Below are 219740 nucleotides of genomic sequence, written 5' to 3' on the forward strand. Positions count from 1 at the left end.
GGGCCACATCGTCGTGCGACTCGTCGACTTTGATCCGAAAACCGGCTTGCTCGATATTGATCACCTCCGTGCCTCGATCGGTGCGCAAACGGCTGCGGTCTATTTCGAAACACCGTCTTATTTCGGTGTGATCGAACAGCAAGGGGCCGAAATCGCCGCCATTGCCCATGCAGCGGGTGCCGAAGTCATCGTTGGGGTCGATCCGATCTCCCTCGGCGTGCTGGCCGCACCGATTGATTTCGGCGCCGACATCGTGGTGGGTACCACTCAGCCGCTCGGCGTGCATATGAACTGTGGTGGCGGGGTCAGCGGCTTCATTGCAACCCGCGACGAAGAACTGTACGCCCACCAATACCCGACGCTGTTCATCAGCATCGCCGAAACCACCAAGCCCGGCGAATATGGTTTTGGCCTGAGCTTGTTCGAACAATCGTCCTACGGCTTGCGTGACAAGGGCAATGACTGGACCGGTCATTCGGTCTACATGTGGGCCATCGCCAATGCCGTCTACATGGCGATGATGGGACCAAAGGGCTTCGAGGATGTAGGCAATCTCATCCTGCAGCGTGCTCACTACGCGGCGAAGTTGCTGAGTGAAGTTCCCGGTCTGGCAGTGACATTCCCTTCCGGTTTCTTCAAGGAGTTCGTGGTGAATTTCGACGCCACCGGGCTGAGCGTGAAGGACATCAACAAGCAGTTGCTCGCGCTCGGAATCTTCGGCGGCAAAGATCTGACTCACGACTTTCCGGCGCTTGGGGCCAGCGCCCTGTACTGCGTCACCGAGATTCACACACAAGCCGATATTCAGCGCCTGACTGCTGCACTTAAAGAGGTAATTGCACAATGAGCACTCCACTCAAGGAATACCATGCTCCCGTCTGGAGCGAACCCGTCATTCTGGAGATGGGCTATCCCGGCCGTCGCGGTGTGATCTTTTCCGACGTTGAGGCTGACGTGCAAGCAGCTGTCGGCAGCGCCGTCGATTTGATTCCCGCGAACATGAGGCGCTCCAGCAAACCGGCGTTGCCGGAACTGTCCGAGCCCGAGGTGTTGTATCACTACTTGCGCCTGTCGCAGCAGACCCTGGGCATGATGAACATCAGCCTGTTCGGCACCTGCACCATGAAGTACAACGCGCAGATCAACGAGGCGATGGCATGGCGCCCTGAAATTACTCACGTGCATCCACATCAGGACGAGGACACCCTGCAAGGCGCGCTCGAAGTCGTGCATGGCATGGACACGATCCTGCGCGAGTTGTCCGGGATGGACCAGTTCATCTTCCAGGCAGGCGGCGGTGCTGACGCGGCGTACACCAGTTGCGCGGTGACCCGTGCCTACCATGCTTCCCGTGGCGAACTGGAGCAGCGTGACGAGATCATCACCACCATCCAGACGCACCCCAGCAGCGCCGCGACGGCAGCTGCCGCCGGGTTCAAGGTCATCACCCTGATGATCGAAGAGAACGGTTACCCGTCGCTCGAATCCCTGAAGGCCGCCGTGTCCAACCGCACGGCAGCGCTGATGGTGAACAACCCCGACGACATGGGCGTGTACAACCCGGAAATTCGTGAGTGGGTGCGCGTGGTGCATGAAGCGGGCGGTCTGTGCTTCTACGACCATGCAAACTTCAACGGCGCGATGACTAAGATTCGTGCGCGAGAGCTCGGTTTCGACGCGTGCATGTTCATGCTCCACAAAACGTTCGGCGCACCGAAAAGTGGAGTGGGAGGCCCGGCAGTGGGCGCCTATGGTTGTTCGGCAGAACTTGCACCGTTCCTGCCGGCACCGGTGGTGGCCTTTGACGGTGAACGATACAGCCTGGATTACGACCGTCCGCAGAGTGCCGGCAAGATCCGCGAGTTCTGGGGCAACGTTCCGGTCATCCTCAAGGCCTACGCTTGGTCCCGCGCCATGGGCGCAAAAGGGATGGCTGAGGCGTCGGACATTTCGGTACTGGCCAACAACTACATGGAAAAAGGCTTGCTGGCGATTCGTGGCGTGACTCGTTCACACCCTGAGGCTAAAAGCCACCGGATGGAGATGACGCGCTACAGCCTTGAGCAACTCAAGGAGGAAACCGGAGTCGACGTCCATGACGTGCAAAACCGCATGAGCGATTTCGGTATTGATCCGATGTGGAGCAGTCACCACCCGTGGCTGGTACCGGAGCCGTTCACCCCGGAGGCAGGCGAGATGTACGGTAAAGAGGCGCTGGACACCTGGATTGCGGTGCTTGCTCACATATCCGACGAGGCTTACTCGAATCCGGCGATCGTCAAGACCTCGCCGCACAACCAGGCGATTCACCGGTTGAAGAGCGCACCGCTGGAAGACCCGGCTCATTGGGCCATGACCTGGCGTGCGCACCTGCGCAAAACCAAGCAACAGACTGCTTGAACCTGGCGTTTGCACGCAGCGGCCCCGTTGATCAGGCGGGGCCGTTTTGAAACCTGATCAGAGCTAACAATCAGCCATCGGAGGTTTCCAGCACAGTAAAACAGGCTGGTGATTTCCCCACAGGATAACCTCATGTCGATTTTCGAAACGGGCCTGGCGCCCTCGGCAGTCAACCATATCGCCCTTTCTCCGCTGAGCTTCATCGAGCGTACAGCCTCTGTCTACGGTGAGTATCCCGCCGTGATCCACGGCGCCATCCGCCGCAACTGGCAAGAGACCTATGAACGTTGCCGGCGCCTGGCTGGCGCACTAAGCCAGAGGGGTATCGGCAAGGGCGATACCGTGGCAGTGATGCTCCCCAACATCCCGGCCATGCTCGAAGCCCACTTTGGCGTGCCGATGATCGGCGCTGTACTCAATACCCTGAACGTGCGGCTGGATGCGCAAGCTATTGCCTTCATGCTTGAGCACGGCGAAGCCAAGGTGTTGATCACCGATCGGGAGTTCCACGCTGTTATTCGTGAAGCCTTGAGCTTGCTCTCTCATCCGCCACTGGTTGTCGATGTGGACGACCCGGAGTACGGCGAAGGCAGCGCGGTTAGCACGCTGGACTATGAAGCCTTCCTCGCTGAAGGTGATCCACAGTTCGCCTGGCAATGGCCTGAGGATGAATGGCAAGCCATCTCGCTCAACTACACATCCGGCACCACGGGGAATCCCAAGGGGGTCATTTACCACCACCGCGGGGCGTATCTCAACTCACTGGGAAATCAGATGACTTGGGCCATGGGGCACCACCCGGTGTATTTGTGGACCTTGCCGATGTTTCATTGCAACGGCTGGTGCTATCCATGGACGGTGACTGCGTTGGCTGGGACTCATGTATTCCTGCGTCGGGTCGATCCGCAGAAAATCCTCACTTTGATTCATCAACATCGGGTCAGCCATTTGTGTGGTGCGCCGATTGTCCTCAATGCGTTGGTCAATCTGCCAGACTCGTCCAAGGCTGCCTTCGATCATCCGGTCGACGCCATGCTGGCGGGCGCCGCACCGCCGGCCAAAGTCATCGGTGCGGTCGAGGAGATGGGCATCAAGGTCACACACGTTTATGGGCTGACTGAGGTTTACGGCCCGGTGACCGTTTGCGCCTGGCATGACCAGTGGGACGAGCAACCGCTGAATGAGCGCGCAAGGATCAAGTCGCGCCAGGGTGTGCGCTATCCGACCCTGGAAGGGCTGATGGTTGCCGATCCGAAAACCCTTGAACCGGTCCCCTTGGACGGCACAAGTGTCGGCGAAATCTTCATGCGCGGGAACACGATCATGAAGGGCTATTTGAAGAACACCGAAGCGACAAGTGAAGCGTTCGAAGGCGGCTGGTTCCATACCGGCGACCTGGCGGTACGTCACCCTGACGGTTATGTCGAAATCAAGGATCGCCTAAAGGACATCATTATCTCGGGCGGCGAGAACATTTCCACCATCGAGGTCGAAGACGTTCTCTATCGTCACCCGGCAGTACTGGAGGCCGCAGTGGTCGCCCGTCCGGACGAAAAGTGGGGCGAAACTCCTTGCGCCTTCATCAAGCTCAAAGTCGATTATCAGAACACCCGGGAAGCCGATATCATCCTGTTCTGTCGTGAACATCTGGCGGGCTTCAAATTGCCGAAAACCGTGGTGTTCATCGAGTTGCCGAAAACATCTACAGGCAAGATCCAGAAGTACTTGTTGCGCGATTGGGCCAAGGCACTCTGAAAAGAGTGCCCAAGTTTAGAGCGCGTTAGCTGGAGTAGCCGGCAAAGGCTATCAGCCTCTCTCCAGTTTAAATGGAGAAGGCTGATGGTTAGCTGAAGGCTTCAGCGTTTGCAGATCCTGTTCGCAGGTTTTATTGGCGTGGGGGACGCCAAGCTCGCCGACCTCTTCCTGCATCAACGTATCGCAGGCAAAAAAATCAGCGGGTCGGCAATACTTCTCAAGCGAAGCATTGTCGAGATGAAAGGCATAGGTTCTGAAAAAAGGCATCTGGGCCTCCGGTGCAATACCGATGGTGGGCAGGGGACGGGAAATCGAGGTTGGGTAAACAGGCTGGGTTGGGGGGATTACGAACCTTGGCCGTAGGCGGCAATCCACTCGTTTGTTGACCACCGTTGTCGTCCATCTGTAAAGGAATGCTAGGAGTTAACGGCCTCGGATCTGGGCGAACTTGCGGCAGTATCTGATTACAGCCGAGCTACTTTTTGCGGTTCGCTGCCACCCCAGTACAACCAGATCCAGCCGTCGCCCTTGCGCTGGAATACCCCGGTCGTAACGTACTGGACGACCGTTGGCTCAGCGTTTTCAAACGTGTGGCCGTCGATTCGGATCTGCGCCCAGGCAATGTCACCGCGTATCCAGGACACCACCAGTCGTGGTTCCCATCGGATGTTCAGGGTGGTCACCCACGTCACGCCATTTTGTACCGCTTCGGTCCCCATGAAGAACTCGTCCAGGCCTGAGCCGGCGATCGCGACGTCCGGATCGGTGAAGTACTTGGCGACGTCCGAGCTAGGCGTGGAAAAACCCTGCAGGACTTTCGTGATATAGGCATTGAGTGACTCCCGGGTCGCGGTGTCGGAAATCATGGAGGGCGACTGGTACCCAACGAGACTGTCGATCATGAATACTCCCTGTTGGCTTACGTGGTGTTGGAACTTTTCTGCGGGTGATGAAGGTATGGCGTCCGTGCGGCGGAATTTTTCATACGATGCGTATGTTAGTAATGCTATTTAACATACGCTACGCATGTCAAGCGGCATGCATACCGAATGCTTTTTCGTAAAACCTGGAGCGATGGAAGGCTGGGTTGTCGTAGAAATCGATTGAGCAGCAGGGGATTTTTTGTGGTGAAGGGGCACATCTGTCGATTGACATACGGATTGTATGTTGTATTTTGCTCTGCATACATTGCGTATGTAGCAAGCTTCTGCCCAACCAGGCTTGGCCAGGATGATGCATGCGGCACTTCTTCACTTGGATCAATCGTCAAACATGCATGACTTCAAAGATCACCGCGGATACTCGGCCATGTACCGCGAGGGGCACCTGACTCTTGGGCTTTACTTCGCGATTGAATCCTACGCAGGGGCTATCCCGGAGATGGATTTAGCGCGACAGATCAGTACCGCGCAAATGGCGGAACGCTACGGATTTTCGGCCGTGTATTTCAGGGATGTTCCTCTGAATGTTCCTTCGTTCGGTGATGTGGGCCACATTTATGACCCATGGGTATTCATGGGATATGTGGCGGCGCAGACGACCCGTATCGCGCTCGCGACGGGCAGCATCGTTTCGACCTTGCGTCATCCCTTGCATCTCGCCAAGGCAGCAGCTTCGGTAGACAGACTGTCGGGGCAGCGCCTCGTGCTTGGTCTTGCGACAGGGGACCGGCCAACCGAGTTCTCGGCCTTCAACGCCTCTCTCGAAAAACGCCATGAATTGTTTCAGGAAGCATTGGCGGTGATGCGCCGTGTATGGAGCGAAGAGTCTCCAAGGATCTCCACGTCTAGGGTAGAACTGTCCGTCGCAGACCTGCTACCCAAGCCTCTACTGGGCACCATCCCTGTTATGGTTACGGGACACTCGCGTCAATCGCTGGAGTGGATCGCCAATCATGCCGACGGTTGGCTCTACTATCCGCAGGACGTGGTGCAACAGGCAGTGACGATTAAAAAATGGCGGTCGTTGACTCAAGGTTTCAAGCCATTCTCGCAGTCACTTTATGTTGATCTCTCGCCAGATCCGGAAGAAGCAGCCACGCCTATTCATCTCGGATTCAGGTCAGGCCATCGTTTCCTGATCCATTACCTGCAAACGTTGAGAGAGATAGGGGTCAACCATGTCGGCTTGAATCTCAAATACGGTCGCCGCCCTGCGCACGAAGTCGTTCAGGAGCTGGGTGAGTACGTGATTCCTTATTTTGCTGGCAACTATCCAGAAGCGTGACAATGGAGCTAAGTGAAATGGAACGGTCAACAATTACACAAGCATGAAAGGAACCCCCGCTGACAGGAGCTTTTATGGCTTGGTCATGCATTTCTTCAACCACCAGACTCATCACCGAGGCCAAGTTACTACTTTGCTGTCACAAGCTGGTGTCGACGTAGGCGATACTGATCTGGTCCTCCTCATTTCTTCCGAGTCGCGCACATAATCTAATAACCAGTGCTAGACCGGGATTTTCATGTCATACCGGGCTGGTAAACCAGCGTGGCCATCTGCAACACTCCTTCTGCTTACACAGAATTTAGATGTGTTGCATCGATCGGTTGAATCCACAGCCGATTGCAGTCTGTCGGCAAGAGCATCTTCTGCCCCGCAACATCCATCAGCTTTACCGCCAGGCCTGCCGAGCCTCCGACCGAACCACCATCCAGATGCCGACCCCGGACACTGCCATGCCTGACATCATTTGCCATGACAACGGTTCGTTGAACATGGCCCAGGCCCAAAGCATCGTGACGGGCGGGCTCAGGTACAAGACGCTGGCCACTCGTGTGGCTGTCGCCCGGCGCAGGCAGACCCAATAAAGCCCGTAGCCGCCTAACGTAGACAATCCCACCGTCCACAGTACGCTCAGCGCAAACCCCATGCCGGGTATCGGCGCCAGGCTACCTTGCGTGCCCTCGATCAGGGCGAATGCAAAACTCGACACGCAACATTGCAGCCACAGGTTGGGCAGGAGGTCCAGCGATTCAGAGGCGTGCAGATGCTTCTGCCAGAGTGTCGCGATGGCGAGCGAAAGCGTACCGAGCACCGGCAGGCCATACGCCCAGAGGGGCGCGCTACCCCAGGCCAGCGCACCAAGCGTCACCACCACAACCCCAACCAGGCCGATGCCCAGCCCTGCCCAGACTTGCCAGGCCAGTCTTTGCCCCAGCACGCCAGCGGCCAGCAATGCGACCGCCATCGGCAGCAGGTTGGCGAACACCGCGGCAAGGCCCGCCGGTACACCCAGGGCTATGCCTTGTATGACGCCGGCCAGATAGCCGGCCATGGCCAGAAGACCGATGCCAGCGTTTTTCAGCAACACGGCAGGGGAGGTTTGCCGCAATTGCCTGGCGACGAAAGGAAACAGGATCAGCGTGACCACGACGCAGCGCCAAAACACCACCAATAATGGGGGCGCATAGTCCATCGAGAATCGCGCGCCGACGAATCCGGAACTCCAGGTCAGAATCAAAGCCGCCTCGAGCAGCGGCAGCGGCACCTTCTGGCGCCAGAGGGGGATGACTTGCTGCTGACAGGAGATCGGTGTGGGCTGGTTCATTGCCACAGGCTACGAAATCGGCCTAATCTAATAAATCAAAATAAAGTGCAGCAGTCATTCACGAAGATTAAATCATGACGGCGATCCTCGATATCGAGCTGGTACGTACATTTCATGCGGTGGCGCGGATTGGCAAATTCAGTGCGGCGGCCGAGCAGCTGCATAAAAGCCCGGCGGCGGTGAGCGTGCATATCCAGCGGCTTGAGGCAGTCGCCGGGGGGCGCTTGCTGAATCGCGATAATCAGTCCGTCTCCCTGACCGCACTGGGCAAGCGTTTGCTTTTGTCGACGACAGAACTGCTGAGCACCCATGACCGGGTGCTGGCCGACCTGCATGGAAGCCACCTGGCAGGACGCATTACCCTGGGTGTCCCCGACGAATACGCCGCCCACGTCATCCGCGACATCCTGCCGACATTCGCCGCTGCCTGGCCCAACGTGGTGCTGGAGTTGAAGACAGCCCCCAGTGATTCGCTGCGTGAGCAGGTCCAGCGTGGAAAGCTTCAGGCCGCGGTGATTGCCCAAGCCAGGGGGCAGTTGACCATGCAGGCGCAATTTCTCGTCGCCACTACGCCTATCTGGGTGGGGCCGGCAAACAAGTCGCTGGCCTCGATGGATCCGCTGCCACTGGCCGTACATGCGGCGCAATGCCCTTATCGGCAAGCCATGGTGGCATCACTCAAACAAAGCGGCCGCCGGTGGCGCGCGGTGCTGGACAGTCCGTCCAACCAGGCCGTCAGCGCCTGCGTGGAGGCCGGGTTGGCGATCAGTCTGATAGACCGCGCCAGGGTGACGGAAAGTATGCAGATCCTCGATGGTTTGCCCGTCATACCGGAGCATGAGGTCGTGTTTATCCGATCGCCGTCTTCAGATGGGGATGAAGCGGTGGATTTGCTCTCCCAAGCCATGCAACAGCATTTTCGGCTCTAATCCGTGAGCAAGGGAAACTGTCTTGCCCGATCGTCTCTTGCTGAATGGCATTGCGAGCAAAGCTGCACTACCGTGAAGGTGCAAGCCCTCGTGCCGCAGTCCTATTCTGGTTGAGAGGTGGGTTTCATGAACAACATCATCTACATCGTCGGGTTAGTGGTGGTCGTCGTGGTTATCCTGTCGTTCCTCGGCTTTGCATAGGTTTCAATGCCTGCACTCCGCCAACACCACTTGGCAAGTAGTCGGCGTGCCACCGGATCGGCCGGCATAGCGGATGCAATTATCCAAGGTTTTTTTGCGCGCCATGCTCAAGGTGGAGCCCCAAGCCAGACCACGCGTTGAACGCCCGCACCAGGTGCACGCCGGGCAGATACGGCTGATCCGCCAGGGCCACGCCCGTGTCCAGCGCCTTGCGCCCGACACCTGCGTCACGGCCGCCGAATGGATTACTGGTGCTGAATATCACTTTGCCGTCCAGTTTGCCGGCGCCGATCACGCCGATCTTGAGGGTGTCTGCCATTGCCTGGCTGGTGTACAGAAACAGGCCGGCGAGCATCAGAGAGAAGATTCTGGACATGCACTGGGCTCCTCGGTTGGACAGCAGTCTTGGAATCACCGTAGTTGAGCTTACGTCTAAACGAAAGCTGCGGAGGGAGGCGGCGGACGAGCAGGGGTATTTGATGAGCGGCGTGAGGCGTGTTCAGCAAGGGAAGCTATTGTCTATGTGTTCGCCTCGCCAGTTGCCGCCCAACCAGCTCGTCCCTGAGGTGGCTGGCGAGGTGGAACCTCTTGGCCGATTTCTGCCTCTGCCCAGGCGCAGCAATCGACCCTTAGCTGACGGTGGCGAAAGGAAGAAAACAACCCAAAGCTGACACTGGTAAGTTACAGAAGTCGGCCAAAAGCTGAAGTAGCCAGCGTGGGGAGCAGACATTCAAGGTCTGGCCTAACCCCTCGCGATGGGGCTTCTTCGTCCGGCGCCCATATCGATCGATACGTTAAGCCGCAGGCTTTAGATGCGCCTAAGTGTCAGCGAAATATCTTCCCTCATTTCCGCAACCCCAAATACTCCAATCGGCAGCGTGACGTCTTAAGCTGAAGCGCCCGCGATCCGTCGCGATGGAGTTTGTGCGACTTCGCACATGACTCGGTTTTCTGATCTGGCTCAAAGTATCTACCGTCCCTGGGCGTAGTGTTTGCAATAACGTTTCGTAGACATGCCGGACATTAGTGCTCACGTCCTTTACGTTTCTCAGTGTGTTTTTGAGATGTTTTTGCCTTTTTCATACTTTAAAGGGTGTCCGATGAAAACTTCATATTTCGTAGCAACGACAATCCTCGCCGCAGGCTTGTCTGCCATGGCACCCGCCAACTCGCAGACACTCGAAAAAGTTGCCGATAAAAACAAAATCACCGTGTCTTACCGGGAGGCATCGGTACCTTTCAGCTACTTGATCAGTCCTACCGAAGCCGTGGGTTTCTCAGTCGATTTAACCGATGCCATCGTTGATGATGTGCGCAGGAAGCTCAACAAGCCGAACTTAGAAGTGGCTTACATTCCTGTATCTTCGCAAACCCGCATTCCGTTGCTGGTCAACGGCACATACGATCTGGAGTGCGGATCCACAACCAACAACGCTGCGCGTGGCAAGGACGTGGCTTTTGCAATTAGCCATTTCTACACCGGCACGCGCCTATTGACCAAGAAGACCTCCGGCATAAAGAACTACGCCGATCTCGCAAAGAAGACTGTCGCCAGCACCGTCGGCAGCACGAACGAGAAGGTCCTCCGCCAATACAGTACCGACCACAATCTAGACGTACAGGTTGTCTTGGGCAAAGACTATGACGACTCCTTGGCGCTGGTTGAAAATGATCGTGCCGTGGCGTTTGCCATGGACGATATTCTGCTTTTTGGCCTCATGGCGAACTCCAAAAATCCCGATTCGCTCGAAGTCGTGGGTGATGCGCTGCAAGTCGAACCCTACGGCTGCATGCTTCGCAAAGATGATCCTGAGTTCAAGCAATTGGTCGATGGCACCATTACCCGTCTCATGGAGTCGGGCGAATTCGTAAGGCTATACACCAAGTGGTTTCAATCACCGATTCCTCCAAAAGGAATGAATCTGAATATGCCGATGAGCGAACAGCTCAAAGCCAATCTCAAGGCACGCAGTGACAAACCAGTGCTTTAAAGCTTGACGAGTACCTGAGCGAATGACACAGAAGTCTGACTTGACTCGATCATTGTGAGCAGCTGCCGGTTCCGAATCGCATCGGGTCGGCACTAACGCTCGTTGAGAGGCGGTTCCAGGCGCAAAGCTAAGATTAGAGTTGGCTCCATTCACTTAATTGAGTACACAGCCGGTGGGTTGCGGAATCTCATACTTTTCAAGAATTCGAAACCAAGCAATATGATTTTCGGACACCTCAATAAGTGGAGCAGTGACGTTCGTTGACTGAGCGATCGCACGGTCATGTCACGGGCCATATCAGTCGTAGCCTGGAACATGCCAACGCTGTTTTTACAGCCTCTGGAATGGGCCAAAATCAGCTTTTTTCAGGCCGTCAGCGCTTTCATCAAACCGGCGGGTGGCTGACCATCGGTGGCCGCATGACAACCGTCGCGAAAAATCGCCTCTCCCTAGACGCAGACTGCCGCGGATCACTTCATACACAGCAGATCAACGTCGCCCAGTCCGAGTGCTCACATCCACCCACACGGCCAACACCAGAATGCTGCCCTTGACGATCATCTGCCAGTAACTGTCGACGTCGAGCATGGACATGCCGTTGTCCAGGCTGGTAATGACCAGTGCGCCGAGGAGGGCGCCGTAAACGGTGCCGGACCCGCCGCGCATGGAGGTGCCGCCGATGAAGCAGGCGGCGATGGCGTCGAGTTCGCCCATGCTTCCGGCCGAGGGTGAACCGGCGGCCAGGCGAGCGGTGTTGACCACGCCGGCGAGGGCGCACATGACGCCCATGATTCCGAAAATCCACAGCTTCACGGCCTGCACATTGATACCGGACAGACGTGTCGCTTCCATGTTGCTGCCCACGGAATATACGCGCCGGCCGAACACGGTCTGGCTGGTCACGTAGCTGAAACCGCCCAGCAGAACCAGCAGAAGCAGGACCGGCACGGGAATGCCGTCATAGCTGTTGAGGGTCTGGACGAATCCGGCTAGCACCGCGCCGATCAACAGCACACGCACGACGTCACGCACCAGTGAATGTGCCGCAAGGCCATGAAGGGCGCGATTGCGTCGTTGTTTCCAAGTCAGGAACAACGTCAGTGCGAACAGCAGAACGCCCAGGCCGGTGCCGATTATGTGGGGCAAATAACCCTGACCGATGTAGACGAGTTCCGGCGATACCGGGGCGATGGTCGTGCCGCCGGTAATCCCCAGCAAAATGCCGCGGAAAGCCAGCATGCCTCCCAGCCCGACGATGAATGACGGAATACGCAGGTAGGCGGCCATGTAGCCGTTGGCGAGGCCGATCAGCAGCCCGCACAGGGCCACAAGGCCCAGGTTCGCCAGCAACGGTACGTGGTAGACCACGTCGAGAATAGCTGCGACGCCTCCGAGCAGGCCCAGCAATGAGCCGACCGACAAATCGATCTCTCCGCTGATGATGACCAGCACCATGCCGCAGGCGAGAATCCCGGTAATGGACATCTGGCGCAGCAGGTTGGAAAGGTTGCGCGGTGTCAGGAATCCGCCCTCGGTCTGCCAACTGAAGTACAGCCAGATAAACGCCACGGCAAACACCAGCGCGAGCATCTTGTAGCGAGTGAAGAGTTGTTTGACCTGGTTCATTTACGCGGATTTCCGATCATTATTGTTATGGCCATCAGGCTGGCTGAGTGCGGCGGCGAGCAGCTGTTCCTGGGTGAGTCCGTGGTTGATGAAGTCACCCCGCAACTGGCCTTCGCCAATCACCAGAACGCGGTCGGAAACGCCGAGCACTTCGGCCAGCTCTGACGACACCATGATGATCGACACGCCTTCGGCCGCCAGCGCCCCCATCAGCTTGTAGATCTCGTACTTGGCGCCGACATCCACACCTCGGGTGGGCTCATCGAGAATCAGCACCCGGGGCTTGGTCAGTAGCATCTTCGCCAATACGGCTTTTTGTTGATTGCCGCCGGACAGACTGATGATTGGCAGGAACGGGCTCGCGGTCTTGAGGTGCAGGCGTGAAATTTCTCGATCGATGCTGCCCAGTTCGGCTTCGGCATCGATGCGGGTCAGTTTCGAGTAGCTGTCCAGCACGGCCAGGGTGATGTTCTGGCCGACGCCCAGGTCTGGAATGATGCCCTGGCGCTTGCGGTCCTCGGGCACCAGGCACAGGCCAGCACGGATTGACTTGAGCGGCGTGCGGGTGTCGATGAGTTGGCCGTCCAGCCAGACTTCGCCTTCCTGGCGACCGGGGTAGGCGCCGAACAGCGCTGTCACCAGTTCGGTGCGGCCTGCGCCGACCAGTCCGGCGATGCCGAGGATTTCCCCGCGTTTGAGGCTGAAGGAAATATCGTCGACTCGTTTGCGCTGGGGGTTGTCGACGTCGTAGCAGGTGATGTGGCGGGCCTCGAAAATCACCTCGCCAATATCGTGTGGTTCGGTGGGGTAGAGGTTGCTCATTTCCCGTCCGACCATCTGGGTGATGATCTGTGGAATATCCATGTCCACCATGGCAGTCGTGGCGATGTGTTTGCCATCGCGGATCACCGAAATGGTGTCGCACACGGCGGCCACTTCATCGAGCTTGTGGGAGATGTAGACACAGGCAACACCCTTGGCCTTGAGGTCGCGGATGATGTCCAGCAGCACCTCGATTTCCGAACGGGTCAGGGCCGATGAAGGCTCGTCAAGGATCAGTAGGCGCGCGTGCTTGTTCAGTGCCTTGGCGATTTCCACCAGTTGCTGATAGCCGCCGCCGTACTGCGAAACCGGCAGCGATACGTTCATGTCCGGCACTTTCAATTCACGCATCAGGGCTTCGGCGCGGTGGATCATCGCCGGGTAATTCATCCGTCCACCGGGCAGCGTTAGTTCATGGCCCATGAAAATGTTCTCGGCCACCGACAGGTCGGGAACCAGGGTCAGTTCCTGGTGAATGATGACGATACCGGCGGCTTCCGTTTCGCTGATCGATTGCGCGTTCAGGGGTTGACCGTCCCAGAGGATTTCACCGTCCCAGGTGCCATGGGGGTAGACCGCGGAAAGGATCTTCATCAGCGTGGATTTGCCTGCGCCGTTCTCGCCGCACAACCCGACGCATTCCCCCGGCTTGACCTTGATGTCGATGCCATTGAGCGCTGTGACACCGCCGAAGGTTTTGACGATACCGTTCATTTGCAGCAGATAGTCGGACATGGCAGAGACTCATAAGCGGCAGGTACGAGGCCGGTCCTGCAGGAGCAAGTTCGCTCCTGCAGGTGGCATTACGGGGCGATGATCACTGCCCGGCAATCTGCGCCTTGGTGTAAAACCCGTCCTGTTCCAGCAAGTCGATGTTGTCCTTGGTCAATGGAGTCGGGGTGAGCAGGATGGTGTCGACTTTTTTGCTGCCATTGTCGTACTGCGAGCTGTAGGCGGGTTTCTCGTTACGCGCCAGTTGCACCGAGAGCTTGGCGGCTTCGGAGGCGATGAGTTTGAGCGGTTTGTACACGGTCATGGTTTGCGTGCCGGAGATCACTCGCTTGACCGCTGCGAGGTCTGCGTCCTGCCCCGAAATCGGCACCTTGCCGGCCAGTTGCTGAGAGGCCAATGCCTGGATGGCGCCACCTGCCGTGGCGTCGTTGGACGCGACGATGCCGTCGATTTTGTTGTTGTTGCGGGTCAAGGCGTTTTCAACAATGCTCAGCGCTTCGGTCGGGTTCCATTCCTTCACCCATTGTTGGCCTACGATCTTGATATCGCCCTTGTCGATGGCCGGTTGCAGCACTTTCATCTGACCTTCGCGCAGGACTTTTGCGTTGTTGTCGGTAGGCGCACCACCGAGCAGGAAGTAATTGCCCTTGGGCGCTGCGTGCAGCACGCCGCTGGCCTGCATCTCGCCGACCTTTTCGTTATCGAAGGAAATGTAGGCGTCGACATCCGCGTTGAGTATCAGGCGGTCATAGGACACGACTTTGATCCCGGCTTTCTTCGCTTCGGCCACTACATTGGTCAGGACCGTGGCGTTGAAGGGCACGATGACGATCACATCGACGCCACGGGAAATGAGATTTTCGATCTGCGAAATTTGCTTTTGCTCGTTGGCATCGGCCGACTGTACAAAGACCTTGGCGTCCATTTTCTCCGCCGCCGCGACGAAGTAATCGCGGTCACGCGACCAGCGTTCCAGCCGCAGATCATCAATGGAGAAACCGATTTTCGGGTGGGCAGCATCGGCCATCACCGGTAGCGACAGCAGCGCCAGGGCGCTGGCCAGTAGCGCGCGTTTCACATTCTTCATAGTGGTGCGTCCTTTTGTTTTTGTTTGAAAGACACTGCCTGACGATGAGTCTCGGGCTGGTAGAACTGTAGAGAATCGGCAGACGCCGCGGACACAGATTTGTCGTGCGAATGTCACAGCGTTAATGCGCCCGCAGACGCCGGGGCGATCAGCGATAGATGAACCGGTTGACGACGTTTTCGAGCATCTCCTGCCTGCCGCTGACGGCCTGCGGATTCAGTTCGTTGGCGAAGGCATGTTCGGCCAATGACTGGAGGTTGAACTCACCCGTCAGCACCGCCTGCCCGAACGGCTGCTGCCAGCCGGCATAGCGTTGATCCTTGAGCAGTTGAAGCTGATCGTTCTGCACCATGGCGGCTGCCCGCTCCAGGGACAGGGCGAGGACATCCATTGCGCCGACGTGACCATGGAACAGATCGATCTCACCGAGGCTCTGGCGGCGAACCTTGGAGTCGAAGTTGTACCCGCCATTCTTAAACCCGCCGGCCTTGAGGATTTCATAGGTGGCCAGGGTCATTTCTTCGACGCTGTTGGGGAACTGATCGGTGTCCCAGCCGTTCTGCGGATCACCGCGGTTGGCGTCGATGCTGCCGAAAATCCCCAGCGAGATGGCGGTCGCAATCTCGTGATGAAAGCTATGACCGGCCAGGGTCGCGTGGTTGGCTTCGATGTTGACCTTGATTTCCTTTTCCAGGCCGAACTGCTGGAGAAAGCCAAACACGGTGGCGCTGTCGTAATCGTATTGGTGCTTGGTCGGCTCCTGCGGCTTGGGTTCGATCAGCAGGTCACCTTTGAAACCGATCTTGTACTTGTGCTCGACCACCATGCGCATGAAGCGGCCCAGTTGTTCGCGTTCACGTTTCAAGTCGGTATTGAGCAGAGTTTCGTAACCTTCGCGACCGCCCCACAACACGTAGTTGGACCCTTTCAGGCGTTGGGTCGCGTTCATGGCGCTGAAGACCTGGGCAGCGGCGAAGGCAAATACTTCGGGGTCCGGGTTGCTGGCGGCGCCGGCGGCAAAACGCGGATTGCTGAAGCAGTTGGCGGTGCCCCAAAGCAGCTTGATCCCGCTTTCCTCCTGATGTCGCTCCAGATGATCAATCATTTGCGCGAAGTGGTTGCGGTAGTCCTTCAGCGAATTGCCTTCCGGGGCGACGTCCGTGTCGTGGAAGCAGTAATAGTCTAAGCCCAGTTTGGAGAAGAACTCGAACGCGGCTTCCGCCTTGCCAATCGCCAGCTCCATCGGGTCGCCGGCGTGTTGCCACGGGCGCTTGAAAGTACCTGCACCGAACACATCGGAGCCCGGCCAGACAAAGGTGTGCCAATAACAGGCGGCCATGCGCAGGTGTTCGCGCATGGGTTTGCCGAGGATGATTTTGTCGGCGTCGTAGTGACGGAAGGCGAGGGCAGAATCGCTGGCAGGGCCTTCGTAGCGAATCTTGTCGATATCGGGGAAGTACAGCATTGGCAATGTCCTTGTTGTTCTTGGCGGTGTCTCGATACTAGCAACGGCGCCATGCCTGCTGATTATGAAAATCACCAACACTGGGTGCGATTTTGCGTATTGAGATTCGTGGTCTGCGCGCCTAGTCTGTGCAAACCGCCTCCGTGAGAAGGGGCCCCGGAACAAGCCTGAAAAAAATGAAAACAGTACCGCCTGTTCACCGCATCGCACTGTTGTTCAACGGTAGCAAGATCTATGACCGGGGCATCATCAGTGGCATCGGCAACTACCTGAGCAGCACCCGCGCGTCCTGGGACCTGTTCCTGGAAGAGGACTTTCTCTGCCGGTTGAAAGGGATCGAGCGCTGGCAGGGTGACGGGATCATTGCCGACTTCGACGATCCGCTGATTGGCGAGGCGCTGGCCGACATCAAGTTGCCGGTGGTGGCGGTGGGTGGCTCTTATCAGGATGAGCGCGCCTACCCGAAAGGAATCCCTTATGTCGCCACCGACAATAACGCATTGATTACCCTGGCTTACGCGCACTTGATCGAGGCGGGGCTGCAGCGTTTTGCCTGCTTCAGCCTGCCTGAAGCGCAGGCCAATCGTTGGGCGCAGGAGCGGGAAAAAGCCTTTCGACGGCTGATGCAACGTGACGGCTTGCATGCCGAGGTCTACCGCGGCATGGGCACCAGTGCACCTCTCTGGGACAGCGCCGTCGAACAACTGATCGCCTGGCTGCAAAGCCTGCCTAAACCCATAGGTATCATCGCCGTCAGTGACGCCCGTGCAAGGCAGTTGCTGCAGGCCTGCCTGACCGCCGGAATCGCGGTACCGGAACAGGTGGCGTTGATCGGCATCGACAACGATCCGCTGACACGCAGCCTGACCCGGGTCCCCTTGAGCTCAGTCATTCAGGGCACCGAAACCATGGGCCGCACTGCCGCGCAACTGCTCCACCAGATGCTGCACGGCATGCCGTCCACCGGCACGCACATCCTGATCCCGCCGGATGCGATCAACGTGCAGGTGTCGAGTTTGCACCAACCGTTGGGCAACCCCTACGTCATGCAAGCGCTGCTGTTTATCCGCCAATATGCCTGCCAGGGCATCAAGACCGCGCAAGTGGCGGCTTATGTCGGGGTCTCGCGCTCATCGCTGGAGTCGCACTTTCGCACTGTGAGGGGCTGCAGCGTGCATGATGAGATTCTGCATTTCAAACTGGCGGCGGCGACGAGCGAGTTGGAAAATACCGAGACAGCGATTGCGGACGTTGCCCGCACGTGCGGATTCAAATCCGCACAGTACCTGCACACGGTGTTTCGTCGCGAGTTTGGCTGTACGCCCCGTGAATACCAGCAGGGCGCTATAGCGGTGCCGGGTGCAATTGGTTGATTGTTGTGGGGTGAGAAGGGTTGGTTTGGCCAGAAGTAGTCATTCGACACTGGAGACGGTCGATTTACCATCACCGTAGTACGGGATCTAACTGGCGCATCAACGCAAACGCTCATTTGTGCTGGCGCCGTCTACCAGGCGTTGAATGCCGAGCGGGTTGGCGTTTTTCAACGCGTCGGGAAGCAAACTGTCCGGGTAGTTCTGGAAGCAGATCGGCCGCAGGAAGCGGTTGATCGACAGCGTTCCCACGGACGAGCCTCGGGCATCCGAGGTGGCGGGGTAGGGGCCGCCATGAACCATCGCATCGCAGACCTCGACACCGGTCGGGTAACCATTGAGCAAAAGGCGACCCGCCTTCAGTTCCAACACTGGAATCAATTCGGCAAACATCTCCAGATCCGCGGGTTCGGCAATCAAGGTCGCGGTCAGTTGTCCCTGCAAACCGTGCAGCGCGTGCTGCAGCTGTTGCCGGTCATTGACCGAAACGACGACTACAACCGGGCCAAACACCTCGTGCTGCAGCAGTTCGTCATGGTTGATCAGCAGTTCGGCGTCCGCTTCGAACAGCTGTGGGTGAGCCTGGATACCTGCTTGAGGATTCCCCGCTCGATGGTGGATCTGCGGGTGATCATGCAGGCGGGTCAGGCCATCGGAGTAATTGCACAGCCCGCCGGCGTTGAGCAGGGTATGTGCAGGCTGAGCGTTGATCTGCCAGGTCAGGTCATCGAGAAACGCATCGAACTCGGGAGAGCGTATTCCGATCACCATTCCAGGTTTTGTGCAGAACTGTCCTGCCCCTTGAACCACAGAGGCGCTGACCTCGGCCGCAATGTTTGCACCACGGGTCTTGAGGGCCTCCGGCAGCACCAGTACCGGATTGACACTCGACATCTCGGCGAACACCGGGATGGGTTCTGGTCTTGCCGCTGCCATGTCACACAGCGCCCGGCCGCCCTTGAGCGATCCGGTGAAGCCTACGGCCTTGATTGCCGGGTGTTGCACCAGCCAGGCACCGACCGTCCCGCCGTAAATCATGTTGAAGACACCGGGCGGCATTCCGGTCTGTTCGGCGGCGCGAATGATTGCCAGAGCGACCCATTCCGCCGTAGCCATGTGCCCGGGGTGTGCCTTGAATACCACCGGGCAACCCGCCGCCAGCGCAGCGGCGGTATCACCGCCCGCCGTAGAGAAGGCCAGGGGAAAATTGCTGGCGCCGAATACGGCGACCGGGCCGATACCGATGTGGTATTGGCGCAGATCGGGACGGGGCAGCGGTTGACGGTCAGGCAAGGCACGATCGATACGTGCACCAAAGAAATCCCCACGTCGCAACACCTTGGCAAACAGTCTCATCTGACCACTGGTACGGGCACGTTCACCCTGAATACGTGCGGCCGGCAGCGCCGTTTCGCGGCAGACCGTCGCGATGAATTCGTCACCCAGGGCGTCGAGTTTATCCGCGATGGCGTCGAGAAACGCCGCGCGTCGAAGGGGCGGCAGGGTGCGGTACAGCGGGTAGGCCGCTGCCGCCGCATGGGCGGCAGCATCCACTTCCTCTCGCGTGGCTTCAGTAAAGTAGCCCGGCAGTTCCTGCCCAGTGGTGGCGTCGAAACTCTGCAGGCGAGAGTGCCCCTTGGCACTGCGTCCGCCGTTGATAAAGTTGTGTCCGGTGTAAGCGTTCATAGGGATTCTCGTGTTGGCTAGCGTGGCTTGATGGCGGCAGAAACCAAGCCACGGCTGTGTAGGTTGTCGAGCAGGGCGCGATAACCCATCTGCCAGGCCGGCGCGCGATCGCTTGTCGTCACGCGGTTGACCAGCGTGCCGAACCTGGCGCTGCTGATGGCGACCAGATCACCCTCTTTATGGGTGAAGCCTCCGCCGGGTATATCGCGGTCTTGCTTGGGGGCAAACAGCGTGCCGAGGAACAGCACAAAGCCGTCCGGGTACTGATGGTTCTCATTGAGTGTCTGGGCGACCAGATCCAGCGGGTCACGACTGATCTGGTTCATGGAGCTGCTGCCATCCATGATGAAACCATCGTCGCCTACGACACGCAGTGCGACTTCTGCCGAGCGCACCTCCTCGATGCTGAAGGTTTCATCGAACAGTCGGATAAACGGCCCAAGCGCGGTTGACGCATTGTTGTCTTTGGCTTTGGAAAGCAACAACGCACTGCGCCCTTCGAAGTCGCGCAGGTTGACGTCATTGCCCAACGTAGCGCCCTGTACCTTGCCACGACTGGAAACGGCCAATACCACTTCGGGCTCTGGATTGTTCCAGCTGGACTTCGGATGGATACCAATGTCCGATCCGTAACCCACCGCTGACAACGGCTGAGCTTTGGTGAATATCTCGGCGTCCGGGCCGATGCCCACTTCGAGGTACTGCGACCACATGCCCTGGCTGATCAGCACTTCCTTGAGCGCGGCGGCCTGGGAAGAGCCCGGCACGATGTCCCCGAGGTCAGTACCGATGCTCGCTACCAGAGTTGCGCGAATGCTATCGGCCTTGGCCGGGTCGCCCTTGGCCTGCTCTTCGACCACCCGTTCAAGCATGCTGGTTGCGAAGGTCACCCCGGCGGCTTTTATCGCTTGCAGGTCAATCGGCGCCAGCAGCCACGGCAGTGTTTCGTCGCGCATCGAGACATCGCTGTTGCGCAGTAACGCGTCGACGCTGATTAGCGCTTGCTCCAATGGCAGGCTGCGCAGGTAAGCAACGGGGTCATCGAGTTCAAGCAGAGCCGAAACGGTCGCCACCCGAACGCTGATGTCATAGACCTCGCGGTCTTTAAGCAGGACGATGGCAGGCCCTGCCGTGGCGCCAGGAATCCACACGCGTCCGATCCAGGTGCCTTGCGTGAGGTCCTGGGCTGGAGTGTTCAAATCCGACAATGTGATGGCAACGTTTGTTTGGGGCATGAAAAGAACCTCGGCAGAAGTGGCGAATCAGTGGGAATGACGTGGGTCGCCGCTGCGTGCGATGACCCGCAGGTGCAAGGTCGCGGGCTCCAGGCAACCACCGGTCGAGAGTTGGCCAACCTGCTGTCGGTAGAGTTCCTGCCATGGCGTTTGCGAGGCTGGAAAGGACGGTTTGAACGCCGCCTGACGGCGTGCCATTTCGCTCTCATCCACCAGTAGATCGACGCGGCGAGCGTTGAGGTCGACGCGAAGGCGATCATTGGTTTCCAGCAAACCGATGCCGCCCCCCACCGCGGCTTCAGGGGACATGTTGAGTATCGACGGGCTGGCCGAGGTCCCGCTCTGGCGTCCATCACCCAGGCAGGGCAGGGAGTCAATGCCTCGTTTGATCAGTGCTGCGGGTGGGGCCATGTTGACCACTTCGGCGCTGCCTGGATAACCCACGGTGCCGCAGCCCCGAATCACCAGAATGCAACGCTCGTCGATGTCCAGAGCCGGGTCATTGATGCGCGCCTGATAGTCCTCGGGGCCATCGAAAACAATGGCTCTGGCTTCGAAACTGTTTTCCGCGCCCGCCTCGGACAGGTAGGTTTTGCGGAATGCTTCGCCCACCACCGACATCTTCATGATGGCGCTGTCGAAGAAATTACCGCTCAGCACGATGAACCCGGCCCGTTGAATCAAGGGATTTTCGTACGCGTGGATCACATCGGTATCGCTGGCGGCCGTATGGCTGACGATCTCGCCAACGGTCTTGCCCGAGACCGTGTCGCAGCCTTCATGCAGTCGCCCGGCTTTCTGCAGTTCGTGCATGACTGCCGGGACGCCGCCCGCGCGGTGGAATCCCTCGCCAAGGTATTTCCCGGCGGGCATGCAATTGACCAGCAGGGGCACGTCTTCGCCAATCCGTTGCCAGTCTTCCAGGCTGAGATCGATGCCGGTGTGCCGCGCGATAGCGATGAGGTGCGGCGGGCAATTGGTCGACGCCCCCAAGGCCGACGCCACGGCAATGGCATTTTCAAAGGCTTCGCGGGTCATGATTTGGCTAGGACGAATATCCTGACGGACCATGTCGACGATGCGCTTGCCAGTCGCATACGCCATCTGGCCGCGTTCACGATAGGCGGCCGGAATGCTCGCACAGCCGGGCAGGGACATACCCAGCGCTTCGGCCAGCGCGTTCATCGACAACGCGGTGCCCATCGTGTTGCAGTGACCGATCGAAGGAGAGGCCGCCGTGGTCATCTCCATGAAGCCTTCATAATCGATCTCTCCACTGGAGAGCAGGTTGCGCGCATGCCACAGCACCGTGCCGGAGCCGATCAATTTGCCTTTGTGGTGCCCATCAAGCATTGGACCGCCCGACAAGACGATCGCCGGGATATCGACCGTCGCGGCCGCCATGAGACAGGCAGGGGTGGTCTTGTCGCAGCCAGTGGTCAGCACCACGCCATCCAGCGGGTACCCATGAAGAATCTCGACCAGGCCCAGGTACGCCAGGTTGCGATCCAGTGCGGCAGTTGGACGCCGGGTTTGTTCGGCCATCGGGTGCACCGGGAACTCCATCGGAATGCCGCCGGCATCGCGAATACCTGCTTTGGTGCGTTGCGCGAGTTCGAGGTGATGACGGTTGCACGGCGCGAGATCGCTACCGGTTTGAGCGATGCCGATGATGGGACGGCCCGATTGCAACTCCTCGCGCGTCATACCGTAATTCATGAAGCGTTCGACGTAGAGCGCGGTCATGTCAGCATGACTGGGATCGTCAAACCATTGTTGACTTCGCAGAGGCAGAGGAGTGTTTTCGGGCATGGTTTTTATCTCTTGTTAGAGGCATATCAGCGGAAAGTGAACCACCGCAGGAGACGACAAACAGGCGAATCATCACCGCCGTCGGCGTTCGAATGGCTTGATGTTACCGGTAACATTTTATTTGTAAAGACCCAATCTCGATGTTCGAATGGGCGCTGGACGCCTTTGCAAGGAGCAGAGGTCGGCCTGCCAACGGCCATGTATAATCAGCGACCATCTGTGTTGGCGGCGTTGATTTCCAGGGCCCGCCCGGTCATTTTCAGAAAAACAGGACGTTCATGAGTTACGAGGATTCAGGCAAACCCACCACGCCGCCGCGAATGGCCGACGTCGCCAAACTGGCCGGTGTTTCGAAAATGACGGTTTCCCGGGTCCTGGCCGGTCGCGACGTCTCAGAGCGCACGCAAAAGCTGGTCCACGAGGCGATTGAAACGCTCGGCTATCTGCCTGATGCCTCTGCAGGAACCCTGGCCACCGGACGTTCGGAATTTATCGTTGCGCTGGTGCCGTCTTTGGCGAGTTCGAACTTTGCCGACACCGTCCGCGGCCTGAATGATGCCGTTAGCGAACATGGGCTCTGTCTGCTGTTGGGTGACACGGATTACCACTTGGAGCAGGAGGCATTGCTGGTACGCACATTGCTACGCCACCGGCCGGTAGGGGTGATGTTGACGGGCAGCGCGCATTTGGACGAAACCCGTAAACTTCTACGCCAAGCACAGGTTCCCGTTGTAGAGACTTGGGATATTCCAACCGATCCTATCGAGCAATCAGTTGGATTTTGTAACGTGTCCGCCGCCGCGGCGTTGTACGAATATCTGTATCAGCAAGGCTATCGGCGAATTGGTTACATCGGTGGCGCGTCGGTTCTCGACCATCGAGGACAGCAACGTCAGCAAGGCTACCTTCAGGCTGTCGCGGCGTTGGGGGCAGGTGAGCCCCGGGTGATGGAATATGGCGAGTCGCCTATCACCATGAGCCATGGCGGAGAGTCCGTGAAGAGACTGCTGGAGAAGTGGCCGGACACAGACGCGGTCATGTGCGTCAGTGACCTGTCAGCGTTCGGCGCGATCATGGAATGCCATCGGCAAGGGCGACGGGTGCCCGGGGACATTGCGATCGCCGGTTTTGGTGATTTCGAAGTCTCACGGTACTGCACGCCGACGATCACCACGGTTTCGGTCGACCCCTACGGAATTGGCCGCCGCGCAGGTGAGTTGCTGGTTGCCAGTGCCGCTGCCCAGCGTCTTGGACTGCCTCGTCCGAAGGCGTCCGATGTCGTCGAATTCAAAATCCTGGCGCGCGAAAGCACCTGAATTTTTTTAACCGGGCGCGCTTGCTTTGCGTCGAATTTAATTGCTAGATTAAAAATGTTACCGGTAACAGACTAACTTGCAGCGTCTTTTTTCCCTGTGGATTGGCCTAGGTCAGCCCAAGGAACTCAAGGTCGCAAGCCAAAAACAAAAACAATCGGCATGACGACATGCCTTGAGGTCAACACATGGAATCAGTATCTCAGCGTCCTCTCGAAGGAGAGGGCTCGGCGGAGCTTACCTCCGAGGATCGTACCTACCGCAAAGTCATCCTGCGCATCCTGCCGATCCTGCTGTTCTGCTACATGGCGGCGTACCTGGATCGGGTGAATATCGGCTTTGCCAAGCTGGACATGCTCAACGATCTGCAATTCAGCAACACGGTCTACGCCCTGGGCGCGAGCATTTTCTTCTGGGGTTATTTCCTCTTCGAAGTCCCTAGCAATCTGTTCCTCCATCGCTTCGGTGCACGCCTCTGGATCGCCCGCATCATGATCAGCTGGAGCATTGTCTCCATGGCGGTAGCCTTTACCGTGCCGCTGGCCAAGTTCTTTCACATTGAATCGGAAACCATGTTCTACGTGCTGCGCTTCCTGCTGGGAATCTGCGAAGCCGGTTTCTTCCCAGGGGTGATTCTTTACCTCAACTACTGGTTTCCGACGCATCGCCAAAGCCGTGTAATGGCGGGCTTTCTGATGGCCATGCCGATCAGCCTGACATTGGGCGGGATTCTTTCCGGGTGGTTGATGGGCGCGATGCAGGGTGTCCATGGCATGGCCGGCTGGCAGTGGATGCTGATCATCGAAGGCATCCCGTCGTTGATCATGGCCGTTGTCGTGGTGACGTTGCTGGTCGATAAAATCGACAATGCCAAGTGGTTGAGCACGGCAGAAAAGAACATGCTCAAAAACAACCTCGACCGAGACAATACGGCGAAGGCTTCCAGCCTTCGGGATGTGATCTTCAACGGTCGCGTGTGGTTACTGGTGTTGATTCTGCTGACGTTCAACACCGGTTTTTACGGACTGGCGTTCTGGATGCCGACGATCATCAAGTCCACCGGTATTTCCAACACCCTGCACATCGGTTTGCTGACCGCGATTCCCTACGCCACCGCCATCGTCGCCATGACCCTCAACGCCTGGCACTCCAATAAAACCGGTGAGCGCCGATTGCACGCGGCCATCCCGGCATTCATTGGCGGGATGGGCCTGATTGGCAGCGCCTTCTTCGCCCATAACCTGCCGGTGTCGATTTTCTTCCTCAGCATCTCCGCATCAGGGTTGCTGAGCCTGATGCCAATTTTCTGGACATTGCCCGGCACGGTTTTATCGGGTGTGGCTGCAGCAGCGGGTATCGGCATGATCAACGCAATCGGCAACCTCTCCGGGTTCACCGGTTCCATGATTACAGCCATGGCCGAGACACTGACCGGCGACATGAACAACGGCACCTATGTCCTGGGTGGTTGCCTGCTCGTCAGCTGTGTGTTGATCCTGCTGATTCCAAAATCGATGCTATCCAGAGACATCAATGCCTGATTGACCGTCGATTCGCCCGACCCTGTTCCGTGAGCAGGGTCGACGGCGGAGCTGTGCAGCGAGAGGCGTTTTGATTCAGTCCGCTCGTGAGAAGCAGTTCTGGCTCTGAATCCGTTCAGGAACGCCCAGCAAGGCAGTTGTCCACCCGAAAACGGTGTCCTCCAATGACACCGTTTTCATGTCTATCGACGAATCGACCAAACTTTAAATCAAGTCTTCAGGCTGCATCGTCAAGATAATTTTCCCAACGTTCTCGGATGACTCCATCCGGCGATGGGCATCGGCAGCCTGTGACAGCGGGAAAGTGCTATCAACGACCGGCTCCAGGCTTCCAGCGCCATCGAAGCGATCAAGCCAATGCTCGCGAAAGCGATTGATCATGGCGTGTTTCTCTGGCTGCGTGCGGGACTTCATGACCGTACCGATGATTTGCAAGTGACGGTAGAGGATGTGCTCCAGCTCCACAGTCACTTTGCCGCCACCGCCAAGGATACCGACCTGGATCATGCGGCCACCGTGAGCAAGAGACGCGACGTTGCGTGCGAAGTAGGGCTCGCCAACAAAGTCGATAACGACATCGACGCCTCGACCATCGGTTTTATCGGCAATGACTTCGGCGAAATCCTGTTTCTTGTAGTCAATGGCGATATCGGCCCCCAAGTGCTCCACACGCGATAACTTGCTGCCTTCGGTTGTCGCATACACCGTGGCGCCTGTGGCGTATGCCAATTGCACTGCGGCAGACCCTACGCCTCCAGCGGCAGCGTGAATCAATACTGAGTCGCCGGATTTCAGCCGGGCCAGGTGCATCATCGCTTCATGGGCGGTGACGAAGACCTCGGGAATTGCCGCCGCGTGCACATAGTCGAGCTGCGCAGGGATGTGCATGGCCATGCGGTAGTCGATGCGTGCCAGTTCGGCATAGGCGCCGCCTCCGACGACGCCCATCACTCGATCTCCCACCTCGAACCCCGTAACCGCGCTACCTTTGTCAATCACCTCACCAGCGATTTCCAACCCGATAATCAGCGAGTCGCCGAAATTCGGATGACCATATCCGCCGGTTCGATGAGTCAGATCCGCACGGTTCACGCCCGCAGCATAGACACGCACTAGCAGGTCGGTAGGGCGTACTTCAGGATTGGGAGCATCTGCGAGTTCCAGGACGTCCGCCGCGCCGAATTCTCTGATGTTGATGGCTTTCATCTTAGCTTTGCTCCGATTCGGTAAACGTTGCATTGGCAATAGCAGACGCGGTGATGGCGCCAGGGAAGCCCACGTAAAACGCCAGGTGGGTAATCGCCGCCGCAATTTCGTCATGAGTCACCCCATTGCTGACCGCCCGCCGTAGGTGTGCAGGCAACTCTTCTGAGTGACCACCGGCAATCAATGCGGCCACGGTGATCAGACTGCGGTCACGGGGGGACAACGCGGGATCGCTCCAGATCTGCGGGTAGAGCGTTGAGTCGACGAATTGCGACAGTTTCGGTGTAAACGCTCGGGCCGCTTCGCGAGGACTGCTGAAATTGATATTGGACATGGGACAGTTTCCTTAAACTTGGCTGATAAATTTGTTGGTGAGATAGTGCTCAATGCCCTCAATGCCGCCTTCCGAGCCGTGACCGCTTTCTTTCATTCCACCGAAAGGCAGCTCGGTGGCGACGATGCGGTATTGGTTGATCCCGATCATCCCGGCCTCCAAGCCGTCAGCGACGTCAATTGCAGTTCGAGCGCTGGAGGTGAACGCGTAGGCTGAAAGTCCGTAGGGCAAGCGGTTGGCTTCTTTCAGGCCATCAGTCAGGTCATCGAAAGGCATCAACACGGCGATGGGCCCGAACGGTTCTTCGTGCATGACGCGGGCGTTCATGGGGACATTTGCCAGAACCGTGGGTTGGAAGAAAAAACCTTCACCTGGTAAGGCCTCGCCACCGACCAATACTCGTGCACCTTTCTCCACGGCATCGGCTATCAGCTCTTCCATCTTTGCCAGCTGCCTTGGGTTGGCGAGCGGTCCGACCTGCGTCTGCGGATGCAGGCCATTACCGATTCTCAGGGCTTTGGTTGCAGCGACAAAATGATCGACAAACCTTTCATATGCGCCACGCTGGATCAGAAAACGGGTGGAGGAGATACAGACCTGGCCAGTCCCTCGAAACCGGTTCGCGACACCCTCAACAGCGGCCTTTTCAATGTCTGCGTCTTCAAAGACCAGCACGGGTCCGTGGCCACCCAGTTCAAGGGTGATTGGCTTGACGCCCTCGGCTGCTCGGGCTGACAGGAGTCTGCCGATGGGCACTGAGCCGGTAAATGTCACCTTACGAATGATCGGTGAGGCGATCAGGTGACTGGACACTTGATCCGGGACGCCAAAGACCACTTGCAGTACACCTTTAGGCAATCCTGCATCGTCGAGGGCGCGAGCCAGGGCCAGCGCCGTGGAGGGGCTTTCTTCGCCTGGCTTGAGAATGACGCTGCAACCGGCGGCCAAAGCTGCCGAGAGTTTGCGAGCGGGAGTAATGGCCGGGAAATTCCACGGTGTGAATGCCGCCACAGGTCCGATGGCCTGGCGTTTTACCAGTTGCAGTACGCCTGGACGGTTGGCCGGTACAACACGGCCGTCAATACGACGGGCGCTTTCGGCGAACCACTCAAAGTACTCAGATGCACGGGTAACCTCATCCATGCTTTCACCCAGCGGCTTGCCTTCTTCCAGTGTCATCTGCGCTGCAATGTGAGGCGCTCGTTCCAGGATCAGATCGGCGGCCCGTTTCAGGATTTTTGCGCGTTTGTCAGGTACGGTCTGGCGCCATTCTTCGAAGCTCAGTCGAGCCACTTCAAGGGCGTGATCAAGGTCGACTGCGGTGGCGAGGGGGACGCGTCCGATTTCACGTCCGGTTGCCGGGTTAACGACAGAGGCTGAATCGCGCCCTTCGGCACTGATCCATTCACCACCGATAAAAAGATAAAGCGGATCGTATGAACTGTTCATGATTTGGCCTTCAGTTGGTTGTCAGGGATTCGTATGAAGATCGGCGCCTGAGTGGCTGTGCCGCAGGGCCTGTTCAGGCGGCCTGTGCAACCAAGTCTATGGAAGGTGAGCCATTTGATTTAGTCGGCCAAAAGGGAATCATTGTTGTACCCAGAAGTAATATCGAGCACAGGGAGGAGCGTGTAGCATCTGGGGCAATCGCTCGTTATCACGGGTAATTGTCAGATCTACAGGAAGGTCGGGATGGATAAACTTTCGAACATGTCGGTGTACGTAAAGGTTGTCGAGATGGGCAGTTTCACTGCCGTGGCAAACCATCTGGACTCCACAGTAGGTAACGTATCGCGTGCTGTGTCCGCACTTGAAAACGTACTCGACGCCCGTCTGTTGCAACGCTCGACTCGGCGTCTCTCGGTGACCGATGCGGGCCGGCGGTTTTATGAGCGGTGCACGAAAATTTTGGCAGACCTTGAGAGTGCGGAAGCCGAAGCGAGCAATGCAGCCTTGAATCCCAGGGGAACTCTACGTGTGCATTGCGTACCCGGACTGGCGAGGCAACTGGTCACCGGCGCCGTGCTGGAGTACCGCAAGGAATTTCCGGATGTGACCGTGGATTTAATGCTGTCCCAACGAATGCCCAACCTGCTGGAAGACCAACTGGATGTCTCGATCCTGATTGCCCGAACGCTGCCGGATTCCGCGTATGTCAGTCAGAAGATTGGAATCAGCCATTGTGTCTTGGTAGCGTCTCCAGACTATCTGAAGAGGCATGCGGCCCCGCTGACCCCAGAGGATCTCAGCGATCACCAATGCCTGCTGCTGGGCACTGTGGACTATGTGAGGGATGAGTGGCAGTTGAAGAGCAAGGCGGGTGACGCGAAATTTGCGCCCACGGGGCCAAGTTTCAGCGTGAATGATATGGACGCGATGGCGGTTGCCATAAGGGAGGGCGCTGGGATCGGCTTGCTGGCAGGATTCACGGCCATCGACGACTTGCGCTCAGGGAAGCTGGTGCGGGTCTTGCCTGACTATCACACGTACGAGCGCAACGTTTATGCCGTCTATACCTCTCGACAGTTTGTCGACGCAAAGATAACTCGCTTTATTGATGTGTTAAAACATCAGGTTGGCAGTGAGCTGGCAACCACTGCTAAAGAACTCATCGATTGAAAAGTGACTAGTAATAAAGGTACTTGCGCCTCGGTCAGGAAACGCTCTGAGGCGCAATTATTGTAAGAACCGGTTGATCAACCGTTGCTGCAACCGCTGCGGCTATCCGAAAAGGCCGCTGAGGTTATTGGCAAAAAACTGGATGAGGTCATTGATCGCTTGGCGGAGCAGGCCTTTATAAAAAGTGGAGGCATTGTTGATAGCAAAGGCAATGCGCTGATCGATCTGAAATCCCTCAGCAATGATCAGAAACGAGTCATCGGAGAAGTGTTCGGTGAATCGACCGTGCGACAAATAGTGCCTGAGGGCGAAAAACTGGCGAGAATGCAAGGGGTGGGCGAGACCGGTATTGACGACTTGTTCCGGGTCAATCGTCCGGATGTAGATTATGTGGTTATCGAGTATAAATTTGTTGGTGACCCCAAAAAGGGCGGCAATGCGGGTCTGATAAATACGAATGATGGTAAACAGGGAAGTGAAAGCTGGTCACTGGGAAGCGGTCTGTTGGAAAAAGCTGTGGGAATTGACTCAGCTCGTGATATAGCCGCAGCCATCAAGACAGGCCGTACTGAGACATGGGTTGTGACCACTGGAGCAAATGGGTCGACTGAAATCCAGGTGCTGGATTCTCTGGGCAAGCTAAAGCCCGTCGATACGTCAAAAATATTGGCTTCAAAAACAAATCTTTCAGGAGCACAGCCATGATCCGGGACTCAGTCGCGGGCGGAAGCTACTGGCGTGAGCAAGTGGCTAAAGATTTTGCATGGATAGGCAAAGCGGAAAAACTTTTATCTGAGCCATCACATAATCCAGTATACGACCCTCAATTCTCATTTGATCTTTCAAGGGATATTTTGCGTCTTATTCTCCGGCGCTATTCCCAAGGCGATTCTGTTCTCGATATTGATCAGTTGTTCCCCCGACTTCTCGATACTTGGGAGTTGTCGAATGACCTAGCAGATAGGGTGTGTGCCGAACACAATCTCAAAACCTGCCGCGATTGGGTATTCGATCTATCGGACCTCAACCACTACATCTGGTGCTTCTGGCTAGTGGGGCTGGCGCTCGTCCTCCACATTCCTGACGATCAATGGAACCGACTGCTTGCCCTCATTGGTCAGGAGGGGCAGGACATCTTGCTGGACCGAGTGATCGCCAGGCGTCAGCACTCCCGTGCTGTTGGAGCAGTTGTCCTGCATCCAAAGCCCTACACCCGACTGCTTGAAACCATTGATGCACCCAAAGAGCAACAAGCAAAGCTTCTGCGAGCGTTCGTAGACGCTTGGTATCCAGAACTCAATCGCCGTGGCAAGCAGCCCTGGTGGTATCACTACGGTGACCCAGAAAAGCATCCTCTTGAGATGGGCAGCTATTTCGGACGTTGGTGCATTGAGGCTGTTGCTGCGGTGGAGGTTTTCAAGCTGGATGACAGTCAGTGTTTGGGTCATCCACATTATCCCGGCGATTTGCTGCGCCCAAATGGTCCGAGCACGCACAGGGTGCCCACGGAAAGTAAAAAAAAGCGGAGTTGGCTGGGCTTCTTTAGAATCGGTCGAGAAAAATAACTGGTAAATGAGAAACCATCATCTTCAGTTGAATGGTACAGCGCCGATAACACAGGGCACAAACAATACAAACTGTGATACTAGCAGGGCAGCAAACGCCTTCTGCCTGTCACGGATGACTTTCTCAGGGAGTTAAGCTTCTTGTTAAGACATGCAGCTTTGGGTCGATAGCTGTCTGACGTGAACGGCATCAATCGCAATAAAGCCGGTCATGGACCATACGAATAAGTGCAAGTTAGATCTCGTCCGGTGTTGAATCGACCGCCTCTTGCGCTTTTGGAAAAGCAGCATCTCTGCTTGGGGCCCTTGATCGAGGGGAATCAAGGGCCACATATTGAGAAATTATTCGAAGTATCTGTCTATGCCCATTGATAGGGGCTGAGGCCGATCACTGTCCTGACGAAAGACAGAAATCGACCTCAAACCCCTCTCATTCGGTTTCCGCCGCGGATCGACGCGTGGTAAGCGTCGGCGATCGAGGAACTAAACGGTTCTGACTGCCAAAGCTTTTTGCCGACGATACAGAATCGTCGTCGCCGTGAACCCGCACACCGCCGCGAACATCAGCCAGTAGGCAGGTGATGCCTTATCGCCCGTGGCCTGGACAAGCAGCGTCGAGATTGCCGGGGTAAAACCGCCAAACACCGCGGTGGCCAGACTGAAGGCCAGTGAAAACCCGACGACCCGCACGTTCTGTGGCATGACTTCGGTCAGTGCCGCGACCATGGCGCCGTTGTAAATGCCAAAGAAGAATGAGAAGTACAGCAGGACAGCGAGCAGTCGTTCGAAACTCGCCGCCTCTGCCAGCCAGTGCATGGCGGGATAAGCAGTGAAGATGCACAGCAACGATATCGCCAGCAACAGTGGCCGACGGCCAATGCGGTCGGAGAGGGCGCCGCCGATAGGCAGCCAGATAAAGTTGCTGATGCCGACCAGCAATGTGACCACCAGGCTGTCGGTGGTGCTCAAGTTCAGTACTGTCCTGCCAAACGTCGGTGTGTAGACCGTAATCAGGTAGAACGTGGTGGTGGTCATGGACGCCAGCAAACCGCCCGCCAGTACGGTGCGCCAGTTGTCACGCATCGAGCGAAAAACTTCGCGAGTTGTTGGACGATGGCTGCGAGCCGTGAAGGCAGCGGTTTCTTCCAGTGAACGACGAATAATGAAAATGAACGGGATGATCACGCAGCCAATGAAGAACGGAATACGCCAGCCCCAATCGGCGATTTCAGCGGCTTGCATCGTGGCATTGATCGTGTAGCCCAACGCGGCCGCGACGACGATCGCCACCTGTTGGCTGGCCGATTGCCAACTGGTGTAGAAACCGGTGTGACCGGGGGTGGAAATTTCCGCCAGATACACGGAAACGCCGCCCATTTCCGCGCCGGCGGAGAAGCCCTGTAGCAGCCTGCCCAACAACACCAGAATCGGTGCCGCCACGCCGATGGCGGCATAGCCCGGCACCAGGGCGATCAATACGGTGCCGGCGGCCATGATCGACAGCGTCACGATCAGCCCCTTGCGACGGCCCACCTTGTCGATGTACGCCCCCAGCACAATGGCGCCTAACGGACGCATCAGGAATCCGGAGCCGAATACCGCGAAGGTCATCATCAACGAGGCAAACTCGCTGGTGGCTGGAAAGAACGTCCGGGAGATGTAGGTCGCGTAGAACCCGAACAGAAAGAAGTCGAACTGCTCGAGAAAATTACCGCTGGTGACCCGCAAAATGGCGCCCAATTTGGACCCCTTGGCTCGGGTTGTTGCCGTTGTCGTTTTCATCATGGCTACCGTTATGCTCACTATTGTTTTTGGAATGAGTGCTTCAGCCGTCAGTCGCTGCCGGCGTTGATCGGGTTGGGTTGACGCTTCTCGATGGCGTGTTTGAGCAGCGCTGCGCTGCGGAATATTCCATGGGCGAATTTGCTGTAGGGCATGGTCAGGAAAAACGCCATGACCAGGCCGAGATGGATAGCCAACATCAAGCCCAGGGCGCTGGTTTCGCGCAACGCCAGGAGCGCCAGGCCGCTTGCGCTGACCAGAAACAGCAGCGCGATGAAGCCGCGATCCATGGGTTTTTGGTTCTCGTCGCCGTGCGCAGGGTTGCGACGCAGGTTCAGCCAAAGAAGACCCGCCGGGCCGATCAGCAGGCCGATGCCACCGGCAATACCCAACATCACCGGCAAGCTGAAGATCGGATAAGGCGCCGACCACTTCAGCAGATAGTGAAAGAGCGTGGCGACACCGGTGGCGGCGAAGCACAGCATGAAGCCGTAGAAGGTGAGGTGGTGGAATCGGCGTCGCCACAAGGTGAATTTATCATCGGCATTGTTGCAGCCCTCGCCATGGCCACCGTCCAGGTATTTGAGTTTCGCGACGTTGGCCGTAGCCTCCAATGCAGCGGACGCTTTCAACGGCAGTGGCGCTGCGACCGGTGAAACGTTGCGCCAGAAGCGCCGTACACCCAGGGTCAGGGCAAGTACCGCAAAGCCGAACACTGAGCCGAACATCAGCGCCAGGGTGTTATGCGGGAAAATCTTGTAGAAGTTGCCCCCGGGAATGGCCGTGAACAGGTTGCCCATGAGCATCAGGGTCAGGCATAAAAACAAGGCCAGTCCCCCACCGGAAGCCAGCGCCAGGGTCAGGCCGTTGCGCTGATACAACCTGCCCATCACTGGCGGCCAGGCGTATTCGGCGTAAGTATCCAGGCGCACTTTGGCCATGGCTTTGGGTATGTTGACGTCGAATTCGTGTGGGGCGGCGTACTGACAGGCGTGCAGGCACGCGCCGCAGTTGTGGCACAAGTTCGCCAGGTAATGGATGTCGGCCTGGGTGAATTCCAGGCGCCGGGTCATCGCCGGAAATACCGCGCAAAAGCCTTCGCAATAACGGCAGGCATTGCAGATGGTCATCTGCCGCTGGACTTCACTTTCGTCAAGATTCAACACCGGGATCAGCCCGCCCGACGCTTGGGGATCAAACAGTTGCATGTCGAGACTCCGAGTTTGCAGATGAAACGCCAAAGCCCACCGAAGCAGCCGCCTGCACACCGGCGATACGGCCAAACGCGGTACCGATGGCCATGCCGATGCCGGCGGTGTAGCCCTTGCCCAGAACATTGCCGGCCATCATTTCTCCCGCGACGAACAGGTTGGGGCTCGCTTTGCCGTTGAAATGCACGGCAGCGGTTTCGTCGGTGGCGAGGCCGAGGTAGGTGAACGTGACACCCGGTTTAAGCGGGTAGGCGTAGAAAGGTGGTTTCACCAATGGCCGCGCCCAATGGGTTTTGGCGGGCGTCAGTCCTTGGGTGTGGCAGTCGTCCAACGCCGTGTGGTCGAACGTGCCAACGCGGCAGGCGTTGTTGTAGTCCTCGACAGTCTTGACGAATTTTTCTTGAGGCAGCTGCAACTGACGGGCAAGGTCTTGCAGGGTATTGGCGGTGGTTCCGGGAAAGACCGGCGGCATGAAGCGGCCGATGGCTTGTTGATCGATGATCGAATACGCCTGCTGACCGGGTTGTCCGGCCACCAGACGCCCCCAGATCGCATAACGCTTTGGCCAGAAATCCTCACCTTCGTCGTAGAAGCGTTCGCCATCACGATTGACCACCACACCCAGCGATACGCAGTCGATACGGGTACAGATGCCGCCGTCGTAGAGTGGCGCGCGGGCATCAATCGCGACCATGTGTGCTTGCGTCGGATCGCCGATCACATCTGCGCCAAGGTCGAGCATGCGCCGTAGCAAAATGCCGGTGTTGAATCGGGTGCCCCGGATCAGGAAATTGTCCGATGGCCATTCACCGCGCTCGTTCTGACCCCAGGCTTCGCGTAGCCATTCACGGTTGGATTCGAAGCCGCCAGCCGCCAATACGCAGGCTCGGGCTTCAATGCGTTCCGCGGCGAAATGCTGACCGTCGACCTCATGTTCGCCCACGTGGGCGGCGACGAATTTCCCCCCATCCAGCTCGATGTCGGTCACTTGCGTGTTGTAGCGAACTTTTACACCCAGGCGCTCGGCGCTGCGGAAATACGCATTGACCAGCGCTTTGCCGCCGCCCATAAAAAATGCATTGGTCCGCGCCACGTGCAGCGCGCCGGACAGCGGTGGCTGAAAATGCACGCCGTGCGAACGCATCCAGTCGCGGCAAGAAGACGATGCCCGAATGGCAATGCGTGCAAGCTTTTCATCCGTGAGGCCACCGGTAACCTTCAACAGGTCTTGCCAGTATTCTTCTTCCGGATAGGCATCGATCAGCACGTCCTGCGGTTCGTCGTGCATGCACCGCAGGTTACGGGTGTGTTGGGAGTTGCCACCGCGCCAGATTTTCGCAGAGGCTTCCAGCAGCATCACGCTGGCGCCCGCTTCTCGCGCCATCAGAGCGGCGCACAAGGCAGCGTTGCCACCCCCTATGATTAAGACATCGATCATTATCGCTCCTCGATTTGCAAGGAAGCGGGAACGAAGTGCTCCTTGCGAGTGGGGAGAACGATAGGGTGGGGACGGAGTGGCCGAAAGGCTGCATTTGACGCGGGGTGTTTAGTTTTTCTAAAGGCTTTTTCGTCAAGACGGACTCATGTGTCCGGGGTGACGCGTCTACACCTTCTATCCATGTCGCTCCTGGCCACTGTTTGTCGACGACCAGCTGTCGCGCCACATCGACAATGACCAACCGCGTTGCCAGCGCCGCCGGAGAGAGTTCGTCGTCAGCCAGCGTCGCCAGAAGATTACGCCGGCCCACATGGGGATCGGCAATCCTGATCAGTGAAAGTCCGGACCCGTCTTTCAATGCAGCGGCCGCCCCCGGTTGTATCGTTGCTGCATGACCGGCCCGAACGGCGTTCATCAAAACAGCGAGGCCGTCGACCTCCATAATGACATTGGGCGTTAGCCCGACCCGCTCGAACGCGCTGGTCAATGTTGAACGCAACCCATGCTGCACGCTGGGCATCACCAGCGGCAGGCCGCCGAGGTCGGCTAACTGCACGCTGTCGCCAGAAGGCGCTTGAGGCAGGCTGGGCGAGGCAATGACAAACAGCTTTTCATCAAGCAGCGGAGTCACGCTCCAGCGTTTCCCCCCTTCGAGCTGGAAGAGGATGGCCAGATCAATTTGCCGTGCGTTGAGCTGCGCCGCCAAGTGGCCGGAAAGCATTTCCACCAAATGCAGTTGTATGTCCGGATAACGCGCACGCATTGCGTTGATCAACGGCAACGCGAGCACCGTTGCGGTAGTCGGCGGTAAGCCGACGCTGACATAACCGCTCATTCGCCCGCGATGGGCGGCCATGATTGCGTTTTCCGCCTGGCGTAGCGTCAATTGGGCATGGTGTAAAAATGCAAATCCGGCGCTAGTGGGCGTCACGCCGGTGGAGGTTCGATTCAGGAGGCGGGTGCACAGTTCGCTTTCCAGCTTGGAGATTTGCTGACTGAGGGCTGACACACCAACGTCCAGTTCAAGTGCCGCACGCCCCAGGCTGCCCAGCTCGATGATTTTTACGAAATAGCGCAGTTGTCTCAATTCCAATGTGGCTGCTCCCCGCGAATTTGTTATTCAAATACCTGAACGTCTGTCACGCAAGTTACGAAGCCCGACGAGGCAGCATTGTCGCAGGTTTGGGTTGGCCGTTGAGCGCGTGCGCCTTGTCGAGGACTGTAGCCGTTGCCACGAAGCTGTCATCGAGACTGAGGCCATTGATAACGGTTGGCACAGGGAGTGTCGAATGACCGCTCCTCGCCGGTTGCTGTTTGTCAGGATGAACTCATTGCGGGGTCATCGGCACCGCTGCGTCATATTGATGAATTCTAAGTTCCTGATGATCGTAGCCAGCGTATTTCGCACACGGTCTCCAACCTCACCGGAACCTGCATTGTGGAATAATTTTGTACATTGATAGGATAAGCTGATCAATCTGTCTGATCCCGAGTGCGCACCATGGCCATAAACTTCGACCTCAACGACCTGCAAGCTTTTCGCGCCGTGGTCGAGCAGGGCAGTTTTCGCAAAGCCGCCGACACCGTGCGTATCTCTCAGCCTGCGCTGAGCCGGCGTATCGAAAAACTTGAAGACGCCCTCGGCGTACGATTGTTCGAACGCACTACACGTAAGGTCAGCTTGACTCAGGCCGGGCGCGGTTTCATGCCCAGCGTCGAGCGCTTGCTGGACGATCTGGACGTGGCGCTGCTGGGAATCAGCGAAGTCGCCTCGACCCGGCTCGGCCATGTCACGGTGGCCTGCGTGCCCTCGGCGGCGTATTACTTCATGCCGCGCGTGATCGCCCATTACCACCGGCAGTTCCCGAGGATCAAAGTAAAAGTGCTCGACTCTAGCGCCCACGACGTACTCAGCGCCGTCGTCAATGGCGAAGCCGATTTCGGTCTGAGCTTTATGGGTACGCTGGAGACTGAAGTCGAGTTCGAGCCATTGGTGCAGGAAGGTTATGTGCTGGCCTGTCGGCGCGATCATCCGTTGGCGGGTCGAACCAGCGTGACCTGGGATGAGTTCTATCAGCAGGATTACATCTCGCTGGACAAGACCTCGGGCAATCGCTTTTTGCTGGATCAGGCGCTGACCGGAATCGTGCCGCACCGGCAGAGCATCTGTGAAACCCGGCATGTGACGACGATGATCGGCTTGGTGGAAGCGGGGTTGGGGGTCGCGGCGGTGCCGCTGATGGCGATGCCGGCAACTGATCATCCGATTCTGACGCGGGTGCCGCTGACCGACCCGCAAGTGATGCGCAGTGTCGGCCTGATCAAGCGCCGAGGTCGCACGTTGACCCCGGCTGCGTTGGAACTGGAACGGCTGGTGGTGGAAATGAAAGTTCAGGTCAGCGACTGACCGAATCCAGCCCGGTGGCCTTTACATCCGGTTGAGCGGTCGAGGAAGCCAAATACTCCAGCAACGCCTTGGCTTCAGCCGGGTGTTGCGCACCCACTGGAATGCCGGCAGCGAAACGCGTTACCGATTGCACCGACTCTGGAATCTTTGCCACAAAACTTACGCCCGGCACGGGCAGCAATTCGCTGACCTGCTGGAAGCCCAGTTGGTAGTCGCCAGCGGCAACCACCGAGCCCACGGGGATTTTCGAGATCATCTTCGATTTGGGTTTGAGTTGGTCTTCAATGCCCAGGCGCTTGAACAACTGATTCTCGATGTACACGCCGCTGGCGCTATCGGAATAGGCGATGGACTTCGCGTCGAGCAAGGTCTTCTTCAGTCCGTCAACGGAGCTGATGTCCGGCTTCGTCGCGCCCTCGCGCACTACGAGCCCGATTCGGGAATCGGCCAGTTCAACCCGTGAAGCGGGATCAACTTTGCCTTGCTTGATCAGGTCATCGAGGGCGTAGCCGACCATGATCACTACATCAGCTTTTTCTCCGCGAGAAAGACGGTTGGGAATAGCTTCCGGCGCTTTGCCCATCGACGGGCCAAGGGCGGTGTCGAGCGTGTGGCCGGTAGATGCGGCAAATTTAGGGCCGAGGATTTTGTAGGCAGCGGTGAAACCACCGGAGGTCATCACGCGGATTTCTTCGGCTTGGACCAGGGTGCTCAGACTGAGGCTGGTCAACAAGGCGAAGGCGGCAACATTGAATAGTTTTTTCATGGTCATTTTCTCGAAAGTGCAGGTTCAAGACATCGCTGATTGGAGGCGGTAAGTGGAGCGGCGATAGAGATATAACGTGGCGCACAGGGCGCACAGCGCGGCGAAACTCATCCAGTAACCGGGTGCGGCCTTGTCGCCGGTGTACTGAATCAGGAAAGTCGACATCGCCGGGGTGAAGCCGCCAAACACCGCCGTAGCCAGGCTGTAAGCCAGGGAGAAACCGGCGACCCGAACTTCGACCGGCATGATTTCCGTGAGCGCCGCAATCATCGCGCCGTTGTACAAACCGTAAATGAACGACAACCACAGCAAGACCAACAGCATGTTGACGAAGCTGGGCGCGTTGACCAGGTAAGTCAGCGCTGGATACGCAGTGGCGAGGGTTAACAGTGCCATGGCGATCAGCACTGGACGCCGACCGATGCGGTCAGACAACGCGCCGCCAATGGGTAACCAGAAGAAGTTCGAAACACCAACCAGCAAGGTCACCAATAACGCATCGGACGTACTCAGGTGCAGCACGGTTTTGCCGAAGGTTGGCGCGTACACGGTGATCAGGTAAAAAGCCGTGGTGGTGAGGGCGACCATCATCATCCCGGCGAACACGATGACCCAGTTCTGCGCGAGAGTGCGGAACACATCGCCCATACTCGGCCGATGCTTGCGCGCTTCGAATTCCTTGGTTTCTTCGAGGTTACGGCGCAGGAAAAAAATGAACGGCACGATCATGCAACCGAGGAAAAACGGAATCCGCCAGCCCCAATCGGCAATCATTGCGGGCGCCATCCACTGATTCAATCCGTAGCCCAAAGCCGCCGCGACGATAATTGCCACTTGCTGGCTGGCCGACTGCCAACTGGTGAAGAAGCCTTTGTTGCCCGGAGTGGCGATCTCCGAGAGGTACACCGAGACACCCCCCATTTCCGCACCGGCCGAGAAGCCTTGCAGCAAGCGACCGATCAGCACGAGGGCGGGTGCAAATAACCCGATGGTTTCGTAACCGGGCACCAACACAATGAGAATCGTGCCGCTGGCCATAATCGACAGCGTCACGATCAAGCCTTTGCGCCGACCCACATCGTCGATGTAAGCACCGAGTACCACCGCACCCAACGGACGCATCAGGAAACCCGCGCCAAACACCGCGAAGGTCATCATCAGGGAGGCAAACTCACTGCTGGCCGGGAAGAACACAGCCGCAATCTGCGTAGCGTAAAAGCCGAAAAGGAAGAAATCGAACTGTTCGAGGAAGTTACCCGAGGTAACTCGAAAAATCGCACTGGCGCGTGAACGCCCGGAAGGGTTTGATGTTGTCATTGACCTGTACTCCACCGCTTTTATGACGTGCGCTGCCTGGACGCGGCGCACGGATCTTATTAGGGCGAATGGTGGAGTAGGGGGATCGATATGATAAGTGCATTGTTGGCATTCATTAATGCATCAAACAGATCAATGGAAGCAAAGGGCAGGGCCGGTAAGCGGCTCACGCACGGTCCTTCGTCGACTTCCGGGTACCAGGTTGTTTTCAATCGGTCTGACAACTGAAAGCTTCAGGGAACGATTACCTCGGCACGCTGGGTACCTCAAGCCCGACTTTCACACGGTCCAGCGCCACGATGGTCTTGAACCAGGTCACGTTGGCATTCTCGGCAAACAATCGCCGCGCCAATGCCTGGTATTCCTGCATGCTGGCAACGGTTAACACCAGGACGAAATCCACTTCGCCGGTGACGTAGTAGCACTGCTGAACTTCGGGCACCGCGAAGTGTGCCTTCATCGCCTCCAGTGCCTCGATACTCGTGCGCTCGGCCATCACCTCCACAATGATCGTGATCGGCCGTCCTACGGCGGTGGGATCGACGATGGCGACATTGCCCGTGATGACACCCCTTTCTTCCATCCGCTTGATGCGGCGCTGCACGGCGGCCGTGGAGAGATTGACCTGCTCGGCCATCAGGCGCAGCGGTGTGGTGTTGTCGCGCTGGACGAGGTCCAGGATGGCACGGTCGAATTTGTCCAGTGGTTCAGAGGCTGCGTCGATTTTTGCCATGTCAGGCCCGCGAGAAAATTTCTCGAAAACTACCAGAAAACTGCGGCCCTTTATCTAGCTGCGAGAAATATTATCTTGCCTGCAGACGGCTCTCGCCGCCTTGATCGGGAATTCACACAGGATAATTGGCATGCTCGCACTGTTTCATCTTTCCCCTGTCCTGTTGGTGACAGCCATGCTCGTCGTGCTGCGCCGGCCGCCCGTTCATGCCGCCATCGCCGGCACTCTACTCGTCGTGGTGCTCTGGCTCGCCGGCGTTGCCGAAGCGTGGCAGCCGAGCAGTATGGTGGCTGCCGTTCAAGATACCGCTGTGCTGTTTGCCAGCACGGCCTTCGTGATCGTGCCGGGTCTGGCCTTCGTGATTTTTATCGAGCGCCTGGGCGTCAACCTGGCGCTGAGCCAATGGGTGCGGTCACTGGGTTTGCGACGCGGCGATCAAGTGGCGTTCATCGTTCTCGGGCTGGCACCGTTACTGGAAGCGATGACCGGCTTCGGCGTGTCATTGATCGCAACGGTGCCCCTGTTGCTCAGCCTCTTCGAGCGCCGGGTCGCGCTGCGCATAGCGCTCGCCGGCATGGCAATCATGCCGTGGGGAACGCTGGGCCTGGCTTCGGTCATAGGCGCCTCGCTGGCTCACCTGGACGCCGCCGCGCTGGCGTCGACCTCGGCACTCACCAGCGCACCGGTTTTTTTCGCCCTCAGTGCGATAGCGCTCTATCTGGCAGGCGTTCGTGAGTGGCGGGAGTGGAGGGCGCTGGGCGTTTTCTGGCTGCTGTTTGTAGGTGTGCTTTACAGTGCCAGTCGGTGGTTGGGGCCGGAAGTGGCCGGTGTTGCCGCGGGCCTGGTGACGGCCGTTGCCGTTCTATCGGCCGGGCTTTGGCGCTTGCGTCGCAGCGATAGTGAGCGCGGTTCAGTGCAATGGCCGCGTCAGGCCTGGCCGTATCTGTTGCTGATTGTCTACATCGTCGCGTTGAAGATGGTGTGGACGATCACCTCTTGGCAGGACAGCTGGATCGTACAAGGTGCCCAAGTCACCTGGAAGCCACTGGCATCACCCGGCCTGGCGCTGGTTCTGGTGCTGATCGGGTTAGGTTTTTACACGCGCAACACACCACGCCAGACAGCGTCCGACATCAGTGTGCCTGCTGCCTTGGCGGCGCGTGCGAGGCGGCCATTGCTGACCATTTTTTTCTTTCTCGCGATGTCGCAGATGATGGTGAAGGCCGGCTTCCTCGCGGGCTTGATGCAACTGCTGGCGGGCTTGTCGCCCACCGCCGCGACGTCGCTGGTGGCCCTCTTTGGTGCGTTGTCAGGCTACATGACGGGGTCGAACGTGGGCGGCAACGCGATCTTCATGCCGGCCATCGCGATGTTGCCCGAACACTCTCGGCTGTTGCTGGCAGCGGTACAGAACAGCGCGGCAGGGCATGCCGCACTGGGCTCGCTGTCGATCGTCATGCTGATCCTGGGTCTTGCCAAAACCCAGGCGACGGAAGAGGGCGAACTGGTAAGGTTTGGCTTCGCGCTGGTCTGCCTCAATACGGCATTGGTCGCGTTGGGCGCAGGGTTGCTGAGCGGGTGGTTTGGATAGCATTGCCGGGGAGCTGGCCGGTCTGGGCACGACAACGAGTTTGAACGTGCTCAGGCAAATGCAGCCTCGACAAATGCTTCCAGCGCCTTGGCTTCCAGGATCTCGATAGAGAAGTGACCGAAGCGCTTGGGCAACCAGATGATGCGTGTCCCGGACGGGGATTGCAGGTTCGCACGGGCCAATGGCTTTCCGTTTTCGTCTTCCGGTTGAACACCCGCCGCCATCAATTCGTCATAGGTTTTTTCGATGTCGGGTGTCGAGTAGCAATGGCGATAAATCATTCCCTCGCCCGAGGCGTCCAACAGCTCCCGTAGATTCCCCGCCAGTGGCTGTACCAACATGAAACGCTCCTGACCGATCAGCGCAATCGCGTAGCGTACATGCAAGCCACCTCTTTCCCAGACGAGCGTTTTGGAGATCCTGGCTTTCAGTATCTGTGCGTAGTAATCACAGGCTTCTTCGAGATTCTCGACCAGTACATCGATGTGGCTGAACTTCAGATCCATGGCATGCCTCCTTCCGAATTGATGTCCATGGTAACTACCGCACCTTCGGAACTCGATGGCGTCATGAAAAGTCATCCAAGTGATGCCATTCACCCATGGATGAGACATGGGCGACCCGTGAGGAAGAGTGTCTGCTTTTTTGCGGTTGTTGCCTGCCGAAATGCCTCTTTTGTCCTAATTCCTATTAAGGACGCTCCCGTCCAATCTTCATGCGGGAAGCTCCAATTGTTCATAGGCATACAGCCCATGGCTCGCAGGATCGGAACCCGCGCTGTCAATAGCGTCTAAGATTCAGAGAGATGTCCCGCCACACTGAAGGAACGACTCATGCTCAAATCACGCTCATTGGTTGTCGCGATTACATGTCTTGCGCTGGTCAGCGGCTCAGCGACTGCACTGGCCGATCCCGGTAATGGAAAGGGCCAGGGAAACGGCAAGGGAAACCCGCAAAACAGCCAGGTACATGGCAATCAGGGCAGCAAAGGCAAAAACGCCGGGGGCGGTGATTGGGATCATGGCCCGAGCATCAATCGAGGCAGCATCCTCGGAATCATTGGCGGTTACAGGGATTACTGGAGTCCCGGCCCTGCTTTGCCACCCGGCATTCAAAAAAACCTCGCTCGGGGCAAGCCTCTTCCACCCGGCATTGCGAAAAAACTGGACGGTCGGTTGATTGGCAGGCTGCCGCACTACGACGGATACGAATGGCAGCAAGCGGGCACCGATTTGATACTGGTCGCGCTGGCAACCGGGCTCATCTACGAAGTGCTCAACGGGGCGTTTGATTAACGGATGAGTGAAGACTCGGCGATCGTTCTGGCGGCGTGCTGATTGGGTCAGTGCGCACCGCATCCCGTCTGTCGCATGACTTGAACTGCGGAGGGAAAAACGCGTCTTAACGTACGCGATATCAACCCTATGGAAGCGATCATGCTTTTAAAAAACAAGAGTTTCGTTGCTGTCATGTCATGCGCCATGATGCTTGCAGCCGCACCCTTACTCCCTGCTCACCTCTCTACCATGAGCGCCGCCTACGCGAAGGATGGTGGTGGTAACGGAGGCGGTAACGGAGGAGGCGGTAATGGGGGCGGTAATGGCGGCGGTAATGGCGGTGGCCACGGCGGCGGTACCGGTGGTGGTCACAGCGGTTCAGATCACGGCAACGCTAACAGCAACGGCCGCGGTAATGGATTGAGCAGCGATCATGCCGGCAAGTCTGTTCGTGACCACGGCGAAAGTGGAAACCACTACGGCAATGATCGCAATGGTGAGCGCGGTCATGGCACAACGACTTCAGGCATCGCCCATTCCAAAGATACGCGTGGCGTGACCAAAGCCACGGCAATCTCGGACTCGACACCAGGGGACCACAACGCGAAAGGGTTGAGTAAGGCCGGGACGTCGGTATCAAAGAAATCGCACTGATCAGCGTTATTCGCAGCACGCAACCCTGAACAAAACGGGCGCCCGACAAGGCGCCCGTTTTCATTGGCTCCGGTTTAAGTGCTATTCGTCCACGTTGATGCCCGATCCTCCCAGTTCCTTGGGGACATCCTTCAGCTTCGGCAATCCATCCTTGATACGCAACACAGTCTCCTGATAGTGAACGTGAACGCCTGGCGAGTACGCGAGATCCGGGATGACCGCGGCATATACATCGATCAGTCCTATCTCCGGGTGTTCAGTGAATAGATGCCCGCCGCACGTCTTGCACCACTTGCGGTAACTGCGCGAGGTCTTGTTGTAGGTGCCGATGTTGTCAGCCCCTCGAGTTACTTGCACCGCGTCGGGTTTCCACAGCGTGAAGGCATTGACCGGCCCTGCTGACCAATGCCGACACGACTCGCAATGGCAATAGCCCATCCCGACCGGCTCGCCGCTGACGGTCAGCTCGACTGCGCCGCAAAAACAACTGCCCTTGTAAGACCGTTCAGTGTTCATGGCATGACTCCTCGATCAATGGTTTGCCTTCACTCGTCGATGTAGCGCACTGCTGTCACCGGCGTGCGCCGCACCTGCAACTCGAAAATGTCAGGGCGCGCGTAATGCCCGGTAACGTCGAGCGCTCGCCGCGCTGGCGCCACGAGTGCGACGTCGATGTCCGCATACAAAATGCCGGCCTCGCGGTGCAATGGACCGGCGACGATCCGGCCCTGCGGATTGACCACCACCGAGTCGCCGTCGTTGATCCATTCATCCGGCTCGGCAAACAGTTGCGCACGCGCCGGGAAGTCGTCGGGGATGTCGCTGCCGCGCAGCGCGGTGCCGCTGCCGAGCACCCAACAGCGGCCTTCGAGCGCAATGTGACGCATCGTGCTGATCCAGCCATCGCCCGTGTCGTACGTGGGCGCGACGTAGATTTCCACCCCTTGGGCATACAGTGAATAGCGCGCCAGTGGCATGTAGTTTTCCCAGCAGATCAGCGCACCCACGCGGCCAACCGGTGTGTCCACCGTGCGCAACCCGGAGGCATCACCGAAGCCATGCACCATGCGCTCGGGATTCGTTGGCATCAGCTTGCGGTGGCGGTTGAGCACTGCGCCGTCCGTGCCGATAACGACTACGCTGTTATAGAGCGTGCCGCCACCCGTTTGCCGTTCGCATTCATTGATGCCGCACACGATCGTCACGGCGTGAACCCTGGCGGCTTCGCACAATTCGTTCAGGTCACCTTTCGCGATATCGACGGCGTTGGCCAGCAGCCGCGTGTGCAACTGTCCCACTACGGCCCCGTCCTTTCCCGCCGCCAGCCGCCAGATCCACGACGGGTAACCGGGAATGAACGATTCGGGCAAAACGATCAGCGAGGCTCCAGCCGCTGCTGCCTCGGCGACCGATTGCACGGCCCGGGCGATCGTCGCGCCGCGGTCGAGCAACACGGGCGGGCGCTGAATAATGGCTACCTTGGTCATGGCGTTCTCCGTTTGCACTTGGCTTCGAAGGCTTGAGCGTGCGCGTGGCGGAGTGACGGGGCTAGTTCACAATCTGAAGCGTTTCAGTCGCGGGGGCCAGGCAATGGACGAAAGCTACGGTCAGTTCTGCACGGTCGCACGCGGAGCCGAAGCACTGTGCGAGCGCTGGACACCTTTGGTCGTGCGCGAGCTGTTGTGCGGCAGCAAGCGCTTCAACGAACTGCACCGCGGCGTACCCCGAATGTCCACCAGCCTGCTGGCACAGCGGCTGCGCCACCTGGAAGAAATCGGCGTCGTACACCGCTCGGCCACCGGCAAAGTCTGGGAGTACAGCCTGACCGAAGCGGGCGAGGAACTGCGCCCCATCATCATGGCACTGGGTCATTGGGGCGCACGCTGGATCGGCAGTCGCCTGCACGATGACCAACTCGACGCGGGCCTGCTGATGTGGGACGTGCGCCGGTTCGTGCGAATCGAAACATTCCCACCTCGACCGGTGGTCATCCACTTCAAATTCCGCGACGCCCGGCCCGGCGAGCAAGCGTGGTGGCTGGTGGTCGAGGAGGGCGTGGCCGACCTGTGCCGCGACGACCCCGGCCGTGAACTGACGCTGGTCGTGGATTCCAGCGTGCGCGCATTGACCGAAGTGTGGTCGGGCGATCGCACACCGCGGGAAGTGCTTCAGTCGCGAGAGTTGCGAGTGGATGGCGCGGTGAAGGATGCGGAATGTCTGTGGCGTTGGCTGGGCACGAGTGCGTTTGCGGGGACGCGAAGCGCGGCAGTCAATCGGTGATCTTGGCTGAGCCCGGGTCACGTTAACTGTTTGGAGTTAATCCGATGTTGAACGTGCTTTTCATCTGCAGCCAGAACCGCCTGCGAAGCCCCACGGCCGAACGACATTTCGCTGATTGGCCGGGCGTGAAAACTGCATCGGCAGGTATCAGTAACGATGCGTATGTTCCAGTCAGCCTGGAGCTGCTGCAGTGGGCTGATCTGGTATGTGTCATGGAGCCGATTCATCGCAACAAACTGGTGGCTCGATTTGGTGCGGAGCTGGTGGACAAGCGTGTCGTTTGTTTGGACATACCGGATGTTTATCAGTACATGGAGCCTGGGCTGGTCAAGGTGTTGGAGGTGAGAGTCAGGCGGTATTTGCCTTCCTGAGGTGATGCCTCTGCTGGGCCGGTTCACGTTTGAACAGACTCTTTTTTGCGTCTCGCGAGAAGCAGCACTAGTGGTCCGAAGACCGTTAGTCCCTTGTGCAGAAGACGGCAATCGGCTGTGGATTCCACCGGTCGATGCAGCAGGTTGGTTAAATCGTTCAGCGGGCGGTTCGAATGTGGGCTTTAATGTCGTGCCCATAGGCAGCCACGTTAGCTTCGACTCCGTACGAAGATGGATGCGCCGACCGGCGGGTTCAGGTGGCCATGCACGTGTCTAATCAAGGAAGAATCGACATTGAAAATACCTTTCTGCGCCCTGTTTTTGGCCTGTCTGACGACTATCGCACTCGCTGACGAAAACCCAATCGGCTTCCAGTCTTCCACACTACCGGACGCGCAAAATGACCGCTCACTGGAGATGGTCGTCTGGTACCCCAGTGCAACGACCGCCGCCACGCAATTGATCGGCGATGATGTGGTGTTTGTCGGGGCTTCTGCCGTGCGTGACGCGCCGCCCGCTGCCGGCAAGCATCCCTTGGTCGTGCTCTCCCACGGGTACAGGGGAAACTGGAGCAACCAGATCTGGCTTGCCAGTGCTCTGGCTCACAGGGGTTACATCGTCGCTGCGATCAATCACCCTGGCACCACCACTCATGACCGTAGCCCTCAAGCAGCGGCGCAGTTGTGGCAGCGGCCCATTGATGTGCGCCGCGCCATTGATAGCGTCACGACTCAACCTGAAAAATTCGGCGTGGTCGCCAATGGCCAAATTGCAGTAGCGGGCCATTCACTCGGCGGCATGACCGCCCTGGAGATTGCCGGTGCTCGTTTCGACCCGGACCGCTTCGCTCAGGAGTGCAAAGCACACCCGCAGTTAGCCAGTTGCTCCGTCTATGGAAAGATAAACCCGGCAAGCACCGCAGAATCGAAGGCCGCGTTGGCCGCCGATTTGCGTGATAAACGCGTCACGGCCGTGGTGACATTGGACCTGGGCCTTTCACGGGGCCTGACCGATGAAAGCCTGGCCGCGCTGCCGGTACCCACACTGGTGATTGCTGCCGGCGTACCGTCGCACGATCTACCCGCTGAGCTGGAGTCTGCCAACCTGGCCAAACGCCTGCCTCCAGCGTCAAGCCGTTACGTCGAAATCAGCGACGCCAGCCATTTCAGTTTCTTGTCGATGTGCAAACCTGGCGCGCAGGCAATGCTCGAAGAAGAAGTACCGGGCGATGGCATCATTTGCCTGGATGGCGACAACGGTCGTGCGCGTGAAGTGATTCAACAGCAGGTTGTATCGCTGATAGCGGAGTTTCTTCAGTCATCAGGAAATTTGTAAGAGCGAGTCTGCTCGCGATGGACCTGAGGATGACGCGTTTATCCAGCAAACACGCGTTGTCGTTAACGTCCATCGCTACAAGGAGCTGCAGTCACTTAACTGACCGGCATTAGCCACATGAGTCCGTATTTGACCCTTTGTCGCCTCCCAACTGATCACGCCTTTAAGGGTGTTTACTTCTAGTCAGACCCTTGTCTGTACAGAGAAGAGCGCGATGAGCATTGAACAGGTGGCCCCTGAAACGAAAGGGGTGGCGGTGAAGTTACTGGCAACGGTCGACCTCGGCCCCGAGATCGAGGGCATGGCAGGGCGCCAACTTCGAATGCGTTTGGTGACCATCGATCCTGGAGGCGTCTTCGGGCCGATTCATAACCATAAGGACAGGCCAGGCACCGTCTACATACTGCAAGGAACGATCACTGATCACCGCGACGGAGTCGCCACCGACTATGGGCCGGGAGTGGGCTGGCCCGAAGACAGGAACACCACGCACTGGCTGGAGAACAGAGGCACCATTGCGGCGGTGGAAATCTCGGTTGATATCGTCAGGCAAGGGTGAGTTCGCTGACTGCATCGAGACAATGAACACGAAAAAGCCCGGCTGATCAGGCCGGGCTTTTTGGGCATTGCGGTGACGCGATTTGTTTATGCTGCGCGGCTTTCGATCAGACGATCCGAGCCACCTTCGGCCACACGATTCTCGATCAAGCGATCCGAACCACCTTCGGCGACGCGGTTTTCGATCAGACGGTCCGAACCACCTTCAGCGACGCGGTTTTCGATCAGACGATCCGAGCCACCTTCGGCAACGCGGTTTTCGATCAGACGATCCGAGCCACCTTCAGCGACGCGTTTTTCGATCAGACGGTCCGAACCACCTTCAGCGACGCGGTTCTCGATCAAACGATCCGAGCCACCTTCGGCCACACGATTCTCGATCAAACGATCCGAGCCACCTTCAGCCACACGACTTTCAATCAGACGATCCGAGCCACCTTCAGCGACAACCGGGTGAGTCGAGGTCGCGGCAAAAGCGTTAACTGCAAAAACCGAGAAAGCGATGCTGAGGATGGTTTGGCGTTTCATGATCGTGTGCTCCGGGGTGTTGTTGGTTGGTATGGAGCCAATGTTACGCCGCGGATTTTTTATGAGAACTTCATTGACGTGATGGTGACCATCGACGGCATTGATAGAGCGAACGGCCTGCCTCTGGTGAACGTGATGATGGGGTGCAGCGCTGGCAACCGGAACGTGACAGCGCATTGATTACATTGCGTATCAACTGTAATGCGCGGCAACGTCTTTCTCAGCGCTGCCAGTGACAAATACAGTGACTCGCCACGATTTGCTCACCGGATGTACTGGCGGTGCAGGTGACGATCTCAATGTGTTTACTGCGTAATTAAGGTGTCTTTCATGATTCAGAACATGATGAAAACTGCTGGTCTGGCTGCACTTCTTGTCGCCAGCGCAGCAATGCCATTCGCCCAGGCACAATCATTGCCACTCGATAAAGTCGGTGCTTTGCATAATGAAGACGTGGAGTGGCGCAGCTTTCCAGCGTTCCCGAAAGAAGTGAAGCTGGCTGTGTTGGCCGGCGACCCGAGCAAGCCAGCGCCCTATGTGGTGAGAGTCAAAGTGCCCAGTGGCACCAAATTAATGCCCCATACCCATCCTGAAGATCGTATCTACACGGTGATGTCCGGTGTGTTCTACATTGGTTTTGGAACTGTTTTCGATCCGGCAAAACTGGTGGCTTACGGTCCGGGCAGCGTAGTGATACTGCCGGCCAATACGCCACATTTTCACTGGGCTAAATCAGGAGAGTACATCTCACAGGTTTACGGAACGGGTCCGCTGGGCCTCGAATACATTGATAGCCATGATGATCCCCGGAATGCGGCGAAGTAACTTCGCTTGAACTGAGCAACCCATGCCATTCGATGGCAGATAGGCTAGGATTCGATGCATCAAGCTATCAATCGCTCGACGCCAGACTCTTGCAAATCGCTGACTTCGAAGGCAACACATGGATTCTATCTGGGTAGCGGTAGCCATTTTCACCTGTTTGCTGGCAGCATCGTTGCTGATGATGCAACTGTATCCAAAGCTGGCAGCGCGCCACAAAGACGAAGACACGAATGCCGTGGTTCGTCTGGTGGCGAACATATTCGTGGTAATGACTTCGTTGGTATTCGGCCTGATGATTAATTCGGCCAAAAACACATTCGAAGCCATCGACTCCAATGTGCATGCTTATGCAACAAGTCTGATTATTCTCGATCGATCATTCCGAGCCTATGGCACCGCCGCAGAAAAGGCCCGGGGGCATCTGATGGTTTATGTCGAAGAGGCCATTGCCAATCCCTATCGGGGTGACCAGGCGCTACAGCACCAAAAAAGTCTCGCGGTCCAATATCTGGATGCTATCGGTGGGGCATTGACCGCCATCAAACCAGTGGACCGCTTTCACGAGACCATGATGGTGGATATACGTCAGCAGTATCACTCTCTGATCGAACAGCGCTGGAAGATCGTTGAACAATCAGAGGGTGCCATCCCAGGCCCGCTGATCGGCATGCTGGTGGCATGGATGACACTTATCTATGCCAGTTTGGGGTACCGGGCGCCGCGAAACCCGATGGTCGTGGGAATGTTTACCGTATCGGCGCTACTCATAGCCGCCTCTGTTTATCTTGTACTGGACATGAATGTTCCGTTCCACGGCCCGATACAAATCTCAGATGCCCCGTTGCGCAGAGCGCTTGCAGAGATGCAGTTGTAGAGGCTTGGGTTCAGCAAAACACGGTTTTGAACAGGCTCGAATGCCTGTGTCTCCTGTATGAAAAATCAATCCACAGCCATAAACAGTCACTCGGTCTAGCCTGAGAAACCGTTGGCAATGCAAAACGCGAGATTGTTTTAAGCTCTCGTATTGACATATCGATAAATCTCGATATCCTCGGCTCATGGAATTGATCGAAATATTCAAAGCCCTCTCAAACCCGACGCGTCTTGAAATCCTGAAAGGTTTGAAGGATCCCGCAAAGAACTTCCCTCCGCAGGACGAAGGTGACGTTCTCACGGTCGGCGTTTGCGTCAGCAGTATTCAAGAAGGGATCGGACTGTCGCAGTCAACGGTGTCCGGTTATCTGGCCACGTTGCAACGGGTGGGCCTGGTCGAAGTCAGGCGCATCGGTCAGTGGACCTACTACAAACGCAATGAAGCAACCATCAGCGCGCTTGCCGAGATCATCGGGAAAGATTTGTAATTTTTTACCGCAACATATCGAGATATCTCGATATTCCATTTTGTCGATGCGAGGATTTACTATGAAAGCGATGATACTTAAATCATTCGGCGGTCCTGAATCGTTCGAACTCTGCGACGTGCCCAAGCCCGTGCCGCAAACAGGGCAGGTCCTGGTCCGGGTGCACGCAACCTCCATCAATCCATTGGATTACCAGGTTCGACGTGGCGATTATCCCGACCTGGTGCCACTGCCGGCCATTACCGGGCACGACGTCTCTGGCGTTGTCGAAGCAGTTGGGCCAGGTGTGAAGACCTTCGCTCCAGGAGACGAAGTCTGGTACACCCCGCAAATATTTGAAGGGCCAGGCAGTTATGCCGAGTACCACATCGCGGCCGAAAATATTGTCGGGAAAAAGCCTCCCTCGTTGAGCCATCTTGAGGCGGCAAGCCTGACCCTGGTTGGCGGAACGGCGTGGGAAGCACTGGTCGTGCGTGCGGCGCTCAGGGTAGGGGAAAGCATTCTTGTCCACGGCGGCGCGGGAGGCGTCGGTCATGTCGCGATCCAGCTGGCGAAAGCCATTGGCGCAAGGGTGTTCACGACCGTGCGTGAAGCAAACGTTGAGTTCGCACGCAGCATGGGGGCCGATGTGATCATCGACTATGAAAAAGAAGATTATGTTGATGCCGTCATTCGGGAAACGGGTGGCCGCGGCGTTGATGTTGTGTTCGACACCATCGGCGGCAACACATTGTCACGCAGCCCCGACGTGCTCGCACAACTTGGTCGCGTCGTCACGATCGTAGACATTGCGCAGCCACAAAACGTCGTTCAAGCCTGGGGCAAAAACGCGAGTTATCACTTCGTTTTCACCCGGCAAAACCGCGGCAAGCTCGATGAGTTGAGCGCATTGATAGCGCGCGGTCAGCTACGGCCACACGTTGGCGCCGTCTATTCGCTTGCCGACATTCCCCTCGCACATGCCCGGCTGGAAAGTCTTAACAACGGTATTCAAGGAAAAATCGCGATTGCTGTCGAGCCATCGCTCATCTCGTAAGTGCGCACTTTCAATCGTTCACGTCCATTCAGAGGTACGCCATGATTTATGAAATCGCTCTGCTCCCCGTTCACAAAGAACGGATTGAACCGTTCCGACGTGCATTCGCCGAGGTCGCTCCTTTGCTCAGCCGCGCCGAAGGTTACGGCGGCCACCTGCTTGCGCAAGGGATCGAAAGCCCCGAGATGTTCAACCTGATAGTGAGGTGGCGATCACTCGAAGATCACACGCCGGGCTTCGAAGCGAGTGAAGACCATCGGCTGTTCATGATGGGCATAGAGGAATATTTTTCGGGAGAACCGAAGGTCTTCCATATTGAGGGCGGAAGCTTTTAGGACTGACGGGCCTCGCACATTGAAATAACTTGCAACCCTTGCGTGATTGAGAAATTCCACGCGTCTCTCTAGATTTTTTCCCACAACGCCGGGCCCCTCTGACAGCGAATAGCTGCCATGTCGGAGTTGCAGTTTGTACAACTTCGACACTTGGAGGAGGGGCTCATGACTGCCCTGGAACCGTTCTTTCTTGCCGAGTTTCTCGGCACCGCCACTTGGTTGTGGCTCGCTTTTATCAGCATCGTTATCGGCCTGTTGATCTTCGACCTTGGGGTGCTACACCGCGGGCATCGAGAAATCGGCGTTCGTGAAAGCCTGCTGCTGTCTGCTGGCTATATCACCGCTGGCTTGCTGTTCGGCCTCTGGGTCTGGCAGGTCAAGGGCGGTGACGCCGGGATGGATTTCTACACCGGCTTTCTGATCGAGAAATCGTTGTCGATGGACAACGTATTCCTGATGGCGATGATCTTCAGCTTTCTCTCCATTCCGCGTAAGTATCAGCACGAGGTGCTGTTCTGGGGCATTCTCGGTGTGATAGTGCTGCGCGCTGTCATGATTGGCCTGGGGGCGGCGCTGATCGCCGAGTTCAGTTGGATTCTCTATGTGTTCGGCATCTTCCTGCTGTTGACCGGGGTAAAGATGCTGTTCAGCAAGATCGATGCCCAGCCCAACCTTAGCGATAACCTGCTGGTGAAGTTCCTGCGTAAACACATGCGGGTGACCGATCGCTTGCATGAAGGGCGCTTCTTCGTCCGCCAGGCGGATGCCAGTGGCAAGTCCGTGGTCTGGGCGACGCCGTTGTTCCTGGCCCTGGTGCTGATCGAGTGTGCCGATTTGGTCTTCGCTGTGGACAGCGTGCCGGCGATCTTTGCCATCACCCAGGACCCCTTCATCGTCTACACCTCCAACATCTTCGCCATCCTTGGCCTGCGTGCGTTGTATTTCGCCCTGGCGGCGATGATTCACCGCTTCGCCTATCTCAAGTACGCCCTGGCGCTGGTGCTGGTGTTTATCGGCGGCAAGATCTTCATGGTCGGCATCATCGGCAAGATTCCGGCGGTCATTTCCCTGAGCGTGACCCTGGCTTTGCTGCTGGGCGGCGTGCTGCTATCGCTTTGGAAAACCCGCGACCAGGCCTCTGCCGGCCCGCAGGTTTAGATCCGGACAGATGGCGGCTGCCACACGAAAACAGCAAACCCGGCGCGAGGGCCGGGTTTGGATAATCCGTGCCAGTCACGCGTGCGGCGAATATCGGCATTTCGACGACTATCAGCGTGGCGCTTCAACTTAAGAGGGGGCATGGGGGTAACTATTGATAAGTCCATCGACAGGTAGACATTAGCTACGCTCAATCAAGAATAGATACTTGCCGAGGTACTAATGCACGCCAGAACAACCACCTTGCCCGCCCTTACGCTCCTTGCGTTTTGCTGTCAGCAAGTGTGGGCTGGCGGCATCATGCTCTACGAAATCGGCACCGATAACGCCGGCCTCGCCAACGCCGGTGCCGCCGCCCGGGCCCAAGGCCCTTCGACAATATCCAGTAACCCGGCGGGCATGAGCTACCTGCCAGGCACGCAGATCACCGGCGGTTTGCAAGTGCTTTACGGCGACCTGACCTTCGATCGAGATTCCGGCACCAATGTCCCTGGTAGCAGAAGTGGCAATGCCCTTGATCCGATTCCCGGCGGCAGCTTCTTCATCTCGCATGAGCTTGACGATCACTGGAGTGTCGGTTTCGGCCAGTACGGCGATTTCGGTCTGGCGGTCAATTACGACAACGACTGGTCCGGGCGTTACTTCGCGCAAAACTCCAGCCTGCTCGGCTTGTCCCTGGTGCCCAGCGTGGCGTACCGCTTCAACGAGCAATGGTCGGTGGGCGTGGGCATCAAGGCCATGTACGGCATGTTGCAGGCGCAAACGGCTATCGACCGGTCCCCCTTCGGTTTCACCGACCGCACGGACGGTCAGTACAAATACAAGGATGGCACCTGGGGCTATGGCGCCAACGTCGGGGTGATCTACGCCCCGCAAGCCGGCACGCGCATAGGCCTGACCTATACCAGCAAAGTCGACTTGAACTTCGAAGACCGGCTGGATGTGCAAGGCGACGGCCGTCTGCTGGAGCGCGTCAACAACACCAATATCAAACTCGACACGACAGTGCCGCAGACCCTGACCCTGAGCCTTTTCCAACAACTGGACCAGCAATGGGCGTTGCTGGCCTCAGCCAACTGGCAGGACTGGTCGGAATTCGGCGATATCGGAGTGCAGGTCGACACCACCGCGCTCGGCACGCAATCGAAAACGGTCGATGCCGGTTTCAAGGACACCTGGCACTTGTCACTGGGCGCGCAGTACCAAGCCGCCGAGCAGTGGCTGTGGAATGTGGGTGTGGCCTACGACAGTAGCGCAGTCTCGGACAGCAAACGCAGCGTAATCGTGCCCATGGGCGAATCCTGGCGGATTGCCGCGGGAGCCACCTATGCCCTGAACAGGGACACCGATGTCAATCTCAGCTGGGCCATGGTCTGGCTGGGCGACATGCCGGTGGACCAGACCAAATCCGTGTCAGGCACTCGAACTTCCGGTCAGTTCGACAATGCCTGGATTCAAGCGCTGACCGGCAACATGACCTGGCGATTCTGATGCTCAGTAAACGAAAGAACGTCTATTTCATCCAAAGAGTAAAACCACTATGGATCTGTCCGGAAATCTGGAAATCAGGTTCCAATCGTCGTTCAAACTGAATGGGAGTACCGGCTGGAGATTAGTGACGCTGCGTATTCCGTCACCTGCAAGCCCCATCTTTTGATCCCAGTCCGCGACCTACTGGCCTTCTAAACACCACCAACAAATTCAGGTAGGTATAGCTGGATTATTTGGCGTTGGCCGCAGTTGAAAAATGGAAAGAAAATTTCTCGCCCCCCGCAACCTTTTTCCACCTGTCGATGAGCGACTGACTGGCCGAACAGTCATCCGGTCGGGTAGAAACCCAGGCGTTCCCCCATCCTCACAAAACAAATTCACAATCACTGACTGGTTGATTTATCTCAACTCTGTCCGCCCGGGCTTCGTAATACTTCAGCAGTGCTGAGCACGAAAATAATAGAGGCAGGCTTGATTACGGTGTGAGGGTAAGCACAGTCAGAATGACGCCACTGCACCGTGCTGTCGCCATTTCAGGGTCTGCGCTGTTCGTTGATTTGTACGAAATGATGCCCGACGTCAGAAGCAGTTTCGGGAATGTGTTTGCAAACACGAGGAGAAAAACATGCTAGCTCCGCTTCCCAAACAAATAGCGCTCGCACTTTTATCAACCTGCGTTGCCATCGGCGCGGCGCATGCCGCTCCCAATGAGGCCTCCGAGGTCACTCGAAAAGCCAACGACGCCTTGCTCAGCTACTTACCCTTTGCCAATAAACAAGACTTCGAAGACGCGAACCACGGCTTCATTGCCGATTTACCCAGCCCTGTGATCAAGGGCGATGCGGGCAACACCGTGATTGATCTGTCTCAGTACGATTTCCTCAAGACAGAAGGCCCGACACCCACCACCGTCAACCCGAGTTTATGGCGGCAATCGCAGTTGCTGGCGATTCGAGGTTTGTTCAAAGTGGTGGATGGCATCTATCAGGTGCGCAATATCGACCTGGCCAACATCACCTTCGTGCGAGGCAAAACCGGTTGGATCGTAATCGACCCACTGACCTCGGCGGAAACGGCCAGAGCGGCACTGGCGCTGGTCAATGACAAGGTTGAAAAACTTCCGGTGTCTGCGGTGATCTTCACCCATTCACATGTCGACCACTTCGCTGGCGTGCGTGCCATTGTCACTGAAGCCGATGCGAAATCCGGCAAAGTCCCAGTGATCGCCCCTGAAGGTTTCATGGAGGAAGCGGTCAGTGAAAACGTGTTTGCCGGCACTGCGATGAGCCGTCGCGCTTCTTACATGTATGGCAACCTGTTGCCAAAAGGCTCCAAAGGGACCGTCAGTGGTGGCTTGGGCATAACCACGGCAGCCGGCACCATCACGCTGCTCGAACCGAACAAACTGATCGAGAAAACCGGAGAAACACTCAGCGTCGATGGCATCGAGGTGGTGTTCCAAATGGCACCCGGCACCGAAGCTCCGGCGGAAATGCTGTTCTACTTCCCGCAATTCAAAGCCATTGACCTGGCAGAGGATGCCAACCACACCTTGCACAACATACTTACCCTGCGTGGTGCAAAAGTTCGCAGCGCGCAGAAGTGGGCCAGCGCTCTGGGGCAAACCCTTGATCTGTGGGGGGCGGATGCCGTGGTGTCGTTCGGTAGCCACCATTGGCCGCAGTGGGGTAATGATCGCGTTGTGCAGCATCTCGAGAAACAGCGCGACCTCTACAAGTACATTAACGATCAGACGCTGCGCATGGCCAATCAGGGCATGACCATGAACGAGATCGCCGAGGCGTTCGTCCTGCCTGATAGCCTGGCCAAAGAGTTTTATAACCGGGGTTACTACGGCAATCTCAAACACAACGTGCGCGCGACCTATCAGCTGTATTTAGGCTTCTGGGACGGTAACCCCGCGAACTTCGACCCGCTGCCGCCAGCAGAGGAAGCGAATAAGTATGTCGAGATGATCGGCGCCGACAAAATGATTGATACCGCCACAGCGGCCTATGCCAAAGGCGAGTATCGCTGGGCTGCAACCGTGGCCAACAAGGTGGTTTTTGCGGACCCGAAAAACCAGGCGGCACGTGCCATCGAGGCCGATGCTCTGGAACAGATGGGTTACCAGGCCGAGTCCGGGCCGGCGCGAAACTTTTACCTGTCCGGCGCGCAGGAACTGCGTGGTGGCGTGAAAAAAATGGTCACGCCCAATACCAGTTCACCTGACATCATTCGCGGCATGACCACTGAAATGTTTCTCGACTTTCTGGCCATTCACTTGAATGGCCCTAGAGTCGGAGACAAGTCATACCTCTTCAACCTCAACTTCCCCGACATTAACGCCAAGTACGTGTTGACCGTAAAAAACGGCGTCATGAACTACAGCAAAGACAAGCAATTGGATAAGGCCGATGGCACTGTCACTCTTGACCGAACCACCCTCGACGACATTGCCCTGGGCAAACTGAAATTGGGCAATCTCTCTGAAAACGGCGAAGTGACCATCGACGGCGACAAGGCCAAATTCAAGGAAATGCTGACCCACTTCGACCAGTTTGACTTCTGGTTCACCATTTCCGAGCCTTAGCCCAGACGAGTCTGCACCTGTAAAGAACGCCCCACAGTTGGGGCGTTCACGTATCGGAGGTTGGTTGAGAAGGGGCATCTATCGGCCAAGTCGGGAAACCCGCCAGGAAATTTAGCTATATATTGGTTTCGCTGTCCTCGATGCGGTCAGCCATGCGTCGTCTAAACAAGGAGACTCCGATGACCACTGCACATGTTTTCATCGCCACCAGTCTGGATGGCTTCATCGCCCGACCCGACGGTGACATTGACTGGCTTTTGCAGCGCGATGATCAGAGCGAGGATCACGGCTACCTGGCCTTCATCGCCGACAAGGATGCGATCGTGATGGGGCGGGGGAGCTATGAGAAAGTGCTGACCTTCGACACCTGGTTCTACGACCGGCCAGTGGTGGTGTTGTCTCAACAGTTGGCCGGCTCGCAGGTGCCTGAGGCGCTAGAGGGCAAGGTGCGTTTTTCCAACCTCACGCCTTCAGACCTGTTGGCGGAAATGGCGAGCCAAGGTGTGCGTCGAGTCTATGTCGATGGCGGGCAGTTAGTGCAATCATTCCTGCGTGACGGGTTAGTCGCCGATATGGTGATCACCACCGTTCCCGTGCTGATCGGGTCGGGAAGACCATTGTTCGGGGCCCTTACGCAGGACATTGCTTTGAAGCTGGTCACCAGTCGGTGCTTTCCTTCGGGGCTCGTGCAGTCTACCTATCAGTTGGTGCCTTGATCTTCTGAAGGGAAGGCCGGATCAAAGGCGAGGGTGAGATGGCAAATGCCGCTCAATCCACTGTGCAACGGTGGTGGTTTCGAGTTGCCGTTCGCCGTTGTAACTCTGCGCCTTGCCCCACGCGACACCTTTACCCTCGGCAAACACCGCCCGGTACTTGCGCATCGGATCATCGGGTGCGTCAGCCAGATCGGCCATGAGCGCGGGCACTGTCCATTCGACACGCTCGACTGTGCGGTTCAGCACGCGGTCGACGGTGTCGGCCAATTGCCCGTAGGTGAGGGTGTCACCGGTGACGTAGACAACCTGATTCACCCGCTCTGGATCGAACAGGATAACGGCGGTCAGCCGGCCAATGTCCTCCGGCGTGGTGACCGTCACGGCAGTGTTCCAACTGCCCAGGGCGCGGACGGTGTTCTGCGCCAGATCGACCACGCCGAACGCGGGCTCGAACAGGAAACTGGTAAACATGCCGGTCGAAATGATCAGCCATTGCAGCCGCGATTGAGCGCGCAGCAATTGGCGCACATCCAGCTGCTCGTCAAACAGATCTTGCGGGCTGCCCCGACCGATCACGTCGTAGTCCACACCGAACTGCCACGGCACATAACGCTTCACCTCCGACTGCAACGCAGCGCGGGCGAGTTTGACTTGCGTCCCGCTACCGGCGACGAAGCCGAGGCAACTGATCAGCGTATCGAAACCGCTGAACTGCGCGGCCAGCTCCGCTATGGAATCGTTCGCCGCATCGCCCGGCAGCACCTCGATACCCAACGTGTCCAGTTCTTCGAGCGTTTGGCGTTTGTGCGCCGACGTGGTATCGATGGCCGACGGCCGCAGCATCACCGTGACGCGAGCCTCCGGCCGAGCGGCCAGTTCGCGCAGTACGGCCATGCCAAGCTCGCCGGCACCGAGTACCAGAATGTTTTCGGTTTTTGCAGGATTGAGCGGGTGCATCGCAACTCCCAATGAATGATCGGCAACGATTGTTTTTCTATCCTGTCACCCTTGGCGAACGTTCAGAAGAAGGCACACGCGTGATACCGCATGACGAAATGAGTGAAGAAGAAGTGATCCGCCAGTCCCAAGCCGCGTGCGATGCGCTCAGCGCCGAGGACGACGGACTCAAGCGCGAAGTGCTGACCCATGCGGGCAATCGCTGGTCGCTGGGTATCGTCCATACCCTGGGGTGCGCGGGGAAATTGCGTCACGCTGAAATAGGGCGGCGCTTGGAGGGGGTTACGCAGCGCATGCTGACTCGCAGTTTGCGGCAACTGGAGCGTGATGGATTGATTGTGCGTTTTGATTACGGAGAGGTGCCGCCGAGGGTCGATTATGAGTTGACGCCGCTGGGGCGTAGTTTTTTGGCGCGGATGGTGCCGTTGTGGAGTTGGTTGGTGGAGAATGCGGAGGGTTTTCGGGCTGCGCGGGTGCGGTTTGATGCGGAAAATGAATCTGGCGAGGCATAGAAGGGAAGGCTGAGTGACGGGAGAGTTCGCTGTAGGTTTGCATTTGGAGAAAAGGGTGCGAGATGGTGGGCGGCTGGTATCGGCCGATTCTGTTGAAAAAGTCGACGATGGTTTCCGCAGCAGAAAAGTATGCGTCCGAGATTGAAATCTTTACTTTCGACAGAGGCTTCGGGGCTCAGATTTCACGTAGCAGTGTGCAAAAAAGGCGTTTTAACCAGTCAATGACCAGGCTGTTTGGGCGAACCGACTTTTTCAACAGAATCGGCCAGAAGCGGACTCTCGAAGGAGTCTAGGTACTAGGGGCAATTCAAATATTGGGTTCACGATGACACTAGGTGCACACAGCTAAGCACCTCGGGCATAGCCACCTGAGAGCGCCGCATCTTATTTTTCCGGTGTAAAACTACGATGTTGGAAGGCAGCTTGGTTTTTTCGGGGCGGGGCTAGGGGTGAAAAATATGATTCGCTCCCTAGGCGTGATCACATTCCTTGTGCTAGATTCAAAGTGCTTGTGGCATTAGGTCACGAGGTGGATCACAAGTTGTCAAGCCACCCATGATTATTTATCAGCGGGATACACATGGCGAACAACAGCACGCGGAATCTCTTCATTGAGAACCTCCAGATGTAATCGTGATACTGACACTATACGTCAACTCTAGCAATACGCGGCCTAGTCTGAAAAGATGGATAATGTTTAGAGCATTAAGTTTAGCCGGTGGGGCGGTTTAGGGATTGCCGCCATCCTAGTCCCACCGGTTGGCTTATCAAGGTGTGAGCATGGACGAGTCGCCGTGGTACAAACCTAGAAAGTATCTTCACTTTGATCGTCCCGTTGGTCAGAAAGCGGCACTCAATTACGTTTCATCTCCTCAGAAAGTCGCAGCTCATTCATTTTATCCTTTTATCACTTATTCTTCGGTGATTCTGAAGTATCGGTTAGATAATGATCGCGGCGTGTTCGTCAAGAATCCCAAGCCTAGGCCAATCAGTTACTCTGCTCACTTGGATTCGCATATATATGCTTATTACTGCTTCATTTTGAGCCAGCTGTATGAGAAGGAACTAGTGCGACGTGGCTTGCATACGTCGGTATTGGCCTTTCGCTCCATTGACGGAAAAAGTAATATTCATTTTGCACATGATGCGTTCTGCGAGATCAAGGCTAAGGGAGAGTGCTGTGTTCTTGCATTCGACGTTGAAAAATTCTTTGATCGTCTTGATCATTCACGGTTGAAGGCAGCTTGGGCTAAGTTGCTAGGAGTCGGGAAACTTCCGGCTGACCATTTTGCGGTTTTCAAGTCGATCACCAAGAGTTCTCGCGTCGATAAAGTCGCCCTCTATAATAAGCTCGGTGTGTCGATCCACAATCCGCGAGTCGAGGATAAGCGACTCTGTTCGGCTAAGCAATTCCGTGATGATGTGAGAGGTGGAGGGCTTCTTGCTACAAATCCTGACTCTCGAGGTATTCCGCAAGGATCTCCAATAAGTGCACTCCTGTCCAATATCTATATGTTGGAGTTTGATCTCGCTTTACTTTTTAAATTGTCCTCGACAGAAGCAGTCTTTTATCGCTACTGCGACGACATACTCGTCATATGTGATTCGGAAAAGGAAGATGAGATTTATGAGTTTGTGAATGATGAAATTAGAAAGTTGGGGTTGACCTTGCAGGAGAAGAAAACGGAAATTAGACAATTTACCTTTGACGCCGCTGGCAAACTTCGTTCTGATAAGCCGGTACATTACCTTGGCTTTTCGTTTGATGGGCAGCGTGAGCATATTCGATCATCGTCTATAACCAGATACTATAAAAAGCTTCGCAAGCGTATTTGGGTAAGTAAGAAAGCAATGGATCGTTGCAATGAACTCCGGGCAGGAAGGGGGGAGCTTCCGCGAGAGCTTTTCCTGCGTACTATCTATAGAGGTTATAGCTATCTTGGGCGCAGGAACTTTATTTCATATGGGTTCAGGGCTGCAAATATTATGGGCTCTCAATCAATTAGAAAGCAGTTGCGTTCTCATTGGAGAAAGCTAAACAAGTTGTTGGCTGATGCTAGGTCAAGTGATCAATAGAGCAATTCGCATTAGTTCTCAATGGTGGGAAATACAGACGGATAATGAATAAGGAGGATGGTCTATTTTCTGAAAAAAAGAACCGCTCCCATTTTCATGCAGAACTTCCATTAGCGGTTATCTGATTGATGGCGAGTCGTGGAAATGTAATTTCGTCACCTTAAGTGACCGGCTGTTAACCCGTTTCGACGAGGTTGATATATATTAATCACCTTTCTTATTATCAGTTTTTGGCTTTAGAGTAAGATCAGCTGGATCGGCGGCGGAGTTAAACTCGAACTCCTTATCACCTAAGGTAATGATCGTTTTATATCCTAAATTCATTAATTCGAAGCCTATGTGGAATGGTTTTTCTGAGGAGGATGGCATGTAAGAAATGTACACATCAACGTTCTGATAAAAGCATAATTTTACTAGAAAAATCCCGAATTTATCTGGCTCGGTGTATTGATAATAAAAGACGGCTGGATTATCACCATGCTTAGTCTTGTTGGCGAGTTCTAGGCTTGCCTTTTCTTTAATGAAGGCTTTGAATACTTTCGGGTTGGGCACGTTTGAGTGAAGGAATCCTAAAAGTGCCTTGGTGCTGCCTACAAAGCTGGCCTTGAAATGATGCCTGTGTATGCCATAGGCAATATGTGTAAAGCAGTCAATCAGACGTTTGTAATCTGGGGTGCCCCAAAGTAGGTCGATAAATTTGTTTTCGTGGCCCAGCCGAACGAGCCGCTTCTTAAGGAAAACTTTTTCTAATAACTTATAAGACGTACGTTTTAGAGCCCTTTGGATTTTTCCATTGTAATGTTCGTAGCCGATGGAGTTGTTTCCGAGAATTCCGGCAATACTTACCATCAGAAACTCATCGTCATCAGACTTTTTACAATTGTGTTCCTCGCAGGAAGGTACTGTAATCAAGTTCAACCTTAAATTAATGCCGGCATCCTTTAACTCAGGAAACAGACATTTTGGAGGCACGTGCTCGACAGTGATACCTGGCTTTTCGCACATGTAGCATAATTCAGACATGGAGCTCTCGTTTATAGCTTTTATGATAAGGCAGTTAATGCGTGATTTATGACAAAGCAGGTGCCGGCATTCCAAGTGGCGATTCAATCACCGACCAAAAGAAGGGCTCCTACCTTGCAAAGGTCTGATCGTTGCGAATACTAAATCCTAGACCTATAGTCAATAGGGGAATCTAACCCCAGGGAGATTTTTAATATCTCTGTGAAACACAAAATCTAAATGAGGGATTTCAACTTCTGATTTTTTAGAGCAGCATTGCCTGAACTTTTCTCCTCCTTTGCAAGGGCAATCAGAATCCAACTCGACACGGGAGAACATATCAATTGGAAACTTTCTTGTCGTCCTGATAACATTCCACTCCTCAAAGGCATCTTCCAAAACAGCCATCAGGTGTTCCAGTACGGAAAAATCCAAAGTTTCATCGTTATGAACAACAGAGTATTTTTGAACCGGCTTGGATACAATGGATATCTCTTTTAGTACTACATCATTCGCCACATGAATGCATAGTTTTCCGTTGTATATTTTACCTTTCACATGAGAGCATCTAGAACGAGGACGAATTTTATGATCGCAAATACCGCATGAGTAATGCCCAACAACCATGCCCGGGCTTGAGAATACACAATAAGGGTAAAGTGATTGCAGGTTTGAAATCTGGTGGCTTATAAAAAAAATATTTTTATTTAGACAGAACTCTTCACTCGAATTTCGCAGAACAAACTGACACTTAATTTCGCATCGCTCTAAGTCGTACCATGCCTCTCTGTACTCCCTACGCTTTATTTTGTGAAACGCCTCTATGTATGTCAGCGTAAGCTGGAGCGCTTCTGATTCTCTCCAGCAATTGTTTGCACGCTCTTCGTCCCCCGCTACAACAGCTTGCTCCTTAACTTTCTCCAGCTCACATAAAGCCCATTTAATGTCTGGATTTTTTGTGTGTTCAAGCGTGGTCAGCTCAAATTTCATTTTCGAGCTCCTTGATAGCAGTGAAAACTTTATCCAGCTTTTCAACCTTGCCATCAAAGCTAATGGAGACGGTTGAGCCATTTTCTCTTTCGATAATAAGCTTTAAAGATATACCATCATTCTCCTTGGCTTTAAGCTTGTCATATATATAAGACGACATAAGATTGGTTAGTATTGGAAGAACAATACTAGAAACAAAGAATGTTCCAAGCCAAAAATCCGCTCCATGCAGACTTAGCTCTTTATAATCCCCATCTGTAGAGTAGATCTCAGTATCGACATTGTTATCATTGAGGTAATCAAGCGTATCTAGACTGCCCGCGTAAAACTCATCTACTGTTCCGTGGGACGGTAAAATTATTAAACTTTTTTCTCTAATAATTTCTGCCAGTGACTGGGATGCCTTACGCACTAACTCTGCTCGCGTCAGTGACTCTTCCTTTACCTCGAAACGGTCTTTTTTTTCCAATATCGACATTTTACAGAGCACTCCTTTCCGTGATTTAGCGGACCTTGGTTAGATATTATGCGATGTAGAGTAATTTGGTAATGGCTATTGCGCACTACCTGCGATCGCACGCCGCTCATCGGTGGTCAGTCACCTTATGACATTCAAAATTGCATACGCCTGCTCATCCGGAGATATGTCGGGTACACGCTGCGCAGCCGGCAGCTTGGTGATCTTTGCGCGCAAGCCTCAGATTGAACCACCGCTTCTGGCCGGAAACGGTCGCTCATGAACGGCGGCTATTGGACAAGAGTTATGCCGCAAAGATCTCGAGTCTTTTTATGGTTAAACAAAAAACGGGCGCCTTCAGCGCCCGTTTTCATTCACTCCTTCGTCTGCGCCCGCAATCGTCGACCGATCACATCCATCAAGTCACAACCATCCCGCAACGGAATGGCCAACAACTGAGAAAAGTCCTTCAACACCACCGTGTCGCAACCAAGCTCGGCGCGGTACGCGATGTTTTCCAATACCTGCGTTACCGTGCGGATGCGGTGATCAGCGGCTGCTTGCAGAACGTCGAGTGGAGCTTGGGTGTCGATGAGCAGGGAGGCTGGAATCAGGTCGATTCCAGTGAGGGGCATGTATCTTTCCATAGGTAAAACTCCGATCAAGGCAAAGTAAAAGTAAAAGTAAAAGCACTTTAGAATCTCGATCGATCAGGTCGCCAAACCCGTATCGCCATTTTGGGCGACGGGACCGACTATAAGCCTCATCAGAACAGCGGGGAAGGTGACGCATTCCGAGGTTTGTGTAGGAATTTTTATGCCGTCCTAGGACGCAATATCTGCGTCCGAAAACCGCGTCAAAACATTCATTCAACTTTGTTCATCCCCGCTAACGCTATCCTCTAGAATCCCAACTCCGCAGTCGAGACGGACCTCCACCCAATGCAAACCCCCACCACCCAACACCCCCTCTGGAAAACCTACCTCCTTTTCCTCGCCCCCATGGTCCTCTCCAATTTCCTCCAATCCATGTCGGGCACCGTCAACAGCATCTACATCGGCCAAATGCTCGGCACCCAAGCCCTGGCCGCCGTGTCCGGCATGTTCCCTATCGTGTTCTTCTTCATCGCCCTGGTCATCGGCCTCGGCGCGGGGGCGGGGGTGCTCATTGGCCAAGCCTGGGGCGCACGGGAGCCGCATCTGGTGAAAACCATCGCCGCCACCACCTTGTTATTGGGCGCAATCATCGGCCTGACGGCGGCGGTGCTGGGCAGTGTATTCGCGAGGTCAGCCTTGCAGGGTTTGGGCACACCGGCCGATGTGCTCGACGACGCCGTGTCCTACGCCCACGTGATGATGTGGATCATGCCGTCGCTGCTGGTCTACGTGCTGTTCACCCAACTGCTGCGCGGGGTGAGCGATACGGTGTCGCCGCTGATTGCGTTGGTGGTGTCGACCTGTATCGGGTTGGCACTGACGCCGGCGTTGATTCGCGGTTGGTTCGGCTTGCCGATGTTGGGGATTCAGAGTGCGGCGTATGCGGGGTTGGTGGGTAACCTGTCGGCGATGGGGTGGCTGGCGTGGCGGTTGATCAGCAAGGGGCATCCGTTGGCGCCGGATCGGGAGATGTTTGCGGCGATGCGCCTGGATCGGGTGATTCTTGGCAAGGTGTTGCGCATCGGCTTGCCGACCGGGTTGCAGATGGTGGTGTTGTCGGTGTCGGAGCTGGTGATTCTGGCGCTGGTGAATCAGCACGGTTCGCAGGCAACGGCGGCGTATGGGGCGGTGACGCAGATCGTCAATTATGTGCAGTTTCCGGCGTTGTCGATTGCGATCACCGCGTCGATTCTTGGGGCGCAGGCGATTGGGGCGGCGCGGGTGGAGCGGATCGGGCCGATTTTGCGTACGGGGCTTTTGATTAACGTGTGCCTGACCGGTGGCTTGGTGCTGTTGGGTTACCTGTTGTCGCACTGGTTGCTGGGGTTGTTTCTGACGGACGATTCGACGCGGGCGAAGGCTGAGCATCTGTTGCACATCATGCTGTGGAGCCTGCTGTTGTTTGGCTTCCAGGCGATCATCGGCGGGATCATGCGCGCCAGCGGCACGGTGTTGGTGCCGATGGCGATTTCGATTGTGTGCGTGGTGGGCGTGCAGTTGCCGGTGGCGTATGCGCTGGACGGGCAGTTCGGGTTGCAGGGCGTGTGGATGGCGTTTCCGGTGGCGTATCTGGGGATGCTGGTGTTGCAGACGCTGTATTACAAACTGGTGTGGAAGCATCAGAAGATTGAGCGGTTGGTGTAGGCGCTTTTCCGGGTACGGCTGCGCACGATGACGTATCGCTAAGTAAGATTGGCCGCGAGAGATACAGGCCATTACAAAACCGATACGTGGGGGATACATCGAGGTGGCAAGGTTTGCCCATACCTCCTTTCCACCCTTCAGTCGGAGCCCCCGATGAATAAATTGCTGTCTGCGTTGGCCCTTGGTTGCACGTTGGGTCTGTCACTGGTCAATACTTCCCAGGCCGCCGAACCGGCCGGTTATTCCTCGGATCAGTTGGCGGTGGCCTACCGCAGTGTCAAGGTCGATGGCCTGAGCATTTTCTATCGTGAAGCCGGTCGTGCGGATGCGCCCACCTTGTTGCTGCTGCACGGTTTTCCCAGTTCTTCACGCATGTATGACCCGCTGTTGGCGCGGTTGGCGCAGCACTATCATCTGGTGGCGCCGGACTATCCGGGGTTCGGCCATAGCGATGCGCCGGATGCCAAGGCGTTTGCCTACACGTTCGATCATCTGGCCAGTGTGATGGAGCATTTCACCGAAGCCCTCGGCCTGAATCATTACTCACTGTATGTGCAGGACTACGGCGGCCCCGTTGGCATGCGGATGATGCTCGCCCACCCCGAACGCGTGCAGGCGCTGATTGTGCAGAATGCGGTGTCCCATGAGGCGGGCCTGGGGCCGCTGTGGCAAAAGCGTCGTGAATTCTGGGCCAACCGGGCTGCCAACGAGGCGGGGTTGAGAGCGAGCTTTTTCTCGTTGGCGACGACCCGACAACGGCATGTCGGCGCCAACCCGCAGATCGAGGTGTTCAACCCGGACCTGTGGACCGACGAATTCAATTTCCTCAACCAGCCGGGGCAGGCCGATATCCAGAGCGACCTGTTCTATGACTACCGCAACAACGTCGCCAGCTATCCGAAGTGGCAAGCGTGGCTGCGCGAGCATCAACCGCCGACGCTGGTGGTGTGGGGCAAGTTCGATCCGTCGTTCGAGGTGGCGGAAGCGGAGGCTTATCGCCGGGATTTGCCCAACGCCGAGATTCATGTGCTGGAGGCGGGGCATTTTGCGCTGGATGAGAAGCCTGATGACATTGCGCGATTGGTGGGGGATTTCCTCGGCAGGCACGTGAAGACAACAGAAAAATAAAGCGGGGTTTGGGTAAGAGGGTGGGCTGGTCGTGGGCCACCTTCAGCCTGGCAATCGAGGGGGACGCAAACCGACAGGCGTGACGCTGCACTCTCACGGAATGAACCCGTAGCGAAGGGGTCAACCAGTAAGGCCACCTTCGGACAGTCGTCATGCCTAGCCACTGCCGCATTTCCATCAATGTACGCGAGCATCAGGACCCGCATGGACGCGGCTGAGTCGGCGCTGATGGCCGCACGCGTGCAGTTCGCGCTCACCATCAGTTTCCATATTGTGCTGGCCGCGCTTACCATCGGCCTGGCCAATTTTCTGATGGTGCTTGAAGCGCTTTGGCTGTGGCGTGGCCAACAACGCTATCTGGATGTTTACCGTTACTGGCTGAAAATATTTGCCCTCAACGTGGCGGTGGGCACGGCGTCGGGGCTGATTCTGGAGTATCAGTTCGGGCTCAACTGGTCGCGGCTCTCGGTTCAGGCCGGCGATATCCTCGGCCCGTTGATGTTCTACGAAGTGCTGGCGGCGTTTTTTCTGGAGGCGGGCTTCCTCGGCATCATGCTGTTCGGCCTGAAAAAGGTCGGGCCTCGCCTGCATTTTTTCGCCACCTGCGCGGTGGCCATTGGCTCGTTGATCAGCGCGTTCTGGATCCTGTCGGCCAATTCCTGGATGCAGACACCCGCCGGTTACGCCATTGGCGCCGATGGCCGTTTCATGGCCGAGAACTGGTGGGCGATCATTTTCAACCCGTCGTTTCCTTATCGTCTGGCCCACATGACACTGGCCGCGTTGCTCGGCACGGCGACCCTGGTGGCGGGTGCCGGCGCCTGGCAACTGTTGAAGGCGCCGCACAACCCGCGCGCGCGTCTGCAATTGTCCATGGCGCTGTGGACGATTGTCGTGCTGACGCCCCTGCAAATCGTGGTGGGTGACCTGCATGGTCAGCACAGCCTCAAGGTGCAGCCACAGAAGGTGGCGGCCATCGAAGGTTCGTGGACGCGACCGCCGGAGGGCGCGGGCGAACCGCTGCGCTTGTTTGCGATTCCGGACATGGCGCAGCGGCGCAATCATTGGGAGGTGGCGATTCCGCGCATCGGTTCGCTGTACCTGACCCACGACCTGAACGGCACCATCGCCGCGCTGGACGAGTTCCCGGCTGAGGACATCCCGCCGGTGCCGGCGGTGTTTTTCGCGTTTCGCTTGATGGTCGGCCTGGGCCTGTTGATGCTGGGGCAGGGGCTGGTCAGTCTGGTGTTGCGCTGGCGCGGCCGGTTGTACGCAGCGCGCTGGATGCTGCGGGTGTGCGTGCTGATGGCCCCGGCGGGTTTGCTCGCGATGCTCAGTGGCTGGGTCGTGACCGAGGTGGGACGGCAACCCTTTACCGTGTATGGATTGCTGCGCACGGCGGACAGTGTGTCGTCGGTGTCTCGCCAGCAGGTGGTCGGCTCGACCTGGTTGATTCTGATGTTTTACCTGCTGATCTTCGGCATCGGGCTGTGGGTGCTGCTTCGCCTACTGCGTGAGCCTCCGCATAAGGACGAGCCCGGGCCGCAGCCGACGTTGGCGGACGAGACGGGTGAACCCTGATGGACACTGACTGGATCACACTGCTGTCGGCGGCGGCCCTGGCGTTCTCGGTCATGAACTATGTGCTGCTCGATGGCACGGACCTTGGCGTCGGTGTGCTGATGGGCGTTACGCGATGCAGCCGGCAACGCCGCACGATGGCGGTGACGATCCTGCCGATCTGGGACGCCAACGAAACGTGGCTGGTGCTCGGGGGTGGCGGTCTGCTGGCGCTGTTTCCGCTGGCATACGCCATCCTGCTGCCGGCGCTTTATCTGCCGTTTATCCTGATGTTTTTGGCGTTGATCCTGCGAGTGGTGGCGTTGGAGTTTCGCGACTACGCGCCCAATGCCGCCATCAAGCGTGCGGTCGATGGCTTGCTGATGTGCGGGTCAGTGCTGGCCGGTGCAACTCAGGGGGTGGTGCTGGGCACGCTGGTTCAAGGCATACCTGAACAGGGCGGGCAGTACAGCGGTGACGGCTCGGAATGGCGGGATATGTTTCCGCTGTTTTGTGGCGCCGTGCTTGTGGTGGGCTACACGTGGTTGGGGGCTTGTTGGCTTTACTGGCGCACTGAAGACGAACTCCAGCGGCGCTCGGCTTTTCAAGCGAAGGCGCTGGCCTGGGCCACCATGCTGTTGTTGATCGTGTTGGTGGCCTGGACCGCGACGCTGGACACTCGCTATGCGCAACGGCTGGCCGATTGGCGGGTGTGGATGCCGGCGATGACGTTGCTCGTCGCGCTGCTGACCGGCTTTGTGCTGGGCTTTCGAAGTCGCCTTCATGCGTTGCCACTGTTCGCGGCATTGGGCGTTTTCGTGTTGGCGTTTGCCTTGATGATCGTGGCGCTTTATCCGCTGATCGTTCCGCCGCACCTGACCCTGCAAGCGGCGGCGTCCAGTCCGACCAGTCAGACATTCATGCTGATTGGTTTTGCCGTGCTGATACCGGTGACGCTGATCTACAACACCTACGGCTTCCGCGTCTTCAGCGGCAAGGTGCGTGCGGTGCGTGATTGACCTCAGGCCTGGACCCAGCGTTGCCGACTCCAGCTGCTCAAGGTATCGACGGCGAAGACCAGGATCAGCATTGCCAGAATCACTGTGCTGGCTTGCGCTTCCTGAAACAGGCTGAGGCTGACATAGAGCATTTGCCCCAGACCACCGGCGCCGACGAAGCCGAGCACACTGGCCATGCGGATGTTGTTTTCCCAGCGGTACAGGATGTAGGCCAGCAGCTGCGGAAACAGGTTGGGCAGGGTGCCGTAACAGAAGGCCCACACGGCGTTGCCGCCCTGCAACCGGATGGCATCGGCCGGTTCCGACGGGGTGTTTTCCAGCGCTTCGGCGAACAGCCGGCCGAGCACGCCGGTGGTGTGCAGCGCCAACGCCAGCGTGCCGGCGTTGGGGCCGAGGCCGGCGGCGAGCACCATCAGCGCGGCCCACACCAGTTCCGGCACGGCGCGCAACGCGTTGAGCAGCAGTCGCGATGCGCTCTGCAACGGCCAGCCGAAACGTCCGGCCGCGGGCAATGCCAACAGCAAGCCGAACACCGCCGCGAGCAGGGTGCCGAGGGCGGACATGGCGATGGTTTCGAAGGCGCCATGGGCGATGGCTTGCAGGTGATTGGGGCTCAGGTCCGGGCTGAAAAAGCGCTGCGCATAAGCGCCCATCTGGTTCAGGTTGCCGGTGCTGCCGAGTTCGCTGAGGTCGATGCCGAGGTAGATGAACGAGGCGATGACGGCGGCGCCGATGCCGAGCAGCAGGGCCAGGTTGAACAGGCGATTCATGCCAGCCTCCAGCGCAGCAGGCGGCTGAGTTGGTCGGCGAGCAGCACCAGAACCAGAAAGGTCAGCAGCAGACTGGCCACTTCTCCGCCGGCGAACATGCGCAACGACAGGTCCATCTGCTGACCCAGCCCGCCGGCGCCGACAAAACCCATCACCACCGAGGCCCGTATCGCGCATTCCCAGCGATACACCGTGTACGACAGTAGTTCTGCCGAGACATTGGGCAGGATTCCGTAGAAAAACGCCGCCAGCCGACCGCTGCCGGATTGCAGCAATGCATGGGCCGGACGTTGATCAACCGATTCGAAAATTTCCGCGTAGACCTTGCCCAGCATGCCGCTGTAGGTAATGGCGATGGCCAGCACCCCGGCGGTCGGGCCGAGGCCGACGGCCCGCACGAACAGCAGGGCCCAGACGATTTCCGGCACGCTGCGCAGGAAAATCAGCAGCCCGCGCACCGGCCAGCGCAGCAGTTGACCCCCATAACTCGGGCGCCCCGCACGCGACGCCGCCGACAACGACAGCGCACGACTGGCCAGCAGGCTGGCGGGAATCGCCAACAGCAACGCCAGGGCCATGCCCGCCGTGGCGATGGCCAGGGTTTGCAGGGTGGCTTGCAGCAACAGCTCGATGAACGCCGCGTCATGGGCCGGGGGCCAGAAGGCGGACACGAACCGGCCGATTTCACTCTGGCTGTCACTTGCGACCAGCACACCGAGGTCCAGCTCGCTGTAGTGGATGCCCGGCCACAGCAGGGCGATGGCCAGCAGGCTGAGCAGCAGGCGCGGCAGGGTGGCCGGATCGCGGGTGTCGGACGTCAGCATCGGGGAATCTGCACACTCAAGTGAGCGGGAGGCACCGGCGAGCGTTCCAGTTGCTCGTTGGCGTAGAGCGCGTCGAGCTGCTCACGGTCGACGGCGCTGGCGGGCAGGTCGAACAGAATCTGCCCGTCACGCAGGCCAATGATCCGCGAAAAATGCGCCAGGGCCAGCTCCACCGCGTGCAGGCTGGCGACCAGTGTGACGTTTTGCTCCCGGGCATGACGGCAGAGCACCGACAGCGTGTGCTCGGCCAGCACCGGGTCCATGGCCGAGACCGGTTCATCGGCCAGCAACACCTCGGGCGCTTGGTACAACACCCGGGCAATGCCCACGCGCTGCAACTGTCCGCCGGACAACTGCTGGCATCGCGTGAACAGTTTGTCGCTCAGGTCCAGCCTGGCCAAGGCCGCTCGCGCGCCCGGAATGTCCAGCGGATAGAGCAAATTCAGCAGGCTCTTGCCCAATCCCCATTGACCCAGCTTGCCGGCCAGAACCGCCGTGATCACACGCTGGCGCGGTGGCAACGGCGGCGCTTGATGGATCAAGCCGATACGTGCGCGCAGGCGCTGACGCTGACCGGCCGACAACAGCCAGGCACGCTCGCCGAGCACTTGCAGCTCGCCGGCGCCCGGTCGCAGGGCGGTGGCCAGCAGGTTGAGCAGGCTCGATTTGCCGGCACCGGACGGGCCGATAATGGCGACCTGTTCGTGGGCCTCGATGTGCAGGTCCACGCCACGCAGCGCGTGAACGCCGTTGGCGTGGGTAAGGCTGACCTGGGTCAGATGCAACGTCATTTGAGCAGTTCGGCGGCGCGTGCGGCTTCCTCGATGCCCTTGTAGTTGTCCGGGCTGGTTTCGATGAATCGGCTGGCGGCCTGCAAGTCGAGAATTTCCTTGTCCTTCGGATTCGCCGGGTCGAGTGCGAGGAACGCGGCTTTGATCTTGGCCGCCAGTGCCGGGTCGAGGGTCCCGCGTACCGTCCAGTTGTAGTCGAAGTAGGCCGGGGTGGTGGCAAACACCTTGACCTTGTTGGTGTCGACCTTGCCGGCCGCGACCAGTTTTTCCCACACGCTGGCGTTCAACACCCCGGCGTCGACCTTGCCGGCCTGGACCCAGGCGACCGTGGCGTCATGGGCGCCGGAGTAGCCGACGCGGCTGAAGTAGGTTTCTGGTTTGATGCCGTCCTTGAGCATGAAGTAGCGCGGCATGAGGCTGCCCGACGTGGAAGACACCGAGCCGAAGGCAAAGGTCTTGCCCTTGAGGTCGGCGAGGGATTTGACGGCGGGGTCGGCGGTGATGAATTTGCTGGTGAACTGCGCATCCTGTTCGCGCTGTACCAGCGGAATCGCATTGCCGGTTTTCAGGCGTGCCTGCACGAACGTGAAGCCGCCCAGCCAGGCCATATCGATCCGGTCGGTGGCCAGCGCCTCGACCACGGCCGGGTAATCGCTGACGGGCACGAACTCGACCTTCATGCCCAATTGCTGTTCCAGGTAGGCGCCCAGCGGCTTGAATTTACGCAACAGTTCGGTGGGCGCTTCATCGGGAATCGCGCTGACCTTCAAGGTGTCGGCGGCCTGCGAGAGCAGGGTGCAAAAAGACAAGGCCAGGCCGGCAGTCAATGCCAGGGTACGCTTGAACATGGAAATTCTCCGGTGCATTTACGGAACACTATAGAGGTGCGCCGGGCACACGCAGGTGACGGCAAGGCGCTTTGTGAGGTTAGACGAAGCGTAGCGGGGCCGATTGCTTCAGGCCTTGGTGCAAGTGTGACGTGGATGTAAGCCAGGGGGAAGCCGGGGCGATAAATACCGTTCGTCAGCGATGTGCGCTACGACCTATTGACACCGGTGCGTCCCTGAGTGAATATTAATCCATCGCACACGACACAATCGAACGCGACAAGAAATCAAACCCCATTGCACCGTAGAGGATTCACCCCATGAGCAAGATCGACAAAGTCCTGGCCACCGGCAAAACCCACACCACCGCCAGCGCTGCCGGCAACACCTCACGCGGTCACAACGGCAGCCTCGACATCACCCTGTCGACGCCGGGCACTGCCAAGCCAGCCCACGTATTCGCCGCGACCCAGCCGCACCCGACGGCCGAGCAACTGTTCGCCGGTGCATGGTCGGCTTGCTACACCGCCGCGGTTGGTCTGGTGGCCAACGACTTGAACGTGGTGCTGCCGGCGGATCTGTCGGTCGACATCGAAGTCGATCTGGGGCAGGGCGGTGCGGAGTACTTCCTTCAGGCTCGGCTGACTTTGCGTGTACCTGGCCTGTCGCAGGACATTGCAACGACCCTGGCGCATACCGCCGACCAGATTTGCCCGTACTCGAAAGCGACTCGCGGCAACATCGACGTGGCGCTGAATGTCCTCACCGTTTAAATCTTTTTTTTATCTCATATATATCGCGTGCGATAAAAGCGCATACGAATACAAATCTTAAGGGAATCATCATGAGCAAGATCGATAAAGTACTGGCCACCGGCAAAACCCACACCACCGTCAGCGCCGCTGGCAAGACCTCGCGCGGACATAGCGGCAGCCTCGACATCGTGCTGTCGTCGCCCGGCAACGCCACACCGGCACATGTGTTTTCGAACACTCAGCCGCACCCGACTGCCGAGCAACTGTTCGCCGGCGCCTGGTCCGCCTGCTACACCGCAGCGGTCGGGCTGGTGGCCAAGGACCTGAACGTGGCACTGCCGGCGGAGACGTCCGTGGACATCGAGGTCGATCTGGGCCAGACCGGTCAGGCGTACTTCCTGCAGGCTCGATTGACCTTGCGTGTGCCAGGCCTGTCGAACGAGATTGCAACGAAGCTGGCGCACACGGCCGACCAGATCTGCCCGTACTCGAAAGCCACCCGCGGCAACATCGACGTGGCACTGAACGTCATCACCGAGTGATGCGACAGGACTCGACGGCGCCACGGGCGGGCGCCGGACGAGTTCACGCCGTTGCAAAAAAAACGGTGGTGAAACGGTGCAACAACCTGATCAAATCAGTGGGAGCCTTGCCCGGAGAGTCCCATGAATCCTCGATTGCCACCTTTCGCCGCATGGGTTGTTGCGCTCACCTTTGGCGCCTTGTCTGGCGCCGATGCCGCCGAATACACGCAAGTCAATACAACCGCCAGCACGCTTTCCTTCACTTATAACCAGTTCAGCTCTCGGGTTTACGGAACGTTCAGCCAATTCGAAGGCAGGCTGGATTTCGACACCGCAAACCCTTCAGCGGCCCATGCCGCGCTCACCATCCAGCTCGACAGCATCGATGCCGGCAGCATTGACGCCAACGAAGAACTGAAAAAGCCCGCCTGGTTCGACACCGCGAACTCGCCGGTAGCGACGTTTGAGTCGACTGCTGTGAAATCAGTGGGCAACGACCGCTATTCGATCACCGGCCAACTCACGCTCAGGGGCATCACCCGCGAGGTGGAAGTGCCCGTGCAACTGAAAGCCGAGAACGCCATCGGCATCTTCGATGGCGAACTGACGCTCAAGCGCAGCGACTTCAACATAGGTGAGGGCGAGTGGGCGGACACGGTGGTTTCCGACGACATCAACATCAGGTTTCGCATGGTTGCGCCGCAGCAGTAGGGTGCACGTCACGGCTTGCCGGCGCCAAGGCTCGAACAACCAGCACCGCTCCCCCCTTCGGTCCCGCCAGCACGTTATGATACGCACGCCCGTCCGTTCCCAGAGTCCAGAGCCTCAATGCCCCAGATCACCCACTTCAAGACCCCGTGCCCTGAGCACCTCTCCAGCCAGATCCTGCAGATGGTCGTCGACAACCTGACCGAGATCAGCATGGTCGCCATCCCGCCGAGCAACCTGTTGTACAACGTCTACCAATACGCGATCGGCTACGAAGTGCACCTCTATCTGGAGGCATTGAACGGGTCGAAAGGGGTTGCAGTGGAGTTGATCGTCGCCACGGACGTGGACGATCCGGAAACGGTTATCGGTTTCTTGCTGTACTTGCCGTTCCAGGATGATCCCGAGGCGTGCGGCGTGGCGTACATGGCGGTCCAGGCCGGTCATCGGCGCCAGGGCGTGGCGCGCAAGATGCTGCGGGAAATGGTCGGTCGCTACCCGCATGCCGAGCTGACCTGCGCGGTTGCCAAGGTACCGTGGTTTGAGTCGATGGGCTTTCAGGTGGTGGGCGTGCGCGGTACTCAGGTGCTGATGAACACCCGCGATCATCGTTCCGGCGGCTTGATGGGATTGCTGGATGTGGCGTCGATCTACAGCTCGCTGGAGGTGCGGCAGATTCATACCTACTTGCTGCAAAAACACGGCAAGCGCGCGATGCTCGATGCGGAGAAACAGCGTGACCGGCATCTGGACCAGCTGACGTACAAGGCCAATGAGTTTGTCCGCGAGCGGTTGGGCGAGTAACCGCGCTCTAAATGTACAAGCGAGCTTTTGTGGCGAGGGGATTTATCCCCGTTGGGCTGCGCAGCGGCCCCAGCATTTCCTTGTTAAACCGCATGTACAGGGTTTACGACTGCTGCGCAGCCGGACGGGGATAAATCCCCTCGCCACAAAAAGCCCATTCCCACATTAGACCCAATCAGGGTTTAAGAAAGCTTCACGTTCATGGTGATCCGCGCCGTGAACACCTTCCTGCCTTCAACGTCGAGTATGTCCACCGGCACGATCTTGTCGCCTCCCGTGGTCCAGTCGACGTCGCCCCCATCGGCCACCGCCGTGACGTCGGTCTTTGCCTTCGCCAGGTACTCGACTGTCATGCCTTTTGGAATCCAGCGTGCCCCTTCGGGAATCGACACGTCGGTCATCATCCCCGCCGCCAGTTCAGCCGCATTGCACATCGCGATGGCGTGCACGGTGCCCAGGTGGTTGGTGATTTCCTTGGCGAACGGCACCTGCACCGTCGCAGAGCCTTTGCGCAACTCCGTGACCAGCGGGTTGATGGTGCTGAAGTAGGGCGCCACCTGGCAGGCCATTGTGCTGAAGGTTTGCGGGCCCACGCTGTTAAACAGGCTGAGGAACTGACTCATTTTGAAACCTCATTGATGATCGGATTAACAGAATGTTGTTCCGTAACAGAATAATGTTCTGTGACGGAACAGTATTCTGTCAGCGGGAAATCTGTCAACCTTGTTCGATGGCGATCACGTGCCTTCACTCTTGGTTTTTTGGGTCTGTGTTAAACATGGAAACGTCAGATTTACTCGAGCGCTGCTACCCCGGAAGACGCGCTGAACTCAAGCGCGATATTTTTCGAAAGGCCCTCACACTGTTCAACGAGCAGGGGATCGAGGCCACGACCATCGAAATGATCCGTGCCGAATGCGACACCAGCGTGGGCGCGATTTATCACCACTTCGGGAACAAGGAAGGTCTGGTGGCCGCGCTGTTTTTCACCGCCCTGGACGATCAGGCCAGGTTGCGCGACAGCTATTTGAGCGACGCAAAAACCACGCAAGCAGGCGTATACGCGCTGGTGCACAGTTACGTGGATTGGGTCGACAGCCAACCCGAGTGGGCGCGCTTCCAGTACCACGCGCGATTTGCCGTCACCAAAGGGCCTTTCAAGGACGAACTGACGACCCGCAACAAGGCGCGCAACAAGCAACTGCTGGAATGGCTGTCGGCTTCGGCCAGAGGCGATGAGTTGAAAGGCACTCCGGCCGAATTGCTGCTGTCGCTGATCATTGGCCAGGCAGACAGCTATTGCAGGGCATGGCTGTCGGGCCGGGTAAAGGGCAGTCCGAAGGTGTACCGGGACACGCTTGCACACGCGGCGTGGCGATCGGTTTCCGGCGATTGAACAGCAAAAAGCCCGGTCAGAAGCCCAATGCTGTTCACTTAAGCGCGCTTGGATCGTGCATACCTTTGTGGCGAGCGAGCTTGCTCGCGCTGGGCTGCGTAGCGGCCCCAAAAATCTGACAACTATTGCCGAGTTTTGTGAGTGCTACGCACTCAAGCGGGAGCAAGCTCCCTCACCACAAGTTTCCTTTGATTCAAGACACTCTTAAGTGAACAACATTGCGGTCAGAAGCCGGGCTTTTTCCTGTCTGGAATGCGTGCACTTGAAAAAGAGCCTCAAGGCTCTTTGATGGGGAGGAAGTAGAGCCCTCGAGGCTCAAGATGCACGTGAAACAAGCGGCGAGCTTGGTAGGGGTTCAGATCACTCACCACCTACGCAACCGCTGAGTTGAGCAAACAAACGGCTGCGTAGAATCATCGTAGGAAGATGAGGTTCGGCACTCAAGTACCGCTAGTCGCCTCTGTGCCAGCCCTGCCACGCGCGCCTCTTTCAACCATTGCGACGATGGTTTCGAATAGCTCGTCCTGCGCCTGTACGGCGCTGATTTCACCCGTCGCGGCAGCCTGGGACAAGGCTTCCGCCGCACCGAGCATCGCCCGCAAACCCGCTGCCGTGATCTCACCCGTGCCCGCGAAGGGGGCGAGGGCGGATCGGCATTTGTTCAGGAAGATCGCCTCGTACTCACGCTTGATCTTCTCCAATTCCGGCGAACTGGCCAACGCGGCGATCACGCCCGGGATTTCGTTGCCCTGCAGCAACACACAGTCCACGTACGACGAGGCAATTACCCTGGCGGTGCCGACCAGCGTCGGTTCGCTGTTCTGCAGTGCCGTATCCATGACGGCAGTCTGGCGCGCATCAAAGTCTTGGTAGAGCGCCGCCAGCAAGCCGGGGCGCGTCGTGAAGTGGTCGTACACCACCGGTTTGGTGATCCCGGCCTGTTCGGCGAGCCGCCCCAGCGTCAGCGCGTCGGTGCCTTCTTCCCGAACGAGTTGCCAGGCGACGTCCAGCAACTGGCGCAGGCGGTCCTCCCGGGACAGGCGTCGTCGTGGTTGCGGGGTGGAATCTTGCGCGGTTGTTTTGGAGGTTGACATGGCTATGTACCAAAAGTAACTTACTGATCGTAACTTACCAAGAGTATATAAGGTCCGCCTTGTGCTCTCAACCAGGAGTTTCCATCATGCATACCCTCATCGTTGTCGCTCATCACAATCCCGATTCGCTTACCCACAGCCTCGCGGCCCGGATCGCTGAAGGCCTGACCGCCAGCGATCCCGCCAACACCGTGGAATTTGCCGATCTGTTCGCCCAAGGATTCGAACCGAGGTTCGGCGCCGCGGATTTTGCGGTGCATCACCGGGAAGCGTCACCGCCCGCGGATGTGATCGCCGAACAGGCACGAATCGACCGTGCCGACCATTTGGTGCTGGTCTATCCGGTCTACTGGTGGTCAATGCCGGCGATTCTCAAGGGCTGGATCGATCGAGTGTTCACCAACGGCTGGGCGTTCGATTACACGGCGGACAGCCTGGAGAAAAAACTGGGTCACCTGCGGGTTCACCTCATCGGCGTCGGCGGTGCCGATGCGGGCACGTTTGATCGACACGGTTTCACTGAGGCGATGAGAACGCAGATCGACCACGGCATTTTCGATTACTGCGGTGCTCGGGTGCTGACGTCCGAGCTGTTCCTCGAGTCGGAAAGCCAGAACCCGACGGTGCATCTGGAGGCCGCTAGCGCCTTGGGTCGCCGCCTCCTTGCGGCTTCGGCACAGGTCGATCCCGTTACGCCTGTTCGCCCGGCCAGCCTGCCCGACGCAAGGCTTTGAGCAGCGTTTCGGCGTCCAGCCCCGGCACCGCATGGCCATTGCCTTCGGCGGTGTCGGAGGCCAGCAGGGCGTTGATGATCGCTTCTTCCACGGCTTCGGTGGCGGCCAGGAACAACTCGCTGATGTGGTCGTTGTTGACCATGCGCAGGTTGTCTGTAGTCGGCGCCTTCTTGCTTTCATAAGCCGCGGGTGGGACGTCGTTGCCGGTGGCGAACGCGATGAAGATGTCGCCGCTATGGTCTTCGTTACCGCCGCCGGTGCGTGCCAGGCCGAGGCTGGCGCGCTGGGCGAGGCGGGTGCATTGATGCGGCAACAGCGGCGCATCGGTGGCCAGGCAAACGACAATCGAGCCCATGCCCGGATGGGGCAACGAGGCCTTGAGAAATGGCGAGTCAGCTTTTTCCATGGAGCGCCCGACCGGGTAACCGTCGACGCGCAATTCATTGCGGATGCCGTGGTTGGCCTGGACGATGGCGCCAACGGTCCAGCCGCCCTGGGCACTGTTCAGACGTCGCGAAGCGGTGCCGATGCCGCCCTTGAATTCGTGACAGATCATGCCGCTGCCACCGCCGACCGAGCCTTCGGTCACGGGCCCGCCCGTTGCGGTGCGCAGGGCTTCAGCCACATGTTCGGGCTTCACGTGAAAGCCATTGATGTCATTGAGCAAACCGTCGAAGGTTTCCAGCACCACCGGCATGTTCCAGTAAAGTCGTCCGTCGTCGGGTTGCTGTTCACGGTCCAGGACAATCAACGCATCACGAACCACACCCAGGCTGTGGGTGTTGGTGAAGGCGACCGGGCTGGTCAACAGACCCGCTTCGCGAATCCACTCTAGACCGGTGGCATCGCCGTTGCCGTTGAGCACATGGACACCGGCGAAGCACGGGTGCTGGCTCGTGGAACCGGCTCGCGGCTCGATCACGGTGACCCCGGTCAGGATGTCGCGGCCATGCGCGCTGCGGCCCCGCACATTGCTGTGGCCGACCCGCACGCCGGGTACATCGGTGATGGCATTGAGCGGGCCAGGTTGCAGTTGGCCGAACTGGAGGTTCAGGTCGCGGGCACGTGGTTTCATCGATTCTCTCATCTTCAATTCGTGGCAGAAAAAAGTGGCTGGGCTAGACGCAGACCCTGCGGGAGCGGCGCAATTACTGACCGTTTTTGACTTTGCTCCAGATCCGCGTCCGCACCCGCTCGGTGGCCGGCGGCAGCGGCTGAAGGGTGAACAACGTGGCCAAGGCTTGCGCGGACGGGTACACCGCCGGATTGTTGCGGGTCGCTTCGGCCACCAGTGGCGTGGCGCTGCGGTTGCCGTTGGGGTAGTTGAGGTGGTCACTGACCGGGGCAATCACATCAGGGCGCATCAAGTAATCGATGAACGCCAGCCCTTGCTCCGGGTGCGGTGCATCCTTGAGCAACACGAGGGTGTCGAACCACACCGGCGCGCCTTCCTTGGGCAGGCTGTAGGCGATCTTCACGCCGTTGTTGGCCTGCTCGGCGTTGGTCTTGGCTTCGAGCATCGCCCCCGACCAGCCCACCGCCACGCAAATGTTGCCGTTGGCCAGGTCGCTGATGAACTTCGACGAGTTGAAGTAGGCGATGTGCGGACGCAGTTTCAGCAGCAGCGCTTCTGCCTTCTTGTAGTCCTCGGGGTTGGTGCTGTTGGGCGGCAGACCGAGGTAGTGCAGGGCGACCGGCAGCATCTCGGACGGCGAGTCGAGCATGGCCACGCCGCACTGGCCGAGCTTGGCCAGGTTGGCTTCGTTGAACACCAGGTCCCAGGAATCCACCGGCGCCTTGTCGCCCAGCGCGGCGCGAACCTTGTCGACGTTGTAGCCGATGCCGTTGGTGCCCCACAGGTACGGCACGGCGTACTGATTGCCTGGATCGTTGGTGGCCAGTTTCGCCAACAGACCAGCGTCCATGTTTTTGAAGTCAGGCATCTGTGCATGGGGCAGGGGCGCGAGTGCGCCAGCCTTGATCAGGGTCGGCAGGCTGAAGTTACTGGCCACCACCACGTCATAACCGCTGCGGCTGGTCAGCAGTTTTCCTTCCAGCACTTCGGCGCTGTCGAACGTGTCGTAAACCGGTGAGATGCCGGTGTCGCGCTTGAAGTCGTGCAGGGTCGTGGGGCCGATGTAGTCATACCAGTTGTAGACGTGAACCGTCGGGCCCTCGGCAGCCACCGCCGCCAGCGAAACGCACAGACAGGCGCTCAACCCAAGATTGATCTGTTGACGGGGACGACTCATGATGCGGCACTCCTGGCCTGCTGCAGGCCGGTGATGAACAGGTGCTTGCAGCGTATCGGCAGGCCGGGAACTCACCCATTCCCATCATGGGTTACTCGAAAGGGGTAGAGCGTGGATGCGTTGCTGAAAGAGTTGCCGGTGCACCAGGGCCTGGCGCGGGTGTTTGGCGCGTTGGGGCAGGACGGTTTCTGGCGTGCGCTGCTCGATACGCTGCGACTGCTGGTGCCGCTGGACAATGCCTTGGTCGCGGTGATGACGCCTGGCCGAGTGCCGCGCCTGCTGATTGATTTCGACACCAGGGGCAGCGGCGACGACCCTGACGAACTGGCCGGCTACAGCGCCGGCATGTACCTGCTCGATCCGTTTTATCAGGCGGCCTGCGCCGGTATCGCTGACGGTTTGCACAGCCTCGATTCGGTAGCCCCCGACCAGTTTCAGCAGAGCGAGTATTACCTGAGCTACTTCCGCTCGGTGGTGGGCAGTGATGAGTTGCAGTTCATGATCAACGCCGAAGGTGCCGTGCTCGGCCTGTCACTGGGTCGCTCGACGTGCTTTACCCTGGAAGAGCAGGGCCGTCTGCTCTGTGTGCGTGACTGGGTGTTGGCCGCGATGCGTCGTCACCTGCAATTGATGCCGCCGGAAGGCTCGGCCACCGAGGCTGTGGCCGGGGATCTGGCGACTTTGCTGGATCGCTTTGATGCGCGCTTGACGGTGAGGGAAATCGAAACGGCGCGCCTGATTCTTCAGGGCTTCTCCAGCAAGGCGATTGCCCAGCAACTGGGGATTTCGCCGGAAACGGTGAAGGTGCATCGGCGCAACGTCTATCACAAGCTCAATGTGAACGGGCATGGCGAGTTGTTCGCGTTGGTATTGCGGCCGCGTTGATATCAACATCAAAAGATCTTTAGTTAGCCGAGCGTAAACACCAACGCCTTCAACCCACACTCGACATCCGCATCCGGAAACTCCGGCGGGTTCTCCAGCCGTCGCTCGAACCGCAGGCTCGGCGCTTCACGCATCACGCCCTCGATAAGGAAGTCCGCGCCAAACGCCGGGTCATTCATGCAGGCCAGCACCGTGCCTTGCGGGCTGAGCAATTCCGGCAACCGCCGCAGCACGCGCTGGTAATCCTTGGTCAGCAAAAAGCTGCCTTTCTGAAAGGAGGGCGGGTCGATGATCACCAGGTCATACGGACCTTTGCCTATCACCTTGCCCCAGGACTTGAATAGGTCGTGGCCGAGAAAACTCACCTTGCTCAAGTCGTGCCCGTTGAGCCGGTGATTGTCGCGGCCACGGCTCAGGGCCGGGCTGGACATGTCCAGATTGACCACGTGTTCAGCGCCACCCTCGATGGCCGCCACCGAAAAACCGCAGGTGTAGGCGAACAGGTTCAACACCCGCTTGCCCTGCGCATTGGCGCGCACCCAATCGCGGCCGTAGCGCATGTCGAGGAACAAACCGGTGTTCTGCTTGCGGCCCAGGTCCACGCGATAGCGCAGGCCGCCCTCGGTGATGGTCATGTCCTCGATCACATCCCCGACCAGCCATTCGGTGGTGCTTTGCAGCAGGTAACGATGCTGCAGCGCCAGGGTATGTGCACCGGACTGCGTCCACTCGGGTGACCGGGTGATCGCCATCAGCCGCTGTTTCAACGCATCCAGTTGCGCGGCTTCAGGTTCTTTGAACAGCGACACCAGCACCACGCCCTGCAGCCAGTCGACGGTCAGTTGCTCCAGACCCGGCCAGCAGCGACCGCGACCGTGGAACAGCCGGCGGGTTTCTGCGGGGGCCGTTGCCAGGGCTGTCAGCAGATGGTCGTGGAGGGTGGTCAGCGCTTCTGAGTTCATCGGGTCGGATCGGCGATTTGAGGGGGCGGCATTTTAACCACAATTGCAGCGAATGAGCGGATGACGCAATCAATGTGGGAGTTTCTATGCTTGGAGGTCCTACTCCCAGATACAGGGCTGGCTTGTATCCGCCTGGCTTTTCATCAAAGTCAACACAGGTCGCAGCCATCAAATATTTAGTTACGATGCCGGCGTTGCTGTAATTGCCTGGACGTTCAAACTGCGTGACAAACCATTTCGCAGCGTTAGACCCCTGCATACATTGACGGTAGAAACAAATAGCATGTTCTCTTCTTGCGGTTCTTCAAACTTGTTAAGCACTCAAAGTGTTCGACAGAAAGTTAGCGAAACAGCCTCTGCAACAGCAACATCCGAACAGTATTTCTGCTCTTCTTTTTCTGAATCTAGAGGAGATCGCGTACTAGGTCTGTCTTCGATCACCAGCAAGGAAAATTCTACATGGACGCCAGTCCGTCTCCTGGAAAGTCTGAGGGTTGCATTTAATATAATGGCTGAGCAGCCTGAAGCCTATAATTTTGAAAGTCTGCCAGGCACAGAGGTAAACGACAAACCTACTACGATAATCGACGTGGAAGACGCGCTGGCAGTTGTCGTGACGGCAGAGAAACAACGAAAAAAGCCAAGTAGGGGTAATAATTCGGTTGGCAATAACAATGCCAAGGATGACAAGGTTGCTTTGTCGGATGTTACACCCAGTGTGCCGGTGGATTGTGTTATAGATTTTGTGACCGGTTTTTTTGATTGTATTGTCGAGTTGGAAGAGAGAGCACAAGAGAGTGGAAGTATTAACAATGCTTTTTCAGACATTCCGGATAGTACAAGCAATAAACTGGATAAGTTGTTTTCAGATATGTGCAAGCATCCTGGTTATGCTCATGCATACGGCCTCCTCGATGCAGAAGAAGGACGGGAAAAATTTACCAGGGGAGAAGCATGGCAACGGATTCATAAATCGGCCACCTACCTCTTTTCTAATATAAGTAAACGTATGATCGATGAGTTTATTCAGCAAAAAAGTGAAGGTGTGTCAACGGCCTGCCTCCATGTTCTGCTGGATGATATTCAGATGGTTGATGTGGTTGATAATAAAGAGCTGGAAGCAAACGGAATAACGGCGGAAGAACTGCGCCATTTGTATCGATGCAGAGCGCAACTGGGCGATACCGTCAGGTTCTATAAAAACAACATGCCGGAACCCTCGCCGTGGGAGCAGGATCCAGAATTGTGGGCTCGCTATGTACCCGCGAAAGAAACAGCTCCACCCGGTGTGGCATCGTCGGGTACGACATTGAATGCTTCTGCCATGTCAACATTTGAAGTCCCAAGTGTTCTGGAGAAAAGCCGAGTAGTGCTCAGGGAGGATCCCAATGGTCAAATGCAGAAGCCAGCTTATCCGGATCAAATTTTTGACCTCAGAAAAAACGACAAAAATGAATATGAGTTTGTTCGGCAAGACAATGGGGAAAGGTATGACCTGGAAGGTGTGCTCGCGTTTGTGATCCTTGCCGAGGAGCCTGACCATATTATTTGCGGTTCGAGAAATTACGAAAGAAGTTCGAACGGAAAGCTCAACAATCATCGATATAAAGACCCGTTCTTTGTAGACGGTCACAGTTCGTTAAGCGGCGGCAAACCAACACTCTTTGCGGGCGAGATTCTATTTGAAGAAGGAAAAATAAAATTCTGGACAAATGGTAGTGGCCATTATAAGCCTCACGCCGAGCACCGCTTTAGCAATCTCACAGATTTGACTAAACGCCTACTCCCGGAAGACTGTTTTCGGGACCACGATAAATTGACTGGAACGGAAATACAGGCGCTGGAGAGGCATAAAATAATTCCGAAGGAATTAGAGGATGTTTCAGATGATGGCGATGACAGTCTGAGCGAAGACGATGAAAACGCCGCCTTCATTGCCCAGCGTAAAAAAACGGGTTTGAGAGGAGGGGGCGCAGCCGATCGAAAAACATCGGAAGGCGTCTGCGCTCCTGTATCCAATGCTATGGAAAAGAAGCCTCGTGACGATGATTCTGATAACGGCGGAGCCGGTGCGGGGGCATTCTCGGCACCTCACCGAACAGATATTTTATCTGACAGCGATAGTGAGGATGACGCAAAGCCAGATAGGCCATCTGGTTTTGCCAATGCAATGACCCCGCCCACTGCTCCAGTGAGCAAATCGCTGGATACTGTTGGTCCTGCTAGCGTTGAACTACAACATAAATTGACAATGGCTTTGAACTCAGGAGAAGAAATCAAGGCGGTGCAAATTGAACGGATGTTGGAATTTGCCATTTTACTGGCGAAGTCTTCACCTGTCGTACAAGCCTCGGTCATTGATTTGAATCTTTTTAAGCGAGCAGATGAACTGTTCAGAATTCCGGTCTCGTATTTCAATGGTCGCCTCTTGGGGTCGAAAGCAAGTTGGGTGCCAGGGCAAATAGCGAAGAGTTTGATGCAGTCTCTGAATAACTGTGTAAGCAATGGGACATTGAGTGAGGAACGTGCACGAGGTTTTCTTGCTCGAAAGTTTCCAGGCTTTGAGCGTCCTCAAGCCGGGTCCGTCAACATATTTGCCGACCCCAGGAGGCAGGATCAGGCAGTTCACGAGATAAGTTTATTGATAGGGACCAGGGAGCAGCGCCAGGAAAGAATTGCAGCGGATAACCGTCGAATAGCCGATGAGGCAAATGAGGTGGCGCGAAAGAAACTAGAGCGCAAACAGCACGATGCTGAACTGGCGAAATTTTCAGTCCGTGCGGGTGCCCAGGCTTATCAAACCAGTTTGAATAAGCGTGATCGAGAGGAGAATGAGCGCCAAGATATGCTGAGTCGGGGGCAAGCAGAAAAACAGGCAAACTATCTGAATGCCCGCGCAGTCAGGGGGCGTGAGTGGACTAATGTACTTGCTGGAATTGGACGGTCGCAAACTTATCAGGCACACCTAAGTAATGAGAGGCGAAAACAAGAGCAAGAAAATAGCCAGCGGAGCGTGCAAAGAAGTTTGCCGGAAACCCATGTCGACAAGCCTTTGGAACGCACCAGTAGCACTGACAGTTCTGATTCTGGTTACAGCTCATCGAGTAGCTTGAGTCGTTCCTTTAGTAGCGGGCCAATTACTTCGGCTGAGATAAGCCAGGAGATATTGGACTTGAGGAGTGAGTATATTCCAGAGCTATCAGATGTTGATCTGGTCCAGGTCGAAAAAACTCATATGGACATTCCGGAAGCGAGAAGCACTGTAGGGGCAGAGGAGGCGTTTAGACTCTATGAGGACAGCGTGAATAGATTTTTATCTCTAGGCCCTAAGATAGAAGATTTTGAGGCGGAGCTAGCTAAACATCGTGTCGATGATTAACTGACGGGACAAAACAAGCGGCTCTGGCCCTTGGAGTTATCACAAATAATTTAACTTTACGTGAGGATTTGGCGATCTGTCGGCTCCCATACTCGGCTCCAACGAATAACAACACCGCCGGGAGCCCATCATGTCGCCGATACCTGCTTCATCCCATCCGCGCTGGCTCCGGCTCACCCACTGGCTGAACGCGCTGGCGGTGCTGGTCATGGTCACCAGCGGTTGGCGTATCTACAACGCTTCCCCGCTTTACGACTTCAGTTTTCCCAAAGGCATCACCCTGGGCGGCTGGCTCGGCGGTGCATTGCAATGGCATTTCGCCGCGATGTGGTTCCTCGCCATCAACGGGCTCGTTTACCTGGTCATCAACCTCGCCAGCGGTCGTCTGTCACGGCGTTTTTTCCCGGTGTCACCCAAAGGTGTTGTGCACGACCTGTGGGCTGCATTGCGCGGACGTCTGGGGCATGCCGACCTGAGTCATTACAACCAGGTGCAACGGCTGGCCTACCTGTTCGTGATGGTCGATATCACGCTGCTGGTGATCTCCGGGTTGGTGTTGTGGAAGTCCGTCCAGTTTCCGCTGTTGCGTGAATTGCTGGGCGGCTACGAAGCGGCGCGGCATGTGCATTTCATCGCGATGGCGCTGTTGATGGCTTTTGTGGCGGTGCATCTGGCGATGGTCGCGCTCGTTCCCAAAACGTTGCTGGCCATGATTGTCGGTCGCAAGGAGTCCGTATGAAAAAGCGCATCGAGGGTCTGGACGAGTCGTCCATCCTGAAAGACGCCCGGAAAATCATTGCACCGCAGATCGAGGACCGCTCACGCCGCTCGTTCCTGATGCGTGGGCTGACCCTCGGTGGCGTGGCCATGTTGTCCGGCTGCAACATCACCGACAACGAAAGCGTCGAGACGGCGCTGTCCTCCATGTCGCGGTTCAACGATCGGGTGCAGGGCTGGTTGTTCAATCCCAACGCACTGGCGCCGACCTATCCGGCGTCGATGATCACCCGGCCGTTTCCGTTCAATGCCTTTTACGGCATCGACGAGGCACCCACCGTCGAGGAAGAAAGCTATCGACTGGAAGTCACCGGGCTGGTGGCCGACAAACGCAGCTGGCGCCTCGAAGAGCTGCGTGCCATGGCGCAGAACGAGCAGATCACCCGGCATATCTGCGTCGAAGGCTGGAGCGCGATCGGGCGTTGGGGCGGCGTACGATTCAGCGATTTCCTGAAACGAGTCGGTGCTGACACCGATGCCAGATATGTCGGCTTCAAATGCGCCGACGACTACTACACCAGCATCGACATGGCCACCGCGCTGCACTCGCAGACCCTGCTGGCGCTGACCTATGACGGCGCGGTGCTGCCTCGTGAATACGGCTTCCCGATGAAGCTGCGCATGCCCACCAAGCTCGGCTACAAAAACCCCAAACACATCCAGGCGATTTTCGTCAGCAACACCTACAGCGGCGGCTACTGGGAAGACCAGGGCTACAACTGGTTCGGTGGCAGCTGATGGCGCCCGACAACTTCACTCACCCGCAACCTGTGCTTCAAGGAGTTTCATCATGAAAAAGTTGACCACCGTCGTTCTGTCCATGTGCCTCGCCATGGGTGCTGCCAGTGTATTTGCCGCTGAAGCAACCAACGGCATGAGCAATGACAGCATGAGCAAGGATTCGATGTCCAAGGACGCCATGAAGAAAGACACGATGAAAAAGGATGACATGAGCAAGGACACGATGAAGAAAGATGCCATGTCCAAGGATTCGATGAGCAAGGACGGGATGAAGAAAGATGCGATGTCCAAGGACGCCATGAAGAAGGACAACATGTCGCAATAAGTCAACACAGCGCGACCCCTGCAGGAGCCAGCTCTTGTGGCGAGGGAGCTTGCTCCCGCTGGACTGCGCAGCAGGCCCATTTTCTGGGTCCGCTCCGCGAACCAGCGGGAGCAAGCTCCCCCCGCCACAAGAGCTCGCTCCTGCAGATTTATCAGGGTATGACTTGAAGTCATGCCCCCATGACTTTTAATGGTTACAGCCCCGTCAACCCCCAGTGTTAAAAGATCGCAAACACAGCTCATCAACAACAAAAAAGAGCGTTTGCACTCATGACTGATTCTCTCCGCCACGACCCGCGCTCTTCGACTCCCGACATTTGCCACGCGACCGCCACGGTCTGCGTGCATTTCTGATCACCCCAAATCCCTGAAGAGTAACGACTCATGAAAGAACTCGACCTGTATATCGGTGAAGGCTTCGAAGGCCCGGGCGTGAACGCCGCGCACATCAACATGTTGATCGGCCCGCGCAACGGCCCGGCAGGGCAGGCGTTCGCCAATAGTCTGGCATCGCCGAGCCAGGGCCATTGCCCGTTCATGGTGATCGCCCAACCGAACATTCCGGTCAAGCCGATGACCCTTTATGTGAACAAAGCCGCGATCGGCAGCGACCTGCACGGCAACGCAACCTGGGGCGCGTCCCAGGCCGGGATCGCCAAGGCGGTGCTGGAAGCCTTGCTCGACGGCACCTTGCCGCCGGAGGCCGAAGACGAGTGGGCCATCGTCACCGCGAACTGGGTCAACCCGGCGTGCGATGACCTCGATGCGGTCTACCTGAACAACTACAACGCCTGCCGCACGGCGATCCGTGCCGCGCTGACCGGCAAACCGGAAACCGCGCAACTGGCGGATGTGGTCAATCACATCAGCAACCCTTTCTACACGCCAAAAGCCTGAGGTCCGAACCATGCAATACATTCGTTTGGGCAACTCCGGCCTGCAAGTCTCCCGTCTGTGCCTGGGCACCATGAACATGGGCACCCCGGACTGGAAACCCTGGATTTTCGATGAGAAGAAAAGCGAGCCGATCGTCGCGCACGCGCTGGACAACGGCGTGAATTTCATCGACCTCGCGGACTTCTATTCCGCCGGTGTCGGCGAGGAAGTCGTGGGGCGCATCGTCAAGCGCCTGGCCCGCCGCGAAGACCTGGTGATCACCACCAAAGTCGGTTATGGCACCCGCGCCGGCATCAACGCCAGCGGCCATTCGCGCAAGCACATCATGGACAGCATCGACGCGTCGCTGAAGCGACTGAACATGGATTACGTCGATGTGTTCATGCTGCATTACTTCGACGTGAACACTCCGGTCGAAGAAACCATGAGCGCGATGAACGACATCGTGCGCTCCGGCAAGGCGCGTTACATCGGCGTGTCGACCATGCTCACCGGGCAGCTGGCGAAGATACTCATGGCCTGCGAGCGCAACGGTTGGGTCAAACCGATCAACATGCAACTGCAACTGAACTGCGCCTACCGCGAAGAAGAGCGCGAGATGATTCCGTTCTGCCGCGACCAGGGGTTGGGCGTCTCGGTTTTCAGCCCGCTGGCCCGAGGTCTGTTGACCGGCGACGTGCAATCGACCCGCAACCAGACTGACTTTTTCACCCAGCAGATGTACAGCGACGAAGCCTCGTTCGAGATCGCGCATTCGGTACAGCGTGTGGCCCGTGCTCGCGGCGTGTCCAACGCGCAGATCGCCCAGGCCTGGGTCGCCAATCATCCCGGCGTGGATTGCATGCTGGTCGGCGCCGACACCACGCAGCAGTTCGACAGCGCCCTGGCCGCGCTGGAAACCCGACTCGATGCCGAAGAGCTGCATGAGCTGGAACGCAACTACACCCCGTGCGACGTGATCAACGATTACACCGCCGGTAAACGTATCCTGCGTTCGGCCCGCCCGGGTCTGGAACGTTTCAACCTGACCGAGGCTGTGGCATGAACGCGTTGATCCGTCACGGCAATTTCATCGATGGCCAATGGTCCAGCGGTGGTGTCACTTACCCGGTGCTGAACCCGGCCAATGGCGAACTGATCGCCGACGTGCAAAAGGCCGGCGCCGAACAAACCAGCCTTGCAATCGACGCCGCCAACCGTGCCTTGCCGGCCTGGCGCAAGTTGACTGCCAAGGAACGCAGCCAGAAGCTCAAGCGCTGGGGCGAGCTGATGCTGAGCAACCAGAAGGAGCTGGCGACGCTGCTCAGCCGCGAGCAGGGCAAGCCGCTGGCCGAAGCCATGGGCGAAGTGGTCTACGCCGCGAGTTTTCTGGAGTGGTTTGCCGAAGAAGCCAAGCGCGCCTATGGCGACGTGATCCCGAGCCACAAGACGGATGCGCGGATCATCGTGGTCAAGGAAGCCATCGGCGTGGTCGCTGCGATCACACCATGGAACTTCCCTCTGGCGATGGTCACGCGCAAGGTCGGCCCGGCATTGGCGGCGGGTTGCACGATGATTCTCAAGCCTTCGGAAGAAACCCCGCTGTCGGCGTTTGCCCTGGCGGTACTGGCCGAGCAGGCCGGGATTCCGGCGGGCGTGTTCAACATCGTTTCAGGTGATGCGGTGGCGATTGGCGGGGCGCTGCAAGCTTCCGGCATCGTGCGCAAGCTGTCGTTTACCGGCTCCACGCGCACCGGCAAATTGCTGATGCGTCAGGCGGCCGACACCCTGAAAAAAGTTTCGCTGGAACTGGGCGGCAACGCGCCGTTCATTGTCTTCGACGATGCCGATCTGGACGCCGCCGTCAAAGGCGCAATGGCCTCGAAATTCCGCAACACCGGGCAAACCTGCGTTTGCGTGAACCGCTTCTTCATTCAGGACGGCGTCTACGAGGCGTTCACCGGCAAGCTCGCCGAAGCCGTGGCGGCGATGCGGGTCGGCAGTGCGCTGGACGGTGAAACCGAGCAAGGTCCGCTGATCAACGCGGCGGCGCTGGCCAAGGTCGAGCTGCATGTCAGCGACGCATTGGGGAAGGGCGCCAAGCTATTGTGCGGCGGCCGTCGTCATGCACTCGGCGGCACGTTTTATGAACCTACCATCCTCGCCGAAGCCAACAGCGACATGTTGATTGCTCAGGACGAGACCTTCGGTCCGGTTGCCGCTTGCTTCCGCTTCAAGGACGAAGCCGAAGTGCTGCAAAAGGCCAACGACACGCCGTATGGCTTGTCGGCCTACTTCTACAGCCGCGACATCGGCCGAGTGTGGCGCATGGCCGAAGGCTTGGAAGCGGGCATGGTCGGGATCAACGAAGGGATCATTTCCACTGAGGTGGCGCCGTTCGGTGGCGTCAAGGAATCGGGCCTCGGTCGCGAGGGTTCGAAGTACGGCCTGGATGATTACCTGGAAATCAAATACCTGTTGATGGGTGGTCTCTAACCCCATCACCTGTAGGAACGCGCTTTTGTGGCGAGGGGACAAATCCCCTCGCCACACCAGTCCGCACACAGCAAAAACGATCGGTTTCATTTCTCCGTCAATAACAACAATTGGAGACTTACATGTCCGTACAACCGGTAAAAATCGACGACTTGCCCATCGGGCGCTTCCATCTCAAGATCGCCGGCCTGACCTTCGGTGCACATTTCACCGATGGCTACATTCTCGGCCTGATCGGTATCGCCTTCACCCTGCTGAGCCCACAGATGCAGCTGGATGCATTTTGGCAGGGGCTGATCGGCGCATCGGCGCTGATCGGGCTGTTTCTCGGCAGCCTGTTTTTCGGCTGGATTTCCGACAAGGTCGGCCGGCAGAAAATTTTCCTGGTCAGCTTCGTGCTGATCACCATCGCCTCGGTCATGCAGTTCTACGCTGAAACGGCCATGGGCCTGTTTCTCTGTCGGGTGCTGATCGGTATCGGCCTGGGTGGTGACTTCAGTGTCGGCCACGCCATGCTCGCCGAGTTCGCGCCGAAGAAACACCGGGGTGTATTGCTGGGTTCGTTCAGCGTGATCTGGACCTTCGGTTACGTCGCCGCAACTTTCGTCGGCACCGCCATGCTCAGCCTTGGCGACGATGCCTGGCGCTGGATGCTGGCCTCGTCGGCGATCCCGGCGGCGTTGATTCTGATCGCCCGCATCGGCACGCCAGAGTCTCCGCGCTGGTTGGTCAATCAGGGCCGGATTGCCGAGGCCCGAGCCATCGTCAAAAAACACCTGGGTGCCAACGTCGAGCTCGACGAAACCCAGTCCACCGAAACCCGTTCTGGCTATGCGGTGTTGTTCAGTCGCGAATACCGCAAGCGTACCGCGTTCAACTGCCTGTTCTTCGTGTGCATCGTGATGCCGTATTTCGCCATCTACACCTTCTTGCCGTCGATCCTGCAGAAGATGGGCCTGGCCGAAGGCTTCGGCACCGAGCTGATGCTGAACCTGTTGCTGATCCTCGGCGCGTTGATCGGGATCTGGTGCACCATCAAGTTCTCGCGACGCGGGTTCCTGATCAACTCGTTCATCATCCTGGCGGTGGCGTTGTTCATGTTGGCCGTGTTGCCGAGTAGCGCAGCGTTCCTGATGGTGCTGGTGTTCGGGCTGTTCACCCTGGTGTTGTCGGCGGTGAGCAATCTGGTGGGCGTGTTCCCGGCCGAGAGCTTCCCGACCGAAGTGCGGGCCAGCGGGATCGGCCTGGCGACGGCAGTGAGTCGTTTGGGCTCGGCGGTCAGCACGTTCCTGTTGCCGGTGAGTGTGGCGGGAATTGGCTTGAGTCCGACCATGGGGATACTGGCGGCGATTCTGGCTCTGGGCGCGTTGTTGTCCTGGGCCTGGGCGCCGGAGACCAAATCGTTGACGTTGAGCCAGGCGTGCAAGGCGCAGAGTCCGGTCGAAGCGGGCGTTCCGCTGGCAGCAAAAGTCGCGACACCGGTCTAAAGGTTTACGACGGATCAAATGTGGGAGCGAGCCTGCTCGCGATGGCGGTGGATCAGTCAACATCAATGTTGAATGTAATGCCCTCATCGCGAGCAGGCTCGCTCCCACAGGGGGAATATCACTGTTTCAGGGATTACTGACCAACCCCAGCCAATCCGTAAACAACCGCACTTTCGACAACCCCTGTTTGTCGTTCGCCACATCCAGCCAATAGCCATACGGCCCGATCACTTCCACGGGGGTGATCGGCAACAAACTGCCATTGGCCAGTTCCTTCTCGATCATCTGCCGGTCGATCACCGCCAGGCCACCGCCCGCCAGCGCAGTGTGGATCACCTGATCCAGCGTGCTGAATTCCAGCCCTTGGTCCGCATCGACATCATCCCGGCCCATCGCCGCCAGCCAGTTTTCCCAGACCTTCAGGCGCTTGCCGTCATGCAGGATGTGCAGCAACGGAAACTGCCGCAGATCCGGTGGCTGGCCATCGTTGAACAGCTCCGGGCTGGCCACGGCGATATGCCGTTCCATCACGAGCAATTGGCTGCTGCAGTGGGTGGCTGCTTCGAGGCCGAAGCGGATGTGGCAGTCGATTTCGGCAAGGCTGTCGTGGCTGGCCTGGTTGGTCACGCTCAGGCTGATGTCCGGATAGCGCTGGCAAAACACGCGCAAATGCGCCGACAACCAGCGCGTGGCCCAAGTCGGTGGCGCGAGGATGCGCAGGCGTTGACGCAGGTTGGGCACGCGCACGGCTTGCAGGGCGCGTTCGATGTGGTCGAAGGCTTCCGCGAGGTGTGGGGAGAGGGCGCTGCCGGTTTCGGTCAGGGACAGGCCCTGGGGTGTGCGGATGAAGAGTGCGACGCCGAGGTAGTCTTCGAGTTGTTTGATCTGACGACTCACCGCACCCTGGGTGACGTTCAGACCGAGCGCCGCCTGGCTGAAACTGCGATGCCGCGCGACCTCTTCGAAAACGCGCAGCATGTTGAGCGAGGGCAGTTGACGCATGGCAGAGGCCTGGTTTGTTGTTTTTGGATGGTTTTGTAATGCCTATCTGACTATTAGCAAGGGGCTGATGCAAGTGGTGTTCGGGCGGACGTCTTCGCGGGCAAGCCCGCTCCCACAAGGATCACCGAACCTGTGGAAGCGGGCTTGCCCGCGATGGCGTACTTAGAGGCGACAAAAATCCTGGATCAGAAGTAATACCCAATGTTCATGTACAACTGATTCTCCCAATGATCAGTCCCGCCAGCGCCCAGGCTCTGGGTGTAGCTGCTGCCACCAATGTACGGATCATTCTTGCCATACAGCCACTCAGTCGCGATCCACAGTTTGCTGAAGGAAAACGAGGTACCGAGAATCATCCGTTGCGAGGTCTTGAACTCGTCGGCGGATTTGTCGAAGGCGCTGTAGTTGGCGTACAGCTTCACGCCGCTGATCTGGTCGAACAGGTACTTGCCGGCCACGTCATAACTCAGGTCCGCCACGTACAGGTTGCCGCGACTGGCGACGTTGTAGGTGCCGTCATAACCACCCAGCGTTACCACTTCATCAGTGCCGGCGTTGCGCGGCGACATCTGTTGCCGCGCCGCTTGCAATTGCACGCCCCACGGACCGTTCTTGCCCAGGTAGTGCACGGCCACAGCGTTGCGTCGGCCGTCGTTGTCGGTGTCCTTGTTTTCCAGGGTCGAGGTCAGGCCGGAGATCCCGACTTCGGATTTCCACGGCCCCAGGTCCAGCGACTTGGCCACCCGCAGCACCACGGTGTTGCGTTCCTGGTTGTCGCTGCCATCGCCGACGTAGCTGTCGGCCCCGGATACCACGCTGGAGTAGGTCACGCCCTTGCTGGTGCCTTTGCCTTGCCACGCCGGGCGCAGGTAATAGCCGGCCTGGACGTTCCAGTCGCCACTTTGCTGGATGTACTTGGCGCCGATCTGCTGCACATCCTCCAGGCCGATGACGTTGCCCAGGGTTTCGTAGAAGGTGCTGCCGAAATAGGGCTGCAAACCGAATGGCACTGTGTTCAGGCCTACCTGTACTTGCTGGTCGGGGTTGAACTTGTAACCGGCCCACGCAAACTTGGCGAACTGAATATCACCGTAGTCCTTGGTGTACTGGTACGGGTAGGAGCGTCCGTAGAAACGGTACTGAGCCTCACCGATCCAGCTGTCGGAGTTGTACTTGGCGCTAAGGAACACGGTGTCCAGGCCGAACTTCTGAATGTCGCGGTCGGGGTCGTAATCCCAGCGTGCGCGAACGGCGCCGCCGAGGTCGAGGTTGTCGGTGACTTGTACCGCCATGGCGGGCGCGGCAAAGGTGCAGAGCAGAGCGAGGTACGACGGACTAAGGCGCAGGGAAGCAGGGAGGGGCATGGGTCAGCTCTCGTTTATTTTTATTAGAGATGCTGGCCAGTCTTGCCATCAGCGCTGCGTTGAACAAACGATAAAAAATGCGTCGAAACCTTCATCAAATGCATGTTACTGGGAAAATCCTGTAGGACAATTCATCGTCGGCGTGGGATGCTTTACGCCTTGTCATCCACCTTGAGAGCCTTCCATGAAACGCAAAATGCCCGGCCTCAACGCGCTGAAAGCCTTTGAAGTGGCCGGCAGCACGGGCAGCTTCACCCGCGCCGCCGAACTGTTGAACGTGACTCAGAGTGCGGTCAGTCGCCAGGTGCGGCAACTGGAGGAACAGCTCGACGAAAGCTTGCTGGAGCGCCGTCACCATCACCTTGAACTGACCAGCGCCGGGCGCATTCTGCTGCGGGCGCTGCATCAGTCCTTCGACAAGATCGAGCTGACGGTACGCAGCATCCAGCAGAAAACCCATTCCAATCGCCTGCACATCAACGCGCCGCCGACCTTTACCAATCGCTGGCTGATGCCGCGTCTGGGCCGGTTGCGCGAGAAGCATCCGGAGCTGGAACTGAGCATCACCACGCGCTTGCAGGACAGCCTTGCGGAAACCAGCACGCTGGATTGCGCGATCCGGTTCGGCGACGGGGAATGGGATGGCATGGACAGCTCCCTGCTGATTCAGGAGCGGCATATCGCGGTGTGCGCACCGACCTTGTATGCGCGGGAATGGAGCGAGCAGGGCATCGACCTCAATCGCCTGACGCTGCTGCACGTGCTCGCCCGGGAAGACCAGCGCTATCTGACCTGGAAACACTGGCTGGACGCGGCGCGCATCACCGGCGTCGATACCCAGGGCGGCTACGAGTTCGACTTGCTGGACCTGGCGATCCGCGCGGCCACCGACGGGTTGGGCATCACTATTGCCGACTGGCACATGGTCGCCCCGGAACTGGCCAGCGGGCAGTTGACCCAGGTGCTCAACGTGCATGTCGAAGGCCACCAGTCCTACTGGCTGGTGACCCGGCCGGAGCAGACGCAGATGCCGCAATTGCAGGTGTTCAGTCAGTGGTTGCAGGAGGAGATCTGGTTGGCGCAACGGCAGCTTGAACCCTCGACCGCTGCTCTCTGATCACCCTTGCCCGCGGTAACGATCTGTCAGTCAAAAAGAGGCTGATGTGCCGCCGCCATCGCGGGCAAGCCCTCTCCCGCAGGGTTCTGCGTCGACCTGGATATAACATTCTTTTTTTGAATGTTACATCGCTCAATAAATCGTTTGTTCAATGCCGGTCAGATGCCAAGACTGCATCTCACTGGATAAAAACAACGATGGGCGATGCACATGCGACTCGAGCGAAATTTTGTTAACGGCCACTTCATCGAACCCGCCAGCGAAGCGCTGATCGCGGTGTACAACCCCGCGACCGAAGCGCTGGTGGGCCATGTTTCAGCGGCCAATGCCGATGAAGCCACCGCCGCAGTCGAAGCGGCCGCTGCGGCACAGAAAGCCTGGGCCACACTCACCAGCATCGAGCGTGCCGAACACCTGCGTTCGCTTGCCGATGCACTCGATGCCGGTGCCGAGAACATCGGTAAAGCCTTGGCCGCCGAATCCGGCAAGAGCGTCGCTGACGCCAGCAACGAAGCCCGTTACGCCGCGCAGATCACCCGCTACCACGCCGAATGGGCGCGTCGTATCGAAGGCGAGATCATTCCCAGCGACGCCCCGAACGAAAGCCTGTTCCTGCACCGCGAGCCGATTGGCGTAGTCGCGTGCCTGATTCCGTTCAACTACCCGGTCTATACGTTGCTGCGCAAAATCGCCCCGGCGCTGATTGCCGGCAACACCGTGGTCGTGCGTCCAAGCAACAACACACCGACGTCCGCGTTCGAAATCGCCAAGGCTGTGCAGCAATCCACCATGCCTGCGGGCGTGATCAACATCCTGACCATGGACCACGCCACCGCCGCCGCCGTTTGCACGCACAAGGCCGTCGGCTTGATCACCCTGACCGGCAGCGTCAACGCCGGGCGTATCGTGCTCGATTACTGCAAGGCCAACATCGCCAAGCCGTCGCTGGAACTGGGCGGCAAGACCCCGGCGATCATCGAAGCCGATGCTGACCTTGAAGCCGCCGCCACAGCGATTGTTGCCTCCAAGACCACCCACTGCGGTCAGTTGTGCACGGCGGTGGAGCGGGTCTACGTGCAGGAAAGCATCTACGAGCCATTCCTCGCCTTGCTCAAAAGTAAAATCAGTGCCGTGAAATTCGGCGACCGCGCCACCGACGCCAGTCGGATGGGGCCATTGGTCAACGCCAGTGCGCAGCAGAACATCCACGCCATGGTCGAGCGCGCCGTCGCCGCCGGTGCTGTACTGGAAACGGGTGGATTTATTCCGCAGGGCAAAGGTCACTTCTACCCGCCGACCCTGCTCAGCGGCTGCCGTCAGGACATGGAAATCGTCCAGGAAGAGATCTTCGGTCCAGTGCTGCCGGTGCTCAAGTACCGCGACATCGACGAAGCGCTGGCCTTGGCCAACGACCATCAGTTTGGCCTGTCGTCGGTGCTGTACACCGAGAACTACCGCACCACGATGAAAGTCGCCAACGCCATTGAAGCCGGCGAGTTGTACGTCAATCGCACCCCGGCGGACCCGTACCAGGGCTTTCACGCCGGGTGGAAACGCTCGGGCCTGGGCGGCGATGACGGCAAGCACGGCATGCTCGAATTCACTCAGACCCGGCTTGTGGTCATGAAGTATTGATCCACCGGTAAAACGCCTCACGCTGCACCCATAAAAACAATTATCAGGGGCGCCCGGTCACCGGGCTGCCCGAGGTCACATCAATGTCCAAGCATGCATCCACTGCTGCCGCTGTTCAGGGTTCGAACGCGGGTTCAAAAAGCCACAGTGACAAGGGAAGTCGCTATGTCCAACTGATGCTCCTGGTGCTGGCCGCCGGTGCGATCTACCCGATCCTGTACCTGCGTCAGGTCTACCAGACCACCATGCTCGAGGTGTTCCAGATCAACCACAGCGAGCTGGGTTATCTGTACTCGATGCTCGGTACGATTTTCCTCCTGAGCTACTTGCCGAGCGGTTGGCTGGCCGACCGCATCGCCCCGCGTTTTCTGATTTTCTTCTCGCTGGTTGCTACCGGTGCATTGGGCCTTTGGTATTCCACTGCGCCGTCGCTGACCGGGCTGATGATCATCTTCGGTTGCTGGGGGCTGACCACCGGCCTGACGTTCTGGGCCTCGGTGCTCAAGCGCGTGAAGATGATCGCCCATCACACCGAGCAAGGCCGGTTCTTCGGCATCCTTGATGGCGGTCGCGGCCTGGTCGAAGCGTTGCTGGCGACCGTTGCGCTGGGGCTGTTTGCCTTCGCCACCGAAACCCGTGGCGAGTCGGCGGCGCAAGGCTTCAAGCACGTGGTTTACCTCTATGCCTTCACCTGTATCGCCATCGGCTGTGTGCTGGTGCTGATCAAGGACCCGAAGTCGATGGACAGCACCGCGGCGGTGGAGAAGGGCAAATACAACCTGCTCAGCGACCTGGCCACGCTGGTGAAAATCCCCGAGTTGTGGCTGGTGACGGCCATCGTGTTCTGCGGTTATCACATCTTCTGGGCCACCTACAGTTTCTCCGATTACCTGCAGGGCGGCGGCATGACCGCCGTCATGGCCGGCACCATCACGACCATCAAGTTGTGGATGCGCCCGATTGGCGGGATCGGCGGTGGCTGGCTCGGTGACAGGTTTTCCAACATTTCGGTGCTGATCGTGGCGCTGTTCCTCGCGACATTGGCGATGGTCGGCCTGATCGTGTTCCCGGCACTCAACAGCATGGGCCTGTTGATCGGCACGGTGATTTTCATCGGCCTGATGACCTACGCCATTCGCGGTTTGTACTGGGCGATCCTCGACACCTGCAACATCCCGCTGCGCATCACCGGCCTGGCAATCGGCATTGTCTCGGTGGTCGGTTATATGCCCGACGCGTTCATTCCCTTGATCAACGGCTACCTCACCGAGCATTTCCCCGGCGCCTTTGGTTACAAGCTGTATTTCGGCTACATCGCCTTCGTCGGCCTGCTCGGTACCCTGGCGGCCCTGACTCTGCGCGCTCGTATCAATCGTAAAACTTTCAATAAGACAGGTGCCTGAGATGAAAATCGTCGCCCTTGAAACCCATATCGTTGCTGTACCGCCACCGCACGTCGGCGGCATGTACTGGCTGTTCGTCAAACTCAAGACCGATTGCGGCATCGAAGGCGTGGGCGAAATCTACGCTGCGACCTTCGGCCCGAAAGCCATGCTGCCGATCATCGAAGACGTGTTCGAACGCTACCTGCTCAACCACGATCCGCACCACATCGAACGCTTCTTCCGTCAGGCCTATTCAAGCGGTTTCACCCAACGTCCGGACCTGACCATGATGGGCGTGGTCAGCGGTCTGGAGATGGCGTGCTGGGACATCATCGGCAAAGCGGCGAACAAGCCGGTGTATGAACTGCTGGGTGGCAAGGTCCACGAAAGGCTGCGTTCCTATACCTACCTGTACCCGGTCAACAGCAAGGGTGAGTACGACTACGACGACCCGGACCTGGCGGCCGAATGCGCCATCGAGAACATGAACAAAGGCTTCACCGCCGTGAAGTTCGACCCGGCCGGGCCATATACGGCGTACTCCGGGCACCAGATCTCGCTGGAGGTGCTGGATCGCTGCGAAACCTTCTGTCGCAAGATCCGCGAAGCGGTGGGCGACAAGTGCGATTTGCTGTTCGGCACCCACGGGCAAATGGTGCCGTCCTCGGCGATTCGCCTCGCCAAGCGCCTGGAAAAATACGATCCGCTGTGGTTCGAAGAGCCGGTGCCACCGGGCCAGGAAGAGGCCATGGCGCAAGTCGCGGCCAAGACCAGCATCCCGATTGCCACCGGCGAGCGGCTGACCACCAAATACGAATTCTTCAAGCTGTTGCAGGCGGGCGGTGCGTCGATCCTGCAGATGAACGTCGCCCGTTGCGGCGGTCTGCTGGAAGCGAAAAAGATCGCCAGCATGGCCGAGGCCTATTACGCGCAGATCGCACCGCACCTCTACAACGGGCCGATTGGCGCGGCGGCAAGTTTCCAGCTGGCCACCTGCACGCCGAACTTCCTGATCCAGGAAAGCATCATGACCTGGGGCGGTTTCCACGCCGAAGTCCTGACCAAGCCGTTGCAGTGGGAGGACGGCTACATCATTCCGTCCACCGAACCGGGGCTTGGCGTAGAGCTGAACATGGACGTGGTGCGCAAGCATTCGCCGTACACCGGTGAGCGTTTGCACCTGCAAATGGCGCCGACCCCGGCTGACGTCAAAGACTCGTCGCCAGCCCGAGGCTGAAGATTTGCCGCCCATGGCAGGCACTGCGGGTGAACCCAGTCCCTGTGGGAGCAAGCTCGCCCCCACAGGTTTTACGCCATACCTGCCGGGCGGTTTTTTTGTACAACGACTTACGCGGTAACCCTGCATGACATACGACTACATCATCGCTGGCGCTGGCGCCGCAGGTTGCATCCTCGCCAATCGGCTCTCGGCTTCGGGCAAACATTCGGTGCTCCTGCTGGAAGCGGGCGGCAAGGACAGTTCCCTGTGGTTCAAGGTCCCGGTCGGTTTCGCCAAAATGTATTACAACCCGACGTTCAACTGGATGTACTACAGCCAGCCGCAAAAGCAGCTGAACAACCGCGAAATCTATGCCCCGCGCGGCAAGGTCCAGGGCGGTTCGGGTTCGATCAACGCGATGATCTACGTCCGCGGCCAGGCCCATGACTTCGATGACTGGGCGGCCAACGGCAACGAGGGCTGGGGCTTCAAGGACGTGCTGCCCTACTTCCGCAAACTGGAAAACCATCCCCTGGGCGACAGCGAATACCACGGCGGCAGCGGCCCGATCAGCATCACGCCGATGAAAGGCCAGACCCATCCGATCTGCGACGTGTTTATCAAGGGCTGCGACGAACTCGGCTACCCGCACAGCGACGACTTCAACGGACCGACATTCGAAGGCTCGGGGATCTACGACGTCAACACCAAAAATGGCCAGCGCTGTTCCAGCAGCTTTGCGCATCTGCACCCGGCCTTGAGCCGGCCGAACCTGACCGTCGAGCATTTCGCCCTGGTGGATCGGGTGCTGTTCGACAACGGCCGGGCGACCGGTATATCGGTGACCCAGCACGGCGTGGTGCGCACCTTCACCGCCAGCAAGGAAGTCATTCTGTGTGCCGGTGCCGTGGACACACCCAAGATTCTGCAACTGTCCGGTGTCGCCGATCAGGCGCTGCTGGCCAGACACAATATCGCGCTGGTCAAACACCTGCCGGCGGTGGGGCAGAATCTGCAGGATCACCTGTGCGCCAGTTATTACTACAAGGCCAACATCCCGACGCTAAACGATCAACTGAGCTCGCTGTTCGGGCAATTCAAACTCGGCCTCAAATACCTGTTCACCCGCAAGGGCGCACTGGCGATGAGCGTCAATCAGGCCGGCGGCTTCTTTCGGGGTAGCGAGCAGCAGAGCCATCCGAACCTGCAGCTGTACTTCAACCCACTGTCGTACCAGATCCCGAAAAACAACAAGGCCAGCCTCAAGCCCGAACCATATTCAGGCTTCCTGCTGTGCTTCAACCCGTGCCGGCCGACCAGTCGCGGGCACATCGAGATCGCGTCGAAAAATCCCCGTGACGCGGCCTTGATCGACCCGAATTACCTGAGTACGCAAAAGGACATCGACGAGGTGATCCAGGGCAGCCGGCTGATGCGCAAGATCATGCAGGCACCGGCGCTCAAAGGCATCACGGTCGAAGAAGTGCTGCCGGGTCCGGTGGTCGAAACCGACGAGCAGATGCTGCAGTATTTCCGTGAAAACAGCGGTTCGATCTATCACCTGTGCGGTTCCTGCGCGATGGGTGCGGATGAACGGACTTCGGTGGTGGACAAGCGTTTGAAAGTCCACGGTATTGACGGGTTGCGCATTGTCGATGCGTCGATTTTCCCTAACGTGACGTCCGGCAATACCCATGCAGCGGTGCTGATGGTCGCGGAGAAGGGCGCCGATCTGATTCTGCAGGACGCCTGATTTTTTCACTTGCCTGTATCAAAAATGAATTTCCGCCGAGCCCGCTGCTCATACCTGTAAGCAGCGGGTTTGAGCCCGCGAAATCATTAGGCGATCAGGGAGTGGCAAAGTCATGTGTCCAGAATCGATGGCGGGCGAGCACCTTCCTGGCGGGTTGATTCTTGTGGTTGAGGATGACCCGTTGATCCTGGAGTTTCTCTGCGAAATTCTTCAGGAGGAGGGTTTCGTCGTTGAACCACAGGTCAGCGCGGATGCAGCCGCCAATTACCTGGAGCAGCACGCCGATGAGGTACGGTTGTTGCTCACGGACATCACCATGCCCGGCAAACTCAATGGCGCGGATCTGGCTAATCTGTTTGGCGACCGCTGGCCGGACAAGCCGATCATGATCATGTCCGGCTTCGAAACGCCGGAATCGTCCGGGGTGAGGCATCAGGTGTCCTTCATCCAGAAGCCCTGGGCGCTGGGACAATTGCTCGATGGCGTGGCAGCTGCATTTAAGCCGAAGACGGTGGGCTGAACATCAGCGCGCGGTTGAGCCCAACCCTCTCGCAAATGCTACATTGCTCGGCAAAACTCGCCTGGCTCTTGTAAAAGGACGCTCATCCTTGTCACCTCAACATTCGGTTTTCAACAAACCTTATCGTGCCTTTCTGTTTGATATGGACGGCACCGTCCTCAACTCCATCGCCGCCGCCGAGCGCATCTGGACCACCTGGGCCTTGCGCCACGGGGTAGATGTCGACGCTTTTCTGCCGACCATTCATGGCGCCCGGGCCATCGACACGGTCAACCGCCAGGCCTTGCCGGGTGTCGATGCCGAAGCTGAGGCGGCGTGGATTACCCAGGCGGAAATCGAGGACGTCGAGGGGATTGTCGAGGTAGGCAGGGCGGCGGAGTTCCTGACGTCGCTGCCGGCCGGTCAGTGGGCGATCGTGACGTCTGCGCCCAGGGCACTGGCGCTGCGACGGATGGCGGCGGCGGGGATTCCGGAGCCTGCGGTGATGGTCACGGCGGAAGATGTCAGCGCGGGTAAACCCGATCCTGCGGGGTATCGATTGGCGGCCAGGCGGTTGGGCGTCGAAGTGACCGATTGCCTGATTTTCGAAGATGCCACGGTGGGCATTCTCGCGGCGGAGGCGGCGGGGGCAGACCTTGTGATCATCACCTCGACCCATGAACATCCGCTCGAGACGCAGCATGCGACGATGGTCAGTTATGAAGCGATCGCCTGCGGTGTCGACGGCGATGGCCGGATCCGTCTGCGATATTCGTAATCCCCCCATGTTGGAATGGGTTTGTTCAGTACACACCGGGTATCAACCGCCAGCTGCGGCTGCAATACGCCTCATATTCACTGCCAAACTGCGCCCGCAGCAGCGCTTCTTCCGAGTGAATGCGGGCGATCAGCGGGATCAACGTCAGCGCTGCCAGCAACAGGCCAACGCCTGAACGAAACGCCAGCGCCCAACCCACGGCATTGACTAACATCCCCAGATAACTGGGGTTGCGCAACGTTCGATAAATCCCGTCGGTGACCAGCCGGTGCCCCGGTTGAATCGCCACCAGCCCGCTGAAACGCTTGCCCAGCACAAACACCGGCCACAGGCGCAATACACCGCCGACGATGAACAGCAACGCCCCGAGCCAGCGCACGCCTTCACCGCCGAAGGTCCAAACGTCGATCCGGTCGGTGTAGGCCGGTAGAAAAGCGCTCACTGTCCCGATCACCCCGAAGGCCGGCAGCACCCAGCGATTGGCCCGGTCTTCCCGTTCGCCGGAGCTGAGATTGACCTCGGAGAACAGCGCCGCGATCGCCATCACCAGGGTCGCCAAGGCAACGACCACCAACGCCGAATGAGAGAAAAACGCCGCAAACGAGCCCATCCCCCACACGGCGAACCCAAGGTAGGCGAGGGTGCTCACGATGGCGAAAAACGCCAGTCTGGCCGAGATGTTCATCCGTACCTCCACACGCGAACCTGCCCCCTCATTGTAGGAGCTGCCGCAGGCTGCGCGGATAAACGCTTCAGGCCGAACGGGCGTTGCGCCGAATCACCTGGGGTGGCTGCCCGAACGCCCGAAGAAACGCTTCGCGCATGCGCCGGCGATCACTGAAGCCGGATTCGGCAGCGATCTGATCGAGGTTCAGTCGCCCGCGCTCCAGCATCTGTCGCGCCGCTTCCAGGCGCAGGTTTTCGACGGCCTTGGCCGGCGATTGTCCCGTTTCTGCCCGGAACGCCCGGCTGAACTGGCGCGGGCTGAGGCGCGCCACGTCCGCCAGTTGTTCCACCGACAACGCCTCGGCGAGGTGTTCCCGGGCGTAACCGAGCACGGTCTGGATGCGGTCGGATTTCGGCTCCAGTTCCAACAGCGCCGAATGCTGGGACTGGCCGCCCGCCCGCCGGTGGTACATCACCAGTTTCTGTGCCACGGAGCGCGCGAGCAGCGGGCCGTGATCCTTCTCGACCATCGCCAGCGCCAGGTCGATACCGGCCGTCATCCCGGCTGAAGTCCAGATCGAACCGTCAATCACGTAAATGCGGTCCTCTTCCACCTTGATCGACGGAAACCGTGCTTGCAGTTCCCTTGCATAAGCCCAGTGCGTGGTCGCCCGACGCCCCTCGAGCAAACCGGCCTGGGCCAGGACAAACGCCCCGGAGCAAATCGACGCCGTGCGCCGCGCGGTTTTAACGCTGGCGCGCAGGTAATCCAGCACACCCTCGGGCGCCTGTTCGAGGATGGCATCGCCGCCGACCACGATCACCGTATCGAACACCCGCTCATCGAACGCCTGGGTGCCGACACTCAAACCGCCGGAAGCACGCAAGGTACGGCCGTCCTCGGACAGTACGCTGACGTCGTAAAGCGCTTCGCCGGCGCTGAAGTTGGCGTACTCGAACACCGGCATGGCCGCCAGCGCCATGGTCTGAAAACCCTCAAACACTACAAACGCCACGGAAGTCATCGATAGGCCCTCAATGGGCATGTCCTAAAAGCGTACTTTAAACGTCATTTGAGACGGAGGTCAGTCAATTTATAACGGTCACATCCGGCGAACCTCTCGCCTCACTGTGAAGGACACTGAACATGGCTCTCTCATCCAAAGGCACCGCCCTCATCACGGGCGCCTCTTCCGGCATCGGCGCGGTCTATGCCGATCGTCTCGCGCGTCAGGGTTACGATCTGATTCTGGTCGCCCGCAGCCAGGCCAGGCTGAACGCCTTGGCCAATCACTTGAGCAACGAAACCGGTCGCGCCGTGGAAGTCGTCGCTGCCGATCTGAAAGACAAGGCCGATCTGCGCCGGGTCGAAGGGATTCTGCGCACCGACGCGAGCATCACCTTGCTGGTCAACAACGCCGGGGTCGGTGCTGTCATGCCGCTGCTGGGGAGCCCGGTGGATGACATGGAAGACATGATCACCCTGAATGTCACCGCACTGATGCGTTTGGCCTACGCGGTAGCGCCCGGGTTCGTCGCCCGTGGCAACGGCACCGTGATCAACATCTCCTCGATCGTGGCGATTGCCCCCGAGATTCTTAATGGCGTGTATGGCGGGACCAAGGCGTTCGTTCTGGGGTTGAGCCAATCCATGCACCATGAACTGGCTGACAAAGGCATTCGTATTCAGGCCGTATTGCCTGGCGCCACCGCCACCGATTTCTGGAGCGAGGCCGGCAACCCGGTGGAAAACCTGCCGCAGGAAATCGTCATGACCGCCGAGGACATGGTCGATGCGGCGCTGGCAGGGCTCGCGAATGGAGAGGTGGTGACTATTCCGGGTCTGCACGACGGCTCGCAATGGGACCGTCACGAAGCCCAGCGCCAAACCCTGTCGGGCTTGTTCGGCAACTCCATGGCGGCACCGCGTTATCGTTGAAACGGCAAGCTCGGGCCGCGGTGAACTAAGCTTGGATAAGGACCGCACCACACCGCAATATTGTTCACTTAAGAGTGTCTTGAATCAAAGGAAACTTGTGGCGAGGGAGCTTGCTCCCGCTTGAGTGCGTAGCACTCACAAAACTCGGCAATAGTTGTCAGATTTTTGGGGCCGCTACGCAGCCCAGCGCGAGCAAGCTCGCTCGCCACAAAGGTATGCACGATCCAAGAGCGCGCTTAAGTGAACAGCATTGCGCTCCACACCGATTCGTTGAACCACTCGACAAGTCGGTGTGCGACCGAGGAGCCCAACATGCTTCACATCAGAACTCCCCTTATCCTGCACCCGGGCTTGTCGACCCCCACTCGGCGGATCTGGCTCAAGCTGGAAAACCTGCAACCCAGCGGTTCGTTCAAGCTGCGTGGCATGGGGTTGTTGTGCAGCCAGGCAAAGGCCCAGGGCAAGCGCAAGGTGGTCTGTCCTTCGGGGGGCAACGCCGGTTTCGCCACCGCTGTCGCGGCGGCCAGCCTGGGGTTGCAAGCCTGCATCGTGGTGCCGCACACCACCCCGGAAAGCACCCGCGCGAGGATTCGCAAAACCGGTGCCGAAGTAATCGTTCACGGCAAGGTCTGGGACGACGCCAATCAACGGGCGAAGGAGCTTTCACAAGCGGCGGACACCGAATACGTGCCGGCCTTCGATCATCCGGTGTTGTGGGAAGGGCACAGCACGATGATCGATGAGATTCTCGAGGACTGCCCTCAAGTCGATACGCTGGTGACGTCGGTGGGGGGTGGTGGTTTGCTGGCGGGCCTGCTCACGGGATTGACTCGGCATGACCGCCTGGATTGCCGCATCGTCGCCTGCGAAACCGCGGGAGCGGCGTCTTTTTCGGCGGCGATCAAGGCCGGACATCCCGTCAGGCTTTCGCGCATCGACACCGTGGCGACCTCCCTCGGCGCCGCTCAAGTGGCCGCCTGGCCGGTGCAGCACATCCTCGATTTCCCTCACCAATGCGTGGTGCTCGGCGATGACGAAGCGATCATGGGCGTGGTGCGTTACGCCAATGACCTGCGTCAGCTGGTGGAGCCGGCGTGCGGTGTTTCATTGGCCATCGGCTATCTGGACCACCCGGCAATCGCCGATGCCCATGATGTGGTGATCGTGGTGTGTGGTGGTATCAGCATCAGCGTACAACTCGTTGCCGGATGGGCGCGTTCATCCGCTACAAGCGCAAAGTAGCCGCAAAGCAAAGCAGGGCCGTTAACACCTGTCCAGGTGTTACAGGCCCCATCGCGCCCGTTTCAGCCCTCATTGCCCGGCAGCGGCACTGTCCTGGATCAGAATGGCTCTGGCGAGGTCTTCGTCACTGGCGTTCAGCCCGGGATTGTCCTGGCGAATCTGCTTCATGACCGATTCCAGATACACGCCTCGAATCGCACCGCCACTGGCCACGAAGCTGGAGGCGTCATCCCGGGCGGGAATCATGAGTTTGTCGTCCTTGAAGGTCGAGTACAGCGAAGCGGAAACCCCGGCGGAGGTGGCGACATCGCCCGCATCCACTTTCGCGAAAGCCGAGCCGAAGGGTAAGCACAACACAAGGGAAGAGATGATGATCAGACGGCGCATGACGGTGTCCTCCGAAAGCGTGAAGCGTAAAGGAAGTACCACACAGTTTAGGATATGCAGCGACGGTCAGGAGTTCCTTGCAGCACAAACTATCACTTCAACCAGCAGCCTTGGATCCGCGAGCCGGACCTCGCCGCACGCGCCGGACATCCATATGCGACGGCTCGGGAAACAGAGTCCCGGCCAAGGCTATGCTGGCCAACTCGGGCTCAAGTTGTTCGACATCCGCGGCGTTCAACACCCGCTGCGCAATGCCCAGCGAACGGCGCAACGCGAAGCCCGGCATTCAGTGAGAAAGCGCAACAGCAGGGCATCAACCGAAGCAGGCGCGCCCAGTTGAAAGACCTGTCATTTGTGTCAGTAGCCGCCATCAACGCCGCATGTTATTCAATAGGCATGAACAGCCTCCGCATCGACAATGGCACGCCCGATCTCGCAGTCTTTGACCCGCGAGGCTTGGCAGTGTGCGCGGTGGCTTACTACCGTTCGGTCGCGGGACAACCGGTGCAGCCGCAGATCACCCGGCGGGTGTTCGACCCGTTGGGCCGTGAAGTCGAGCGCTTCGATCCGCGATTGTGGGCCGAGCAGCGTGGGCCGAATCGAACCTCCCTCCGCGCATTGTCTAGCACCGAGTTGCTCAACGTCAGCGTTGATTCGGGCTGGACTCTGTTGCTGTTCGGCCCGGCGGGGCAGCGGCTGCAACGCTGGAACAGTCGCAGCAGCCAGCAACGCGACTACGATGTGCAATTACGTCCGGTCGCCGTCACCGAACAACTCGAGGACGAAACCCCGCGGGTGGTCGAACGCTTCCAGTACGGCGGCCCCGGCGGCAGCACTCGCAACCAGTGCGGCAAGTTGATCCGCCACGACGACCCGAGCACTACCCGGCACATGCTCGACTATGATCTGCGCGGCCAACCGTTGCTGGAGAGCAGCCACTTTCTGACGTCGCTGGATCCGTTGCACTGGCCGCTGGAGATCGACGCGCGCAATGCCTTGCTCGAACCGGCGCCCGGCCTCGACAGTCGCTGGACCTACGACGCCTTGGGCGAGGTTGCGACGCAAACCGATGCCATGCTCAATCGCCGGCGGTTCAGCCGCACCTGCGCCGGGCAATTGCGCGCCGTTTCCTTGCAGCGCCAAGGTGCAGGCGAGGTGACGCTGGTCAGCGATCTCGGCTACAGCGCCGGGGGGCTGGTCGAGCAGGAAACGGCAGGCAACGGCGTTATTACCCGTGCCGAGTTCAGTCCGGACGACGCGCGTCTGCTGCGCTTGAGCGCCGGCCTGCCCAACCAACCCTTGCTGCAAAACCTGCTTTACACCTACGACCCGGTTGGCAACCCGCTGAAAATCGACGACCAGGCCAAAGCCACCACCCATTTCAAAAACCAGCGCATCGACCCCGTCAGCACCTACATCTATGACAGCCTGTACCGCCTGACCCGCGCCACCGGCCGCGAAGTCTACCGCGCCGCCAACGACCCGAACGCGCTGGTCAACTACCGCGAAGAATACGATTACGACGCCAGCGGCAACCTGCTGGAACTGCGCCACCTCGGTGCGCAACCCTTCACCCGGCGTTGGGCGGTGGACGCGGCCAGCAACCGTCGGGTGATCGCGTACGACGGCGATCCAGCGCCGGATTTCCCCCGCGAATTCGACGGTAACGGCAACCAGCTTCATTTGCTGCGGGGGCAAGCGATGGGTTGGGATGCGCGCAACCAGTTGAGCCAGGTGTCCCCGGTCACTCGTGAAGACGGCCCGGACGACTGTGAACTGTATCGCTACGGCGGCGGTGGCAAGCGCCTGCGCAAGGTACGTTGCGCACTGGCCTCACACCGCAGCTTGATCGCCGACGTACGTTACTTGCCGGGGCTGGAAATCCACCGCGCCGCCAATGGCGCCGAACGGCATGTGCTGGAGATCGAGGCCGGGCGCAACACGGTGCGGCTGCGGCATTGGGTCGGCACTCCCCCGACTGGCGTCGACAACAACCATTTGAGTTACAGCGTCAGCGATCACCTGCGTTCCAGCCAACTGGAACTTGACGAAGAGGGTGCAGTGATCAGTGAGGAAGGCTATTTGCCGTTTGGTGGTCGGGCGTGGTGGGTGGCCCATCACGCCGCCAAGGCGTCGTACAAGACCACGGGTTACTCGGGCAAGGAATGCGACGTGACCGGATTGAGTTACTACGGTTATCGCTATTACGCGCCGTGGCAACACGGCTGGCTCAACCCGGACCCGGCGGGAGAGGTGGACGGGTTGAACCGGTACTGTTTTGTCGGGAACTCGCCGATGCGATATGCCGATGCTGATGGGCGGATGATGGATGACACCTTGGATCAATTCATCAGTAATTTGAAATACAACCCCGGGGGAGATGACCAAACGGTGATGGAACTTGTGGTGGGGTTATCTGGGCACGTGAGCGAGAACGTGATCGATACAACCGCATTTCTCCAAACGTTAACGAGCAACCCTGCGGACGATGGGCCTCGGGTGAGAAGCCTTGCCGAGGAGCTGAGCCGCTCCGGGCAAGCGGCCTCCCAAACGCAGGCATTGCCTGCTCAGTTCCCGGGATACGTATCTGCATCTGCCCTTCCCGGTATTGCATATGGGACCGGCGCGGAGCAGGCGCACGACGGGAATATACGGTTCAGCTGTCAGCATTGCCCGAAGGGGTTTAAGGGAAAACATCGTTTTGATAGTCACATGCGAACCCACACGGGAGAAAAGCCTTTCAATTGCTTGGTTTGCAAAAAAAGTTTTGCGCTCAACGAGCATTTGACGAGACATATGCTAAGCCACACCGGAGAAAAGCCGTACCACTGTGAGACTTGCGGCAAAGATTTTGCGCGAAACGATACTTTGACGAGCCACAGACGAACTCACACCGGAGAAAAGCCGTACGTCTGCGAGTTTTGCCATCAAGGTTTTGCAGCAAATGGTACTTTGACGAGCCACAGACGAACTCACACCGGAGAAAAGCCGTACGTCTGCGAGTTTTGCCATCAAGGTTTTGCAGTTAGTGATACTTTGACGCGCCACAGACGAACACACACCCTGGAAAAGCCTTATGGTTGCTCGAGTTGCTATATGTGTTTTGCGGATTCCGGGGGCAGGAATGATCATCAGCGGCGCAAACATGGTGCTCTGAAATAGCCATATTCGAATGAAGTCAGTTTGCCCCAGACTTTTCGCTCATCGCGAAAACCGCTTCCAATATTCCCGCGGTGAACCCTCGGTCTGTGCTGAAACATGAGGCGTACCCCATCACTAAGCTCCAAGGTGCTGCCTTCATTAGCGTTACCTGTCATTTGTGTCAGTAATGGCATGTTATTCAACCCGCATGAACAGTCTCCGCGTCGACAAGGGCACTCCCGATCTCGCAGTCTTTGACCCGCGAGGCTTGGCAGTGTGCGCGGTGGCTTACTGCCGTTCTGTCGCGGGACAACCGGTGTTTTTTTTGCCTGCGCGTTGCCCCCGTTTCCACTCGTGATAATCCGGAACAATTGAATTGCCGGGGCAGGGCTGTTTCCCCTCGGCTCCGTCCCGCGCACGGTGGTAACGTAGGGCGCTCGAACCGTCGGGAGCATCGTCATGGAATTGGGAATATCGGGTCGCTGGGCGATCGTCTGCGCCGCCAGCAAGGGCTTGGGGCTGGCCTGTGCGCGTGCCTTGGCGAAAGAGGGCGTGAACCTGGTGATCAACGCTCGCGGCAACGACACTTTGCAGGCTGCCGCCGTTGAATTGCGCAGCCTGGCGCCGACCATCGAAGTGCGCACGGTCGCCGGCGACATCAGCGAGCCGGCCGTGCGTGAGCAAGTATTGGCGGCGTGTCCGCAAGTGGACATCCTGATCAACAACGCGGGTGGCCCACCGCCGGGTGACTTCCGTGACTGGCAACGTGAGGACTGGTTGAAGGCGCTGGATGCCAACATGCTCACGCCCATCGAGCTGATCAAGGCTTGCGTCGATGGCATGGCCGAGCGCGGTTTCGGACGCGTCGTCAACATCACCTCCGGCGCGGTGAAGGCGCCGATCGATGTGCTCGGTCTGTCCAACGGCGCCCGCAGCGGCCTGACCGGTTTCATCGCCGGACTCGCGCGTCAGTCGCGGCTGGCGGGGAACAACGTCACGATCAACAATCTGCTGCCCGGCCCGTTCGAGACCGAGCGCCTGCACAAGACCCTGAGTGCTGCCGCCGAGGCCAATGGCGCCAGCGTCGAGCACATCAGTGCGCAGCGGCGCAAAAACGTGCCAGCCCAACGCTTTGGCCAGCCCGATGAGTTCGGCGCCTATTGCGCGTTCATTTGCAGCGCCCAGGCGGGTTTTCTCACCGGGCAAAACCTGTTGCTGGACGGCGGCAGTTATCCCGGCACGTTTTGATCGTTGCAAAGGAGCGCAGGGCAGGTGAGCGTCGATATCGAATGCGTCGTGGTCGGGGCCGGCGTGGTCGGGCTGGCGGTGGCCAGAGCGTTGGCCCGGAGCGGGCGCGAAGTGATGCTGGTCGAAGCCGGCGAAGGCATCGGCGTGGGCATCAGTTCGCGCAACTCGGAAGTGATCCACGCCGGCATCTATTACCCGAGCGACAGCCTCAAGGCGCAATTGTGCGTGGAAGGCAAACAACGTCTATATGCCTTTTGTGATGATCGCGGCGTCGGCTATCAGCGACTGGGCAAGCTCATCGTCGCCACTGATGATCACCAGCGCGGGGCGTTGCAGAAGTTGCTGGAGCAGGGCGTCCGCAACGGTGTCGATGACTTGCAATGGCTGGACGCCAATCAGGCTCGCGAACTTGAACCGGCGCTGTCCTGCGTCGCTGCGCTCTGGTCGCCTTCCACCGGAATCGTCGATTCCCATGCCCTGATGCTGGCGCTTCAGGCGGACGCCGAGGCCGCCGGAGCTTCGATGGCATTTCATACGCCGCTGGCATCGGCGCGGTGCAGTGAACACGGTTTCCAATTGCACATGGGGGGCGTCCAGCCGATGACCTTGAGCTGTCGTGAGTTGATCAACTGCGCCGGGTTGTCCGCACCGGAAGTGGCGAGCCGCATTGAAGGCTTGTCGTCGCTGCACGTTCCATTGGCTCGTTTGTGCAAGGGCAGTTATTTCAGTTTCAGCGGTCGCGCGCCGTTCCGGCATCTGGTTTATCCGGCACCGGAAAGTGCCGGGCTGGGGGTGCACATGACCCTCGATCTTGGCGGTCAGGCGCGTTTCGGACCGGATGTGGAGTGGATCGACCACATCGATTACCGCGTCGATCCGCGCCGTGCCGAGGGTTTCTACGAGGCGATCCGGCGTTACTGGCCGGCCCTGCCCGATGACAGGCTGCAACCGGCCTACAGCGGCATCCGCCCGAAAATCACCGGCCCGACAGACCCCGCCGCCGACTTCATCATCAGCGGCCCCGACGACCATGGCGTGCCCGGACTGGTCAATCTGTTCGGCATCGAATCACCGGGGCTGACCAGTTGCCTGGCGCTGGCCAGGCGGGTAACGCAGGCTCTGAGCGACCGATGATCAGCGTTTGAGCTGCCCCCGCGAGATGAGGGCTATGCTTTGCAGTGCGCCCATTGCAATGGGAGACCTGCGATGATCAACGTACGCACGGCCCGCATGCTGGCCGATTACAAACGCTGGGCCAATCAGCGCCTCTTTGACAGCCTGGCCGATTTGCCGCCGGGCGAGGTCAACAAAGCGCGGGTCTCGGTGTTCAAGAACATGATCGGTACCCTCAACCACATCTACGTGGTGGACTGCATCTGGCAGGCTCACCTCGAAGGCCGGGGGCACGGCTTCAAGACTTCCCACGATCTGCTGCATCCCGACCTTGCCGACCTGCGCATGGCGCAAAAGGACATCGATCATTGGTACTGCAACTGGAGCGACCGGCAAACCGAGGCGTCGCTGGATAAACCTGTCGAGTTCACGTTTGTCTCGGGCGAAAGCGGGACCATGAGCGCTGGCGCGATGTTGCTGCACGTGGTCAATCACGCCAGCTATCACCGAGGCTGGGTGATCCAGATGTACTTCGACATTCCGGCCATGCCGCCGATGACAGACCTGCCGATTTTCCTGCGCGAGACCGACCCGGGCTTCAACGCGGTCAATGCCCCGGCAGTGGCGCCGACATGTGTTGGGCAATTCTCGAGCGCAACCAACGTTCTGCCGGATCGTTATCGTTGACCCCGTTCCACACCATCGACAACTCGGACAGGTTGATGTCAAACGGCGGGTCATCTGCCCGCAACTGGCTGCTGCCTTCGATCAACGCACAGGCGGCGTAGTCCGGCACCGTGGCGAGCATGTCAGTGCCGGCCAGCAGGGCGCGCAGGCCGGCGAACTGCGGCACCGCCAGCACCACGCGGCGTGAGCGGCCAATACGCGCCAGATCGTTGTCGATCGCGCCGGTCAGGTCCCCGGAAAACGACACCAGCGCATGCGGCCGGTCACAGTAGTCATCCAGCGTCAGGGCGCCGGGACGGTTGTCGCCGCGCAGGATCTTCACGCTCAGATCGCGCAGTTTCTTGCGTTTGGCGTTGGCCGGCAGTTCCGTGGTGTAGCTGATCCCGACGGAAATCTCGCCGCTGGCGAGCATCGACGACATCAGCAGGAAATTCACTCGCCGCACGACGACCACAACGTTCTGCGCCTCTTCGCGGATTTGCTTGAGCAGCGGCGGAAACAGGCCGAACTCGGCGTCGTCGGACAGGCCGATGCGGAACACGTCGCGGCTGGTGGCCGGGTCGAAATCCTTGGCCCGGCTGACCGCGCCGGAGATGGTGTCCATCGCCGGCTGCAATTCCTTGAGAATCTGCAGCGCGCGCTGGGTCGGTTCCAGCACACGACCGTTGCGCACCAGCAGCGGGTCATCGAACAGATCGCGCAACTTGGCCAGTGAAGCACTGACGGCAGGTTGGCCGAGGAACAGCTTTTCCCCGGCCCGGGTCAGGTTCTTTTCGAACATCAGGGTTTCGAAAATCACCAGCAGGTTCATGTCCACGCGGCGCAGGTCGTTGCGGTTCATGGCGGGGCTACTCGCAGGGCTTCGGGGTTTACTCAGTAAAGCACCGAACTCCCGGGGCAGGAGCCGCACGCCTTTGTCATGACAGGATTACTGTGGCGAGGGAGCTTGCTCCCGCTCGGCTGCGCAGCAGTCGTAAAACCTGCATGCGCGGTTTGTCAGAACTGACCATCGTCGCCTGATTGGGGCCGCTTCGCGACCCAGCGGGAGCAAGCTCCCTCGCCACACGGATGGTGGTTTAGCTGACGGGCTCGGTCAGCACCTTCCTGAACGTCTCCACCAACGGCCGCAAATTGATCCGGTGCCACGCTGCCCACAGCGGCGTGGTGAACGCAATCCACGGCACTTCCCGCAGCACCACGCCCGGTGGCGCATTGCGGCTCAAGCCTTTCTGAATCATCGCGATGCCCAGCCCCGACGCCACCAGCCCCAGTGCGGTGAAGGGTTCAGTGGCCTCCATGCGGATGTCCGGGGTGAAACCGGCGCGGATGCAGGCACTGACGAAGTCTTCGCGGCTGGCGCAGTTCTGTCGGTGTTGCACACCGATCCATTCCTGGTCGGACAGGTCTTCCGGGCCCAGCGTCGCTTGATGGGCGAGGGGATGATGCTCGGGCAGCGCCAACAGCATCGGGTCGTCGAGCACCTGAAAACCCAGCAAGTCCGGATCGTCGGCGACGGGCGGTTCGCTGACCAACGCGATATCGAGGCTACGCTGACGCAGGCCTTCGAGTTGTTCGGCGGAGCTGAGGTTGTACAACGCGACGTGCACGTTGGGCCGGTCCACCCGCAACACCCGCAAGGCATTCGGCAGGACGCCGGCGTGCATGGCGTTTTCGATGTAGCCGATGCACAGGCCGCCTTCTTCGCCACGACCGAGGCGTTTTCCGAGGGATTCCAGGCGATTGGTGTGGGTCAGCAGGGCGCGGGTTTCGGCGAGAAAGGTCTGGCCGTCGCGGGTCAGCCGAATGCGTTGCTGGCTGCGCTCGAACAGGGTCAGGCCCAGCCGTTCTTCGAGCTGGGCGATCTGCCGGCTCAGGGGCGACTGGGAAATGTGCAGGCGCTCGGCGGCGCGACCGACGTGTTCTTCCTCGGCGACGGCCACGAAGTAGCGCAATTGGCGGATGTCGATCATGTCAGACCTATAGGGACTCAAGTGCTGCGTATTATGTCTTGGACGGTCCGATCCTCGCAATCTAGGATTGGCTCATCGGTCACCTGACTGACCACTGACATCGAGAGGATTCATCCATGAGCTTGAAAGACAAACTGCCCGGCGCGCTGGGTTTCGGCACTGCCCCCCTGGGCAATATGTTCCGCGCCATCCCGGAAGAAGAGGCGATGGCCACCGTACACGCCGCCTGGGATGCTGGCGTGCGTTATTTCGATACCGCGCCGTTTTACGGCTCGGGCCTGTCGGAGATTCGCCTCGGCGCCGCGCTGGCTCGCTACAACCGTGACGACTACGTACTGAGCAGCAAGGTCGGCCGGGTGATTCTCGACGAAATCGAAGACGCCGCTGCCCGGGATCTGGGCGAGAAGAGCGGGGTGTTCGAGCACGGTCGCCCGAACAGGATCGTCAACGACTACAGCGCCGACGCGACGATGCGTTCAATCGAAGACAGCCTCGAGCGTCTGCAAACCGATCGCCTGGACATCGTCTGGGTGCATGATATCGCGCAGGACTTCTACGGCGATCAATGGCTGGAGTACTTCAACCAGGCCCGCACCGGCGCGTTCAAGGTACTGACCCGTTTGCGTGAAGAAGGCGTCATCAAAGGCTGGGGCCTGGGCGTGAACAAGGTTGAGCCGTGCGAACTGACCCTTGATCTGACCGAAGCCCAACCGGACGGTTTTCTGCTGGCGGGGCGCTATACGCTGCTGGATCACGATCGTGCCCTGCAACGTTTGATGGACGCTGCCTTGGCACAGAATGTCGAGATCGTGGTCGGTGGCCCTTACAGCTCGGGCATTCTGGCCGGCGGCGCGCACTTCGAATACCAGAAGGCCAGCCCGGCGATCATCCAGAAAGTCGAGCAGATCAAACGCATCGCGGCGGCCCACGGCGTCGACATCAAGGCCGCTGCATTGCAATTCTCCCTGGCCAATCCTGCCGTCGCGGCGGTGATTCCGGGGTCCAGCCGTCCGGACCGGATTGCTGAAGATGTGGCTGCGTTGTCGGCAGTCATTCCCGCTGCGTTCTGGCAAGCGATGCGCGAAGCGAAGCTGGTGTCTGAACGCGCTCCATTGCCTGTCACAGGAGTTTGAACATGAAGATCGATCTGACTGGAAAACTCGCCATTGTCAGCGGCAGCACCGCCGGCATTGGCCTGGGCATCAGCAAGGCACTGGCCGAGTCCGGCGCCACGGTGGTGGTGATCGGACGCGAAACCGCCAAGGTCGAGCAAGCGCTGGCGAGCATTCGCCAGAGCGTGCCGGGTGCGCAACTGCGAGGCCTGACCGCAGACCTCGGCACCGCCGAAGGCGCCGAGCAATTGTTCGCCGCCGAGCCGCGTGCCGACATCCTGGTCAACAACCTCGGCATCTTTAACGAGGTGGATTTCTTCGACACCCCGGACAGCGAGTGGACGCGCTTCTACGAGGTCAACGTGATCTCCGGTGTACGCCTGTCACGGCATTACGTGCCGGACATGGTCAAGCAGGGCTGGGGGCGGGTGATTTTCCTGTCCTCGGAATCCGGGATCGCGATCCCGGCCGACATGCTCAACTATGGTGTGACCAAAAGCGCTAACCTCGCCGTGTCCCACGGGCTGGCCAAGCGGCTGGCGGGCACTGGCGTGACCGTCAACGCGATCCTGCCCGGCCCGACGTTGACCGATGGCCTGGAGCAGATGCTCAAGGACGCCACGACCGAATCGGGGCGCAGTGTCCGGGAAGAAGCCGACGCCTTCGTGCGCAAGGCCCGGCCGACATCGATTATCCAGCGCGTGGCGAATGTCGAGGAAGTCGCCAACCTGGTGGCCTACATCGCGTCGCCGCTGTCGTCGGCAACAACCGGTGCAGCCCTTAGAGTTGACGGCGGCGTCGTCGACAGCATGGCGATCTGAAATTTTTGAATGAGAGAGAACATTACATGGCAACGGCATCAGCGTTTATCGACATCCCGGCTTCGGCCGACCAGGTCTGGCATTTGATCGGTGGCTTCAATTCGCTGCCGGACTGGCTGCCGTTCATTCCCAAAAGCGAGCTGAGCGAAGGCGGGCGCGTGCGCAGTCTGCAAACCGCGGATGGCGCGGTAGTGATTGAGCGGCTGGAGGCGTTTGATAACGCCGGGAAAACATACAGCTACTCGATTTTGCAGGCGCCGTTCCCGGCGACTGATTATCTGGCGACCATTCGCGTTGAAGCGCAGGGTGAGAGTACGCGGGTGACCTGGTCGGGTCGGTTTGCGCCGGTCGGGGTGAGTGAGGAGGAGGTGACGGCGTTGTTTGGCGGGATCTACCAGGGTGGACTCGAAGCCCTTCGAGCCAACTACCCGGCCTGACTGATCGACACAGAACCTGTGGTAGCGGACAAGCCCGCTCCCACAGGTCATGTGTCAGTTCAGCAGATTTGCGTCAGGTCTGGGGAATGAGGCTCTGCCGACAATCCAGCACCAACCGCGCGCCACCCCATTCGCTGTCACCCACTTCCAGCGTAAACCCATGCAGGCTGACAATCGCCGCCACGATCGACAGCCCCAGCCCGAACCCGCTTTGCTGATTGCCACCTTCGGCGCGGTAGAAACGCTGGAACACGGCTTCGCGTTCGGCTGCAGGAATGCCCGGTCCGGAGTCGAGCACTTCGATCCGCGTATGCCCACCCTCATTGACCCCGCGCAAAATCACCTCGCCACCCGGCGGTGTGAATTTGATCGAATTGCTCAACAGATTGGCCACGGCTTCGAACAGCAGCGCCCGATCGCCCTTCAGCGCCGGCAATGATTCGGGCAATTGCAGCTTGAAAACCAGCTCGTCTTCCTCCGCCAGCGGCAGGTAAAAGTCGTGCAGTTCCTGCAACAACGGCACCGGGTCGAGTTGCACAAAACCGGAGCGCCGCTGCCGGTCTTCCAGCTCGGAAATGCGCAGCAAACCGCGAAAGCGCGCCATCAGCGTGTCCGCTTCACTCAACACGGAATCCAGTTGCGCGGCTTCCTGGGAACCTTCGCCCGCCTGTTGCTGCATGCGGTACAACTGCGCCCGCAAGCGGGTCAGCGGCGTGCGCAAGTCGTGGGCAATGTTGTCGCACACACCCTTGACCTCGTTCATCAAGCGTTCGATGCGTTCGAGCATGGCATTGACGATGGCGGCGAGCATGTCCAGTTCGTCGCGGCGATTGGACAGTGGCAGGCGTCGGGTCAGATCCCCGGCCACAATCGCCTCGGCACTGGCCTGAATACCGCGAATGCGCCGCAGCGGCCGACGGCGCAGCAGGTGCCATCCGACGATGCCCGGCAAAATGGTCAGGGTCACGCCCCAGAACAGCGCGTGGAGGATGATCCGGGTCACGGCGAACAGCGAGCCGTTGTCGCGCACCAGTATCAGCCAGCGACCATCACGCGTCTGGGTCGCCACCGCATCGCAACTGTCGCTGGGTAAGGTCGGATCATCGGAGTCGGCGCAGTCGCTGAGCATGTGAATCCTGCCGTCCAGTGGCAGGCCTGCGGGTATGTGGCGCAGGGCGCCGCTGAGGTAGCGATGCTCGGCATCGAACAGGCCGTAGGCGTCGATGCCACGAATGTCGAAGGTCATGCTGACGGCGAGGGCGTCCACCAGTTGTTCGCCGGAAAAGCGCGAGAACAAATGCTGACGTTGCATCAGCGAGTGCTTGGCCAGGTTATCGAGGTAGGCGGACACCTCGTAGTACATGACCCCCATGAGAATCCCGCTCCAGAGCACGAACAGCGAACTGTAGAGCGCCAGCAAGCGGCTGATGGAAGAACGCCAGCCTTTAGAGGGGTTCGGCAATGACATAACCCGAGCCTCGCACGGTCCGAATCAGGGGGACGTTGCCGGGCGGGTCGATCTTTTTACGCAGGCGGCCGATGTGCACGTCGATCAGGTTGGTGCCAGGGTCGAAGTGATAGCCCCAGACCTCTTCGAAAATCATCATTCGCGACAGAATCTGCCCAGTGTTGCGCATCAGGAATTCCAGCAATTTGTATTCGGTGGGCAACAGCGTCAGCAACTGACCGTCTCGGCTGGCTTCGTGGCTGATCAGGTTCAGTTCCAGATCGGCCACCCGCAGCGTGGTGGCCTGGGCGGTCACGGTGTTCTGCCGGCGCAGCAACACTTCGACCCGCGCGGCCATTTCATCCGTGGCAAAGGGTTTGGTCAGGTAATCGTCCCCGCCGGCACGCAAGCCACGCACGCGCTCGTCGACATCGGAGAGGGCACTGATCATCAGGATCGGCGTCGACACGCCCATGGTCCGCAGCGTCGTGACAATCGCCAGGCCATCGAGCTCGGGCAGCATACGGTCCAGCGTGATCAGGTCATAGTTGCCGCTGACCGCGCGCTCAAGACCTTCGCGGCCGTTGTCGACCCAATCCACGTCGAGGCCGTGGCTGCTCAGTTCGGCGACGATTTCCCGGGCGGTCACGGCGTCGTCTTCGATGGTCAAGATGCGGGTCATAGGTTGGCCTGATTAAAGGTTCACAGCGATGTGCGGCATTTTGCCAATAAATGGCTGCAACCTTTTTAAATAAAACTTCATTTGGCGGTGCTTCCCGTGGCATGCAGAAAACCCGCTGATATTGCCGGTTTCTTGCAATTTGCATGAGAAATTTAAGTTCAGATTTTCTATGTGATTGAAATTAAACAACTTATCTAGGATTGGCGACTGGCACGTTGACTGCAATTCCTCTTTTGACGAGTTGTAACAACATCTTTCCTGCCTGGAGCGACATAATAATGAATAGATCCTCTGATGGTTTCTATCCTGCCGCAGAAGAGTCAAGCACGCTGTCGGGCGTTTCCTGGGGTGCGATTTTCGCCGGGGCCGCTGCTGCGGCGGCGTTGTCGTTGATCCTGGTACTGCTCGGTTTCGGCCTGGGTTTCTCGGCGGTTTCCCCATGGGCCAACGAAGGCGTCAGCGCCAAGGGCCTGGGTATTTCAACGATTATCTGGCTGGCCGCCACACAAATCGTCGCTTCGGGGCTCGGTGGTTACATCGCCGGCCGCCTGCGGGTGAAATGGGCGAACATGCATGGCGATGAAGTCTACTTCCGCGACACGGCCCATGGCTTCCTGGCCTGGTGCGTGGCGACGCTGGTGACTGCGACGCTGGTGGTCGGCTCAGTCAGCAGCATCGTCAGCGGCGGTGTGCAGGCCGGTGCCAATGTGATGGGTGGTGCCGCAAGTGCCGCGACGCAAGCGGCCGGAACCGCAGCCGGCAATACCAACAGCGACCCGTACGGCTATTTCGTCGACAGCCTGTTCCGCGACGATCGCCCGGCTGCCGTCAGTGATGACGCCGCCCGCGGCACTGTCACCCGCATCTTCGTACGCTCGCTGGGCAACGACGGTCAACTGGCCGCCGAAGACCGCACGTATCTGGCACAACTGGTGGCGCAACGGACCAACCTCACGCAAGCGGACGCTGAACGTCGTGTCGATGAAGTCTATGCCCGTACCCAAAAAGCCGTAGCCGACGCGAAACTGGCCGCCCAACAAGCTGCGGACACCGCCGCCAAAGTCGCGGCATGGACGTCGCTGTGGATGTTCATCGCGCTGCTGATCGGCGCTTTCTTCGCCAGCTTCGCCGCCACATTCGGCGGTCGTCGTCGGGATGCCGTGGTGTATCTGGAATCCGACGCTTATGTGACCACTGCACCTGTTCGCTAACCCTGGAGAATCATCATGCGTTCATTACTGCTGTTCTTTCTCGGTGTACCGATCCCGATCATCATCCTGATCGCCCTGTTCATGCACTGATCCGCTGAGGCTCATGCCTGCGCCGCTTCTGCCTCTGGTGGAAGCGGCGTTTTTGTTTTGACGGGGGATCTGTCACAACACATCTGTCTACTCAATCGGCGTGCTCAAAAACTCATCAAGCCCTTCGGCATACGCTGTGAAGGCACTGATCTGGGGAAAGTGCTGATCATCCACCTGATCCGGCACCACCAGATGGGTGAAGCTCCAGGCCACCGCCAGCGTAATCCCGTCCTGATCGATCGAACCGTCAGTCTTCAGTGGCTGCATTTCCAATTCCCGCTCCAGCGCCGAATACGCCGCCGCCAATTGCCCTTCGACCCGTTCCACCCAGGGCTCAAACTGGATTTCCGCAGGGCGCAGGTTGCGTTCGTAATAAAGCTGCACGGACTTCTCGCACGCTGCCAGCGCCAGGCCGATCAGGCGTAACGAACGCAGGCGTTGATCCAGCTCGCCAGGCATCAGACTTTTACCCGTTGGCGCCAGCGCTTCCAGGTAATCGATGATCAACGTCGAGTCGATCAGCACCTCGCCGTCATCCAGTACCAGCGTCGGCGCCTTGACCACCGGGTTGATCTGCTGGAACTGCTCGAAGTGCCGAAACACCGAAACCGATTGGTGATCAAGGTCGATGCCCAGGCGTTTGGCAGTAATGGCGACCCGCCGTACGTAAGGCGAATCCAGCATGCCGATCAGTTTCATTGCACCGCTCCTCAGATGGTCGTTTCGGGATGGATAACCTTAGCCGAGGTTGCCCGCGCTGCAAACGTGTTGCACCGGCGGCTCATCAACTGGCAAATGCGGTCGATAACCCCTACTGTCGCAGCCGTTTGTCTTCTATATACAGCCGCTCGATTGAATTTCTTGCTATAAACGCACTCCGATAACCACCGCAAAGGCTGCCATAGAGCACTTTCAGGGCTTTGTCGGACAAATTCGCTGACTTTTCAGTTGCTGGGGCCTCAAGTCGGCCTTAGACTGCCGCCCCTCGTAAATTGAGTGCCGGGTGGCGCTTGGAATAAACGGCGCCGTTCCGATGGCCAGACCAGGTCCGCCGGAACGCTCCCTAATTCGCCTTAATGCACGTTTTTTTATAGAGATATCAATGACAAAGGACAAGTTGCTGGCCATGCCGGCGGATGACTACATGAATGCCGAGCAACATGCTTTTTTCTCTGAGCTGTTGCAGAACATGAAAGTCGAAACCCATGAGCGCATCGAGCAGAACCGCATCGCCATCGAGAGCCTGGACACCCCGGCCGATCCGGCTGACGCGGCGTCTGTCGAAGAAGAGCGCACTTGGCTGGTGAACGCGATCGATCGCGACCAGCGCATGCTGCCTCAGTTGGAACAGGCGCTGGAACGCATCAAGGAAGACAGCTTCGGCTGGTGCGACGACAGCGGCGAGGCCATTGGCCTGAAACGCCTGCTGATCAGCCCGACCACCAAGTACTGCATCGAAGCTCAAGAGCGTCACGAACAGATCGACAAGCACCAGCGTCAGGCCTGATTTCGTAGCGCCCCGCATCGCGGGCCAGCCTCACTCCTGAAGGAGCAAGGCTCTGGCCCGCGATGCTTTTTTTCGTCTGCGCAAAACCGCGGGCACTTCTATTGATCTGCTGCAACGCCCACTACTAATGGACCATGGATAATGGCCTTGTAGTGGCGTTAAATGCGGGTACAACAATTAGAAGTGCGTGGGGTGAAGATATGACGCGGGACGGATCTCTGGTCGGGGCAGTGCCTGCACCCGTGCTTTCGCCGAAAAACCTTTGGTTGACGCCCACACTGCAAAGCATCGCCGTGATGCTCTTGCTGTGCGGCATGACGCTCGGGGGCTGGTCGCTTTATCTCGGCCTGCCGCTGGCCGTCCTGATTATCTGGCTGCCTCGGCTACGTTCCCGAGCCATCCCCGAAGCATCCTCAGCAGACAGTTCTAATGCCATCGCCGAGCTGACTCGCGATCTTTCCTACACCACCAGTCACAACGCTCTGTCAGCCGCTGGCGTGGCCTATTCGGTCAAGCAGTTGGCGGACAAACTGCAATCACAACTCGGTGCCGCGGCACAGATTGTCAGCAATGCCGAAGTGATGATCGCCACCGAACACGCCACCTCGACACTCAGTCGAACCGCCCTCAGTGCTGCCAGTGAAGCTCACCAGAGCAGCGCAGCAGGGCGCACGGAGTTGATCGAGTCCATCAATCGCATGCATCAACTCAGTCAGCGCGCCAGCAACAGCCGTGAGCTGATCGAAGCCCTGAGCCTGCGCAGCGACGACATCCAGCGGGTCACGCTGGTGATCCAGTCCATCGCCAGCCAGACCAACCTGCTGGCGTTGAACGCGGCCATTGAAGCGGCGCGGGCCGGTGAACACGGACGCGGGTTTGCGGTGGTCGCCGATGAAGTTCGCGGTCTGGCGGCGCGTACGGCAACGGCAACGGGCGAAGTCGGCGAGATGGTTGCCGATATCCAGCAGCGCACCGCGCAGGTAGTTGAGCAGATTCGCCAGTTGTCCAGCGACCTCGACATCGGTGTCGAACAGGTCGAGCACACCGGTCAGCACCTGGAAAACATTGCGCGCCTGGCGGCCGGTGTCGAAAGTCAGGTCGGCGAAATTGCCAAGGGCGCGGAGACCAATCGCGAGCAACTCGACAGCTTGTTTCACGCGATCGAGCAGATGCGCAGCGACCTGGCGATCAGTGATCAACAGACCCAGCGCCTGGCCCAGGCGGCGGTGCAGATGGAAGGGCAGGCCGAAACCATCAGTGAGCGACTCGCCGAGGTCGGGCTGGATGACTATCACCAGCGGATTTATGACCTGGCCCGTGAAGGCGCGCGTCAGATTGCGGCGCGTTTCGAAGCTGATATCGACCAGGGCGTTGTCAGTCTTGATGATTTGTTTGATCGCAGTTATCAGGCCATCCCCAATACGAGCCCGGCGAAGTTTCAGACGCGTTTCGACCGTTACACCGATAAGGTTTTGCCGGCGATTCAGGAACCGTTGTTGCCGCGTCATGAAGGCCTGGTGTTTGCCATCGCCTGTACGCAGCAGGGTTATGTGCCGACCCATAACACGGTGTTCAGCCAGCCGCTGACGGGGGATGTGCAGGTTGATACGTTGCAGAACCGCACCAAACGCAAGTTTGCCGACCGGACGGGGATTCGTTGTGGCAGCCATCAACAGGCTGTGCTGTTGCAGACCTATACGCGGGATACCGGAGAGCTGATGCACGACCTTTCGGTGCCGATCATGGTCAAGGGGCGGCATTGGGGTGGGTTGCGTTTGGGGTATAAGCCGGAGAGTGCTCGTTGAGCGGCTGGGTATTTGGGGTTGGGGACATATCCGTTTCTGCGGTAACGGCGGCTATTGGTTTCGCCCTTACGGCGAGTCACTTGGAGAAGCGCCGATGGAGGCGCTCACAAGTTGACGGACAGGCTCAGGGCGTGAGGGGGCGTACACCGCAAGATCAAAAGCTGCAGGCGAGCTAACGCTCGGCCTGAAGAGTGGTGAAAGCAACAGCCGTACCCCGATCTCCTGTGGGAACTGAACCGCAGCCATTTTTTCAAGCAATGTGCATCACGGCATTGTTGCGATTCTGGCAATTAATCTATGCAGCGCAGTCGCTTTTTCCTCGCCAATGAACTCATTACGCTGTCTACGGTTAGGTAGTTAATGAAGCTCAAGAGGTCAGCATGCAAACCAAAGTTGATGTCGCGGTCATGATTGGCAGCGGCGTGCCCGCCAGTTTGCGTGCGGCGGGGCAAAGTGTCTGCTGGGTCGTGTTGCTGAACGGCGAACGCCGGGGGACGGCATTCTCCAGTCGTGAAGAAGCGCAAGAGTGCAAGGCTGCCTGGTTGGCGCAATTAAACGCCGAAGCACCCGACAGCCTGCATTGACTAGTGAACCTGATGCATACGCAGGTTCAGGTCGTCGACCACCCGCGCCCAATCGGCATCTTCACGCAATTGCTCTTTCAGGAAGCCAGCTTGTTGCGGAGTCCAGAATTCGGCATCGATGAGCTTTTTATCATCGGGCAGCGGGGAATGGCTGGCGATGAAGTCGTCGATGGCCTTTTCGCTGGAATCCAGGCCGAGCTGGTCGAACAAGCCTTTCAAATCGTGTGTAGGTGAATCCATCTTCATCTCCTTGCTGGTCGCACGGGTGCGAGATCTGAGGTGCGGCTGCATAGCATCTGAGGCGGCCGCACTTCAGGAGTTCGATAGCGATGTTCGAAAGCAGGAATGAGCATAGACTGCGAACCGGCTGATCAGGCTTTCAACGCACCTTCATCGACGGCAAGCTTCAGGGCCTTGGCGGCTTCCTGAGCGGCGATGGCGGCGACGTCCGGGGTTTTGAACCAGCGATCTTTCTCGACCTGGTGATACGTCACTGTAGTCAGTGGCGGTTTGGCGCGCATGATAATGACCGCCTGGAATTCGCCCTCGACTTCTCTGGCTTCGCCCCGGATAAAAAATTCACCGATATCAAATTCCGTCACGTAGCAGCCTTCCCTTGGAAATATTCTGTTGTGTTGAACGCCGTCCGGCTTGGGAACGGGTTTCATTGGTTCGGCAGTATGGCAGTAGTTGCCTGCCGACGGCTGAGTTAACTCGTCGGCGTGACGAAACGTCTATAGGCGTGAGGCAGAACGTTCAGCTCCGCAACTCGAGCGCGCGGGCAAGCGCGCAGGCCGCGTTATGGTTACTGCGGAAACCTCTTACGTGGCCCGTGGAAATTTCCTTGATATGGAAGAAAGCAGTGCCGGCCAATACCACCTGGAAGCGCAGCGTGGCAGGCTCTGCTCGGACAAACGCGGTATGCGGGAACAGCGCCGGAGACAGCGTGGACAGAGGGTGTGTGTGAGAAATAAAGTGTGTCGGGGTGCACATATGAAGTCCTTTTCATGGTTTTGCCGACGTGTGTACGTCGTTTTGGGTAGTCTCGATGAGCATCGCTGCTCTAGAATCACCGTCACGGGTTGGCGATTGCTGCTCATCTAAAGCAATTTTTTACGGGCGATATGTCGGAAAAATGCTTTTTTTGCAGCGTTTTTTCCCTAAGGTGGGTAATCCTGTTTTTCTGGCGGACAGAAGGGCGTTTTCCTTCAACTTCTGACGAACGCCAGACAAGACGACGCGAGTGACATTCCAGTAGTCTTCTCACGCCTCGCGATGGATGAGCACTCTGCTCGTTTCCGGACTCGACCCGGGCCCCTTGGCTACAACTTTCGGCATTGCCGCTTTTTTCTGCTGTGCGCTGCCTGTCAGCGTGCAGCATCATTTCAGATGTGGGGATGTTTCCTTGGCAGTAAGTAATCTCGATATGCATGCTTTGTTCGTGCTGGGTGATTTGCGCGCAAAGCTGGTTAAACAGTTCCAGTCACGTTTTGTTTACATCACCGAACAGAACGCTGAAGGCATTTACATTGCCGAACTCGACACCGAATCAGCACTGGTGGTGGACGACAAGCCCGGCCTGAAACTCAAGGTCGGCGATCATTTCAGTGCATCGGTATTACCCAGCCGTGAAGGCGGCAAACTGGAGATCAAGTTCCGCGAAATCAAACTGACGGTCTACGGCCTCGGCGATTACGCGTTCGTGACCACGGCTGACGGTCACGGGATCGTGTTCAAGGAAGGTCACAGCGTGGTGATGGTGTTTGCCGCTCACCAACAGTTGCAGGAAGGCCTGACCAAAACCCTGAAAGCCGTGACGGCCAAGGCCGCCAAGTGGCGCAAGGGTGAACTGGTGACGTTCAAAGCGAGCGAGTAATGGCTTCGGGCTTGCAGTAACTTTCCGAAATTTAATCCTCACCCCTCGAAAGCAGGAACCTCTACTACAGTCAGTTGACTGAGTATTTTGAGGCTTGCGGTCTTTATCAGGCCATCCTGCTATTGCTGTGAACAGCACGAGGTGCAAAGCATGAACGGATTTCGACGGTTGCTGACCGCTGTCCTGGTCGCTTTCGGTATGTGGGGTTCGCCCGTTCCGGTATTCGCCGCCCAGGCGCCCATCCACTTCGCCGACCTGAACTGGGAAAGCGGCAGCCTGATCACCGATATCCTGCGGATCATCGTCGAGAAGGGTTACGGGCTGCCGACCGATACCTTGCCGGGGACGACCATCACGCTGGAGACCGCCTTGGCCAAAGATGACATCCAGGTCATTGGCGAAGAATGGGCTGGTCGCAGTCCGGTCTGGGTCAAGGCCGAGGCCGAAGGCAAGGTCGTCAGCCTCGGCGATACGGTGAAGGGCGCCACCGAAGGGTGGTGGGTGCCTGAATATGTGATCAAGGGCGATCCGGCGAAAGGCATCAAGCCGCTGGCGCCGGACCTGCGCAGCGTCAGCGACCTGCCCAAATACAAGGGCGTGTTCAGCGACCCGGAAACCCCGGGCAAGGGGCGGTTCCTCAACAGCCCGATCGGCTGGACGTCGGAGGTGGTCAACAAGCAGAAGCTCAAGGCGTATGGCCTGGATGACAGCTATGTGAATTTCCGCAGCGGGTCCGGGGCGGCGCTGGATGCGGAAATCAGTTCGTCGATTCGTCGTGGCAAGCCGGTTCTTTTCTATTACTGGTCGCCGACACCCTTGCTCGGGCGTTTCAAACTGGTTCAGCTGGAAGAGCCGCCGTTTGACGCCGAAGCCTGGAAGACCCTGACCGACGCTGATAACCCGAATCCTAAACCGACCCGTTCATTGCCCTCGAAACTGTCGATTGGCGTGTCCACTCCGTTCCAGAAACAGTACCCGCAGATTGCCGAGTTCTTTGCCAAGGTCGATTTTCCCATCGACCCGTTGAACAAGGCGCTGGCTGAAATGAGCGAGAAACACACCCCGCCACGGCAGGCGGCGGAGGCGTTCATGAAGGCGCACCCGGAGGTATGGCAGGCGTGGGTGCCGAAGGATGTGGCGGATAAAGTGTCTGCTGGACTGTAAGCACTGGCGAAGCCTGCGATCTTTTGATTTTGCTTGTTACGGCAGGATCAAAAGATCGCAGCCTGCGGCAGCGCCTACAGGGAGCCGGTGCTACGACTAAAACCGGGTCTGCACAGCCAGTTCGAAGGTGCGCGGCGTCCCCAGGTAATACGCCGGCGACACATGTGCAAACTCGGCATACACCTCATTGGTCAGGTTGCGCACCCGGCCGGTAACGGTGGTGTGCCGATCGACCTTGTAGCTGAGAAACGTGCCGTAAAGCGTGTAAGAGGGCACGGTCATCGTGTTGGCGCTATCGGCAAACACCGACGCCACATATCGCGCATCGACACCACCTTGCCATTGCGACGCGAAGTCATAGGTCAGCCACAGATTGCCGACCCGGTCCGGCACGTTGGTCGGCGTGTTGCCCTTGCGTGACACCACCACACCCGCTGCATTCTTCTCGGTGAACGCGTCGTACCGAGCGTCAACCCAGGCAAAGTTACCTTCGGCCAACAGCTTGTCGGTGATCCGCAGCGAACTCGCCAGTTCGATTCCCTTGGATGTCTGCTGACCCACGGGAATGCTCAGGGTCGGGTCCAGCGGATCAGTGACTGCGAAGTCTTTGCGCTCGATCGTGTAAGCCGCCACTGTCGCCGAACCGCGACCACCCAGATAATCGAATTTGCTGCCGACCTCCCATTGCTTGCCGGTGGAGACATCAAAATCCTGCGTGCCATTGGGCTGTTCAGCGGCGGTGCTGTATTGCACATATACGTTGGCGTCAGGGATGAACTGCCAGGTCAGGCCGGCGCGGCCGGTCAGCGGTTCCCAACTGCGTTTGAGATGACGTGGATTGCTGGCGGTCACCTGCCGGTGGTTGGTCACGTCCAGGTCTATGTCGTCGTAACGCAGGCCGGTCAGCAACGACAGCTTGTCGGTCAGTGCCAGGCGGTTCTCGACGAACAGTGCCCGGGTGGTGACTTCGTTGGTCTTGTCGCTGACAAAGCCCGGTCGAGTGCCCGGAATGTCGTAGAAGTGCCCGGGCTGAAAGTTGTTCGGATCGACCGTGCTGGCGCCTTTGACGTTCAGCGGTGAGTTGGTGGTCTGGTTGACCTTGTACTCGAAGCCGCCGGACCAGGTCGTATCGAGGCCAAACAGCGTGTTGTCGTGACGCAGTTCGAACTGGTTGCCGTTCTGCTCGCCCTGATGCCGGACCTGATACGCCGTGGAGCGATTCACCGCCCGGTTGTCAGCGCTGTACTGGTAGGTTTCCAGGTTGCGGTAGTCACGCTGACTGTCGAGATGGTAAAGGGTGTTGCGCAGGGTGGTACTGTCGTTGATCCGGTAGTCGATGATCGAGCGCACCCAGATCGTGCGTTGTTCGTAGCGTCCATCCTCGACGTTGTAGTTGTTGAAGCGGTTGTGTTTGTCGATCTTAAGTTCACCGGCCTTGGGGTTGAGCACCGGCGTACCCCAGTAAGGGCTGTCTTCGTGTTCATCCTGATACTCCAGGGCCAGGGTGTGGGACAGGTTCGGCGTCAGGTCACTGAGCAGCGAAAACGCCACGCTCCACGCATCGCGTTCCTGCCGATCGATGTAGCCATTGCCGGTGTTGTGGCTGACGTCGAGCCGGGCGTAATGCTGCACGTCCGCACCGGCTTCACTGAGGGCATGGTTGAGGCCGAATGCGGTTTCGGTGGTGTCGTAAGTGCCGTAGCTGACCCGACCTTCGACTGCTTGCTCTTCACGGGTCGCCAGTCTGGTCACGTAGTTCAGCGAACCTCCTACCGAGCCGGCGCCATTGATCAGCGATGACGGGCCGCCCACCAGCTCCACCCGGTCATAGATCCACGCATCCACGGGCCGGGCAAGGCCACCGGAGACGTTGACGCCATTGAACATCTGGGTGATCTGGCTGCTGGTGAAACCTCGATAGGAAACGAACCCGCCGAACCCCGGCGGCGCGCTGGCATTGACGCCGGGCAGGGTGTTGGCGGCGTCCTGGAAATTCTGTGCACCGTGACGTTCGATGTCGTTGCGGTTGGCGATCGCCACCGAGGCCGGAGTGTCACGCACGCTCAGCCCAAGGCGTGAGGCCATGCCGCTGGATTGATCCAGGCTCAGGCCCGGCTCGGCTGTAGCTTGGCCGTCAATGGTGATCGGTGCGAGGTCCACCGTGGCATGTGCCCAGGTGTTAACGGACAGGCAGCCGCACAGGCTGGCCAGCAAAGAGATGGTTTTCATCGATGAATCCTGAAGACTTGACTAGGAAACAGCGCACAGGCGAACGCCTCGCGTTGGCGAAGTGAGCTGATTGAAAGGCGAAGGAATTCAGGCGAGCGGCGGGGCGCGGGGGTTGGCCGAAGGCCAGGTGTAGCGAGCGGGGAGGTCAGCGTTGGCCACGACCGCCAGGGGCGGGCTGTGTTGTTCCGGGAGGATCGCCAGGGTCAGGCTGGAATTGAGCGCCGGGCCCATGCCACCGGTGGAGCATAATGGGCAACCGAAGGCCTTCGACAGGGTCGGCAGTTTGTCTTCGGAGGTGTTCGAGGCGACCGGGGCCTGGGTGGCCGGGTCGACGGTACAGAACTGTCCGCCGAGGCCGTTGAGCTGCATCCCGACCATTTGCCCGTGACCGATGCTGCAGGCGAACACATTGAACAGGACGCAGCAATACAGCATCCAGGCAATGAGTGAGCGATCGGTCCGGGCGAGTTTCATGGGGCGGCACTTTATCACCGTTGATCATCCGCGCACTTCTAAAAATGCCGACTAGGATGATTCTGTTAAATGCCTTTCAAGGATCCTCGACATGACGTTTGTGTTGGCTCAATGGCTGGTGACCATCTTCGCGGTGATCAGCCTGATACATGTCTACTGGGCGCTGGGTGGCCAGTGGGCTGCCGTGGCGGCGGTGCCGCAGGTGCCGGGGGAGAACGGCGCGAGATCGCGGCCCGCGTTCAAGCCTTCGGGGTGGCTGACGTTGCTGGTGGCTTTCGGATTGCTGCTGATCGCTGCGCTGGTGTGTTTGCGGGTCGGCTGGTGGATGCCGGCGGTGACCCATCAGTCGCTGCAATGGGTGATCAGCGCCATCGCGATGCTGATGTTCGCCCGGGCGATCGGCGATTCGAACCTGGTGGGCTTTTTCAAAGACGTCAAAGACTCGAAATTTGCCCGGCTGGACACGTGGGTCTATTCGCCGTTGTGTGTGGTGTTGGGGGCGGGATTGTTGGCCGTTGCCTGGGTGTGAGTCGCCTCGACTGACGCCTTCGCGGGCAAGCCCGCTCCCACTGGGATCGTGTAAACGCTGAAGATCCCAATGTGGGGCTAGCTAGCCTGCTAGCGATGAGGCCTGCCAATCAACACAAATCTCTAAACCTAACTTCCGCTCTCGGTCCGCCGGCTACTCACCTCAGCCGGCACATCATCCCCCGCCATACGCTTGCGGAACAACGCTGCCCGCGCCAGTAGCAACGTCGTGACCGGTACGGTAATCGCCAACAGAATCGGGATCAGCCAGGCATGCAACACCGGCCCGGACTTGAGCGCGGAAAAGTAGATGATCGATCCCAGCGCCACGCACCACGCACCCAATGTCGAGGCCAGTGCCGGCGGGTGCATGCGTTGGAAGTAATCCTTCATCCGCACCAGCCCGATCGCGCCGATCAATGCGAAAACACTGCTGAGCACCAGCAGGATCGCCACCGGGATTTCCACCCACAGAGACAGTTCTGCGTTCATTCGATCACCTCGCCACGCAGCAGGAATTTTGCCAGGGCAAACGAGCCGACAAAGCCAAACAGCGCGATCAGCAGCGCCGCTTCGAAGTACGTGTCACTGGCATAACGAATGCCCAGGGTCAGCATCATCAGCATCGCGACGATGTACAGGTAATCCAGCGCCAGAACCCGGTCCTGGGCCGATGGCCCCTTGAACAGGCGGATCAGCGTCAGAACCATCGCCAGCGAAAAAAAGAAAAGGCTCAGCAGAACCGCATTCGACAGTATCGGGCTCATTCGAAGATCTCCATCAAGGGGCGCTCGTAGGTCGCCTTGAAGTGCTGGATGAACAGCGCTTCGTCATCCAGATCGAAGACGTGCAGCAACAGAATGCTGCGATCCAGCGCCAGTTCCGACCAGACCGTGCCGGGCACCACGGTGCAGATCATCGCCAGTGCAGCCAGGCCGTTGGCGTCGCGCAAATCCATCGGCACTTTGATGAACCTTGAGCGCGGCGGGCGCCGAGTGGCGTTCAAAACGCTCCAGGCCACGGCAAGGTTGGACACCAGCACGTCACGCCCGACGATGAAGAACAACCGCAGGATCACGCCGGGACGCCGAATGCGGATTGGCAGTGGCCGCAACTTGCGCATCATCAACGGCGCACAAAACCCGAGTACGGCGCCCAGCAGCAGATTGCCGGGGCTCATCGACAGGTTCAGCAGCAGCCACAACAACCACAGCGCAAGCGACAGCCACGGCGCAGGAAACAGGCGTTTCATGGTTGCACCTCCGCGACTGCACCTTTGGCTTCCGGACTCGGGACCGCCCGGGTGCCGAGTACCGCCATCACGTACTGCTGCGGATTGTTCAAGGTTTGAGCGGCGGCCTGGGTGTAGCGCAATAGGGGCTCGGCCTTGAAGGTCAGCAGGATGCTCAGGCCCAACAGCGCGATAATTGGCACGCATTCGAACCGTCGCAGCAACGGCGAGGGGCGTTCCTCAGGCGTCCAGAAGCGCTGGATACCCAAACGCGAAAAGGCAATCAGCGACGCCAGCCCGGAGAGAATCAGCAATGCCAGCAAGCCCCACGCGGCGTTCGACACCGGTTCATCTGTCCCGTTGCCCAAGCCCAGCGGGTTGAGCAACGCACTGAGCAAGCCCAGTTTGCCGATGAACCCGGACAACGGCGGCATGCCGATGATCAACAACGCGCAAGCGATGAAGCTCAAACCGAGAAACGCCATGGTCCAGGGAATCACCTGACCGACCACGGCTTTCTGTTCGTCGTCGAGGTTGATGCCTTTGGGCGGTTGCAGGGACTCCAGCGGCCGGGCGATCAGGTCGCCGTCATCGAACAGCGGCATTTCATTGGCCGAACGCGAACGCTCGATCAACTCGGCCAGCAGGAACAACGCGCTTAACGCCAGGGTCGAGCTGACCAGATAGAACAGCGCCGCGCCGATCAGGTTCGGCTGGGCGAAACCGATGGCCGACAGCAGAATACCCGCCGACACCAGAATGCTCAGGCTGGCCATGCGCTCCAGCCGTTGCGCGGCGAGGATCGCCACCGCCGCGCAGACGATGGTCGCCATGCCGCCGTAGATCAGCCAGTCGCCGCCAAAGTACGCCGAAGCGCCGGCCTGACCGGAGAACAGCAAGGTCCACAGGCGGAGCAAGGTGTAGACGCCGACCTTGGTCATGATCGCGAACATCGCCGCCACCGGTGCGCTGGCCGAGGAATAGGCCGGCACCAGCCAGAAATTCAGCGGCCACATGCCGGCCTTGGCCAGGAACGCCACCGCAAGAATCGCCGCGCCGGCATGCAACAGGCCGCGATCGGCTTCCGGCACCAACGGAATTTTCAGGGCCAGGTCGGCCATGTTCAGGGTGCCGGTGACGCCGTAGATCAACGCCGCGCCAATCAGGAACAGCGACGAGGCCAGCAGGTTGATCGAGATGTAATGCAGCCCCGATGACACCCGTGCCCGACCCGAACCGTGGAGCATCAGGCCGTAGGAGGCCGCCAGCAGCACCTCGAAAAACACGAACAGGTTGAACAGGTCCGCCGTCAGGAATGCGCCATACAGGCCCATCATCTGAATCTGGAACAGCGCGTGGAAACTCGAACCGGCGCCGTCCCAGCGGGCCATGGCGAACAGCAGGGCACTGACGCCGATGATTCCGGTCAGCACCAGCATCAGCGCGGACAAACGATCGACCACCAGTACGATACCGAACGGCGCTTGCCAGTTGCCCGGCAGGTATACCCCGATGGAACCGGGCACGCCGGTGGTTTGCGTCCATTGCAGCAACAGCACGGAGATCCCGAGGCCGAGCAGGCTGGAGAACAAGTTGATTTTGGCCTTCAGCGGGCGATGTTTCTCGCCCAGCATCAGCATGACGGCGGCGGTCAGCAGCGGCAGCAGAATCGGTGCGGCGATCAGGTGTGTCATCGCATTCATTCTTTAGGCTCCCGGCCATCCACGTGGTCGGTGCCGGTGAGACCGCGCGAAGCCAGCAGCACCACAAGAAACAGGGCAGTCATGGCGAAACTGATCACGATGGCGGTCAGCACCAGCGCTTGCGGCAGCGGGTCGGTGTAATGCAACAGATCCTGGGGCACACCGTCCTTGATGATCGGCTCCTTGCCGATGAACAGACTGCCCATGCTGAAGATGAACAGGTTGACGCCATAGGACAGCAGGCACAGGCCCATGACCACCTGGAATGTCCGTGGCCGCAGCACCAGCCAGACGCCGGACGCGGCCAGCACGCCGATGGCGATTGCGATGACTTCTTCCATCAGACGGCTCCTTTCGTGGCGACGGATCTGGGCAGGGCGGCAGTTTTGTGGCCGCGTACCGATTGGTGGGCGAGGGCGGTGAGGATCAACAGCGTCGAGCCGACCACCACCGAATACACGCCAATGTCGAAGAACAGCGCGCTGGCGATGTGAATGTCACCAAGCAGCGGCAGTTCGAAATGCCAGGTGTGGGTGGTCAGGAACGGGTAACCGACCGCCATCGCCCCGAGCCCGGTGACCGTGGCGAACAACAGGCCCGTGCCCATCCAGCGCAGCGGTCGCAGGCTCATTTGTGCCTCGACCCACTGCGTGCCGGCGACCATGTATTGCAGAATGAACGCCACCGACATCACCAGCCCCGCGACAAAACCGCCGCCCGGCTGGTTGTGCCCGCGCATGAACAGGTAGATCGACACCACGAACGCGATTGGCAGCAGCAGGCGCACCAGCACCGCCGGCACCATCATGAAACCCAGCGCGGTGTCGCTGGCGTGACGCGGGTTAACCAGATCGGTGACCACGTCCGGCGCGAGCAAACGCTGTTGAGCGGGCAGTTGCAGGCTTTCTTTTGGTGGGCGGAAGCGTCGCAGCAGGGCGAACACGGTCAACGCCACCGCCACCAGCACGGTGATTTCGCCGAGGGTGTCGAACCCGCGGAAGTCCACCAGCATCACGTTGACCACGTTGCTGCCGCCGCCTTCCGGCAGGGCGCGGCTCAGGTAGAACGAGGAAATATCGTTGGGCGTCTGGCGCGTCAGCATGGCGTACGACAGCAGCGCCATGCCGCCACCGACGGCAATCGACAGTAGCAAGTCGCGCAGACGCCGGATGCGCGCCTTGCGCAGGGTGCTTGGCAGCGGCGAGACTTCTTCGATCCGTCGCGGCAGCCAGCGCAGGCCCAGCAGGATCAGCACCGTGGTCACCACCTCTACCACCAGTTGCGTCAGCGCCAGGTCCGGTGCGGAGAACCAGACAAACGTGATGCACGTCATCAAGCCGCAGACACTGACCATGGTCAGGGCCGCGAGCCGGTGATACTTGGCTTGCCACGCCGCACCCAGCGCACAGGCAATCGCCAGCAGCCACAACGTCACGAACACGATCGAGCCTGGAATCTTCGGCCGGTCACCCCAGCTCAGGCTGCTGTGGAGCATCGGAATCAGCCCTGCCAGCACGGCGGCGAGCACCATCAGGAACAGCTGGGTTTGCAAGCGCTTGGTGCTGATCCGCCGCTCCAGGCGGCGGGCCAGGCGCATCATGATCACCAGGCTGCGTTCGAACAGGCGCTTGCCATTGAACAGGCCAATGATCGGCGGGTATTTGAAGCGTCCGCGCTTGAGCTGATTGCGCAGCAGCAGGTACAGCACGATGCCGCCGGACATGGCGATCAGGCTCATGATCATCGGCGCGTTCCAGCCGTGCCAGATCGCCAGGCTGTACTCCGGCAGCGTGCCACCGACGACGGGCAGGGCCGCGGCGGCCAGTAACGAGCCGACCACTTGGGCCGGGAAAATCCCCACGATCAGGCAGGTGAACACCAGCAACTCCACCGGCGCGCGCATCCAGCGTGGCGGCTCGTGCGGGGTGTGCGGCAGGTCGGTGGCGGTCGGACCGAAAAACACGTCGACCGTGAAGCGCAGTGAGTAAGCGACGCTGAACGTGCCGGCGATAGTCGCGACGATCGGCAGGGTCATCTCGACCCAGGCGGTCGCATTGATGAACACGGTTTCGGCGAAGAACATCTCTTTCGACAGGAAGCCGTTGAGCAGCGGCACACCGGCCATGGAGGCGCTGGCGACCATCGCGAGGGTGGCGGTGAACGGAATCAGCTTGATCAGACCGCTGAGTTTGCGAATGTCGCGGGTGCCGCTTTCGTGGTCGATGATCCCGGCGGCCATGAACAGCGAGGCCTTGAAGGTGGCGTGGTTGAGAATATGGAACACGGCGGCGACGGCAGCCAGCGGACTGTTCAGGCCCAGCAGCAGGGTGATCAGGCCGAGGTGGCTGATGGTCGAGTAGGCGAGCAGACCCTTGAGGTCGTTCTGGAACATCGCGCAATACGCGCCGAGCAACAAGGTACACGCGCCGGCGCCGCTGACGATGTAGAACCATTCTTCACTGCCGGAAAGTGATGGCCAAAGGCGCGCCAACAGAAATACCCCGGCCTTGACCATGGTCGCCGAGTGCAAATACGCCGAGACCGGAGTCGGCGCCGCCATCGCGTGGGGCAGCCAGAAATGGAAGGGAAACTGCGCGCTTTTGCTCAGGGCGCCGATCAGAATCAGGGGTAACAAAATGGGGTAGAGGGCATGTGCGCGAATCAGATCGCCGGCGGCCAGGACCTTGTCCAGGTCATAGCTGCCGACCACATGGCCAAGCAGCATGACCCCCGCCAGTAAGCACAAGCCGCCCGCACCCGTGACCATCAGCGCCATGTAGGCGCCGCGTCGCGCATCGGCGCGGTGGTGCCAGTAGCCGATCAACAGGAAAGAAAAGAGGCTGGTGAGCTCCCAGAAAAACACGATCTGGATCAGGTTGCCGGAAATCACCAGCCCGAGCATGGCGCCCATGAACGCCAGGAAAAACGCGAAGAACCGTGGCACCGGATCGTCCGGCGACATGTAGTAACGGGCGTACAGCGACACCAGCGTGCCGATGCCCAGCACCAGCATCGAGAACAGCCAGGCAAACCCGTCCATGCGCAGAACGAAGTTCAGGCCAAGGCTGGGCAACCAGAAAAATTCTTCGCGAATGACGCCGCCATGGGCGATCTGCGGATACAGGAGAGCGACCTGAATGGTGCCGATCAAGGCAACCAGACCCGCCAACAGCGATTCGGTGTTACGCGCGTTGTGCGGCAGCAAAGCCGCAACACAGCTGCCGATAAAAGGCAGAAGCAGTAGAACTATCAGGGACATAGGCTTCTAATCTGCGGAAGTTTGTGAAGCATCATACGTGCCACTCCCCGGATCGCCAAACGGCAAGCTGTCGCAGAATCCTACACGGTAGATGGAAAAGGCCTGGTTCACATTGTTTCAGAGGGATGTGTTCAGCGAGTCTGGCCCCTTTGACTTGCTCGCGAAGACGATCTTTAAATCGATGGGATCTCAAGCCTTGATCGGGCCGTCAAATGATCGAAAATCCCGCTGGCGCTGAATTTTCTCGCGCTCCGAGACGATAGTGGGTTCTCCAGACACGTTAGTCGGTAATGCCGGCTCCAGCGGTGCCAGCAGTGTTTTTCGCAAACTTCTGCAAGAAAAGACGTTTGTCGAGTTTCAATTGCTCAATGACAGGGAAGAGCCGATTCCCAACTAAGCGTATGAACTCACGTTGCCTGACGGCGCAGTCATTACCGGCGTTCTCGATGAAAATGGATTTGTTCATGTGGCAAATGTCCCGAGGGGAAGCTGCAGCATAAAGTTCCCATAACTTGAAGATATGGAACATCTTTAATGGCTGAGTCTACTAAGGCGTCGGGCACGACGCAGGCTGCAAAACAACCTCACCTTCGCTATCAAAGGTTCCCCAGGTTTTACCATATCGTCCAAAATCGTATGTAATGTCTTTACTGCCAACGACCACACGCAGCGCCGCATGACCTCAGCCTTGGAGCGCTCCAGATTATAAACAAAACCAGTCGTTGTTCGCCCGAGGCTATTCTCTCCGGGAATGTAAGTTTTGAAAGAGGTGCAGACGTTTAAAACGGTAATGACCGGATAATTCGAGCATAGCCTGCAAGTCTGCCGGCATAAAAATACCGTCATGTGTCCATTTCTGCGTGCGAGCCGCCTGCCTCTCGGTCCAGGAAAGACCTCTCATCTCTCGATACTGTGCAGGGGGCGCTAGGCAAAACAACCAAGACCAATCAATTGGTGGTTTCTGGTGCTTATACGGAGTTACTGGTTGGTGGTCCTTACACCCGTGACAGTAAATTCAGAATAGGTGTGTGTCGGGAGTTGGAGGCTTGAACGTCGATCGAGATTTTCATTTATTTGAATCGACAGGCTCGCTTTCCAGCTCCCCCTCAATTGCCTCACGATCCTTACCCTTGGTCTTCAACTCACTCACAATCACCGCCGCGACAATCAACCCAGCCCCCACCAACGCAATCGCCGGTAACCGCTCCCCGGCGATCCGTCCGACAATCCCGGCCCACACAGGCTCACCGGCATAAATCAACGTCGCCCGCGTCGGCGAAACGCTTTTCTGCGCCCAGTTCATCGCCACCTGAATCGCCGCACTCGCCGCACCCAGGCCGAGGGCGCTGCACAGCAGGAACCATGAGAAGCCCGGAATGACTTCCTGGGTCGGCACCACCATCAAAAACGCAAGCACCGACGTGGTCGCCAGTTGCACCACCGTGACCCGCCGCACATCGACCTGGCCGGCGTAAGTGCTGATCAGGATAATTTCAGCGGCAATCGCAATGGCGCTGATCAACGTGGCGATTTCACCAGGGCTGAAGTTGAACGACGCGCCGGCCGGTCCCGACAACAGCATCAGCCCGGTAAACGCCAGCATGATGCCGATGCTCGGCATCAACCCCGGACGCCGTCCCAGCACCAGCCATTGCAGCAACGGCACGAAGGGCACATACAACGCGGTAATGAAGGCCGACTGGCTGCTGGGGATGCTCTGCAACCCGACCGTCTGCAAGCCATAACCCAGCATGATCGCCACACCGATAAAGGCGCCGGCCTTGAGTTCGAACAGGGTCAGTTCCCGCAGATGACGCCAGGAAAACAACGAGACGATAATCGCCGCCGCCGCAAAGCGCAGGCCGACGAAGAACATCGGGCCGCTGACGGTCATGGCGTGCTGCACCAGCAAAAAGGTGCCGCCCCAGACCATGGTAATCAGCACCAGCACGCACTCGGCCTTGCTGAACCGGGAGAATCGGGAAGAAGCCGGGGAGGAGTTCAACGACGTCATGACCTTGCGCGCTACCTGAGGGCGACGCACAATGCGCCGAATGTTGCGCAGTATACTGCCCAACCCCATCGAGTGAGCAATATAGTGCACAAAGATTCAACGCAACGGGCTTCGGTCCTTCAGCACGTCAGCCTGAACGTTCGGCGCCTGCGCCACGCGGCCGACATGAGCCAGACTGCGCTGGCGGAAAAGTCCGGGGTCAGTCGCCGCATGCTGGTGGCCATCGAGGCCGGCGAGAAGAACGTCAGCCTGACCACCCTCGACCGCGTAGCCGAAGCGCTCGACGTCGCGTTCAGCGACCTGATCCAGGCCCCGGATGCCCGCGACCCGAGCCGCATCAACGAAGTGGCCTGGGCGGGGACGATTCCCGGCAGCAAGGCCGTGTTGCTGTCCAAAGCCACCGCCACCCGCGAAGTGGAACAATGGGAATGGTGCCTGCAACCGGGCGAGATTTACCCGTCACAACCGGATGCCGATGGCTGGAGCGAGCAGATTTATGTTTTTGAAGGCTGCCTGACCCTGATGCTCGGCGATACGCCCCACAACATTTCCGCTGGTGAGTTCTATATGTTTGCCAGCAACCAGCCGCACGCCTATCGCAACGATGGGCCGGTGGCTGCACGATTCGTGAGAAACGTGGTGATCTAACTGTTCGCCGATCAAGGATGGACATATTGCTGGTTTGAAGCTGCGCGGATTTCTCGAATAACTCATCATCCTGCTGAAATTAAACGTAATTACTTTCAGATATGACTCCTGCGGAAAGCTCCGGTGCCACTCACCAGAATTCTGGAGTCGGCCCATGACAACCTCTTGGGCTTGATGAACCTTCCATGGGATTGGCGCCTATTATCGTCCAGGAGATTTTCGAGATCGTCGCCCAGCTCAATCGCGACGAGCAGGTGAGCTTTCTGATTGCCGAGCAAAACATTAATGTGGCGCTCAAGTGCGCGTCACAGGACTATGTCCTCGATACCGGCCGGGTGGTGTTGTCCGGCAGCCGCGAAGCGTTGCTGGCGCGGGGCGATCTGCATGACTTCTATCCAGGTAAACACTGAACATTGAGAACGCCATGACTGAAACCCGAAGCGGACAGACGACCGACGTCATCCGCCACGCAGACATCCTGATCATCGGCGGCGGCCTCAGTGGCGCGATGCTCGCGGCGCAGTTGTTGCGTTTGCCCGGCAAGCGCTCGTTGTTGGTGATCGAGCCCCGCGCTGAACTCGGCCGGGGCGAGGCGTACAGCGCGGTCGAGTTGGGCCATACGCTCAACGGCAACGCGGCGCGCATGAGTGTCGACCCGGACAATGCCGATGACCTGACTCAGTGGCTGACCGAGTACATCGTGGCCGGAGGCTGGCCGGAGTCCGATGAGCAGCATGTGCCGGTCAGCGAACTGTTTCCGCCACGGGGGATTTTCGGTTTGTACGTGCAGCAGCGCCTGGCCGAGGCGCAAGCGGTGGGCGCCTTGACTGGCTCGACCGTCGAACATGTACGGGCCGAGGTGGTTGACCTGCAAGCGCTGGACGATTCGGTGCGGCTGAGCTTGAGCGACGGCCAGCGGTTGCAGGGTGGGTATGCGGTGCTGGCCACGGGAATGTTCCCTGCTGCTCGTACGCCGCAGACAGAATCCAGCGGTTTGAACGCTGCGGCACTCGATCCCTGGGATGTCGCGGCCATGCGTCAGCTCGACCCGCAATCGACGGTGCTGATCATTGGATCGGGCCTGACCATGGTCGATGCCGTGGTGTCGCTGGAACAGGCCGGGCATCGCGGGCCGATCGAAGTGTTTTCCCGGCATGGGCTGCTGCCGCATGTGCGTCGGCAACCGCCGGCCTGGGCGGATTTTCTGGCCGAGGATCACAGCATTCGCACGCCGCGACAGTTGATGCGCGAGCTGCGCCGGCATTGCCGGGATGCCATTGCGCAGGGCATCGACTGGCAGGCGCCGCTGGATACGGTGCGGGCGCACATCGGCCGTTTGTGGCATCAGGCAACGGACGTGCAGCGTCGGCAGTTTGTACGGCATGTGCGGCCGTGGTGGGAGAGTCATCACCACCGTTCGCCGCCGTTGAGTGCGGAGTTGGTGGCGCGGTTGCACGGGGAAGGGCGGTTGCGGATTCAGGCGGCTTCGTACAGGGGGCTTGAGCCTTCTTCGTGTGATCAGGTGAGCATTCGGATTCGCCGTCGTGGTGAAGCTGAAACGGTGGTTGTCAGCGGGGCGGCGTTGATCAATTCCAGTGGCATCGAGTACGACTGGCGGCGAGTGGCGCGACCGTTGCCGCAGCAGTTGCTGGCGCGCGGATTGGTGCGGCCGGGGCCGCTGGCGCTGGGTATTGCGGCGACGGTCGATGGCGCGGTGCTGGGGGGAGATGGGCGGGTTGTCGGTCGGTTGTTTGCCATGGGGCCGCCGTTGCGTGGGATGTGGTGGGAGAGTACGGCGGTGACAGATGTGGCTAGTCAGGCGAAGGCTCTGGCTCTGCGTCTGGCGGGGTCGAGGTAGCGGGCATATCGCCCGCATGCCAGCCTGAGTTATTTGCCACCAATTAGCCAAATAGCATCCGTGAACAACGTGGTGGGTTTGCACAGCTAGCTCCCACAGGGGGAACGCGTACGCTTCACATGACAGGCCGCCCCCGGCCAAGGATGGCCGATGGCTGCGGGCGGCAGGACCATAAGGCGCCGTTACCGCAGAAACGGATATGTACCCGAACAAACAAAAGAACCCCCGGAAAGACCAAATCTTCCCGGGGGTTCCTGTTTCCAGCAGTACAAACCGGCAAATCAATAACGCTGATACTTCGACCCAAACTCAGGACGGTTTTCAGCCACGTAAAGTGTGCTCGCCTGGCTGTCTTTTTGATCAACACCCACCGTATTCACATTCAAAGTAGCCGGCTGACTCACCTTCGCTGCCGCCGCAACCACTGGCAAAGTAGCGTGAGGTGCAGCAATGGCCGACGTGGCACCAAGAACCGACAGGGCGAAACCAAGACCGATAATGCTTTTCATGATGTAACTCCAGAAGCGTGGGAAGAAGATGGGCCCACTGTAGTGCTGGAGCTTCAGAATGAAAAAACACCCTGACGCATAGTCGTTATCGAGAACGTTGATCCATCGTCAGCGCGGCGTGCGATCCACCAGCCAGCGCTGCTTGAGTTTTTCCAGGCGCCCGTCCCGGCTCATCTCATCCAGCGTCTGCTGCCAGCGCGCGATCTGGCGCGCATCGGTCCGTGGTGAAAAGGCGATGTAGGTGGCTTGCTTCATCAACGGGATCTGATAGTGCAACTGCTCGGGTGGTACACCTTCCTCACGGGCCATGCGGGTGACGGACAGCGTGTCGGCCACCACGAATTCGGTACGGCCCAGCCGTGCCAGACGCATCATTTGTTCGGGTGTTTCCACGCCGTACAGATTGCTCAGGTCCTGTTTCTGCAAGTAGCCGTAGACCAGCCATTTCCGTGGAACGGCAATTCGACCCTGACGGCTGGCCTCCAGCAAACTGCGCACCCGTTGCCGGTTGCTGTCCGTGGAGAACAGTGCAGTTTCCACCTCCATCAAGGGGCCGACCCACTGATACTGGCTGTCACGCTCGGCGGTGCGCAACACGGTGAATACCCCGGTGGCAGGCTCAGTGCTCGCCACGCGCAAGGCTCGCAGCAACGGCACCTGTTGAAAGTGCACCTGATCGCCGGCAGTGTCGGCCAGCGCCTGCACCACATCCACGCCAAACCCCACCATCGCGTTGCCCTGCTGAAAATGCAGGGGCGGATGGTTGTCGGTGAGCATGTTCAGGTCTGCCGCGACCGCAGTAAATGTCAGGAAAGACAGCAGACAGCCGGCCAAGCGCTTCATGAATCGTCCTTGATGAAATGAAGCGCAAATCTTAGTACGCGCCTGCTGCGACTGTCCCGCGCAATCGTCGGGCTTTTGCGTCAGAACTGAGGATTTATGCGTATCGCTCGTCCCGGTGGGAACGATGAGGCAAAAAAAAGCCCGGGGTCTCCGGGCTTGGGGTGTTGCGGATTAACCTGTAATCAATACCGCTGATATTTCGAACCGAACTCGGCGCGGTTTTCCGCAACCACCACACCCCCTTGTACGGGGTTCTTCGGGCTGACCAGCGCAACACGTTCACGCAGTTCTTGCAGACGATCGGCACCGCCTTCAGCGACGCGATTTTCGATCAGGCGATCAGAGCCGCCTTCAGCCACACGTTCACGCAGCTCTTGCAGACGATCAGCACCACCTTCAGCCACACGATTCTGTAGCAGGCGGTCCGAACCACCTTCCACCAGCAGTTGCTGAACCTGGCTGTGGGACGCGGTGCTCGCGGTGTTGGCCGAGGCCAGGTTTGACAGGCCAAGACCGCCTACCAGCGCCAGACCGAGTGCCAGGGACGAGACTTTCGAGAAGTTGAACATGATTGATTCTCCGTGCGCTTGTGTTTGAGTGAGGCGGTAGCGACTGCTATCCGGTGAACACAGTTAAACGCTCGGGTGTATCGCAGATGTGTGCCTGAACGGGGCGAAATCAGCTTTTGCGTATCTGTCGTGGCCTCCTATACACAAGGATACAAATCCCCATGAAAAAGCCGCGATGCCTGCCTGAACCAGCCGTTTGCGTTCAGGGCCGAATATGCAAACCATCCTCGGCGAACTGCACCGGGCCCTGGTAAGCACGGTGGATCGACTGCGTGACCGCATCGCGGGATTCGTCGATGTCTCGGGACAGATGGCTAAGCAGCAGGCTCGACACTTGTGCTGCGGCGCTGATCTTCCCGATGTCGCCGGGCGCAGTGTGCAGGTTGTAGAGCGCGGGTGGGGCGTCGGGCGGATCGAGGACCGGGGCGTTGAACACCAGCAGGTCGGAGCCCTTGGCGATGTGTGTCAGCGCGGCATGGCCCTGTGCATCGATATCGCCGCTGAAGGTGATGCTTTTACCCCGGTAATCGACGCGGTAAATCACCGCCGGCGCGTCGCGGTGGTGTCCGGTCACGGCGTTGATCACCAGGCCGTCCTGGCTGAGGAGGGTTTTGGGTGCAGTGAGGTAATCGAGGTCAGTGGTGTTGAAACTCACGGTGCCGGCGAAGTCCTGCACATAGCTGAAGGCCCCGTCCTTGCCGAACATCAGGTCGATGTAGTGACGAGTGGAAGGATAGGGTTGCGCGGCACCCGGTCCGAACACTGTAAAGGTGATGTCCGAACGAGAAGCCACGGCCCGTGCCTTGACGATGCCCGGCAGTTCCGCCACGTGGTCCACGTGCAAATGAGTCAGCAGCACGATGTCCAGGCGGCGGATGTCGAGCTTCGCTTCACCGAGCCGCACGAATGTTCCCGGTCCGGCATCCAGCAGGATTCGCGGCGTGCCATCCACCAGCAACACGTAACCGGCACCGGCACGGCCGCCGGCGCCTGGTCCGCCCGAGCCGAGCACCACCAGTTCCAGTGGCGCCACGCCCGGTTCCGCGGCCATGGCGCCGCTGGTGTCAAGGCTGACACAGAGCGTTGCGGCCAGCAGCAGCGCTGCGCAAAATCGCAGCAGATCGGATAGTGAGATCATCAATGACAGCGCTCTATGTCGGTGTTTGCAGGTCATGGGAAATCGCTGCCAGCGGTTGCATGCGCTCATTAAGATAGGCCGCAATGCGTGTCTGCATGGCATTGAACACCTTGGCCGCATGAGCGACCTCGGTCGGGCCCTTTTTCGTCCAGGTGCACCGCATAAGTGTTGGGGGCCAGGGCAGGGCGAGTTTCATGACTCGGCGCCGAGCAATTCCACCGGGTAGGAAAACACGTAGCCTTCGCTGCGTACGGTTTTGATGTAGGTCGATTCCCGCGAGTCATCCATCAGGCGCTGACGCAGGCGGCTCACCAGCAAATCAATGGAACGGTCGAACAGGTCGGCATCGCGTCCCTGGGTCAGGTTCAGCAGCTGGTCGCGGCTGAGCACCCGTTGCGGATGATCGAGAAACACGCGCAGCAGTCGATATTCGGCGCCGCTGAGGGCGACCATGGTGCCGTCTTCGTCCAGCAGGTGCCGGGCGGTGGTGTCCAGGCGCCAGCGACCGAAACCCAGCAATCGACCGCTTTCGGTGATCAGCAGGTTGGGCGGCAGCATCCGGGTGCGGCGCAGCACCGCGTTGATCCGCGCCAGCAGTTCGCGGGCGGCGAAGGGTTTGGTCAGGTAGTCGTCGGCACCCATTTCGAGGCCGAGGATGCGGTCGGTTTCGTCGTTGCGTGCGGTGAGCATCAGGATCGGCGTGGCCTTGTGCTTGCCCGAGCGCAACTCGCGGCACAGCAGCAGGCCGTCATCGCCGGGCATCATGATGTCCAGCACGATCAGGTCCACCTGATTGGTTTCCAGAAAACTGCGCATCTGCCGGCCATCGGCAACCACCGTGGTGCGCAGACCGTTTTTCTTCAGGTAGTTGCCGACCAGCTCGCGGATCTCGCGATCGTCGTCGACGATCAGGATGTGGTTCACATGTTCCATCACTCAACCCTCTTTTTATTCGCACGTTGCGCATTCTAGGGAGCCACGTCGCCGCTGCCTGCCGGCCTTTGTATCTCACTGTATCTGAGGATGTAATAGATACACTGGTATACACGGCAGCTTTTTTCGGGGGCGGGTGTATCGAAGTGTATCGAGCGCCCCGTATGACACCTTACGCGTTAAAAGGCCCGGTGCTACGACACATGGCAGATACCTCGGGACGATTGAATGGGTTCCATCGAGACAAGACAACTTGCCTCACACCACTACCCATTGAAACCTTGAGGACATCACCATGAACCGGAACAAACTCGTCGCTGCCAGCTTCCTTGCCGTTCTGAACGTCGCTGCGTTTTCCGCCCACGCGGATGTCCAGAGCCCATCGCAGACCCACGCTGCTGGCTCCCATCTGGACATCAAGAAGGTTATTTCAACGGTAGAAAATGGCGGCAGCCAATGCGGGATCGTCAATGCGCGGATGACGTACCTGGACTCCAGCGGTACGCAGAAAGTGCTGGATTACAGCAAGTTTGCCGAATGCGGCAACCAGGGTGGTTGATCGCCTGGAAGTCGGATACTGATACCTGTGTGGACCGACCTTTGTGGCGAGGGAGCTTGCTCCCGCTCGGCTGCGAAGCAGTCGCAAAAGCTTTTGGGGCCGCTTCGCGCCCCAAGCTCCCTCGCCACATCGGCTTGCTCACACTCTATCCGGGTTACGCAACCACGCGATAACACGGCACATACGCCGCGCCACCCGGTAATTTCATCCGGTGCTGGGCAACGAAGGCTTTGAGCAGTTGATCCAGCGGCTGCATCACCGCCGCATCGCCACGGATCTGATACGGCCCGTGCTCTTCGATCAGGCGGATGCCCTTGTCCTTGACGTTGCCGGCGACGATGCCGGAGAACGCGCGACGCAGGTTGGCGGCCAGTTCGTGGGCAGGCAGGCTGCGGCTCAGTTTCAGGTTGGCCATGTTTTCGTGGGTCGGATCGAACGGGCGCTGGAAGCCTTCGTCGATCTTCAGCAGCCAGTTGAAATGGAACGCGTCGTTGCGCTCGCGGCGGAACTGTTTCACCGCTTTGAGACCGGCGGTCATCTGCCGTGCCACTTCAGCCGGGTCGTCGATGATGATCTCGTAATGTTGTTTCGCCGCCTCGCCCAGAGTGGCACCGACGAACGCGTCCAGTTGCTCCAGATACGGCGCCGCGTGTTTCGGCCCGGTGAGGATGACAGGGAAGGGCAGGCCCTTGTTGTCCGGGTGCATCAGGATGCCGAGCAGGTACAGGAACTCTTCGGCCGTGCCCGCGCCACCCGGGAAAATGATAATGCCGTGGCCTACGCGCACGAACGCTTCCAGACGCTTTTCGATGTCCGGCAGGATCACCAGCTCATTGACGATCGGGTTCGGCGCTTCGGCGGCGATGATGCCGGGTTCGGTCAAGCCGAGGTAACGACCGCCATGAATGCGCTGCTTGGCGTGGGCGATGGTCGCGCCTTTCATCGGACCTTTCATCACGCCAGGGCCGCAACCGGTGCAGATGTCGAGGCTGCGCAGGCCCAGTTCGTGGCCGACTTTCTTGGTGTATTTGTATTCTTCGGTGTTGATCGAGTGGCCACCCCAGCACACCACAATCTTCGGCTCGACGCCGGGGCGAAGCGTGCGGGCGTTGCGCAGCAGGTGGAACACGTAGTCGCTGATACCCTGGGAAGTGCTCAGGTCGATGCGCTGGGCGTCGAGTTCATTCTCGGTATAGACGATGTCGCGCAGGGCGCTGAACAGCATTTCCCGGGTGCTGGCGATCATTTCGCCATCAACGAAGGCGTCGGCGGGGGCGTTCAGCAGTTCCAGGCGCACGCCGCGGTCCTGCTGGTGGATGCGGATTTCGAAGTCCTTGTAGGCTTCGAGGATGGTCTTGGCGTTATCGACATGGGCGCCGGTGTTGAGGATGGCCAGGGCGCACTGGCGGAAGAGGGTGTAGGTGCTGCCGGATCCGGCTTCGCTCAGTTGCTGAACTTCACGTTGAGAGAGGGTTTCCAGGCTGCCTTTCGGGCTGACCGAAGCGTTGATTACTTGACGTTGGGACATTCAATGATCCTTAAAACGATGTCACCCGCCGAGGACGCATGACATCCGAATAGTATGTATCCATAAAAGAAGATGGCACGAACTGCGCACTATCGCCACGTTCCCCTTTGACGATGAAAAGATGAAAAGGAGCCCCAGCATAGCTAAATCCCCCGCAGAGGCGATAATGCCCCGCAGTCTTTTTGCCCATGTTCCCGAGGAAACCCGTCGCGATGTTCGAAATCCAGCCGCAAAACCCCGAGATTTATCGAAGCCAGACGCGCCGCAGCACGATCATTATCGCCGTGGTTTTCCTGGCCCTGGCGATGCTGCTGTCGACCGCGGCGGTGGCGATGTTCGGCGAGCCGGGGGGGGACAATCTACGCTTCAACGTGGGTGGTGTGTTTGTCGCGGTGCTATTGATGGTGGCACTCATGCGCGGCACCTTCTGGCATCAGGCGTGGATGGCGCCCGCCGTGTACGGCTGGCAGCTCAAGCGCAGCCTGATGAGCATCACCAACGTCATGCATCAGGTCACGGCGGCGGTGGAAAAGGATGATCCCGGCGCCATGAAGCTGCTGCGCTTCTATCACCTGGGGTTGAGCCAGATGCACGAGCTGGACGGCAACTCCAGTGATCACAGCCAATTGATTCGCGAAATGGACCTGCACAAGGCCCGTATGGAAGCGCTGGGCATCGAGACCGATCAGACGCAATTGAACCCGGCGTGGCTTGAGGCATTGAAACAGACGCCGCGCTAACCGGTGTATTGTTGAGGCGTCACGATAATAAAAAGGCGAACGGGATCAGTCGCCACTCATCAAGATTCAGGGAGCGTCATGGGCAATCCGTCCGTCAAAGACCGAATCGAACAATCCCGCCACAGCGTGTCCCTGGTCACCGAACAGGCCGGGGCAAAACTCAAGGTCCGCTCCGCGGTTGTTTTGCTTCTGGCGGTGTGCCTGTCCATGATCGCCATCGTGATCTGGGAAGCCTGGAATTCGCGCCAGTACCATCTGCATGACAAGGGCGTGGCGATGTCCAACCTTGCGCAGACCCTGGCCTCACAAGCACAGGCGACGATCAAGCAGGCCGATACGCTGCTGTTTACGCTGGTGGAGCGCCTGGAAAACGACGGCTTCGAACCGGCCTTGTTGCCTCACCTGGAACGCTTGCTCAGTGCCCAGCGCAGTGAGCTGAGCCAGTTGCACGGCCTGTTCGTCTATGACGAGAAGGGTCGCTGGGTTGCCAATTCCAACGGCGCGGTCCTGCCGGATGCCAGCAACGCCGACCGTGAGTATTTCATCTACCATCGCGATCATCCCGACCGTGGGCCGCACATCGGTCCTTCGATCAAAAGTCGTTCCAGCGGCGAATGGATCATGACGGTGTCGCGCAGGATCAATCACGCCGACGGCCGTTTTGCCGGTGTGGCGCTGGCGACGATTTATCTCAGCCATTTTCTGTCCCTGTACGACAGCATCGACATGGGCCGCAACGGCGTGATCAACCTGATCGCCGACGACGCCAGCATCGTCGTTCGTCGGCCGTTCAAGGACGCGGAGGTCGGCACCAGTCTCGCCAACAGCCCGTTGTTCAAACAGTTGTTGCCCATGGCCAATTCAGGCACGTCAACGGTCAAGTCCATGTTGGACGGCGTTGTGCGGGTGGTGGGGTTTCGCCGGGTCGAAGGGTACCCGCTGATCGTTTTCGCCGCGCTCGACAGGGATGAAGTGCTGGCCGGCTGGCGTGAGGAGTCATTGCTCAGTGCCGGCATTGTCGCGCTGCTGCTGGTCTTTCTTGGCGTGCTGGGTTATCGCCTCATCAATCTGATGAAGCAGCAGAACCGCATCCAGAGCCAGTTGCTGGATGCCCAGGAAACGCTGATCGAGGTCAATCGCAGCCTGGAACTGCTGGCCCTCGAGGACGCGTTGACCGGGCTGTCCAATCGGCGTCAGTTCGATTTGTTCATCCACTCGGAAATCGGCCGTGCCAAGCGCAGCCTGACCGGCCTCGCATTGCTGATGCTTGATGTCGACCACTTCAAGCTGTTCAACGACCACTACGGCCACTTGGCCGGTGATGAGTGTTTGCGCAATATCAGTGCGATCATCACCGAAAATATCCAGCGCCCCGGAGATCTGGCGGCGCGCTACGGCGGCGAAGAGTTTGCGGTGGTGCTGCCTGGGACCGACTATGTCGGGGCGTTTCTGGTGGCGGAAAAAATCCGTCGCGCGGTGCTGCATGCCGGTATTCGCCACAGCGAAGGCGCAGAAGGCATGGTGACGGTCAGCCTGGGCGTCGCCGCTTACGATCCGACCTCACAAGCCCAGGCTGACGACCTGATTGGCGCAGCGGACAAGGCGCTCTATGTTGCCAAGGCCAGCGGCCGGAACATGAGCGTCATTGCCAACTGAGTCTGCCGGTTCAGACGAACCGGTCGCTGCCCTGGACCAGCCTGGTCGCCAGGTACGACTGCTTGAGTTTTTCCAGCCACCAGCCCAGGGCGCGTCCGTCATGATCGCCGCGCCAGCCGGCGTACAGAATGTTTGGTTCCCGGGGATCGGCCATCTGTTTCTCCACCAGCGTGCCGTTCTTCAGCAACGAGCCAACCCGATGTCTGGGCAGCCAACCCACGCCCAGGCCGTCGCACTGGGCGAGGATTTTCGCGCGCATGGTCGGCACGGCGAGCACCGGTTGCCCACCGGAGACGCCATAGGTGCTGCCTTCGGTGGCTCTGGACGAATCTGCCACGACGATCGCCCGGTGTTGCGTCACCGTTGTCCGGGAAATCGGTTCTTTGACCTTGGCCAGTGGGTGCCTGGGCGAGACCGCAAACACCCATTCCATTTCCCCCAGTTGCATCCAGCGCAAGGAAGGGATCGCCGGCGGTTCGTTGGTGGCGCCGATGATCAGGTCCGCGCGGCCCTCGCGCAGGGCTTCCCACACACCTTTCAATACTTCCTGGGTGATGCGCAGCGGTACACCGGATTGCAGCGCGTCGAATTCGTGTATCACCGGGATCAGGGCCTCGAACTCCAGCAGTTCGTCGGTGACGATCCACAGTCGGCTCTCCCAACCGTTGGCGACTTGCTGCACCCGTTGGGTCAGGCGCGAGACATCCTGCATCAACCGCGCCGCTTCATTCACCAGCAGCTCCCCGGCGGGGGTGAGCTGCAGGCGGTAGCGGCGCCGATCGAACAGCAGCGCGTCGAAACGCTCTTCCAGTTGCCGCGCCGCATAGGACACCGTCGACGGCGCCTTGCCCAGATGTGCCGCCGCGCGTGACAGGCTGCCGGTTTCCCGAATGGCTTGCAGCAATGCCAGGTCTTCGATGGACAACATGTGCAGATCCTTTGAGGAAAGTGTTCAGGCGGCCCGGCGTAACTTTCGCAGCCTGAACAACCTAAGATAGACCAGCACGTTGAGCGCCAGCACCACGCTGCCGAGGCCCAGTTGAATAGCGGGTGTCAGGCCCGCCGGGTAAATGACCGGCCACACGTAATGCTCGATGAAACCGCCGCCATAGCCGGTTTGCCCGGCAGCATGGCGCATGCGGTTTTCCCAGTCTGTCAGCGGGCAGAACAAGTGGAAAAACTCCACGCAAACGCCCCACGCGGCAGCCGGCAGGTGCAACCAGATCAGGTGATGCCATCTGAGCACCAGCAGCCCGCCGAACAGCACGAACAGAATGAACAACAGGTGAAACAGCACCAACCCGTCGGCGGCGATTCGGTAAAGCATGTCGACTCCCTGACACGTGATGCGATCGCTCCATGGTACTCGGGCGGAGTGCCAATCACGAAAATCAACTAACCCGGCGCGCATTCTGCCGCTTGCAGCAGTGCGCAAGATTGTTCAAGCCATCGGCGGCGACTGCTGGCACAGTTTGACGTCTTTCTCTGGTTGTAGAGCGTTATGTCCAATTCACTCGTGCCGCGCAGCGCGTTTCTCCGCGGCGCCGCGGCGATCATGCCGTTATCCCTGGCAACCGCACCGTGGGGATTGCTGGCCGGTTCCATGGCCATCGAAGCCAACCTCACGCCGCTGCAAGGCCAGGGGTTGTCGAGCATCGTGTTTGCCGGTGCGGCGCAACTGGTGGCCATCGGGATGCTCAAGGGCGGTGCCGGGATATTTTCGATTCTGCTGACCACGTTGCTGCTGACCTCCCAGCATTTACTCTATGGCATGAGCATGCGCTCGGTGATTTCGCCGCTGCCGGGGCGCTGGCGTGCAGGGTTGGGCTTTTTGCTCACCGACGAGTTGTTTGCCCTGACCAGCCAGCATGACAAACAGCAGTTCAACCGCTGGTACGCGCTGGGCGTCGGCCTGACGTTTTACATCGCCTGGAACCTCTTCACCCTTGCTGGCATTGTGCTCGGCTCCAGCATTCCGGGGCTGGAGCATCTGGGTCTGGATTTCTCCATCGCCGCAACCTTCATCGCCCTGATCACCCCGGTGGTGCGCAACGTACCGACCGTGGTTTGCGTGGCGGTGTCGCTGTTCTGTTCGGTGTTGTTCAGCTATTGGCAATGGGGCTCGGCGCTGGTGCTGTCGGGGTTGGCGGGCATGACGGCGGGCTTCGTCTGCAATAAATTCTACGGTGGACGCACATGATGGTCTGGGCCGTGATTATCGGTATGGGAATTCTGGTCTTCCTCAACCGCTACGTGTTTCTCGAACCGCGCCTGCCGCTGCGCCTGAGCAGCAACGCCCGGCAGTTTCTTGGTTTTGCGGTGCCGGGCATGCTGACCGCGATTTGCGGGCCGATTGTGTTCATGCCGGACAAGCAGCTGAATTTGCAGTGGGACAATCCGTATCTGATCAGTTCGCTGGTGGCGGTGGGGCTGGTGCTGTACACCCGCAATACCTTGCTCAGCATGCTGTTGAGCATGGGGTTTTTCTTTTTGCTGCGCTGGTGGCTTTGAACCGGGTTTTCGAAACTGATCTACGCTTAAAGTTGATGACGGATCCCTTAGGAAGAGAGGTGAGCATGGCTACTGAACCAAAGCGTCCGGATCCGGATGATGAAGACATGGATGAACCGACGGAAGAAGAGCTCGAGCGCCAGAGGCGTTCGTCGCCGACCTGGAAGCACCCTGATGACGGGAAAGAATTGCCGGACCGTGATATGGAGTTTCCGTTGAAGCCCTGAGCTCTGGGGTAAGGGCGGAACCAATAGCCGCCGTTACCGCAGAAACGGATATGCCCCCAACCCCAACCAATCTACACCTACAAAAAAGCCCCGAATCAACCGGGGCTTTGTTGTATAGGCCAATCAGATCGACACATTCCAGCGAATCTGGGTAATACCCAATTGCTGCGCCTTGATACGTGCCGTTTCAAGGGTGGCATGTACGGCGATCTTTCGATCGGATTCCGGATAAGCATGCGCAGACGCCGAATGTATGGCATCGACATCAGAAAAATGCACCGCCAGTTTGAAAAAATGCTTTCGCACACCGTCGAACATGTAATGCACGGCATAAGGAACGAGTTCGCTCATGTATTTCTCGTGAAGCCAGCCAAGTCGTTGGCTTAGTCGTCGAACAGGACATTCATAGAGATCTGCGGGGCGAGCTTCGTGCAGAAATAAGACGGCTGAAAACAGATGAGGCTCAGCGAGCCTCAGTTGTTGAGAGTCTTTCGAGGGCGGGTTCGTTCAGTTCTTTTGCCAAACGGGTCCCCAAGCGTGGTTTCAAGCGTCGTCCAGCTGCAACACATCGGGATGGGAAGCCCGATAGCCCAAGGTCTTGTCGATCCATGCACTCAGCTCGTTGACCATCACCGGAGGCTTGCCCGGATAGTGCCCGAGGGTTGAACGCAGGATGCCGTCGATCCCCGGAACTGATCGCAGGTCACGGGTCTTGATGTAATGTTCGATAAAACAGTTAAGTCGAAAGTGTTCTGTCATCGAAAGATAAACGCACTCCAGACTAACGACTTGATCAATTGCAAAATCGTCGCGCATTTAGTTCTCTGCAAGGCTTGTAGTTGTGGGATTTCCTTAATTGTTGACTTTTTGGTCAACTGGGCGGTGCCGATGGAAATGCGGCGCGCATGCTATCCGTAGTCATTCTAAATGTATGTACGCCGATGCAGATGTCAGACAAGCGGTTGAAGGATCAAATCGCCAGACTTCTACAAGTGTTTCTTGGGTGAAACACTCTTTGTAACGTTCAAGTTATTAGCCTGTATCGACAGGTGTTAAATACGATTGCGTTTGTCTCGGTATTGATAGTTTCATCTCTGCTCATCAATAAGCTCAGCGCCCTGGTTCCTGACGTTGCCAATGGCTTTGCCGACCTTGTACCACTCGAATACCTCACTGCCTTCGCCTTGCCACAAGGCCATCTGTTCGGCGCGTTCCCGGGGAGTGGCGGGGTCGAGCCATTCCCTTGCCAGTTCTGGCGACAGAACCACCGGTCGGCGGTCATGAATATCGAGCATGCCGCCGGCGCTGTCTGCGGTGATGATCACGAAACCGTCGTCGTCTCGCGCTTCCTCGCTATTCGTAGGAAACCGTCCAATCGCGGCACAGAAAATCGGCGCGCGGTCCCGTCGACGGATGAGCCACGGCTGTCGGGTCGAGTCTCCCGCATCGACCCATTCGAACCAGTTATCAATCGGTACGATTGCGCGGTGCGGCCAGATCGTGCGGAAGAACGGGCCATGGGCGACTTTTTCGACGCGGGCATTGATCGGCGCCGCGCGATCCTTCGCCCAATGCGGCCGCCAGCCCCAACGCACCTTGTCAGCCACAAGCCCAACGTCCTCCTGGTGAAACAACGCCAGTTGATGAGTCGGCGCCGCGTTGTAGCGGGCCAACGGCTCGTCGCCGACATGGTTGATCAGCGCATCGGGAATGCTCAGTACCGCGACAAAATCGTGGATGCCCCGGTACTGCGACAGTCGTCCGCACATGACCGAATCCTCCCGTCGGAGGTTTCAGCATAGTCGTGCCTCAGATCACGTGCGCCAAGGATTCACCGGTGAAAACCATCGCCGACCTCAAGGGCAGGAAAGTCGCCTACTGGAGGCGCACATGACCGTCGGCCCGTTAGACGCGCAGGCGGCCAAGGATTTGCAGAGCACGGCGGACGTCCTGTTCAAGGTCAAGGCACTGCCTTCGGCACTGGCAACCGTGCCGATCATCGACAGCTCGTTCCAGCAGGCCCTCAACCAGTAACCGACGCTGCACGGCAGCGCTGGAACCAAACACTGTGTAACCTGATCCAACCGGCGCCTGCACATGTGTGCGGGCTCAACGGTCTGGTCCAGGGCACTCCATGAAACAGCTGTTCAAGGTTTTCTGCGCACTCGCCATTGCCGTCGGGCTGGTGGGTTGCATCGCGGCTCCCATCGAAATGACGGCGCAGACGGAACAGCGGCTGCGCGCGCAACCGCCGATCCGTTTTCTGCTGACCTTCGATGACGGTCCCAGCGCGTCGAGTTTCTGGAATCCGACGATCACCATTCTCGACAGCCTGGCCACGAACCCGGTGCAACCGAACCTCAAAGCGGTGTTCTTCGTACAGACCGGCGCGCCACGGGCGGGTGATAGCGACATCGGCCGCGAGGTCATGCGCCGCGAACACGCCGACGGGCAGATACTGGGTTTTCACACGGGCACTCACTGGCACACCAATCACCGTTCCCTGAGCCCGGAAGAACTGGAACAGTCGCTGACCAAGGGCAGTGCCGATATTGCCGCGATCACCGGCACGCCACCGACCCTGGTGCGTCCGCCATTCTGGAACTATGACAAACGGGTCTTCGCGGCTTATCAAAAGCACGGCTTGCACGTGTTGCTGACCGACTTGAGTGCCAACGACGGCAAGATCTGGGGCTTCAATGCCAGTCCCCGGCGGCGGGCCAACATGCTGCGACAGCTGTCGGAAGTGCGAGAGCGCATTGCGTTGGGCGAACTGCCCACCGTGGACGGCGTGATCCCGGTGGTGGTGACCTTCCACGACCTCAATCGCTACACCGCCCGGCATGCCCGCGAGTACTTGCAAATCCTGCTGGATAGCGCACAGGCGACCGGCTTGAAAACGGCGCAGAAGCCGTTCTATGACGATCAAACCGAGCTGCAACGGGCGGCGATGGCGCGTACTGTTCGCGACAGTTCACAACCGGTGAAATTGCCGGGGATCTGGAACTGGATCTGGGGAGCGGACGCGAACTGATCCGCTCGTCGGCCAGGCTTCAGTTCAGAAACATCGGCAAATAACCCAGCTCCACCAGTTTTGTATCGATATCCCCAACCCGTTCAACGTGGTCGAGGTTTTGCTCGTTCATCACCTCAGGGCAGCTGATGACAAGGGTTCCCCGGTCAGGCACAGGAATTAGTTTGTGTGCCTGGGGGAAGTCTGCGAGGTTCAACGATTTGGGGCAAAAGCCGATCCATCCAATCGTCTGTCGGTCCTTGAAGACACGTCCTTTTCTGAAGTAATGGGCCGGTACGAGGGTGACCCAGTCAATTTCAGGCCAGATGTTCACGGCCAGGCTGATGATTTCCGTGAACATCTCCTGCGGGTGTTCAAACTTCATCAACAGGGCACCGGCGTCCTCGAACGACAGGGCGGACACGGAGTCGAGATTGTGTGCGCTGTAATGAAAAGCGACGCCTCCCTCAAGCGGGTCCTCGATGGCGTTCCACACCGAAAATTCGGTCAGGTCAGGCAGCTCGGGATCATGAGCTCGTTTAACCTTGTCGATCAGCGCTTGAGTGTCGGTACTGACATTGGTTGCAAGCGAGTCCTTAAGGCTTTTCCCTTGCAGATACCAGTTGGCCAGAAGCGGGCTGATGGCCCCGAGCTCTCGCAAAAACCTGGCCGCTTTTTCTATCTGCAGCTCAAGGGGAAGTGACGTAATGGCCTGCTTGTTGAACCTGAGTGTGAAGATGAAGCTTTTGAAGTTGGTCATGCTGACACCTTGAATGCGTTGCGGGTCGGACTAGGCGATCAATCCCGGGTTATCTCTGTAGTACTCCTCCATTTGCTTCTCTTCTTCCTTGCGCAGCTCGTCGTATTCCTCCTGGTCCTTGGTACCGGGCAGGGGGTTCCAGAACGCCCTCAGGTTGGTCAGGCCAAGGTCGCTGTATTGTTCTGAACAGTATTCGTAGACCACGCGTTGCATGAAATGCCACTCCACCGAAACAGGAGGCGTAGGCCTGGCTTTCTGTGAATGTGCTCTGGCGGGGGCAATCAATTCTTCTCTGACATTGGCCCAAGGCCGAGGGGTATTCAGGACAGGGAAGAACATGAAGGCATAGCGTGCCTTGGCCTCCAGTAATGTGCATCGGCTTTTGTCAAAGCCGTCCCACCAGGTGTTGCTCCACCGCCATTCGTTCGGGTAGGGGAAGTTCGTCACCCATTGCTGATAGCGAGAGGACAGGTCAGACATGCTGTGACCTTTACCGTTGTTGGCGATCGCCATCACGCCTTTGTCCGGAGGGCAGTCCACGCAATCTTTTTTCTCGCTCTTGCACTGCTCTTCTTTCTGACGCGTCTGTTCGCGAGTCACCGGTGGTGCGTCGGTTTTCTGGTCGGTTTGAAGTTTCGGTTGAACCTGCGGCTGCGGCATTGGCATCGGCTTGGGCGCCGGTTGCGGTGCCGGCATGGGAGCAGGGCGGGGCGGTGGCGCAGGCATACGGGTGGGTGGTGGAACCCTGATTCCTTCGAAAGGACCGCGCATGCCTCCGCGAGGGACGGGAAACGGCCCTCGGGCGAGTTGTTCGCCGGAGCCTGCGGTTCCGGGTGTTTTCAGAAGGTTGCTCATTGTCGTCCCTGGTTTACTTGGCGCGTGGCCATTCCTTTAGTGAGTCAATGTATTGCATGACGCTGTCGTAATCTCGAAAACGTTGTTCCGGCGTATCGGCAACAGGGCGTTGCATCCATTCTACAAACCCTGGCGATGTCTGAAAGCCCGGCTTGTACAACCCATAGCGCATGAACAGTTCGGTTTCTTCGGGGGCCACGATACCAAACGCTTCGGCCTCATCACGTAGCTGTCTGAGATACGCGCTGGCCTTGGGTTCACCTACTTTTGCGAACCACGCGGGGTCTTGCTGGCGAACTTCGAGCAGGAGCTTGTCGATGACTTCGTCCTGACGGATGTGATCCAGTTGTTCGAGTTGTTCTGCACTGAGTTCAAGCACTGGTAACCTCCGTTTTTTTCGGTGCATTGAAGGTCAGGTAATCCCGCTGCAAGGGTCGCCAGGTTTGCCAGAAAAGGATGCCGGACATGAGCTCCGCCTGTTGCGTCTCGGTCAAAACCGGTTCGAGGGCCTGGCGCACGGTCGGGTTGTAATAGCGGAACAACGCACGACGACCGTCCGGGAGGCGGGTAAACAACTGGCTTTTCAGGTGGGCGGCGAGGGTTTCGAACCCCTGTTCACTCCACAGCCAGGACACCAGGGGCGATTGCTGGTCCCTGCCGATCAGCCATAGCAGTAGCTGATCGCTGAGCGGGTCATCATCGGTAAAGGTCACCAGTGCCGGGCCTGCGTGCTTGATTTCATCCAGCTCGGTGCCTTCCAGCAACCATTGCCATTGAACCCGGTCACCGGGCTCATCGAAGCGTTTGGTCAGCGTCAGATAGCGCGCGCCGTCAACCAATGCGTAGTGACGCAGACCGGGATTCGCTCGGCGAGCACGCTGAATCGTCTGCAACGAATTCCGGGTTTGCGGATCGACAAGAATTGTCTGGTCGTCCGGGATCATTGGGAGGCCCCGAGATTTTCCAGCGGAACAAAACTCGCGTTCCTTTTGGCTGCCGCCAGCAAGCAGGGAAGGCACAGCGTCGGAAGTTTGAGCAACGAAGCGACCGCTGATACCGCGGCCCCGCCACCACTCATTCCGATGATGACAGTGCCGGATCCACCCACCACAACGTTTCCGTGATTACCCAACGTCCCGATGGTCACCGCCGGCAGGCCATTGATCAGCACATTGGGAACGACGTTGCTCGTCAGTGCGCTTCCGCAGGCCGTTGTGTCGGTTTGCCGGGCGGCGGCCAGTCCGTCGAAAAAGACATCCGCCGAACCGCTGACAATAGGGTTCGTACCGTGACCCGGAAGTGGACACGCCGTAGGGTCGGTGACCCGTGCTGCAGGTTTTCCACTCATGACAATCCTCCTTGAAGCACGCGTGTATCGTGCAAGCTGTTTCCTTGAGCATTCGATTTTGCGAAACACCATCGACATTCGATGGCGTCAAACAGTGCAACCTGTGTGGGGGGAGCGGTGGTGCAGGCACCGCCCGGTAAAGCGTTGAGGGCTTCTGTGGTATGCCACTGGAGATCGTACGCCGGTGCGTCATCCAGTTCGTTGAGCAGGGAGTTGTAGTGATGCAGGCCGGCAGCGTCGTAAGTCGCCTGGAGCTGGCGGGAAAGTTGCTCGCCCCAACACACGTAGTGGTCAGGCGTCCACTTCCCGATATCGGCGTGAATGAACCAACCCATGGGGCGTAATCGTTTATCGGTTTCGATCAGCCTGTCGGTGTGAGCGGCGAAACCGCAACCGATATGCAGCGTCAGCCAACCACGATTGGCGGCGAGGAAAGAGTCAGGGTCAAAGAATTGCGAGAGAGGCCGCACCTGCAGATCGTCATCACCGCACGTGCGGGCCATGATTTCAGCGTCCAGCCTGGAAACGAAGGCCTGGACGGCAGGGTGCCCCTGGCTGTTTCGGGTCGTCAGCGCGAGTCCGGCCTGAGCACCGCTCACATTTTTGAGCAGACCATACAGGCGAATGGATGACTTGAATGTCGATGGGCGAAGCATCCTTACTCCTTGAACGTTACCGTCGCAAAACCGTAACTGCCGAATTCCATTCGGACTGCAAAAAGATGAGACAGGGTGTTGCCGCATTCTCTGCGCAGGGCATGATGACCTGTTCCCTGCAGCCGACAAAGTCGGGTCGGGCAGGAAGTTGTGACCAAATGTATCTGAATTCTGGTCGTGCGTTCGCCGGTCAGTCCCTCGGCAATAACTCATCAATCATCCGCAAACAATGATTCAACCCCGGCGAGACATCGCCTACGCGCCGGCTAAGGATGATAGGCGAAGTCGCGTTGTCTTCCAGCAGCGGCGTGAAACCGATGTCGTCGCGGTGCAGCAATTGCACTGAGGCCGGCACCAGGGTGACACCGATTCCCGCGCCCACGAGACCGATGGCGGTTTGCAGCTCGTTGGTCCATTGCGCCACATGGATGCTCACACCATACGACTCGAACAACGCGATCACATGGTCGGCGTAGCTGGGACGCGGATTGCCGGGGTACAGCACGAAGGGTTCCTTCGCCAGATCGCGCAGGCTGATCGGTCCGGCCAGCAATGGATGGCCGGCGGGCAGGGCGGCGACCAGGCGGTCTTCCGTCAAGACAGTCTGGATAATGGCCGGGTCGTCGATGCGGATCCGCCCGAAACCGATGTCGATCCGACCGGCCTTGAGCGCCTGCACCTGTTGCAGCGTGGTCATTTCTGAAAGCCCGAGCTCAAGCTCCAGAGGCTCGCCGCTGCGCAAACGGCGGATCAGTTCCGGCAGCACGCCATAGAGTGTCGACGGCGCAAAACCGATGCCCAGCCAGGTTTTTTCGCCCAGGCCTATCCGTCGTGTGTTGTCGCAGACCTTGCCCAGTTGCTCGAGCAGGGCGGTGGAGTGCTCATGGAAAAACCGACCGGCGTCGGTCAGCTTCAGCGGCCTGCCGCGTTCCAGCAACAACACCCCGAGTTCGTCTTCCAGTTGCTGAATCTGCCGGCTCAGCGGTGGCTGGGCGATGTGCAGCAATTCAGCGGCGCGGGTGAAGTTGAGGGTTTGAGCCAACACCTGAAAATACCGCAGGTGACGCAGTTCCATGAGGCCTCCGCAAACAATCCAGTTGCATACCTTTAAGGTATCAAGTCAGACCAATTCTATATTGGCTTCCCGAAAAAAGCCGTACCAGAATCGGTTCCAGAACTTTAAGAACCTGACGGGTATCGCCATGCTGGAAACTGCCATTGAATCGATCGAGACGATCATCGTCGATCTGCCGACCATCCGCCCGCACAAGCTGGCGATGCACACCATGCAGAACCAGACCCTGGTAATCATTCGCGTGCGTTGCGCCGATGGCATTGAAGGTATTGGCGAATCCACCACCATCGGTGGCCTGGCGTATGGCAACGAAAGCCCGGACAGCATCAAGACCAACATCGACCGCCACTTCGCGCCGCTGTTGCTGGGCCAGGACAGCGCCAACGTGAACGCCGCGATGTTGCGCCTGGAGCGCAGCATCCGGGGCAACACCTTCGCCAAGTCAGGTATCGAAACCGCGTTGCTCGACGCCCAGGGCAAACGACTCGGCCTGCCGGTCAGTGAACTGTTGGGCGGGCGGGTTCGCGATGCACTGCCGGTGGCCTGGACCCTGGCCAGTGGCGACACCGACAAGGACATCGCCGAAGCGGAAAAAATGCTCGACCTGCGCCGCCATCGCATCTTCAAACTGAAAATCGGTGCCGGCGAAGTCAATCGCGACCTGGCCCACGTCATCGCGATCAAGAAAGCCCTGGGTGATCGCGCCAGCGTGCGGGTCGATGTCAATCAGGCCTGGGACGAAGCCGTCGCGCTGCGTGCCTGCCGGATCCTCGGCACCAACGGCATCGACCTGATCGAACAGCCGATTTCGCGCAACAATCGCGCCGGCATGGCGCGCCTGAACACCATGAGCCCGGCACCGATCATGGCCGACGAATCCATCGAGTGCGTTGAAGATGCGTTCAATCTGGCGCGTGAAGGCGCTGCGTCGGTGTTCGCCCTTAAGATCGCCAAGAACGGCGGCCCGCGTGCCGTGCTGCGAACGGCCGCGATTGCCGAAGCGGCCGGCATTGGCCTGTACGGCGGCACCATGCTTGAAGGTGGCATCGGCACACTGGCTTCGGCCCATGCATTTGTCACGCTGAACAAACTGGCGTGGGACACCGAGCTGTTCGGCCCGCTGCTGCTCACCGAAGACATCCTCAGCGAGCCGCTGGTCTATCGCGATTTCGAGCTGCACGTACCGAAAACCCCGGGCCTGGGCCTGAGCCTCGATGAAGAGCGCCTGGCGTTCTTCCGTCGCGACAAAACCTCTACTGCCATTCATCTTGCTTGAGGAGAGCCTTATGCTGTTCCACGTAAAAATGACCGTGAACCTGCCGGTCGACATGAATCCTGAAGCAGCCGCCCGATTGAAGGCTGACGAAAAAGCGCTCGCCCAGCGCCTGCAAGAACAAGGCAAGTGGCGTCACCTGTGGCGCATCGCCGGGCTTTACGCCAATTACAGCGTGTTCGATGTCGACAGCGTTCAAGAGCTCCACGACCTGCTGATGCAATTGCCGCTGTATCCGTACATGGCGATCGAAGTCACCGCGATGTGCCGGCATCCTTCTTCCATCCGCGAGGATGACCGCTGAACCCAGCCTGTTCAGTTCGCTACGCTAATAATTACAAGATGAGGAACCACCATGAACGTCAAGATTTCCCACACTGCCAGCGCCCAGAAATTTCTCGAAGAGGCCAGCGGCCTGCTCAATGACGCCGGCAACCCGCGGGTCAAGGCACTGATCTACCGCATCCTGCGTGACTCGGTGAACATCATCGAAGATCTCGCCGTGACCCCGGAAGAATTCTGGAAAGCCGTCAACTACCTCAACGTACTGGGTGCGCGTCAGGAAGCGGGTCTGGTGGTGGCCGGGCTCGGTCTGGAACATTACCTGGACCTGCTGATGGACGCCGAAGACGAGCAGGCCGGCAAGGCGGGTGGCACGCCGCGGACCATCGAAGGGCCGCTGTACGTGGCCGGTGCACCGTTGTCCCAGGGCGAAGCGCGTCTGGATGATGGCGTCGATCCGGGTGTGACGCTGTTCATGCAGGGCCGAGTGTTCAATACCGCTGGCGAACCGTTGGCCGGCGCCGTGGTGGATGTCTGGCACGCCAACACGGGCGGCACTTACTCGTACTTCGATACCACGCAATCGGAATTCAACCTGCGCCGCCGTATCGTCACCGATGCCGAAGGCCGTTACCGTTTCCGCAGCATCGTGCCGTCGGGCTACGGTTGCCCACCGGACGGTCCGACCCAGCAACTGCTCGATCAACTGGGCCGTCACGGCCAGCGTCCGGCGCACGTGCACTTCTTCATCTCGGCACCGGATCATCGTCACCTGACCACCCAGATCAACCTCGATGGCGATCAATACCTGCACGACGATTTCGCCTACGCCACCCGTGACGAGCTGATCGCGAAGATCACCTTCAGCGATGATCAGGCACGTGCGGCGGCCTACGGCGTGAGCGGGCGCTTTGCCGAAATCGAATTCGATTTCACCTTGCAGTCGTCTGCCCAGCCTGAAGAGCAGCAACGTCACGAGCGGGTTCGCGCACTCGAGGACTGATCACCTCGACTGCCGAACCGGGCCACGAGATAACCGACCGTTTATCTCGTGGCTTTGTGTGTTTCGGGCAGTGCCCTAGAATGGCCCGACGCAACCTATAACAACAATGAGAGTGACCCGATGATGCAAGCGCAACTGTTGAGTCAGCGCAGCTCCGTATTCGACCATGCCGACCCGTACGCGGTGTCGGGCTACGTCAATCAGCATGTCGGTAATCATTGCATCCTGATGCCCCGCGCCGGGCACCCGCTGGCCAGTCTCAATCACCGCAAGTTCGCCAGTCTCGACCTGTGCCGCATCAGCTACGGCGGCAGCGTTCGCGTCACTTCCGGCGCGCTGGAAACCATCTATCACCTGCAAGTTTTGCTGCGCGGCAATTGCCTGTGGCGTGGTCACGGTCAGGAACATTACTTCGCCCCTGGCGAATTGCTGCTGATCAACCCCGATGATCCGGTAGACCTGACGTACTCCGACGATTGCGAAAAATTCATCCTCAAAGTCCCGACGTCGTTGCTGGAATCGGTCTGCGACGAGCAACGCTGGCGCTATCCGGCGCAGGGCGTGCGGTTCCTGGAGAACCGTTATCAGCTCAATGAGCTGGAAGGTTTTGTCGGCCTGCTGGCGATGATTTGCCAGGAAGCCGAAGCCACCGAGCAGATTCCAAAAGTGCAGGAGCACTACGCGCAGATCATCGTCAGCAAGATGCTCAGCCTGATGCAGACCAATGTCAGCCGTATCAGCCTTGGCTCACAGACGGCGACGTTCGAGGTGATCGCCGACTACATCGCCCGCAACCTCAAGCAGGACATCGATAGCGAAGAACTGGCGCGACAAGCGCGGATGAGCCTGCGTTCGCTGTACGGTTTGTTCGAACGCAACGCCGGCACCACGCCGAAAAACTACATTCGGCAGAAACGCCTGGAACGTATCAATGCATGCCTGATCGACCCGACCTGCAATGTGCGCAATGTGACGGAAGTGGCGATGGATTATGGGTTTCTGCACTTGGGGCGGTTTTCGGATAACTATCGCAAGCAGTTTGGGGAGTTGCCTTCGGATACGTTGAAGCGGCGGGAGTGATTCGTCTAAAAAGGTATTTCGAGACAGGAAATTTTCATATCGGTCCGAGTTCAGCGATTCCGACGAGGGCGCACATCACGATATGTCCAGCCGAGCCAATACAAGGTGACCAGAATTCTTCTCCGGCCCGCAGGGAAGTTCTTCATATCATTTGTACTGGCACCTCCGTAACGTAGAGAGAGGCGAGGCGTAGCGAATACGCACATTATCTCTCCCATCAAAGATAAATTCCCCCAAGGGGCACCGTTTCTCAAGAATGTCCGATTAGTAACTGCACGGCAGTTTTTCAGATGGTTCAACATAAAACCCATTTTGGTGTAGCCGAGGAAAAGTGCTGTGCCGGCAAATATAAACCCTCCTCCGAAGTTGACTAAACCTATAGCCAAGTATATTTTTTCAGCTGTATTAAGGCTCACTTGACAATCTCGTAAATGTCTTCGATGTTTAATATGCAACTTGATTTAAAGCCAGAATCAACGGGTCGGCCCGCAACTGGTTTGTCCATCGATCCGCATTAAAAGTACCCTAAGGATATAAGTGCTGTTTAGATAAGTTCAAGTTTGATAGTCGCGAAAAGCCCAAACATTATGAGTAAAAGTCCCCAGCCAGTCCACTGCAAAACAATTAGTTTTCGTTTGAGGTCCGCAGGAAAGTTCTTCAGGTCCTCTGCGTTGGCACCGCCATCGCGTAGATAAAGCTTAGGCGTGGTCATTACTCCCATTATGGCGCCCAGTAACAACATATTTCCCCAAGGCCCAGCGTTTCTTAACGGTGCTCGAATCATAACCGCCGGGCAATTTTGCAGGTGGTTTAGCATTACATCCATTTTTGTGTAGGCCAGGTGAAGTGATATACCGATTGATATAAGTGCGCCAGCAAAGTCGATCAAACCAATGACAAGAAATATTGTGTCACCAGAACTCTGGCTCATTTGATGACCTCGTAAATTTGATCTCCTATGAATTCGCCGGTCTTTCCTCCAATTTCCCCAGCAGCCAAGGAGCTAACTCCGATTAGTACAAGGCCGCATGCCAATGTTCCTGCACCGCCAGTAGGTACTCCGAGGGCTGCACAAATAACTCCAGCGGTAGGGCCGCTCAAATACAAACCAGTTAGAGCGCCGCCCGCAATCCCACCCGCAAAACCCCCAGCTTCTGTAAATTTCACCTTCTCACAGGCCTGCACATTCCCTGCTGCACAAACACCCTGAACCTTGATTGCCGACGCTCCACCACCCACCGCCGTACCAACCCACCCACCATATTTGACGTACTTCGCCGCTTTGGAAACAGCGTCAATATGTGTGGCATAACCAGGAATCTGCCCAATAGCCCCAGCTTTTCTCCAGCGATGTACAAGACTTTTCGTCGATAGGCCCAACACGTTTTTCAGATTGGGATGGTCCGGAAACCCAATGCTTTTTTTTGTAAGCTTGGTCAGTTGAGCATTCAACTGAGTCAGCAGACGTTTGCGTTCGGCATAAAACTCGGCGGACTTCAGGTGACCGTTGGCTTGAAAAGTCCGGGTATGCAAATTTTCGATGTCACGGAGAATAATATCCACGTCGTGCAGGTTCTTCGAGAACATGGCCAATCCCGCACTTGCCCCGAGTGAACCCTTGGAAATAAGGAACGCAATCTCGTCATGGTGACGCGCCATGAAATCGGCCTCTTCCGAACTCAGCGGTTCCAAGGCTCTATTTACATTAGCCGCCGCCTGCATCAACAACGCTTCTTCGAAAGTACACAGATGATTGTTCGGATCGCTGAGAACAATCATCGTCCCGGCTTTCACCTGATCCAGATTCGGGTTCAGCGCCTTGAATTTGGTGATGACGGCGGGGGAGGCTGAAGTAAAAAGCTGAGCCTGCAGTTTGTCAGCGGTCGTGCTTCTCGGTACGACATAGAACCCAGGTTCTTCTTGTGGGACCGGCGTTGGCCATTGCTCCTGAGGGAAAAACTTCAAGTTCGGGGTAGGATGCGGCGAGGTAGCCGCCTTCAAGGCGCCGGGCGAGTTCATGGCGGTCGACTTGAGATTTTGCGCATGGACGTAGCGCAGTAAACGAACGGGGTCAGGTTTTGAAACGGGCTGTGTGAGCCTTGATACCGGCAATCTTTTAATAGGTTCAGTGATCGCGGCCGGAGCTTTTCCCGTCAGGGCTTGCGATTGGATGAGCAGGTCGCGTTGTTCTTGCACAAGCGCCTGTAAGCCCTGTTCCGGAGTTTTGTGGCCTCGCCCAACATCGTCAGCAATACGCTTTGCATAAAAAGCGACTTCTCTGTTGAACTGTTCCCGCGCCCTACCGTATGCAAGATGACGAGTGCCAAGCGTGCGAGCTTGCCCCACCAGTTTCCCCGCCGCGCTGTTGATGTCCCACGGATTCATCCCTCTTCACCCCACGAACTGTAACCGGCGGTTTTAGCCAGATGGTGGGTCCACGCGATGTCGCGATAACGAATCGCCACCTGCTCTTGTGGCTCGGCGTCGTTTTGAAGAATGGCGTGAGGCATTTCGAGCGTCAGGTCGGTAATAACTCCGCCATTGATCGAAACGGTATAGAACTTTTCCTGCAAGCCAGAGGGCGATACGCGGTAAAAACTGATCGTGCAGTTGATTTCCTCTCTGTTTGAAAGCGCTTGGGCGAGTAGTGGCGATGATTTGTCGACGGCTTTGGTGATGATGATCGGGTTGTGTGTGGATCTGTTGAGGTTCCCGATAGTGGTCATGTTGTGGCTGTAGGACAGCACCATGATCTCGTCCGTGTGCGCAGCCTGGTACTTGTTGCCAATAGAGTCCTGGGTTGAACAGCCCGCTGAAATCAATCCCTGAGCTTTTCCGTTTATGGTCATGTAACCGTGATTAGCCATGGAAACCACTCCTTGTCGTCAGGCGCGAAGTCTATGGCAGAAGTTGTAAGCAGTTATGTAGTCCGATTCCGAAAATACGTTTTGCACTAAACGGATAAAGGTCTGCACCCCGCGGATAGTCCACCCCATTGCCCCGTCCTAGCATGAGCCTTGCCTGAACAATAACAATGGAGGCGGCGGCCATGACCCTGCGACCCGAATATCTTCACTCCCTGCTCGAGGACGATCCAGAACAAGGAATCTATCGCTGCAAGCGCGAGATGTTCACCGACCCGCGCCTGTTCGATCTCGAGATGGAACACATCTTCGAAGGTAATTGGCTGTATCTGGCGCACGAAAGCCAGATCCCCAATAAAAACGATTTCTACACCACCACCATGGGGCGCCAGTCGATCTTCATCGCGCGCAACAAGGACGGTGAGCTCAATGCCTTTCTCAACGCCTGCAGTCACCGTGGCGCGATGCTCTGCCGGCACAAATCCGGCAACAAGAGCTCGTACACCTGCCCATTCCACGGCTGGACCTTCAATAACTCCGGCAAACTGCTGAAGGTCAAAGACCCGTCCGAGGCCGGTTACCCGGCGAGCTTCAATTGCGAAGGCTCCCATGACCTGACCAAAGTCGCCCGTTTCGAATCCTATCGCGGCTTCCTGTTTGGCAGTCTCAAGGCTGATGTCGTGCCGCTGGTCGAGCACTTGGGCGAGTCGGCGAAGATCATCGACATGATCGTCGACCAGTCCGCCGATGGCCTGGAAGTGCTGCGCGGTTCCTCCAGCTACATCTACGAAGGCAACTGGAAACTCACCGCCGAAAACGGCGCCGACGGTTACCACGTCAGCTCGGTGCACTGGAACTACGCCGCCACCCAGAACCAGCGCAAACAGCGCGAGGCCGGCGACAGCAATCCGACCATGAGCGCTGGCAGCTGGGCCAAGCAGGGCGGCGGTTTCTATTCCTTCGACAAGGGCCACATGTTGCTCTGGACCCGTTGGGCCAACCCGGAAGATCGCCCGCTGTATGAGCGCCGCGATGAACTGGCCCAGGATTTCGGCAAGGCCCGCGCCGACTGGATGATCGAGAACTCGCGCAACCTGTGCCTGTACCCGAACGTGTACCTGATGGATCAGTTCAGCTCGCAGATCCGCATCGCCCGGCCGATCTCGGTCAATCGCACGGAAATCACCATTTACTGCATCGCCCCCAAAGGCGAAAGCGACCACGCCCGTTCAAGCCGCATTCGTCAGTACGAAGACTTTTTCAACGTCAGCGGCATGGCCACGCCGGACGATCTGGAGGAGTTCCGCTCCTGCCAGACCAGCTACCAGGGCAGCGTGACCGCCTGGAACGACATGTCCCGTGGTGCCGAGCACTGGATCGAAGGGGCCGACGAAGCGGCGAAAGAAATCGACCTGCATCCACTGCTCAGCGGTGTGCGCACCGAAGACGAAGGCCTGTTCGTGTTGCAGCACAAGTATTGGCAGCAGACCATGCTCAAGGCTCTGGCCGCCGAGCAATCGAAGCTGATTGCCGTGGAGGCCGTGCAATGACTATTACCTACGACAGCGTGCGCGACTTTCTCTACCGCGAAGCGCGTTACCTCGATGAACGGCAATGGGACGAATGGCTGGAGTTGTACGCCCCGGATGCGACCTTCTGGATGCCGTCCTGGGACGACAACGACGAATTGACCGAAGACCCGCAGCGGGAAATCTCGTTGATCTGGTACGGCAATCGCACCGGCCTGGAAGACCGCATCTTCCGCATCAAGACCGAGCGCTCCAGTGCCACCGTGCCGGATACCCGCACCTCGCACAACATCAGCAACATCGAGCTGCTGGAACAGGCGGACGGCCTCTGCAAGGTGCGCTTCAACTGGCACACGTTGAGCTTTCGCTACAAGACCGTCGACAGCTATTTCGGCAGCAGTTTCTACACCCTTGATGTGCGCGGCGAGAACCCGCTGATCAAGGCCAAGAAAGTGATCCTGAAGAACGACTACGTTCGCCAGGTCATCGATGTTTACCACCTGTGAGGCGGCCGTCATGACTCATTCCATTGCATTCAATTTCGAAGACGGCGTCACCCGGTTCATCGACGCCAACGTTGGCGAAACCGTGGCCGATGCCGCGTACCGCCAAGGCATCAACATTCCGCTGGATTGCCGCGACGGCGCCTGCGGCACTTGCAAGTGTTTCGCCGAGGCCGGCCGCTACGACCTGGGTGAGGAATACATCGAAGACGCCCTCACGGCGGACGAAGCCGAGCAAGGTTTTGTCCTGACTTGCCAGATGCGCGCCCAGAGCGATTGCGTGGTGCGCGTACCGGCTTCCTCGGAGGTCTGTCGCACGCAACAGGCCAGTTACGACGCGACCATCAGCGCCGTGCGTCAGCTGTCCGACAGCACCATCGCGCTGTCGATCAAAGGTGAGGCACTGAGCAAACTCGCGTTCCTGCCCGGGCAATACGTGAATCTCGCAATTCCCGGCAGCGAGCAGACCCGTGCCTATTCGTTCAGTTCGTTGCAACGTGACGGCGAGGTCAGTTTCCTGATTCGCAACGTGCCCGGCGGCTTGATGAGCAGTTTTCTGACCGGCATGGCCAAGGCCGGCGACAGCATGAGTCTGGCCGGGCCGCTGGGCAGTTTTTATCTGCGTGACATTCGTCGCCCGCTGCTGCTGCTGGCGGGCGGTACCGGCCTGGCGCCGTTCACCGCGATGCTGGAAAAAATCGCCGAGCAGGGCAGTGAGCATCCGCTGCATCTGATCTACGGCGTGACCAACGATTTCGATCTGGTGGAAATGGATCGCCTCGAAGCTTTCGCCGCGCGCATCCCGAACTTCAGCTTCAGCGCCTGCGTGGCCAGTCCCGACAGCCAGCACCCGCTCAAGGGCTACGTGACACAGCACATCGAGCCGAGGCATTTGAACGATGGTGACGTCGACGTCTACCTGTGCGGCCCGCCGCCGATGGTCGAGGCCGTCAGCCAATACATTCGCGATCAAGGCATCGCGCCGGTGAATTTCTACTACGAAAAGTTTGCCGCCAGCGCGGCATGAGCATTCTCTGGGTCAACACCGGGTTGGCGTGAACACGAGGTGGGTATGAACAGATTTCACGAAAAAGTCGCGCTGATCACCGGCGCTGCGCAAGGCATCGGCCGGCGCGTCGCAGAACGGATGGCGGCGGAGGGCGCGCGGTTGGTTCTGGTTGATCGCTCCGAGTTGGTGTTCGAGGTGCAACAACAATTGGGCCAGCATGCCCAGGTGCTCGCGCTGACCGCCGATCTCGAGCAGTACGCCGAATGCAGCCGCGTGATGCAAACCGCCATCGAGCGTTTCGGGCGCCTCGACATCCTCATCAATAATGTCGGCGGGACGATCTGGGCCAAGCCTTTCGAACATTACGAAGCACCGCAGATAGAGGCCGAGGTTCGTCGCTCGCTGTTCCCGACGCTGTGGTGCTGCCATGCCGCATTGCCGTTCATGCTGGGGCAGGGCAGTGGCGCCATCGTCAACGTGTCGTCCATCGCCACCCGCAGCATCAACCGTGTGCCGTATGGTGCGGCGAAGGGCGGGGTGAATGCGCTGACCGCTTGCCTGGCGTTCGAAACCGCCGGCCGTGGCGTTCGGGTCAATGCCACGGCGCCCGGTGGCACCGAAGCACCGCCGCGGGTGATTCCGCGCAACAGCGCCGAACAAAGTGCTGAGGAAAAGGTGTGGTATCAGCAGATCGTCGACCAGACGCTCGACAGCAGTTTGATGAAACGTTACGGCACACTGGATGAACAGGCAGGCGCTATTCTGTTTCTGGCCAGCGACGAAGCGTCCTACATCACCGGCATGATCATGCCGGTGGGTGGTGGCGATCAGGGCTGAAAAAACGCTGAGAATTACAGGCGGCGCTGAAACGCTTTGACGATTCTCAGCGTGGCGTCGCTTGTGTTCAGATTGTGCACCGCGTCCATCGGAAACCACATGCAATCGAAGATTTCATTTTGCGGGCGCGCCTCATTCGAGTTCAGCACCGATGCCTCGTAGACATGGTGCCGGGTGCCGCCCGAATCCAGTTCCATCAGGTAGAGCAAATCGTCGACCCCCAACCCGGTTTCTTCCCACAGTTCGCGCATGGCCGCGGCTGCAACGGTTTCACCGGGCTCGACTTTTCCGCCGGGCAGCATCCAGCGACTCCTTGGCTTGCGCACCAGGAGAATGTAGCGGTCCTGCTCACAAATGACGGTGGCGCGTACTTTCATGTGTTACCTGATTGCCTGCTGTCATATTTTGGTAATAAAAATGCAATATTCAGGCCGACGCCGATTTAGCGGACGCCTGGAAGGTTGGAGGTGTCTCAGGGGCTGAAAGTGCAACCGGATGCCGGCATCCTGTCGCGACGTCCGGTCGGCATCTGTGCGAAGGGTGGGTGTAAGGTAGGCAGGTCTGTTCTGAAATCAGTACCGAAATGGAGGTAGCTTATGAGCGTTCCGATGCTGAATAAGATGCACATGAACGGTTATGACGTACTCAGCGTAAACAACGGCCCCTGGCGGGTATGCACCCAAGGCGACCGGTTGGCCGCTTTTGCCAGCAGGGAGGAAGCCCTGGCCTTTGCAGCGTCTCTTCCCGGTTACAAGGTACGGGCGAAGAGGCCGGCCGATAAATAGTCAGCTTCAAGCCCCGGTTTTCCGGGGCTTTTATGACTTGGGAGAACCTCCGCCTCCGCTCATCCCGCCATTGGTGCAGGTGGCAGGCTTGTTTCGAATAATCACCTTGGCCTTCACCTCTTCGGCATACCCCGTCAATCGCTGTTCGTCCCCCTGAAACAGGTCGTGCAGTCTGCGCACCGCTTGTGCGTCCACTTCATTGCCTGCCTGTCGAAACTGAACTTCCAGTCGCAGAAGGTCTACCGCCGACCACCTCAAGTCCGATGCAACGCTTTGCAGGTCGCGCCGAAGTTCGTTTTCAGATTTGTTAAGCCACATGACAACCTCCTGAACATCTCTGCTACGAATTTTAGTCCCGATTCGTGGATCAGGACGTTTTGTTCGTCTGAACAGTCGATGCAGCCTTTGGTCGGGAAGTTGAACGGGAACGGACAGATCTGGTGTCGTACTCAAGTGGTCAACTTTCGCTAGGGCGAGGCAACTTCAAATGACGGCAACTGATGATTTTAGATTTCACGCGCATGAGCTGATCGTCGATCTGGACGCGGCGACCACGGAAATGATGACGCTGATCTCTGCGCATCAACTGAGCGGCCCGGAATGGGAGCGGGTGAACCAATGGCAGCACGAGGCGTATGAACGGTGGATGACCTATTTGAACGCCAGGTCCCCCAAAAAAGATGAAAACGCCCCACAGTGAGAGCTGTTCAATCAATGGATGTCTGCTGAATGACGCGCTACATTTCCTTTTTCAGAAAAAGGAAGCGTCATGCGGACATTGATGGCGGGAGTCGTGGTGGCGTTACTGGCGGGGTGCTCATTGCCGGCTTCCGTGGTGCCGGGTGAGCCGAATGTCAGCAAATACAGCGAAAAGGTACCGAAAGACTATGCCGCCTGCGTGCTGCCGGCGTGGCAGAAGGAAATTCCCGCGTCGACTCAAACGGGGATTTCCAATGGCTACCGGATAACAGCCCCCAGCATTATCACGGCTGACGAGATTGTCGATATCGTGAAATCCAGGGATGGCAGCCGGGTATCGCTTTATCAGGGCCCGCCCTGGGCCAAGTCCGGCGCATTGCGCCAGGCCGTTCGCGACTGTCTGTGAGGCTTAGCCGGAAATCTCGGTGACCGGGATAGTCTGGTCGTCAGATGCCTGGGCACTGCTTTTCTTTTCCCGGCGATCGTTGATCCAGTTGTCCACCTGCGCACCGAATTCGGCCGGCGCCTTTCGTCCCACTTTCCTGGCGAGATCAAGAATGGTCTGCTGGGCGAGGGCATCCTCCATGCGTTTTTGCGCAGTCATCATGACCGCATGCACCGAGCAGGGGCCTGTCAGCGCCCAAGCGGGTGCGGAACCTTCGAACACGGCGCAACGCCCGCGAATCTCGCGGCAATCGAAGATGAGTTTCTGACCGTCGATGGCATTGACGATATCGAGCACGCTGATTTCGTCGGAGGGACGCGCCAGCTTGAAACCGCCGCGCACGCCTTCAGTGGCCACCACCAGTTTTGCCTTGGCCAGTTTGGTGAAAATTTTCGCCAGATAGTCTTGCGGCACGCCTTGAAGCTCCGCCAGTTCGCGCACGCTCGCCTCACGGGTGTCGCCGCAATTGCCTACCAGAAAAAGCAGGCAGTGAATGCCGTACTCAACGCCCGCGCTATAAAGAGACATTTTGATCTCCGACTAATGTTGTCGTAAATGTTACCAGCAGAGCGTTAGCCGAGCAACGAGCCCCCGCCGCCGCTCATCTCTTCCAGTACTGCCTTTCTGCCTTGCCTGGTAGCGCCATGCCGTGGATCAAAGTTTTCGATAGCAAGCATCATAAAAAATCGATTGCGTCGTATAACTAGGATCAATATATTCGCAGTTGTTCGGTCGGCCTTGGCAGCGCATGACCTTTGATGAATTCAATGATCGCCTTCTCTCGGAGTTAAAAATGAAAAAGCACATCCTGGTAATCGGCGCAGGTTTCGGTGGCATGTGGACAGCTTTGAGCGCTACGCGTCTGTTCGACATTCATGGTCACAACGACGTTGAAGTGACCGTTCTGGCCCCGCAGGCCGAGCTGCGCGTGCGTCCGCGCTTCTATGAACCGAATGCGCACCAGCTGGCTGCACCGATTGGTGAGCTGTTTGATGCGGTCGGCGTGAAGTTCATCAAGGGCGCTGCAGAAACCATCGACGTTGTGCAAAAACGCGTGGGCTACATCGATGCATCGGGTGCCAAACAAGTGTGCAGCTACGACAAACTCGTTCTGGCCACCGGCAGCCGTCTCGCCATCCCGGCTACCGCAGGCGTGGTCGAACATGCGTTCGACGTTGACCAGATTGAAGAGGCCGTGCGCCTGGAAAACCACCTGAAATCCCTGGCCAGCCTGCCGGAAAGTAAAGCCCGCAACACCGTCGTCGTGGCGGGTGGCGGCTTCACCGGGATTGAAACGGCGACCGAGATGACCGCGCGTCTGCGTGCCATCCTGGGTGATCAAACGGATGTCGAGGTGATCATCGTCGATCGCGGCGAGAAAATTGGCGGGTCGATGGGCGCCGAAATCGCCAAGTCGATCGAAGAGGCCAGCGTTGAAACCGGCGTTAAATGGCACTTGAAGGCGTCGGTTCTCTCCGTCGATGCCAACGGTGTCAACTTGAGCGACGGCCAGCGTATCGATGCGAAAACCGTGGTCTGGACCACCGGCGTGCGCGCCAGCTCGCTGACCGAACAGATCCCGGCCGAACGCGATCACCTCGGCCGCCTGCACGTGGACAGCCACCTGAAAGTCATTGGTCAGGAGGATATCTATGCCACGGGCGACGTTGCTTACGCCGCTTCCGACGACATTGGCAACTACGCATTGATGACCTGCCAACACGCCATTTCCCTGGGGCGTCACGCCGGCAATAACGTGGCCGCGCACATTCTCGGCGTCGATCCGACACCGTACAGCCAGCCTAAGTACGTAACCTGCCTGGATCTGGGGAGCTGGGGCGCGGTGTACACCGAGGGCTGGGACCGCCAGGTCAAACTGGTCAAACAGGAAGGCAAGAACCTCAAGACGCAGATCAACACAGTGTGGATCTACCCACCGGCTGCTGACCGTGCCGCTGCGCTGGCGGCGGCTGATCCCATGATTCCTGTCGCCTGAGGCCTGTTGTTCGATAACACTGCCTGATGGGGAAAATCCCGCCCAAGTTTCTTGGGCGGGATTTTTTTTGCGACCGGAATGGTTGCGATGGTGAAATTTAACGTGTAGTTTTTCATGAAATTATAAATAGAAAATTTCACGAGGCTTGCATGTTCCAGCAATCCAACCGCCACGTCGCCAGTTACTACGCCCACACTTGCGCCGATTGTCTCTTGGAGCGTGCGGCTCTGGAGGGCGAGCAGGACACCGACGTATTGATCGTCGGCGCCGGCTTCAGTGGCTTGCACACGGCGTTGCGACTGGCCTTGGCTGGCAAGCGCGTGACCTTGCTGGAAGCCAGTCGGGTTGCATGGGCGGCGTCGGGGCGCAATGGCGGTCAGGCCATTCTCGGTTGGTCGTGCGACATGCCTCCGTTGGAGGCCGCGCTGGGTTACGAACGTGCGCGGCGTTTGTGGGACGGCATGCGTTGGGCTGCACAGGAACTGCGGGCATTGCCCGAACGCCATGATTTCGATTGCGACTACCAGGCCGGTCACCTCTGGACATCGGTGTTGCCGCGTCGGGTGAGTCTGCTGACCGAATGGCAACACGAGGCCAGCCACAAGTGGGGCCACGACGGTTTGCAATTCATCCCGCGTGAGCAGTTGCCGCAATGGGTCGCCAGTGAACGCTATCAGGCCGGGCTGTTCGATCCGGAAGGCGGGCACCTGAATCCGCTGAAACTGGCGCTCGGCCTGGCCGCCGCCATCGAGCGCGCCGGCGGGAAAATTCATGAGCAAAGCAAGGCGCTGAACTATCGCCAAGAGGGTGGCCGCTACGTGGTCACCACTGAGCACGGTCGTATTCGATCCGATGTGCTGGTACTGGCGTGCAATGCGTATCTGGATCGGCTTGATCCCAAGCTGTCGAGTTGTGTGTTGCCGGTTGGCACCTATCAGGTGGCCACCACGCCACTCCCGCAAGCGCAGGCGACTGCGCTGCTGCCGAGCAATGCCTGCGTTACCGACAATCAATTCGTGCTCGATTATTTCCGTCGTACGCCGGATAACCGGCTGCTGTTTGGCGGTGGTTGCACCTACCTGGGGGGCATGCCGAGGGACATCGCCGCGGCGACCCGACCCTTTCTGCAACGGGTGTTTCCACAGCTCAAGGATGTAGAGCTGGAATTCGCCTGGGGTGGGCACATCGATCTCACCCTTAAGCGCACACCTGATATCGGTCGCCGGGGCGATCTCTACTGGCTTCAGGGTTACTCTGGCCACGGTGTGCTGCCGACCCTGGCCGGGGCCCGCGCCGTGTCCGACGCGATATTGGGGGAGCCGGATGAGCTGGCCTTGTATCAAGGCCTGGTCAATGGCAGTTTCCCCGGCGGCAAGTACATGGCAGCCCCGCTGGAAGCCATCGGCAAGGCCTGGTATCGCTTGCGCGACAGCCTTTGATTCGCACATTTTCCGGAAGCTTTCAGATGGACAGGCAAGAAGAAATCTCGGCGTTGGCGATCCTGATTCAGGACCTGCGCAAACACAAAAAATACACGCTCAAGGAACTGGCGGACAGAATCGGTCGCTCCGTCGGTTTTCTCTCGCAAGTCGAGCGCGGGCTGTCACGGCCGACGGTAGCTGACCTGACCGCCATCAGCGAAACCCTCGGCGTGCCGACCACTTATTTCTACAGCCTGCCCAAACCCATGGCCTTGCCCTGGGTAACCCGGCCGGACGAGCGCCGCACCCTGTATTACGCCGACGGCATCACCGACATTCTGGTCTCGCCGAAAATGCGTGCGTCGTTTTCGATGCTCGAAAGCCGGCTCGAGCCCGGCGCCAGCAGCGGCGACCGCCACATGAGCGACAGCTCGGAGCAGGGCGGTTACGTGCTCGAAGGGCAACTGACACTTTGGCTGGATGACGATCAACCGGTCACCCTGGGAGCCGGGGACAGCTTTCAGCTCGCCAGCCATACCCATTGTCGCTACGGCAATCTCTCCGATCAGCTCACCCGGGTGCTCTGGGTTTACACCTGATAAAAACAAAGGAACAACATGATGGATGCTGTCTGCTCTGATCTGGTCGCTGAAGTTCGCGCGTTTCGCCAGCGCTTCCCGGATGTGCGCTACGTGGACCTGATTTCCCTGGACATCCCCGGGCATTTCTATGGCAAGCGCTACCCGATCGAGATGCTCGAAAAAGTCGCCTCGGGCAGCGCGCTCAAGCTGCCGCAGAATTGTGTGTTGCTGGGCGCCCAGGGCGGGCTGTTCAAGATTGGCGACTACTGTTTCAACGACGGCGATCCGGATGCGCCGCGCCGTCTGGTGCCGGGTACGTTGAAAATCGTCAACTGGGAAAAGCAACCCTTGGGGCAGATGCTGATCACCTCCAGCGGCACTGAAAAACCGATTGTCTTCGAGCCGCGGGAAGTCTTGGCGCAGGTGCTGGAACGTCTCGCGCGCAAAGGTATTTTCCCGGTGGTGGCCTTCGAGCTGGAGTTCTACCTGTTCGATCGCCAGTTGCGTGACGGCTTGCCGCAGTTCGCGCGCGATCCGCTGACCGACGATGCGGACGATCAACCGAACATGCACATTGAACGATTGTCGCGGTTTGCACCGGTGCTCGATGAAATGGTCGAGACCGCGCAGGCGCAAGGCATCGACACTACGGTGATCACCGCCGAATTGGGCCCGGGCCAGTTCGAGATCAACTTCGGCCACCTCGATGACGGCCTGCGTGCCGCCGACTGGGCCGCCCTGTTTTGCCGCAGTACCCGGGGCGTGGCCATGAAGCACAACTACCGCGCCAGTTTCATGGCCAAACCTTACTTGCAACACCCCGGCAGCGGCATGCATGTCCATGTGAGCCTGTATGACGAGGCGGGCAACAACTTGCTGGCGGCCAACGGGCAACAACCGCTGCGCCATGCGGTGGCCGGTTGCCTGGAACTGCTGCCGCATTGCATGCCGATCTTCGCGCCGAACCACAATGCAATGCGTCGCTTGAGCGGCACCGTGAACGTCGCGACACGCGCCAGTTGGGGTTTTGAAGATCGGGACGCGTGCCTGCGAGTGCCGGAGTCGGATGCGAAAAACCTGCGGATCGAACATCGCCTCGCCGGTGCTGACGCCAACCCTTACTTGGTACTGGCGGCGATTCTGGTGGGGCTCGAACAAGGACTGGAAGCCGGTCGTGAGCCGATCGCGCCGCTCAACGAGGATCGGGGCAGTGGCATCGATTTTCCGCTGGAGATGTTGGACGCCGTGCGTTCAATGCAAAGCCATGCGCAATTGCGCGAGGGATTGGGCGCAGAATTCGTGAATGTATATTGCGAAAACAAGCGTCAGGACCATTTGGCATTTCTGCAGGACATCAGTGCCCGTGAATATCGCTGGTACTTGTAGATGACCGCTTATCGTCGCGCGGCCTTAAAAAAAGTGTGGATATTTAAGGGGTTAGGAGATTTAGTAACCAGATTGTGAGCCAAAATATCTTGTTACACGGTGAAATATTCCGTAATATCCGCCCCGCGTTCACCACCACGGTTTATGCATTTTTAAATCCCGGGCGTCCATCAGCTGCCCGGGATTTTTTTTGCCTGAAATAAGCTGCGATTGAAAAATCGCTCAGTCATTTAGAACGATTATTGAAAGCAGGAGCGCTCATCGTTGACGCTGATTTCCAGCACGCCCTGAGACACCACCAGACTCTCCTGCACGCCAGGAATTCACAGTGGTTACTTTTGATGCCTTCCTCAGAGCATCACGACCGGCGTTCCGACAATGGTCGGTGTTAAATGTTGAGATAGCCGTTTGCCACGCGTCTGGTTATGCTCGCAGCGTTTTGCATTTGCCAATCATTAACAACCACAGTGATGACATGAGCCAAATAGAGACGCGTGCGACTGCCCTTGCGCTGTATCCGGAAGATTCCCGCGAAGCTGCGGCGCTGCTCAAACAAGCCATCCCGCTGATGGTGCGTCACAACATCCCGCCCAATCCGGTGCATTACGCGCTCTGGTACACCTACAGCAAAGGCCTGGACCCCGAGCTCAATCGTCAGCTGGACCGGGTGGTCAAGGACTTTGATTATTTTCCGCCGGAGTCCGCGACGCGGCTGTTTCGCGACTACATCATTCGCGACGAACTGGCGGAGGCCCGCGCCGGGCAGCAACAGGCAATCAATCTGGTGGATGACATGCAGCGCGACGTTTCGCGCAGCGTCGAGGGCAATCTCAACTTTCAAAGCAGTCTGGGACGTTGCCTGGAGATGCTCGAGTTGCCTGCCAACGAACGTTTGCCGGATATTCTGAGCGAGCTGCAACAGAGCACCCAGCTCATGCAGAACCAGCAGGAACGCTTCCTCTCCCAGTTGCACTCGGCCCAGAGCGAGATCAAAAGCCTGCGCAGCAAACTTGAACGTGCGCAACTGGCGGCGACACTCGATGGCCTGACCGAACTGCTCAACCGGACAGCCTTCACCCGTTTGCTGGAGCAGGCGCTGAGTAATCCTGACCGGGGCGTGGCGCTGGTCATGCTGGATATCGACCACTTCAAGCAATTCAATGACCAGTACGGCCACCCGTTGGGCGACCGTGTCCTGCAACATGTCGGGCAAGTACTGCGCAGTTCGCTGCCACCCCATGCCACGGCGGCGCGTTACGGTGGCGAGGAGTTCTGCGTCATTCTGGAACACTGCGCCGACCTGGCGAGTGCCGGGGTGTTTGCCGAGCAACTGCGGGTGAAAATCCAGGCGTTGCGGATCAAGGCGCGTATCGATGGCAAGGTACTCGACACGATCACGGCGTCCTTCGGTGTGGCCTTCGCGCAATCCGGTGAGAGCCTGGACAGTCTGGTGACCCGCGCCGATGACGCGCTCTACCAGGCCAAGCGCAATGGGCGTAACCGGGTAGACAGCTAGCCGTTGAACCGCATTTTCAAGCCGCAGGCCCGATGGCGGTGCTGAGTGACTCCACAACGCTGCTACGGTTGTTGTGAATTGTCGTCATCCTGGGCGGCGTTATCGACCTCAAGCGGGGCTCGGGAAACTGAGGCGGTTTGAATCAAGGCATTTTGCTGGCCCCGAAGCCCGAAAGTTACAGACAGAATCACTTTAATTTCAGGTGGTTAGGGCTGGCTTTAAATGCGCAATGTATGGATCTCACTGATTTCGTTGGGCTTGGCAGGTATCGCCGTCGCCGTCCAGGCCAAAGAGCTTCAAAGTAATGACCGGTACATGTGCAGCTGGGGCGCGGGCACCGCAGCAAGAGCCCAGGAACTCAAACTGGCGGGCGTTTCGCTCTACGCCGCCCGGCAGAAACTGCAGACCTACAAGTTCAGCAAGCCGTGGATGCGCATGACGGCAATGGGGATTACCGAACAAACCTACGACAGCCCGTCGCGGATCAAGCCTGCGGCGCTGCGCCAGAGTTTCTACGAAGATTGCGTGCGCTTTAAGCTGGCGCGCAAATGATCGAGTGAGCTACAACCCGTCCTCCATCAGCTTCAGGTACTCGGGGCTGTCGGAGATCGAATTGTGCCCCACGCCTGGAATCACTTTCAGGGTCGCCACGCCTTTGGCGAAATGTTCGTAGAGCTTTTCTGTGCTCGAGTGCGGGATCACTTCGTCCTGCTCTGCCGCCAGCAGCAGCGTCGGTATCGAGATATGCGCGGCGTATTTCCACGATTCGAACTTGTCCTGCAGCAGCCATTTCACCGGGAAAATCGGGTATTGGCGGACAGCGAGATCCTCGAGGCTGTTGTAGGGTGTGATCAGGATCAGTCGCGCGGCCGGGCGCTGGCTCGCGAGGCGCACGGCGACGCCCGAACCGAGGCTGCGACCCACCACGGCAATGTGCGGATGTGTGTCGTAGACCTTGTCGAACAAGGTCATGGCATCGCGTGAAATCGCCTCCTCGGAAGGTGACCCGGTGCTCCCGCCAAAACCCCGGTAGTGCAGCAAGTAGAGGGCGTGGTCGGGGAACGCCCGGGAGAATTGCGGCAGGTTTCGCGAAACGTCCTCGGCATTGCCACCAAAATAAATCAATGCATTGGGCCCGTCGTGCGGCCTGACGGTGACCTGCACCTGTGCGTCCGCCACCGATAGCGTGAGCAGCGTTTCGGGCGCGCCGGGCACAGCGGGTTGCGGGAAGTAGATCAGCGCGCGCTGGAACACGAACAGCGCGGCACACAGCGCCAGGTACAGCACGGCGACGATGACGACGATATACATCAGGATGCGCGACATTCGGCTAACGTTGGTGAGTGGCATTGATTGCTCTGGGCCTGACGACCGCGACGGCTGATCGCTGTCGGAGTGTAGTTGAACGACAGCGGCGTGCGGCTACCCCGCCGTCCTTGGAACCCTATCAGCCATCACCCAAAAACGGATATTCAGCCAACCGATTGCTGCTGCACACCAGCCTTTACAGCCTTGTTGTATTCCACGCCGGGACGAATTGTCCCCGACAGCTATTCTGTTGTAGCCAGCAGGAGTCTGGTGGCGCTGTTGATTTTGCCGTTTGCCGAACTGCGGGGCGGGTTATGCGTGTGGCTGACCGCACAACAGGCAGACAGGAAAGAAGTGTAAGGACGAAACCATGAGCCACACTGATGGATACACGCGTCGACAAATACTCACGCTGGCTGCCGGTGCTTCGGCGATGCTCACTTTCGATCCGGCCTTTGCAGCCATCGCGCCGTCGAAGGAAACAGGAGGCAAGAACATGCTGACCCGCGCCATTCCTTCCAGCAACGAGCCACTGCCCATTGTCGGCGTGGGCACCTATCGCGGTTTTGATGTCGCGCCTGCCGATCCGGCCTACAAAAACCTGCCCGCCGTCCTCAGTGCGTTGTTCGAAAAGGGCGGGACGGTGATCGACAGCTCGCCCATGTATGGCCGCGCGGAGCAGACCACCGGTGAACTGCTGTCGATCCACAAGCCGCGCTCGCCGGCCTTTCTGGCGACCAAGGTGTGGACCCGTGGCCGCGAAGAGGGCATCGCGCAGATGGAGCAGTCGTTCAAACTGCTGCAGACCGACCGGATCGATCTGATGCAGATTCACAACCTGCTGGACTGGAAAACCCATTTGCCAACGTTGCGCCAATGGAAGGAAGAAGGGCGCATTCGCTACATCGGCATCACCCATTACACCGCGTCGGCGTATGACGAAGTGGAAGCGGTGCTGAAAGCCGAGCCACTGGATTTCTTGCAGATCAACTATGCGCTGGACGATCGCGGCGTCGAGAAACGCATCCTGCCGCTGTGCCGTGAACGCGGCGTGGCGGTGATCTGCAACCGGCCGTTCGGCGGTGGTGATTTGCTCGCTCGCTTGAAGGGCAGGCCACTGCCGGGTTGGGCCTCGCAAGTCGGCGTCACCAGTTGGGCGCAACTGGCGCTCAAGTATTTGCTGGCGCATTCGGCGGTGACCTGCGTCATCCCCGGCACCGGCAACCCGCGTTATATGGCGGAAAATGCCGGCGCGGGGTTCGGTCCGATGCTGACGGGAGCGCAGCGCGAGCAGTTGATTGATGTGGTGGGGTAGACGCCACTCGTCAGGACTTTTTCTTGATGAGTTTATTGAGGTAGTACTTGAGGCTCAAACGATCCTTGGGCCGTGGTTTGTAATGAGTTTTGTTTCTTTGCGCAGGGTCGGCAACCACGGTGGCTGCGGTGTAGTAGTACAGCGCGATGGACCGGCGCGTAATGTGTTCCGGCGTCGTCAGAGGCTCCGGGTGCCCGTGGTTGCTGTCCTTGTCGGTGTTGAAAATGACGCAGCGATTGTAGACCGGCAGGACTTTCTTCAGGCAGGTTTTCATCCCGACATCCCATAGCTCCAGGTTGCCTCCGTATGCCTCTTGCCAATCCTGGTTCAGATAAATAATGGCATTCAGTCTGCGCTCGATATTCAGTTTTTTGTTGAGCCTGAAGTCCGAGTGCACGCCCAGGAAACCACCCCTTTTCGTTTCATGCAGCCCGCCGCCGGTAAAGTAAGGATCGGGTATCAAGCCTTCGATACCTGTAAGTTTTTCCAGAAACTGCAACATGGGTGCAGAGTTGAAGGCGTTGAAAACCGTCTTCAAATAGGGGTCGCATTCGTTGGGGCTGATTTGCCGTTTGTGCTGACCTTTGTAGCCGCGCTCATAAAGCATTTCGTTGCTGGTTGGCTCGACCGGAAAGTGCGAGCAGATGCTCGCAATCAGGTCTTGCGGTAAAAAGTCGTCAATGACGATGTGTGGAAAAGGGGTGGCCTGAGCGTAAGTCATTGCGAGCGACTGACCCAGCGAGCTGGCGGCGTTCTGGTCGAAATCAAGCTCTGGCGTAACGGTGATGGGCAGTGTCTGCGTGATGGGTCTCATTACCGCTCCAATAAACTATTCATAACAACCTGGGTACTTCCAGGTAGCGTTACACGCCCTATTTTTTAGGTGAAGACGAAACCTGGCTGTGTTCACTGTTCAAGCGTTTAAGGATGTCGTTGTACATCTTCGTTCGTCTGTGCGTTGTTTCGTAACCACCAGCGGCCGCGACGGTGCCAGCCTGAATATGGTCGAGGTAGCTGAATATCTTGCGCGTCGACAACAGCTCAACAACATAGCCCAATTGGGTCATGCGATCCTGGAGTGTATAACCGGGTACGCGATCATCCATCAGAAAATGCATGGAGTGTTGTTTCATCAGCTTGCAATTCCATAAGGTGCAGAAGCTTTTCAAATAAACTTCCCTGTAGGGCTTTGGCTCTCTGGAGCGTAACCCCAAGGACAGTTTCAGGCGTCTGACGTGATGTTTTACCAGTCGAGAGCTAAAGCGCCAAAGGGCTCTCGTGGTACTGCGGTTGATTTGCTCTACGCATCCGATGGCCACGACGTTCGGTTTATTAATGCATTTGTTCATCATCATCGAAAACACATTCTTGTCGAAAATGAACGTGTCGGTGTGCAGCAGAAACAGATAGTCGGTTTCAACCCGCTCCAGCACCATGTCGAGTGCTCTTCCGTGTGCAATATGGCCCGGTTCCTTTTCGGGACAGGAGCGTTCGATCAGGTGGATCCAGTCCAGTGTGCGCAGATAGTCAGTGCTTTCATCGGCGGAATCGTTATCGACTACCCAGACAGGGATGTTGCTTTCACCCAGGTGCTGATGCAGCAGGTCGAGGCAAATCCGGGTTATTTCGATGGTCTTGTAATTGACCAGAACAATGCTGAAAAGTGGGGTTCTTTGCGATAGGAAATCAATGTTGCTCATGGGATTTGGCACTCTAAGAAGACTGAGAACATAGAAATGAATCCCTGCTTAGCATTTCTTGCGCTAAACCAGGCAGCGCCGGAACCAGTTCAGTGTTCTTTCCCAGGCAAGCTTGGCGGCGGCCTCGTCGTATCTCGGTGTCGAGTCATTATGGAAACCGTGGTTGGCACCGGGGTAGATGTAGGCTTCATAAGTCTTGCCTGCCGCTTTTAAGGCCTGCTCGTAAGCGGGCCATCCTTCGTTGATGCGCGTGTCCAGTTCACCGTAATGAAGCATCAACGGTGCCTTGATTCGGGGAACATCCTTGGCCTCTGCCTGGCGACCATAAAAGGACACGGCAGCGCCCAGCTCCGGATAGGCCACCGCCGCGGCATTGACCACACCACCACCGTAGCAGAAACCCGTGATGCCGACTTTTCCATTGCTCGCATTGTGTTTCATCAGCCACTCGATGGCGGCGAAAAAATCATTCATGAGCTTTTCAGGGTCAACGGTCGCCTGCAGCTCCCGACCTTTGTCATCGTTGCCGGGATAGCCGCCCACCGAGGTCAGTCCATCGGGCGCAAGCGCAATGAAGCCGGCCTTGGCCAGCCGCCGTGCGACATCCTCGATGTACGGGTTGAGTCCGCGATTTTCATGCACGACCACCACAGCCGCTACCTTGCCGGTGGCTTTGGCCGGACGCACCAGATAACCGCGAACCGTCCCGTGGCCTTTGGGGGAGGGGTAGGTGATGTATTCGGCGATGATGTCCGGGTCGGTGAACTCAACCTGCTCGGCGAGTGCGTAATTCGGACTCAGGGCAGCGAGTAACGCGCTGGCCGTCAAACCGCCCAAAGTGAACAACGCCGCACGGTCGAGGAATTCGCGCCGGTTGATCCTGCCGTGGGCGTAGTAGTCGTAGAGCTCGAGCAGTTCCGGGGCGAAGTCTTTTGCAGTGAGACGGTGCATCGGTGCGCTTCCTCTTTGACGTAATGGACTCCTGTCAGTTAAGCGCATGAACAGGGTTTTTGTAGACTCGCGACTCAGCTGTTCAGAAAGCGTCAATTTCCGACATAAATTCCCGCGATACATATGTACCGCACCCCGCCATTCCCCCATCGACAAGCTGTGCCCTACAGACAAGGAGAGACTGTATGGCACAACGATTCAACGATGGTACGTCAGGAGACGTCGTCATCAGGTCCGGGCCGCCTGCTTCGGGCGGCGGTGGTGGCTGGGGCGGTGGTGGAGGTTCTGGAGGCAACCGCGTAGGAGCCTCAGGCGTAACCAGTGGTCCCAGCAAAAGCACGAAAGAAGCCCGACGGCTTGCCAAGGAAGAGTACCACCGGAACAAGGCAGCGCAGGAAGCACAGGCAGTGGCGGCCGCTGCTCAAGCCCGAGAGCAGGCTCGCATCTATGCGCGCAATCAACTACTCGCACAATTCACCCAGCTTCAAAACATAACCAGAGCTGAAATAGACCAACGTTTTACCGCCCGAGCCGAGCAACTCACTTCGTCACTTGATAACGAAATCTCGGCGGCAAAACGGCACCATGCCGGCGACTCGAGTGAGCGCTGGCAGCTTTATCTCATCACCAAAGACAAGAACGAAATCGATGGGTTGATCGCCCGAAAAACCGCGGAGCTCAACGAAAAAAATGCGCTTGCCCGGTCATTCGACGGGCACGATCCGCTCACGCGAACCGCCGACGACTACCTAGCCCGACTCGGGCAGTTCGGTGATGCGCTGACGGGTGGTCATCAGCTCTGGGAGAGCGCCTACAACGCGGCTCATGAAGCCCGATTGCTGCCAGCGCAGATCGACGCGCTCAACGATAAATCCAATGCGTTGGCCACTCGTCATGCCGAGCAGACCATCATCTGGCGAGAGCGGGAGGCACTCTGGGAGCGTCATCGGCAGCACGCCGAGCAGCGTGATGCACGCATTCGGTTCAAGCAACAGGTTGATGAGGATGCTCGACTCGAACAGGCCAGGCAGGCCAACACCTTCCAATTACCTGCCACATCGTCAGCGCTGTCTGCCGGGGTATTGCCCAGCCACGGCGGGGAATGGGTTGATGCCGACAAACTGGTCATTGCCGTTTCGCGAGCAATCACCGAACTGGGCTCCGTCGCCGCGACGCTCACGGTAGGGCAAGCCGCAATTTTCGTGGTGGGGATGGCCTATCCCAGCGCACTGGGCAACGGCGAGCTGACCTCCGAGCAACGACAACGATTGTCCGAGGCCGTCGCCGTTCCGGCTCAAGCCCTGGAACTTCATGACCCTCAAGAGATGCGGACTGCTGCTGACGCAGGCGGTTCGGTGGAGGTGGAATACCGGCTCAAACCTGTAGCCACACCGGAAGGAACCGCGATCGTTGTCGGCGCGACGGGGGGCGAAATCGATTCTCGCGTCCCGGTCGTGAATGCTGTGCTCGACCCGCGAACAGGCATCTACACCGCCGAGGTTCCTGGATCACCGGCCAGGTATGTGCAGTTCACTCCTGACCCCGCGCCTCACGCGACCTTGGCCAGCGAGACTCGTCTGACTGTCACGGAACCGCAGATTCAGGACATCCCGGCGGGTGTTGATTGGCGCATTCAGGATTGCATTGTCTGCGTGCCTGGTCTGCCGCCGACCTACCTGTCCTTCAACGTTCCGGCCATGGGTTCCGGCGTTGTCACTGGAACCGGTCAACCGCCGACGGCTGATTGGTGGAAGGGCGTCAGCCAGACGGCCGGCGCAGCGATCCCGAGTCAGATTGGCGATCAGTTCCGGGGCAAGGAATTCAAGTCATTCGAGGCGTTCGACGAAGCCCTGTGGCGAACGCTCGGTGAACACTCGGCGTTGACCCGTCCACTCGATGAGGTGAACAAAAAACGAGTCGAACAAGGCTTCGCCCCGTACGCGCCGAAAAGCACATGGGTGGGTACGAACCGAGAATTCGAACTGCGGTATCAGGAGCGGCCGGAGTTCTGGGCCGACCCGTTCAACCTCGACAAAATCAGCATCAAGACACCACAAAGTGCCGAAGGGTGGTTGGGCATCGTACCGGCGGTTGTGCCCTGGCCGATTCCGCCGGTTGGCACCTGGACACCGTTGGTGCCGCCGGGTAGTGAACAACTGGGTTCGACGACATCACCAACCCCGTCCATTCCGCCCGCGGTTTATCCCGGCAACCCGGTCATCCCGGTCCTACCGCAAAACGAGACGTTTCCGGCGGTTGATGAAGGGGAGATTGGTGCGAGTATTCCCGGGTTTCCGGGGGATATGGAACTGCCTTCGCCGGGACTGGTTTTTGTTGGTCCGCCGGTTGAGCCGCTGGAAGTAGGGCCATATAACGAACTCAGTGGTCGGAGCAGGGGAGATGGGTTGGATATTGACCATATTCCATCCCGGAGGGCGTTGGAGGCGTACATCGTTGATTCCTGGCCGGACATCGGTCCTGAGGAATTGGCCGACTTTTTAAGAAAAGCACCGAGTATCGCAATCCCCACAGCAGTGCATCGAAAATATAGTGAAACTTACGGAGGACGTAACAACGCACGGAAACAGGCTGCCGATGCGTTCGACTTGCGAATGGCTGTGGATACGAATTTTGATGCGTTAAAGCCAGGTTTGATTGAGTCTGGCTTTTCGGAATCGGAGATTGAGCTGGGACGAGATTTGCTACATAAACTTAGCAACGATCAAGGATGGTACTGATGACCAATACAAATATCGAAGCGTGGATCGATAACCTAGGCCAAAGTTATAACGACTTGATCGCACTCGGCATCGTTCCCGATCAACCGCTAAAGGAGCTGTATCCAGGCCGTGATAAGTTGCATCTGAATCCCGAGGTCGGCATCGCACTGTCCTTCTGGGCTGAGAGTAAACAGCTTGAAACTGTCTTTGTAACACTCATCAAAACGACCCCCTCGACCGTCGAGTACAAGGGTGAGCTCCCAACGCCATATAAGCTGGCATTGACCCAGTCCGATGTCCACGCACTCTTCGGCGAACCAATGGAGTCAAGAGGCCCCATCAAAATGCCTCAACCGATGGGTCAGACCGGCGGATGGGAAGCCTATCCCCTTGATCCGGCGGTTCATCCCGGCAAAAAAGTTGTATTTCAATACACCGCTGCGATGGAAGTGAAAACATTGGTCTTCACTTTGATTGACAAAGGACACGAGTAAATTCCAACAGGCACTTGCTTATAAGGAGAGCAGGTGCCTTCGCATTCCGCGACTCGATAGAAACAAGGAAGAATTCAAGATGGAACTTAAAACCACACTCAAGGATTACACCGCTCTGGAATTCCAGGCATTGGTCAACCAAATCTGGGCCGTTGACCTACCGAAATCGGACCATGACCGACTGATCAACCATTTCGACCGGATCGTCGGTCATCCCCAAGGTGCAGATCTGCTGTTCTACCCGATGGACAAGTCGAATACCAACACCCCGGAAGCCGTTGTCCACCACGTCAGGACATGGCATCACCAGCAAGGAATACCGGCATTCAAAGACGAGGATGTTCCTGTTGCCAAACCACTTGTTGCGCCGCTAACCCCTTTGGCCAGAAGCCTGGCCGAAGTCGAAAAAATCGCGGCGGATGTGGCCGTTTCAGGTCAGGTCGTTGAAGAGGATTTCGACCATTTCGAGCTACAGATCAGGAACTTCCAACGTCAAAAGAACACCCGTCTGGACATCTCCCCTCAGGAAACCGGCATACGCGCGCTGGAACATGCCCAGCATGAAGCACTGATAGCCGTCAGAAAGTTTCAGTCCTGGAAAATGAGAGTGGAATTCGTCCAAAGCGGCGCTCAGCGCAACCTCACCTATGCACGATCCGAGCAAGCGCAATGGCAGAGTATCGTGCAGCAGATCAACGCCACCCATGATCGCTACCTCTTACGGCTGGAAAGCCTTTCTCAACGACATCGCGCTCTGCATGATGAAGCGGAAGCGTTGCTGATAGTGGCGCATCAGCGCTTGATTGATTCGCGCAGCACAATACAAACGGTGCACACCATCAGCGCTTCCCTCGATTCTGCCCATAAACGTCCTGATCTTTTACTGACTGGCGGTTCGCCGGTGCTGCTGGCGTCTCAGCAGGCGGATCTGCTTAAAGCGATACGTTCGACGGTTGCCGGGTTTTCCTGGCAAAACGCATCAGGCGGACCAGACACTGAAAACCAGCGTGCTGCCGTATTGAGCTTCGCCTTTTCCAGTCGGGCAGACGCTCAAATATTCGGTGTCAGCGTCCCTTTGTCCGAGCTTTTGCCCATCGAAGGCCAGGATTGGCAACACTTGGCTGCGAACCAGGCTGAGGTCGAAGTGCCTTTTCGCATGAGTACGGCGGCAGTCCCCGCCAGACCTGGAAAAATGTTCCAGGGGTTGCGTGAGATCAAAACGTTGTCGCAGGTTTACCTCAACGCATGCAGAGGCTGTCATTCGATCTCTGGCGTGAGGGTCAGAGCGGCGACGCAGGATCAGCATTGGAACCGGTTCAGTTTTACTCCTGAAGTTGCTGGAGTCACTGTCCACTGGGCTAGACCGATTTTCGTTGAAACCGCTCCGGCGGCTACACCGACCCATCAGCGTCGTGTGGGATTTGTGGAGTCCGCGCGAGTGCCGACGATTGAAGCCAAAGCCGAACGGGCGCATGACCGGTTTGACGACTACATCCTGGTATTCCCGGTCTCGTCCGGGCTTGACCCGCTCTACATCGTTTTCAACCGACCTGCGAAGTAGACGTTTACCGTGCACGCATGACGCCGAGTGTGGGATCGACCCTCAATGCAAACACTGCGCCCCAACCCTCGCCACTTGCGCATCGTGCTCGGCCTTGACGCCAGACACCCCGACTGCGCCGACCACCTGATCGCCCACGATAATCGGCACGCCACCTTCAAGGGACGTCAGCAGCGGCGCCGACAAAAATGCAAAGCGACCACCGTTGACCATCTCTTCATAACCTTTGGACTCCCGCCGCCCCAGCGCCGAGGTTCGAGCCTTTTCAGTGGCGATGTAAGCGCTGATGGGCGCGCAACCGTCGAGGCGTTCGAGGGCGAGGGGATGGCCGCCGTCGTCGACAACCACGATGGTCACGGCCCATTGGTTGTTCTGCGCCTCGGTGCGTGCGGCCGCGAGGATCTGGCTGACTTCGGCCTGGCTCAGGATGGCTTTGCTCTTCATGGGGTTTCTCCGGGGATCGTTGAGGGCAGCGCGGCTTCGACCAGTTCTATCCAGTGCCGGACCGGGGTTCGGCCCGCACCGTCGAGGTGCGACTGACAGCCGATATTGGCCGTGACAATGACGTCGGGATGGCCGCTTTCCAGTGCGTTCAGTTTGTTGTCGCGCAGTTGTCGGGACAGTTCGGGTTGGGTGATCGAATAGGTGCCCGCCGAACCGCAACACAAATGGCTGTCGGGTACGGCCGTCAGGTTGAAACCGAGGCGACTCAGCATCGCTTCCACCGCGCCGCCGAGTTTTTGCGCGTGCTGCAAGGTGCAGGGGCAATGAAAGGCCAGGCGCTGGTCGCTGTGGACGCCGAGTGTTTCCAGGGGTTCGTCGCCCAGCACTTCCACCAGGTCCCTGGCGAGCGCGCTGACCCTTTTCGCCTTCTCGGCGTAGGCCGGATCGCGCTCCAGCAGATGGCCATAGTCCTTGATGAAAGCGCCACAGCCACTGGCGGTTTGCACGATGGCTTCGGCGCCGTTCTCGATACTCGGCCACCAGGCATCGATGTTGCGCCGTGCGCGGTCGAGTCCGGCAGCTTGCGCGTCGAGGTGATAATCCACGGCACCGCAGCAGCCCGCCTCACCGGACGAGGTGACACTGATGCCCAGTCGATCCAGGACCCGCGCAGCTGCCGCGTTGGTGTTCGGCGACAGGCTCGGTTGTACGCAGCCTTCGAGCATCAGCACCTGGCGCGCGTGGCGCGTGGCAGGGCGAGGCCTGGAGGGATAAACACGGCGAGGCAACTTGGCCTGCAACGTGTTGGGCAGTAGCACCCGGAAAAACTGACCGCTGCTGACCAGCGCCTTGAACAGTCCCGGGTTGGGCACAACACTGCGCAAACCTTCACGCAACAGGCGTTGGTCGATGGCGCGAGGCACCGCCGCATCGACCACTGCGCGGCCAATGTCGAGCAAGTTGTGATAATCGACACCGGAGGGGCAGGTGGTTTCGCAATTGCGGCAAGACAGGCAGCGGTCCAGGTGCTGCTGGGTTTTCTGCGTGACTTCGTTGCCTTCCAGCACTTGTTTGATCAGGTAGATACGGCCCCGTGGCCCATCGAGTTCATCACCCAGTAATTGATAAGTCGGGCACGTGGCGTTGCAGAACCCGCAGTGCACACAGGTGCGCAGGATGCTTTCGGCTTCTTCGGCACGGGGCAGGTGCCGGGCGGTGTCGCTCAGGGTCGTCTGCATGGTTCAAAGCTCCGCGTACAGGCGTGCGGGGTTGAAGATGCCCCGTGGATCGAGTTGTTGTTTCAGGCTGCGGTGATAGCGCAACAACGCGGCAGGCAACGGCTGGAACGGGCTGTCGATCAGGCCATGGCTGTAGCAGGTGACGTGGCCGCCGACCTCTTCGACGACCTTGCGAATGAACGCCGCTTCAGCGTCGGACTTGAGCCAGCGCTGGGCGCCGCCCCAGTCGATCAATTGCCGGCCGGGCAGGGACAACCGAGCCGTGTTGTGCGGCACGGACAAGCGCCAGAGCGGCTGATCCTCGTCGAAGAAACTCAGGCGGTGTTCGTTGAGATCCGTCCAGTAAGCACTGTCCAGCAGCTCGCCGCCCAACCGGTCATGGGCCGCCGCCACCGAGCCTTCGCCACCCTCCAGTCGCAGGTGCAGGCGCGTTCCGTCGTGGCACGCGGCGCTGATCGGCAGCGGTTGCTGACCCCATTCCGCGAGTCGCAGCAAGGCGCGATCGCTGTCCATTTCCAGGCTGATGCTCAGGCACTGGCGTGGTTTGGGCAGCACCTTGAGCGAGACTTCCGTGATCACGCCAAGGCAACCGAAGCTGCCAGCCATCAGGCGCGACAGGTCGTAGCCGGCGACGTTCTTCATCACTTCGCCGCCGAAGCGCAAGTGTTTGCCATGCCCGGTGATGACCCGCGTGCCGAGGACGAAGTCGCGCACCGAACCTGACCATGGCCGTCGCGGTCCCGACAGCCCGCAGGCGATCATCCCGCCCACCGTGGCGTCGTCACCAAAGGAGGGCGGTTCGCAGGGCAGCATTTGCTGCGCGTCGTGCAGCACTTCGGTCAATTCCGACAATGGCGTACCGCACCGGGCGGTGATCACCAGTTCGGTCGGGTCGTAGCTGACGATGCCGCGGTGCGCGCGGGTGTCGAGGACTTCACCCGCAACGATACGGCCCAGAAACGCCTTGCTGTTGGAACCCTGAATCCGCAGCGGCGTGGCGTTTTCCAGGGCCTGGTTGACCTGCTCCAGCAGCACGGCGCTGTCATCGATATCCCGTTCACTGCGCATCAGAAACGCTCCAGCTCAGGGAAGGGCAGCTGCCCCATGTGCACGTGCATGGCGCCAAACTCGGCGCAGCGGTGCAGGGTCGGAATGTTCTTGCCCGGATTGAGCAAGCCACTCGGATCGAACGCGGCCTTGACGGCATGGAATACGGTCAGTTCATCGCTGTTGAACTGCGCGCACATCTGATTGATTTTCTCGCGGCCCACGCCGTGTTCACCGGTAATGCTGCCGCCGACTTTCACGCACAATTCGAGGATCTTGCCGCCCAGGGCTTCGGCGCGGTCGAGCTCGCCCGGTTGATTGGCGTCGAACAGAATCAGCGGGTGCATGTTGCCGTCACCGGCATGGAAAACGTTGGCGACGCGCAAGTCATACTCGGCGGATAGCGCCGCAATCGCACGCAGCACACCGGGCAACTCGCGGCGCGGGATCGTGCCGTCCATGCAGTAGTAATCCGGCGAAAGGCGACCCACGGCCGGGAAGGCATTCTTGCGCCCGGCCCAGAAACGCACGCGCTCGGCTTCATCCCTGGCCTGACGCACTTCGGTGGCGCCCGCGTTTTCCAACACCTGGCGCACGCGGTCGCAGTCGTCGTGGACATCGGCTTCGACCCCGTCGAGTTCGCACAGCAGAATCGCTTCGGCGTCCACTGGGTAACCGGCGTGGATAAAGTCTTCGGCGGCGCGAATCGCCAGGTTGTCCATCATTTCCAGGCCACCGGGAATGATGCCGGCGGCGATGATGTCACCGACCGCGCGACCGGCTTTTTCGACGGAATCGAACGCCGCCAGCAGCACCTTCGCAGTCTGCGGTTTGGGCAGCAGTTTGACCGTGACTTCGGTGATCACCCCGAGCATGCCTTCGGAACCGGTGAACAGCGCCAGCAGGTCGAAGCCGGGCGAGTCGAGGGCATCGGAGCCCAACGTCAGGTGTTCGCCGTCGACGGTAAGGATGTCGACCTTGAGCAGGTTGTGCACGGTCAGACCGTATTTCAGGCAATGCACGCCGCCGGCGTTTTCAGCGACATTGCCGCCGATCGAACAGGCGATTTGCGAAGACGGGTCGGGCGCGTAGTACAGGCCGAACGGTGCCGCTGCCTGGGAAATCGCCAGGTTGCGTACACCCGGCTGGACCCGTGCGGTGCGGGCGGCGGGGTCGATGTGCAAAATGTTGTTGAAACGCGCCATCACCAGCAGCACGCCTTTTTCCAGCGGCAATGCGCCGCCGGACAAACCGGTGCCGGCGCCGCGGGCGACCACCGGGACCTGCAGCTCATGACAGAGCCGAAGCACGCCTTGCACCTCGTCGAGGTGGCGTGGCAACACCACCAGCAGGGGCGTGGTGCGATAAGCCGAGAGGCCGTCGCATTCGTACGGTTTCAACTCTTCCTGTTGATGCAGCACTTCCAGCTTCGGCAAGCGGGTTTGCAGAGCTCGCAGCAAGGCGGCCTTGTCGACGTCCGGTAGCACACCATCAACGCGTTCATCGTAGAGAATGTTCATAGTCGTTTTACGATACTCCGTTCGTGCATTGCCGGGGCAGCGGTCTGTTTGTTTGAGCGTTTGGGTGAATATCCGTTTCTGCGGTAACGGCTGCTTATGGTTCTGCTCTTACGGCGGGTTAATTGGAAAAGCGCCAAGTAACCCGCCGTAAGGGCGGAACCAATAGCCGCCGTTACCAAAAAAACGGATATGCCCCCAAGCGCCTGCACCCAAAACCCAGGCAAACCGCATCCGCTTAATGCCCACCCACAACCATCTGCGTAAACGGCGACACATAAGCCTGCAACGTCACCAACCCACCCACCAGAATCGCCAGAATGATGGAATGGAAGAACACATAACGCAGAATCTCCCCTTCATGGCCGTACCAACGCGTGGCGGTCGAGGCCACCACGATCGACTGCGCATCAACCATCTTGCCCATGACCCCACCGGAACTGTTGGCCGCCGCCATCAACACCGGACTAAGACCCAGTTGCTCGGCAGTCACTTTCTGCAAGCCGCCAAACAGCACGTTGGACGCCGTGTCCGAACCCGTCAGCGCCACGCCAAGCCAGCCGAGCAGGGTGCCGAACATCGGGTAGAAGATGCCTGTCGCCGCGAACGCCAGGCCCATGGTGGCGTCCAGCCCCGAATAACGGGTGAGGAAGCCGAGGGCGAGCATCGCCACGATGGTAATCAGCGAATAACGCACGACCCAGATGGTTCGCAGGTACTGCTTGATCAGTTGCGGGATGGAATAGCCCATCAGCAGCCCGCCCAGGATCGCCGCCAGCAAGATGCCGCTGCCGGTGCTGGTCAACCAGGTGAATTTGTAGACCGCGTCTTCGGTTTTAGGCGCAGGCACCACCGGCGGGACTTTTTCGATTTGCTGGTGGATCGTGCCGAAGGTGATGACCGGAGCAAAGATCGGGTTCGCTTCGCGCAGCGGTTTGCCTTGAGGGTCGAGCTTGGCGGAGTGTGTGACCGGATCGATCGCCGGACGGGTATCGAACATGTTTTTGAAGCCCTGGGTGCCCCAGGCGAAAACGAACACCGTGAGGATGATCCACGGCATCCACGCGCGCATGACAGCAGGCTTGGCGTCGCTGGCAAAGGTCGTACTGGCAACGGGTTTTTCGTCATGCTCGTCGGCGATTTTGGAATTATCGACACGCCCGGACAGCGCAGCGGAGGTGTGCACCGTCGCGGGTTTCCACACCCGGAGAAAACCGGTCAGGCAGGCCATGGAAATCAGCGCGGCAATCACGTCCACCAGCATTGGCCCGTGGTAGTTGGACACCAGGAATTGCGGCACGGCGAAACTGACGCCGGCCACCAGGATGGCCGGCCAGATTTCCAGCATCTTGCGCCAGCCGGCGAAGGCCCAGATCAACCAGAACGGCACGATCACCGAGAAAAACGGCAATTGCCGCCCGACCATCATCGACAGCTCCATTTCATCCAGCCCGGTGACCTTGGCCAGCGTAATGATCGGCGTACCCAGCGCGCCAAAGGCCACGGGCGCGGTGTTGGCGATCAATGCCAGGCCGGACGCGGCCAGCGGCGAGAAGCCCAGACCGATCAGAATCGCCCCGGTCACCGCCACCGGTGTACCGAAACCGGCAGCGCCTTCGAAAAAGGCGCCGAAGCAGAAGGCAATCAGCAACAACTGCAGGCGTCGATCATCGGTGATGCGCGCCAGCGAGTCTTGCAGCACTTTGAACGAGCCGTTCTCGGTGGTCAGTCGGTGCAGGAAGATGATGTTGAGCACAATCCAGCCAATCGGCAGCAAACCGTTGGCGGCGCCATACAGGGCGGCCGAGCCTGCCATGTTCGCCGGCATGCCGAAGGCGAAGATCGCGATGACCAGGGCGGAGGCGAGGGCGAGCAATGCCGCCAAATGTGCTTTGATGTGGAAGAACGCCAGGGCCGCCAGCATCACCACGACCGGCACTGCTGCCATGATGGTTGAAATGACCGGGTTGCCGAACGGATCGTAGATTTGCTGCCAGACCATGTTCCACCTCTGCTTTTTATTGTTGGGAGTGCAGACCCCGAGGGGGCGGTGGCTTGTAGTATAGGTGGCATTGCGCCGCTGTCTTGCACCCTTGTACACCAGGCCTTTCAGCGGTTTTTTGAACTAAAAATAGGGACTGCGGTACGCGTTGACCGACTTAACTACCCGGAGGAACGCAACAATGACTGAACGCCATTTGCGCCACACGGAAACGCTGTCGAACGGATGCAGCATCGAGGTCAAGGCCGAGATCCTGCGGGACGGTTCGTTGGGAATGTTCATAGGTGTCTACCGACCTGATGGCTCGGCCATTGAGGAGAACGACCATCCCGCGCTGCATTTTCTCGACATGGAGGCCGCGATGGAATGGGGGATCGAGAAAGCCAAGGACATCGGCAACGGGCAGAGGACGTTGTAGGGCCTGGCGTTGGATCAGCGGTAAGGCCATCGCGGGCAAGCCCGCTTCCACAGGGGCATGCGGTCAAATGTGGAAGCCGGCTTGCTCGCGAAGCTTTTAGTGCTTGAACATCACATGCCGCACAACGGTGTAGTCCTCCAGCCCGTACATCGACATGTCCTTCCCGTAGCCGGACAATTTCTGACCGCCGTGGGGCATTTCGCTGACCAGCATGAAGTGCGTGTTCACCCAGGTGCAGCCGTACTGCAAGCGCGCCGACAGGCGATGCGCGCGACCGACGTCGGCGGTCCACACCGACGACGCCAGGCCGTAGTCCGAATCGTTGGCCCAGCCCAGCACCTGCGCTTCATCGGCGAACTTGGTCACCGACACCACCGGCCCGAACACCTCGCGACGGACGATTTCGTCGTCCTGCAGCGCGTCGGCCAGCACCGTCGGTTCAAAGAAGAAACCATTGCCTTCAACCGCCTTGCCGCCGGTGATCAAACGGATGTGCGATTGCGCCATGGCGCGTTCGACAAAACCGGCCACCCGGTCGCGGTGCTGCGCGGTGATCAGCGGCCCCAGTTCGGTCGACGGGTCATCCTGCAGGCCGTACTTGATGCTGCTGACCGCCGCGCCGAGCTTCTCGACGAATCTGTCGTAGATGCCTTCCTGCGCATAGATACGGCAGGCCGCGGTGCAGTCCTGGCCAGCGTTGTAGAAACCGAAGGTGCGAATGCCTTCCACGGCGGCGTCGATGTCGGCGTCGTCGAAGATGATCACCGGGGCCTTACCGCCCAGTTCCATGTGCATGCGCTTGACGCTGTCGGCAGTGCTGGAAATGATGTTCGAACCGGTAGCGATGGAGCCCGTCAGCGACACCATGCGCACTTTCGGGTGAGTGACCAATGGGCTGCCGACGGAAGGACCACGGCCGAACACCAGGTTGAGTACGCCGGCCGGGAAGATTTCCGACGCCAGTTGCGCCAGGCGCAGCGCGGTCAGCGGGGTTTGCTCCGACGGCTTGAGCACCACGGTATTACCGGCGGCGAGGGCCGGGGCGATTTTCCAGGCGACCATCATCAGCGGGTAGTTCCACGGCGCGATGGAGGCGATCACGCCCACCGGATCGCGGCGGATCATCGAGGTGTGGCCGGCCAGGTATTCACCGCCGGCCGAGCCGCTCATGCAACGGCTGGCGCCGGCGAAGAACCGGAACACGTCGGCAATCGCCGGAATCTCGTCGTTCAACGCGGCGCTGTAGGGTTTGCCGCAGTTGTCGGATTCGAGTTTGGCCAGCTCTTCGCCGTGGGCTTCGATGGCGTCGGCGAGTTTGAGCAGCAGCAGCGAGCGCTCCTTGGGCGGAGTCTGCGACCAGCTGTCGAACGCGGCATCGGCAGCGCGCACGGCGGCATCGACCTGGGCTTCGCTGGCTTCGTTGATTTCCACCAGCACGCGACCGAGGACCGGGTTGAACACCGGTTGGGCGGGGCCTTCGCCGTCGAGCAGTTGGCCGTTGATCAAGAGTTGGGTTTGCATGGCGTTGTCCTCTTCGAATCTATTGTTTTTCTGTCGGAACCGAATCCGTTCGGGAGCGGGCAAGCCCGTTCCCACAGGATCCGGTTCCTTTCGGGGCAGTCGTTGTCAGATCGTCGATCGATTGATCGAAGCACCGGACAGGTCAGCATCCTTAACCTGCGGTTTCGAGAACTTCCACGCATCCCCCGCGGGCGCCGTGCCTTTGTCGTACGGCTTGCCCAGCAGCATGTAAACCAGCCCAGCGCCCATCACCACCAGCGTGGTCAGGATCATCGAAAAGTTGATGTACCACGGCGCATCCGGCGAGCGCGGCCAGACCATGTTGACAATGGCGCAGACGCCATAAATCAACGCAGCGAGGTTCACCCACAAGCCCCATGCACCCAGCGTGAACTGCCCGTTCGGGCGCCAGCCCTTGGCGCGGGCGATCAACGCGGCGACGACGATCAGCTGGAACGCCACGTAGATACCAATCGCCGCGAATCCGACGATGGTCGCCACGGCATCAGCCATGAACATGCCCAGGCAGACAATCGCCGCGGGCACCAGGCCGCTGATCAGCAACGCGAACGACGGCACATGGTTGCCCGAGAGGCGTTTGAGCAGCGAGCTACCGATGATCATTTCGTCACGGGCATAGGCGAACAGCAGACGACTGGCCGCCGCTTGCAGGCTCAGCACGCAAGAGATGAACGACACCATCACCACCGCCATCACCAGTCGCGAACCTACCGGACCGAAAGCATTGGCGAGGATGGTGGCCACCGGGTCGGTGTCTTCACCGGCCAGGACCTTGGCCATGTCCGGCACCGAGAGAATCAGCGCCAGGCAGGCGAACATCGCCGCCGCGCCACCGATGTAAATGGTCATGCGCATCGCCTTCGGAATGCGCTTGCCCGGGTTCGGGGTTTCTTCGGCGACATCGCCGCAGGCCTCGAAGCCGTAGTACTGGAACAGACCCGCCAACGAGGCCGCGAGGAACGCCGGCAAGTACGAGCCGTTGACCTCAAGGTTGAAGGTGTCGAACAGCACGCTGAATGGCTGATGACGCTCGAAGATCAGCAGGTAGCCGCCGACCAGAATCGCCCCGACCAGCTCGCAGAGAAAGCCGAACATCGCCACCCGCGCCAGCAGTTTGGTGCCCACCAGGTTGAGGGCGGTCGAGAGCAGGATGATCGTCAGGGCAATGTAGATGTTGGCTTCGGGACCGGGATTGAAACCCAACATGATCGCCAGGTACGGCCCGGCGCCCACGGCGACGCCAGCGATGGTGGCGCACAACGCCCAGGCATACACCCAGCCGACCATCCACGCCCAGCGCTTGCCCACCAGGCGACGGGCCCACGGATAGACACCCCCGGAAATCGGGAACTGCGAGACGATTTCACCGAAGATCAGGCACACCAGCAATTGCCCGGCGCCGATCAGCAGGTAGGACCAGAACATCGGCGGGCCGCCGGCGGCCAGGCACAAACCGAACAGGGTGTAGACGCCGACGACCGGCGACAGGTAGGTAAAGCCCAGGGAGAAGTTCTCCCACAGGCTCATGCTGCGGTTGAAGTCCGAACTGTAGCCGAGGGCGCGGAGTTGTTCCGCGTCCTGATCGGCGCTGACGCTTGCACGCGTGTTGGATGAGCCACTCATTTTATTTCCTCATTATCAATGGCAGGTGTTTGCTGGGTTGGCCGGTTGGCCGGCCGATGTTCTTGTCGATCTTTTTGTTGTATGGGGGTCTCACGGACACCTCGAACCTGTGGGAGCCATAGCGACCTCAAGACCGCCATCGCCAGCAGGCTGGCTCCCACAGGGGATCGCGTCAGGCTTTGGTTTCGTCGTCGTACTGCGACAGCCATTCAACGGCAGCATCGCGATAACGGCTGAAACCCTTGTAATCAACCAATTGCTGATTCAAGTCCCGCAGCACCCGGTGCATGCGTCGGGCCCACGCCGGGTTGGTCGCGATGTCTTCGAGGCTGAGCAGGTACGTGCGGATCGGAAAGACGATGGCGTTACTGCGCGGCAGGCGATGCAGCGGTTGCAACTCGATGCGCAGGTAAACCAGTTTGCCGGCGTTTTCTGCGGTGACGATGGTCCGATCCGGTGCCCATTCCGGCAGGCTTTCGGCCGAGACTTCGAGGCGCGGGTTAACGGTCAGCGACCAGTTCAGGCGACGCACCGGATGGCCAGTGCGCAGGCGCAGCAGGAACTTCAAGGCGCGGTCGAGCATGCCGATTTCCTTGACCAGCGGCACCGGCCCGTGGAACTCCTCCCAGCTCATGCCGAGGTTGAAACGCAGCGAGTAATCCGCGCGCTGGGTGGCGATCCCCGCGCCCCAGTACAGCGTGCCGTCGCGTTCTTCCTGCAACACCCAATCGCCCTGGGCCTGGCGGGTCACGTACTCCATCGGCTCGTAGGGCAGGGTGGCCGGGTCGCCGAAGGTGAAATGGTCGTCGATGTCCAGCAGGCGGTTGGTCCAGTGCCACTGCCGACCTTCACGCGCCAGGCTGAAGTACTGCGGATAGTCCCGGGCGTAGGACTCCATGATCAGCTCCAGCAAATCCCATTGCGCTTCCATCATGTGCGGCGCCGAGACGTAGTGCATGCCAGGATCTTTCTCAAGGGTGAAAGCGCGGTCCCGGCATTCGCTGATGTAGTGTTCGTCGATATCGAATGCGGCGCGAAACGCACCGTCGCCCACCGACACATGCGGTTCGAGGTTCATCGAATACATGTAGTCGTCATCGGGGAACGGGAAGGGCGCGCGGGCGATGGTTTCCGGGCTGTTGGCGAAGGTGTAGTCGTCGCGATAGGTTTCGTCGGGATTGAATTGGATATTCATTTTGTTCTCCGTCGATCAGAGGTCGATGACCAGGCGATTGCACTTGGCGCGGGATACGCAGGGCATGATTTTCTTGCGGCCGACCTTGTCTTCGTCGGACAGCCAGTCATCGCTGTGCAGCAGCTCGCCGTCGAGTTCCAGCACTGCGGTTTCGCAATGCCCGCAGGCACCGCCGCGACACAGGTACGGCATGCTGTAGCCGGCGGCTTCGACCGCTTCGAGCATGGTCTGGTCGGGCGAGACTTCAATCGTTGCGCCGCTGCGGCCGAGGGTGAAACTGAAGGCTTCGCCGCCGCTGCTCTGTTCGAGGAAACGCTCGAAGTGCACGTGACTGTCAGTCCAGCCAAGGTCGCGGGCGCAGGCCAGCGTGGCGTCGATCATGCTGTCCGGGCCGCACACATAGACGTGACTGCCCAACGGGCGGTCGGCGAGCACCCGGCCGATCTCCATGCGCGATTCAATGCCTTTGCGGTACAGGTGAACCTGCTCGCCGTAAGTGGCCTGCGACTCCTGGCCGAGCTGCGCATGTTCTGCACCGCGCACCGCGTAATGCAGCTCGAACGGCACTTTGCTCAGGCGCAGTTCTTCCAGCTGGGAAATCACCGGCGTGATGCCGACGCCACCAGCGATGAACAGGTGCAGGCGTGCCTGTTTGATCAGCGGGAACAGGTTGACCGGCGGGGTGACCTCGATCAGATCACCTTCACTGACGTTGTCATGCAGCGACGCCGAGCCACCGCGCCCGGCGTCCACCCGGCGCACGGCAATCTGATAACTGCTGGTGTCGTACGGCGAACTCAGCAGCGAATACGGGTTGCGCAAGGTGTTCTGCTGATGGGCGATCAGCACCACGACGTGGCTGCCGCCGGAGAAGGCCGGCAAGTGCGCGCCGGTCGGCGACACCAGGGTGAAGCGCTTGATTTCCGGGGTCACCGCTTCGATCCGGGCGACGCGCAGGTTCAACGTGCCATTGTTCTGGCTCATGTGTCGAGCTCCTCGGCTTCGGGCAATTCACCCGGGACTTCAGCATCGGCCTTGACCGCCTGAAAGGCCGCCAACCGCCGGGAATAGTGATCGCGCACCACCAGCGTCAGGCCACAGCCGGGGCAGTCATAGACGCGTTGGGTCACGTTTTCGGTGTAGGTGTCGCAATGCACGCACCAGACGCGGCGAACCAGCGTGCCGGAGTGCTCGCGCAGCACTTCGTCGCGGTTCATGTCGAAATGCGTGGCCACTTGCATGGCGCTGCCGAGGAAACTTTCCGAACCGGCGAGATAGAGGCGGGTGCCCATGCGCGCTTCGCCGAGCAGGGTTTTGAGCGCGTCGATCAACGACTGGTTGGTTGCATGCACATGCAGTGGGTGCTCGGGGTGCTGCTGCAACTGCGTGAGGAAGTCCTGGCCGGAAAAGGATTCCAGGGAGTAGAGCAAGGTAATCGGCCGGTCCAGGCCAGCCATTTCTTCCAGTAAGCGCAACATGGCGCGACCGCCGCTGCCTTGCCCGGCAATGATGTGCCGGATACCTCCCGGCAGCGGTTGCAACCGGTCATAGACCGGTCGGCTTTTGATCCCGGTGATCAACATTTTTATTATTCCTCCTGGCTACCGGCGCGGCTAGATGAAAGCCGGCCCTGATGCAAAGCCCAACGATGGTGGGTTGCAGGTAGCAGGAGCACAGGTCGTGCCAGTTATTCAAGCTATTGAAAATAAAGGATTTGTTTGATTTCAGGGCGTGAGGGACAGGCAAAAGTAACCAGGTATGTATGCGTTTTTGCAGCGGTTAGGTGTCATCCGGAACAACACGCAACCCTGTAGGAGCGGCGTGCTCACTGACATTGCGGGTTTCAGTCGCGCTGGAGCTTGCGAATCAACGTCCCGATGTCGATCCCCAGGTGCACCGCCGCTTTACGTTTGCTGCCGCACACATGCACGGCCCTGAGAATGACCTGGCGTTCGAAATGCTGAACCTGCAGCTTGAGGTTTTGCTCCGTCTCCTCTTCGTCGGCCATCACTGGTTTTGCCCGCTCCTGAGGGCGCACCGGGTCGAGCAGTTCAGCCGGCAGATGATGCTCCTGGGCTTCATCGTCAGCGAGCACCGCCAGCCGTTCGAAGATGTTCACCAGTTCGCGGATGTTGCCGGGGTAGTCGTAACCCAACAGCCGCTTGCGGCAACCGGCGGACAGGCTCAGTGACGGCTCGCGGTCGCCATTGATGCGACTCAGCAGAATGTCGATGAGGAACGGCAAGTCATCCCGGTGCTGGCGCAGCGGTGGAATTTCTACCGGCAGGACCGCCAGGCGATAGTAGAGGTCGGCGCGAAACTCACCGATGCTCACCAAGTGACGCAAGTCTTTGTTGGTGGCGGCAATGACCTGCACCTGCACCGTTTTGCTCAACGGTGAACCGACCGACTGGATGGTGCTGTCTTCAAGAAACTTCAGCAGTTTGGCCTGCACGTGCAAGGGGATTTCACCGATCTCGTCAAGGAACAGCGTCCCGCCCGAAGCGGCCTCGATATAACCTTGCTTGCCACCCTGCAACGCGCCAGTGAAGGCGCCGCGTTCGTAGCCGAACATCTCCGATTCGAACAGGCTCTCCGGGATGCTCCCGCAGTTGACGTGAATGAACGGCCGATCACCCCAACCGGCGGCGCGGTGGATGTGCCGTGCGATGGCGGTCTTGCCGACGCCCGGTTCACCCAGCAGCAGCAACCGCGCACGCCGCCGGAATGCGCGCACGCCGGTATCGGCGATGCTCGAGAGCTGCGGCGACAAATGCAATGCGTTGTCCTGTGGATCGCGCAGGCCCTGGGTTTCCACCGGCCGGTTGCCCAGCGAGGCGCGACGCTGCGGCTGGCTGCCGTCGAAGTCTTTCTGGGTCAGCATCCTGAACGGTTTTTCGTAGGCCCCGGTGGGAATGGCGTGGGTGCTGCTGAGCAGCACCCGACCTTCCCGCGAACGGGTAAGCGCGCTATTGCCGCCGCGATTCAGCGCCGCCTGAAAATCGTCGTAATTCAGCGCCGAGCGCTGGTAAAACTCACTGTCGGACAAACCGCTGGCTTGCTGGCGGGACACCCGGTTGACCCGCTCGGCGGCGAGGTTGAGAAAGCGCACCCGGCCTTCACCGTCCGTCACGATCAGCGCGTCACTGAAGCTGTCGAGCAAGGCGTGCAGTGCGGGAGTCTCCAGCAAGGCGCCCAGCACTTCACTGCTGACGTTGACCGAAGAGCGCATGCCCATTTGCAGCGTGGGTGGCAGGTTCTTGTCTTTCATGGGTGCAACTCTTCGGCACGGCGCACGCCCTGACTTTCGCGAAGCACCGCCACCCGCCAGGCCACGCCTTCACGAATCAGGATGCGCGAGCAATGCACATTGAAATTCAGCTGGCGTCCGCTCAAGTCGGGCAAGGGCAGGCTGTGCCAGGTGCGTTCGGGCAGGGCGTTGTCCAGCAGCAGCCGAGCGATGCCGTCGCCATGGGTGATGCCAAAGGTTTCTTCGAACGCTGCGTTGCGCCATTGCGGTTGCAAGTGCTCATCGATCACCAGCACCGCGTCAGGCACCGCATCGAACACCCGGCGCAAGGCGTCGATGCGCTGCTCGGCGTCGTGCTGCATGCGCAGTTCCTGACTGACATCGCGAATGCTGCCCCACATGCGCAACAGATGGCCGTTGACGATGGTCGCGCGCACATCATTCTCGACATAGGCCGGCGAGCCGTCGTGCCGGCGATCCACCGACAGCGCGCAGTCCACGTGGAAACCGGCTTCGATCAGGCGCCGCACAAACTCTTCGTTGGCCGGGCTGCGCGGCCAGTACAGGCGCACCGGTTGCTGGTTGAAATCGACATCCGAAGGCATTTCATACACGTCGGCCATGGCGCGATTGCACAGTCGCCAGTGGGAGTCGTTTTCGAACACCTGGCGCACGATTTCGTCGGGGGAGGTGTTGATGTCCACCGCCTCGGCGAACTCGATGCACCAGTACGCGACCTTGGCGCTTTGCAGCATCTGGCTCATGACTTCATTGGCGTTGTGCATTTCCCGCAAGCGATGACCCAGTGCGCCGAGAGGGATTTTCAGCAGATGCAGGCGCGCCGGGTGCAACGAGCGCCATTCGAGCAATCCGCAAGCGACCACGGGCAGCAAGCCGCCGTTGTGGCGAATCAGGGTCAGTTCCAGGCTATGCACTTGCTCATCGGCGGGCGGATTGGCAAACAACGACTGCACGGCACGCAACGATTCGACACTGAAGATGCGCTCGATCGGCTGGTTCAGCAGCGCTTCGGGGTCATAGCCCAGTTGATCGCTCAGGCTGGGGGACAGGCTGATCAGTTGCCCGTCAGCGCTGAGGGTGCTGGTCAGCGGCGGCGCCTTGTTGGTCAGTAAATTCAGGATATCCATCGATGGATCGGCTCGATTTGGCTAATGGGGCCTGGCTGAAATCACTCAGGCAGTCAAAGCGGGGCATATCGCATGCCAACTGGAAGGCGCGACGAACAGGGGAGCACAAGGGCAGGCGAGTCGTTGAGTGCTGCGATAATGCAACGAAACAGGCATTTATGCAGCACTCACGTTGAGCGTAGTCGGGAGGCGGGAGGTGGTTGGGTCAATCCGATCGGTGACCCCGATCGTTGTCAGGCCTTGCTGGCCGCCAGATAAGCACCGAGGCGGCTGCCCATTTCTTCGCCCAGGGCCTGCAAACCGCTCATCGGACGAACCATGACTTCGAATTCGACGATTTTGCCTTGCTCGTCGAAGCGGATCATGTCGATGCCCTTGAGCGCTTTTCCGCCGACCTTGGCGCTGAATTCGAGGACGACATTCAAGCCGTCCGCAGTCGCCAATTCGCGGTGGTAGGTGAAATCTTCAAAGACGTTAAACACCGTGGTCAGAATCATCGTGACCACCTGGGCGCCCGGGTACGGTGTGTGCGCCATCGGTGAGCGGAACACCGCGTTCGGGTCCAGCAAGGCGGGCAGGGCTTGCAGGTCACCCTCGCGGATCATGGCGTGCCATTGATTCAAGGAGGCAGCTGCGTTGGGGTGCAGTTTCAGTCCGGACATCTTCAACTCCTGTTTTGTTGTTGTTCTGAAAGCATTGCCAGCGACTGTATCTCAATGGGTCTGAAGCGCTGCTTATGGCGCAGTATTCAAGCGGTCGATGGCTGGCCCTCGTGGGTGGCCAGATAGAGTTGGCGGTAAGCGGCCACCAGCTGTTCCTGGCTGAAGGCGAGGTTGCGCCCGCTCGGATTGGGCAGCACCCACACCGTAGCAGTGCCAAACGTCGTTGGTTGCAGGCCCCAGGCAATTTCTCGCTGGCGGGATAACGCGCAATACGCCGCTTTACCGAGAAACGCTACGAAGCGTGGCGCATGGCGTGCGATTTTCTGTTCGAAATTCGCAGCGGCGGCGGTGAATTCATCTACCGAGAGCTGGTCCGCTCGCGCCGTCGGCCGATCCACCACGGCGGTCAAGCCACACTGATACTGCAAAAGCTGCCGGTCGTTTTCCGGACGTACTTCCTCAGGCGTGAAGCCGGCAAGGTGCAGCGTGCGCCAGAAGCGGTTGCCCCTGCCGGCAAAGTGATGCCCTTGGGCCGCGGCCATCATGCCCGGGTTGATCCCGCAAAAAATCACCGCCAGATGATCGGCCAGAATGTCTTCGAGTCCTTCACTCACTTTAAAAACCTCAACCGCACATCACGTTGACCGCGTTGCGTGCCAGTTCCGTCAACTCATCGCGGGATTTGCCTGCCCGCGCCCGGATCGAAATGCTGTGCAGCAACGATGACGCGAGGACGGCGAGGGCGGCCGGGTCGACATCCTTGTTCAACTCACCCTTGTCGATGGCCGCCCGCAGCCGCGTTTCCAGATCGGCATCCAGACGGCTGAGCCGTTCCGACAACACCTCGCGAATTTCCGGGTCTTCGACCGCCTCAGTGGTCGCCGTGCCAATCGCAAAGCAGCCACGGGGCTGGCCGTCACCCGAGAAGTAGATCGCCAACTGCCCTTCATAGAACTGCGTCAACGCCTGGCGCAGTGTCAGCTTATCGTCCGTCAGCGCCGCTTGCATGGCCGCCGCAGCAAATTCCCAGTACTGCTCAAGCGCTTTTATATAGAGCGCGTGCTTGTCGCCGAATGCGGCGTAGAGGCTCGGGCGATTCATGCCCGCTGCCGTGGCAATGCTGTCCAGCGAGGCGCCGGAATAGCCGGTGCTCCAGAAAACTCCCTGCGCCTGCTGCAACGCTGTCTGCGGGTCATAGGCGCGAGGGCGGCCGCGGCCTTTTCCTTCGGTGGTTTTATTTTGTTCCATGTCGTACAAAATCCTTGAATGGAGATTTCGGTGGGGATATTCTTACACCATCGCACAAAATTAAGGAACCAGAAATTCCTTGGTTGCAGGTTTGTTGTAGCGGAGCTCGAACGGGGTGAAGCGGCTACGAAACAGGTGCGGCGGAGCGATCCTCCTTTTTGCGCACGGCAAGGCTGTTTTTAGTGGGTATTAGCCCGATTTCCCGGTTAGAGGTGCATCCGATCATGACCAGACAGTTCGATATTCCAGCCACACAGACCTTCGAGCACCCAGGGCCGGCCCATCCAGACGCGCCCAGGAAACCGCTCAAGGAAAAACTGCGGCCACTGCTGATGGTGGGCGTTCCGGTGCTTTTCGCGGCATACGGGTACGCACACTACCTGGCGGGAGTTCCGTTTGTTTCTACCGATAACGCTTACGCCCGGGTGGCAAAAGCGTCGATCAATGCACGCATCTCAGGGCAAGTGGTCGACATCGCAGTCGAGGATAACCAGCTCGTTCACAAGGGCCAGGTCCTGTTCCGCATCGACCCGAAACCGTTGCAGATCGCGGTTGACCGCGCAGAAGCACAGCTGAGCGTGGCACGGTTGCGCATCGACGGGCTCAAGGCCAGCTATCGCCAGCAACAGGCTGAGCTGCAATCGGCCAGAGAGTCGGCAAATTTCGATCAGAAAGAGTTCGCCCGCAAGAAGGCGCTGGTGGCTTCCGACTTTGTCTCGCGTGCGGTTTACGAGCGTGCGGACACCGACCTTAAAGTCGCACGGCAACGCATTGCGTCCATCGAACAGCAGATCGCCAACACGGTCGTTGCGTTGAACGGCAATCCCGACATCGTCGCCGACAGCCACCCGACGGTACGCGAAGCCAGGTCCCAGCTCGACGAGGCGCAGCTTTACCTCTCGTATGCCACGGTGTACGCACCGGACGATGGCATCGTCGCCAAGGTCGACGATTTGCAGGTCGGCAACTACGTCAACAACGGCGCGCCTGCCTTTGCGCTGCTGTCCGAGCGCGAGATCTGGATCGAGGCCAACTTCCGTGAAACGGAGGTGACGCACATGCGCCCCGGCCAGGCAGCGACCATTCGCGTCGACACCTATCCCGATCACATTTTCAAAGCCCACGTGACCAGCATGAGCCCTGGTGCCGGATCGGACTTCGCCTTGCTGCCGCCGGAAAACGCGACCGGCAACTGGGTCAAGGTGGTGCAGCGGGTGCCGGTTCGTCTTGAACTCGACGAAATGAGTCCGGCGCTGCCGCTGTACTCGGGCACCAGCGCCACGGTCAAGGTCGACACCGGATACCGCACACCGTGGTGGCATCCACTCAAGGCGCTGTTGTCCGCAGGTGCCGAGTCATGAACGCCCCAGCGGGAGAGGGCGCCCGGGCGTTGAGGTTCGTCGCGCTGCTGGCGACTTACATGCAGTCGGCGAACCTGCCTGTTCCGAACGCGGTACTCCGGTTGATTCAGGGCAGCCTGTCGATGACCGACGATCAGGCTGGCTGGATCTTCACCTCGTACCTCGCGGCGAGCGCTATCACTATGCCGATCGCGCAGTGGCTCGCTGCGCGTCATGGCTTGAAGCGGGTGTATCAGGCAGCGCTGGCGTTTTTTGTGCTGGGTCTGGTGCTGGGCACGATGGCAACGACTCCGCTGGCATTCATCGGTGCGCGGATCATGCAGGGCCTGGCGAGTGGCGTGCTCGCGCCGTTGTCGATGGCGATTGCCCTGGAGACGCTGCCTGCCGAAAAGCGTGCGAAGTTTGGCGCAACCTGGACGGCCGTCGTGCTGTTCGGCATCGTCAGCGGCCCGAGCATCGGCGGCTGGGTTGGCGAGCATTACGGCTGGCGGCCGATCTTCTACATCAGCCTGCCGCTGGCGGCGTACATCTTCCTGGTGATGGCGCTGTTGCTCAAGGAGAAGAAAGCCGAGAAAGCGCCGGCGTTCGACTTCTTCGGCTTTGGCACTTTCACGCTGGGGTTGATCAGCCTGCAAATGCTGCTCGATCGCGGTGAGCGCCTGGACTGGTTTGCCTCCACCGAGATCTGGCTGGAAGCATTGGGCTGTGCGTTGGGGCTGTACCTGTTCGCGGTGCATGTACTGACGGCGAAGGTGCATTTCCTCAATAAGCGTTTGTTCGATGATCGCAACTTCGTGCTGTCGACGATCATCTTCTTCGCCGTCGGTTTTGTGCTGTTGTCGACCATGGCCCTGACCTCGCCGATGCTCGATGAAATTCTCGGCTACCCGCCGGACACGACGGGCTCGTTGACGATCCCGCGTGGCATCGGACTGGTCGGTGCGTTTGTGCTGATGAACCGTGTTCCTGAGCGTTTCGACCGTCGCTGGTTCGTCGCGGCGGGGGTGGCCGTGGTGATTTACGCCAACTGGCTGATGCTCGGCTATTCGCCGTTGATGGACTGGTCGCCCGTGGCAGTGGCAGGCGCGATCCAGGGGATCGGCATTGGCGTCCTGATGCCGTCGCTGACCAAGGTCGCGTTCAGCACGCTCGATCCCGCGCTGCGCCCGGAAGGCACCGGCCTGTTCAATCTGTCGCGGGTCTACGGCAGCACCCTCGGCGTGGCGATCGTGCAGCTGTTTTTCTTCAACAACACGCAAGCGATGCACATGGCGCTGGTGAGCAACCTGACGCCGTATCACGCCGCGGTGCCGACGTCCCTGCAAGCGCTGGAGGGGCTCAACGAAATGATCACCGGCCAGGCGGCTTTTATCGCTGTGGTCGACCAGTTCAAGATTTTGCTGGTGGCGATGCTGGTGGTCAGTCCACTGGTTGTCTTTCTTCGCAAGCCCGTTCCGACCAACTAGTTTACGTGGAGTTTGCCCAATGAAATCCCATGCACGCTTCATCAATGGACCTCAGTTCAAAAACACCTTCGGTGCGATGGCGGCGTTGGTATTCCTGACTGCCTGCACCGTGGGCCCTGATTATCAGATGCAACCACCGAGCACGTCGCAGCACTACGATCAACAGGCCGAGCAGCGCCTTGGCCAGAACGGTGATAAGCGCATCCAGCCGGGTCGTAAAGTGAGCGGTGACTGGTGGAGCGCTTTTCAATCGCCGAAGCTCGACAAGGTGGTTCGTCGTGCCATTGACGGCAACCTTGAGCTCGTCGCGGCGGACGCCACGATCCGGCAAGCGGCGTCCTCGGTGGCGGCGGCGGAAGGCGCGCTGTATCCGCAGGTCGATTTTGGCGCCCAGGCCGGCCGGCAACGGGTACACACCGCCAAAGAACCGTCCGTGTCCAACTTCTATGCGATCGGACCACGGGTCGGTTTCGACCTTGATGCGTTCGGTGGCAACAAGCGTCTGGTCGAACAGCAGCAAGCGTTTACCGATCTGCAGAAGCATCGCTACGAAGCGGCGTACCTGACGTTGACCGGCAGTGTCGCCAGTCAGGCGTTGCTGGTGGCTTCGGCCAATGCGCAGATGCAGGCCGTCGAGAAACTGCTGGCCAACGACACGAAGAACCTCGAGCTGGTGCGCCTGGCCCACGCCAACGGCACCACCACGCAGATCGATGTCTCGCTGGCTGAAACGCGGCTCGCGCAGGACCGCACGCTGTTGCCACCCCTCGCGCAGCAGCGTGATTCGGCACGTCATGCGTTGTCGATTCTGACCGGCAAAGGCCCGGGCGACTGGAGCGCGCCGGACTTCGACCTGGCCGAGTTTGTCTTGCCGGCCAACGTGCCCGTCAGCGTGCCTTCGGAAATGGCCCACGACCGGCCGGATGTCATGCAGGCCGAGGCGCAACTGCACATGGCCAGCGCGGCGGTTGGCGTCGCGACTGCGAATCTCTATCCCCACGTCACCCTGTCCGCGTCGTTGGCGCAGGCCGCTTCCGGCAACGGCGGTGCTGCACTCTGGGGGTTCGCGGCAGGGCTGGCGGGGCCGATTTTCGATGGCGGTACGCTCAAGGCTGAACGTCAGGCAGCGGTCGAGGGCTACAACGCGACGCTCGCCGGTTACCAGCAGACCGTGATCAGTTCGTTCGGCCAGGTCGCCGACACGCTGCAAGCCATCAACCATGACGCCGAGGAAAACCTCGCGCAGGAGGACGCGTTGCGCGCCGCTGAAACCAGCTTGCAGTTGAACCGGCAAGCCTACACCCAGGGCGAGAACAGCATTCTCCAGGTGCTGGAAGCGGAACGCGCCTATCAGCAGGCGTTGCTGGGTCGAATCCGCGTGAAGACTGCGCAGTACCTCGACACCGTTCGGCTGTACGTGGCGCTCGGCGGCAATTCCGTCGGTGCGTTCGAGCAACGGGTTGCTTATCGCGAAGGTCAGAAACCTTCGTATCAATAGAGGCTGCGGCCGCTGAACATTGGAGTGAAAATATGTCTTACGAAGCTTTTTACGATGACCTTCGCGATACAAGATTTGCGCTGAATCACGGCGCTGTGGAAATGCCGGCGGTTGGATTTGGCACATTGTTCCGCGATCTCAGCGTCACCACCCAAGCGGTCAAGGATGCCCTGGACGCCGGGTTTCGCCATTTCGATTGTGCCGAGCGTTATCGCAACGAAGACAGCGTCGGCGTGGCGATCAAGGAAACGCTGGAAGGTGGAAAGATCCGCCGGGAAGACCTGTTCATCACCACCAAACTGTGGAACACCAACCATCGTCCCGATCGGGTTCAACCGGCCTTCGAGGCCAGTTGCCGTCGCCTTCAGGTCGACTACATCGACTGCTACCTGATCCATACGCCGTTTGCTTTTCAACCGGGCGACAATCAGGACCCGCGGGATGAGCAAGGCAACGTGATCTACGATTCAGGCGTTACGCTGATCGAGACGTGGAGGGCGCTTGAGCGCCTGGTGGATGAGGGGCGATGCAGGTCCATCGGCTTGTCGGATGTCACGTTGCCGGCGTTGCAGGCGATTGTCGCCGAAGCGCGGATCAAGCCCGCCGTCGTGCAAGTCGAGTCCCATCCTTATTTGCCGGAGTGGGAACTGCTTGAGTTTTGCAAGCAACATGGAATTATCGTCCTGGCGTTTGCGCCACTCGGGCATGGCATGGAACCGAATGTACTGGAAGACGCGGTGCTTACCGGGATCGCCCGGCGTGTGCAGAAGACCCCGGCGCAAGTGGCACTGGCCTGGTCGATTCAACGCGGTGTTGCGTTCCTGACCACATCGGCCACGCCGAGCCATATCCGGGAAAACATCGATCTTTGCACTCTGCCGCACCGGGCGATGCTGGAGATCAAGGAGGAGATTACAACCCGGATACGCTTCAACTCGGTGGTGGAAACCGGTGTGCCCGGGTTTATTCCGCGCAAGCAGTAACCCGAGACGAGAAGGGCGGCCTTCTGTAAGGTCGCTTTTTTTTATCCCTTTCCCGAGGTCCTGCAATGGACATTTTCCAGACCATGCGTTGTTTCGTCGCCGTCGCTCAAACCGGCAGCTTCACGGCGGCGGCGCAGATACTGGACACCACCACGACCAACGTGTCCAAAGCGGTGACCAGTCTGGAGGCCAGGCTGAAAACCCGCCTGATCAACCGCACTACCCGGCGCCTGGCGTTGACCGAAGCCGGGGTTCGCTACTTGCAGCGCTGCGAGAAAATTCTGGATGAGATGCGTGAAGCCGACGAGGAAGCGGGCACCGCTCATACCACCCCGGTGGGCAGGCTGAAGATTCACGCGATGTCCGCCATCGGCAATCATTACGTGATCGATGCCATTGCCAAATACAGGGAGACGCATCCGTCGGTGATGTTCGACCTGACCGTGACCAATCGACTGCCTGACTTGCTGGAGGAGGGGTATGACATGTCGATTGTGCTGGCGCGGGATCTGCCCGATTCAGGGTTTGTCGCGCAAAGGCTTGGCATCACTTACAGCATTCTCTGCGCCTCGCCGGTGTACTTGAAGAAACGTGGCTGTCCGGAGTCTCCAACGGCGCTTGGCGAACATGATTGTTTGCGGATCGTGAATACGGTCATGCCGGTTGAAAACTGGGCATTCGAAGGGCCTGATGGCGTGGAGACGGTGAACATTCCGGTCTCTCCGTTTCACGTCAACACGGCCGATGCAATGACTGTCGCGATTACAAACGGGATGGGGATCGGTATTCAACCGATTGCATCTGCCGTTGACGGTCTGAGAGCAGGCACGTTAGTGCGTGTATTGCCGGAGTATCACTTTGAAGAGTTCAACTTGTTTGCGATCTACCCGTCACGAAAATTCGTGGATGCAAAGATAAAGACATGGGTGGAATTTCTGAAGGATTACATACCGGTGTTATTGGCATCCGATGAAGCGATCGCCGGTTCAGCCGCCGGGCGCTGATGCAGGGGGGGCGGCAGGCATGGAGTGTCGACCCCCCATCGTCCGCACGGTCCTCAACCATTCGAACAGCCGGTGCCCATCACCTGGTACTGAAGGATATGGCGTTGACCCTTCGAGTCTTCATAGGTCATTTGCTTCGGCACGGGCGCGCACTCGTCTCCTGTATCGGACACGGTAATGATTTTCTGGATGTCGAGTTTCATGCCGTAAGAGTAACTTTCAACCGGAATCTGGCTGGCCGCATCAGTGGGAGTTTCATCCGAGTAGGCCTGTGCGGCTACACCGGCAAGTGCCAGAAACATCGCGATCTTTAACGTTTTCATGGTGTTCACCTTCGCATCGAGTTTCGGTGGGTCCCGGTGACTAAGTGGCTGTTTGATTCATTTGTTCACCGGGTGAAGTCGATGCTAAGAGTTTAGGCTTTCCTCAAATAGCGGCCCGCTGGAGAAACACTGTTGCCAAATTGCGCAGGTATGCTGGGATGGCCGCTTCGGGAGGGTTATTTTCTTTGCTTCCTGCCGGGCTTCGTGGCGGATCAAATCGATCTAAAAATACCGTTCCGCACGGCTGACGGTGGGCTACTATTGAACATGTAGGTGAAGACGCAGACTGATGCGCAAACGGATGGCAAGGACACGTGGGGCGCGTTCCGAAGGGTACACGGTTAGAAAGATCTCCGCGCTGAGATCCAGCCCTTATGCCGTGTGAAGCAGAAGAGCACAAAACTGTTCTGTGAGAATCCTGATAAACCTTGTAAGCCGGAGACCAGCACCGGCCACCTACTCGAATCCCAAAGCCCGCCTTGTGCGGGCTTTGTCGTTTTCGTCATTGTCTCCGCAAAACACCGCAGCTCCCTGTGGGAGATTCTATGTTTCAGGGGAACAAAGCCCCCACTAACGACCAGATCAAGCGGACACCGATATTGGCCATTTCGATCCCCTTTTGGCCGACCTCGCACTATGAACTGCCCAGTTCGTCAGCAAGAATCGAAGCAGCGTTGCTGTTCCAGCACGCTGACAACATCACAACAAGAATCCCGTTTTCCTTGCCCTTGGCAATTTTCAAGTCCTGCCGTGCACAGAACATAAAAACCAACGAGCGACACACTTGGGGAATTCATTCATGGTCACGATGAAACGCATACTGGGCGCCACCGTGTGTGGGCTGACGCTGCTGGCCAGCGCCGTGCACGCCGAACAGCGGGAACTGCGGGTGTACAACTGGGCGGATTACATCCTGCCGTCCGTGCCCAAGGACTTCGCCGAGAAAAGCGGCATCAAAGTGACCTGGGACACCTTCGACACCAACGAGTCGCTGGAAGCCAAGTTGCTCACCGGTAACTCGGGCTATGACCTGGTGGTGCCGTCCAACCAGTTCATCGAAACCCAGATCAAGGCCGGAGTGTTCCAGAAGCTCGACAAGTCCAAACTGCCGAACTGGAAGCACCAGGACCCGGCACTGCTCGCGTTGCTGGACAAGAACGACCCCGGCAATCAATACGGCGTGCCTTACATGTACGGCACCGTGCTGATCGGCTTCAACCCGGCCAAGGTCAAGGCCGCGCTGGGCGAGAATGCGCCGGTGGACAGTTGGGACCTGGTGTTCAAGCCGGAGAACATGGAGAAGCTCAAATCCTGCGGCGTCGCGATGCTCGACTCACCTTCGGAAATCCTGCCGCTGGCGTTGCACTACCTGGGCCTGGACCCTAACAGCCAGAACCCGGACGACTACGAAAAAGCCAAGGCACTGATGCTGAAAATCCGGCCTTACGTCACCTACTTCAACTCCGCCAAGTACATGACCGACATCGCCAACGGCGATATCTGCGTCGCCATCGGCTACTCCGGCAGCTTTTACCAGTTCGGCAATCGCGCCAAGGAGGCGGGCAACGGCGTGGTGGTCGATTGGCGCTTGCCGAAGGAAGGTGCGCCGATCTGGTTTGATACCTTCGCCATCCCGAAAAGCGCGAAGAACGTTGAAGAAGCCCACGAATTTCTCAACACCTTGCTGGACCCGACAGTCATCGCCCCGATCAGTGACTTCCTCGGCTACCCCAACGCCAACAAGGACTCGATTGCGCTGATCAACAAAGAGATCACCGGCAACCCGAACCTGACACCGACCAGCGAAGCGTTGAAAACACTTTACGTGGTGCAGCCGTTGCCGCAAAAACTCGAACGGGTTCGTACGCGGGTCTGGACCAGCATCAAATCCGACAAATAACGCACAGGCACTGATGCTGTTCACTTGAGTAAATCTTCAGGCGGGAAAGAAACCTGTGGCGAGGGGATAAATCCCCTTGCCACACACGTGTGCACGCGAGCCTAAGTGTGAACAGTAAACCTTTGCGAGATTGCGCAAAGGTTTGGATGCCCCTCCGTTGTTCAGATCCGCGCCAGCGCCTGAGCCAGGTCCGCACGCAAATCCTCGACATCCTCAACCCCCACCGACAATCGTACCAACCCGTCGCCGATCCCAAGTTGTGCGCGGGTGTCGGCGGGGATGGTGGCGTGGGTCATGATCGCCGGGTGCTCGATCAGGCTTTCCACGCCGCCCAGACTCTCGGCCAGGGCGAAGATACGCACGCTCTCGAGGAAGCGCGTGGCGCCGGCCAGATCACTTTTCAGATCGACAGAAATCATTCCGCCGAAACCGCGCATCTGCCGCTTGGCCAATTCATGTTGGGGGTGTGACGGCAGGCCCGGATAGTAGACGCGCGCCACCTGCGGCTGACGTTCCAGCCATTGCGCCAGTTCCAGCGCGTTGCTGCAGTGTCGCTCCATGCGCAGCGCCAGGGTCTTCACGCCGCGCAGGGTCAGGAAGGCGTCGAACGGTCCCGCGATCGCACCCACCGAGTTCTGCAAAAAGCCCAGGCGTTCCGCCAGTTCGGGGTTCTGACCGACCACGGCGATGCCGCCGATCACGTCGGAGTGGCCGTTGAGGTATTTGGTCGTCGAGTGCAGCACGATGTCGAAACCCAGCTCCAGCGGCCGCTGGATCCACGGGCTGGCAAAGGTGTTGTCGGCCACGCAAATGATACCGCGCGCGCGGCAGATGCGTGCGACGGCGGTAAGGTCCGTGAGGCTCAGCAACGGGTTGCTCGGCGTCTCGACCCAGACCATCCGCGTATCGTCCTGCAAGGACGCTTCGAAGGCCGCGAGGTCAGTCAGGTCGACGAAACTGAAACGATGGCCGGCGCTGCGTTTGCGCACCTTGTCGAACAGCCGGAAGGTGCCACCGTACAGGTCATTGCCAGAGACAATGTGCGAGCCGGCGTCGAGCAGCTCCAGCACGGTGGAGATCGCCGCCAGCCCCGAGGCGAACGCGAAGGCCTGGGTGCCGCTTTCCAGGTCGGCGACGCAGCGCTCGAGGGCAAAGCGCGTCGGGTTGTGCGAGCGACCGTAGTCGAAACCCTTGTGCACGCCGGGGCTCTGTTGCAGGTAGGTGGAGTTGGCATAAATCGGCGGCATCAATGCGCCGGTGGTCGGGTCCGGTGCCTGCCCGGCGTGGATCACCCGAGTAGCGAAGGCGCGCGGCGCGGCGTTTTCATCGTGTTGACTCATGCAAGGGATCTCCGCAAATGATTGAGCAGGTCGACGCGGGTAATCAGGCCATGGAAGCCCGACGCGTCGGCGATGATTGCCACCAGTCCGCGATCGAGTTCGGTCTGCAGCTGGGCCAT

219 protein-coding genes and 7 pseudogenes (2 of these 226 running past the window's edge) are annotated in these 219740 nt (G+C 58.7%); 114 read left to right on the forward strand and 112 right to left on the reverse strand.

Annotation, left to right across the window (positions count from 1 at the left end; translation table 11 throughout):
- From gcvPA to ACM6I5_RS18445, 3 genes are all read left to right on the forward strand, one after another.
- Positions 1–847 carry the 3' portion of an aminomethyl-transferring glycine dehydrogenase subunit GcvPA gene (gene gcvPA, locus ACM6I5_RS18435; protein WP_031318813.1) on the forward strand. The gene continues 557 nt to the left of window position 1, outside the view, so 847 of the gene's 1404 nt are visible here — the last part of the coding sequence; its start codon lies beyond the left edge, outside the window; the stop codon is at positions 845–847.
- Positions 844–2400 (forward strand): aminomethyl-transferring glycine dehydrogenase subunit GcvPB, encoded by a 1557-nt coding sequence (gcvPB, locus tag ACM6I5_RS18440; protein WP_150636859.1) that lies wholly within the window; start codon positions 844–846, stop codon positions 2398–2400. Before gcvPA ends, gcvPB begins: the two co-directional genes overlap by 4 nt.
- A 132-nt stretch (positions 2401–2532) precedes the next feature.
- Entirely contained in the window at positions 2533–4155 is a 1623-nt protein-coding gene (locus ACM6I5_RS18445; protein WP_017338345.1) for an acyl-CoA synthetase, read from the forward strand.
- A gap of 51 nt (positions 4156–4206) precedes the next feature.
- Here ACM6I5_RS18445 and ACM6I5_RS18450 read toward each other — a convergent pair whose 3' ends face one another.
- Together ACM6I5_RS18450 and ACM6I5_RS18455 are read right to left on the reverse strand one after the other, a co-directional pair.
- On the reverse strand, positions 4207–4422 hold the full coding sequence (locus tag ACM6I5_RS18450) for a hypothetical protein (protein ID WP_414884361.1): 216 nt from the start codon (positions 4420–4422) through the stop codon (positions 4207–4209).
- 197 nt (positions 4423–4619) lie between these two features.
- Positions 4620–5057: a nuclear transport factor 2 family protein gene (locus tag ACM6I5_RS18455; protein ID WP_414884362.1), complete on the reverse strand. Its 438-nt coding sequence runs from the start codon at positions 5055–5057 to the stop codon at positions 4620–4622.
- 370 nt (positions 5058–5427) lie between these two features.
- On the opposite strand from ACM6I5_RS18455, the gene ACM6I5_RS18460 reads away from it, so the two are divergent.
- A complete protein-coding gene (locus ACM6I5_RS18460; RefSeq protein WP_414884363.1) occupies positions 5428–6381 on the forward strand; it encodes an LLM class oxidoreductase in 954 nt (317 codons plus the stop codon).
- A gap of 31 nt (positions 6382–6412) precedes the next feature.
- Positions 6413–6589 (forward strand): annotated as a pseudogene (locus ACM6I5_RS18465) (DinB family protein); the annotation flags it as partial.
- A 180-nt stretch (positions 6590–6769) separates the two neighbouring features.
- Here the strand turns inward: ACM6I5_RS18465 and ACM6I5_RS18470 are convergent.
- Complete coding sequence (locus ACM6I5_RS18470) at positions 6770–7705, reverse strand: DMT family transporter (RefSeq protein ID WP_414884364.1); 936 nt, start codon at positions 7703–7705, stop codon at positions 6770–6772.
- Between the two features lie 74 nt (positions 7706–7779).
- Here ACM6I5_RS18470 and ACM6I5_RS18475 point away from each other — a divergent pair, with 74 nt between their 5' ends.
- The gene (locus ACM6I5_RS18475) at positions 7780–8634 is read left to right on the forward strand and encodes a LysR family transcriptional regulator (protein ID WP_017338354.1); all 855 of its coding nucleotides are present in this window, start codon (positions 7780–7782) and stop codon (positions 8632–8634) included.
- A gap of 280 nt (positions 8635–8914) precedes the next feature.
- On the opposite strand, the gene ACM6I5_RS18480 is transcribed toward ACM6I5_RS18475, so the two are convergent.
- Positions 8915–9211 (reverse strand): hypothetical protein, encoded by a 297-nt coding sequence (locus ACM6I5_RS18480; protein WP_414884488.1) that lies wholly within the window; start codon positions 9209–9211, stop codon positions 8915–8917.
- A gap of 724 nt (positions 9212–9935) precedes the next feature.
- On the opposite strand from ACM6I5_RS18480, the gene ACM6I5_RS18485 reads away from it, so the two are divergent.
- Positions 9936–10826, forward strand: a complete 891-nt coding sequence (locus ACM6I5_RS18485) for a transporter substrate-binding domain-containing protein (RefSeq protein ID WP_414884365.1) — start codon at positions 9936–9938, stop codon at positions 10824–10826.
- 489 nt (positions 10827–11315) lie between these two features.
- Here ACM6I5_RS18485 and ACM6I5_RS18490 read toward each other — a convergent pair whose 3' ends face one another.
- The 4 genes from ACM6I5_RS18490 to xylA form a co-directional block, all read right to left on the reverse strand.
- Entirely contained in the window at positions 11316–12452 is a 1137-nt protein-coding gene (locus ACM6I5_RS18490; protein ID WP_017338358.1) for a sugar ABC transporter permease, read from the reverse strand.
- Entirely contained in the window at positions 12453–14009 is a 1557-nt protein-coding gene (gene xylG / locus ACM6I5_RS18495) for a D-xylose ABC transporter ATP-binding protein (RefSeq protein WP_414884366.1), read from the reverse strand.
- Between the two features lie 82 nt (positions 14010–14091).
- The gene (gene xylF / locus ACM6I5_RS18500; RefSeq protein ID WP_017338360.1) at positions 14092–15093 is read right to left on the reverse strand and encodes a D-xylose ABC transporter substrate-binding protein; all 1002 of its coding nucleotides are present in this window, start codon (positions 15091–15093) and stop codon (positions 14092–14094) included.
- Positions 15094–15241: 148 nt separating this feature from the next.
- On the reverse strand, positions 15242–16558 hold the full coding sequence (xylA, locus tag ACM6I5_RS18505; protein WP_414884367.1) for a xylose isomerase: 1317 nt from the start codon (positions 16556–16558) through the stop codon (positions 15242–15244).
- 176 nt (positions 16559–16734) lie between these two features.
- Between xylA and ACM6I5_RS18510 the strand changes: the two genes are divergently transcribed.
- Positions 16735–17931, forward strand: coding sequence for a XylR family transcriptional regulator (locus tag ACM6I5_RS18510; protein ID WP_414884368.1), 1197 nt, complete (start codon positions 16735–16737; stop codon positions 17929–17931).
- Between the two features lie 99 nt (positions 17932–18030).
- Here the strand turns inward: ACM6I5_RS18510 and ACM6I5_RS18515 are convergent, their stop codons facing one another.
- Genes ACM6I5_RS18515 through ACM6I5_RS18525 form a run of 3 tightly spaced genes read right to left on the reverse strand, consistent with a single transcriptional unit; the run spans position 18031 to position 22661 of the window.
- On the reverse strand, positions 18031–19614 hold the full coding sequence (locus ACM6I5_RS18515; RefSeq protein WP_414884369.1) for an aldehyde dehydrogenase (NADP(+)): 1584 nt from the start codon (positions 19612–19614) through the stop codon (positions 18031–18033).
- Between the two features lie 17 nt (positions 19615–19631).
- The gene (locus ACM6I5_RS18520; RefSeq protein ID WP_017338364.1) at positions 19632–20849 is read right to left on the reverse strand and encodes a fumarylacetoacetate hydrolase family protein; all 1218 of its coding nucleotides are present in this window, start codon (positions 20847–20849) and stop codon (positions 19632–19634) included.
- A gap of 27 nt (positions 20850–20876) precedes the next feature.
- Complete coding sequence (locus ACM6I5_RS18525; RefSeq protein WP_414884370.1) at positions 20877–22661, reverse strand: IlvD/Edd family dehydratase; 1785 nt, start codon at positions 22659–22661, stop codon at positions 20877–20879.
- A gap of 278 nt (positions 22662–22939) precedes the next feature.
- Between ACM6I5_RS18525 and ACM6I5_RS18530 the strand changes: the two genes are divergently transcribed.
- Positions 22940–23977 (forward strand): LacI family DNA-binding transcriptional regulator, encoded by a 1038-nt coding sequence (locus tag ACM6I5_RS18530; protein WP_414879643.1) that lies wholly within the window; start codon positions 22940–22942, stop codon positions 23975–23977.
- 185 nt (positions 23978–24162) lie between these two features.
- Positions 24163–25515, forward strand: coding sequence for an MFS transporter (locus ACM6I5_RS18535; RefSeq protein ID WP_414884371.1), 1353 nt, complete (start codon positions 24163–24165; stop codon positions 25513–25515).
- A gap of 204 nt (positions 25516–25719) precedes the next feature.
- Here the strand turns inward: ACM6I5_RS18535 and ACM6I5_RS18540 are convergent, their stop codons facing one another.
- From ACM6I5_RS18540 to ACM6I5_RS18550, 3 genes are read right to left on the reverse strand one after another with little or no spacing between them, the layout of a single operon-like run.
- The gene (locus ACM6I5_RS18540) at positions 25720–26721 is read right to left on the reverse strand and encodes an NAD(P)H-quinone oxidoreductase (RefSeq protein ID WP_414884372.1); all 1002 of its coding nucleotides are present in this window, start codon (positions 26719–26721) and stop codon (positions 25720–25722) included.
- 1 nt (position 26722) lies between these two features.
- Positions 26723–27055, reverse strand: coding sequence for a carboxymuconolactone decarboxylase family protein (locus ACM6I5_RS18545; RefSeq protein ID WP_017338369.1), 333 nt, complete (start codon positions 27053–27055; stop codon positions 26723–26725).
- Positions 27056–27067: 12 nt separating this feature from the next.
- The gene (locus ACM6I5_RS18550) at positions 27068–28504 is read right to left on the reverse strand and encodes an NAD-dependent succinate-semialdehyde dehydrogenase (protein WP_414884373.1); all 1437 of its coding nucleotides are present in this window, start codon (positions 28502–28504) and stop codon (positions 27068–27070) included.
- 243 nt (positions 28505–28747) lie between these two features.
- On the opposite strand from ACM6I5_RS18550, the gene ACM6I5_RS18555 reads away from it, so the two are divergent.
- The 3 genes from ACM6I5_RS18555 (at position 28748) to ACM6I5_RS18565 (ending at position 31239) form a co-directional block, all read left to right on the forward strand.
- Positions 28748–29674 (forward strand): LysR family transcriptional regulator, encoded by a 927-nt coding sequence (locus tag ACM6I5_RS18555; RefSeq protein ID WP_017338371.1) that lies wholly within the window; start codon positions 28748–28750, stop codon positions 29672–29674.
- Between the two features lie 84 nt (positions 29675–29758).
- Entirely contained in the window at positions 29759–30379 is a 621-nt protein-coding gene (locus ACM6I5_RS18560) for a hypothetical protein (RefSeq protein WP_414884374.1), read from the forward strand.
- Entirely contained in the window at positions 30376–31239 is an 864-nt protein-coding gene (locus ACM6I5_RS18565) for a PoNe immunity protein domain-containing protein (protein ID WP_414884375.1), read from the forward strand. Before ACM6I5_RS18560 ends, ACM6I5_RS18565 begins: the two co-directional genes overlap by 4 nt.
- 483 nt (positions 31240–31722) lie before the next feature.
- Here the strand turns inward: ACM6I5_RS18565 and ACM6I5_RS18570 are convergent, their stop codons facing one another.
- The 4 genes and pseudogenes from ACM6I5_RS18570 to ACM6I5_RS18585 all read right to left on the reverse strand — a co-directional run.
- Positions 31723–33024 (reverse strand): MFS transporter, encoded by a 1302-nt coding sequence (locus ACM6I5_RS18570; RefSeq protein ID WP_031318821.1) that lies wholly within the window; start codon positions 33022–33024, stop codon positions 31723–31725.
- 47 nt (positions 33025–33071) lie between these two features.
- Positions 33072–34229, reverse strand: a complete 1158-nt coding sequence (gene tcuB, locus ACM6I5_RS18575) for a tricarballylate utilization 4Fe-4S protein TcuB (protein WP_414884376.1) — start codon at positions 34227–34229, stop codon at positions 33072–33074.
- Positions 34216–35670, reverse strand: coding sequence for an FAD-dependent tricarballylate dehydrogenase TcuA (gene tcuA / locus ACM6I5_RS18580; protein ID WP_017338381.1), 1455 nt, complete (start codon positions 35668–35670; stop codon positions 34216–34218). The genes tcuB and tcuA overlap by 14 nt, the downstream gene beginning before the upstream one ends.
- Before the next feature lie 160 nt (positions 35671–35830).
- Positions 35831–36763: pseudogene (locus ACM6I5_RS18585) on the reverse strand (LysR substrate-binding domain-containing protein); the annotation flags it as partial.
- Positions 36764–37171: 408 nt separating this feature from the next.
- Between ACM6I5_RS18585 and ACM6I5_RS18590 the strand changes: the two are divergent.
- The gene (locus ACM6I5_RS18590; protein WP_414884377.1) at positions 37172–38077 is read left to right on the forward strand and encodes a LysR family transcriptional regulator; all 906 of its coding nucleotides are present in this window, start codon (positions 37172–37174) and stop codon (positions 38075–38077) included.
- Here the strand turns inward: ACM6I5_RS18590 and ACM6I5_RS18595 are convergent.
- The 3 genes from ACM6I5_RS18595 to ACM6I5_RS18605 all read right to left on the reverse strand — a co-directional run bounded on the left by ACM6I5_RS18595 (position 38067) and on the right by ACM6I5_RS18605 (position 40893).
- Positions 38067–38843 carry a substrate-binding domain-containing protein gene (locus ACM6I5_RS18595; RefSeq protein WP_017338384.1) on the reverse strand — a complete coding sequence of 259 codons (777 nt, stop codon included), beginning with the start codon at positions 38841–38843 and terminating at the stop codon, positions 38067–38069. The two genes, ACM6I5_RS18590 and ACM6I5_RS18595, sit on opposite strands and share 11 nt — an antisense overlap.
- Before the next feature lie 24 nt (positions 38844–38867).
- Entirely contained in the window at positions 38868–40160 is a 1293-nt protein-coding gene (locus tag ACM6I5_RS18600; protein WP_017338385.1) for an MFS transporter, read from the reverse strand.
- A 244-nt stretch (positions 40161–40404) separates the two neighbouring features.
- Entirely contained in the window at positions 40405–40893 is a 489-nt protein-coding gene (locus ACM6I5_RS18605; protein ID WP_414878348.1) for an Lrp/AsnC family transcriptional regulator, read from the reverse strand.
- A 130-nt stretch (positions 40894–41023) separates the two neighbouring features.
- Here ACM6I5_RS18605 and ACM6I5_RS18610 point away from each other — a divergent pair, with 130 nt between their 5' ends.
- Positions 41024–42484, forward strand: a complete 1461-nt coding sequence (locus ACM6I5_RS18610) for a transporter (protein ID WP_414884378.1) — start codon at positions 41024–41026, stop codon at positions 42482–42484.
- A gap of 50 nt (positions 42485–42534) precedes the next feature.
- On the opposite strand, the gene ACM6I5_RS18615 is transcribed toward ACM6I5_RS18610, so the two are convergent.
- Positions 42535–42990 (reverse strand): VOC family protein, encoded by a 456-nt coding sequence (locus ACM6I5_RS18615; RefSeq protein ID WP_414878350.1) that lies wholly within the window; start codon positions 42988–42990, stop codon positions 42535–42537.
- A gap of 327 nt (positions 42991–43317) precedes the next feature.
- On the opposite strand from ACM6I5_RS18615, the gene ACM6I5_RS18620 reads away from it, so the two are divergent.
- Complete coding sequence (locus ACM6I5_RS18620; protein WP_414884379.1) at positions 43318–43779, forward strand: anti-virulence regulator CigR family protein; 462 nt, start codon at positions 43318–43320, stop codon at positions 43777–43779.
- 141 nt (positions 43780–43920) lie between these two features.
- Positions 43921–44415: a hypothetical protein gene (locus ACM6I5_RS18625; RefSeq protein WP_414884481.1), complete on the forward strand. Its 495-nt coding sequence runs from the start codon at positions 43921–43923 to the stop codon at positions 44413–44415.
- 81 nt (positions 44416–44496) lie between these two features.
- Here ACM6I5_RS18625 and ACM6I5_RS18630 read toward each other — a convergent pair whose 3' ends face one another.
- Together ACM6I5_RS18630 and ACM6I5_RS18635 are read right to left on the reverse strand one after the other, a co-directional pair.
- A complete protein-coding gene (locus ACM6I5_RS18630) occupies positions 44497–44931 on the reverse strand; it encodes a GFA family protein (RefSeq protein ID WP_414884380.1) in 435 nt (144 codons plus the stop codon).
- A 29-nt stretch (positions 44932–44960) separates the two neighbouring features.
- Positions 44961–45902: a carbon-nitrogen hydrolase family protein gene (locus ACM6I5_RS18635; RefSeq protein WP_414884381.1), complete on the reverse strand. Its 942-nt coding sequence runs from the start codon at positions 45900–45902 to the stop codon at positions 44961–44963.
- A gap of 103 nt (positions 45903–46005) precedes the next feature.
- Here ACM6I5_RS18635 and ACM6I5_RS18640 point away from each other — a divergent pair, with 103 nt between their 5' ends.
- The 4 genes from ACM6I5_RS18640 to ACM6I5_RS18655 all read left to right on the forward strand — a co-directional run bounded on the left by ACM6I5_RS18640 (position 46006) and on the right by ACM6I5_RS18655 (position 48960).
- Positions 46006–46695, forward strand: coding sequence for a winged helix-turn-helix transcriptional regulator (locus ACM6I5_RS18640; RefSeq protein WP_017338394.1), 690 nt, complete (start codon positions 46006–46008; stop codon positions 46693–46695).
- A 44-nt stretch (positions 46696–46739) separates the two neighbouring features.
- Positions 46740–47066: a low molecular weight protein tyrosine phosphatase family protein gene (locus ACM6I5_RS18645; RefSeq protein WP_017338395.1), complete on the forward strand. Its 327-nt coding sequence runs from the start codon at positions 46740–46742 to the stop codon at positions 47064–47066.
- A gap of 294 nt (positions 47067–47360) precedes the next feature.
- Positions 47361–48401, forward strand: coding sequence for an alpha/beta hydrolase family protein (locus ACM6I5_RS18650; protein WP_414884482.1), 1041 nt, complete (start codon positions 47361–47363; stop codon positions 48399–48401).
- A gap of 214 nt (positions 48402–48615) precedes the next feature.
- Positions 48616–48960 (forward strand): cupin domain-containing protein, encoded by a 345-nt coding sequence (locus tag ACM6I5_RS18655; RefSeq protein WP_017338397.1) that lies wholly within the window; start codon positions 48616–48618, stop codon positions 48958–48960.
- An 86-nt stretch (positions 48961–49046) separates the two neighbouring features.
- On the opposite strand, the gene ACM6I5_RS18660 is transcribed toward ACM6I5_RS18655, so the two are convergent.
- Entirely contained in the window at positions 49047–49487 is a 441-nt protein-coding gene (locus ACM6I5_RS18660) for a phage infection protein (protein ID WP_414884382.1), read from the reverse strand.
- A 330-nt stretch (positions 49488–49817) separates the two neighbouring features.
- On the opposite strand from ACM6I5_RS18660, the gene ACM6I5_RS18665 reads away from it, so the two are divergent.
- From ACM6I5_RS18665 to ACM6I5_RS18695, 7 genes are all read left to right on the forward strand, one after another.
- Positions 49818–50312: a cupin domain-containing protein gene (locus tag ACM6I5_RS18665; protein WP_017338398.1), complete on the forward strand. Its 495-nt coding sequence runs from the start codon at positions 49818–49820 to the stop codon at positions 50310–50312.
- 118 nt (positions 50313–50430) lie between these two features.
- On the forward strand, positions 50431–51186 hold the full coding sequence (locus ACM6I5_RS18670) for a DUF4239 domain-containing protein (RefSeq protein WP_017338399.1): 756 nt from the start codon (positions 50431–50433) through the stop codon (positions 51184–51186).
- Positions 51187–51370: 184 nt separating this feature from the next.
- The gene (locus ACM6I5_RS18675) at positions 51371–51673 is read left to right on the forward strand and encodes an ArsR/SmtB family transcription factor (RefSeq protein ID WP_017338400.1); all 303 of its coding nucleotides are present in this window, start codon (positions 51371–51373) and stop codon (positions 51671–51673) included.
- Between the two features lie 61 nt (positions 51674–51734).
- A complete protein-coding gene (locus tag ACM6I5_RS18680; protein WP_414884384.1) occupies positions 51735–52709 on the forward strand; it encodes a zinc-dependent alcohol dehydrogenase family protein in 975 nt (324 codons plus the stop codon).
- A gap of 41 nt (positions 52710–52750) precedes the next feature.
- A complete protein-coding gene (locus ACM6I5_RS18685) occupies positions 52751–53044 on the forward strand; it encodes an antibiotic biosynthesis monooxygenase family protein (protein WP_414884385.1) in 294 nt (97 codons plus the stop codon).
- Positions 53045–53209: 165 nt separating this feature from the next.
- Positions 53210–54202 (forward strand): TerC family protein, encoded by a 993-nt coding sequence (locus ACM6I5_RS18690; protein WP_414884386.1) that lies wholly within the window; start codon positions 53210–53212, stop codon positions 54200–54202.
- Positions 54203–54424: 222 nt separating this feature from the next.
- Positions 54425–55693 (forward strand): OmpP1/FadL family transporter, encoded by a 1269-nt coding sequence (locus ACM6I5_RS18695; RefSeq protein WP_414884387.1) that lies wholly within the window; start codon positions 54425–54427, stop codon positions 55691–55693.
- 66 nt (positions 55694–55759) lie between these two features.
- Here ACM6I5_RS18695 and ACM6I5_RS18700 read toward each other — a convergent pair.
- Positions 55760–55867, reverse strand: a pseudogene (locus tag ACM6I5_RS18700) (transporter); the annotation flags it as partial.
- 451 nt (positions 55868–56318) lie between these two features.
- Between ACM6I5_RS18700 and ACM6I5_RS18705 the strand changes: the two are divergent.
- Both ACM6I5_RS18705 and ACM6I5_RS18710 read left to right on the forward strand, forming a co-directional pair.
- Positions 56319–58286 carry an alkyl/aryl-sulfatase gene (locus tag ACM6I5_RS18705; RefSeq protein ID WP_414884388.1) on the forward strand — a complete coding sequence of 656 codons (1968 nt, stop codon included), beginning with the start codon at positions 56319–56321 and terminating at the stop codon, positions 58284–58286.
- Between the two features lie 179 nt (positions 58287–58465).
- A complete protein-coding gene (locus tag ACM6I5_RS18710; RefSeq protein WP_414884389.1) occupies positions 58466–59002 on the forward strand; it encodes a dihydrofolate reductase family protein in 537 nt (178 codons plus the stop codon).
- A gap of 21 nt (positions 59003–59023) precedes the next feature.
- Here ACM6I5_RS18710 and ACM6I5_RS18715 read toward each other — a convergent pair whose 3' ends face one another.
- Positions 59024–59959 carry an aromatic alcohol reductase gene (locus tag ACM6I5_RS18715; protein WP_414884390.1) on the reverse strand — a complete coding sequence of 312 codons (936 nt, stop codon included), beginning with the start codon at positions 59957–59959 and terminating at the stop codon, positions 59024–59026.
- Between the two features lie 98 nt (positions 59960–60057).
- On the opposite strand from ACM6I5_RS18715, the gene ACM6I5_RS18720 reads away from it, so the two are divergent.
- Both ACM6I5_RS18720 and drt2 read left to right on the forward strand, forming a co-directional pair.
- The gene (locus tag ACM6I5_RS18720) at positions 60058–60471 is read left to right on the forward strand and encodes a winged helix-turn-helix transcriptional regulator (protein WP_414884483.1); all 414 of its coding nucleotides are present in this window, start codon (positions 60058–60060) and stop codon (positions 60469–60471) included.
- Between the two features lie 780 nt (positions 60472–61251).
- Positions 61252–62547, forward strand: coding sequence for an antiviral reverse transcriptase Drt2 (gene drt2, locus ACM6I5_RS18725; protein ID WP_414884391.1), 1296 nt, complete (start codon positions 61252–61254; stop codon positions 62545–62547).
- 204 nt (positions 62548–62751) lie between these two features.
- Here drt2 and ACM6I5_RS18730 read toward each other — a convergent pair whose 3' ends face one another.
- From ACM6I5_RS18730 to ACM6I5_RS18745, 4 genes are all read right to left on the reverse strand, one after another.
- Positions 62752–63570, reverse strand: a complete 819-nt coding sequence (locus ACM6I5_RS18730; protein WP_414884392.1) for a hypothetical protein — start codon at positions 63568–63570, stop codon at positions 62752–62754.
- Positions 63571–63729: 159 nt separating this feature from the next.
- A complete protein-coding gene (locus ACM6I5_RS18735) occupies positions 63730–64539 on the reverse strand; it encodes a hypothetical protein (protein WP_414884393.1) in 810 nt (269 codons plus the stop codon).
- The gene (locus tag ACM6I5_RS18740; RefSeq protein ID WP_414884394.1) at positions 64529–65017 is read right to left on the reverse strand and encodes a hypothetical protein; all 489 of its coding nucleotides are present in this window, start codon (positions 65015–65017) and stop codon (positions 64529–64531) included. The genes ACM6I5_RS18735 and ACM6I5_RS18740 overlap by 11 nt, the downstream gene beginning before the upstream one ends.
- 353 nt (positions 65018–65370) lie before the next feature.
- A complete protein-coding gene (locus ACM6I5_RS18745) occupies positions 65371–65643 on the reverse strand; it encodes a hypothetical protein (RefSeq protein ID WP_414878373.1) in 273 nt (90 codons plus the stop codon).
- 294 nt (positions 65644–65937) lie between these two features.
- Here ACM6I5_RS18745 and ACM6I5_RS18750 point away from each other — a divergent pair, with 294 nt between their 5' ends.
- The 4 genes from ACM6I5_RS18750 to ACM6I5_RS18765 all read left to right on the forward strand — a co-directional run bounded on the left by ACM6I5_RS18750 (position 65938) and on the right by ACM6I5_RS18765 (position 71003).
- A complete protein-coding gene (locus ACM6I5_RS18750) occupies positions 65938–67296 on the forward strand; it encodes an MATE family efflux transporter (protein ID WP_017338410.1) in 1359 nt (452 codons plus the stop codon).
- Between the two features lie 153 nt (positions 67297–67449).
- The gene (locus ACM6I5_RS18755; protein ID WP_414884395.1) at positions 67450–68424 is read left to right on the forward strand and encodes an alpha/beta fold hydrolase; all 975 of its coding nucleotides are present in this window, start codon (positions 67450–67452) and stop codon (positions 68422–68424) included.
- A 204-nt stretch (positions 68425–68628) separates the two neighbouring features.
- On the forward strand, positions 68629–70005 hold the full coding sequence (locus tag ACM6I5_RS18760; RefSeq protein ID WP_414884396.1) for a cytochrome ubiquinol oxidase subunit I: 1377 nt from the start codon (positions 68629–68631) through the stop codon (positions 70003–70005).
- Positions 70005–71003: a cytochrome d ubiquinol oxidase subunit II gene (locus ACM6I5_RS18765; protein ID WP_414884397.1), complete on the forward strand. Its 999-nt coding sequence runs from the start codon at positions 70005–70007 to the stop codon at positions 71001–71003. The genes ACM6I5_RS18760 and ACM6I5_RS18765 overlap by 1 nt, the downstream gene beginning before the upstream one ends.
- A gap of 2 nt (positions 71004–71005) precedes the next feature.
- On the opposite strand, the gene phnE is transcribed toward ACM6I5_RS18765, so the two are convergent.
- The 4 genes from phnE to ACM6I5_RS18785 are packed head-to-tail and all read right to left on the reverse strand — an operon-like array spanning position 71006 to position 74236.
- Positions 71006–71773, reverse strand: a complete 768-nt coding sequence (phnE, locus tag ACM6I5_RS18770) for a phosphonate ABC transporter, permease protein PhnE (RefSeq protein ID WP_414884398.1) — start codon at positions 71771–71773, stop codon at positions 71006–71008.
- Positions 71770–72597, reverse strand: coding sequence for a PhnE/PtxC family ABC transporter permease (locus ACM6I5_RS18775; protein ID WP_017338414.1), 828 nt, complete (start codon positions 72595–72597; stop codon positions 71770–71772). Before ACM6I5_RS18775 ends, phnE begins: the two co-directional genes overlap by 4 nt.
- Positions 72591–73388, reverse strand: coding sequence for a phosphonate ABC transporter ATP-binding protein (locus ACM6I5_RS18780; protein ID WP_414884399.1), 798 nt, complete (start codon positions 73386–73388; stop codon positions 72591–72593). The genes ACM6I5_RS18775 and ACM6I5_RS18780 overlap by 7 nt, the downstream gene beginning before the upstream one ends.
- Positions 73385–74236: a putative selenate ABC transporter substrate-binding protein gene (locus ACM6I5_RS18785; protein WP_017338416.1), complete on the reverse strand. Its 852-nt coding sequence runs from the start codon at positions 74234–74236 to the stop codon at positions 73385–73387. Before ACM6I5_RS18785 ends, ACM6I5_RS18780 begins: the two co-directional genes overlap by 4 nt.
- A 299-nt stretch (positions 74237–74535) precedes the next feature.
- Between ACM6I5_RS18785 and ACM6I5_RS18790 the strand changes: the two genes are divergently transcribed.
- The 4 genes from ACM6I5_RS18790 (at position 74536) to ACM6I5_RS18805 (ending at position 77006) form a co-directional block, all read left to right on the forward strand.
- Complete coding sequence (locus ACM6I5_RS18790) at positions 74536–74988, forward strand: Ohr family peroxiredoxin (protein ID WP_017338417.1); 453 nt, start codon at positions 74536–74538, stop codon at positions 74986–74988.
- Between the two features lie 71 nt (positions 74989–75059).
- The gene (locus ACM6I5_RS18795) at positions 75060–75512 is read left to right on the forward strand and encodes an Ohr family peroxiredoxin (protein ID WP_414884400.1); all 453 of its coding nucleotides are present in this window, start codon (positions 75060–75062) and stop codon (positions 75510–75512) included.
- 123 nt (positions 75513–75635) lie between these two features.
- Positions 75636–76205 carry a YceI family protein gene (locus tag ACM6I5_RS18800; RefSeq protein WP_414878379.1) on the forward strand — a complete coding sequence of 190 codons (570 nt, stop codon included), beginning with the start codon at positions 75636–75638 and terminating at the stop codon, positions 76203–76205.
- Positions 76206–76322: 117 nt separating this feature from the next.
- On the forward strand, positions 76323–77006 hold the full coding sequence (locus ACM6I5_RS18805) for a GNAT family N-acetyltransferase (RefSeq protein WP_414884401.1): 684 nt from the start codon (positions 76323–76325) through the stop codon (positions 77004–77006).
- A gap of 182 nt (positions 77007–77188) precedes the next feature.
- Here ACM6I5_RS18805 and ACM6I5_RS18810 read toward each other — a convergent pair whose 3' ends face one another.
- Complete coding sequence (locus ACM6I5_RS18810; RefSeq protein WP_414884402.1) at positions 77189–77629, reverse strand: hotdog fold domain-containing protein; 441 nt, start codon at positions 77627–77629, stop codon at positions 77189–77191.
- Between the two features lie 155 nt (positions 77630–77784).
- On the opposite strand from ACM6I5_RS18810, the gene ACM6I5_RS18815 reads away from it, so the two are divergent.
- Positions 77785–78402 carry a TetR/AcrR family transcriptional regulator gene (locus tag ACM6I5_RS18815; protein ID WP_017338422.1) on the forward strand — a complete coding sequence of 206 codons (618 nt, stop codon included), beginning with the start codon at positions 77785–77787 and terminating at the stop codon, positions 78400–78402.
- Positions 78403–78842: 440 nt separating this feature from the next.
- Here the strand turns inward: ACM6I5_RS18815 and ACM6I5_RS18820 are convergent, their stop codons facing one another.
- A complete protein-coding gene (locus ACM6I5_RS18820) occupies positions 78843–79496 on the reverse strand; it encodes a TetR/AcrR family transcriptional regulator (protein ID WP_017338423.1) in 654 nt (217 codons plus the stop codon).
- Positions 79497–79582: 86 nt separating this feature from the next.
- Here ACM6I5_RS18820 and ACM6I5_RS18825 point away from each other — a divergent pair, with 86 nt between their 5' ends.
- Positions 79583–80230: an NAD(P)H-dependent oxidoreductase gene (locus ACM6I5_RS18825; RefSeq protein ID WP_017338424.1), complete on the forward strand. Its 648-nt coding sequence runs from the start codon at positions 79583–79585 to the stop codon at positions 80228–80230.
- Here the strand turns inward: ACM6I5_RS18825 and ACM6I5_RS18830 are convergent.
- On the reverse strand, positions 80187–81305 hold the full coding sequence (locus tag ACM6I5_RS18830) for a P1 family peptidase (RefSeq protein WP_017338425.1): 1119 nt from the start codon (positions 81303–81305) through the stop codon (positions 80187–80189). The two genes, ACM6I5_RS18825 and ACM6I5_RS18830, sit on opposite strands and share 44 nt — an antisense overlap.
- Before the next feature lie 73 nt (positions 81306–81378).
- On the reverse strand, positions 81379–82482 hold the full coding sequence (locus ACM6I5_RS18835; RefSeq protein ID WP_414884403.1) for a polyamine ABC transporter substrate-binding protein: 1104 nt from the start codon (positions 82480–82482) through the stop codon (positions 81379–81381).
- Positions 82483–82593: 111 nt separating this feature from the next.
- Between ACM6I5_RS18835 and ACM6I5_RS18840 the strand changes: the two genes are divergently transcribed.
- A complete protein-coding gene (locus ACM6I5_RS18840) occupies positions 82594–83367 on the forward strand; it encodes a helix-turn-helix transcriptional regulator (protein ID WP_414884404.1) in 774 nt (257 codons plus the stop codon).
- A 23-nt stretch (positions 83368–83390) separates the two neighbouring features.
- Here ACM6I5_RS18840 and ACM6I5_RS18845 read toward each other — a convergent pair whose 3' ends face one another.
- Complete coding sequence (locus tag ACM6I5_RS18845; RefSeq protein ID WP_414884405.1) at positions 83391–84329, reverse strand: class I SAM-dependent methyltransferase; 939 nt, start codon at positions 84327–84329, stop codon at positions 83391–83393.
- Positions 84330–84612: 283 nt separating this feature from the next.
- Here ACM6I5_RS18845 and ACM6I5_RS18850 point away from each other — a divergent pair, with 283 nt between their 5' ends.
- From ACM6I5_RS18850 to ACM6I5_RS18885, 8 genes are all read left to right on the forward strand, one after another.
- Positions 84613–87708, forward strand: coding sequence for a hypothetical protein (locus ACM6I5_RS18850; RefSeq protein ID WP_414884406.1), 3096 nt, complete (start codon positions 84613–84615; stop codon positions 87706–87708).
- Between the two features lie 130 nt (positions 87709–87838).
- A complete protein-coding gene (locus ACM6I5_RS18855) occupies positions 87839–88447 on the forward strand; it encodes a cytochrome b/b6 domain-containing protein (RefSeq protein ID WP_414884407.1) in 609 nt (202 codons plus the stop codon).
- Positions 88444–89223: a molybdopterin-dependent oxidoreductase gene (locus tag ACM6I5_RS18860; protein ID WP_017338431.1), complete on the forward strand. Its 780-nt coding sequence runs from the start codon at positions 88444–88446 to the stop codon at positions 89221–89223. The genes ACM6I5_RS18855 and ACM6I5_RS18860 overlap by 4 nt, the downstream gene beginning before the upstream one ends.
- Positions 89224–89275: 52 nt before the next feature.
- Positions 89276–89551, forward strand: a complete 276-nt coding sequence (locus ACM6I5_RS18865; RefSeq protein WP_414884408.1) for a pentapeptide MXKDX repeat protein — start codon at positions 89276–89278, stop codon at positions 89549–89551.
- Positions 89552–89934: 383 nt separating this feature from the next.
- Positions 89935–90447, forward strand: a complete 513-nt coding sequence (gene fae, locus ACM6I5_RS18870; RefSeq protein WP_017338433.1) for a formaldehyde-activating enzyme — start codon at positions 89935–89937, stop codon at positions 90445–90447.
- A gap of 10 nt (positions 90448–90457) precedes the next feature.
- Positions 90458–91492, forward strand: a complete 1035-nt coding sequence (locus ACM6I5_RS18875; protein WP_017338434.1) for an aldo/keto reductase — start codon at positions 90458–90460, stop codon at positions 91490–91492.
- Positions 91489–92922 carry an NAD-dependent succinate-semialdehyde dehydrogenase gene (locus tag ACM6I5_RS18880; RefSeq protein WP_414884409.1) on the forward strand — a complete coding sequence of 478 codons (1434 nt, stop codon included), beginning with the start codon at positions 91489–91491 and terminating at the stop codon, positions 92920–92922. Before ACM6I5_RS18875 ends, ACM6I5_RS18880 begins: the two co-directional genes overlap by 4 nt.
- A gap of 122 nt (positions 92923–93044) precedes the next feature.
- Positions 93045–94409, forward strand: a complete 1365-nt coding sequence (locus ACM6I5_RS18885) for an MFS transporter (RefSeq protein WP_017337362.1) — start codon at positions 93045–93047, stop codon at positions 94407–94409.
- Positions 94410–94535: 126 nt separating this feature from the next.
- Here the strand turns inward: ACM6I5_RS18885 and ACM6I5_RS18890 are convergent, their stop codons facing one another.
- Both ACM6I5_RS18890 and ACM6I5_RS18895 read right to left on the reverse strand, forming a co-directional pair.
- Positions 94536–95411: a LysR substrate-binding domain-containing protein gene (locus ACM6I5_RS18890; protein WP_017339555.1), complete on the reverse strand. Its 876-nt coding sequence runs from the start codon at positions 95409–95411 to the stop codon at positions 94536–94538.
- Positions 95412–95596: 185 nt separating this feature from the next.
- Positions 95597–96775 (reverse strand): hypothetical protein, encoded by a 1179-nt coding sequence (locus tag ACM6I5_RS18895; protein ID WP_017339554.1) that lies wholly within the window; start codon positions 96773–96775, stop codon positions 95597–95599.
- A gap of 184 nt (positions 96776–96959) precedes the next feature.
- On the opposite strand from ACM6I5_RS18895, the gene ACM6I5_RS18900 reads away from it, so the two are divergent.
- The 7 genes from ACM6I5_RS18900 (at position 96960) to ACM6I5_RS18930 (ending at position 105161) form a co-directional block, all read left to right on the forward strand.
- Entirely contained in the window at positions 96960–97892 is a 933-nt protein-coding gene (locus ACM6I5_RS18900; protein WP_017339553.1) for a LysR substrate-binding domain-containing protein, read from the forward strand.
- A gap of 210 nt (positions 97893–98102) precedes the next feature.
- A complete protein-coding gene (aldA, locus tag ACM6I5_RS18905; RefSeq protein WP_414884484.1) occupies positions 98103–99527 on the forward strand; it encodes an aldehyde dehydrogenase in 1425 nt (474 codons plus the stop codon).
- Between the two features lie 83 nt (positions 99528–99610).
- Complete coding sequence (locus tag ACM6I5_RS18910) at positions 99611–100930, forward strand: MFS transporter (protein ID WP_017339551.1); 1320 nt, start codon at positions 99611–99613, stop codon at positions 100928–100930.
- Position 100931: 1 nt separating this feature from the next.
- Positions 100932–102149 (forward strand): mandelate racemase/muconate lactonizing enzyme family protein, encoded by a 1218-nt coding sequence (locus ACM6I5_RS18915; RefSeq protein ID WP_017339550.1) that lies wholly within the window; start codon positions 100932–100934, stop codon positions 102147–102149.
- A 127-nt stretch (positions 102150–102276) separates the two neighbouring features.
- On the forward strand, positions 102277–103884 hold the full coding sequence (locus ACM6I5_RS18920; protein WP_017339549.1) for a GMC family oxidoreductase: 1608 nt from the start codon (positions 102277–102279) through the stop codon (positions 103882–103884).
- A gap of 112 nt (positions 103885–103996) precedes the next feature.
- Positions 103997–104404, forward strand: a complete 408-nt coding sequence (locus ACM6I5_RS18925; protein WP_414884410.1) for a response regulator — start codon at positions 103997–103999, stop codon at positions 104402–104404.
- Positions 104405–104492: 88 nt separating this feature from the next.
- The gene (locus ACM6I5_RS18930; protein WP_414884411.1) at positions 104493–105161 is read left to right on the forward strand and encodes an HAD-IA family hydrolase; all 669 of its coding nucleotides are present in this window, start codon (positions 104493–104495) and stop codon (positions 105159–105161) included.
- Between the two features lie 25 nt (positions 105162–105186).
- Here the strand turns inward: ACM6I5_RS18930 and ACM6I5_RS18935 are convergent, their stop codons facing one another.
- Together ACM6I5_RS18935 and ACM6I5_RS18940 are read right to left on the reverse strand one after the other, a co-directional pair.
- The gene (locus tag ACM6I5_RS18935; RefSeq protein WP_017339546.1) at positions 105187–105846 is read right to left on the reverse strand and encodes a methyltransferase family protein; all 660 of its coding nucleotides are present in this window, start codon (positions 105844–105846) and stop codon (positions 105187–105189) included.
- Positions 105847–105913: 67 nt separating this feature from the next.
- Positions 105914–106852 (reverse strand): GlxA family transcriptional regulator, encoded by a 939-nt coding sequence (locus tag ACM6I5_RS18940; protein ID WP_414884412.1) that lies wholly within the window; start codon positions 106850–106852, stop codon positions 105914–105916.
- Between the two features lie 122 nt (positions 106853–106974).
- On the opposite strand from ACM6I5_RS18940, the gene ACM6I5_RS18945 reads away from it, so the two are divergent.
- Both ACM6I5_RS18945 and ACM6I5_RS18950 read left to right on the forward strand, forming a co-directional pair.
- The gene (locus ACM6I5_RS18945; RefSeq protein WP_017339544.1) at positions 106975–107766 is read left to right on the forward strand and encodes an SDR family NAD(P)-dependent oxidoreductase; all 792 of its coding nucleotides are present in this window, start codon (positions 106975–106977) and stop codon (positions 107764–107766) included.
- A gap of 312 nt (positions 107767–108078) precedes the next feature.
- Complete coding sequence (locus ACM6I5_RS18950) at positions 108079–109008, forward strand: pyridoxal-phosphate dependent enzyme (protein WP_414878391.1); 930 nt, start codon at positions 108079–108081, stop codon at positions 109006–109008.
- A gap of 69 nt (positions 109009–109077) precedes the next feature.
- Here ACM6I5_RS18950 and ACM6I5_RS18955 read toward each other — a convergent pair whose 3' ends face one another.
- On the reverse strand, positions 109078–109395 hold the full coding sequence (locus ACM6I5_RS18955) for a DUF2388 domain-containing protein (protein WP_017339414.1): 318 nt from the start codon (positions 109393–109395) through the stop codon (positions 109078–109080).
- Positions 109396–109731: 336 nt separating this feature from the next.
- On the opposite strand from ACM6I5_RS18955, the gene ACM6I5_RS18960 reads away from it, so the two are divergent.
- The 4 genes from ACM6I5_RS18960 to ACM6I5_RS18975 all read left to right on the forward strand — a co-directional run bounded on the left by ACM6I5_RS18960 (position 109732) and on the right by ACM6I5_RS18975 (position 115584).
- The gene (locus ACM6I5_RS18960) at positions 109732–112557 is read left to right on the forward strand and encodes an RHS repeat-associated core domain-containing protein (protein ID WP_414884413.1); all 2826 of its coding nucleotides are present in this window, start codon (positions 109732–109734) and stop codon (positions 112555–112557) included.
- Between the two features lie 438 nt (positions 112558–112995).
- Positions 112996–113784, forward strand: coding sequence for an SDR family oxidoreductase (locus tag ACM6I5_RS18965; protein WP_414884414.1), 789 nt, complete (start codon positions 112996–112998; stop codon positions 113782–113784).
- Positions 113785–113808: 24 nt separating this feature from the next.
- Positions 113809–114918, forward strand: a complete 1110-nt coding sequence (locus ACM6I5_RS18970) for an NAD(P)/FAD-dependent oxidoreductase (RefSeq protein WP_414884415.1) — start codon at positions 113809–113811, stop codon at positions 114916–114918.
- Positions 114919–114990: 72 nt separating this feature from the next.
- Entirely contained in the window at positions 114991–115584 is a 594-nt protein-coding gene (locus ACM6I5_RS18975) for a DinB family protein (protein ID WP_017339410.1), read from the forward strand.
- On the opposite strand, the gene ACM6I5_RS18980 is transcribed toward ACM6I5_RS18975, so the two are convergent.
- Together ACM6I5_RS18980 and ACM6I5_RS18985 are read right to left on the reverse strand one after the other, a co-directional pair.
- A complete protein-coding gene (locus ACM6I5_RS18980; protein ID WP_017339409.1) occupies positions 115505–116425 on the reverse strand; it encodes a LysR substrate-binding domain-containing protein in 921 nt (306 codons plus the stop codon). The genes ACM6I5_RS18975 and ACM6I5_RS18980 overlap by 80 nt on opposite strands.
- A 235-nt stretch (positions 116426–116660) precedes the next feature.
- A complete protein-coding gene (locus ACM6I5_RS18985; RefSeq protein ID WP_414884416.1) occupies positions 116661–117554 on the reverse strand; it encodes a LysR substrate-binding domain-containing protein in 894 nt (297 codons plus the stop codon).
- 116 nt (positions 117555–117670) lie between these two features.
- On the opposite strand from ACM6I5_RS18985, the gene ACM6I5_RS18990 reads away from it, so the two are divergent.
- The 3 genes from ACM6I5_RS18990 to ACM6I5_RS19000 are packed head-to-tail and all read left to right on the forward strand — an operon-like array spanning position 117671 to position 119924.
- On the forward strand, positions 117671–118687 hold the full coding sequence (locus ACM6I5_RS18990) for an aldo/keto reductase (RefSeq protein WP_414884417.1): 1017 nt from the start codon (positions 117671–117673) through the stop codon (positions 118685–118687).
- 2 nt (positions 118688–118689) lie between these two features.
- Positions 118690–119487 carry an SDR family NAD(P)-dependent oxidoreductase gene (locus tag ACM6I5_RS18995; protein WP_017339406.1) on the forward strand — a complete coding sequence of 266 codons (798 nt, stop codon included), beginning with the start codon at positions 118690–118692 and terminating at the stop codon, positions 119485–119487.
- 26 nt (positions 119488–119513) lie between these two features.
- The gene (locus ACM6I5_RS19000; RefSeq protein ID WP_017339405.1) at positions 119514–119924 is read left to right on the forward strand and encodes an SRPBCC family protein; all 411 of its coding nucleotides are present in this window, start codon (positions 119514–119516) and stop codon (positions 119922–119924) included.
- Positions 119925–119997: 73 nt separating this feature from the next.
- On the opposite strand, the gene ACM6I5_RS19005 is transcribed toward ACM6I5_RS19000, so the two are convergent.
- Positions 119998–121392 (reverse strand): sensor histidine kinase, encoded by a 1395-nt coding sequence (locus ACM6I5_RS19005; protein WP_017339404.1) that lies wholly within the window; start codon positions 121390–121392, stop codon positions 119998–120000.
- The gene (locus tag ACM6I5_RS19010) at positions 121370–122053 is read right to left on the reverse strand and encodes a response regulator transcription factor (protein ID WP_017339403.1); all 684 of its coding nucleotides are present in this window, start codon (positions 122051–122053) and stop codon (positions 121370–121372) included. Before ACM6I5_RS19010 ends, ACM6I5_RS19005 begins: the two co-directional genes overlap by 23 nt.
- 278 nt (positions 122054–122331) lie before the next feature.
- On the opposite strand from ACM6I5_RS19010, the gene ACM6I5_RS19015 reads away from it, so the two are divergent.
- Positions 122332–123264 (forward strand): hypothetical protein, encoded by a 933-nt coding sequence (locus ACM6I5_RS19015; RefSeq protein WP_017339402.1) that lies wholly within the window; start codon positions 122332–122334, stop codon positions 123262–123264.
- A 177-nt stretch (positions 123265–123441) separates the two neighbouring features.
- Here ACM6I5_RS19015 and ACM6I5_RS19020 read toward each other — a convergent pair whose 3' ends face one another.
- Positions 123442–124053 carry a glutathione S-transferase gene (locus tag ACM6I5_RS19020; protein WP_017339401.1) on the reverse strand — a complete coding sequence of 204 codons (612 nt, stop codon included), beginning with the start codon at positions 124051–124053 and terminating at the stop codon, positions 123442–123444.
- Between the two features lie 403 nt (positions 124054–124456).
- Between ACM6I5_RS19020 and ACM6I5_RS19025 the strand changes: the two genes are divergently transcribed.
- From ACM6I5_RS19025 to ACM6I5_RS19035, 3 genes are all read left to right on the forward strand, one after another.
- On the forward strand, positions 124457–124861 hold the full coding sequence (locus tag ACM6I5_RS19025) for a TraR/DksA family transcriptional regulator (protein WP_007907888.1): 405 nt from the start codon (positions 124457–124459) through the stop codon (positions 124859–124861).
- Positions 124862–125442: 581 nt separating this feature from the next.
- A complete protein-coding gene (locus ACM6I5_RS19030) occupies positions 125443–126666 on the forward strand; it encodes a methyl-accepting chemotaxis protein (protein WP_414884485.1) in 1224 nt (407 codons plus the stop codon).
- Between the two features lie 380 nt (positions 126667–127046).
- Positions 127047–127250, forward strand: a complete 204-nt coding sequence (locus tag ACM6I5_RS19035) for a hypothetical protein (RefSeq protein WP_017339399.1) — start codon at positions 127047–127049, stop codon at positions 127248–127250.
- Here ACM6I5_RS19035 and ACM6I5_RS19040 read toward each other — a convergent pair whose 3' ends face one another.
- The 4 genes from ACM6I5_RS19040 to ACM6I5_RS19055 form a co-directional block, all read right to left on the reverse strand.
- Entirely contained in the window at positions 127251–127490 is a 240-nt protein-coding gene (locus tag ACM6I5_RS19040; protein ID WP_054052826.1) for a DUF2789 domain-containing protein, read from the reverse strand.
- 131 nt (positions 127491–127621) lie between these two features.
- On the reverse strand, positions 127622–127852 hold the full coding sequence (locus tag ACM6I5_RS19045) for a hypothetical protein (RefSeq protein WP_017339397.1): 231 nt from the start codon (positions 127850–127852) through the stop codon (positions 127622–127624).
- A gap of 154 nt (positions 127853–128006) precedes the next feature.
- Positions 128007–128243, reverse strand: a complete 237-nt coding sequence (locus ACM6I5_RS19050; protein WP_414884418.1) for a hypothetical protein — start codon at positions 128241–128243, stop codon at positions 128007–128009.
- Positions 128244–128346: 103 nt separating this feature from the next.
- Positions 128347–128682 carry a hypothetical protein gene (locus ACM6I5_RS19055; RefSeq protein WP_414884489.1) on the reverse strand — a complete coding sequence of 112 codons (336 nt, stop codon included), beginning with the start codon at positions 128680–128682 and terminating at the stop codon, positions 128347–128349.
- Between ACM6I5_RS19055 and ACM6I5_RS19060 the strand changes: the two genes are divergently transcribed.
- The gene (locus ACM6I5_RS19060; RefSeq protein ID WP_017339395.1) at positions 128656–129126 is read left to right on the forward strand and encodes a hypothetical protein; all 471 of its coding nucleotides are present in this window, start codon (positions 128656–128658) and stop codon (positions 129124–129126) included. The two genes, ACM6I5_RS19055 and ACM6I5_RS19060, sit on opposite strands and share 27 nt — an antisense overlap.
- Before the next feature lie 150 nt (positions 129127–129276).
- Positions 129277–130290 (forward strand): ABC transporter substrate-binding protein, encoded by a 1014-nt coding sequence (locus ACM6I5_RS19065; protein ID WP_414884419.1) that lies wholly within the window; start codon positions 129277–129279, stop codon positions 130288–130290.
- A 96-nt stretch (positions 130291–130386) separates the two neighbouring features.
- Here ACM6I5_RS19065 and ACM6I5_RS19070 read toward each other — a convergent pair whose 3' ends face one another.
- Both ACM6I5_RS19070 and ACM6I5_RS19075 read right to left on the reverse strand, forming a co-directional pair.
- Positions 130387–132519 (reverse strand): TonB-dependent receptor, encoded by a 2133-nt coding sequence (locus tag ACM6I5_RS19070; RefSeq protein ID WP_414884420.1) that lies wholly within the window; start codon positions 132517–132519, stop codon positions 130387–130389.
- An 87-nt stretch (positions 132520–132606) separates the two neighbouring features.
- Positions 132607–132993, reverse strand: a complete 387-nt coding sequence (locus tag ACM6I5_RS19075; RefSeq protein WP_017339392.1) for a DUF2946 domain-containing protein — start codon at positions 132991–132993, stop codon at positions 132607–132609.
- A gap of 91 nt (positions 132994–133084) precedes the next feature.
- Between ACM6I5_RS19075 and ACM6I5_RS19080 the strand changes: the two genes are divergently transcribed.
- A complete protein-coding gene (locus ACM6I5_RS19080; RefSeq protein ID WP_414884422.1) occupies positions 133085–133522 on the forward strand; it encodes a DUF3995 domain-containing protein in 438 nt (145 codons plus the stop codon).
- Positions 133523–133650: 128 nt separating this feature from the next.
- Here ACM6I5_RS19080 and ACM6I5_RS19085 read toward each other — a convergent pair whose 3' ends face one another.
- From ACM6I5_RS19085 to ACM6I5_RS19120, 8 genes are all read right to left on the reverse strand, one after another.
- Positions 133651–134013, reverse strand: a complete 363-nt coding sequence (locus tag ACM6I5_RS19085; RefSeq protein WP_008029177.1) for a Na+/H+ antiporter subunit G — start codon at positions 134011–134013, stop codon at positions 133651–133653.
- Positions 134010–134288 carry a K+/H+ antiporter subunit F gene (locus tag ACM6I5_RS19090; protein ID WP_017339390.1) on the reverse strand — a complete coding sequence of 93 codons (279 nt, stop codon included), beginning with the start codon at positions 134286–134288 and terminating at the stop codon, positions 134010–134012. Before ACM6I5_RS19090 ends, ACM6I5_RS19085 begins: the two co-directional genes overlap by 4 nt.
- Positions 134285–134773: a Na+/H+ antiporter subunit E gene (locus tag ACM6I5_RS19095; RefSeq protein ID WP_414884423.1), complete on the reverse strand. Its 489-nt coding sequence runs from the start codon at positions 134771–134773 to the stop codon at positions 134285–134287. Before ACM6I5_RS19095 ends, ACM6I5_RS19090 begins: the two co-directional genes overlap by 4 nt.
- On the reverse strand, positions 134770–136455 hold the full coding sequence (locus ACM6I5_RS19100) for a monovalent cation/H+ antiporter subunit D (protein WP_017339388.1): 1686 nt from the start codon (positions 136453–136455) through the stop codon (positions 134770–134772). The genes ACM6I5_RS19095 and ACM6I5_RS19100 overlap by 4 nt, the downstream gene beginning before the upstream one ends.
- Positions 136452–136796 (reverse strand): Na+/H+ antiporter subunit C, encoded by a 345-nt coding sequence (locus ACM6I5_RS19105; RefSeq protein WP_003202835.1) that lies wholly within the window; start codon positions 136794–136796, stop codon positions 136452–136454. Before ACM6I5_RS19105 ends, ACM6I5_RS19100 begins: the two co-directional genes overlap by 4 nt.
- The gene (locus tag ACM6I5_RS19110) at positions 136796–139714 is read right to left on the reverse strand and encodes a monovalent cation/H+ antiporter subunit A (RefSeq protein WP_017339387.1); all 2919 of its coding nucleotides are present in this window, start codon (positions 139712–139714) and stop codon (positions 136796–136798) included. Before ACM6I5_RS19110 ends, ACM6I5_RS19105 begins: the two co-directional genes overlap by 1 nt.
- 280 nt (positions 139715–139994) lie before the next feature.
- Entirely contained in the window at positions 139995–140180 is a 186-nt protein-coding gene (locus ACM6I5_RS19115) for a hypothetical protein (RefSeq protein ID WP_017339386.1), read from the reverse strand.
- Between the two features lie 600 nt (positions 140181–140780).
- Complete coding sequence (locus ACM6I5_RS19120) at positions 140781–141797, reverse strand: DMT family transporter (protein ID WP_414884486.1); 1017 nt, start codon at positions 141795–141797, stop codon at positions 140781–140783.
- A gap of 15 nt (positions 141798–141812) precedes the next feature.
- On the opposite strand from ACM6I5_RS19120, the gene ACM6I5_RS19125 reads away from it, so the two are divergent.
- The 3 genes and pseudogenes from ACM6I5_RS19125 to ACM6I5_RS19135 all read left to right on the forward strand — a co-directional run bounded on the left by ACM6I5_RS19125 (position 141813) and on the right by ACM6I5_RS19135 (position 144234).
- Positions 141813–142376: a helix-turn-helix domain-containing protein gene (locus tag ACM6I5_RS19125; protein ID WP_414878405.1), complete on the forward strand. Its 564-nt coding sequence runs from the start codon at positions 141813–141815 to the stop codon at positions 142374–142376.
- A gap of 170 nt (positions 142377–142546) precedes the next feature.
- Positions 142547–142786 (forward strand): annotated as a pseudogene (locus ACM6I5_RS19130) (ABC transporter ATP-binding protein); the annotation flags it as partial.
- Positions 142787–142800: 14 nt separating this feature from the next.
- Complete coding sequence (locus tag ACM6I5_RS19135; protein ID WP_414884424.1) at positions 142801–144234, forward strand: FAD/NAD(P)-binding protein; 1434 nt, start codon at positions 142801–142803, stop codon at positions 144232–144234.
- Positions 144235–144515: 281 nt separating this feature from the next.
- On the opposite strand, the gene ACM6I5_RS19140 is transcribed toward ACM6I5_RS19135, so the two are convergent.
- The 6 genes and pseudogenes from ACM6I5_RS19140 to ACM6I5_RS19165 all read right to left on the reverse strand — a co-directional run bounded on the left by ACM6I5_RS19140 (position 144516) and on the right by ACM6I5_RS19165 (position 148226).
- Positions 144516–144743, reverse strand: coding sequence for a hypothetical protein (locus ACM6I5_RS19140; RefSeq protein ID WP_017339381.1), 228 nt, complete (start codon positions 144741–144743; stop codon positions 144516–144518).
- A 108-nt stretch (positions 144744–144851) separates the two neighbouring features.
- The gene (locus tag ACM6I5_RS19145; protein ID WP_414879663.1) at positions 144852–145586 is read right to left on the reverse strand and encodes a substrate-binding periplasmic protein; all 735 of its coding nucleotides are present in this window, start codon (positions 145584–145586) and stop codon (positions 144852–144854) included.
- 182 nt (positions 145587–145768) lie between these two features.
- A complete protein-coding gene (locus ACM6I5_RS19150) occupies positions 145769–146155 on the reverse strand; it encodes a hypothetical protein (RefSeq protein ID WP_414884425.1) in 387 nt (128 codons plus the stop codon).
- 202 nt (positions 146156–146357) lie between these two features.
- Positions 146358–147293, reverse strand: coding sequence for an MBL fold metallo-hydrolase (locus ACM6I5_RS19155; RefSeq protein ID WP_414884426.1), 936 nt, complete (start codon positions 147291–147293; stop codon positions 146358–146360).
- A gap of 19 nt (positions 147294–147312) precedes the next feature.
- Positions 147313–147432: pseudogene (locus tag ACM6I5_RS19160) on the reverse strand (hypothetical protein); the annotation flags it as partial.
- Between the two features lie 53 nt (positions 147433–147485).
- On the reverse strand, positions 147486–148226 hold the full coding sequence (locus ACM6I5_RS19165) for a response regulator (protein WP_017339377.1): 741 nt from the start codon (positions 148224–148226) through the stop codon (positions 147486–147488).
- Positions 148227–148521: 295 nt separating this feature from the next.
- Between ACM6I5_RS19165 and ACM6I5_RS19170 the strand changes: the two genes are divergently transcribed.
- Complete coding sequence (locus ACM6I5_RS19170) at positions 148522–148785, forward strand: DUF2790 domain-containing protein (RefSeq protein WP_414879661.1); 264 nt, start codon at positions 148522–148524, stop codon at positions 148783–148785.
- A 154-nt stretch (positions 148786–148939) separates the two neighbouring features.
- On the opposite strand, the gene ppnN is transcribed toward ACM6I5_RS19170, so the two are convergent.
- The gene (gene ppnN, locus ACM6I5_RS19175; protein ID WP_017339375.1) at positions 148940–150313 is read right to left on the reverse strand and encodes a nucleotide 5'-monophosphate nucleosidase PpnN; all 1374 of its coding nucleotides are present in this window, start codon (positions 150311–150313) and stop codon (positions 148940–148942) included.
- A 212-nt stretch (positions 150314–150525) separates the two neighbouring features.
- Between ppnN and ACM6I5_RS19180 the strand changes: the two genes are divergently transcribed.
- The gene (locus tag ACM6I5_RS19180; RefSeq protein ID WP_414884427.1) at positions 150526–151053 is read left to right on the forward strand and encodes a DUF3087 domain-containing protein; all 528 of its coding nucleotides are present in this window, start codon (positions 150526–150528) and stop codon (positions 151051–151053) included.
- 78 nt (positions 151054–151131) lie between these two features.
- Positions 151132–152709 (forward strand): sensor domain-containing diguanylate cyclase, encoded by a 1578-nt coding sequence (locus tag ACM6I5_RS19185; protein WP_414879660.1) that lies wholly within the window; start codon positions 151132–151134, stop codon positions 152707–152709.
- Positions 152710–152719: 10 nt separating this feature from the next.
- On the opposite strand, the gene ACM6I5_RS19190 is transcribed toward ACM6I5_RS19185, so the two are convergent.
- Together ACM6I5_RS19190 and ACM6I5_RS19195 are read right to left on the reverse strand one after the other, a co-directional pair.
- A complete protein-coding gene (locus ACM6I5_RS19190) occupies positions 152720–153637 on the reverse strand; it encodes a LysR family transcriptional regulator (protein ID WP_017339372.1) in 918 nt (305 codons plus the stop codon).
- Between the two features lie 24 nt (positions 153638–153661).
- The gene (locus tag ACM6I5_RS19195) at positions 153662–154036 is read right to left on the reverse strand and encodes a DUF2784 domain-containing protein (RefSeq protein ID WP_414884428.1); all 375 of its coding nucleotides are present in this window, start codon (positions 154034–154036) and stop codon (positions 153662–153664) included.
- 174 nt (positions 154037–154210) lie between these two features.
- Between ACM6I5_RS19195 and ACM6I5_RS19200 the strand changes: the two genes are divergently transcribed.
- From ACM6I5_RS19200 to ACM6I5_RS19210, 3 genes are all read left to right on the forward strand, one after another.
- Positions 154211–154909, forward strand: a complete 699-nt coding sequence (locus ACM6I5_RS19200) for an AzlC family ABC transporter permease (RefSeq protein WP_017339370.1) — start codon at positions 154211–154213, stop codon at positions 154907–154909.
- Complete coding sequence (locus ACM6I5_RS19205; RefSeq protein ID WP_193393033.1) at positions 154909–155220, forward strand: AzlD domain-containing protein; 312 nt, start codon at positions 154909–154911, stop codon at positions 155218–155220. Before ACM6I5_RS19200 ends, ACM6I5_RS19205 begins: the two co-directional genes overlap by 1 nt.
- 65 nt (positions 155221–155285) lie before the next feature.
- On the forward strand, positions 155286–155447 hold the full coding sequence (locus ACM6I5_RS19210; protein WP_017339368.1) for a hypothetical protein: 162 nt from the start codon (positions 155286–155288) through the stop codon (positions 155445–155447).
- Positions 155448–155570: 123 nt separating this feature from the next.
- Here the strand turns inward: ACM6I5_RS19210 and ACM6I5_RS19215 are convergent, their stop codons facing one another.
- From ACM6I5_RS19215 to ACM6I5_RS19225, 3 genes are all read right to left on the reverse strand, one after another.
- Positions 155571–155798, reverse strand: a complete 228-nt coding sequence (locus ACM6I5_RS19215) for a DUF6555 family protein (protein ID WP_017339367.1) — start codon at positions 155796–155798, stop codon at positions 155571–155573.
- 192 nt (positions 155799–155990) lie between these two features.
- Positions 155991–156263: a hypothetical protein gene (locus tag ACM6I5_RS19220; protein ID WP_017339366.1), complete on the reverse strand. Its 273-nt coding sequence runs from the start codon at positions 156261–156263 to the stop codon at positions 155991–155993.
- Positions 156264–156535: 272 nt separating this feature from the next.
- Positions 156536–157216: an SOS response-associated peptidase gene (locus ACM6I5_RS19225; RefSeq protein ID WP_017339365.1), complete on the reverse strand. Its 681-nt coding sequence runs from the start codon at positions 157214–157216 to the stop codon at positions 156536–156538.
- Positions 157217–157322: 106 nt separating this feature from the next.
- Between ACM6I5_RS19225 and ACM6I5_RS19230 the strand changes: the two are divergent.
- Together ACM6I5_RS19230 and ACM6I5_RS19235 are read left to right on the forward strand one after the other, a co-directional pair.
- A pseudogene (locus tag ACM6I5_RS19230) lies at positions 157323–157481 on the forward strand (ABC transporter substrate-binding protein); the annotation flags it as partial.
- A 100-nt stretch (positions 157482–157581) separates the two neighbouring features.
- Positions 157582–158481, forward strand: a complete 900-nt coding sequence (locus tag ACM6I5_RS19235) for a polysaccharide deacetylase family protein (RefSeq protein ID WP_414884429.1) — start codon at positions 157582–157584, stop codon at positions 158479–158481.
- Positions 158482–158500: 19 nt separating this feature from the next.
- Here ACM6I5_RS19235 and ACM6I5_RS19240 read toward each other — a convergent pair whose 3' ends face one another.
- From ACM6I5_RS19240 to ACM6I5_RS19270, 7 genes are all read right to left on the reverse strand, one after another.
- A complete protein-coding gene (locus ACM6I5_RS19240; RefSeq protein ID WP_414879062.1) occupies positions 158501–159220 on the reverse strand; it encodes an Imm52 family immunity protein in 720 nt (239 codons plus the stop codon).
- 30 nt (positions 159221–159250) lie between these two features.
- On the reverse strand, positions 159251–160075 hold the full coding sequence (locus ACM6I5_RS19245; RefSeq protein ID WP_031319001.1) for a Tox-REase-5 domain-containing protein: 825 nt from the start codon (positions 160073–160075) through the stop codon (positions 159251–159253).
- A gap of 13 nt (positions 160076–160088) precedes the next feature.
- A complete protein-coding gene (locus tag ACM6I5_RS19250; RefSeq protein ID WP_017339360.1) occupies positions 160089–160454 on the reverse strand; it encodes a hypothetical protein in 366 nt (121 codons plus the stop codon).
- Entirely contained in the window at positions 160447–161019 is a 573-nt protein-coding gene (locus tag ACM6I5_RS19255; protein ID WP_414884430.1) for a DUF4123 domain-containing protein, read from the reverse strand. Before ACM6I5_RS19255 ends, ACM6I5_RS19250 begins: the two co-directional genes overlap by 8 nt.
- Positions 161016–161423 (reverse strand): PAAR domain-containing protein, encoded by a 408-nt coding sequence (locus ACM6I5_RS19260; protein WP_017339358.1) that lies wholly within the window; start codon positions 161421–161423, stop codon positions 161016–161018. The genes ACM6I5_RS19255 and ACM6I5_RS19260 overlap by 4 nt, the downstream gene beginning before the upstream one ends.
- Positions 161420–162079 (reverse strand): hypothetical protein, encoded by a 660-nt coding sequence (locus tag ACM6I5_RS19265; protein ID WP_414879060.1) that lies wholly within the window; start codon positions 162077–162079, stop codon positions 161420–161422. The genes ACM6I5_RS19260 and ACM6I5_RS19265 overlap by 4 nt, the downstream gene beginning before the upstream one ends.
- 190 nt (positions 162080–162269) lie before the next feature.
- Positions 162270–163154 carry a LysR family transcriptional regulator gene (locus ACM6I5_RS19270; protein ID WP_414879059.1) on the reverse strand — a complete coding sequence of 295 codons (885 nt, stop codon included), beginning with the start codon at positions 163152–163154 and terminating at the stop codon, positions 162270–162272.
- A gap of 127 nt (positions 163155–163281) precedes the next feature.
- On the opposite strand from ACM6I5_RS19270, the gene ACM6I5_RS19275 reads away from it, so the two are divergent.
- From ACM6I5_RS19275 to ACM6I5_RS19290, 4 genes are all read left to right on the forward strand, one after another.
- Positions 163282–164430, forward strand: a complete 1149-nt coding sequence (locus ACM6I5_RS19275; RefSeq protein WP_017339355.1) for a muconate cycloisomerase family protein — start codon at positions 163282–163284, stop codon at positions 164428–164430.
- Between the two features lie 10 nt (positions 164431–164440).
- Positions 164441–164731: a muconolactone Delta-isomerase gene (gene catC / locus ACM6I5_RS19280; protein ID WP_017339354.1), complete on the forward strand. Its 291-nt coding sequence runs from the start codon at positions 164441–164443 to the stop codon at positions 164729–164731.
- Positions 164732–164782: 51 nt separating this feature from the next.
- Positions 164783–165712 (forward strand): catechol 1,2-dioxygenase, encoded by a 930-nt coding sequence (catA, locus tag ACM6I5_RS19285; RefSeq protein ID WP_414879058.1) that lies wholly within the window; start codon positions 164783–164785, stop codon positions 165710–165712.
- Between the two features lie 120 nt (positions 165713–165832).
- A complete protein-coding gene (locus tag ACM6I5_RS19290) occupies positions 165833–166792 on the forward strand; it encodes an AraC family transcriptional regulator (RefSeq protein ID WP_017339352.1) in 960 nt (319 codons plus the stop codon).
- 544 nt (positions 166793–167336) lie between these two features.
- On the opposite strand, the gene ACM6I5_RS19295 is transcribed toward ACM6I5_RS19290, so the two are convergent.
- From ACM6I5_RS19295 to ACM6I5_RS19305, 3 genes are read right to left on the reverse strand one after another with little or no spacing between them, the layout of a single operon-like run.
- Positions 167337–167723, reverse strand: a complete 387-nt coding sequence (locus ACM6I5_RS19295; protein ID WP_414884431.1) for a hypothetical protein — start codon at positions 167721–167723, stop codon at positions 167337–167339.
- The gene (locus ACM6I5_RS19300; RefSeq protein WP_414884432.1) at positions 167720–169177 is read right to left on the reverse strand and encodes a hypothetical protein; all 1458 of its coding nucleotides are present in this window, start codon (positions 169175–169177) and stop codon (positions 167720–167722) included. Before ACM6I5_RS19300 ends, ACM6I5_RS19295 begins: the two co-directional genes overlap by 4 nt.
- A complete protein-coding gene (locus tag ACM6I5_RS19305) occupies positions 169174–169659 on the reverse strand; it encodes an Hcp family type VI secretion system effector (RefSeq protein WP_017339349.1) in 486 nt (161 codons plus the stop codon). The genes ACM6I5_RS19300 and ACM6I5_RS19305 overlap by 4 nt, the downstream gene beginning before the upstream one ends.
- A 182-nt stretch (positions 169660–169841) precedes the next feature.
- On the opposite strand from ACM6I5_RS19305, the gene benA reads away from it, so the two are divergent.
- Genes benA through ACM6I5_RS19325 form a run of 4 tightly spaced genes read left to right on the forward strand, consistent with a single transcriptional unit; the run spans position 169842 to position 173534 of the window.
- Complete coding sequence (gene benA, locus ACM6I5_RS19310) at positions 169842–171206, forward strand: benzoate 1,2-dioxygenase large subunit (RefSeq protein ID WP_031318997.1); 1365 nt, start codon at positions 169842–169844, stop codon at positions 171204–171206.
- Complete coding sequence (benB, locus tag ACM6I5_RS19315; protein ID WP_017339347.1) at positions 171203–171691, forward strand: benzoate 1,2-dioxygenase small subunit; 489 nt, start codon at positions 171203–171205, stop codon at positions 171689–171691. Before benA ends, benB begins: the two co-directional genes overlap by 4 nt.
- 10 nt (positions 171692–171701) lie before the next feature.
- On the forward strand, positions 171702–172715 hold the full coding sequence (gene benC / locus ACM6I5_RS19320) for a benzoate 1,2-dioxygenase electron transfer component BenC (RefSeq protein ID WP_414879053.1): 1014 nt from the start codon (positions 171702–171704) through the stop codon (positions 172713–172715).
- Positions 172716–172760: 45 nt separating this feature from the next.
- A complete protein-coding gene (locus ACM6I5_RS19325; RefSeq protein WP_414879052.1) occupies positions 172761–173534 on the forward strand; it encodes a 1,6-dihydroxycyclohexa-2,4-diene-1-carboxylate dehydrogenase in 774 nt (257 codons plus the stop codon).
- Between the two features lie 14 nt (positions 173535–173548).
- Here ACM6I5_RS19325 and ACM6I5_RS19330 read toward each other — a convergent pair whose 3' ends face one another.
- Positions 173549–173911: an NUDIX hydrolase gene (locus tag ACM6I5_RS19330; protein ID WP_414884433.1), complete on the reverse strand. Its 363-nt coding sequence runs from the start codon at positions 173909–173911 to the stop codon at positions 173549–173551.
- Between the two features lie 219 nt (positions 173912–174130).
- Here ACM6I5_RS19330 and ACM6I5_RS19335 point away from each other — a divergent pair, with 219 nt between their 5' ends.
- Positions 174131–174319, forward strand: a complete 189-nt coding sequence (locus ACM6I5_RS19335) for a DUF2188 domain-containing protein (protein WP_414879050.1) — start codon at positions 174131–174133, stop codon at positions 174317–174319.
- A gap of 30 nt (positions 174320–174349) precedes the next feature.
- On the opposite strand, the gene ACM6I5_RS19340 is transcribed toward ACM6I5_RS19335, so the two are convergent.
- Positions 174350–174637, reverse strand: a complete 288-nt coding sequence (locus ACM6I5_RS19340; RefSeq protein ID WP_414884434.1) for a hypothetical protein — start codon at positions 174635–174637, stop codon at positions 174350–174352.
- Between the two features lie 169 nt (positions 174638–174806).
- Between ACM6I5_RS19340 and ACM6I5_RS19345 the strand changes: the two genes are divergently transcribed.
- The gene (locus ACM6I5_RS19345) at positions 174807–175019 is read left to right on the forward strand and encodes a hypothetical protein (protein ID WP_017339341.1); all 213 of its coding nucleotides are present in this window, start codon (positions 174807–174809) and stop codon (positions 175017–175019) included.
- 69 nt (positions 175020–175088) lie between these two features.
- Complete coding sequence (locus ACM6I5_RS19350; RefSeq protein ID WP_017339340.1) at positions 175089–175424, forward strand: hypothetical protein; 336 nt, start codon at positions 175089–175091, stop codon at positions 175422–175424.
- Positions 175425–175427: 3 nt separating this feature from the next.
- Here the strand turns inward: ACM6I5_RS19350 and ACM6I5_RS19355 are convergent, their stop codons facing one another.
- On the reverse strand, positions 175428–175991 hold the full coding sequence (locus ACM6I5_RS19355; RefSeq protein WP_414884435.1) for an RrF2 family transcriptional regulator: 564 nt from the start codon (positions 175989–175991) through the stop codon (positions 175428–175430).
- Between the two features lie 265 nt (positions 175992–176256).
- Here ACM6I5_RS19355 and ACM6I5_RS19360 point away from each other — a divergent pair, with 265 nt between their 5' ends.
- The 4 genes from ACM6I5_RS19360 (at position 176257) to ACM6I5_RS19375 (ending at position 180847) form a co-directional block, all read left to right on the forward strand.
- Positions 176257–177459 (forward strand): NAD(P)/FAD-dependent oxidoreductase, encoded by a 1203-nt coding sequence (locus ACM6I5_RS19360; protein WP_017339338.1) that lies wholly within the window; start codon positions 176257–176259, stop codon positions 177457–177459.
- Between the two features lie 149 nt (positions 177460–177608).
- Entirely contained in the window at positions 177609–178898 is a 1290-nt protein-coding gene (locus ACM6I5_RS19365; RefSeq protein ID WP_414884436.1) for an NAD(P)/FAD-dependent oxidoreductase, read from the forward strand.
- A 26-nt stretch (positions 178899–178924) separates the two neighbouring features.
- Positions 178925–179479: a helix-turn-helix domain-containing protein gene (locus ACM6I5_RS19370; RefSeq protein WP_414884437.1), complete on the forward strand. Its 555-nt coding sequence runs from the start codon at positions 178925–178927 to the stop codon at positions 179477–179479.
- A gap of 21 nt (positions 179480–179500) precedes the next feature.
- Positions 179501–180847, forward strand: coding sequence for a glutamine synthetase family protein (locus ACM6I5_RS19375; RefSeq protein WP_414884487.1), 1347 nt, complete (start codon positions 179501–179503; stop codon positions 180845–180847).
- 254 nt (positions 180848–181101) lie between these two features.
- Here ACM6I5_RS19375 and ACM6I5_RS19380 read toward each other — a convergent pair.
- A pseudogene (locus ACM6I5_RS19380) lies at positions 181102–181167 on the reverse strand (XRE family transcriptional regulator); the annotation flags it as partial.
- 155 nt (positions 181168–181322) lie between these two features.
- Between ACM6I5_RS19380 and ACM6I5_RS19385 the strand changes: the two are divergent.
- Positions 181323–182363 carry a GGDEF domain-containing protein gene (locus tag ACM6I5_RS19385; RefSeq protein ID WP_017339334.1) on the forward strand — a complete coding sequence of 347 codons (1041 nt, stop codon included), beginning with the start codon at positions 181323–181325 and terminating at the stop codon, positions 182361–182363.
- 222 nt (positions 182364–182585) lie between these two features.
- Entirely contained in the window at positions 182586–182915 is a 330-nt protein-coding gene (locus ACM6I5_RS19390) for a hypothetical protein (RefSeq protein ID WP_017339333.1), read from the forward strand.
- Between the two features lie 9 nt (positions 182916–182924).
- On the opposite strand, the gene ACM6I5_RS19395 is transcribed toward ACM6I5_RS19390, so the two are convergent.
- Positions 182925–183713 (reverse strand): alpha/beta hydrolase, encoded by a 789-nt coding sequence (locus tag ACM6I5_RS19395; protein WP_414884438.1) that lies wholly within the window; start codon positions 183711–183713, stop codon positions 182925–182927.
- A gap of 51 nt (positions 183714–183764) precedes the next feature.
- On the opposite strand from ACM6I5_RS19395, the gene ACM6I5_RS19400 reads away from it, so the two are divergent.
- Positions 183765–184031: a hypothetical protein gene (locus ACM6I5_RS19400; RefSeq protein WP_414884439.1), complete on the forward strand. Its 267-nt coding sequence runs from the start codon at positions 183765–183767 to the stop codon at positions 184029–184031.
- Between the two features lie 10 nt (positions 184032–184041).
- On the forward strand, positions 184042–184986 hold the full coding sequence (locus ACM6I5_RS19405; RefSeq protein ID WP_414879044.1) for an aldo/keto reductase: 945 nt from the start codon (positions 184042–184044) through the stop codon (positions 184984–184986).
- A 10-nt stretch (positions 184987–184996) separates the two neighbouring features.
- Here ACM6I5_RS19405 and ACM6I5_RS19410 read toward each other — a convergent pair whose 3' ends face one another.
- The 3 genes from ACM6I5_RS19410 to yghX form a co-directional block, all read right to left on the reverse strand.
- Positions 184997–185800 (reverse strand): 2OG-Fe(II) oxygenase, encoded by an 804-nt coding sequence (locus ACM6I5_RS19410; protein ID WP_017339329.1) that lies wholly within the window; start codon positions 185798–185800, stop codon positions 184997–184999.
- Between the two features lie 58 nt (positions 185801–185858).
- On the reverse strand, positions 185859–186686 hold the full coding sequence (locus ACM6I5_RS19415) for a glycosyltransferase family 2 protein (RefSeq protein ID WP_017339328.1): 828 nt from the start codon (positions 186684–186686) through the stop codon (positions 185859–185861).
- Between the two features lie 63 nt (positions 186687–186749).
- Positions 186750–187637, reverse strand: a complete 888-nt coding sequence (gene yghX / locus ACM6I5_RS19420; RefSeq protein WP_017339327.1) for a YghX family hydrolase — start codon at positions 187635–187637, stop codon at positions 186750–186752.
- A gap of 185 nt (positions 187638–187822) precedes the next feature.
- Here yghX and ACM6I5_RS19425 point away from each other — a divergent pair, with 185 nt between their 5' ends.
- From ACM6I5_RS19425 to ACM6I5_RS19435, 3 genes are all read left to right on the forward strand, one after another.
- Positions 187823–190375, forward strand: a complete 2553-nt coding sequence (locus ACM6I5_RS19425) for an S-type pyocin domain-containing protein (RefSeq protein WP_414884440.1) — start codon at positions 187823–187825, stop codon at positions 190373–190375.
- Positions 190375–190851, forward strand: a complete 477-nt coding sequence (locus ACM6I5_RS19430) for a DUF6392 family protein (RefSeq protein ID WP_017339325.1) — start codon at positions 190375–190377, stop codon at positions 190849–190851. The genes ACM6I5_RS19425 and ACM6I5_RS19430 overlap by 1 nt, the downstream gene beginning before the upstream one ends.
- Before the next feature lie 79 nt (positions 190852–190930).
- Positions 190931–192412, forward strand: a complete 1482-nt coding sequence (locus ACM6I5_RS19435) for a bacteriocin immunity protein (RefSeq protein ID WP_414884441.1) — start codon at positions 190931–190933, stop codon at positions 192410–192412.
- A 42-nt stretch (positions 192413–192454) separates the two neighbouring features.
- Here ACM6I5_RS19435 and ACM6I5_RS19440 read toward each other — a convergent pair whose 3' ends face one another.
- From ACM6I5_RS19440 to ACM6I5_RS19460, 5 genes are all read right to left on the reverse strand, one after another.
- Positions 192455–192856 carry a heme-binding protein gene (locus ACM6I5_RS19440; protein WP_017339323.1) on the reverse strand — a complete coding sequence of 134 codons (402 nt, stop codon included), beginning with the start codon at positions 192854–192856 and terminating at the stop codon, positions 192455–192457.
- Positions 192853–194094, reverse strand: coding sequence for a glycolate oxidase subunit GlcF (gene glcF / locus ACM6I5_RS19445; protein ID WP_017339322.1), 1242 nt, complete (start codon positions 194092–194094; stop codon positions 192853–192855). The genes ACM6I5_RS19440 and glcF overlap by 4 nt, the downstream gene beginning before the upstream one ends.
- Positions 194095–194097: 3 nt before the next feature.
- Positions 194098–195162, reverse strand: coding sequence for a glycolate oxidase subunit GlcE (gene glcE / locus ACM6I5_RS19450; protein ID WP_414884442.1), 1065 nt, complete (start codon positions 195160–195162; stop codon positions 194098–194100).
- A complete protein-coding gene (glcD, locus tag ACM6I5_RS19455; RefSeq protein WP_017339320.1) occupies positions 195162–196661 on the reverse strand; it encodes a glycolate oxidase subunit GlcD in 1500 nt (499 codons plus the stop codon). The genes glcE and glcD overlap by 1 nt, the downstream gene beginning before the upstream one ends.
- Positions 196662–196896: 235 nt before the next feature.
- The gene (locus tag ACM6I5_RS19460; protein ID WP_414884443.1) at positions 196897–198660 is read right to left on the reverse strand and encodes an L-lactate permease; all 1764 of its coding nucleotides are present in this window, start codon (positions 198658–198660) and stop codon (positions 196897–196899) included.
- 181 nt (positions 198661–198841) lie between these two features.
- Between ACM6I5_RS19460 and ACM6I5_RS19465 the strand changes: the two genes are divergently transcribed.
- The gene (locus ACM6I5_RS19465; RefSeq protein WP_414879041.1) at positions 198842–199078 is read left to right on the forward strand and encodes a hypothetical protein; all 237 of its coding nucleotides are present in this window, start codon (positions 198842–198844) and stop codon (positions 199076–199078) included.
- 96 nt (positions 199079–199174) lie between these two features.
- Here the strand turns inward: ACM6I5_RS19465 and ACM6I5_RS19470 are convergent, their stop codons facing one another.
- The 10 genes from ACM6I5_RS19470 to ACM6I5_RS19515 form a co-directional block, all read right to left on the reverse strand.
- Positions 199175–200599 (reverse strand): gamma-aminobutyraldehyde dehydrogenase, encoded by a 1425-nt coding sequence (locus tag ACM6I5_RS19470; RefSeq protein ID WP_414884444.1) that lies wholly within the window; start codon positions 200597–200599, stop codon positions 199175–199177.
- A gap of 105 nt (positions 200600–200704) precedes the next feature.
- Positions 200705–202243 (reverse strand): APC family permease, encoded by a 1539-nt coding sequence (locus ACM6I5_RS19475; protein ID WP_414884445.1) that lies wholly within the window; start codon positions 202241–202243, stop codon positions 200705–200707.
- Positions 202244–202415: 172 nt separating this feature from the next.
- On the reverse strand, positions 202416–203438 hold the full coding sequence (locus tag ACM6I5_RS19480; protein WP_414884446.1) for a heme-dependent oxidative N-demethylase family protein: 1023 nt from the start codon (positions 203436–203438) through the stop codon (positions 202416–202418).
- 15 nt (positions 203439–203453) lie between these two features.
- Positions 203454–204422 (reverse strand): PDR/VanB family oxidoreductase, encoded by a 969-nt coding sequence (locus tag ACM6I5_RS19485; protein WP_414884447.1) that lies wholly within the window; start codon positions 204420–204422, stop codon positions 203454–203456.
- Positions 204419–205021, reverse strand: a complete 603-nt coding sequence (locus ACM6I5_RS19490; protein WP_017338162.1) for a dimethylamine monooxygenase subunit DmmA family protein — start codon at positions 205019–205021, stop codon at positions 204419–204421. The genes ACM6I5_RS19485 and ACM6I5_RS19490 overlap by 4 nt, the downstream gene beginning before the upstream one ends.
- 260 nt (positions 205022–205281) lie before the next feature.
- Positions 205282–206709: a sigma-54 interaction domain-containing protein gene (locus tag ACM6I5_RS19495; protein ID WP_017338163.1), complete on the reverse strand. Its 1428-nt coding sequence runs from the start codon at positions 206707–206709 to the stop codon at positions 205282–205284.
- Positions 206706–207836 carry a PAS domain-containing protein gene (locus tag ACM6I5_RS19500; RefSeq protein WP_414884448.1) on the reverse strand — a complete coding sequence of 377 codons (1131 nt, stop codon included), beginning with the start codon at positions 207834–207836 and terminating at the stop codon, positions 206706–206708. The genes ACM6I5_RS19495 and ACM6I5_RS19500 overlap by 4 nt, the downstream gene beginning before the upstream one ends.
- Positions 207837–208069: 233 nt before the next feature.
- Complete coding sequence (locus ACM6I5_RS19505) at positions 208070–208498, reverse strand: nuclear transport factor 2 family protein (RefSeq protein WP_414879036.1); 429 nt, start codon at positions 208496–208498, stop codon at positions 208070–208072.
- An 86-nt stretch (positions 208499–208584) separates the two neighbouring features.
- A complete protein-coding gene (gene mug / locus ACM6I5_RS19510; protein ID WP_017338166.1) occupies positions 208585–209112 on the reverse strand; it encodes a G/U mismatch-specific DNA glycosylase in 528 nt (175 codons plus the stop codon).
- A 10-nt stretch (positions 209113–209122) separates the two neighbouring features.
- Positions 209123–209746, reverse strand: coding sequence for a TetR/AcrR family transcriptional regulator (locus tag ACM6I5_RS19515; protein WP_414884449.1), 624 nt, complete (start codon positions 209744–209746; stop codon positions 209123–209125).
- A 224-nt stretch (positions 209747–209970) separates the two neighbouring features.
- Here ACM6I5_RS19515 and ACM6I5_RS19520 point away from each other — a divergent pair, with 224 nt between their 5' ends.
- The 5 genes from ACM6I5_RS19520 (at position 209971) to ACM6I5_RS19540 (ending at position 216058) form a co-directional block, all read left to right on the forward strand.
- Positions 209971–211107, forward strand: coding sequence for an HlyD family secretion protein (locus tag ACM6I5_RS19520; protein WP_414884450.1), 1137 nt, complete (start codon positions 209971–209973; stop codon positions 211105–211107).
- On the forward strand, positions 211104–212573 hold the full coding sequence (locus ACM6I5_RS19525) for a DHA2 family efflux MFS transporter permease subunit (protein ID WP_414884451.1): 1470 nt from the start codon (positions 211104–211106) through the stop codon (positions 212571–212573). The genes ACM6I5_RS19520 and ACM6I5_RS19525 overlap by 4 nt, the downstream gene beginning before the upstream one ends.
- A gap of 19 nt (positions 212574–212592) precedes the next feature.
- Positions 212593–214071: an efflux transporter outer membrane subunit gene (locus tag ACM6I5_RS19530; protein WP_414884452.1), complete on the forward strand. Its 1479-nt coding sequence runs from the start codon at positions 212593–212595 to the stop codon at positions 214069–214071.
- Positions 214072–214103: 32 nt separating this feature from the next.
- Entirely contained in the window at positions 214104–215054 is a 951-nt protein-coding gene (locus tag ACM6I5_RS19535) for an aldo/keto reductase (RefSeq protein ID WP_414884453.1), read from the forward strand.
- Between the two features lie 65 nt (positions 215055–215119).
- On the forward strand, positions 215120–216058 hold the full coding sequence (locus ACM6I5_RS19540; RefSeq protein WP_017338172.1) for a LysR family transcriptional regulator: 939 nt from the start codon (positions 215120–215122) through the stop codon (positions 216056–216058).
- Positions 216059–216111: 53 nt separating this feature from the next.
- On the opposite strand, the gene ACM6I5_RS19545 is transcribed toward ACM6I5_RS19540, so the two are convergent.
- A complete protein-coding gene (locus ACM6I5_RS19545; RefSeq protein WP_017338173.1) occupies positions 216112–216381 on the reverse strand; it encodes a DUF2790 domain-containing protein in 270 nt (89 codons plus the stop codon).
- Between the two features lie 799 nt (positions 216382–217180).
- On the opposite strand from ACM6I5_RS19545, the gene ACM6I5_RS19550 reads away from it, so the two are divergent.
- Positions 217181–218281 (forward strand): polyamine ABC transporter substrate-binding protein, encoded by a 1101-nt coding sequence (locus ACM6I5_RS19550; protein WP_017338176.1) that lies wholly within the window; start codon positions 217181–217183, stop codon positions 218279–218281.
- 161 nt (positions 218282–218442) lie between these two features.
- Here ACM6I5_RS19550 and ACM6I5_RS19555 read toward each other — a convergent pair whose 3' ends face one another.
- Entirely contained in the window at positions 218443–219621 is a 1179-nt protein-coding gene (locus ACM6I5_RS19555) for a cystathionine gamma-synthase (RefSeq protein WP_414884454.1), read from the reverse strand.
- Positions 219618–219740: the 3' portion of a pyridoxal-phosphate dependent enzyme gene (locus tag ACM6I5_RS19560; RefSeq protein ID WP_017338178.1), read on the reverse strand. The gene runs 1254 nt beyond the window's last position; 123 of the gene's 1377 nt are visible here — the last part of the coding sequence; its start codon lies beyond the right edge, outside the window; the stop codon is at positions 219618–219620. The genes ACM6I5_RS19555 and ACM6I5_RS19560 overlap by 4 nt, the downstream gene beginning before the upstream one ends.

It is taken from the genome of Pseudomonas sp. IT-P171, assembly GCF_949767765.1.
Taxonomy (GTDB): domain Bacteria; phylum Pseudomonadota; class Gammaproteobacteria; order Pseudomonadales; family Pseudomonadaceae; genus Aquipseudomonas; species Aquipseudomonas fluorescens_B.

Excerpts from the sequence above, each read along its gene's own strand:
- gcvPB (WP_150636859.1), top strand. The coding sequence starts at position 844 with ATGAGCACTCCACTCAAGGAATACCATGCTCCCGTCTGGAGCGAACCC.
- ACM6I5_RS18445 (WP_017338345.1), top strand. The coding sequence starts at position 2,533 with ATGTCGATTTTCGAAACGGGCCTGGCGCCCTCGGCAGTCAACCATATC.
- ACM6I5_RS18450 (WP_414884361.1), bottom strand. The coding sequence starts at position 4,422 with ATGCCTTTTTTCAGAACCTATGCCTTTCATCTCGACAATGCTTCGCTT.
- ACM6I5_RS18455 (WP_414884362.1), bottom strand. The coding sequence starts at position 5,057 with ATGATCGACAGTCTCGTTGGGTACCAGTCGCCCTCCATGATTTCCGAC.
- ACM6I5_RS18460 (WP_414884363.1), top strand. The coding sequence starts at position 5,428 with ATGCATGACTTCAAAGATCACCGCGGATACTCGGCCATGTACCGCGAG.
- ACM6I5_RS18470 (WP_414884364.1), bottom strand. The coding sequence starts at position 7,705 with ATGAACCAGCCCACACCGATCTCCTGTCAGCAGCAAGTCATCCCCCTC.
- ACM6I5_RS18475 (WP_017338354.1), top strand. The coding sequence starts at position 7,780 with ATGACGGCGATCCTCGATATCGAGCTGGTACGTACATTTCATGCGGTG.
- ACM6I5_RS18480 (WP_414884488.1), bottom strand. The coding sequence starts at position 9,211 with ATGTCCAGAATCTTCTCTCTGATGCTCGCCGGCCTGTTTCTGTACACC.
- ACM6I5_RS18485 (WP_414884365.1), top strand. The coding sequence starts at position 9,936 with ATGAAAACTTCATATTTCGTAGCAACGACAATCCTCGCCGCAGGCTTG.
- ACM6I5_RS18490 (WP_017338358.1), bottom strand. The coding sequence starts at position 12,452 with ATGAACCAGGTCAAACAACTCTTCACTCGCTACAAGATGCTCGCGCTG.
- xylG (WP_414884366.1), bottom strand. The coding sequence starts at position 14,009 with ATGTCCGACTATCTGCTGCAAATGAACGGTATCGTCAAAACCTTCGGC.
- xylF (WP_017338360.1), bottom strand. The coding sequence starts at position 15,093 with ATGAAGAATGTGAAACGCGCGCTACTGGCCAGCGCCCTGGCGCTGCTG.
- xylA (WP_414884367.1), bottom strand. The coding sequence starts at position 16,558 with ATGCTGTACTTCCCCGATATCGACAAGATTCGCTACGAAGGCCCTGCC.
- ACM6I5_RS18510 (WP_414884368.1), top strand. The coding sequence starts at position 16,735 with ATGAAAACAGTACCGCCTGTTCACCGCATCGCACTGTTGTTCAACGGT.
- ACM6I5_RS18515 (WP_414884369.1), bottom strand. The coding sequence starts at position 19,614 with ATGAACGCTTACACCGGACACAACTTTATCAACGGCGGACGCAGTGCC.
- ACM6I5_RS18520 (WP_017338364.1), bottom strand. The coding sequence starts at position 20,849 with ATGCCCCAAACAAACGTTGCCATCACATTGTCGGATTTGAACACTCCA.
- ACM6I5_RS18525 (WP_414884370.1), bottom strand. The coding sequence starts at position 22,661 with ATGCCCGAAAACACTCCTCTGCCTCTGCGAAGTCAACAATGGTTTGAC.
- ACM6I5_RS18530 (WP_414879643.1), top strand. The coding sequence starts at position 22,940 with ATGAGTTACGAGGATTCAGGCAAACCCACCACGCCGCCGCGAATGGCC.
- ACM6I5_RS18535 (WP_414884371.1), top strand. The coding sequence starts at position 24,163 with ATGGAATCAGTATCTCAGCGTCCTCTCGAAGGAGAGGGCTCGGCGGAG.
- ACM6I5_RS18540 (WP_414884372.1), bottom strand. The coding sequence starts at position 26,721 with ATGAAAGCCATCAACATCAGAGAATTCGGCGCGGCGGACGTCCTGGAA.
- ACM6I5_RS18545 (WP_017338369.1), bottom strand. The coding sequence starts at position 27,055 with ATGTCCAATATCAATTTCAGCAGTCCTCGCGAAGCGGCCCGAGCGTTT.
- ACM6I5_RS18550 (WP_414884373.1), bottom strand. The coding sequence starts at position 28,504 with ATGAACAGTTCATACGATCCGCTTTATCTTTTTATCGGTGGTGAATGG.
- ACM6I5_RS18555 (WP_017338371.1), top strand. The coding sequence starts at position 28,748 with ATGGATAAACTTTCGAACATGTCGGTGTACGTAAAGGTTGTCGAGATG.
- ACM6I5_RS18565 (WP_414884375.1), top strand. The coding sequence starts at position 30,376 with ATGATCCGGGACTCAGTCGCGGGCGGAAGCTACTGGCGTGAGCAAGTG.
- ACM6I5_RS18570 (WP_031318821.1), bottom strand. The coding sequence starts at position 33,024 with ATGATGAAAACGACAACGGCAACAACCCGAGCCAAGGGGTCCAAATTG.
- tcuB (WP_414884376.1), bottom strand. The coding sequence starts at position 34,229 with ATGCAACTGTTTGATCCCCAAGCGTCGGGCGGGCTGATCCCGGTGTTG.
- tcuA (WP_017338381.1), bottom strand. The coding sequence starts at position 35,670 with ATGATCGATGTCTTAATCATAGGGGGTGGCAACGCTGCCTTGTGCGCC.
- ACM6I5_RS18590 (WP_414884377.1), top strand. The coding sequence starts at position 37,172 with ATGGCCATAAACTTCGACCTCAACGACCTGCAAGCTTTTCGCGCCGTG.
- ACM6I5_RS18595 (WP_017338384.1), bottom strand. The coding sequence starts at position 38,843 with ATGAAAAAACTATTCAATGTTGCCGCCTTCGCCTTGTTGACCAGCCTC.
- ACM6I5_RS18600 (WP_017338385.1), bottom strand. The coding sequence starts at position 40,160 with ATGACAACATCAAACCCTTCCGGGCGTTCACGCGCCAGTGCGATTTTT.
- ACM6I5_RS18605 (WP_414878348.1), bottom strand. The coding sequence starts at position 40,893 with ATGGCAAAAATCGACGCAGCCTCTGAACCACTGGACAAATTCGACCGT.
- ACM6I5_RS18610 (WP_414884378.1), top strand. The coding sequence starts at position 41,024 with ATGCTCGCACTGTTTCATCTTTCCCCTGTCCTGTTGGTGACAGCCATG.
- ACM6I5_RS18615 (WP_414878350.1), bottom strand. The coding sequence starts at position 42,990 with ATGGATCTGAAGTTCAGCCACATCGATGTACTGGTCGAGAATCTCGAA.
- ACM6I5_RS18620 (WP_414884379.1), top strand. The coding sequence starts at position 43,318 with ATGCTCAAATCACGCTCATTGGTTGTCGCGATTACATGTCTTGCGCTG.
- ACM6I5_RS18625 (WP_414884481.1), top strand. The coding sequence starts at position 43,921 with ATGCTTTTAAAAAACAAGAGTTTCGTTGCTGTCATGTCATGCGCCATG.
- ACM6I5_RS18630 (WP_414884380.1), bottom strand. The coding sequence starts at position 44,931 with ATGAACACTGAACGGTCTTACAAGGGCAGTTGTTTTTGCGGCGCAGTC.
- ACM6I5_RS18635 (WP_414884381.1), bottom strand. The coding sequence starts at position 45,902 with ATGACCAAGGTAGCCATTATTCAGCGCCCGCCCGTGTTGCTCGACCGC.
- ACM6I5_RS18640 (WP_017338394.1), top strand. The coding sequence starts at position 46,006 with ATGGACGAAAGCTACGGTCAGTTCTGCACGGTCGCACGCGGAGCCGAA.
- ACM6I5_RS18645 (WP_017338395.1), top strand. The coding sequence starts at position 46,740 with ATGTTGAACGTGCTTTTCATCTGCAGCCAGAACCGCCTGCGAAGCCCC.
- ACM6I5_RS18655 (WP_017338397.1), top strand. The coding sequence starts at position 48,616 with ATGAGCATTGAACAGGTGGCCCCTGAAACGAAAGGGGTGGCGGTGAAG.
- ACM6I5_RS18660 (WP_414884382.1), bottom strand. The coding sequence starts at position 49,487 with ATGAAACGCCAAACCATCCTCAGCATCGCTTTCTCGGTTTTTGCAGTT.
- ACM6I5_RS18665 (WP_017338398.1), top strand. The coding sequence starts at position 49,818 with ATGATTCAGAACATGATGAAAACTGCTGGTCTGGCTGCACTTCTTGTC.
- ACM6I5_RS18670 (WP_017338399.1), top strand. The coding sequence starts at position 50,431 with ATGGATTCTATCTGGGTAGCGGTAGCCATTTTCACCTGTTTGCTGGCA.
- ACM6I5_RS18675 (WP_017338400.1), top strand. The coding sequence starts at position 51,371 with ATGGAATTGATCGAAATATTCAAAGCCCTCTCAAACCCGACGCGTCTT.
- ACM6I5_RS18680 (WP_414884384.1), top strand. The coding sequence starts at position 51,735 with ATGAAAGCGATGATACTTAAATCATTCGGCGGTCCTGAATCGTTCGAA.
- ACM6I5_RS18685 (WP_414884385.1), top strand. The coding sequence starts at position 52,751 with ATGATTTATGAAATCGCTCTGCTCCCCGTTCACAAAGAACGGATTGAA.
- ACM6I5_RS18690 (WP_414884386.1), top strand. The coding sequence starts at position 53,210 with ATGACTGCCCTGGAACCGTTCTTTCTTGCCGAGTTTCTCGGCACCGCC.
- ACM6I5_RS18695 (WP_414884387.1), top strand. The coding sequence starts at position 54,425 with ATGCACGCCAGAACAACCACCTTGCCCGCCCTTACGCTCCTTGCGTTT.
- ACM6I5_RS18705 (WP_414884388.1), top strand. The coding sequence starts at position 56,319 with ATGCTAGCTCCGCTTCCCAAACAAATAGCGCTCGCACTTTTATCAACC.
- ACM6I5_RS18710 (WP_414884389.1), top strand. The coding sequence starts at position 58,466 with ATGACCACTGCACATGTTTTCATCGCCACCAGTCTGGATGGCTTCATC.
- ACM6I5_RS18715 (WP_414884390.1), bottom strand. The coding sequence starts at position 59,959 with ATGCACCCGCTCAATCCTGCAAAAACCGAAAACATTCTGGTACTCGGT.
- ACM6I5_RS18720 (WP_414884483.1), top strand. The coding sequence starts at position 60,058 with ATGAGTGAAGAAGAAGTGATCCGCCAGTCCCAAGCCGCGTGCGATGCG.
- drt2 (WP_414884391.1), top strand. The coding sequence starts at position 61,252 with ATGGACGAGTCGCCGTGGTACAAACCTAGAAAGTATCTTCACTTTGAT.
- ACM6I5_RS18730 (WP_414884392.1), bottom strand. The coding sequence starts at position 63,570 with ATGTCTGAATTATGCTACATGTGCGAAAAGCCAGGTATCACTGTCGAG.
- ACM6I5_RS18735 (WP_414884393.1), bottom strand. The coding sequence starts at position 64,539 with ATGAAATTTGAGCTGACCACGCTTGAACACACAAAAAATCCAGACATT.
- ACM6I5_RS18740 (WP_414884394.1), bottom strand. The coding sequence starts at position 65,017 with ATGTCGATATTGGAAAAAAAAGACCGTTTCGAGGTAAAGGAAGAGTCA.
- ACM6I5_RS18745 (WP_414878373.1), bottom strand. The coding sequence starts at position 65,643 with ATGGAAAGATACATGCCCCTCACTGGAATCGACCTGATTCCAGCCTCC.
- ACM6I5_RS18750 (WP_017338410.1), top strand. The coding sequence starts at position 65,938 with ATGCAAACCCCCACCACCCAACACCCCCTCTGGAAAACCTACCTCCTT.
- ACM6I5_RS18755 (WP_414884395.1), top strand. The coding sequence starts at position 67,450 with ATGAATAAATTGCTGTCTGCGTTGGCCCTTGGTTGCACGTTGGGTCTG.
- ACM6I5_RS18760 (WP_414884396.1), top strand. The coding sequence starts at position 68,629 with ATGGACGCGGCTGAGTCGGCGCTGATGGCCGCACGCGTGCAGTTCGCG.
- ACM6I5_RS18765 (WP_414884397.1), top strand. The coding sequence starts at position 70,005 with ATGGACACTGACTGGATCACACTGCTGTCGGCGGCGGCCCTGGCGTTC.
- phnE (WP_414884398.1), bottom strand. The coding sequence starts at position 71,773 with ATGAATCGCCTGTTCAACCTGGCCCTGCTGCTCGGCATCGGCGCCGCC.
- ACM6I5_RS18775 (WP_017338414.1), bottom strand. The coding sequence starts at position 72,597 with ATGCTGACGTCCGACACCCGCGATCCGGCCACCCTGCCGCGCCTGCTG.
- ACM6I5_RS18780 (WP_414884399.1), bottom strand. The coding sequence starts at position 73,388 with ATGACGTTGCATCTGACCCAGGTCAGCCTTACCCACGCCAACGGCGTT.
- ACM6I5_RS18785 (WP_017338416.1), bottom strand. The coding sequence starts at position 74,236 with ATGTTCAAGCGTACCCTGGCATTGACTGCCGGCCTGGCCTTGTCTTTT.
- ACM6I5_RS18790 (WP_017338417.1), top strand. The coding sequence starts at position 74,536 with ATGAGCAAGATCGACAAAGTCCTGGCCACCGGCAAAACCCACACCACC.
- ACM6I5_RS18795 (WP_414884400.1), top strand. The coding sequence starts at position 75,060 with ATGAGCAAGATCGATAAAGTACTGGCCACCGGCAAAACCCACACCACC.
- ACM6I5_RS18800 (WP_414878379.1), top strand. The coding sequence starts at position 75,636 with ATGAATCCTCGATTGCCACCTTTCGCCGCATGGGTTGTTGCGCTCACC.
- ACM6I5_RS18805 (WP_414884401.1), top strand. The coding sequence starts at position 76,323 with ATGCCCCAGATCACCCACTTCAAGACCCCGTGCCCTGAGCACCTCTCC.
- ACM6I5_RS18810 (WP_414884402.1), bottom strand. The coding sequence starts at position 77,629 with ATGAGTCAGTTCCTCAGCCTGTTTAACAGCGTGGGCCCGCAAACCTTC.
- ACM6I5_RS18815 (WP_017338422.1), top strand. The coding sequence starts at position 77,785 with ATGGAAACGTCAGATTTACTCGAGCGCTGCTACCCCGGAAGACGCGCT.
- ACM6I5_RS18820 (WP_017338423.1), bottom strand. The coding sequence starts at position 79,496 with ATGTCAACCTCCAAAACAACCGCGCAAGATTCCACCCCGCAACCACGA.
- ACM6I5_RS18825 (WP_017338424.1), top strand. The coding sequence starts at position 79,583 with ATGCATACCCTCATCGTTGTCGCTCATCACAATCCCGATTCGCTTACC.
- ACM6I5_RS18830 (WP_017338425.1), bottom strand. The coding sequence starts at position 81,305 with ATGAAACCACGTGCCCGCGACCTGAACCTCCAGTTCGGCCAACTGCAA.
- ACM6I5_RS18835 (WP_414884403.1), bottom strand. The coding sequence starts at position 82,482 with ATGAGTCGTCCCCGTCAACAGATCAATCTTGGGTTGAGCGCCTGTCTG.
- ACM6I5_RS18845 (WP_414884405.1), bottom strand. The coding sequence starts at position 84,329 with ATGAACTCAGAAGCGCTGACCACCCTCCACGACCATCTGCTGACAGCC.
- ACM6I5_RS18850 (WP_414884406.1), top strand. The coding sequence starts at position 84,613 with ATGTTCTCTTCTTGCGGTTCTTCAAACTTGTTAAGCACTCAAAGTGTT.
- ACM6I5_RS18855 (WP_414884407.1), top strand. The coding sequence starts at position 87,839 with ATGTCGCCGATACCTGCTTCATCCCATCCGCGCTGGCTCCGGCTCACC.
- ACM6I5_RS18860 (WP_017338431.1), top strand. The coding sequence starts at position 88,444 with ATGAAAAAGCGCATCGAGGGTCTGGACGAGTCGTCCATCCTGAAAGAC.
- ACM6I5_RS18865 (WP_414884408.1), top strand. The coding sequence starts at position 89,276 with ATGAAAAAGTTGACCACCGTCGTTCTGTCCATGTGCCTCGCCATGGGT.
- fae (WP_017338433.1), top strand. The coding sequence starts at position 89,935 with ATGAAAGAACTCGACCTGTATATCGGTGAAGGCTTCGAAGGCCCGGGC.
- ACM6I5_RS18875 (WP_017338434.1), top strand. The coding sequence starts at position 90,458 with ATGCAATACATTCGTTTGGGCAACTCCGGCCTGCAAGTCTCCCGTCTG.
- ACM6I5_RS18880 (WP_414884409.1), top strand. The coding sequence starts at position 91,489 with ATGAACGCGTTGATCCGTCACGGCAATTTCATCGATGGCCAATGGTCC.
- ACM6I5_RS18885 (WP_017337362.1), top strand. The coding sequence starts at position 93,045 with ATGTCCGTACAACCGGTAAAAATCGACGACTTGCCCATCGGGCGCTTC.
- ACM6I5_RS18890 (WP_017339555.1), bottom strand. The coding sequence starts at position 95,411 with ATGCGTCAACTGCCCTCGCTCAACATGCTGCGCGTTTTCGAAGAGGTC.
- ACM6I5_RS18895 (WP_017339554.1), bottom strand. The coding sequence starts at position 96,775 with ATGCCCCTCCCTGCTTCCCTGCGCCTTAGTCCGTCGTACCTCGCTCTG.
- ACM6I5_RS18900 (WP_017339553.1), top strand. The coding sequence starts at position 96,960 with ATGAAACGCAAAATGCCCGGCCTCAACGCGCTGAAAGCCTTTGAAGTG.
- aldA (WP_414884484.1), top strand. The coding sequence starts at position 98,103 with ATGCGACTCGAGCGAAATTTTGTTAACGGCCACTTCATCGAACCCGCC.
- ACM6I5_RS18910 (WP_017339551.1), top strand. The coding sequence starts at position 99,611 with ATGTCCAAGCATGCATCCACTGCTGCCGCTGTTCAGGGTTCGAACGCG.
- ACM6I5_RS18915 (WP_017339550.1), top strand. The coding sequence starts at position 100,932 with ATGAAAATCGTCGCCCTTGAAACCCATATCGTTGCTGTACCGCCACCG.
- ACM6I5_RS18920 (WP_017339549.1), top strand. The coding sequence starts at position 102,277 with ATGACATACGACTACATCATCGCTGGCGCTGGCGCCGCAGGTTGCATC.
- ACM6I5_RS18925 (WP_414884410.1), top strand. The coding sequence starts at position 103,997 with ATGTGTCCAGAATCGATGGCGGGCGAGCACCTTCCTGGCGGGTTGATT.
- ACM6I5_RS18935 (WP_017339546.1), bottom strand. The coding sequence starts at position 105,846 with ATGAACATCTCGGCCAGACTGGCGTTTTTCGCCATCGTGAGCACCCTC.
- ACM6I5_RS18940 (WP_414884412.1), bottom strand. The coding sequence starts at position 106,852 with ATGACTTCCGTGGCGTTTGTAGTGTTTGAGGGTTTTCAGACCATGGCG.
- ACM6I5_RS18945 (WP_017339544.1), top strand. The coding sequence starts at position 106,975 with ATGGCTCTCTCATCCAAAGGCACCGCCCTCATCACGGGCGCCTCTTCC.
- ACM6I5_RS18950 (WP_414878391.1), top strand. The coding sequence starts at position 108,079 with ATGCTTCACATCAGAACTCCCCTTATCCTGCACCCGGGCTTGTCGACC.
- ACM6I5_RS18955 (WP_017339414.1), bottom strand. The coding sequence starts at position 109,395 with ATGCGCCGTCTGATCATCATCTCTTCCCTTGTGTTGTGCTTACCCTTC.
- ACM6I5_RS18965 (WP_414884414.1), top strand. The coding sequence starts at position 112,996 with ATGGAATTGGGAATATCGGGTCGCTGGGCGATCGTCTGCGCCGCCAGC.
- ACM6I5_RS18975 (WP_017339410.1), top strand. The coding sequence starts at position 114,991 with ATGATCAACGTACGCACGGCCCGCATGCTGGCCGATTACAAACGCTGG.
- ACM6I5_RS18980 (WP_017339409.1), bottom strand. The coding sequence starts at position 116,425 with ATGAACCGCAACGACCTGCGCCGCGTGGACATGAACCTGCTGGTGATT.
- ACM6I5_RS18985 (WP_414884416.1), bottom strand. The coding sequence starts at position 117,554 with ATGATCGACATCCGCCAATTGCGCTACTTCGTGGCCGTCGCCGAGGAA.
- ACM6I5_RS18990 (WP_414884417.1), top strand. The coding sequence starts at position 117,671 with ATGAGCTTGAAAGACAAACTGCCCGGCGCGCTGGGTTTCGGCACTGCC.
- ACM6I5_RS18995 (WP_017339406.1), top strand. The coding sequence starts at position 118,690 with ATGAAGATCGATCTGACTGGAAAACTCGCCATTGTCAGCGGCAGCACC.
- ACM6I5_RS19000 (WP_017339405.1), top strand. The coding sequence starts at position 119,514 with ATGGCAACGGCATCAGCGTTTATCGACATCCCGGCTTCGGCCGACCAG.
- ACM6I5_RS19005 (WP_017339404.1), bottom strand. The coding sequence starts at position 121,392 with ATGTCATTGCCGAACCCCTCTAAAGGCTGGCGTTCTTCCATCAGCCGC.
- ACM6I5_RS19010 (WP_017339403.1), bottom strand. The coding sequence starts at position 122,053 with ATGACCCGCATCTTGACCATCGAAGACGACGCCGTGACCGCCCGGGAA.
- ACM6I5_RS19015 (WP_017339402.1), top strand. The coding sequence starts at position 122,332 with ATGAATAGATCCTCTGATGGTTTCTATCCTGCCGCAGAAGAGTCAAGC.
- ACM6I5_RS19020 (WP_017339401.1), bottom strand. The coding sequence starts at position 124,053 with ATGAAACTGATCGGCATGCTGGATTCGCCTTACGTACGGCGGGTCGCC.
- ACM6I5_RS19025 (WP_007907888.1), top strand. The coding sequence starts at position 124,457 with ATGACAAAGGACAAGTTGCTGGCCATGCCGGCGGATGACTACATGAAT.
- ACM6I5_RS19030 (WP_414884485.1), top strand. The coding sequence starts at position 125,443 with ATGATCGCCACCGAACACGCCACCTCGACACTCAGTCGAACCGCCCTC.
- ACM6I5_RS19035 (WP_017339399.1), top strand. The coding sequence starts at position 127,047 with ATGCAAACCAAAGTTGATGTCGCGGTCATGATTGGCAGCGGCGTGCCC.
- ACM6I5_RS19040 (WP_054052826.1), bottom strand. The coding sequence starts at position 127,490 with ATGGATTCACCTACACACGATTTGAAAGGCTTGTTCGACCAGCTCGGC.
- ACM6I5_RS19050 (WP_414884418.1), bottom strand. The coding sequence starts at position 128,243 with ATGTGCACCCCGACACACTTTATTTCTCACACACACCCTCTGTCCACG.
- ACM6I5_RS19055 (WP_414884489.1), bottom strand. The coding sequence starts at position 128,682 with ATGCATATCGAGATTACTTACTGCCAAGGAAACATCCCCACATCTGAA.
- ACM6I5_RS19065 (WP_414884419.1), top strand. The coding sequence starts at position 129,277 with ATGAACGGATTTCGACGGTTGCTGACCGCTGTCCTGGTCGCTTTCGGT.
- ACM6I5_RS19070 (WP_414884420.1), bottom strand. The coding sequence starts at position 132,519 with ATGAAAACCATCTCTTTGCTGGCCAGCCTGTGCGGCTGCCTGTCCGTT.
- ACM6I5_RS19075 (WP_017339392.1), bottom strand. The coding sequence starts at position 132,993 with ATGAAACTCGCCCGGACCGATCGCTCACTCATTGCCTGGATGCTGTAT.
- ACM6I5_RS19080 (WP_414884422.1), top strand. The coding sequence starts at position 133,085 with ATGACGTTTGTGTTGGCTCAATGGCTGGTGACCATCTTCGCGGTGATC.
- ACM6I5_RS19085 (WP_008029177.1), bottom strand. The coding sequence starts at position 134,013 with ATGAACGCAGAACTGTCTCTGTGGGTGGAAATCCCGGTGGCGATCCTG.
- ACM6I5_RS19090 (WP_017339390.1), bottom strand. The coding sequence starts at position 134,288 with ATGAGCCCGATACTGTCGAATGCGGTTCTGCTGAGCCTTTTCTTTTTT.
- ACM6I5_RS19095 (WP_414884423.1), bottom strand. The coding sequence starts at position 134,773 with ATGAAACGCCTGTTTCCTGCGCCGTGGCTGTCGCTTGCGCTGTGGTTG.
- ACM6I5_RS19100 (WP_017339388.1), bottom strand. The coding sequence starts at position 136,455 with ATGAATGCGATGACACACCTGATCGCCGCACCGATTCTGCTGCCGCTG.
- ACM6I5_RS19105 (WP_003202835.1), bottom strand. The coding sequence starts at position 136,796 with ATGGAAGAAGTCATCGCAATCGCCATCGGCGTGCTGGCCGCGTCCGGC.
- ACM6I5_RS19110 (WP_017339387.1), bottom strand. The coding sequence starts at position 139,714 with ATGTCCCTGATAGTTCTACTGCTTCTGCCTTTTATCGGCAGCTGTGTT.
- ACM6I5_RS19115 (WP_017339386.1), bottom strand. The coding sequence starts at position 140,180 with ATGAACAAATCCATTTTCATCGAGAACGCCGGTAATGACTGCGCCGTC.
- ACM6I5_RS19120 (WP_414884486.1), bottom strand. The coding sequence starts at position 141,797 with ATGGGGTTGGGCAGTATACTGCGCAACATTCGGCGCATTGTGCGTCGC.
- ACM6I5_RS19135 (WP_414884424.1), top strand. The coding sequence starts at position 142,801 with ATGACTGAAACCCGAAGCGGACAGACGACCGACGTCATCCGCCACGCA.
- ACM6I5_RS19140 (WP_017339381.1), bottom strand. The coding sequence starts at position 144,743 with ATGAAAAGCATTATCGGTCTTGGTTTCGCCCTGTCGGTTCTTGGTGCC.
- ACM6I5_RS19145 (WP_414879663.1), bottom strand. The coding sequence starts at position 145,586 with ATGAAGCGCTTGGCCGGCTGTCTGCTGTCTTTCCTGACATTTACTGCG.
- ACM6I5_RS19150 (WP_414884425.1), bottom strand. The coding sequence starts at position 146,155 with ATGTTCAACTTCTCGAAAGTCTCGTCCCTGGCACTCGGTCTGGCGCTG.
- ACM6I5_RS19155 (WP_414884426.1), bottom strand. The coding sequence starts at position 147,293 with ATGATCTCACTATCCGATCTGCTGCGATTTTGCGCAGCGCTGCTGCTG.
- ACM6I5_RS19165 (WP_017339377.1), bottom strand. The coding sequence starts at position 148,226 with ATGGAACATGTGAACCACATCCTGATCGTCGACGACGATCGCGAGATC.
- ACM6I5_RS19170 (WP_414879661.1), top strand. The coding sequence starts at position 148,522 with ATGAACCGGAACAAACTCGTCGCTGCCAGCTTCCTTGCCGTTCTGAAC.
- ppnN (WP_017339375.1), bottom strand. The coding sequence starts at position 150,313 with ATGTCCCAACGTCAAGTAATCAACGCTTCGGTCAGCCCGAAAGGCAGC.
- ACM6I5_RS19180 (WP_414884427.1), top strand. The coding sequence starts at position 150,526 with ATGTTCGAAATCCAGCCGCAAAACCCCGAGATTTATCGAAGCCAGACG.
- ACM6I5_RS19185 (WP_414879660.1), top strand. The coding sequence starts at position 151,132 with ATGGGCAATCCGTCCGTCAAAGACCGAATCGAACAATCCCGCCACAGC.
- ACM6I5_RS19190 (WP_017339372.1), bottom strand. The coding sequence starts at position 153,637 with ATGTTGTCCATCGAAGACCTGGCATTGCTGCAAGCCATTCGGGAAACC.
- ACM6I5_RS19195 (WP_414884428.1), bottom strand. The coding sequence starts at position 154,036 with ATGCTTTACCGAATCGCCGCCGACGGGTTGGTGCTGTTTCACCTGTTG.
- ACM6I5_RS19200 (WP_017339370.1), top strand. The coding sequence starts at position 154,211 with ATGTCCAATTCACTCGTGCCGCGCAGCGCGTTTCTCCGCGGCGCCGCG.
- ACM6I5_RS19205 (WP_193393033.1), top strand. The coding sequence starts at position 154,909 with ATGGTCTGGGCCGTGATTATCGGTATGGGAATTCTGGTCTTCCTCAAC.
- ACM6I5_RS19210 (WP_017339368.1), top strand. The coding sequence starts at position 155,286 with ATGGCTACTGAACCAAAGCGTCCGGATCCGGATGATGAAGACATGGAT.
- ACM6I5_RS19215 (WP_017339367.1), bottom strand. The coding sequence starts at position 155,798 with ATGAGCGAACTCGTTCCTTATGCCGTGCATTACATGTTCGACGGTGTG.
- ACM6I5_RS19220 (WP_017339366.1), bottom strand. The coding sequence starts at position 156,263 with ATGCGCGACGATTTTGCAATTGATCAAGTCGTTAGTCTGGAGTGCGTT.
- ACM6I5_RS19225 (WP_017339365.1), bottom strand. The coding sequence starts at position 157,216 with ATGTGCGGACGACTGTCGCAGTACCGGGGCATCCACGATTTTGTCGCG.
- ACM6I5_RS19235 (WP_414884429.1), top strand. The coding sequence starts at position 157,582 with ATGAAACAGCTGTTCAAGGTTTTCTGCGCACTCGCCATTGCCGTCGGG.
- ACM6I5_RS19240 (WP_414879062.1), bottom strand. The coding sequence starts at position 159,220 with ATGACCAACTTCAAAAGCTTCATCTTCACACTCAGGTTCAACAAGCAG.
- ACM6I5_RS19245 (WP_031319001.1), bottom strand. The coding sequence starts at position 160,075 with ATGAGCAACCTTCTGAAAACACCCGGAACCGCAGGCTCCGGCGAACAA.
- ACM6I5_RS19255 (WP_414884430.1), bottom strand. The coding sequence starts at position 161,019 with ATGATCCCGGACGACCAGACAATTCTTGTCGATCCGCAAACCCGGAAT.
- ACM6I5_RS19260 (WP_017339358.1), bottom strand. The coding sequence starts at position 161,423 with ATGAGTGGAAAACCTGCAGCACGGGTCACCGACCCTACGGCGTGTCCA.
- ACM6I5_RS19265 (WP_414879060.1), bottom strand. The coding sequence starts at position 162,079 with ATGCTTCGCCCATCGACATTCAAGTCATCCATTCGCCTGTATGGTCTG.
- ACM6I5_RS19270 (WP_414879059.1), bottom strand. The coding sequence starts at position 163,154 with ATGGAACTGCGTCACCTGCGGTATTTTCAGGTGTTGGCTCAAACCCTC.
- ACM6I5_RS19275 (WP_017339355.1), top strand. The coding sequence starts at position 163,282 with ATGCTGGAAACTGCCATTGAATCGATCGAGACGATCATCGTCGATCTG.
- catC (WP_017339354.1), top strand. The coding sequence starts at position 164,441 with ATGCTGTTCCACGTAAAAATGACCGTGAACCTGCCGGTCGACATGAAT.
- catA (WP_414879058.1), top strand. The coding sequence starts at position 164,783 with ATGAACGTCAAGATTTCCCACACTGCCAGCGCCCAGAAATTTCTCGAA.
- ACM6I5_RS19290 (WP_017339352.1), top strand. The coding sequence starts at position 165,833 with ATGATGCAAGCGCAACTGTTGAGTCAGCGCAGCTCCGTATTCGACCAT.
- ACM6I5_RS19295 (WP_414884431.1), bottom strand. The coding sequence starts at position 167,723 with ATGAGCCAGAGTTCTGGTGACACAATATTTCTTGTCATTGGTTTGATC.
- ACM6I5_RS19300 (WP_414884432.1), bottom strand. The coding sequence starts at position 169,177 with ATGAATCCGTGGGACATCAACAGCGCGGCGGGGAAACTGGTGGGGCAA.
- ACM6I5_RS19305 (WP_017339349.1), bottom strand. The coding sequence starts at position 169,659 with ATGGCTAATCACGGTTACATGACCATAAACGGAAAAGCTCAGGGATTG.
- benA (WP_031318997.1), top strand. The coding sequence starts at position 169,842 with ATGACCCTGCGACCCGAATATCTTCACTCCCTGCTCGAGGACGATCCA.
- benB (WP_017339347.1), top strand. The coding sequence starts at position 171,203 with ATGACTATTACCTACGACAGCGTGCGCGACTTTCTCTACCGCGAAGCG.
- benC (WP_414879053.1), top strand. The coding sequence starts at position 171,702 with ATGACTCATTCCATTGCATTCAATTTCGAAGACGGCGTCACCCGGTTC.
- ACM6I5_RS19325 (WP_414879052.1), top strand. The coding sequence starts at position 172,761 with ATGAACAGATTTCACGAAAAAGTCGCGCTGATCACCGGCGCTGCGCAA.
- ACM6I5_RS19330 (WP_414884433.1), bottom strand. The coding sequence starts at position 173,911 with ATGAAAGTACGCGCCACCGTCATTTGTGAGCAGGACCGCTACATTCTC.
- ACM6I5_RS19335 (WP_414879050.1), top strand. The coding sequence starts at position 174,131 with ATGAGCGTTCCGATGCTGAATAAGATGCACATGAACGGTTATGACGTA.
- ACM6I5_RS19340 (WP_414884434.1), bottom strand. The coding sequence starts at position 174,637 with ATGTGGCTTAACAAATCTGAAAACGAACTTCGGCGCGACCTGCAAAGC.
- ACM6I5_RS19345 (WP_017339341.1), top strand. The coding sequence starts at position 174,807 with ATGACGGCAACTGATGATTTTAGATTTCACGCGCATGAGCTGATCGTC.
- ACM6I5_RS19350 (WP_017339340.1), top strand. The coding sequence starts at position 175,089 with ATGCGGACATTGATGGCGGGAGTCGTGGTGGCGTTACTGGCGGGGTGC.
- ACM6I5_RS19355 (WP_414884435.1), bottom strand. The coding sequence starts at position 175,991 with ATGTCTCTTTATAGCGCGGGCGTTGAGTACGGCATTCACTGCCTGCTT.
- ACM6I5_RS19360 (WP_017339338.1), top strand. The coding sequence starts at position 176,257 with ATGAAAAAGCACATCCTGGTAATCGGCGCAGGTTTCGGTGGCATGTGG.
- ACM6I5_RS19365 (WP_414884436.1), top strand. The coding sequence starts at position 177,609 with ATGTTCCAGCAATCCAACCGCCACGTCGCCAGTTACTACGCCCACACT.
- ACM6I5_RS19370 (WP_414884437.1), top strand. The coding sequence starts at position 178,925 with ATGGACAGGCAAGAAGAAATCTCGGCGTTGGCGATCCTGATTCAGGAC.
- ACM6I5_RS19375 (WP_414884487.1), top strand. The coding sequence starts at position 179,501 with ATGGATGCTGTCTGCTCTGATCTGGTCGCTGAAGTTCGCGCGTTTCGC.
- ACM6I5_RS19385 (WP_017339334.1), top strand. The coding sequence starts at position 181,323 with ATGAGCCAAATAGAGACGCGTGCGACTGCCCTTGCGCTGTATCCGGAA.
- ACM6I5_RS19390 (WP_017339333.1), top strand. The coding sequence starts at position 182,586 with ATGCGCAATGTATGGATCTCACTGATTTCGTTGGGCTTGGCAGGTATC.
- ACM6I5_RS19395 (WP_414884438.1), bottom strand. The coding sequence starts at position 183,713 with ATGCCACTCACCAACGTTAGCCGAATGTCGCGCATCCTGATGTATATC.
- ACM6I5_RS19405 (WP_414879044.1), top strand. The coding sequence starts at position 184,042 with ATGAGCCACACTGATGGATACACGCGTCGACAAATACTCACGCTGGCT.
- ACM6I5_RS19410 (WP_017339329.1), bottom strand. The coding sequence starts at position 185,800 with ATGAGACCCATCACGCAGACACTGCCCATCACCGTTACGCCAGAGCTT.
- ACM6I5_RS19415 (WP_017339328.1), bottom strand. The coding sequence starts at position 186,686 with ATGAGCAACATTGATTTCCTATCGCAAAGAACCCCACTTTTCAGCATT.
- yghX (WP_017339327.1), bottom strand. The coding sequence starts at position 187,637 with ATGCACCGTCTCACTGCAAAAGACTTCGCCCCGGAACTGCTCGAGCTC.
- ACM6I5_RS19425 (WP_414884440.1), top strand. The coding sequence starts at position 187,823 with ATGGCACAACGATTCAACGATGGTACGTCAGGAGACGTCGTCATCAGG.
- ACM6I5_RS19430 (WP_017339325.1), top strand. The coding sequence starts at position 190,375 with ATGACCAATACAAATATCGAAGCGTGGATCGATAACCTAGGCCAAAGT.
- ACM6I5_RS19435 (WP_414884441.1), top strand. The coding sequence starts at position 190,931 with ATGGAACTTAAAACCACACTCAAGGATTACACCGCTCTGGAATTCCAG.
- ACM6I5_RS19440 (WP_017339323.1), bottom strand. The coding sequence starts at position 192,856 with ATGAAGAGCAAAGCCATCCTGAGCCAGGCCGAAGTCAGCCAGATCCTC.
- glcF (WP_017339322.1), bottom strand. The coding sequence starts at position 194,094 with ATGCAGACGACCCTGAGCGACACCGCCCGGCACCTGCCCCGTGCCGAA.
- glcE (WP_414884442.1), bottom strand. The coding sequence starts at position 195,162 with ATGCGCAGTGAACGGGATATCGATGACAGCGCCGTGCTGCTGGAGCAG.
- glcD (WP_017339320.1), bottom strand. The coding sequence starts at position 196,661 with ATGAACATTCTCTACGATGAACGCGTTGATGGTGTGCTACCGGACGTC.
- ACM6I5_RS19460 (WP_414884443.1), bottom strand. The coding sequence starts at position 198,660 with ATGGTCTGGCAGCAAATCTACGATCCGTTCGGCAACCCGGTCATTTCA.
- ACM6I5_RS19465 (WP_414879041.1), top strand. The coding sequence starts at position 198,842 with ATGACTGAACGCCATTTGCGCCACACGGAAACGCTGTCGAACGGATGC.
- ACM6I5_RS19470 (WP_414884444.1), bottom strand. The coding sequence starts at position 200,599 with ATGCAAACCCAACTCTTGATCAACGGCCAACTGCTCGACGGCGAAGGC.
- ACM6I5_RS19475 (WP_414884445.1), bottom strand. The coding sequence starts at position 202,243 with ATGAGTGGCTCATCCAACACGCGTGCAAGCGTCAGCGCCGATCAGGAC.
- ACM6I5_RS19480 (WP_414884446.1), bottom strand. The coding sequence starts at position 203,438 with ATGAATATCCAATTCAATCCCGACGAAACCTATCGCGACGACTACACC.
- ACM6I5_RS19485 (WP_414884447.1), bottom strand. The coding sequence starts at position 204,422 with ATGAGCCAGAACAATGGCACGTTGAACCTGCGCGTCGCCCGGATCGAA.
- ACM6I5_RS19490 (WP_017338162.1), bottom strand. The coding sequence starts at position 205,021 with ATGTTGATCACCGGGATCAAAAGCCGACCGGTCTATGACCGGTTGCAA.
- ACM6I5_RS19495 (WP_017338163.1), bottom strand. The coding sequence starts at position 206,709 with ATGAAAGACAAGAACCTGCCACCCACGCTGCAAATGGGCATGCGCTCT.
- ACM6I5_RS19500 (WP_414884448.1), bottom strand. The coding sequence starts at position 207,836 with ATGGATATCCTGAATTTACTGACCAACAAGGCGCCGCCGCTGACCAGC.
- ACM6I5_RS19505 (WP_414879036.1), bottom strand. The coding sequence starts at position 208,498 with ATGTCCGGACTGAAACTGCACCCCAACGCAGCTGCCTCCTTGAATCAA.
- ACM6I5_RS19515 (WP_414884449.1), bottom strand. The coding sequence starts at position 209,746 with ATGGAACAAAATAAAACCACCGAAGGAAAAGGCCGCGGCCGCCCTCGC.
- ACM6I5_RS19520 (WP_414884450.1), top strand. The coding sequence starts at position 209,971 with ATGACCAGACAGTTCGATATTCCAGCCACACAGACCTTCGAGCACCCA.
- ACM6I5_RS19525 (WP_414884451.1), top strand. The coding sequence starts at position 211,104 with ATGAACGCCCCAGCGGGAGAGGGCGCCCGGGCGTTGAGGTTCGTCGCG.
- ACM6I5_RS19530 (WP_414884452.1), top strand. The coding sequence starts at position 212,593 with ATGAAATCCCATGCACGCTTCATCAATGGACCTCAGTTCAAAAACACC.
- ACM6I5_RS19535 (WP_414884453.1), top strand. The coding sequence starts at position 214,104 with ATGTCTTACGAAGCTTTTTACGATGACCTTCGCGATACAAGATTTGCG.
- ACM6I5_RS19540 (WP_017338172.1), top strand. The coding sequence starts at position 215,120 with ATGGACATTTTCCAGACCATGCGTTGTTTCGTCGCCGTCGCTCAAACC.
- ACM6I5_RS19545 (WP_017338173.1), bottom strand. The coding sequence starts at position 216,381 with ATGAAAACGTTAAAGATCGCGATGTTTCTGGCACTTGCCGGTGTAGCC.
- ACM6I5_RS19550 (WP_017338176.1), top strand. The coding sequence starts at position 217,181 with ATGGTCACGATGAAACGCATACTGGGCGCCACCGTGTGTGGGCTGACG.
- ACM6I5_RS19555 (WP_414884454.1), bottom strand. The coding sequence starts at position 219,621 with ATGAGTCAACACGATGAAAACGCCGCGCCGCGCGCCTTCGCTACTCGG.